196 protein-coding genes and 2 riboswitches (1 of these 198 cut by a window edge) are annotated in these 230,686 nt (G+C 71.4%); of the genes, 92 read left to right on the top strand and 104 right to left on the bottom strand.

Going from position 1 to position 230,686, the window contains the following annotated elements:
• Together ACZ60T_RS16065 and ybaK are read left to right on the top strand one after the other, a co-directional pair.
• A protein-coding gene (locus ACZ60T_RS16065) for an LON peptidase substrate-binding domain-containing protein (protein ID WP_469666420.1) crosses the window boundary here: on the top strand, positions 1-476 show its 3' portion. Its footprint begins 265 nt before the window's first position; 476 of the gene's 741 nt are visible here — the last part of the coding sequence; its start codon lies off the left edge, out of view; the stop codon is at positions 474-476.
• Positions 477-531: 55 nt separating this feature from the next.
• A complete protein-coding gene (gene ybaK, locus ACZ60T_RS16060; protein ID WP_365620369.1) occupies positions 532-1,038 on the top strand; it encodes a Cys-tRNA(Pro) deacylase in 507 nt (168 codons plus the stop codon).
• 198 nt (positions 1,039-1,236) lie between these two features.
• Here ybaK and ACZ60T_RS16055 read toward each other — a convergent pair whose 3' ends face one another.
• The 4 genes from ACZ60T_RS16055 to ACZ60T_RS16040 all read right to left on the bottom strand — a co-directional run bounded on the left by ACZ60T_RS16055 (position 1,237) and on the right by ACZ60T_RS16040 (position 5,195).
• Positions 1,237-1,923: an AAA family ATPase gene (locus ACZ60T_RS16055; RefSeq protein ID WP_365620366.1), complete on the bottom strand. Its 687-nt coding sequence runs from the start codon at positions 1,921-1,923 to the stop codon at positions 1,237-1,239.
• 34 nt (positions 1,924-1,957) lie between these two features.
• Positions 1,958-2,776: an ABC transporter permease gene (locus ACZ60T_RS16050; RefSeq protein ID WP_365620363.1), complete on the bottom strand. Its 819-nt coding sequence runs from the start codon at positions 2,774-2,776 to the stop codon at positions 1,958-1,960.
• Positions 2,777-2,870: 94 nt separating this feature from the next.
• On the bottom strand, positions 2,871-3,884 hold the full coding sequence (locus tag ACZ60T_RS16045) for an ABC transporter ATP-binding protein (protein WP_469666419.1): 1,014 nt from the start codon (positions 3,882-3,884) through the stop codon (positions 2,871-2,873).
• A gap of 96 nt (positions 3,885-3,980) precedes the next feature.
• Positions 3,981-5,195, bottom strand: coding sequence for an NYN domain-containing protein (locus ACZ60T_RS16040; RefSeq protein WP_469666418.1), 1,215 nt, complete (start codon positions 5,193-5,195; stop codon positions 3,981-3,983).
• Positions 5,196-5,417: 222 nt separating this feature from the next.
• Between ACZ60T_RS16040 and ACZ60T_RS16035 the strand changes: the two genes are divergently transcribed.
• On the top strand, positions 5,418-5,594 hold the full coding sequence (locus ACZ60T_RS16035) for a hypothetical protein (RefSeq protein ID WP_469666417.1): 177 nt from the start codon (positions 5,418-5,420) through the stop codon (positions 5,592-5,594).
• A 134-nt stretch (positions 5,595-5,728) separates the two neighbouring features.
• Here the strand turns inward: ACZ60T_RS16035 and dnaE are convergent, their stop codons facing one another.
• Entirely contained in the window at positions 5,729-9,268 is a 3,540-nt protein-coding gene (gene dnaE, locus ACZ60T_RS16030; RefSeq protein ID WP_365620351.1) for a DNA polymerase III subunit alpha, read from the bottom strand.
• Between the two features lie 369 nt (positions 9,269-9,637).
• Here dnaE and ACZ60T_RS16025 point away from each other — a divergent pair, with 369 nt between their 5' ends.
• The 3 genes from ACZ60T_RS16025 to ACZ60T_RS16015 all read left to right on the top strand — a co-directional run bounded on the left by ACZ60T_RS16025 (position 9,638) and on the right by ACZ60T_RS16015 (position 12,664).
• The gene (locus ACZ60T_RS16025) at positions 9,638-10,954 is read left to right on the top strand and encodes a DUF2252 domain-containing protein (protein ID WP_469666415.1); all 1,317 of its coding nucleotides are present in this window, start codon (positions 9,638-9,640) and stop codon (positions 10,952-10,954) included.
• Positions 10,955-11,077: 123 nt separating this feature from the next.
• Positions 11,078-11,761 (top strand): hypothetical protein, encoded by a 684-nt coding sequence (locus ACZ60T_RS16020; protein ID WP_469666413.1) that lies wholly within the window; start codon positions 11,078-11,080, stop codon positions 11,759-11,761.
• Between the two features lie 90 nt (positions 11,762-11,851).
• Positions 11,852-12,664, top strand: a complete 813-nt coding sequence (locus ACZ60T_RS16015; RefSeq protein WP_469666412.1) for a thioredoxin domain-containing protein — start codon at positions 11,852-11,854, stop codon at positions 12,662-12,664.
• Positions 12,665-12,782: 118 nt separating this feature from the next.
• Here ACZ60T_RS16015 and ACZ60T_RS16010 read toward each other — a convergent pair whose 3' ends face one another.
• The 6 genes from ACZ60T_RS16010 to ACZ60T_RS15985 all read right to left on the bottom strand — a co-directional run bounded on the left by ACZ60T_RS16010 (position 12,783) and on the right by ACZ60T_RS15985 (position 19,139).
• A complete protein-coding gene (locus ACZ60T_RS16010) occupies positions 12,783-13,352 on the bottom strand; it encodes a dienelactone hydrolase family protein (protein ID WP_365620340.1) in 570 nt (189 codons plus the stop codon).
• Positions 13,353-13,420: 68 nt separating this feature from the next.
• Positions 13,421-14,161, bottom strand: a complete 741-nt coding sequence (locus ACZ60T_RS16005) for an SDR family NAD(P)-dependent oxidoreductase (protein WP_365620337.1) — start codon at positions 14,159-14,161, stop codon at positions 13,421-13,423.
• Between the two features lie 82 nt (positions 14,162-14,243).
• Positions 14,244-15,830 (bottom strand): Na+/H+ antiporter, encoded by a 1,587-nt coding sequence (locus ACZ60T_RS16000; protein WP_365620334.1) that lies wholly within the window; start codon positions 15,828-15,830, stop codon positions 14,244-14,246.
• 104 nt (positions 15,831-15,934) lie between these two features.
• The gene (locus ACZ60T_RS15995; protein ID WP_365620331.1) at positions 15,935-16,879 is read right to left on the bottom strand and encodes an RluA family pseudouridine synthase; all 945 of its coding nucleotides are present in this window, start codon (positions 16,877-16,879) and stop codon (positions 15,935-15,937) included.
• Positions 16,880-16,937: 58 nt separating this feature from the next.
• The gene (gene lspA / locus ACZ60T_RS15990) at positions 16,938-17,594 is read right to left on the bottom strand and encodes a signal peptidase II (RefSeq protein WP_469666411.1); all 657 of its coding nucleotides are present in this window, start codon (positions 17,592-17,594) and stop codon (positions 16,938-16,940) included.
• A gap of 81 nt (positions 17,595-17,675) precedes the next feature.
• Positions 17,676-19,139 carry a TraR/DksA family transcriptional regulator gene (locus tag ACZ60T_RS15985; protein ID WP_469666410.1) on the bottom strand — a complete coding sequence of 488 codons (1,464 nt, stop codon included), beginning with the start codon at positions 19,137-19,139 and terminating at the stop codon, positions 17,676-17,678.
• Between the two features lie 609 nt (positions 19,140-19,748).
• Between ACZ60T_RS15985 and ileS the strand changes: the two genes are divergently transcribed.
• The gene (ileS, locus tag ACZ60T_RS15980; protein WP_469666409.1) at positions 19,749-22,886 is read left to right on the top strand and encodes an isoleucine--tRNA ligase; all 3,138 of its coding nucleotides are present in this window, start codon (positions 19,749-19,751) and stop codon (positions 22,884-22,886) included.
• A gap of 168 nt (positions 22,887-23,054) precedes the next feature.
• On the opposite strand, the gene ACZ60T_RS15975 is transcribed toward ileS, so the two are convergent.
• The 16 genes from ACZ60T_RS15975 to rsmH form a co-directional block, all read right to left on the bottom strand.
• A complete protein-coding gene (locus ACZ60T_RS15975; protein ID WP_469666408.1) occupies positions 23,055-24,332 on the bottom strand; it encodes a DivIVA domain-containing protein in 1,278 nt (425 codons plus the stop codon).
• 52 nt (positions 24,333-24,384) lie between these two features.
• Positions 24,385-24,675 (bottom strand): YggT family protein, encoded by a 291-nt coding sequence (locus ACZ60T_RS15970; protein ID WP_252421963.1) that lies wholly within the window; start codon positions 24,673-24,675, stop codon positions 24,385-24,387.
• A 51-nt stretch (positions 24,676-24,726) separates the two neighbouring features.
• Positions 24,727-25,359 carry a cell division protein SepF gene (locus ACZ60T_RS15965; RefSeq protein ID WP_469666407.1) on the bottom strand — a complete coding sequence of 211 codons (633 nt, stop codon included), beginning with the start codon at positions 25,357-25,359 and terminating at the stop codon, positions 24,727-24,729.
• A 129-nt stretch (positions 25,360-25,488) separates the two neighbouring features.
• On the bottom strand, positions 25,489-26,208 hold the full coding sequence (locus ACZ60T_RS15960) for a YggS family pyridoxal phosphate-dependent enzyme (protein ID WP_365620310.1): 720 nt from the start codon (positions 26,206-26,208) through the stop codon (positions 25,489-25,491).
• Positions 26,209-26,214: 6 nt separating this feature from the next.
• Positions 26,215-26,943, bottom strand: coding sequence for a peptidoglycan editing factor PgeF (gene pgeF / locus ACZ60T_RS15955; protein ID WP_469666406.1), 729 nt, complete (start codon positions 26,941-26,943; stop codon positions 26,215-26,217).
• The gene (gene ftsZ / locus ACZ60T_RS15950; protein ID WP_469666405.1) at positions 26,940-28,136 is read right to left on the bottom strand and encodes a cell division protein FtsZ; all 1,197 of its coding nucleotides are present in this window, start codon (positions 28,134-28,136) and stop codon (positions 26,940-26,942) included. The genes pgeF and ftsZ overlap by 4 nt, the downstream gene beginning before the upstream one ends.
• Positions 28,137-28,415: 279 nt before the next feature.
• Positions 28,416-29,201, bottom strand: coding sequence for a cell division protein FtsQ/DivIB (locus ACZ60T_RS15945; RefSeq protein ID WP_469666404.1), 786 nt, complete (start codon positions 29,199-29,201; stop codon positions 28,416-28,418).
• A gap of 23 nt (positions 29,202-29,224) precedes the next feature.
• Positions 29,225-30,316 (bottom strand): undecaprenyldiphospho-muramoylpentapeptide beta-N-acetylglucosaminyltransferase, encoded by a 1,092-nt coding sequence (gene murG / locus ACZ60T_RS15940; RefSeq protein ID WP_365620299.1) that lies wholly within the window; start codon positions 30,314-30,316, stop codon positions 29,225-29,227.
• A 6-nt stretch (positions 30,317-30,322) separates the two neighbouring features.
• Positions 30,323-31,654, bottom strand: coding sequence for a putative lipid II flippase FtsW (gene ftsW / locus ACZ60T_RS15935; protein ID WP_469666586.1), 1,332 nt, complete (start codon positions 31,652-31,654; stop codon positions 30,323-30,325).
• 155 nt (positions 31,655-31,809) lie between these two features.
• A complete protein-coding gene (gene murD / locus ACZ60T_RS15930) occupies positions 31,810-33,237 on the bottom strand; it encodes a UDP-N-acetylmuramoyl-L-alanine--D-glutamate ligase (RefSeq protein ID WP_469666403.1) in 1,428 nt (475 codons plus the stop codon).
• Positions 33,219-34,292 carry a phospho-N-acetylmuramoyl-pentapeptide-transferase gene (gene mraY, locus ACZ60T_RS15925; RefSeq protein WP_252421975.1) on the bottom strand — a complete coding sequence of 358 codons (1,074 nt, stop codon included), beginning with the start codon at positions 34,290-34,292 and terminating at the stop codon, positions 33,219-33,221. The genes murD and mraY overlap by 19 nt, the downstream gene beginning before the upstream one ends.
• Positions 34,289-35,719 carry a UDP-N-acetylmuramoyl-tripeptide--D-alanyl-D-alanine ligase gene (locus ACZ60T_RS15920; RefSeq protein WP_365620289.1) on the bottom strand — a complete coding sequence of 477 codons (1,431 nt, stop codon included), beginning with the start codon at positions 35,717-35,719 and terminating at the stop codon, positions 34,289-34,291. Before ACZ60T_RS15920 ends, mraY begins: the two co-directional genes overlap by 4 nt.
• A gap of 4 nt (positions 35,720-35,723) precedes the next feature.
• A complete protein-coding gene (locus ACZ60T_RS15915) occupies positions 35,724-37,406 on the bottom strand; it encodes a UDP-N-acetylmuramoyl-L-alanyl-D-glutamate--2,6-diaminopimelate ligase (RefSeq protein ID WP_469666401.1) in 1,683 nt (560 codons plus the stop codon).
• A gap of 36 nt (positions 37,407-37,442) precedes the next feature.
• Positions 37,443-39,389 carry a peptidoglycan D,D-transpeptidase FtsI family protein gene (locus ACZ60T_RS15910; protein ID WP_469666400.1) on the bottom strand — a complete coding sequence of 649 codons (1,947 nt, stop codon included), beginning with the start codon at positions 39,387-39,389 and terminating at the stop codon, positions 37,443-37,445.
• A 5-nt stretch (positions 39,390-39,394) separates the two neighbouring features.
• On the bottom strand, positions 39,395-39,943 hold the full coding sequence (gene ftsL / locus ACZ60T_RS15905) for a cell division protein FtsL (protein ID WP_469666399.1): 549 nt from the start codon (positions 39,941-39,943) through the stop codon (positions 39,395-39,397).
• Between the two features lie 81 nt (positions 39,944-40,024).
• Positions 40,025-41,023 (bottom strand): 16S rRNA (cytosine(1402)-N(4))-methyltransferase RsmH, encoded by a 999-nt coding sequence (gene rsmH / locus ACZ60T_RS15900; RefSeq protein ID WP_365620278.1) that lies wholly within the window; start codon positions 41,021-41,023, stop codon positions 40,025-40,027.
• A 421-nt stretch (positions 41,024-41,444) separates the two neighbouring features.
• Here rsmH and ACZ60T_RS15895 point away from each other — a divergent pair, with 421 nt between their 5' ends.
• From ACZ60T_RS15895 to ACZ60T_RS15880, 4 genes are all read left to right on the top strand, one after another.
• Positions 41,445-41,987 (top strand): beta-class carbonic anhydrase, encoded by a 543-nt coding sequence (locus ACZ60T_RS15895; protein ID WP_365620275.1) that lies wholly within the window; start codon positions 41,445-41,447, stop codon positions 41,985-41,987.
• A 289-nt stretch (positions 41,988-42,276) separates the two neighbouring features.
• Positions 42,277-43,341: an AAA family ATPase gene (locus ACZ60T_RS15890; protein WP_469666398.1), complete on the top strand. Its 1,065-nt coding sequence runs from the start codon at positions 42,277-42,279 to the stop codon at positions 43,339-43,341.
• Positions 43,341-44,699: a DUF58 domain-containing protein gene (locus ACZ60T_RS15885; protein ID WP_469666397.1), complete on the top strand. Its 1,359-nt coding sequence runs from the start codon at positions 43,341-43,343 to the stop codon at positions 44,697-44,699. The genes ACZ60T_RS15890 and ACZ60T_RS15885 overlap by 1 nt, the downstream gene beginning before the upstream one ends.
• Positions 44,696-47,179 (top strand): transglutaminase TgpA family protein, encoded by a 2,484-nt coding sequence (locus tag ACZ60T_RS15880; RefSeq protein ID WP_469666396.1) that lies wholly within the window; start codon positions 44,696-44,698, stop codon positions 47,177-47,179. Before ACZ60T_RS15885 ends, ACZ60T_RS15880 begins: the two co-directional genes overlap by 4 nt.
• A 100-nt stretch (positions 47,180-47,279) precedes the next feature.
• Here ACZ60T_RS15880 and ACZ60T_RS15875 read toward each other — a convergent pair whose 3' ends face one another.
• The 3 genes from ACZ60T_RS15875 to ACZ60T_RS15865 all read right to left on the bottom strand — a co-directional run bounded on the left by ACZ60T_RS15875 (position 47,280) and on the right by ACZ60T_RS15865 (position 49,615).
• The gene (locus ACZ60T_RS15875) at positions 47,280-47,675 is read right to left on the bottom strand and encodes a DUF3040 domain-containing protein (protein ID WP_365620267.1); all 396 of its coding nucleotides are present in this window, start codon (positions 47,673-47,675) and stop codon (positions 47,280-47,282) included.
• 276 nt (positions 47,676-47,951) lie between these two features.
• Positions 47,952-48,776 (bottom strand): methyltransferase, encoded by an 825-nt coding sequence (locus ACZ60T_RS15870; RefSeq protein ID WP_469666395.1) that lies wholly within the window; start codon positions 48,774-48,776, stop codon positions 47,952-47,954.
• A 299-nt stretch (positions 48,777-49,075) separates the two neighbouring features.
• Positions 49,076-49,615 carry an SAV_6107 family HEPN domain-containing protein gene (locus tag ACZ60T_RS15865; protein ID WP_469666394.1) on the bottom strand — a complete coding sequence of 180 codons (540 nt, stop codon included), beginning with the start codon at positions 49,613-49,615 and terminating at the stop codon, positions 49,076-49,078.
• A 189-nt stretch (positions 49,616-49,804) separates the two neighbouring features.
• Between ACZ60T_RS15865 and ACZ60T_RS15860 the strand changes: the two genes are divergently transcribed.
• From ACZ60T_RS15860 to ACZ60T_RS15845, 4 genes are all read left to right on the top strand, one after another.
• On the top strand, positions 49,805-50,587 hold the full coding sequence (locus ACZ60T_RS15860; RefSeq protein WP_469666585.1) for an ATP-binding cassette domain-containing protein: 783 nt from the start codon (positions 49,805-49,807) through the stop codon (positions 50,585-50,587).
• Complete coding sequence (locus tag ACZ60T_RS15855) at positions 50,559-52,649, top strand: YhgE/Pip family protein (protein WP_469666393.1); 2,091 nt, start codon at positions 50,559-50,561, stop codon at positions 52,647-52,649. Before ACZ60T_RS15860 ends, ACZ60T_RS15855 begins: the two co-directional genes overlap by 29 nt.
• 79 nt (positions 52,650-52,728) lie before the next feature.
• Entirely contained in the window at positions 52,729-53,364 is a 636-nt protein-coding gene (locus ACZ60T_RS15850; protein ID WP_252421995.1) for a TetR/AcrR family transcriptional regulator, read from the top strand.
• Positions 53,365-53,693: 329 nt separating this feature from the next.
• On the top strand, positions 53,694-55,223 hold the full coding sequence (locus ACZ60T_RS15845) for a phytoene desaturase family protein (protein WP_469666392.1): 1,530 nt from the start codon (positions 53,694-53,696) through the stop codon (positions 55,221-55,223).
• 13 nt (positions 55,224-55,236) lie between these two features.
• On the opposite strand, the gene ACZ60T_RS15840 is transcribed toward ACZ60T_RS15845, so the two are convergent.
• The 5 genes from ACZ60T_RS15840 to ACZ60T_RS15820 form a co-directional block, all read right to left on the bottom strand.
• Complete coding sequence (locus ACZ60T_RS15840) at positions 55,237-56,112, bottom strand: hypothetical protein (protein WP_469666391.1); 876 nt, start codon at positions 56,110-56,112, stop codon at positions 55,237-55,239.
• Positions 56,113-56,168: 56 nt separating this feature from the next.
• Positions 56,169-57,092 (bottom strand): methylenetetrahydrofolate reductase [NAD(P)H], encoded by a 924-nt coding sequence (metF, locus tag ACZ60T_RS15835; protein ID WP_365620247.1) that lies wholly within the window; start codon positions 57,090-57,092, stop codon positions 56,169-56,171.
• A 145-nt stretch (positions 57,093-57,237) separates the two neighbouring features.
• Positions 57,238-57,885, bottom strand: a complete 648-nt coding sequence (thiE, locus tag ACZ60T_RS15830) for a thiamine phosphate synthase (RefSeq protein ID WP_469666390.1) — start codon at positions 57,883-57,885, stop codon at positions 57,238-57,240.
• Between the two features lie 114 nt (positions 57,886-57,999).
• Positions 58,000-58,365: an Rv2175c family DNA-binding protein gene (locus ACZ60T_RS15825; protein WP_252422001.1), complete on the bottom strand. Its 366-nt coding sequence runs from the start codon at positions 58,363-58,365 to the stop codon at positions 58,000-58,002.
• A 121-nt stretch (positions 58,366-58,486) separates the two neighbouring features.
• Positions 58,487-59,713 (bottom strand): NAD(P)/FAD-dependent oxidoreductase, encoded by a 1,227-nt coding sequence (locus ACZ60T_RS15820; protein ID WP_365620240.1) that lies wholly within the window; start codon positions 59,711-59,713, stop codon positions 58,487-58,489.
• Positions 59,714-59,819: 106 nt separating this feature from the next.
• Positions 59,820-59,932: riboswitch (TPP riboswitch) on the top strand.
• On the opposite strand from ACZ60T_RS15820, the gene thiO reads away from it, so the two are divergent.
• The 5 genes from thiO to ACZ60T_RS15795 all read left to right on the top strand — a co-directional run bounded on the left by thiO (position 59,930) and on the right by ACZ60T_RS15795 (position 65,090).
• Positions 59,930-61,096, top strand: coding sequence for a glycine oxidase ThiO (gene thiO / locus ACZ60T_RS15815; protein WP_469666389.1), 1,167 nt, complete (start codon positions 59,930-59,932; stop codon positions 61,094-61,096). It overlaps the preceding riboswitch by 3 nt.
• Before the next feature lie 17 nt (positions 61,097-61,113).
• Complete coding sequence (gene thiS, locus ACZ60T_RS15810) at positions 61,114-61,314, top strand: sulfur carrier protein ThiS (RefSeq protein ID WP_252422222.1); 201 nt, start codon at positions 61,114-61,116, stop codon at positions 61,312-61,314.
• A 4-nt stretch (positions 61,315-61,318) separates the two neighbouring features.
• The gene (locus ACZ60T_RS15805; RefSeq protein ID WP_469666388.1) at positions 61,319-62,113 is read left to right on the top strand and encodes a thiazole synthase; all 795 of its coding nucleotides are present in this window, start codon (positions 61,319-61,321) and stop codon (positions 62,111-62,113) included.
• Positions 62,114-62,224: 111 nt separating this feature from the next.
• Positions 62,225-64,135, top strand: a complete 1,911-nt coding sequence (gene pknB / locus ACZ60T_RS15800) for a Stk1 family PASTA domain-containing Ser/Thr kinase (RefSeq protein ID WP_469666386.1) — start codon at positions 62,225-62,227, stop codon at positions 64,133-64,135.
• Between the two features lie 64 nt (positions 64,136-64,199).
• Positions 64,200-65,090 (top strand): deoxyribonuclease IV, encoded by an 891-nt coding sequence (locus tag ACZ60T_RS15795; RefSeq protein WP_469666385.1) that lies wholly within the window; start codon positions 64,200-64,202, stop codon positions 65,088-65,090.
• A gap of 24 nt (positions 65,091-65,114) precedes the next feature.
• Here ACZ60T_RS15795 and ACZ60T_RS15790 read toward each other — a convergent pair whose 3' ends face one another.
• A complete protein-coding gene (locus tag ACZ60T_RS15790) occupies positions 65,115-65,747 on the bottom strand; it encodes a sulfite oxidase-like oxidoreductase (protein ID WP_469666384.1) in 633 nt (210 codons plus the stop codon).
• A 160-nt stretch (positions 65,748-65,907) separates the two neighbouring features.
• Here ACZ60T_RS15790 and bfr point away from each other — a divergent pair, with 160 nt between their 5' ends.
• Positions 65,908-66,387, top strand: coding sequence for a bacterioferritin (gene bfr, locus ACZ60T_RS15785; RefSeq protein WP_252422007.1), 480 nt, complete (start codon positions 65,908-65,910; stop codon positions 66,385-66,387).
• Positions 66,388-66,422: 35 nt separating this feature from the next.
• Here the strand turns inward: bfr and ACZ60T_RS15780 are convergent, their stop codons facing one another.
• Together ACZ60T_RS15780 and ACZ60T_RS15775 are read right to left on the bottom strand one after the other, a co-directional pair.
• Positions 66,423-66,668: a (2Fe-2S)-binding protein gene (locus ACZ60T_RS15780; RefSeq protein ID WP_365620221.1), complete on the bottom strand. Its 246-nt coding sequence runs from the start codon at positions 66,666-66,668 to the stop codon at positions 66,423-66,425.
• 146 nt (positions 66,669-66,814) lie between these two features.
• Positions 66,815-68,167, bottom strand: a complete 1,353-nt coding sequence (locus ACZ60T_RS15775; protein WP_365620218.1) for a class II 3-deoxy-7-phosphoheptulonate synthase — start codon at positions 68,165-68,167, stop codon at positions 66,815-66,817.
• Between the two features lie 147 nt (positions 68,168-68,314).
• On the opposite strand from ACZ60T_RS15775, the gene ACZ60T_RS15770 reads away from it, so the two are divergent.
• Together ACZ60T_RS15770 and ACZ60T_RS15765 are read left to right on the top strand one after the other, a co-directional pair.
• Positions 68,315-68,377, top strand: a complete 63-nt coding sequence (locus ACZ60T_RS15770) for a trp operon leader peptide (protein WP_365621077.1) — start codon at positions 68,315-68,317, stop codon at positions 68,375-68,377.
• Between the two features lie 117 nt (positions 68,378-68,494).
• Positions 68,495-70,366: an anthranilate synthase family protein gene (locus ACZ60T_RS15765; RefSeq protein WP_469666383.1), complete on the top strand. Its 1,872-nt coding sequence runs from the start codon at positions 68,495-68,497 to the stop codon at positions 70,364-70,366.
• Positions 70,367-70,532: 166 nt separating this feature from the next.
• Here the strand turns inward: ACZ60T_RS15765 and ACZ60T_RS15760 are convergent, their stop codons facing one another.
• From ACZ60T_RS15760 to ACZ60T_RS15745, 4 genes are all read right to left on the bottom strand, one after another.
• A complete protein-coding gene (locus tag ACZ60T_RS15760) occupies positions 70,533-71,561 on the bottom strand; it encodes a 6-phosphofructokinase (protein WP_469666381.1) in 1,029 nt (342 codons plus the stop codon).
• A gap of 194 nt (positions 71,562-71,755) precedes the next feature.
• Positions 71,756-72,403 (bottom strand): response regulator transcription factor, encoded by a 648-nt coding sequence (locus tag ACZ60T_RS15755; RefSeq protein ID WP_365621074.1) that lies wholly within the window; start codon positions 72,401-72,403, stop codon positions 71,756-71,758.
• Positions 72,404-72,496: 93 nt separating this feature from the next.
• Complete coding sequence (macS, locus tag ACZ60T_RS15750) at positions 72,497-73,726, bottom strand: MacS family sensor histidine kinase (RefSeq protein WP_365620209.1); 1,230 nt, start codon at positions 73,724-73,726, stop codon at positions 72,497-72,499.
• 52 nt (positions 73,727-73,778) lie between these two features.
• On the bottom strand, positions 73,779-74,558 hold the full coding sequence (locus tag ACZ60T_RS15745; protein WP_469666584.1) for a lysophospholipid acyltransferase family protein: 780 nt from the start codon (positions 74,556-74,558) through the stop codon (positions 73,779-73,781).
• A 152-nt stretch (positions 74,559-74,710) separates the two neighbouring features.
• Here ACZ60T_RS15745 and ACZ60T_RS15740 point away from each other — a divergent pair, with 152 nt between their 5' ends.
• Together ACZ60T_RS15740 and ACZ60T_RS15735 are read left to right on the top strand one after the other, a co-directional pair.
• Positions 74,711-75,487, top strand: coding sequence for an alpha/beta hydrolase (locus ACZ60T_RS15740; RefSeq protein WP_365620203.1), 777 nt, complete (start codon positions 74,711-74,713; stop codon positions 75,485-75,487).
• Positions 75,480-76,043, top strand: a complete 564-nt coding sequence (locus ACZ60T_RS15735) for a hypothetical protein (protein WP_365620200.1) — start codon at positions 75,480-75,482, stop codon at positions 76,041-76,043. The genes ACZ60T_RS15740 and ACZ60T_RS15735 overlap by 8 nt, the downstream gene beginning before the upstream one ends.
• A 22-nt stretch (positions 76,044-76,065) precedes the next feature.
• Here ACZ60T_RS15735 and ACZ60T_RS15730 read toward each other — a convergent pair whose 3' ends face one another.
• The 6 genes from ACZ60T_RS15730 to ACZ60T_RS15705 form a co-directional block, all read right to left on the bottom strand.
• Positions 76,066-76,821, bottom strand: a complete 756-nt coding sequence (locus ACZ60T_RS15730) for an endonuclease/exonuclease/phosphatase family protein (protein ID WP_365620197.1) — start codon at positions 76,819-76,821, stop codon at positions 76,066-76,068.
• 76 nt (positions 76,822-76,897) lie between these two features.
• A complete protein-coding gene (locus tag ACZ60T_RS15725; protein WP_365620194.1) occupies positions 76,898-77,851 on the bottom strand; it encodes an ROK family glucokinase in 954 nt (317 codons plus the stop codon).
• Between the two features lie 353 nt (positions 77,852-78,204).
• Positions 78,205-78,690, bottom strand: coding sequence for a DUF5304 domain-containing protein (locus ACZ60T_RS15720; RefSeq protein WP_365620192.1), 486 nt, complete (start codon positions 78,688-78,690; stop codon positions 78,205-78,207).
• Positions 78,691-78,792: 102 nt separating this feature from the next.
• On the bottom strand, positions 78,793-79,989 hold the full coding sequence (locus ACZ60T_RS15715) for an ArsA family ATPase (RefSeq protein ID WP_469666379.1): 1,197 nt from the start codon (positions 79,987-79,989) through the stop codon (positions 78,793-78,795).
• A gap of 64 nt (positions 79,990-80,053) precedes the next feature.
• Positions 80,054-80,497: an SRPBCC family protein gene (locus ACZ60T_RS15710; protein ID WP_365620187.1), complete on the bottom strand. Its 444-nt coding sequence runs from the start codon at positions 80,495-80,497 to the stop codon at positions 80,054-80,056.
• Between the two features lie 92 nt (positions 80,498-80,589).
• A complete protein-coding gene (locus ACZ60T_RS15705) occupies positions 80,590-81,387 on the bottom strand; it encodes a metallophosphoesterase family protein (RefSeq protein ID WP_365620183.1) in 798 nt (265 codons plus the stop codon).
• Positions 81,388-81,684: 297 nt separating this feature from the next.
• On the opposite strand from ACZ60T_RS15705, the gene ACZ60T_RS15700 reads away from it, so the two are divergent.
• Entirely contained in the window at positions 81,685-83,481 is a 1,797-nt protein-coding gene (locus ACZ60T_RS15700; RefSeq protein ID WP_469666378.1) for an AMP-dependent synthetase/ligase, read from the top strand.
• A 71-nt stretch (positions 83,482-83,552) separates the two neighbouring features.
• Here ACZ60T_RS15700 and ACZ60T_RS15695 read toward each other — a convergent pair whose 3' ends face one another.
• On the bottom strand, positions 83,553-84,695 hold the full coding sequence (locus tag ACZ60T_RS15695; protein WP_469666377.1) for a glycosyltransferase family 4 protein: 1,143 nt from the start codon (positions 84,693-84,695) through the stop codon (positions 83,553-83,555).
• A 142-nt stretch (positions 84,696-84,837) separates the two neighbouring features.
• Here ACZ60T_RS15695 and ACZ60T_RS15690 point away from each other — a divergent pair, with 142 nt between their 5' ends.
• Positions 84,838-86,070 carry a glycosyltransferase 87 family protein gene (locus tag ACZ60T_RS15690; RefSeq protein WP_469666375.1) on the top strand — a complete coding sequence of 411 codons (1,233 nt, stop codon included), beginning with the start codon at positions 84,838-84,840 and terminating at the stop codon, positions 86,068-86,070.
• 42 nt (positions 86,071-86,112) lie between these two features.
• Here the strand turns inward: ACZ60T_RS15690 and ACZ60T_RS15685 are convergent, their stop codons facing one another.
• The 5 genes from ACZ60T_RS15685 to ACZ60T_RS15665 all read right to left on the bottom strand — a co-directional run bounded on the left by ACZ60T_RS15685 (position 86,113) and on the right by ACZ60T_RS15665 (position 91,629).
• Positions 86,113-87,315 (bottom strand): hypothetical protein, encoded by a 1,203-nt coding sequence (locus ACZ60T_RS15685; RefSeq protein WP_469666374.1) that lies wholly within the window; start codon positions 87,313-87,315, stop codon positions 86,113-86,115.
• Positions 87,316-87,359: 44 nt separating this feature from the next.
• Complete coding sequence (locus ACZ60T_RS15680) at positions 87,360-88,388, bottom strand: C40 family peptidase (RefSeq protein WP_469666373.1); 1,029 nt, start codon at positions 88,386-88,388, stop codon at positions 87,360-87,362.
• Between the two features lie 216 nt (positions 88,389-88,604).
• Complete coding sequence (locus ACZ60T_RS15675; RefSeq protein ID WP_365620166.1) at positions 88,605-89,678, bottom strand: C40 family peptidase; 1,074 nt, start codon at positions 89,676-89,678, stop codon at positions 88,605-88,607.
• Between the two features lie 333 nt (positions 89,679-90,011).
• Entirely contained in the window at positions 90,012-91,355 is a 1,344-nt protein-coding gene (locus ACZ60T_RS15670) for an NYN domain-containing protein (RefSeq protein WP_469666583.1), read from the bottom strand.
• A gap of 34 nt (positions 91,356-91,389) precedes the next feature.
• Complete coding sequence (locus ACZ60T_RS15665) at positions 91,390-91,629, bottom strand: hypothetical protein (protein WP_252422036.1); 240 nt, start codon at positions 91,627-91,629, stop codon at positions 91,390-91,392.
• A gap of 156 nt (positions 91,630-91,785) precedes the next feature.
• Between ACZ60T_RS15665 and ACZ60T_RS15660 the strand changes: the two genes are divergently transcribed.
• Positions 91,786-92,517: a rhomboid family intramembrane serine protease gene (locus tag ACZ60T_RS15660; RefSeq protein ID WP_365620162.1), complete on the top strand. Its 732-nt coding sequence runs from the start codon at positions 91,786-91,788 to the stop codon at positions 92,515-92,517.
• A complete protein-coding gene (locus ACZ60T_RS15655) occupies positions 92,514-92,795 on the top strand; it encodes an Lrp/AsnC family transcriptional regulator (protein ID WP_252422038.1) in 282 nt (93 codons plus the stop codon). Before ACZ60T_RS15660 ends, ACZ60T_RS15655 begins: the two co-directional genes overlap by 4 nt.
• Positions 92,796-92,968: 173 nt before the next feature.
• On the opposite strand, the gene ACZ60T_RS15650 is transcribed toward ACZ60T_RS15655, so the two are convergent.
• The 6 genes from ACZ60T_RS15650 to ctaE form a co-directional block, all read right to left on the bottom strand.
• Positions 92,969-94,303, bottom strand: coding sequence for an aminotransferase class V-fold PLP-dependent enzyme (locus ACZ60T_RS15650; protein WP_469666371.1), 1,335 nt, complete (start codon positions 94,301-94,303; stop codon positions 92,969-92,971).
• Positions 94,304-94,488: 185 nt separating this feature from the next.
• Positions 94,489-94,605, bottom strand: a riboswitch (SAM riboswitch).
• A 151-nt stretch (positions 94,606-94,756) separates the two neighbouring features.
• Positions 94,757-95,821, bottom strand: a complete 1,065-nt coding sequence (trpD, locus tag ACZ60T_RS15645; RefSeq protein WP_365620156.1) for an anthranilate phosphoribosyltransferase — start codon at positions 95,819-95,821, stop codon at positions 94,757-94,759.
• Between the two features lie 130 nt (positions 95,822-95,951).
• Positions 95,952-97,589 carry a cytochrome bc1 complex cytochrome b subunit gene (gene qcrB, locus ACZ60T_RS15640; protein ID WP_469666370.1) on the bottom strand — a complete coding sequence of 546 codons (1,638 nt, stop codon included), beginning with the start codon at positions 97,587-97,589 and terminating at the stop codon, positions 95,952-95,954.
• Positions 97,586-98,638, bottom strand: a complete 1,053-nt coding sequence (gene qcrA, locus ACZ60T_RS15635; RefSeq protein WP_365620150.1) for a cytochrome bc1 complex Rieske iron-sulfur subunit — start codon at positions 98,636-98,638, stop codon at positions 97,586-97,588. Before qcrA ends, qcrB begins: the two co-directional genes overlap by 4 nt.
• The gene (gene qcrC, locus ACZ60T_RS15630; protein ID WP_365620147.1) at positions 98,635-99,447 is read right to left on the bottom strand and encodes a cytochrome bc1 complex diheme cytochrome c subunit; all 813 of its coding nucleotides are present in this window, start codon (positions 99,445-99,447) and stop codon (positions 98,635-98,637) included. The genes qcrA and qcrC overlap by 4 nt, the downstream gene beginning before the upstream one ends.
• Positions 99,448-99,557: 110 nt before the next feature.
• Positions 99,558-100,178: an aa3-type cytochrome oxidase subunit III gene (ctaE, locus tag ACZ60T_RS15625; protein ID WP_252422044.1), complete on the bottom strand. Its 621-nt coding sequence runs from the start codon at positions 100,176-100,178 to the stop codon at positions 99,558-99,560.
• 179 nt (positions 100,179-100,357) lie between these two features.
• Here ctaE and ACZ60T_RS15620 point away from each other — a divergent pair, with 179 nt between their 5' ends.
• Positions 100,358-100,759: a response regulator gene (locus ACZ60T_RS15620; RefSeq protein WP_469666369.1), complete on the top strand. Its 402-nt coding sequence runs from the start codon at positions 100,358-100,360 to the stop codon at positions 100,757-100,759.
• Positions 100,760-100,806: 47 nt separating this feature from the next.
• On the opposite strand, the gene ACZ60T_RS15615 is transcribed toward ACZ60T_RS15620, so the two are convergent.
• The 4 genes from ACZ60T_RS15615 to ctaC all read right to left on the bottom strand — a co-directional run bounded on the left by ACZ60T_RS15615 (position 100,807) and on the right by ctaC (position 105,341).
• The gene (locus tag ACZ60T_RS15615) at positions 100,807-102,114 is read right to left on the bottom strand and encodes a L,D-transpeptidase (RefSeq protein WP_469666368.1); all 1,308 of its coding nucleotides are present in this window, start codon (positions 102,112-102,114) and stop codon (positions 100,807-100,809) included.
• Between the two features lie 130 nt (positions 102,115-102,244).
• Complete coding sequence (locus ACZ60T_RS15610) at positions 102,245-102,643, bottom strand: cytochrome c oxidase subunit 4 (protein WP_365620138.1); 399 nt, start codon at positions 102,641-102,643, stop codon at positions 102,245-102,247.
• The gene (gene ctaD / locus ACZ60T_RS15605; RefSeq protein ID WP_365620135.1) at positions 102,640-104,385 is read right to left on the bottom strand and encodes an aa3-type cytochrome oxidase subunit I; all 1,746 of its coding nucleotides are present in this window, start codon (positions 104,383-104,385) and stop codon (positions 102,640-102,642) included. Before ctaD ends, ACZ60T_RS15610 begins: the two co-directional genes overlap by 4 nt.
• Positions 104,382-105,341 (bottom strand): aa3-type cytochrome oxidase subunit II, encoded by a 960-nt coding sequence (gene ctaC / locus ACZ60T_RS15600; protein ID WP_252422049.1) that lies wholly within the window; start codon positions 105,339-105,341, stop codon positions 104,382-104,384. The genes ctaD and ctaC overlap by 4 nt, the downstream gene beginning before the upstream one ends.
• A gap of 268 nt (positions 105,342-105,609) precedes the next feature.
• Here ctaC and ACZ60T_RS15595 point away from each other — a divergent pair, with 268 nt between their 5' ends.
• Positions 105,610-107,004 (top strand): aminotransferase class V-fold PLP-dependent enzyme, encoded by a 1,395-nt coding sequence (locus tag ACZ60T_RS15595; protein WP_469666366.1) that lies wholly within the window; start codon positions 105,610-105,612, stop codon positions 107,002-107,004.
• Positions 107,005-107,056: 52 nt separating this feature from the next.
• On the opposite strand, the gene ACZ60T_RS15590 is transcribed toward ACZ60T_RS15595, so the two are convergent.
• Positions 107,057-108,031 carry a carbohydrate kinase family protein gene (locus tag ACZ60T_RS15590; RefSeq protein WP_469666365.1) on the bottom strand — a complete coding sequence of 325 codons (975 nt, stop codon included), beginning with the start codon at positions 108,029-108,031 and terminating at the stop codon, positions 107,057-107,059.
• 260 nt (positions 108,032-108,291) lie between these two features.
• Here ACZ60T_RS15590 and ACZ60T_RS15585 point away from each other — a divergent pair, with 260 nt between their 5' ends.
• A complete protein-coding gene (locus tag ACZ60T_RS15585) occupies positions 108,292-109,797 on the top strand; it encodes a hypothetical protein (RefSeq protein ID WP_469666364.1) in 1,506 nt (501 codons plus the stop codon).
• Between the two features lie 80 nt (positions 109,798-109,877).
• Here the strand turns inward: ACZ60T_RS15585 and ACZ60T_RS15580 are convergent, their stop codons facing one another.
• Positions 109,878-110,234: an iron-sulfur cluster assembly accessory protein gene (locus ACZ60T_RS15580; RefSeq protein ID WP_252422055.1), complete on the bottom strand. Its 357-nt coding sequence runs from the start codon at positions 110,232-110,234 to the stop codon at positions 109,878-109,880.
• 347 nt (positions 110,235-110,581) lie between these two features.
• Between ACZ60T_RS15580 and nadA the strand changes: the two genes are divergently transcribed.
• Both nadA and ACZ60T_RS15570 read left to right on the top strand, forming a co-directional pair.
• The gene (gene nadA / locus ACZ60T_RS15575; protein ID WP_469666363.1) at positions 110,582-111,766 is read left to right on the top strand and encodes a quinolinate synthase NadA; all 1,185 of its coding nucleotides are present in this window, start codon (positions 110,582-110,584) and stop codon (positions 111,764-111,766) included.
• A gap of 167 nt (positions 111,767-111,933) precedes the next feature.
• Positions 111,934-112,512: a Uma2 family endonuclease gene (locus tag ACZ60T_RS15570; protein WP_469666362.1), complete on the top strand. Its 579-nt coding sequence runs from the start codon at positions 111,934-111,936 to the stop codon at positions 112,510-112,512.
• Between the two features lie 66 nt (positions 112,513-112,578).
• Here ACZ60T_RS15570 and ACZ60T_RS15565 read toward each other — a convergent pair whose 3' ends face one another.
• The 5 genes from ACZ60T_RS15565 to ACZ60T_RS15545 all read right to left on the bottom strand — a co-directional run bounded on the left by ACZ60T_RS15565 (position 112,579) and on the right by ACZ60T_RS15545 (position 119,008).
• Entirely contained in the window at positions 112,579-115,710 is a 3,132-nt protein-coding gene (locus ACZ60T_RS15565) for an efflux RND transporter permease subunit (RefSeq protein ID WP_469666361.1), read from the bottom strand.
• Between the two features lie 222 nt (positions 115,711-115,932).
• Positions 115,933-116,613, bottom strand: a complete 681-nt coding sequence (locus tag ACZ60T_RS15560; protein ID WP_365620116.1) for a response regulator transcription factor — start codon at positions 116,611-116,613, stop codon at positions 115,933-115,935.
• A gap of 22 nt (positions 116,614-116,635) precedes the next feature.
• Positions 116,636-117,871: a sensor histidine kinase gene (locus tag ACZ60T_RS15555; RefSeq protein WP_469666360.1), complete on the bottom strand. Its 1,236-nt coding sequence runs from the start codon at positions 117,869-117,871 to the stop codon at positions 116,636-116,638.
• A 33-nt stretch (positions 117,872-117,904) separates the two neighbouring features.
• Positions 117,905-118,186, bottom strand: a complete 282-nt coding sequence (gene pspAA, locus ACZ60T_RS15550) for a PspA-associated protein PspAA (protein WP_469666359.1) — start codon at positions 118,184-118,186, stop codon at positions 117,905-117,907.
• A 39-nt stretch (positions 118,187-118,225) separates the two neighbouring features.
• Positions 118,226-119,008: a PspA/IM30 family protein gene (locus ACZ60T_RS15545; RefSeq protein ID WP_252422062.1), complete on the bottom strand. Its 783-nt coding sequence runs from the start codon at positions 119,006-119,008 to the stop codon at positions 118,226-118,228.
• A gap of 324 nt (positions 119,009-119,332) precedes the next feature.
• On the opposite strand from ACZ60T_RS15545, the gene ACZ60T_RS15540 reads away from it, so the two are divergent.
• From ACZ60T_RS15540 to ACZ60T_RS15530, 3 genes are all read left to right on the top strand, one after another.
• A complete protein-coding gene (locus tag ACZ60T_RS15540; RefSeq protein ID WP_469666358.1) occupies positions 119,333-119,962 on the top strand; it encodes a DUF3043 domain-containing protein in 630 nt (209 codons plus the stop codon).
• An 83-nt stretch (positions 119,963-120,045) separates the two neighbouring features.
• Entirely contained in the window at positions 120,046-120,747 is a 702-nt protein-coding gene (locus ACZ60T_RS15535; protein WP_469666356.1) for a class I SAM-dependent methyltransferase, read from the top strand.
• A gap of 71 nt (positions 120,748-120,818) precedes the next feature.
• On the top strand, positions 120,819-121,886 hold the full coding sequence (locus tag ACZ60T_RS15530) for a S1C family serine protease (protein ID WP_469666355.1): 1,068 nt from the start codon (positions 120,819-120,821) through the stop codon (positions 121,884-121,886).
• A 45-nt stretch (positions 121,887-121,931) separates the two neighbouring features.
• Here ACZ60T_RS15530 and ACZ60T_RS15525 read toward each other — a convergent pair whose 3' ends face one another.
• Positions 121,932-122,144, bottom strand: coding sequence for a hypothetical protein (locus ACZ60T_RS15525; RefSeq protein ID WP_469666353.1), 213 nt, complete (start codon positions 122,142-122,144; stop codon positions 121,932-121,934).
• Between the two features lie 162 nt (positions 122,145-122,306).
• Between ACZ60T_RS15525 and ACZ60T_RS15520 the strand changes: the two genes are divergently transcribed.
• Positions 122,307-123,506 (top strand): bifunctional adenosylcobinamide kinase/adenosylcobinamide-phosphate guanylyltransferase, encoded by a 1,200-nt coding sequence (locus ACZ60T_RS15520; protein WP_365620092.1) that lies wholly within the window; start codon positions 122,307-122,309, stop codon positions 123,504-123,506.
• Between the two features lie 3 nt (positions 123,507-123,509).
• Here the strand turns inward: ACZ60T_RS15520 and ACZ60T_RS15515 are convergent, their stop codons facing one another.
• Positions 123,510-124,187 carry a class I SAM-dependent methyltransferase gene (locus ACZ60T_RS15515; protein WP_469666352.1) on the bottom strand — a complete coding sequence of 226 codons (678 nt, stop codon included), beginning with the start codon at positions 124,185-124,187 and terminating at the stop codon, positions 123,510-123,512.
• A 201-nt stretch (positions 124,188-124,388) separates the two neighbouring features.
• On the opposite strand from ACZ60T_RS15515, the gene cobT reads away from it, so the two are divergent.
• The 10 genes from cobT (at position 124,389) to aceE (ending at position 138,797) form a co-directional block, all read left to right on the top strand.
• Entirely contained in the window at positions 124,389-125,495 is a 1,107-nt protein-coding gene (gene cobT, locus ACZ60T_RS15510) for a nicotinate-nucleotide--dimethylbenzimidazole phosphoribosyltransferase (protein WP_469666351.1), read from the top strand.
• A 96-nt stretch (positions 125,496-125,591) separates the two neighbouring features.
• The gene (locus ACZ60T_RS15505) at positions 125,592-127,385 is read left to right on the top strand and encodes a phosphatidylglycerol lysyltransferase domain-containing protein (protein ID WP_469666349.1); all 1,794 of its coding nucleotides are present in this window, start codon (positions 125,592-125,594) and stop codon (positions 127,383-127,385) included.
• The gene (locus tag ACZ60T_RS15500) at positions 127,382-128,083 is read left to right on the top strand and encodes a hypothetical protein (RefSeq protein WP_469666348.1); all 702 of its coding nucleotides are present in this window, start codon (positions 127,382-127,384) and stop codon (positions 128,081-128,083) included. The genes ACZ60T_RS15505 and ACZ60T_RS15500 overlap by 4 nt, the downstream gene beginning before the upstream one ends.
• Positions 128,084-128,116: 33 nt before the next feature.
• On the top strand, positions 128,117-128,899 hold the full coding sequence (locus ACZ60T_RS15495) for an adenosylcobinamide-GDP ribazoletransferase (protein WP_365620081.1): 783 nt from the start codon (positions 128,117-128,119) through the stop codon (positions 128,897-128,899).
• A gap of 82 nt (positions 128,900-128,981) precedes the next feature.
• Positions 128,982-129,608 carry an RDD family protein gene (locus ACZ60T_RS15490; protein ID WP_469666347.1) on the top strand — a complete coding sequence of 209 codons (627 nt, stop codon included), beginning with the start codon at positions 128,982-128,984 and terminating at the stop codon, positions 129,606-129,608.
• Positions 129,609-129,850: 242 nt separating this feature from the next.
• Positions 129,851-131,368: a leucyl aminopeptidase gene (locus ACZ60T_RS15485; RefSeq protein WP_365620075.1), complete on the top strand. Its 1,518-nt coding sequence runs from the start codon at positions 129,851-129,853 to the stop codon at positions 131,366-131,368.
• A 330-nt stretch (positions 131,369-131,698) separates the two neighbouring features.
• Positions 131,699-133,087 (top strand): dihydrolipoyl dehydrogenase, encoded by a 1,389-nt coding sequence (gene lpdA, locus ACZ60T_RS15480; RefSeq protein WP_469666346.1) that lies wholly within the window; start codon positions 131,699-131,701, stop codon positions 133,085-133,087.
• 61 nt (positions 133,088-133,148) lie between these two features.
• Complete coding sequence (gene sucB, locus ACZ60T_RS15475; protein ID WP_469666345.1) at positions 133,149-134,993, top strand: 2-oxoglutarate dehydrogenase, E2 component, dihydrolipoamide succinyltransferase; 1,845 nt, start codon at positions 133,149-133,151, stop codon at positions 134,991-134,993.
• A 189-nt stretch (positions 134,994-135,182) separates the two neighbouring features.
• On the top strand, positions 135,183-135,806 hold the full coding sequence (locus tag ACZ60T_RS15470; RefSeq protein ID WP_252422078.1) for a GntR family transcriptional regulator: 624 nt from the start codon (positions 135,183-135,185) through the stop codon (positions 135,804-135,806).
• A 288-nt stretch (positions 135,807-136,094) separates the two neighbouring features.
• Positions 136,095-138,797 carry a pyruvate dehydrogenase (acetyl-transferring), homodimeric type gene (aceE, locus tag ACZ60T_RS15465; RefSeq protein WP_469666344.1) on the top strand — a complete coding sequence of 901 codons (2,703 nt, stop codon included), beginning with the start codon at positions 136,095-136,097 and terminating at the stop codon, positions 138,795-138,797.
• A gap of 58 nt (positions 138,798-138,855) precedes the next feature.
• On the opposite strand, the gene ACZ60T_RS15460 is transcribed toward aceE, so the two are convergent.
• Positions 138,856-139,827, bottom strand: coding sequence for a peptidoglycan recognition protein family protein (locus ACZ60T_RS15460; RefSeq protein WP_469666343.1), 972 nt, complete (start codon positions 139,825-139,827; stop codon positions 138,856-138,858).
• Positions 139,828-139,939: 112 nt separating this feature from the next.
• Between ACZ60T_RS15460 and ACZ60T_RS15455 the strand changes: the two genes are divergently transcribed.
• Entirely contained in the window at positions 139,940-141,124 is a 1,185-nt protein-coding gene (locus ACZ60T_RS15455) for a MarP family serine protease (RefSeq protein ID WP_469666342.1), read from the top strand.
• 25 nt (positions 141,125-141,149) lie between these two features.
• On the opposite strand, the gene ACZ60T_RS15450 is transcribed toward ACZ60T_RS15455, so the two are convergent.
• Positions 141,150-141,638, bottom strand: coding sequence for a GNAT family N-acetyltransferase (locus ACZ60T_RS15450; RefSeq protein WP_365620058.1), 489 nt, complete (start codon positions 141,636-141,638; stop codon positions 141,150-141,152).
• Positions 141,639-141,856: 218 nt separating this feature from the next.
• Between ACZ60T_RS15450 and ACZ60T_RS15445 the strand changes: the two genes are divergently transcribed.
• Entirely contained in the window at positions 141,857-143,287 is a 1,431-nt protein-coding gene (locus ACZ60T_RS15445) for an NAD(P)/FAD-dependent oxidoreductase (RefSeq protein ID WP_469666341.1), read from the top strand.
• 12 nt (positions 143,288-143,299) lie between these two features.
• On the opposite strand, the gene ACZ60T_RS15440 is transcribed toward ACZ60T_RS15445, so the two are convergent.
• Entirely contained in the window at positions 143,300-144,739 is a 1,440-nt protein-coding gene (locus tag ACZ60T_RS15440; RefSeq protein ID WP_365620052.1) for a regulator, read from the bottom strand.
• Positions 144,740-145,032: 293 nt separating this feature from the next.
• On the opposite strand from ACZ60T_RS15440, the gene lipB reads away from it, so the two are divergent.
• The 4 genes from lipB (at position 145,033) to ACZ60T_RS15420 (ending at position 148,169) form a co-directional block, all read left to right on the top strand.
• On the top strand, positions 145,033-145,830 hold the full coding sequence (gene lipB, locus ACZ60T_RS15435) for a lipoyl(octanoyl) transferase LipB (RefSeq protein ID WP_469666340.1): 798 nt from the start codon (positions 145,033-145,035) through the stop codon (positions 145,828-145,830).
• Between the two features lie 142 nt (positions 145,831-145,972).
• Positions 145,973-146,926, top strand: coding sequence for a lipoyl synthase (gene lipA / locus ACZ60T_RS15430; RefSeq protein ID WP_469666338.1), 954 nt, complete (start codon positions 145,973-145,975; stop codon positions 146,924-146,926).
• Between the two features lie 271 nt (positions 146,927-147,197).
• A complete protein-coding gene (locus tag ACZ60T_RS15425; protein ID WP_252422089.1) occupies positions 147,198-147,395 on the top strand; it encodes an SCO2195 family GlnR-regulated protein in 198 nt (65 codons plus the stop codon).
• A gap of 72 nt (positions 147,396-147,467) precedes the next feature.
• On the top strand, positions 147,468-148,169 hold the full coding sequence (locus ACZ60T_RS15420) for a DUF4191 domain-containing protein (protein ID WP_365620042.1): 702 nt from the start codon (positions 147,468-147,470) through the stop codon (positions 148,167-148,169).
• Positions 148,170-148,264: 95 nt separating this feature from the next.
• On the opposite strand, the gene ACZ60T_RS15415 is transcribed toward ACZ60T_RS15420, so the two are convergent.
• On the bottom strand, positions 148,265-148,732 hold the full coding sequence (locus tag ACZ60T_RS15415) for an RDD family protein (RefSeq protein ID WP_365620039.1): 468 nt from the start codon (positions 148,730-148,732) through the stop codon (positions 148,265-148,267).
• A gap of 214 nt (positions 148,733-148,946) precedes the next feature.
• Here ACZ60T_RS15415 and glnA point away from each other — a divergent pair, with 214 nt between their 5' ends.
• Complete coding sequence (glnA, locus tag ACZ60T_RS15410; RefSeq protein WP_365620036.1) at positions 148,947-150,356, top strand: type I glutamate--ammonia ligase; 1,410 nt, start codon at positions 148,947-148,949, stop codon at positions 150,354-150,356.
• 49 nt (positions 150,357-150,405) lie between these two features.
• Here the strand turns inward: glnA and ACZ60T_RS15405 are convergent, their stop codons facing one another.
• The 3 genes from ACZ60T_RS15405 to ACZ60T_RS15395 form a co-directional block, all read right to left on the bottom strand.
• Positions 150,406-150,966 carry a hypothetical protein gene (locus ACZ60T_RS15405; protein ID WP_469666336.1) on the bottom strand — a complete coding sequence of 187 codons (561 nt, stop codon included), beginning with the start codon at positions 150,964-150,966 and terminating at the stop codon, positions 150,406-150,408.
• Between the two features lie 35 nt (positions 150,967-151,001).
• Positions 151,002-157,406 carry an RHS repeat domain-containing protein gene (locus ACZ60T_RS15400; protein ID WP_469666335.1) on the bottom strand — a complete coding sequence of 2,135 codons (6,405 nt, stop codon included), beginning with the start codon at positions 157,404-157,406 and terminating at the stop codon, positions 151,002-151,004.
• Between the two features lie 215 nt (positions 157,407-157,621).
• On the bottom strand, positions 157,622-161,320 hold the full coding sequence (locus ACZ60T_RS15395; RefSeq protein WP_469666334.1) for a LamG-like jellyroll fold domain-containing protein: 3,699 nt from the start codon (positions 161,318-161,320) through the stop codon (positions 157,622-157,624).
• A 557-nt stretch (positions 161,321-161,877) separates the two neighbouring features.
• On the opposite strand from ACZ60T_RS15395, the gene htpX reads away from it, so the two are divergent.
• The 3 genes from htpX to ACZ60T_RS15380 all read left to right on the top strand — a co-directional run bounded on the left by htpX (position 161,878) and on the right by ACZ60T_RS15380 (position 164,138).
• Positions 161,878-162,801, top strand: coding sequence for a zinc metalloprotease HtpX (gene htpX / locus ACZ60T_RS15390; protein WP_365620024.1), 924 nt, complete (start codon positions 161,878-161,880; stop codon positions 162,799-162,801).
• Positions 162,802-162,807: 6 nt separating this feature from the next.
• Positions 162,808-163,392 carry a PspA-associated protein PspAB gene (gene pspAB, locus ACZ60T_RS15385; RefSeq protein ID WP_365620021.1) on the top strand — a complete coding sequence of 195 codons (585 nt, stop codon included), beginning with the start codon at positions 162,808-162,810 and terminating at the stop codon, positions 163,390-163,392.
• Positions 163,393-163,511: 119 nt separating this feature from the next.
• Positions 163,512-164,138, top strand: a complete 627-nt coding sequence (locus tag ACZ60T_RS15380) for a DUF1269 domain-containing protein (RefSeq protein WP_469666333.1) — start codon at positions 163,512-163,514, stop codon at positions 164,136-164,138.
• Positions 164,139-164,218: 80 nt separating this feature from the next.
• Here the strand turns inward: ACZ60T_RS15380 and ACZ60T_RS15375 are convergent, their stop codons facing one another.
• Entirely contained in the window at positions 164,219-164,530 is a 312-nt protein-coding gene (locus tag ACZ60T_RS15375) for a hypothetical protein (RefSeq protein WP_365620015.1), read from the bottom strand.
• Between the two features lie 164 nt (positions 164,531-164,694).
• Here ACZ60T_RS15375 and ACZ60T_RS15370 point away from each other — a divergent pair, with 164 nt between their 5' ends.
• From ACZ60T_RS15370 to ACZ60T_RS15335, 8 genes are all read left to right on the top strand, one after another.
• A complete protein-coding gene (locus ACZ60T_RS15370) occupies positions 164,695-165,054 on the top strand; it encodes an arsenate reductase family protein (RefSeq protein ID WP_469666332.1) in 360 nt (119 codons plus the stop codon).
• Positions 165,055-165,211: 157 nt separating this feature from the next.
• Positions 165,212-166,240 (top strand): glutamine synthetase, encoded by a 1,029-nt coding sequence (gene glnII, locus ACZ60T_RS15365; RefSeq protein WP_365620009.1) that lies wholly within the window; start codon positions 165,212-165,214, stop codon positions 166,238-166,240.
• A 175-nt stretch (positions 166,241-166,415) separates the two neighbouring features.
• Positions 166,416-167,417 carry an NAD-dependent epimerase/dehydratase family protein gene (locus tag ACZ60T_RS15360; protein ID WP_469666331.1) on the top strand — a complete coding sequence of 334 codons (1,002 nt, stop codon included), beginning with the start codon at positions 166,416-166,418 and terminating at the stop codon, positions 167,415-167,417.
• Between the two features lie 121 nt (positions 167,418-167,538).
• A complete protein-coding gene (locus ACZ60T_RS15355) occupies positions 167,539-168,051 on the top strand; it encodes a tetratricopeptide repeat protein (RefSeq protein ID WP_469666330.1) in 513 nt (170 codons plus the stop codon).
• An 85-nt stretch (positions 168,052-168,136) separates the two neighbouring features.
• Positions 168,137-170,059, top strand: coding sequence for a hypothetical protein (locus ACZ60T_RS15350; protein WP_469666329.1), 1,923 nt, complete (start codon positions 168,137-168,139; stop codon positions 170,057-170,059).
• A gap of 121 nt (positions 170,060-170,180) precedes the next feature.
• The gene (locus tag ACZ60T_RS15345; RefSeq protein WP_469666328.1) at positions 170,181-171,059 is read left to right on the top strand and encodes a metal-dependent hydrolase; all 879 of its coding nucleotides are present in this window, start codon (positions 170,181-170,183) and stop codon (positions 171,057-171,059) included.
• Complete coding sequence (locus tag ACZ60T_RS15340) at positions 171,059-172,111, top strand: PDR/VanB family oxidoreductase (RefSeq protein ID WP_469666326.1); 1,053 nt, start codon at positions 171,059-171,061, stop codon at positions 172,109-172,111. The genes ACZ60T_RS15345 and ACZ60T_RS15340 overlap by 1 nt, the downstream gene beginning before the upstream one ends.
• 57 nt (positions 172,112-172,168) lie before the next feature.
• Complete coding sequence (locus ACZ60T_RS15335; protein WP_469666325.1) at positions 172,169-172,885, top strand: TetR/AcrR family transcriptional regulator; 717 nt, start codon at positions 172,169-172,171, stop codon at positions 172,883-172,885.
• A 51-nt stretch (positions 172,886-172,936) separates the two neighbouring features.
• On the opposite strand, the gene ACZ60T_RS15330 is transcribed toward ACZ60T_RS15335, so the two are convergent.
• Positions 172,937-173,143, bottom strand: coding sequence for a hypothetical protein (locus ACZ60T_RS15330; protein ID WP_365619991.1), 207 nt, complete (start codon positions 173,141-173,143; stop codon positions 172,937-172,939).
• A gap of 75 nt (positions 173,144-173,218) precedes the next feature.
• Positions 173,219-174,601 (bottom strand): alpha-amylase, encoded by a 1,383-nt coding sequence (locus tag ACZ60T_RS15325; protein WP_469666324.1) that lies wholly within the window; start codon positions 174,599-174,601, stop codon positions 173,219-173,221.
• A 300-nt stretch (positions 174,602-174,901) separates the two neighbouring features.
• On the opposite strand from ACZ60T_RS15325, the gene ACZ60T_RS15320 reads away from it, so the two are divergent.
• Both ACZ60T_RS15320 and ACZ60T_RS15315 read left to right on the top strand, forming a co-directional pair.
• On the top strand, positions 174,902-175,876 hold the full coding sequence (locus ACZ60T_RS15320) for an AraC-like ligand-binding domain-containing protein (protein ID WP_469666582.1): 975 nt from the start codon (positions 174,902-174,904) through the stop codon (positions 175,874-175,876).
• A 114-nt stretch (positions 175,877-175,990) separates the two neighbouring features.
• Complete coding sequence (locus tag ACZ60T_RS15315; RefSeq protein WP_469666323.1) at positions 175,991-177,808, top strand: RICIN domain-containing protein; 1,818 nt, start codon at positions 175,991-175,993, stop codon at positions 177,806-177,808.
• 83 nt (positions 177,809-177,891) lie between these two features.
• On the opposite strand, the gene ACZ60T_RS15310 is transcribed toward ACZ60T_RS15315, so the two are convergent.
• From ACZ60T_RS15310 to ACZ60T_RS15295, 4 genes are all read right to left on the bottom strand, one after another.
• On the bottom strand, positions 177,892-179,568 hold the full coding sequence (locus tag ACZ60T_RS15310; protein WP_469666322.1) for a glycoside hydrolase family 13 protein: 1,677 nt from the start codon (positions 179,566-179,568) through the stop codon (positions 177,892-177,894).
• Positions 179,569-179,785: 217 nt separating this feature from the next.
• Complete coding sequence (locus ACZ60T_RS15305) at positions 179,786-180,688, bottom strand: sugar ABC transporter permease (protein WP_365619956.1); 903 nt, start codon at positions 180,686-180,688, stop codon at positions 179,786-179,788.
• A 13-nt stretch (positions 180,689-180,701) separates the two neighbouring features.
• Positions 180,702-181,706, bottom strand: coding sequence for a carbohydrate ABC transporter permease (locus ACZ60T_RS15300; protein WP_469666320.1), 1,005 nt, complete (start codon positions 181,704-181,706; stop codon positions 180,702-180,704).
• 144 nt (positions 181,707-181,850) lie between these two features.
• Positions 181,851-183,125 (bottom strand): extracellular solute-binding protein, encoded by a 1,275-nt coding sequence (locus tag ACZ60T_RS15295; protein WP_469666319.1) that lies wholly within the window; start codon positions 183,123-183,125, stop codon positions 181,851-181,853.
• 507 nt (positions 183,126-183,632) lie between these two features.
• Between ACZ60T_RS15295 and ACZ60T_RS15290 the strand changes: the two genes are divergently transcribed.
• Both ACZ60T_RS15290 and ACZ60T_RS15285 read left to right on the top strand, forming a co-directional pair.
• Positions 183,633-184,667, top strand: coding sequence for a LacI family DNA-binding transcriptional regulator (locus ACZ60T_RS15290; RefSeq protein ID WP_365619947.1), 1,035 nt, complete (start codon positions 183,633-183,635; stop codon positions 184,665-184,667).
• A gap of 109 nt (positions 184,668-184,776) precedes the next feature.
• A complete protein-coding gene (locus ACZ60T_RS15285; RefSeq protein ID WP_469666318.1) occupies positions 184,777-185,643 on the top strand; it encodes a phosphatase PAP2 family protein in 867 nt (288 codons plus the stop codon).
• A 25-nt stretch (positions 185,644-185,668) separates the two neighbouring features.
• On the opposite strand, the gene ACZ60T_RS15280 is transcribed toward ACZ60T_RS15285, so the two are convergent.
• The 4 genes from ACZ60T_RS15280 to ACZ60T_RS15265 all read right to left on the bottom strand — a co-directional run bounded on the left by ACZ60T_RS15280 (position 185,669) and on the right by ACZ60T_RS15265 (position 191,483).
• Positions 185,669-188,665 carry a bifunctional [glutamine synthetase] adenylyltransferase/[glutamine synthetase]-adenylyl-L-tyrosine phosphorylase gene (locus tag ACZ60T_RS15280; protein ID WP_469666317.1) on the bottom strand — a complete coding sequence of 999 codons (2,997 nt, stop codon included), beginning with the start codon at positions 188,663-188,665 and terminating at the stop codon, positions 185,669-185,671.
• A 108-nt stretch (positions 188,666-188,773) separates the two neighbouring features.
• Complete coding sequence (locus ACZ60T_RS15275) at positions 188,774-189,313, bottom strand: GerMN domain-containing protein (protein WP_469666316.1); 540 nt, start codon at positions 189,311-189,313, stop codon at positions 188,774-188,776.
• A complete protein-coding gene (locus tag ACZ60T_RS15270; RefSeq protein ID WP_469666315.1) occupies positions 189,310-190,749 on the bottom strand; it encodes an ATP-binding protein in 1,440 nt (479 codons plus the stop codon). Before ACZ60T_RS15270 ends, ACZ60T_RS15275 begins: the two co-directional genes overlap by 4 nt.
• Positions 190,750-190,793: 44 nt before the next feature.
• Positions 190,794-191,483: a response regulator transcription factor gene (locus ACZ60T_RS15265; RefSeq protein WP_365619935.1), complete on the bottom strand. Its 690-nt coding sequence runs from the start codon at positions 191,481-191,483 to the stop codon at positions 190,794-190,796.
• 134 nt (positions 191,484-191,617) lie between these two features.
• Between ACZ60T_RS15265 and ACZ60T_RS15260 the strand changes: the two genes are divergently transcribed.
• The 4 genes from ACZ60T_RS15260 to ACZ60T_RS15245 are packed head-to-tail and all read left to right on the top strand — an operon-like array spanning position 191,618 to position 195,317.
• Entirely contained in the window at positions 191,618-192,283 is a 666-nt protein-coding gene (locus ACZ60T_RS15260) for a hypothetical protein (RefSeq protein WP_469666314.1), read from the top strand.
• Positions 192,284-193,351, top strand: coding sequence for a peptidoglycan-binding protein (locus tag ACZ60T_RS15255; protein WP_469666313.1), 1,068 nt, complete (start codon positions 192,284-192,286; stop codon positions 193,349-193,351).
• The gene (locus tag ACZ60T_RS15250; RefSeq protein WP_469666312.1) at positions 193,348-194,091 is read left to right on the top strand and encodes an ABC transporter ATP-binding protein; all 744 of its coding nucleotides are present in this window, start codon (positions 193,348-193,350) and stop codon (positions 194,089-194,091) included. The genes ACZ60T_RS15255 and ACZ60T_RS15250 overlap by 4 nt, the downstream gene beginning before the upstream one ends.
• On the top strand, positions 194,088-195,317 hold the full coding sequence (locus tag ACZ60T_RS15245) for an ABC transporter permease (RefSeq protein WP_469666311.1): 1,230 nt from the start codon (positions 194,088-194,090) through the stop codon (positions 195,315-195,317). The genes ACZ60T_RS15250 and ACZ60T_RS15245 overlap by 4 nt, the downstream gene beginning before the upstream one ends.
• A 79-nt stretch (positions 195,318-195,396) precedes the next feature.
• Here ACZ60T_RS15245 and ACZ60T_RS15240 read toward each other — a convergent pair whose 3' ends face one another.
• The gene (locus tag ACZ60T_RS15240; protein WP_365619920.1) at positions 195,397-196,758 is read right to left on the bottom strand and encodes a glutamine synthetase family protein; all 1,362 of its coding nucleotides are present in this window, start codon (positions 196,756-196,758) and stop codon (positions 195,397-195,399) included.
• A gap of 300 nt (positions 196,759-197,058) precedes the next feature.
• Here ACZ60T_RS15240 and ACZ60T_RS15235 point away from each other — a divergent pair, with 300 nt between their 5' ends.
• Positions 197,059-198,237 (top strand): globin domain-containing protein, encoded by a 1,179-nt coding sequence (locus tag ACZ60T_RS15235; protein ID WP_365619917.1) that lies wholly within the window; start codon positions 197,059-197,061, stop codon positions 198,235-198,237.
• 80 nt (positions 198,238-198,317) lie between these two features.
• Here ACZ60T_RS15235 and ACZ60T_RS15230 read toward each other — a convergent pair whose 3' ends face one another.
• Positions 198,318-198,761 (bottom strand): RrF2 family transcriptional regulator, encoded by a 444-nt coding sequence (locus tag ACZ60T_RS15230; protein WP_365619914.1) that lies wholly within the window; start codon positions 198,759-198,761, stop codon positions 198,318-198,320.
• A gap of 164 nt (positions 198,762-198,925) precedes the next feature.
• Between ACZ60T_RS15230 and ACZ60T_RS15225 the strand changes: the two genes are divergently transcribed.
• The 4 genes from ACZ60T_RS15225 (at position 198,926) to ACZ60T_RS15210 (ending at position 204,361) form a co-directional block, all read left to right on the top strand.
• On the top strand, positions 198,926-199,636 hold the full coding sequence (locus tag ACZ60T_RS15225; RefSeq protein WP_469666310.1) for a DUF3105 domain-containing protein: 711 nt from the start codon (positions 198,926-198,928) through the stop codon (positions 199,634-199,636).
• On the top strand, positions 199,633-200,289 hold the full coding sequence (locus ACZ60T_RS15220) for a DUF305 domain-containing protein (protein WP_365619908.1): 657 nt from the start codon (positions 199,633-199,635) through the stop codon (positions 200,287-200,289). Before ACZ60T_RS15225 ends, ACZ60T_RS15220 begins: the two co-directional genes overlap by 4 nt.
• 231 nt (positions 200,290-200,520) lie before the next feature.
• Entirely contained in the window at positions 200,521-202,458 is a 1,938-nt protein-coding gene (locus tag ACZ60T_RS15215) for a S53 family peptidase (RefSeq protein WP_469666309.1), read from the top strand.
• A 151-nt stretch (positions 202,459-202,609) separates the two neighbouring features.
• Positions 202,610-204,361 carry an NAD+ synthase gene (locus ACZ60T_RS15210; RefSeq protein ID WP_469666308.1) on the top strand — a complete coding sequence of 584 codons (1,752 nt, stop codon included), beginning with the start codon at positions 202,610-202,612 and terminating at the stop codon, positions 204,359-204,361.
• Between the two features lie 102 nt (positions 204,362-204,463).
• On the opposite strand, the gene panB is transcribed toward ACZ60T_RS15210, so the two are convergent.
• On the bottom strand, positions 204,464-205,351 hold the full coding sequence (gene panB, locus ACZ60T_RS15205) for a 3-methyl-2-oxobutanoate hydroxymethyltransferase (RefSeq protein ID WP_365619900.1): 888 nt from the start codon (positions 205,349-205,351) through the stop codon (positions 204,464-204,466).
• 203 nt (positions 205,352-205,554) lie between these two features.
• Here panB and ACZ60T_RS15200 point away from each other — a divergent pair, with 203 nt between their 5' ends.
• The 6 genes from ACZ60T_RS15200 (at position 205,555) to ACZ60T_RS15175 (ending at position 212,455) form a co-directional block, all read left to right on the top strand.
• Entirely contained in the window at positions 205,555-207,159 is a 1,605-nt protein-coding gene (locus ACZ60T_RS15200; RefSeq protein WP_469666307.1) for an MFS transporter, read from the top strand.
• Between the two features lie 92 nt (positions 207,160-207,251).
• Positions 207,252-207,872, top strand: a complete 621-nt coding sequence (locus tag ACZ60T_RS15195; RefSeq protein ID WP_469666306.1) for a TetR/AcrR family transcriptional regulator — start codon at positions 207,252-207,254, stop codon at positions 207,870-207,872.
• Positions 207,873-208,097: 225 nt separating this feature from the next.
• Positions 208,098-209,135: an endonuclease/exonuclease/phosphatase family protein gene (locus ACZ60T_RS15190; protein ID WP_469666305.1), complete on the top strand. Its 1,038-nt coding sequence runs from the start codon at positions 208,098-208,100 to the stop codon at positions 209,133-209,135.
• Between the two features lie 152 nt (positions 209,136-209,287).
• Entirely contained in the window at positions 209,288-210,505 is a 1,218-nt protein-coding gene (locus ACZ60T_RS15185; RefSeq protein ID WP_469666580.1) for an MFS transporter, read from the top strand.
• A 106-nt stretch (positions 210,506-210,611) separates the two neighbouring features.
• A complete protein-coding gene (locus ACZ60T_RS15180) occupies positions 210,612-211,640 on the top strand; it encodes an ATP-binding cassette domain-containing protein (protein ID WP_365619888.1) in 1,029 nt (342 codons plus the stop codon).
• Positions 211,637-212,455, top strand: a complete 819-nt coding sequence (locus ACZ60T_RS15175) for an ABC transporter permease (protein WP_469666304.1) — start codon at positions 211,637-211,639, stop codon at positions 212,453-212,455. Before ACZ60T_RS15180 ends, ACZ60T_RS15175 begins: the two co-directional genes overlap by 4 nt.
• A 21-nt stretch (positions 212,456-212,476) precedes the next feature.
• Here the strand turns inward: ACZ60T_RS15175 and ACZ60T_RS15170 are convergent, their stop codons facing one another.
• The 3 genes from ACZ60T_RS15170 to npdG form a co-directional block, all read right to left on the bottom strand.
• Positions 212,477-215,782, bottom strand: coding sequence for an AfsR/SARP family transcriptional regulator (locus tag ACZ60T_RS15170; RefSeq protein WP_469666303.1), 3,306 nt, complete (start codon positions 215,780-215,782; stop codon positions 212,477-212,479).
• Between the two features lie 96 nt (positions 215,783-215,878).
• The gene (locus tag ACZ60T_RS15165; RefSeq protein ID WP_365619879.1) at positions 215,879-216,067 is read right to left on the bottom strand and encodes a hypothetical protein; all 189 of its coding nucleotides are present in this window, start codon (positions 216,065-216,067) and stop codon (positions 215,879-215,881) included.
• 58 nt (positions 216,068-216,125) lie between these two features.
• Positions 216,126-216,830, bottom strand: coding sequence for an NADPH-dependent F420 reductase (npdG, locus tag ACZ60T_RS15160; RefSeq protein ID WP_469666302.1), 705 nt, complete (start codon positions 216,828-216,830; stop codon positions 216,126-216,128).
• Between the two features lie 81 nt (positions 216,831-216,911).
• On the opposite strand from npdG, the gene ACZ60T_RS15155 reads away from it, so the two are divergent.
• Entirely contained in the window at positions 216,912-218,285 is a 1,374-nt protein-coding gene (locus ACZ60T_RS15155; protein WP_469666301.1) for an MFS transporter, read from the top strand.
• A gap of 37 nt (positions 218,286-218,322) precedes the next feature.
• Here ACZ60T_RS15155 and ACZ60T_RS15150 read toward each other — a convergent pair whose 3' ends face one another.
• Positions 218,323-218,556, bottom strand: coding sequence for a hypothetical protein (locus ACZ60T_RS15150; RefSeq protein WP_365619873.1), 234 nt, complete (start codon positions 218,554-218,556; stop codon positions 218,323-218,325).
• A 58-nt stretch (positions 218,557-218,614) separates the two neighbouring features.
• Here ACZ60T_RS15150 and map point away from each other — a divergent pair, with 58 nt between their 5' ends.
• Positions 218,615-219,472: a type I methionyl aminopeptidase gene (gene map, locus ACZ60T_RS15145; RefSeq protein ID WP_469666300.1), complete on the top strand. Its 858-nt coding sequence runs from the start codon at positions 218,615-218,617 to the stop codon at positions 219,470-219,472.
• Between the two features lie 21 nt (positions 219,473-219,493).
• Here the strand turns inward: map and ACZ60T_RS15140 are convergent, their stop codons facing one another.
• Positions 219,494-220,138 (bottom strand): PhzF family phenazine biosynthesis protein, encoded by a 645-nt coding sequence (locus tag ACZ60T_RS15140; protein ID WP_469666299.1) that lies wholly within the window; start codon positions 220,136-220,138, stop codon positions 219,494-219,496.
• Between the two features lie 131 nt (positions 220,139-220,269).
• On the opposite strand from ACZ60T_RS15140, the gene efeO reads away from it, so the two are divergent.
• The 4 genes from efeO to ACZ60T_RS15120 are packed head-to-tail and all read left to right on the top strand — an operon-like array spanning position 220,270 to position 224,559.
• Positions 220,270-221,406 carry an iron uptake system protein EfeO gene (gene efeO / locus ACZ60T_RS15135; RefSeq protein ID WP_469666298.1) on the top strand — a complete coding sequence of 379 codons (1,137 nt, stop codon included), beginning with the start codon at positions 220,270-220,272 and terminating at the stop codon, positions 221,404-221,406.
• 41 nt (positions 221,407-221,447) lie between these two features.
• The gene (gene efeB, locus ACZ60T_RS15130) at positions 221,448-222,728 is read left to right on the top strand and encodes an iron uptake transporter deferrochelatase/peroxidase subunit (RefSeq protein ID WP_469666296.1); all 1,281 of its coding nucleotides are present in this window, start codon (positions 221,448-221,450) and stop codon (positions 222,726-222,728) included.
• A gap of 3 nt (positions 222,729-222,731) precedes the next feature.
• Positions 222,732-223,607, top strand: a complete 876-nt coding sequence (efeU, locus tag ACZ60T_RS15125; RefSeq protein WP_365619846.1) for an iron uptake transporter permease EfeU — start codon at positions 222,732-222,734, stop codon at positions 223,605-223,607.
• Positions 223,564-224,559, top strand: coding sequence for an SCO2278 family lipoprotein (locus tag ACZ60T_RS15120; RefSeq protein WP_469666295.1), 996 nt, complete (start codon positions 223,564-223,566; stop codon positions 224,557-224,559). Before efeU ends, ACZ60T_RS15120 begins: the two co-directional genes overlap by 44 nt.
• 25 nt (positions 224,560-224,584) lie before the next feature.
• On the opposite strand, the gene ACZ60T_RS15115 is transcribed toward ACZ60T_RS15120, so the two are convergent.
• From ACZ60T_RS15115 to ACZ60T_RS15095, 5 genes are all read right to left on the bottom strand, one after another.
• Positions 224,585-225,316, bottom strand: coding sequence for a bifunctional DNA primase/polymerase (locus ACZ60T_RS15115; protein ID WP_365619840.1), 732 nt, complete (start codon positions 225,314-225,316; stop codon positions 224,585-224,587).
• Between the two features lie 103 nt (positions 225,317-225,419).
• The gene (locus tag ACZ60T_RS15110; protein WP_365619837.1) at positions 225,420-226,052 is read right to left on the bottom strand and encodes a TetR/AcrR family transcriptional regulator; all 633 of its coding nucleotides are present in this window, start codon (positions 226,050-226,052) and stop codon (positions 225,420-225,422) included.
• A 101-nt stretch (positions 226,053-226,153) separates the two neighbouring features.
• Complete coding sequence (locus tag ACZ60T_RS15105; RefSeq protein ID WP_469666294.1) at positions 226,154-227,167, bottom strand: small ribosomal subunit Rsm22 family protein; 1,014 nt, start codon at positions 227,165-227,167, stop codon at positions 226,154-226,156.
• A 12-nt stretch (positions 227,168-227,179) separates the two neighbouring features.
• Positions 227,180-228,373, bottom strand: coding sequence for a serine hydrolase domain-containing protein (locus tag ACZ60T_RS15100; RefSeq protein ID WP_469666579.1), 1,194 nt, complete (start codon positions 228,371-228,373; stop codon positions 227,180-227,182).
• On the bottom strand, positions 228,370-229,641 hold the full coding sequence (locus tag ACZ60T_RS15095; protein WP_469666293.1) for a D-alanyl-D-alanine carboxypeptidase family protein: 1,272 nt from the start codon (positions 229,639-229,641) through the stop codon (positions 228,370-228,372). The genes ACZ60T_RS15100 and ACZ60T_RS15095 overlap by 4 nt, the downstream gene beginning before the upstream one ends.
• Positions 229,642-229,803: 162 nt before the next feature.
• On the opposite strand from ACZ60T_RS15095, the gene ACZ60T_RS15090 reads away from it, so the two are divergent.
• The gene (locus ACZ60T_RS15090) at positions 229,804-230,469 is read left to right on the top strand and encodes an HD domain-containing protein (protein ID WP_469666292.1); all 666 of its coding nucleotides are present in this window, start codon (positions 229,804-229,806) and stop codon (positions 230,467-230,469) included.
• The last annotated feature ends 217 nt before the right edge of the window (positions 230,470-230,686 follow it).

Below are 230,686 nucleotides of genomic sequence, written 5' to 3'. Positions count from 1 at the left end.
TCCACGCGGTGGGCTGTATCGCGGACGCGGCGACGATCCGGGAGCGGACCGACGGCACCTTCGAGGCGCTGGCGACGGGCACGACACGGATCCGTCTGCTGTCGGTGGACACCTCGGGCGCGTATCTGACGGCCGAGGTCGAGGAGTTGGCGGAGGAGCCGGGCGACGAGGCGGGCGCGCTGGCCGAGGGGGTGCTGCGGTCGTTCCGCCAGTACCAGAAGCGGCTGGCGGGGGCGCGGGAGCGGACCCTGGCGTCCGGTATGGAGCTGCCGGACGAACCGTCGGTGGTGTCGTATCTGGTGGCCGCGGCGGTGATGCTGGACACGCCGACACGGCAGCGGCTGCTCCAGGCGCCCGACACGTCCTCCCGGCTGCGGGACGAGCTGAAACTCCTGCGCACGGAGACGTCGATCATCCGTAGTCTGCCGTCGTTGCCCGCGGCGGACCTGACGCGCGGGCCGACGAGCCTCAACTGAGGCGGGGCCGATCGGCCGACGGAGCCGATCGAGCCGTTGGAGAGGAAGCGGGCCCATGGCCAAGAAGGCGAAGAAGCAGCGGGAGAACGCGGGCGGCACCCCGGCGACGGTGGCGCTGACCGCGGCGGGCGTGGAGTTCACGGTGCACTCCTACGACCACGACCCGTCGCACCCCTCCTACGGCGAGGAGGCGGCCGAGGCGATGGGCGTGTCCCCGGACCGGGTCTTCAAGACCCTGGTGGCGGACGTGGACGGCGCGCTGGTGGTCGGTGTGGTCCCGGTGGCGGGCTCGCTGGACCTGAAGGCGCTGGCGACCGCGGTGGGCGGCAAGCGGGCCGCGATGGCGGACCCGGCGCTCGCGGAACGCACGACGGGGTATGTGCGCGGCGGCATCTCCCCGCTGGGCCAGCGCAAGAAGCTGCGTACGGTCCTGGACGCGTCGGCCTCGGCGCACGCCACGATCTGCGTCTCGGCGGGCCGCCGGGGCCTGGAGGTGGAACTGTCCCCGTCGGACCTGACCCACCTCACCCAGGCGGCACTGGCACCGATCGGCCGGGGCTAGCACCTCGGCAGACCCCAGCGTTCGACGGACGGGCCGTCCTCGGCTACTACGGAGATATGTCGAAGAGGACACGCAAGCGCGCATGGCGCTCGAAGAAGGGCCACTCGAACCACGGCCACCGTCCGGCGTGATCACGCCCCTCATCCCGGCGCCGAGCGGCCCCTCGGCCGCTCCGGCGCCCTCGGAGGAGGCGCGGTGTCAGGCAGGCGGCGCCCCGTGGTCGTACGGCTTCGCGTACGGGTCCGGGTCCCGCGGGCCGAACAGGGCCGTCAGGCCCAGGTGGACCACCAGCGCGGCCACCGGCCAGGCGAGCAGCGCCCCCTTCGCCCCCAGCTTCAGCGGCGCGGGGAACGTCACGCCCTTGCCCACGGCCTTCGCGTGCGCGAGCACGTCCTTCGGGGGGCCCAGCAGGATCCCCAGCCGCCAGGCGAGCAGCGACCCGAGCAGTCCGCCCAGGGCGAGCCCCGCCACCAGCGGCACCCCGCCGCGCCTGCGGACCAGGAAGACGACCAGCGCGGCGACCAGTCCGAAGCCGAGCGCGAGCAGCACGAACGTGCCGTCGCCCCCGATGGCCTGTTCGCCCTCGGCGTCCTTCAGATAGACGACCCAGTTCTTGTCGACCACCGCGCCCACGAGCGGCACGCGCGGCGCGAGCCATGCCCACAGCAGCCCGAGGAGCGCCCCGGCGACCGCGGAGACCACCGTGATGACGGCCGCCTCCCGCAGCTCGGTCCCCATCCCGGGACCGTCGTGCGGATACAGCGCCGTGGCACCGTGCGGAGCGGGCCCCAGGACCGACGGGGCGGGCGCCTCTTGCCAGGTGTCCGGAGCGGACGGCGGGCGCTGTTCGTGCGGCGGCGGAGGCGGAGTCAACGGAGCGGTCACCTTCACATCCTGCCAGGCACGGCTGTCAGTTGCGTCATCGGACGGCCGCCCTGCGGTACGCCCAGGTCGCCAGGGCCAGCGAGGCCACCCCGACCGCGCCGCACACGGTGAGGTCACCGAGGACGGACGCCCAGGCCGGGTCGTGGTCGAAGGTCCGGGCGAACGCCTCGACGCCGTAGGTGGACGGCAGCAGATCGCGCAGGAGTTGGACGCTCTCCGGCATCCGATGGGCCGGCAGGACCCCGAGCAGCAGCGCCGCCGACATGCCCAACTGCCCCAGCAGCGTGGCCAGTTCGGGCCGGGGCGCGAGCAGACCGAGGGCGGCCCCGAGTCCGGACAGCGCGGCCCCGGCGAGCGGGATCACCGCCGCCAGCACCCACAGGTGGCCCATCGGCAGCCCGAACAGCACGCTGCCGAAGACGGCGGTGACGACCGTTCCGGGCACGGTGAAGGACGCGTACGCCCCCGCCGCTCCCAGCACCACCGCGGCGGCCGGCGCCGGAAGCGTGGCGTAGTGGTCGAGCCCGCCGCTGCCCCGCAGTTGGCCGAAGTACTGCGCCAGCAGGTTCAGTCCGACGAAGGCGACGACCAGCACGGACGACCCGGCGACCACGGACCGCGCGTCGCCGCCGCCGTCCACGACGCCGCGCATCATGACCATGATGCCGATCGACTGGAAGGTCGCCACGAACAGCAACGGGATCCGCGCGACCCGCGCCCGGGACAACTGCGCCCGGTACACGGCGGCGAGCGACGGCCACAGTCGCGCCCGCGGCCCGAGCGGGGCCTCGTGCCCGGCGCCGCCCGCCGCCGCCACGGGCCTGGGCAGAGCCTTCGCGGGTACGACACTCACGTCGTGCTGCTCCTCTTCACGTCTGCCACCGCCGCGTCTCCCCCGGGCACGGCGCCCCTTCCACTCCCCCGCGGATCCGAGGATCCCGGCGCGCTCATGCCTTCACCAGCCCCCGTCCGCTGCCGCCGAGCAACAGATAGACATCCTCCAGGCTCGGCGTGGCCAGCGTGAAGTCGTCCAGCGCGGCGAAGGCGGCGCCCCCGGTGACGGCGGCGACGGTCGCCCGCGCCTCCTCGGGAGCCATCCGCAGCGACCAGCGGCGCCCGTGTTCGGCGGCGCGGTCGCGCAGCGCCGCGATCTCGGGTACCTCCAGCGGCGCGCGCTCGCGCCACACGAGTTCGACCCGCACCTCGCCCGCGACCCGCTCCTTGAGCCCGGCGGGGGTGTCGCAGGCGATGACACGGCCCCGGTCGAGGACGGCGACCCGGTCGAGGACGGTCTCCGCCTCGATGACGTTGTGGGTGACCAGCAGGACGGTCGTCCCGCGCTCGGCCCGGCGCCGGTCCACGGCGGCCCAGACGGCCCGCCGGGCGACGGGGTCCATCCCGGTGGTCGGCTCGTCCAGCACGAGCAGCGATCGCTCCCCCACCAGCGCGGCGGCGAAGCAGGCGAGCCGGCGCTGCCCGCCGGAGAGCTTCTTGAGCGGCCGCGAGGCGAGCGGCGCGAGCCCGAGTTCGTCGAGCACGGCGTCCCGCTCCTCGCGCGCCCGCCGCAGTTCGAGCCCGCGCAGCCGCCCGGTGGTCTCGGCCGCGAGCGAGACGGTCAGTTCGTCGAGGGCCGTGGACTCCTGCCCGAGGTAGGCGAGGATGCGCGCGGCCCGCTCGGGGTGGCGCACGATGTCGTGGCCGAGGATCTCGACGCTGCCGCGGTCGGGCCGCATCAGCCCGGTGAGCTGCCGTACGAGGGTGGACTTGCCGGCGCCGTTCGGCCCGAGCAGCCCGAAGATCTCACCGCGCCGGATGTCCAGCCGTACGTCGTCGGTGGCCCGTACCTCGGGCGTCCCGGGCGCGCCGCGCCGACCCCGTACCGCCGGATAGGTCTTGGTCAGTCCGCGTACGCACACGACCTCGCGATGGTGCGGATTCGTCGGTGCGGGGCGCGTACTCACAAGGGACGAGGGTACGGGGTGCCGCGGGGTCGGCGATTCGCGGGGCCGGTCCCCCAGGGCCTGTCGTGCGGATCATGCCGGGCGCGACGACAGGCCCTACTCGCCGACGGGCGCGTGCTCCGCGGCCGTGCGCTGGTCGATCTCCCGCCAGAAGCCCGCCCTGATCGCGTACCGGTCGTGCTCGTCGATCTGGTCGTCCTTGTGCGCGAGCAGCCCGAACCGGGCGGCGTAGCGCAGCAGTTCGCCGTCGATGCGGTGCGGGATGCGCGGGTACATGCCCGACAGCTTCGTCAGATGCGGGGGGTCGGTGAGCCGCTCGATCCAGCGGCGCGCGAAGACCTGCCCGACCTCGTACGGATCACCGCCGACCGTCGTGATGTCCTCCTCGCGGTCGGCCCACCGCTGCTCGGCGCTCGTCAACTGGGCCAGCGTCGGCAGGAAGGCGGCCTCGGGCGACTCGGCCGTCGCGGGCCGGTCCACCCAGCCCTTGTCGGAGGACCAGCGCAGGGTCGCCCCGGCGGGCTGCTGCGCGGTCTGCGCGCCGGGGGCCCGCAGGGCGGCCAGGTCCTTCGGGGTCGGTACGCCCTTGGCGGCGGGCAGCCGCTCCTGCGTGCCGTTGCGCTCGGTGGCCGAGGCGACGCGCTCCGGCTCCTCGGCGGGCCGTTCCGTGGTGGCCGCGAGGCCCGCCTCGGGCAGCGGGGCCGAGAGGATCGCGGCGATCTCCGGGCGCGGTGCGGGCGGGGGCGCGCACACGCCGCCCAACTCCTTGGCCCGGACGGCTCTGGTGATCCAGACGCGGTCGAGCACCCTGCGCTCGTCGGCCTCGGCGACGAGGTCCTCGGACTGGTTGTAGTCGCCGTCCGCGGCCTGGACGGCCCACAGATGGACGGCGACGCCGTGCTCCTTCGCGGCCATCATGCCGGGGAGCAGATCCCCGTCGCCGGTGACGAGCACGATGTCCGAACAGGCGCGATTGCGGGCCAGTTCGGTCAGTTCGGCGTGCATGGCGGCGTCGACGCCCTTCTGCGCCCACCGCCCGTCGGTACGGGTCAGGGCGCCCAGGCGCACGGTGACTCGGGGCATCACGCGCAGCCTGCGGTGTTCGGGCTGGGGCAGCCGGTCGGGGGCGCCGTCGAACCAGTAGATACGCAGCAGGGGGCGCTGCGTCTCGGACTCGGCGCGCTCGCGCAGGGCCTGGATGAGGGCGGCGTGATCGACAGTGATGCGCGATCTGGAGGGCTCCCCGGCGAGCAGGCTGGCGGCGGCCCCTAGCAGATACCCGGCGTCCACCAGGACGATGCAGCGGTCCACGCGATCCACCCTCTTTCCGGGAGGTTTGCTTCGGGCTTGCTTCGAGTCTGCCCGACCGCGGCGAGGTTAACGGCCCGAACTCGATCTTCGGCGTGGCGTATCGGGACAGATCGCCTCGACGAGCCTTGTCACGCACGGTAATTGTCCGACATGCGCCTGTTGTCGGCTTGTGTGAATCTGGTCCCGGCCCTGGCCCCTAGACCCCACACAGGAGGCATCACCATGGCCAAGAACAAGAACCGCAAGCAGCCCGCCTCGCAGAGCCGCTCCACGCAGAGCGAGAAGAGCCAGGAGCAGGCCGAGAGGTCCGCGCCGGAGGGGCACCAGCCCTCGGTCACGCAGCCGGGCGGTTCGTCGGATGTCTCCCGTAAGCAGGGGAAGCGCTTCGGCCACAACTGAGGCCCGGACACAGGCGCGTGACGCGTCGGCGGGGCGCTGCTCCCCGGACACACGCGGGGGCGCACCCGTAACGGGTGCGCCCCTCACGCGCGTTGCCGCTCCCGGAGATCACCCGGCGGGCGGTCTCCCGGCGTTCACCCCGCCAGGCAGGACGGGCCGAGCAGGACCTTGAGGTCGCCGTAGAGCGCGGGGTCCGGCTTCACCCGGTGCCGGTCCAGCCGCAGGACGGTCGTCCTGCTCGGTCCCTGGAGCTTGATCCGTACTTCGCTGTCGCCCTTGTGCTGGCTGAGGATCTCGCCGAGGCGGCTCACCATCGGCGGGGTGACCTTCATGGCCGGGATCGTGAGCACGACGGGCGCGTTGGTGCCCGCGGTCGACAGGTCCGGGACCATCAGCTCCATCGCGACGAGCCGCGGGACGTCCTCGCGCTTGTCGAGGCGGCCCTTGACGAACACCACGGCGTCCTCGACGAGTTGGGTGGACACCAGTTGGTAGGTCGCCGGGAAGAACATGCACTCGATGGAGCCGGCCAGGTCCTCCACGGTGGCGATCGCCCACGCGTTGCCCTGCTTGGTCATCTTGCGCTGGAGGCCCGAGATGATGCCGCCGATGGTCACGACCGCGCCGTCCGCGTGCTCGCCGCCGGTGAGCTGGGAGATGCCCGCGTCGGCCTTGTCGGACAGCACGTGCTCCAGACCGAAGAGCGGATGGTCGGAGACGTAGAGGCCGAGCATCTCCCGCTCCTGGGCGAGCAGATACGTCTTGTCCCACTCCTCGTCGGTGAAGACGACGTCGAGACCGAAGCCGGGCTCGTCGTTCTGCTCGTCGCCCATGCCGCCGAAGAGGTCGAACTGGCCCTCGGCCTCCTTGCGCTTGACCGCGACCACGTTGTCGATCATCGGCTCGTACTGCGCGGTCAGCCCCTTGCGGGTGTGACCCATGGTGTCGAAGGCGCCGGCCTTGATCAGCGACTCCGTGGTGCGCTTGTTGCAGACCACCGCCTCGACCTTGTCGAGGTAGTCCGGGAAGGACGTGTACCGTCCCTTGGCCTTGCGGCACTTGATGATCGACTCGACGACGTTGGTGCCGACGTTGCGGACGGCGGAGAGGCCGAAGAGGATCACGTCGTCGCCCTGGGCGGCGAAGTTCTGCTCGGACTCGTTGACGTTCGGCGGGAGCACCTTGATGCCCATACGGCGGCACTCGTTGAGGTAGACGGCCGACTTGTCCTTGTCGTCCTTGACCGAGGTCAGCAGACCGGCCATGTACTCGGCGGGGTGGTTCGCCTTCAGATAGGCGGTCCAGTACGAGACCAGTCCGTACGCGGCGGAGTGCGCCTTGTTGAAGGCGTAGCCCGCGAACGGGACCAGCACGTCCCACAGGGCCTGGATCGCCTCGTCGCTGAAGCCCTTGCCGCGGGCGCCGGACTGGAAGATGGTGAAGTTCTTCGCCAGTTCCTCGGGCTTCTTCTTGCCCATCACACGCCGCAGCACGTCGGCCTCGCCGAGCGTGTAGCCCGCGACGATCTGGGCGGCCTTCTGCACCTGCTCCTGGTAGACGATCAGGCCGTAGGTGACGTCCAGGACCTCCTTGAGCGGCTCCTCCAGCTCCGGGTGGATCGGCGTGATCTCCTGCTGGCCGTTCTTGCGCAGCGCGTAGTTGGTGTGGGAGTTCATGCCCATCGGGCCCGGCCGGTACAGGGCCGACACGGCGGAGATGTCTTCGAAGTTGTCCGGCTTCATCAGCCGCAGCAGCGAGCGCATGGGGCCGCCGTCGAACTGGAAGACGCCGAGCGTGTCGCCGCGCTGGAGCAGATCGAAGGTCTTGGGGTCGTCCAGCGGGAGGCCGAGGAGATCGATGTCGATCCCCTTGTTGGACTTCACCATCTTGACGGCGTCGTCCATGATCGTCAGGTTGCGCAGGCCGAGGAAGTCCATCTTCAGCAGGCCGAGCGACTCACAGCTCGGGTAGTCCCACTGGGTGATGGTGACACCGTCGGTGTGCCGGACCCAGACCGGCACATGGTCGGTGATCGTCTCGCTGGACATGATCACGCCGGCCGCGTGCACGCCCATCTGCCGCACCAGGCCCTCGACGCCCTTGGCGGTGTCGATGACCTTCTTCACGTCCGGCTCGTTCTCGTACATCCCGCGCACCTCGCCCGCCTCCGAGTAGCGCGGGTGGTTCGGGTCGGTGATGCCGGAGAGCGGGATGCCCTTGCCGAGGACGTCGGCGGGCATGGCCTTGGTGATGCGGTCGCCCATCGCGTACGGGTAGCCCAGCACGCGCGCGGAGTCCTTGATCGCGTTCTTGGCCTTGATGGTGCCGTACGTGCCGATCATGGCGACCTTGTCGGCGCCGTACTTCTCCGTCACGTACCGGATGACCTCGACGCGCCGACGCTCGTCGAAGTCGATGTCGACGTCGGGCATCGAGATGCGCTCGGGGTTGAGGAACCGCTCGAAGATCAGACCGTGCGGGATCGGGTCGAGGTCGGTGATGCCCATGGCGTAGGCGACGATCGAGCCCGCCGCGGAGCCTCGGCCGGGGCCGACCGCGATGCCGTTGTTCTTGGCCCACATGATGAAGTCGGCGACCACGAGGAAGTAGCCCGGGAAGCCCATCGAGATGATGACGTCCATCTCGTAGTCCGCCTGCTTCTGGCGGTCCTCGGGGATGCCGCCCGGGAAGCGGCGCTCCATGCCGCGGCGGACCTCCTCCTTGAACCAGGTGACCTCGGTGTAGCCCTCGGGGATGTCGAACTTGGGCATGAGGTCGCGCTTCTCGAACATGCCCGAGGTGTCGATCTGCTCGGCCACCAGGAGGGTGTTGCGGCAGCCCTCCTGCCAGGCGTCCGAGGAGTCGACGGCGTACATCTCGTCCGTGGACTTCAGGTAGTAGCCGGTGCCGTCGAACTTGAAGCGGTCCGGGTCGGAGAGGTTCTTGCCGGTCTGGATGCACAGCAGGGCGTCGTGGGCCCCGGCCTCGTGGGCGTAGGTGTAGTGCGAGTCGTTCGTGACCAGCGGGGGGATGCCGAGCTTCTTGCCGATCTCCAGCAGACCGTCACGGACCCGGTGCTCGATGTCGATGCCGTGGTCCATCAGCTCCAGGAAGTAGCGGTCCTTGCCGAAGATGTCCTGGTAGTCGGAGGCGGCCTTGAGCGCCTCGTCGAACTGGCCGAGGCGCAGCCGGGTCTGCAACTCGCCGGAGGGGCAGCCGGTGGAGGCGATGAGCCCCTCGGACCACTGGGCGATGGTCTCCTTGTCCATCCGGGGCCACTTCTGGAGCCAGCCCTCGGCGTACGCGTCCGAGGAGAGCCGGAAGAGGTTGTGCAGCCCCGTCTTGTCCGCCGCCCAGATCGTTTTGTGCGTGTATCCACCCGAACCCGAGATGTCGTCCCGCTTCTGATGCGGCTGGCCCCACCGGATCTTGCGCTTGTTGCGCCGCGACTCGGGGGCGACGTACGCCTCGATGCCGATGATCGGGGTGATCCCGGCCTTCTTCGCGGAGTGGAAGAAGTCGTACGCGCCATGGAGGTTGCCGTGGTCGGACATGGCGATGTGTGTCATGCCCATCTCATTGCAGGCATTGAACATGTCCTTCAGCCGCGCGGCACCGTCCAGCAGCGAGTACTGGGTGTGGACGTGCAGGTGCGTGAACGGCGGCTTTGACACGGCTGGAGCCTCCAGGTAGGTCAGGCACAGGACGGGGTCGGGCGCCGCGCGGGCGTACCTCGACGGGGGTCCCGCGGGCTGCGGACAGCCAGAGGGGGACAGCCCCGAAGTCTATGCCGACGCGAGTGGTCCGATGCGAAGACCGTGACGGTTGTGGTCGGATCGGCGGTCGGATCGAGGGGACCCGTCGCCCCTGCCGTCGTACGCGCCTTCGTCCGCCGGACACGCGCGCCGTCCCCGTGTCCGCGCGCCGGGGTCCGGGGCACTCGCGCGTACCGTCGTCCGTTGGAAGGGGGCGGAAGATCGTTCCGATCGTCACGCACCACCCATATCCATCGTCACAGCACCACCGCATCTGGAGGCAGAGCGATGTCGGTTCCGCAGCGCAGCGCCGGGCAACGCGGCGAGGAGATCCGCGCCGTCCTCGACACCGCCTTCGGTGAGCTGCTCGCCACCGACCCCGCCGCGGGCGGCGCGCGGCTCCGCGGGATGGCGGCCTCGCCCCTCGCGTTCTACCGGGGCACGGCCTGCCTCTTCTACCACGACCTCGACGCCGAGAAGCGCGGCGGACCCTACCTGGACGACCGCACCTCGCGCGTGTGGGTCCACGGCGACCTGCACACGGAGAGCTTCGGCAGCTCTCTGGACGCCACGGGCCGCCTGGTCTTCGGCGCGACCGCCTTCGACGAGGCCTACATCGGCCCCTTCACCTGGGACCTCAAGCGGTTCGCCGCCTCGCTCGCCCTGCTCGGGTACGCGAAGGCGCTCGGCGACGAGCGGATCGGCGGCCTGGTCGAGGCCTACGCGACGGCCTACCGCGAGCGGGTCCACGCCGTGGCGACGGGCGCCAAGAGCGACGAGGTGCCGCCCTTCACGCTGGACACCGCCCAGGGGCCGCTGCTGGACACGCTGCGCGTGGCCCGCACGCTGACCCGCTCCTCCCTCCTGGACGCGCTGACCGAGGTCCGCGACGAGCGCCGCTTCACCGCGGACGCCGACTCCATCGAGCTGGACGCGGCCACGCGCTACAAGGTCCTCGCGGCCTTCGACGGCTATCTGGAGACGCTCCCGGACGCGTCGCTCGCGCGCCCGGAGTCCTACCGCGTGAAGGACGTCGTCGGCCGCCGCGGTCTCGGCCCGGCGGGGCTCCCCTCGTACGACATCCTGCTGGAGGGCGAGAGCGACGCCCTGGAGCACGACGTGGTGATCTCCATCCGGCAGGCCGCCGTCCCGGCCGTCTCCCGGCACATCACGGACCCGGCGATCCGCGACCACTTCGCGCACGAGGGCCACCGCACGGTCACCGCCCAGCGCGCCCTCCAGCCCCACCCCGACCCCTGGCTCGGCTGGACCGAACTGGACGGCACGGGCCGCGTGGTCACCGAGGTCTCGCCCTACCGCGTGGACCTCGACTGGAGCGGCCTCGACGACCCCGAGGAGATCGCCTCGGTGGTCGCCGACCTGGGCCGGGCCACCGCGGCTCTGCACGCGGCGGCCGACGACCGCTGCGGCGACTCACCGGTGCCCTTCTCCACGGAACGGGCCATCGACGCCGCGATCGCCGCCGACGAGGCCGGCTTCGCGGGCCGCCTCGTGGACTTCGCGCACACGTACGCGGCCCAGGTGCGCGAGGACCACCAGATCTTCGTCGACCTGGTCCGGGGCGGCCGTATCCCCGGTCTGTGAGCCGTTGCGCCCCGGTCTGCAAGCCGCCGCACCGGACCACTCCCCCACGACCACAACGCTCCCATAACACATAGCAACCCTTTAGGGGGCTCTTACGGCGACACGTGGGACACTCGTGCCGCTATGGACATCTCCGGGATCCAGCTCAGAGCCGTGCGCGCGGCGCTGTTCACGACCGTGGTCGTGACGCTCAGCACCGCGTCGCATGTGCTGCTGTCCGAGGTCCCGTTGCCGCTGGGGACGGTGGCCGCGGTCGCCGCCGCCGTCTTCGCCGTCGCGTACGCGCTGGCCGGCCGTGAGCGCGGCTTCGGCCGCATCGCCGCCCTGCTGATCCCGCTGGAGCTGGCCGCCGACACGGTGTTCACCACGGGCCAGCACACCTGCTACGGCAGCGCGGGCGGCCCGGTCACCGGCCCGCTGCGCTCGGTCGGCCTGGACGTCCTGTGCAGCGGCGGAAGCGTGGGCACCCCGTTCGCCGCCAGCCCCGGCACCGACCGCGTCGCGGCGCTGCTCGCGGACGCCGACCCGGCCACCGCCTGGCTGCTGCTCGCCGCCCATGTGGGCGTGGGGCTCCTCGCGACCGCCTGGCTGCGCCGGGGCGAGCGCGCGCTGGCCCAACTGCTGCGCGCGGCGGCGGCGACCACGTTCCGGCCGCTGCTGGTCGCGGTCGCCGCGGTGACGGTACGACTGCTCGCCCCGGTCCGCCGGATGCCGCGTCCCACGTACCGCGTCGCCGTCGTCCGCCCCCGTCTGTTCGCGCACTCCCTGGGGCTACGGGGTCCGCCGTCCTCGGTCGCCTCCGGCTGAGGCACCGAGCACCGGACATCCCCCTGCGTCACCCGTACGCAGGACCCCCACTTCCCGCGCACCCGTGTGCGCGTCCCCATGGAGATCATCATGAGCAAGCGGAACAGCCAGACGGCGAAGACGGCGGCCCGTGAGCGGCTGCGCGAGGAGCGCGAGCGGCAGGCCAAGCGCGACCGGGCCAAGCGCCAGCTCGTCGTCGTCGGGGCGGTCGTCGCCGTAGTGGGCGCCGTGGGCGGCATCAGCTACGCCGTCATGCAGAGCGGCAAGCCCGGCTACTGGGACGGCGTGAAGGACCAGAAGCTCGTCAAGCCGGCCAACACCACCGGCAAGGACGGCACCTCGGTCGTCATCGGCAAGGACGAGGCCAAGAAGACCCTGACGATCTACGAGGACCCGCGCTGCCCGATCTGCGCCCACCTCGAGCAAGCGGTCGGCCCGACCATGAAGAAGGACATCGACGACGGCAAGTACAAGGTCGAGTTCATAGGCGCCACGTTCATCGACAACGCCTCCAACGGCGAGGGCTCCAAGAACGCGCTCAGCTCCCTGGGTGCCGCGCTGAACGTGAGCCCCGAGGCCTTCCTCGCCTACAAGGAGGCGCTCTACTCGACCAAGTGGCACCCCGAGGAGACCGACGACAAGTTCAAGGACGACTCCTACCTGATCAAGATCGCGAACACCGTGCCCGCCCTCAAGGGCAACGCCTCGTTCGAGAAGGCCGTGAAGGGCGGCACCTTCGACCGGTGGGCGCTGGAGATGTCCAAGAAGTTCGACAAGAGCGGGGTGCGGGGCACGCCGACCCTGAAGATGGACGGCAAGACGCTGACGGGCGGGGACGGACAGAACGCGCCGATGACCGTGCCCGAGTTCAACACGGCGATCGAGAAGGCCCTCAAGGGCTGACCGGCGCCGTGCGGGACTGAGCGGTCCCCTGGCCGAAAGAGCGGGCGAACCCCTCCGGTTCGCCCGCTCTTCTCTTCGTCTGTCACAGGCGGTTCGCCTGTCACAGACTGATCGTCCGTTACAGGCTCTCGAGGAAGCCGAGCGCCACCCGCCAGGTGGCCTCCGCCGCCTCCTCGTCGTAGTCCGGCAGATCCGGGTCGGTGTAGAGGTGACCGGCGCCCGCGTACCGGTAGACCTCCACGTCCGCGCCCGCCCTGCGCATCTGGAGGTACCAGGCGCTCAGCCAGTCGTCCGTCTCGAAGGGGTCCGGCTCGGCGACGTGCAGTTGCACCGGCAGGCCGTCCACCGAGGCGTTCGCCGCGATGTCCGACGTGCCGTGCAGCAGCAGGAGTCCGCGCGCCTTGTCGTCGCCGAGCGCCAGCGTCTGCGCGGTGGCGGCACCGAACGAGAACCCGGCGTAGACCAGCCCGCGCTCCGAGTACGGCGCCGCCGCCAGGACGGCGCGCTTGAGCAGCTCGTCCTTGCCGATCCCGTCCTTGAAGGCCATGCCCTCCTCGACCGTCTCGAAGGTGTGGCCCTCGAACAGGTCGGGGGTCCACACCTCGTGCCCAGCGGCGCGGAGCCGGTCGGCGGCGGCCCGGACGGCAGGCCGCAGTCCGTACGTCGAGTGGAAGAGCATGATGTTCATGAGGCCATGGTGCCAGCCCGGCCCGCGGACGCCGCGGTCACCGTGCTCCGCCGGTGTGCTCGACGTGCTCAGTGCCCGCGTTCCGCCCCGCCGTTGACCTGGATCACCTGCGCGGTGATGTGCCCGGCGCCGGGGGACGCCAGCCAGTGCAGGGTCCGGGCGATGTCGCCGGGCGTCCCGGCGCGGCCGGTGGACGTCTCCGCGACGCGCTGCTCGCGCCGCGCCGGGTCCATCGGACCGCCGAAGAACCCGGTGTCCTCGACATAGCCGGGCGCGACCGCGTTCACCGTGATGCCGCGCGGCCCCAACTCCCGTGCCAGCGCGAAGACATACGGGTGCAACGCGGCCTTGGCCGCGCCGTACGCCGCGCTGCCGGAGCCGCGGTAGGCCGCGATGGAGCTGAGGAAGAGCACGCGCCCGCCGGGGCAGGCGAGCCGCTCCCGCAGGGCCTGGGTGAGCAGGACCGAGGTCAGCACGTTCTGCCGGAAGGCGAGGGACCACGCGTGCGCGACGGCTTCGAGCGGGTCCTCGGTGTCGGCCTGCGGCTCCAGCCGTCCGCTGCCGCCCGCGTTGTTGACGAGGACGTCCACGGTGCCCAGCTCCCGGGCCACGAACCGGGCGAGCCCGCCCACGGCGTGCGGATCGCTCAGATCGGCCGCGTAGGAGAGCGAGCCCGGCACCGCGGCCTTCTCCAGCACCTCCGCCCGCCGCCCGACCAGCAGCACCTGGTCCCCGTCCGCGGCGAAGGCCCGCGCCGCCGCGAGCCCGATGCCCGTACCGCCGCCACTGATCACCACATTGCGCGCCACGGGCCGATCGTACTGAGGAGTCCCGGCCGGACGGCCGCATTCGCCCGCCCCCGGAGCGGTCCCGGGCGGCGCGGACGCGGTGTCAGCGCAGGCTGCGTACGTCCAGATGGCGCAGCACCCGGTCGACGACCTCCGGGTCGGCCCCCGGCTCGCTGCGCGCCGCCAGCACCTCGTGCCGTGCCGCGCTCAGCATCTCCTGCTGGATCCCGCGCAGCCGCTTGATGCGCCGGGCGCGCTGCTCGTACGCCTCGCGCCGTTCCTCCTCGCCCAGGTCGGGGCTGATCCGCGCGCCGATGTCGAAGGCCCGCCGCACCAGTTGCTCGGTCAGCTCCTCCGGCAGCTCCTCGACCTCCTCGATCTCCCGCAGCCGGTGCCGTGCCGCCTTGGCCGCGCGGAGGGCCAGCGCCCGTTCGAACTCCTTCTCGCTCTCCGCGTCGCCCCGCACCCGGAGCAGCTTCACCAGCCACGGCAGGGTGAGCCCCTGGAGGACGAGCGTCGACATGATCACCCCGAACGCGATGAAGACGATCTCGTCGCGGTCCGGGAAGGGCGCCCCGTCGTTCGTCGTCAGGGGGATGGCCAGGACCAGCGCCACCGACGCCACGCCCCGCATCCCCGACCACCACATCACGACGGACTCGCGCCAGGTCATCGGGATGTCCTCGTCGTAGTCCCGGCGGGCGTGCAGCCGTTTGGTCAGCCAGGCCGCCGGGAGCAGCCACAGCAGCCGTACGAGCACCACGACGGCGACCACCGCGGCGGCCCAGCCGAGCATCTCGCCCCAGCGCCCGGCCGCGGTGCGGGTCGCGTTGTGCAGCTCCAGCCCGATCAGCCCGAACGCGACGCCGGTGACCAGGGTGTCCACCACGTCCCAGAACGTGTGCCCGGCGAGCCGCATCATCACGTCGTCCGGGTCGGAGGCGTACTCCGCCAGGAACAGCGCGGTGACGAGCACGGACAGCACACCGGAACCGTGCAGCGCCTCGGCCAGGACGTACGACGCGTACGGCACCAGGAGCGTCAGGCTGATCTGCAGGGTGGCGTCGCCGAGCAGGTCGAGGAGCCGGTTGGCGGCCCAGCCGAGGGCCAGCCCGATGGCGAGGGCGACCACCGCGGAGAGCGCCAGTTCGAGCGCGGCGTGCGGCAGGGAGAACGTCCCGCTCGCGACGGCGGCGATCGCGACGTGGTACAGCACGATCGCCGTCACGTCGTTGAACAGGCCCTCGCCCGCCAGGATCGACACCAGGCGCCGGGGCAGCCCGAGCTGGCCCGCGACGGCGGTCGCCGCGACCGGGTCGGGCGGCGCGACCAGCGCGCCGAGCGTGATCGCCGCCGCGACCGGCAGCCCTGGCACGATCGTGTGCGCGACGGCGGCCACGCACACGGTGGTGACGAACACCAGCGCCACGGCCAGCAGGAAGATCGGACGCCGGTTGGCCGCGAACTGCCGCCATGAGGTCCGGCGCACCGCGGCGTACAGCAGCGGCGGCAGCAGGGCGGGCAGGATCAGCTCGGGCGGGATGTTGACGTTCGGGACGAACTCCATCAGCGCGAGTGCCATCCCGAGCAGGGTCATCAGCACCGGTGCCGGTAACCCGAACCGGTCCCCCACCGGGACGCTCACCACGGCCCCGAGCAGCATCAGAAGCAACAGCGCCAACTGAGCCACGGTCAGCTCCGCGAGGTCGGACGATCACACGAGGGAGCTCAAGACTGCCACGTCACCCCGCCCCACCGGCCCTTCGGCGCTCTGGCCGCCGCGCGTACGGCGGCTTACCGCCAGCTCTCCTCGCGCACCGTGTCCAGCGCCTTCTGGAGGTCGGCGGGGTAGGTGCTCTCGAACTCGACCCACTGCCCGTCTCCCGGGTGCTCGAAGCCGAGCCGGACGGCATGCAGCCACTGGCGGGTCAGGCCGAGCCGCTTGGCGAGCGTCGGGTCGGCGCCGTAGGTCAGGTCGCCGACGCACGGGTGGCGGTGCGCGGACATGTGGACGCGGATCTGGTGGGTGCGGCCCGTCTCCAGCTTGACGTCGAGCAGGGAGGCCGCGCGGAACGCCTCGATCAGGTCGTAGTGCGTGACGGAGGGCTTGCCCTCGGCCGTGACCGCCCACTTGTAGTCGTGGTTCGGGTGACGTCCGATGGGCGCGTCGATGGTGCCGCTCGTCGGGTCGGGGTGGCCCTGGACGAGCGTGTGGTACCGCTTGTCGACCGTGCGCTCCTTGAACTGGCGCTTGAGCGACGTGTACGCGTACTCCGACTTGGCCACGACCATCAGGCCGGACGTGCCCACGTCGAGGCGGTGCACGATGCCCTGGCGCTCGGCGGCGCCGGAGGTCGAGATGCGGTACCCGGCGGCGGCGAGACCGCCGATCACGGTGGGGCCCGACCAGCCGGGCGACGGGTGCGCGGCGACGCCGACCGGCTTGACGATCACGACCACGTCGTCGTCGTCATGCACGATCTCCATGCCCTCGACGGGCTCGGCGACCACCTGCACCGGCGCGGGCGCCTGCGGCATCTCCACCTCGAGCCAGGCGCCGCCGTGCACGCGCTCGGACTTGCCGACCACCGTGCCGTCGACCAGCACCTTGCCCGCCGCGGCCAGCTCGGCCGCCTTCGTACGGGAGAAGCCGAACATGCGGGAGATGGCGGCGTCGACGCGCTCGCCCTCCAGGCCGTCGGGCACGGGCAGGGTACGGATCTCGGGAAGCGTGCTCACCCGTCGAGTATGCCGGACGGCGCCGGCACCCCGGACAGGGGCTGTGGACAACCGGTGCTCAGTCCTTGTGGACGGTGCCGTCGGGGTCCCGGCCGAGGAAGGACAGCAGCACGATCAGGATGCCGCCGCAGACGATCGCCGAGTCGCCGAGGTTGAAGACGGCGAAGTGCTTCGGCGAGATGAAGTCGACGACCGCGCCCTTGAAGAGGCTCGGCGCGCGGAAGATCCGGTCGGTGAGGTTGCCCAGCGCGCCGCCGAGCAGCATGCCGAGCGCGATCGCCCAGGGCAGGCTGTAGAGCTTACGCGCGAGCCGGATGATCACGACGATCACGGTGGCCGCGATCAGCGTGAAGATCACGGTGAAGGCCTCACCGATGCTGAAGGCGGCTCCCGCGTTACGGATCACCTCGAGGCGCAGCCAGTCGCCGATGACCTGGACCGGCGCGTGGTGCTCCAGCTTGGCGACCACGATCAGCTTGCTGGCCAGGTCGAGCGCGTAGGCGACGGCGGCGACGGCGAACAGGACGGCGATCCGCCGCTTGCCCCGGCCCTCGGCCGCACCGGACACCGCCTGCGCCACGCCGGAGGCCTCGGCCGGGGCCTCGACGGTCGCCGCGGCGGAGTCCGAGCGGGGTCGTTCACCGGACTGCTCCGGCCCGGCCCCTGCCGCGTCTGGGGTATCCGGCGTACCGATCATGCGCTCCGCCTCTGCCACGTGAGTCCCTCAACCTAGGTGCCTGACTGTGGACGAGACTACGACACCGGCTCGCCCTGCCATGCCGCCAGGCGGGACTCGTCAGTGGCGTTCCTGCTTCTGCTTGCACTCGACGCACAGCGTGGCGCGCGGGAAGGCCTGCATACGGGCCTTCCCGATGGGGTTGCCGCAGTTCTCGCACAAGCCGTAGGTACCGGCGTCGAGGCGCTCCAGGGCGCGCTCGGTCTGGTCGAGCATCTCGCGCGCGTTGGCGGCGAGGGCCAGCTCGTGCTCACGCGTGATGTTCTTGGTACCGGCGTCGGCCTGGTCGTCACCGGCGCCGTCCCCGGAGTCGCGCATGAGGCCGACCAGCGCCTGCTCGGAGGCCTCGATCTCGGCGCGCAGCCGGAGCGCGTCGCCCTGCAGCTCGGCGCGCGCGTCGGTCACCTCCTCGGGGGTCCACGGGGTCTCACCGGGGCGCACCGCGAGTTCGCCGGGCTCCACCGTCCGGGCCTTGGGGACCGCGGTGGCCGTGCCAGGAGTCTTCTTCGCAACCACTGTCGTGGCTCCCGTCTGCTGGGCGGCCTCGACCGCACCCGCCTTCTTCTTCGCCGCGCTCTTGCCGCCCTTGGCGGCGACCGGGGCCGTCTTCTTGGCACCGGTCTTCTTGGCCACCGCGTCCTTCGCGTCGACCTTCTTCGCCGCCACCTCCTTGGCGCTGACCTTCTTCGCGGCGGCCTCCTTCGTGACCGTCTTCTTCACCGCCGTCTTCCCGGCGGCGGCCTTCTTCGCCCCTGCGTCCTCGGCGCCGGCCTGCTTCGCCGCCGCCTCCTGCGTGACCGTCTTCTTCACCGCTGCCTTCCCGGCGGCGGCCTTCTTCGCCGTCGCCTTGTCGGCCGCGGCGCCTGTCGCCGCTGCCTTCGTGCCGCCCCTCTTCCCACCGACCTCCTCCTTGCCGACCGCCTGCCCGGCGACGGCCTTCTCACCGGCCGCCTTCTTGGCGCCTGCCTTCTTGACGGGGCCCGCAGATCCGGCCGCCTTCTTGGCGACTGCCTTCTTGACGGGTGTCGCAGACCCGGCCGCCTTCCCGGCAACTGCCTCCTTGGCCGAGCCCGCAGACCCGGCCGTCTTCGAGGCCGCCGCCCTCTTGGCCGGACCCGCAGAACCAGCCGTCTTCCCGGCAACCGCCCTCTCGATCGAGCCCGCAGAACCAGCCGTCTTCGAGGCCGCCGCCCTCTTGGCCGGACCCGCAGAACCAGCAACCTTCCCGGCAACCGCCTCCTTGACCGAACCCGCAGACCCGGCCGTCTTCGAGGCCGCCGTCTTCTTCGTCGCGGGTCGCGCCGCCGTCTTCTTCCGCGCGGCACCCGATGCCTCCATGGCCGCCGCCTTCCTGGCCGGAGCCTTCTCGGCTGCCGCCGGGCTCCGCCCGCGCACGGCCCCGGCGACAGCCGTTCCGTTCACCTCTGTGGGCAGATGTGCGCCCTGTGCGGTCGTGCCGGTGGACGCACGCGCGCCGCCGGATCCACCCGGCGGTCGCTGTACGGCGGTCTTCTTCGCCACCATGGCCGCGGCCCCTTAGCTTCCGTGATCTCGCGCGCAGATCGTGCTGGGACGATAAATCGACTTCTGGCCCGCGGCAACGGGGCACGCTCACGAGGCGCCCGTCGCACGCGGGCCGCGCGCCGAGCCTCCATCCGTTGTGCCCAGCTACCCGGCCGGTAATCCGCCGGGCCCGACATCCCGGCGTCCCGGACGGCCCGCGCCTGGCCATTCGGGTCACCGCGCACGCTGCGGCGCCCCAGGTCACGGAGCGGGCGAAATCCGGTCGGCCGCTGTCCGTGGGGCGCCGTACACTGGGCGGAGCGAACAGCGTGGATGGGGACGAGTAGCGGCGTACGCAGCCATGAGCGATCCGGGGACGGTGGAAGCCCGGAGGCCCGCGCGACGTGAAGATCACCCCGGAGCCGCCGGAAGAACGCCCTGGGTCCGCCCAGGGCCGGTAGACCCGGTATCGCGACCCCAATGAGGGGGCTCATCGATGCGTACGGCGCACCGAGGAGCCAAGGAGGGTGGTACCGCGGGAGCGCGCCGCACACGGCGTACGCAGGATTCACGGAATCCGAGGCTCTCGTCCCTCCGACGGAAGGCAGCACGTCCGCCGGAGGAAGATCAATGACGCAGTACCGCCAGGTGCCCGCCCAGGTCGACCTGCCCGCACTCGAGCACGCCGTGCTCGACTTCTGGCGCGAGCAGAAGATCTTTGCCAAGACCCTGGAGCAGTCCGAGGGCCGCCCCGAATGGGTGTTCTACGAGGGCCCGCCCACCGCCAACGGCATGCCGGGCGCCCACCACATCGAGGCCCGCGTCTTCAAGGACGTCTTCCCTCGCTTCCGCACCATGCGCGGCTACCACGTGGCCCGCAAGGCGGGCTGGGACTGCCACGGTCTGCCCGTGGAGCTGGCCGTCGAGAAGGAGCTGGGCTTCTCCGGCAAGCAGGACATCGAGGCGTACGGCATCGCCGAGTTCAACGCCAAGTGCCGCGAGTCGGTCACCCGCCACACCGACGCCTTCGCCGAGCTGACGACCCGCATGGGCTACTGGGTCGACCTGGACGACGCGTACCGCACCATGGACCCGGAGTACGTCGAGTCGGTCTGGTGGTCGCTGAAGGAGATCTTCTCCAAGGGCCTGCTGGTCCAGGACCACCGCGTCGCCCCCTGGTGCCCGCGCTGCGGCACCGGCCTGTCGGACCACGAGCTGGCGCAGGGCTACGAGACGGTCGTCGACCCGTCGGTCTACGTCCGCTTCCCGCTGACCTCGGGACCGCTCGCGGGCGAGGCCGCGCTCCTGGTGTGGACGACCACCCCCTGGACCCTGGTCTCCAACACGGCGGTCGCCGCGCACCCCGAGGTCACCTACGTCGTCGCCACCGACGGCGAGGAGAAGGTCGTCGTCGCCGAGCCGCTGCTCGCCAAGGCGCTCGGCGAGGGCTGGGAGCCCACCGGACAGACCTTCACCGGCGCCGAGATGGAGCGCTGGACCTACCAGCGCCCGTTCGAGCTGGTCGAGTTCACGGAGCCCGCCCACTACGTGGTCAACGCGGACTACGTGACCACCGAGGACGGTACGGGTCTGGTCCACCAGTCCCCCGCCTTCGGTGAGGACGACCTCAGGGTCTGCCGCTCCTACGGCCTGCCCGTGGTCAACCCGGTCCGCCCCGACGGCACCTTCGAGGAGGACCTGCCGCTGGTCGGCGGCGTCTTCTTCAAGAAGGCCGACGAACAGCTCACCGAGGACCTGAAGCAGCGCGGCCTCCTCTTCCGGCACCTGCCGTACGAGCACAGCTACCCGCACTGCTGGCGCTGCCACACCGCGCTGCTCTACTACGCCCAGCCCTCCTGGTACATCCGTACGACGGCCGTCAAGGACCGGCTGATCCAGGAGAACGAGAAGACCAACTGGTTCCCGGACACGGTCAAGCACGGCCGCTTCGGCGACTGGCTGAACAACAACATCGACTGGGCGCTGTCCCGCAACCGCTACTGGGGCACCCCGCTGCCCATCTGGCGCTGCGCGGAGGACCACCTCACCTGCGTCGGCTCCCGCGCGGAGCTGACCGAGCTGACCGGCACCGACCAGTCTGACCTGGATCCGCACCGGCCGTACATCGACGAGGTCACCTTCGCCTGCCCGCACGAGGGCTGCGGCGCGACGGCCACGCGCGTGCCGGAGGTCATCGACGCCTGGTACGACTCGGGTTCGATGCCGTTCGCGCAGTGGGGCTACCCGTACAAGAACAAGGAGCTGTTCGAGAGCCGCTACCCGGCGCAGTTCATCTCCGAGGCGATCGACCAGACCCGCGGCTGGTTCTACACGCTGATGGCCGTCGGCACCCTGGTCTTCGACAAGTCCTCGTACGAGAACGTGGTCTGTCTCGGCCACATCCTCGCCGAGGACGGCCGCAAGATGTCCAAGCACCTGGGCAACATCCTCCAGCCGATCCCGTTGATGGACCAGCACGGCGCCGACGCGGTCCGCTGGTTCATGGCGGCGGGCGGCTCCCCCTGGGCGGCCCGGCGCGTGGGCCACGGCACCATCCAGGAGGTCGTCCGCAAGACGCTCCTGACGTACTGGAACACGGTCGCCTTCCAGGCGCTGTACGCGCGTACGTCGAACTGGGCGCCGAGCGAGGCCGATCCGGCCCCGGCCGACCGCCCGGTCCTCGACCGCTGGCTGCTGTCGGAACTCCACGCGCTCACCGACCAGGTGACGAAGTCCCTGGAGGGATACGACACCCAGCGCGCCGGCAAGCTCCTGTCCGCGTTCGTCGACGACCTGTCGAACTGGTACGTCCGCCGCTCGCGGCGCCGCTTCTGGCAGGGCGACAAGGCGGCGCTGCGCACGCTGCACGAGGTCCTGGAGACGGTCACCAAGCTGATGGCTCCGCTGACCCCGTTCGTCACCGAGCGGGTGTGGCAGGACCTGGTGGTGCCGGTGACCCCGGGCGCCCCGGAGTCGGTGCACCTGTCGTCCTGGCCCGAGGCGGACCTGTCCGCGATCGACCCGGAGCTGTCGAAGCAGATGGTGCTGGTGCGCCGTCTCGTCGAACTGGGCCGTGCCACACGCGCGGAGTCGGGCGTCAAGACGCGTCAGCCGCTGTCCCGCGCGCTGGTAGCGGTGAGCGGCTTCGAGACGCTGGACCCGGCGCTGCACACGCAGATCACGGAGGAGCTGAACGTCGAGGCGCTCGCCTCGCTGAGCGAGGTCGGCGGCTCGCTGGTCGACACGACGGCGAAGGCGAACTTCCGTGCGCTGGGCAAGCGTTTCGGCAAGCGCGTCCAGGACGTCGCCAAGGCCATCGCCCAAGCGGACGCGGCGGCCCTGTCCCTGGCCCTGCGCGAGGGCACGGCGTCGGTGGAGGTCGACGGCGAGACCGTCACCCTCGCTCCCGACGAGGTGATCATCACGGAGACCCCGCGCGAGGGCTGGTCGGTGGCGTCCGACTCCGGCGCGACGGTCGCTCTCGACCTGGAGATCACCGAGGAGTTGCGGCAGGCGGGCCTCGCGCGTGACGCGATCCGGCTGATCCAGGAGGCGCGCAAGAACAGCGGCCTGGACGTCGCCGACCGGATCGCGCTCCGCTGGACCGCGACGGACCCGGCGGTCATCGCGGCCCTGTCCGAGCACTCCGGTCTGATCGCCGACGAGGTCCTGGCCACGGACTTCGCCCAGGGCGAGGCGGACGGGAGCTACGGCACCCCGTTCACCGACGAGCCCCTGAGCCTGACGTTCCGCCTGCGCAAGGCGTAACGACGGCCACGAAGGCCCGGATCCGCCAACTCCCTCGGCGGGTCCGGGCCTTCGGCGTCGCGGCATGGGGACACACGTGCGGAGGGTGGACACAAGGGCGGGGCCCCGGATCGAGAATCCGGGGCCCCGCCCTGAATGCTGCCGCTGTCTACGGCGCCTGTACGACCGTCAGTTGTCGTCCTCGTCGATGAGGAACCCGCGCATCGGCGAGGGCGCCTGGCCCATCGGCGACGGGCCCTGCGGACGCACCGGCGCCATCGGCTGGGTCATCGCCGGGGACATCTGCTGCTGACCGCCGAAGGACGGAGCAGAGGGAGCCGGGGGACCACCCATCGACTGGTTGCCGCCGTACGACGGGCCACTCGCACCCGCCGGAGCCATCGACGGCGCCGACGGCGCGGGCAGCGAGGCCGCGGCCGGAGAGCGCGGCGGCGCCAGCGAGTCGTCGGCCTGGGTCTCCAACTGACGGAGCTGCGACTCCAGGTACGACTTCAGCCGCGTGCGGTACTCGCGCTCGAAGCCGCGCAGGTCCTCGACCTTGCGCTCCAGCGTGGCGCGCGCGGACTCCAGAGAGCCCATCGCGACGCGGTGCTTCTCCTGCGCGTCCCGCTCCAGCGCGTCGGCCTTGGCACGGGCGTCGCGCTCCAGACCCTCGGCGCGGCTGCGGGCCTCACCGACGATCTTGTTGGCCTCGGAACGGGCCTCGGCGATCGCCTGGTCGGCGGTCTGCTGAGCCAGCGACAGGACACGCGCGGCGCTGTCGCCACCGGGACCCTGACCGGGCATGCCCGGACCGCCGGGACCTCCCGGACCGCCCATCGGGCCACCGCCCATGGGACCGGGGCCGCCCATGGGGCCACCCATCTGCTGCTGCATCGGAGGCTGGCCGCCCATCGGCCCCTGACCCATCGGCCCCTGACCCATGGACCCCTGCCCCATGGACCCTTGACCCATGGAGCCTTGGCCCATCGCCCCCTGGCCCATGGGTCCTTGACCCATCGGACCCTGCCCCATCGGACCCTGGCCCATCGGACCGGGACCCTGGGGACCACCCTGACCGCCGCCGGGGCCGGCAGGCAGCTGCGGGGCACCGCTCGGCAGCTGGGGCGGACCACCCATGGGGCCACCCATCTGCTGCTGCGGCGGGCCCGATATCCCAGCGGGCACCGGAGCCCCCGGACCTCGCATGCCCTGCGGTGGCTGCGGAGGCTGCTGTTGCTGGTCCTGCTGGCCCTCCGGGGGCTTGCGCATGTTCTGCTGGTTCTGCGCCGCGGCACGCGTGGCGGCGGCCAGCTTGGCGCGCAGATCCTCGTTCTCCCTAAGGAGACGGGTCAGTTCGGCTTCGACCTCATCGAGGAAGGCATCGACCTCGTCCTCGTCATAGCCTTCTCGGAGGCGGACGGTCGTGAACTGCTTGTTCCGCACGTCCTCGGGGGTCAACGGCATCTCTTCACCTCAACGTAGTCATCGGCAGTCGGCAAGACCGTATCGTCCACAGTCACCTCGCGAGGTTGCCCACGATGGAGATCAGGATGTAGACGATGATCATCAGTACGAAGAAGGACAGGTCGAGCGCCACGCCTCCGAGACGCAGCGGCGGGATGAACCGCCGCAGAAGCTTCAGCGGTGGATCCGTGACGGTGTAGGTGGCCTCCAGAATGACCACCATCGCCTTGCCGGGTTGCCATGAGCGGGCGAACTGGAAGACGTAGTCCATGACCAGCCGGAAAATCAGCACGACGAGGAAGCACATCAGCGCGATGTAGACGACCTCCAGGAACACGCTCATGATCCGTGCTTCCCTCTCCCCTGTTCCCGTGCGGCTTTCCGATTGTGCGTCTCAGCTCTGGTTGAAGAACCCGCCCTCTGCGATGCGGGCCTTGTCCTCCGCCGTGACATCGACGTTAGCAGGCGACAACAGGAACACCTTCTGCGTCACCCGCTCGATACTTCCATGCAGGCCGAAGACCAAACCTGCCGCAAAGTCGACAAGTCGCTTCGCGTCCGTGTCGTCCATCTCCGTCAGATTCATGATCACCGGAGTGCCCTCACGGAAGTGTTCCCCGATGGTACGGGCCTCGTTGTAGGTCCGCGGGTGGAGCGTGGTGATCCGGTAGGGCTCTCGCTCGGACACGACCTTGGGCATGATCACCGGGGCGCTCTTCTCCAGGCTCTGGCGTTCTTGTGTGATGGATGCCACGGGGGCGATGCGGGCCGGACGCCCCGATTCCGCGGCTAGCGAAGCCGAATGGGACACCGGATCGCGCTGCGCCGGAGGCTGAACCACTCGCACCGATTCGTCCCGTTGGGGCTGAAGTGCCTGATGCGACGACTCATGCCGCCTGCGGTCCCGCTCCGGCTCCGGGTCGAGTTCGGGCTCGAAGTCGTCGTCGGGGTCGAACCCCCTGCCGTCGTACCCATCGTCCTCCACGAGGCCGAGGTAGACCGCCATCTTGCGCATCGCGCCGGCCATTTCCTGAGTCCTCCGCTCTGTGGTGGATCGACTGACGACTGCCAAGTGCCCGCGATCCACGTGGTCGTCATGCCCGCCGATCGGCGGAATTGACCATATTTTCTGCTGTGGTCCGACTTCTTGGCGACGTTACCCGAGCCTCGGGCGGACTCCGAGTACCGCAGTACCGACGCGCACATGTGTCGCCCCGGCCGCCACGGCCTGCTCGAGGTCCGCACTCATCCCTGCCGACACCATGGTTGCAGTCGGATGGGTTCGGCGCAGGTCGGTCGACAAAACCATCAACCGCTCGAATGCCGCCTGTTGACGCCCCGCATACTCTCCTATGAGCGGCGCGACGGTCATCAGACCGTCCAGCCGCAGACCCGGAGCGTTCGCGAGAAGACCGGCCAACTCTTCGATTCCCGAAGGCGCGACGCCGCCGCGCTCACCCCGTTCGTTCGCCCCCGCGTCCAGTGCCACCTGGATCAGACAGCCCAGTTCGCGCCCGGCCCGCACGGCCTCCTTCGACAGCGCCGTGACCAGCCGGGAACGATCCACGGACTGCACGAGATCGGCATAACCGACCACGGAGCGCACCTTGTTGGTCTGCAACTGACCGACGAAGTGCCAAGTGAGGGGCAGATCCGCGCACGCGGCGGCCTTGGGCGCCGCGTCCTGGTCGCGGTTCTCCGCGACGTGCCGCACGCCGAGTTCGGAGAGAAGGCGCACATCACTGGCGGGGTAGGTCTTGGTGACCACGATGAGGGTCACCTCGTCCCGCGCGCGCCCGGCGGCCCGGCACGCGGCCGCGATACGGTCCTCCACCTGCGCCAGATTCGCGGCGAGTTGAGTCTTACGGTCCGTCATGTCCCATCAGTCCAGCCAGACATAGCCAGCGAGCCGTCCGGTGGTCCGGTCGCGGCGGTACGAGAAGTGGTCGCCCGATTCAAGGGTGCACACCGGCGACTGCGCCCGGTCGCACACCCCGAGTCGTTCGAGTTGGGCGTGCACACCGGCGGTCACATCGACCGCGGGAGTGCCCCAACTCGTCTCGGCGTGCGCCGCCGGTTCGGCGGCGGACACCTCCGCGCGCATCGCTTCCGGTACCTCGTAGCACCGGCCGCAGACGGCGGGTCCCGTGCGGGCGACGATCCGGGCGGGATCGGCACCCAGTTCCGTCATCGCGCGGACGGCGGCGGGCACCACCCCGGCGACCATGCCGGGACGGCCCGCGTGGGCGGCCGCCACGACCCCGGCGACGGGGTCGGCGAGCAGAACAGGCGTGCAGTCGGCGGTGAGTACCGCGAGGGCGAGTCCGCGTCGTACGGTGACGATCGCGTCCACCTCGGGCACCCGCATTTCACCCCACGGGGCGTCCACCACGGCCACGTCCGCCCCGTGCACCTGGTTCATCCAGACCACGTCGGCCGGGTCAAGGCCCAGGGACTTGGCGGCCAGTTCGCGGTTGGTGCGGACGGCCTCGGGGTCGTCGCCGACCGCTCCGCCGAGATTGAGCTCCTCGTACGGAGCGGCGCTCACCCCGCCCCACCGGTCGGTGAAGGCGAAGTGCGCGCCGCTCACGGTGTCGCGCTGTCCTATCACTTGAGGAAGTCCGGGACGTCCAGCTCCTCGGCCGCGCTGTCCGAGTAGGTCCGCGACGGCGGGATCGGCGACGGGGTGACGGGGATCTCGGTCACCGGCTCCGGGGCGGGCGCGGGCTCCGGCGTCTCCTTCGGCGTGACACTGCCGAGCGAGCCGAAGGCCGGACGGCTCTCCGCGGCGGGACGGACCGGCTCCTCGCGCTTGACCGAGGACGAGCTGATCACGTTGTCCCGCTTGGCCGGAGGCTGGCCGCCGTCGAAGCCGGCGGCGATCACGGTGACCCGCACCTCGTCCCCGAGGGCGTCGTCGATGACCGCGCCGAAGATGATGTTGGCCTCGGGATGCGCGGCCTCGCTGACGAGTTGGGCGGCCTCGTTGATCTCGAACAAGCCGAGGTCGGAGCCGCCCGAGATGGACAGGAGCACCCCGCGGGCGCCGTCGATGGACGCCTCCAGCAGCGGCGAGGAGATCGCCATCTCGGCGGCGGCCACCGCGCGGTCGTCGCCGCGGGCCGAGCCGATGCCCATGAGGGCCGAACCGGCCTCGGACATCACGGACTTGACGTCGGCGAAGTCGAGGTTGATGAGGCCGGGGGTGGTGATGAGGTCGGTGATGCCCTGGACACCGGAGAGCAGCACCTGGTCCGCCGACTTGAAGGCGTCGAGCACGGAGACCTGACGGTCCGAGATCGACAGCAGCCGGTCGTTCGGGATGACGATGAGGGTGTCGACCTCTTCGCGGAGTTCGGCGATACCGTCCTCGGCCTGGTTGGCGCGGCGCCGTCCCTCGAAGGTGAACGGGCGGGTGACCACACCGATCGTCAGGGCGCCCAGCGAGCGCGCGATGTTGGCCACGACGGGCGCTCCGCCCGTGCCGGTGCCGCCGCCTTCACCGGCCGTGACGAAGACCATGTCGGCCCCCTTGAGGACCTCCTCGATCTCCTCACGGTGATCCTCTGCGGCCTTGCGTCCGACGGCCGGGTTGGCGCCGGCGCCGAGACCGCGGGTGAGTTCACGGCCGACGTCGAGCTTGACGTCGGCGTCGCTCATCAACAGAGCTTGCGCGTCGGTGTTGATGGCGATGAACTCGACGCCCTTGAGACCGACCTCGATCATCCGGTTGATGGCATTGACACCACCGCCGCCGACACCGATGACCTTGATGACTGCGAGGTAGTTCTGCGGTGCTGCCACGTCGAAGGCCTCTCGCCTCGAATTACGTTGCCGTCGCCCTCGGGTGGCCCCGTGGTCCGACGGCGGATGCCGAATGGGACGGTCCGAACGCCGACCCGAACCCTAACGCTGAAGTTTAGGGTTACCAGTGTGCCTGTTCCCTGGACTCTTCCGGACAGGACACTAAGTCGACAAGTGGCGCACGTTCAACGAACACGCCGAACCTCCCGTTTTTCTTTTCACCCTATGTGATCAGCCGTAGCAGTGCCCAACCAGGGTGGTGGCCTGCACGGATGCACGTCAACTCCCTGATGACGCAGGGGAGGTGGGCACGCTGACGTCGAAGTGCCGGGCGTCCGGGGCCGCTTTCATCAGTGCCGTCAGCGTGACCGCCTTCGCCTTGCCTTTCTCACCACTTCCCCACATCACGCTCCGACCGCCGCGCAACTGGAGCGAGATGGAGTCGTAGGAACGGACCTTGACGGTCCGTGTGTCCCGCGCGACGGCGGTCGGCACGGCCTCGGCCACGCGCACCGCCTCACGCAGCAGCCGGTCGGTGCCGAAGCGGCGCGGGCCGCCCGCGCGGGGCAGCGCCCACTCCAGTACGGGAACACCCTCGGGAGCGTGCGCCACCGTGGCGAACCGCACGCCCTCGCGGTCGACTTCGACGAACCGGCCGCCGCTCGCGAGGAGCAGGACGGGGGTCCGCTCGGTCACGTTCAGGGTGATGCCATGGGGCCACGAGCGGACGGCCTCGACCGTGTCGACACGGGGCAACTTCCGTCGCAGCCGCGCCTCGATCGCATCGGTGTCGAGGGACGCCAGCGGCGTTCCGGTCCGTACCCCGGCCGCCGTACGCACCTGAGCCGGGGTCAGAACACGCGTACCGGACACGGTCACCCGCTCCACACGCAGCCAGGAGGAGCCGTACAGCAGCCAGATGACGCCGCCGCTCGCCAACACCACTGCCAGCAAAAGGATGATGAGCATACGGCGGCGGGCCCACCGTCCGGGGACGGGCGGCCGGGGCGGGCCGGACTTCTGCTTCTGCCGTACGCCGCGCTCGGCGGCCTTCGGTCCGGCCACGCTCCCTGCCCTCCCTCATGTCCCTAACGGTGGCGTGCGGCGATCGCCTCGTACACCATGCCGACGAGCAGGTCGTCGGCGTCCCGGCGGCCGAACTCACCGGCGGCGCGGGACATCTGGTACAGCCGGTGCGGATCGGCGAGCACGGGCAGGACGTTCTGCTGGATCCACTCCGGCGTCAGTTCCGCGTCGTCGACCAGCAGTCCACCACCGGCCTTCACCACCGGCTGGGCGTTCAGCCGCTGTTCGCCGTTGCCGATGGGCAGCGGGACATAGGCGGCCGGGAGCCCGACGGCGGAGAGTTCGGCGACGGTCATCGCGCCGGCCCGGCAGAGCATCATGTCGGCCGCGGCGTACGCGAGGTCCATCCGGTCCACGTACGGTACCGGGATGTAGGGGGGCATCCCCGGCATCTGCTGTACGCGCGGCAGTTCGTTCTTCGGGCCGACCGCGTGCAGGATCTGGATCCCGGACTGCTGGAGGTACGGGGCGACCTGCTGCACCACCTCGTTGAGCCGCCGGGCGCCCTGCGAGCCGCCGGAGACCAGCAGCGTCGGCAGGTTCGGGTCGAGCCCGAACGCGGCGCGCGCCTCAGGGCGTACGGCGGCGCGATCCAGGGTGGCGATGGCGCGGCGCAGCGGGATGCCGATGTAGCGGGCGCCGCGCAGCTTGCTGTCCGGGGTGGAGACGGCGACCTGGGCCGCGTACCGCGAACCGATCTTGTTGGCCAGGCCGGGGCGGGCGTTGGCCTCGTGGATGACGATCGGGACGCCGAGGCGCTTGGCCGCGAGATAGCCGGGCAGGGCGACATAGCCGCCGAAGCCGACGACGGCGTCCGCCCTGGTGCGCTCCAGGATCTGCTCGGCCGCCTTGATCGTGCCGCGCAGCCGCCCGGGGACCGTGATCAGTTCGGGGGTCGGCTTGCGCGGCAGGGGTACGGCCGGGATGAGCGCGAGTTCATAGCCGCGCTCGGGTACGAGTCGGGTCTCCAGGCCGCGCTCCGTGCCCAGGGCCGTGATCCCCACGGTCGGATCCTGCCTGCGCAGGGCGTCCGCGAGGGCGAGCGCGGGCTCGATGTGGCCGGCGGTCCCCCCACCGGCGAGTACGACATGCACCGAAATTCACCGCTCTCCGGACGAGCGCGCCGCCGAGGCGCGCCGTCGCATCGTGTTCCATCTCCGAGGCCCCCGTGTGAGTACGGCGCCTCCCGCTCGCTTTCTACCAAAGCGGGGTTGCCGCCTCGCAAGCGCCGCTCGCGCACCGGGCTCCTCGCGCGCGAAGGCGATGAGCAGTCCGATGGCGAACATGGTCGGCAGCAGGGCGGAGCCCCCGTAGGAGAACAGCGGGAGGGGCACACCGGCGATCGGCAACAGGCCGAGCACCGCACCGATGTTGATCACCGCTTGCGTGGTGATCCAGGTGGTCACGCCTCCCGCGGCATACCTGACGAAGGGGTCCTTCGTGCGTCCGGCCACGCGGATACCCGCATAGCCTAGAGCCGCGAAGAGGGCGAGGACCGACAGCGTCCCCGCGAGGCCCAGTTCCTCACCGGTGACGGCGAAGATGAAGTCGGTGTGAGACTCCGGCAGTTGACCCCATTTTTCCACGCTCGCCCCCAGCCCGGATCCGAAGAACCCGCCGGACGCCAGAGCGTAGATTCCGTGCACGGCCTGCCAGCAGGTGCCCTCGGGTCCGAGGTCCGTGGCGCCGATGCAGGCGAGCCGGTCCATCCGGTTGGGGCTGGTCTTGATGAGGAACACGCCGATCGTGACGGCGATCGACAGCACCCCCACGAAGAGCCGCGTGGGCGCGCCCGCCAGCCACAGCAGCCCGAACAGGATGGCGGTCAGGATGATCGCGGTGCCCATGTCGCCGCCCAGCATGATCAGCCCGAGCAGCATGAACGCCATGGGGACGAGCGGCACCAGCATGTGCTTCCACTGCGTCAGCAGCCGCTTCTCCTGCTTGCGGGCGATCAGGTCGGCTCCCCACAGCACGAGCGCGAGCTTGCCGAACTCACTGGGCTGGATCTGGAAGGAGCCGCCGAGGGCGATCCAGTTCTGGTTGCCGTTGATCGACATCCCTATGCCCGGCACCTGCACCAGGGCCATCAGGACGACGGAACCCGCCAGCATCGGGTACGCCAGCGCCCGGTGCAGCTTCACGGGCATCCGCGCGGCCACGAGCATCAGCACGCCGCCGATGGAGGCCGCGAGGAACTGCTTGCGGAAGAAGTACGAGCCCGGCAGCGCCATCTGGAGCGCGGTGACCTGCGAGGCCGAGTAGACCATCACGAGGCCCAGCACGGTGATCAGCAGACTGCCGCCGACGATCAGGTAGTAGGCGGTCAGCGGCCGGTCCCAGGCGCGCCGGGCCCGCAGGACGAGCCGGGTGACGGGGTTGTCGCGCGGGGGGCGGGCCGAGGCGGCGGGACGCCTGGGCGCGCGCGGCACGCTACGGCTGGCGGGCACCGGCGCTCACCCCGCCCCGCCGTGCGAGAACGCCGTCGGCCCGCACAGCGCCGCAGCGCTGTCCGGGCACCGGCCACATCCGAGTCACGCGTCCCTCCCGCACTCGCCCGGTCGCCGCCGGGCAGGGCGGGGCCGGGTCAGTCGTCGGCGGAGCCGAGCTCACGAACGGCCTCCGCGAACGCGTCCCCGCGCTTGTTGTAGTTCACGAACATGTCCATGGAGGCACAGGCCGGCGCCAGCAGCACCGTGTCGCCCGGCCGGGCGAGCCCCCGCGCCTCCTGGACCGCCGCGCGCATCGCCCCAGTGTCGGTCCGTTCGAGGTCGACGACGGGTACTTCTGGCGCGTGTCGCGCCAGGGCTTCGCGGATCAGCGCACGATCCTTGCCGATCAGCACGGCGCCCCGCAGGCGCGGTGCTGAGGCGGCGACCAGTTCGTCGAAGGTCGCGCCCTTGGCGAGCCCGCCCGCGATCCACACGATCGACCCGTAGGCCGCCAACGAGGCTTGTGCCGCGTGGGTGTTGGTGGCCTTGGAGTCGTCGACGTACGCGACGCCGTCGTGGTCCGCGACGTGGGCGATGCGGTGGGCGTCCGGGGTGAAGGCCCGCAGGCCGTCGCGCACGGCCTGGGCGGGGACGCCGAAGGCGCGCGCGAGGGCCGCCGCGGCAAGGGCGTTGGCGATGTTGTGCGGGGCCGGCGGGTGGATGTCGGAGACCTCCGCCAGCTCCTGCGCGTTCTTGTGCCGGTTCTCGACGAAGGCGCGGTCGACCAGGATGCCGTCCACGACGCCGAGTTGGGAGGGCGCGGGCGTACCCAGCGTGAAGCCGACGGCCCGGCAGCCCTCCTCGACGTCGGCCTCGCGGACCAGGTCCTCGGTCGCCTTGTCGGCGGCGTTGTAGACACAGGCGACGCGATTGCCCTCGTAGGCACGGCCCTTGTCGGCGGCGTACGCCTCCATGGAGCCGTGCCAGTCGAGGTGGTCGGGCGCCAGGTTGAGCACGACGGCGGAGTGCGCGCGCAGCGACGGCGCCCAGTGGAGCTGGTAGCTCGACAGCTCCACGGCGAGGACGTCGTACTGCTCCTCACCGAGGACGACGTCGAGGAGCGAGACGCCGATGTTGCCGACGGCCGCCGTGCGCAGGCCCGCCGCCTTCAGGATGGAGGCGAGCATCTGCACGGTCGTGGTCTTGCCGTTGGTGCCCGTGACCGCGAGCCAGGGGGCCGCGTCGGGGCCGCGCAACTGCCAGGCCAGCTCGACGTCGCCCCAGACCGGGACGCCCGCCTCGGCCGCCGCGGCGAACAGCGGCTTGTCGGGCCGCCAGCCGGGCGCGGTGACGATCAGCTCGGTGCCCTCGGGCAGGGTCGACCCGTCACCGAGGCGGACGGTGATGCCGAGCGCTTCGAGTTCCGCGGCCTGCGCCCTGGCCCGCTCGTCGTCGCCGTCGTTGACGACGGTGACGAGCGCGCCGAGCCCGTGCAGCACCTTGGCCGCCGGGACACCCGAGACGCCGAGTCCCGCGACGGTGACGTGTTTCCCCTGCCAGTCGGTCACTTGTCCGCTGCCCATCCTGCGTAGAAGATGCCCAGTCCGACGACCACACAGATGCCCTGGATGATCCAGAACCGGACGACCACGAGCACCTCGGACCAGCCCTTGAGCTCGAAGTGGTGCTGGAGCGGGGCCATCCGGAAGACGCGCTTGCCGGTGAGCCGGAACGAGCCGACCTGGATCACGACGGACATGGTGATCAGGACGAACAGACCGCCCAGCAGCGCGAGCAGCAGCTCGGTGCGGGAGCAGATCGCGAGGCCCGCGAGGGCGCCGCCCAGCGCGAGCGAGCCGGTGTCACCCATGAAGATCTTGGCGGGCGAGGTGTTCCACCACAGGAAGCCCAGGCAGGCACCCATCAGCGCCGAGGCCACGATGGCGAGGTCGAGCGGGTCGCGTACCTGGTAGCAGGCCGCGGGGTTGGTCAGGGTCATCGCGTTGGCGCAGGACTCCTGGAACTGCCAGACACCGATGAACGTGTAGGCGGCGAAGACCAGGACGGAGGCGCCCGTGGCCAGGCCGTCGAGACCGTCGGTGAGGTTCACGCCGTTCGACATCGCGAGGATCATGAACAGCGCCCAGATCACGAAGAGCACCGGGCCGATGGACCAGCCGAAGTCCTGCACGAAGGAGAGCTTGGTGGAGGCCGGGGTGTTGCCGCGGTTGTCGGCGAACTGGAGCGCCAGCACCGCGAAGGCGATACCGCCGAGCAACTGTCCGGCCATCTTCGCCTTGGCCCGCAGACCCAGCGAGCGCCGCTTGACGATCTTGATGTAGTCGTCGAGGAAGCCGACCATGCCCATGCCCACCATCAGGCCGAGCACCAGCAGTCCCGAGTAGGTCGGGGGGTAACCGGTGATCACCTTGGACAGGAAGTAGGCGGCGACCGTCGCCAGGATGAAGGCGATACCGCCCATCGTCGGCGTACCGCGCTTGCTGGCGTGCTCGCGCGGGCCGTCGTCACGGATGTACTGACCGTAGCCCTTGCGGGCCAGCAGCTTGATCAGCAGCGGAGTGCCGACCAGGGTCAGGAAGAGGCCAATGACACCCGCGAACAGGATCTGCTTCATCATCGGGCGGCAACCTCACCCTCGGCACCGGTCTCGAGCAGCGCCTGCGCCACACTCTCCAGACCGACCGACCGGGACGCCTTCACGAGTACGACGTCTCCCGGGCGCAACTGACTGCGCAACAGGTGGACCGCCGCCTGTGCGTCGGACACGTGCACCGACTCCTCACCCCACGAACCCTCGTTATATGCGCCCAATTGCAGCCAGGACGCTTCCCTGCCCCCGACCGCGACGAGCTTGCTGACGTTGAGTCGGACGGCGAGCCGTCCGATCGCGTCGTGCTCGGCGAGCGCCTCGTCCCCGAGCTCGGCCATCTCGCCGAGCACTGCCCAGGTGCGTCCCCCCTGGGCCCGTGAGGCCTCGCCCATGGCGACGAGCGCGCGCAGGGCGGCCCTCATGGACTCGGGGTTCGCGTTGTAGGCGTCGTTGACGATCGTCACGCCGTCCGGGCGCTCGGTGACCTCCATCCGCCAGCGGGAGAGGGAGCCCGCCTCGGAGAGCGCCACGGCGATCTCGTCTGCGGACATGCCCAGCTCATGGGCGACGGCGGCCGCGGCGAGCGCGTTCGACACGTGGTGCTCACCGTACAGGCGCATCGTCACATCGCTTGCACCGGAGGGTGTGTGAAGCCTGAAGACGGGCTGCCCGGTGTCCGTGAGTCTCACGTTCTCGGCGCGTACGTCCGCTTCGTCGGACTCTCCGAAAAGGGTCACCTTCGCCTTCGTACGGGAGGCCATGGCCCGTACCAGCGGATCGTCCGCATTGAGGATCGCGACGCCGCCCGCGTCCGCGGCGGGCAGGCCCTCGACGAGCTCGCCCTTGGCCAGCGCGATCTGCTCACGGCCGCCGAACTCGCCGATGTGCGCGGTGCCGACGTTGAGCACGAGCCCGACGCTCGGCGGGGTCAGCCCGGCGAGGTAGCGGATGTGGCCGATGCCGCGGGCGCCCATCTCCAGGACGAGGAACCTCGTCTCCTCGGTGGCGCTGAGGGCGGTGAGGGGCAGCCCGATCTCGTTGTTGAGCGAGCCGGGCGTGAACACGGTCGGCGCCTTGCGCCCGAGCACCTGGGCGACGAGGTCCTTGGTGCTGGTCTTGCCCGCGGAGCCGGTGAGGGCGACGAGGGTCGCCCCCAGCCGCTCGACGACATGGCGGGCGAGGGCGCCGAGGGCGGCCTGGACGTCGTCCACGACGATCGCGGGCACGCCGACGGGGCGGGACGCCAGTACGGCGACGGCGCCCGCCTCGACGACGGCCGGGGCGAAGTCGTGTCCGTCCACGCGCTCGCCCACGAAGGCGACGAAGAGGCTGCCGGGCTCCACCTCACGGGAGTCCCGGACGACCGGTCCGGTGACGTGGACGGACGGATCCGGTATGTCGTGCGTCTGCCCGCCGACGACTCTGGCGATCTCGGCGAGAGAGAGGGCGATCACAAGTTCATCCCTGGTTCTTCTGGATAGCTTCGCGAAGCACGTCGCGGTCGTCGAAGGGACGGACCACTCCGGCGATGTCCTGGCCCTGCTCGTGTCCCTTGCCCGCGACCAGCACCGTGTCGCCGGGTCGCGCGCGGGCGACGGCGGCGGCGATGGCGGCGGCCCGGTCCTCGAAGACCTGCACCTCGCCGCGCTCGTGGGCGGGTACGGAGGCCGCGCCCTCGAGCATCATGGCGAGGATCGCGAGGGGGTCCTCGGAGCGGGGGTTGTCGGAGGTCAGTACGGCCGTGTCGGCGAACCGGGCCACGGCGGCGCCCATCGGGGCGCGCTTGGTCGTGTCCCGGTCGCCGCCGCAGCCGAGCACGGCGTGCAACTCGCCCTCGGTGACCTTGCGCAGAGCCCGCAGCACGGACTCGACGGCGGCGGTCTTGTGGGCGTAGTCGACGACCGCGAGATACGGCTGTCCGGCGTCGACGCGCTCCAGCCGGCCCGGGACGCCCGGCACCGCGGCGATGCCGTCGGCGGCGGTCTGCGGGTCGAGCCCGGCCTGGGCGAGGGCGACGACGGCGGCGAGCGTGTTGGCCACGTTGAAGGGGCCGGGCAGGGGGGACTTCGCGGCGATGCGCAGCCCGTCGGGGCCGACCGCGGTGAACGTCGAGTCCAGCGGGCCGATCTCGACGTCCTCGGCACGCCAGTCGGCGTCGGGGTGGCCCTCGGCGGAGAACGTGACGACCGGGACACCGGAGTCCGCCACGAGCCTGCGGCCCCACTCGTCGTCGTAGTTGACGACACCGGCCCGGCTGCGCCGCTCGGTGAACAACTGCGCCTTGGCCCGGTAGTAGTCCTCCATGTCGGAGTGGAACTCCATGTGTTCCGGGCTGAGGTTGGTGAAGACGGCGATGTCGAAGACACAGCCGTCGACGCGGCCGAGGACCAGCGCGTGGCTGGAGACCTCCATGGCGACCGCCTCGACCCCGCGCTCACGCATGACCGCGAACAGGGACTGGAGGTCGGTGGCCTCGGGCGTGGTGCGCTCGGACTTGATGCGCTCGTCGCCGATGCGCGTCTCGACCGTGCCGATCAGGCCCACGCGCGGGTCGCCGTCGCCGCCGTGGGTGGCCCGCAGGCCGCCCTCGACGAGGTAGGCGGTCGTGGTCTTGCCGGAGGTGCCGGTGATCCCGATCTGGAGCAGGTCGCGTCCAGGACGGCCGTAGATCGTGGCGGCCGACTCGCCCATCCGGCCGCGCGGGTCGTCGACGACCAGGACCGGCAGCCCCGTCGCGGCGGCGCGTTCGGCGCCGGTCGGGTCGGTCAGCACGGCGACGGCACCGAGACCGGCCGCCTGCGTGACGAAGTCCGCGCCGTGCAGGCGGGCGCCGGGCAGGGCGGCGTACAGGTCACCGGGACGGACGGCGCGCGAGTCGTGGGTGATGCCCGTGACCTCGGCCGCTCCGTCCGGCTCGTCCGGCCTGGCGGCCTCCAACTGATCAGCGAGCTCCGCGAGGGGGGTGGCGGAGACGTGAGCCGGTCGCGGCGGTCCCGGGTATGTCACGGAAGCGCCCTTCTGGGTGGTTTGGGACTGATCAGCGTATGGCACGGCGGTGAGCGTACCGGGCACACCCCCGCCGGAGCGAAGTGAGGGCGCGGAGGGCTGCTGGTTCCCGGGATCGGGGGTGATCGTTGTCACGAGCTGGTTCCTGGTGGGTCGTTCCAGTGGTGCTGATCATGGCGTGAACTCGACGGGAAGGTTCGCGGCCCGCGCCCCGGTGGGCGGGACCTGGAGGGTCTTGAGGGCGAACTCCATCACCTGCTTGAAGATGGGTCCGCAGATCTGGCCGCCGAAGTAGTTGCCCTTGGTGGCGTTCTGGATCGCGCAGTAGACGGTGACGCGGGGCTTGTCCGCGGGGGCGAAACCGGCGAAGGACGAGGTGTAGCCGCGGTATCTGCCGGTGGCCGGATCCACGCGGTTCGCCGTGCCCGTCTTGCCCGCGACGCGGTAGCCGGGGATGCGCGCCTTGCTGCCGGTGCCCTGCTCGTCGTCCACCACGGACTCCAGCATCTGGGACAGCGTCTTGGCGGTCTTCTCGCTGACGACCCTTGTCTCCTTTGGCTTCTGGGCCGGTGCGAAGTCTCCGTCCGGTCCCTTCGTGCCGCGCACCAGGGTGGGTTCGACGCGGACGCCGCCGTTGGCGATGGTCGAGTAGACCGACGCGGCCTGCATCGCGCTGATCGACACGCCCTGGCCGAAAGGGATCGTGTACTGCTGCGAGGTGGACCAGGCGTCGGGCGGCGCGAGGATGCCGCGCGTCTCGCCCGGGAACCCGAGCCCGGTGGGGCTGCCGATGCCGAACTTGCGCAGATACGAGTAGAGGGTCTTGTTGGCCTCCGGCTGCGTCTTGCCGAGCTGGCCGGTCGCCAGGATGGTGCCGATGTTGCTGGACTTGGCGAGGACGCCGTTGAGCGTCAGGTACCAGGTCTTGTGGTTGATGTCGTCCTGGAAGAGCCGGTCGCCGCGGTGCAGCCGGTTGGGCACCGTGACATGGGTCGTCGGGGTCGCGGCGTTCTCCTCGAGCACCGCGGCCATCGACATGACCTTGGCGGTGGAGCCCGGCTCGTACGTGTCCTGGAGGGCCGCGTTGCCCAGAGCCGCAGGATCGGCCTTGGAGAGGTCGTTGGGGTCGAAGCCGGGCGCGTTCGCGAGGGCCAGGATCTGCCCGGTCCGGGTGTCCTGCACCACCACGTACCCGCCGTCCGCCTTGGACTCCTTCACCTGCTCGGTGATGGCGTTCTGGGCGGCCCACTGGATGTCGCGGTCGATGGTCAGCTCGATGTCGGACCCGGCCACGGCGGGCGTCTCGGCGGAGCCCGCGGTCGGTACGAGCCGCCCGCCGGACTGGGCGTAGCGGATGCTGCCGTCCTTGCCCGCCAGCTCCTTGTTCAACTGCTGCTCGATGCCGCCGCCGCCCCGGCCGTCGGCGCTGACCCAGCCCAGTATCCCGGCGGCGAGATCGCCGTTCGGGTACACGCGCTTGCTGGTGGGGACCGCGAGAACCCCGGCGAGCACGCTGACCGTGCCGGGCGCGGCCTTCGTGGCGAGCGTGTTCTTCAGATCCTTGATCTGGTTCCAGACCTGGGGGGTACGGCGCTGGGCCAGGAGCACATAGCGGGTGTGCGGGGTCTTGAGCTTCCGCGTGAGCGCGGCGGCGTCCTGGCCGAGGATCGGGGCGAGGAGCGCGGCGGCCTGCTCCGGGGCGTCCGGCCGCTTGGCGGCCTGCGGGGCGAACATCGTGGGATCGGCCGTGATGTCGTACGCGTCCACGCTGGTCGCCAGCTCGACGCCGTTGCGGTCCGTGATCTTGCCGCGCTCGGCGGCCAGGGTGCGGCCGACGTACCGGTTCTGGTCGGCCTTGGCGGTGTACGCGCTCGCGTCCACGGCCTGCACCTGGAGCAGCCGTCCGACGAACGTGAGCATCACCAGGGTGAGGGCGAGGCCGATCAGGCGCAGCCGGGGGCGGGGGCTGCCGAGCCGGAGGGGGCCTCGGGCGGCACCGCGGGTCGGCGCCGGGCGGCGTGCGGGGCGGGCACCGGGGCCCGGTCGGCGCCGGGCGTCGGGGCGCACGGGCCGGGCCGGGCCGGGCACGCGGCGTCGCGGCGGTTCCCTGTCGGACACTTCCGTCACCTGCCGGGAGTCGGAGAGGGTGCTGCGGACGGGGTGGAGCCGGTCGCCGAGGGCGTCGCCCAGGACGGCGACGGCGACGCCGAGGCCGAGGCCGTGCGGCTCGGGGACGGTGCCGCCGTGGTGCTCGGGGAGGGGCCGGGCGACGCGGGCGCGGACAGGGACGCGGGGCTCGCCGAGGGCTGCGCGGCGGGGCGGGGGACGCCCTTGACGGTGCCGTCGGGGCCGAGGAAGGCCGGGTCGCCGCCGGGGACCATGCCGAGCGTGTCGGCGCGGTGCCGCAGGGCGTCCGGGGCCGCGTAGGCGTCCACGTCCCGCTGGAGGGCCTGCTCCTCGTCGGTGAGGTTCTTGGTCTCCCGCTGGAGGTCGGAGAGCTTGAACGCGCCTTCGCTGAGTGCGGAGTTCAGCACCAGGAGCCCGATGAGTCCGCCGCCGAGCAGCGCGACGACGAGCAGGACGAAGGGGGTACGGGCGGCGCCGCCCGCTCCTGCCGGAATGAGCCGCGCGAGCCGGGCGGCCCGCCCTCGGAGCCGAGGTTTCCTGCTCACGCGCCCTCCCGCCCCTGGAGGGCCGTCGCGTCCCCGCGCGCCCGGTGTCCGCCGCTCACTCGCCCACCCCTCTCGTCCGGTTCACTCGACGTCCTCGCGGATGCGCTCGGCGCCCCGCAGGCGGGCCGGAGCCGCTCTGCGGTTCTCGGCGACCTCCTCCTCGGTGGGGAGTTCGGCACCACGGGTCAGGAGCTTGAGCCGGGGCTGGTAGCGCTCGGGCACGACGGGCAGTCCGGGCGGCGCGGTGGAGGTGGCGCCCGCCGCGAACACGTGCTTGACCAGACGGTCTTCGAGCGAGTGGTAGGACAGCACGGCGATCCGGCCGCCGACCGCGAGCGCCTTCACGGCCGCGGGGATCGCCCGCTCCAGGACGGTGAGTTCGCCGTTGACCTCGATCCGCAGCGCCTGGAACGTGCGCTTGGCGGGGTTGCCGCCGGTCCGCTTGGCCGCCTGCGGCAGCGCGTCGCGGATCAGCTCCACGAGCCGCGCGCTGTTGCTGAACGGCTCCTTCTCGCGCTCGCGCACGATCGCGGACACGATCCGCTTGGCCTGCTTCTCCTCGCCGTACGCCCGCAGGATCCGGACGAGTTCGCCCGGCGGGTAGGTGTTGAGGACCTCGGCGGCGCTGACGCCGGTCGTCTGGTCCATGCGCATGTCGAGCGGGGCGTCCTGCGCGTAGGCGAACCCGCGCTCGGCCTCGTCGAGTTGCATCGAGGAGACACCGAGGTCGAACAGCACGCCCTGGACCCGCGGGATGCCCAGCCGGTCGAGGACGTCGGGGAGTTCGTCGTAGACAGCGTGCACCAGGTCGGCGCGGTCCTTGAAGGGGGCGAGCCGCTCGCCGGACAGGCGCAGTGCCTCCGTGTCGCGGTCGAGCGCCACGAGGCGGGCCTCGGGGAACCGCGTCAGCAGGGCTTCACTGTGGCCGCCGAGGCCCAGGGTGCAGTCGACCACCACGGCGCCCGGTTCGGTGAGGGCCGGGGCCAGCATGTCCAGGCACGGCCGGAGCATGACCGGCACGTGTCGGTCCTGCTGTCGCCCGCCGCCGCCCTGCTGCGGAAGCGCTTCGCGCCTTGCCAATTCCGGGGCCTCTCAGATTCCTGCGCGACGGTACGCACCGCCGGGTCCCCGCCCGCTCACGAAGGGGAGGCGAGCCGGCGCCAGATGCGTCAGCCGACCAGGAGCGGGAGGAGGCCGAGCCGTACGTACGCGCCGCGCACGCGGGGAGAAACCGGCACACTGCCGGGATCTTCGGGTGAACAGTCCGCAGGGAGAGCCTCACGCCTCCCGCTTCGCGTCACTTTAGTCCACCCTGTCTTGCGGTCAATCAACCGGCCTGCGCGTCGCACCCCCGCCGGTCACGGCCCCATGATCCGCGAGGATCCGCCCGCGCGGCGGCGTTTCACCGTCCGTGTGGGGTCCCTCACAACAAGCCGCGCCCGTGTTCTTTGTCCTGTCTCACAGCAGGCCTGGATCATCCGCGCCCAGTAACGTCTTGGGTATGACGACTTCCGCATCCGCACCCGCCGGTCCCGAGGGCACCATGGTCGGCACCGTCACCGACCGCCTCGTGTCGGCCAACGAGGGCTACGCCGCCGCGTTCGCCGACCCCGGGATGGACGCGCACCCCGTGCTCCGGGTCGCCGTCGTGGCCTGCATGGACGCCCGGCTGGACCTGCACGCCGCGCTCGGCCTGGAGCTGGGCGACTGCCACACCATCCGCAACGCGGGCGGTGTCGTCACGGACGACGTGATCCGCTCCCTGACCGTCAGCCAGCGCGCGCTCGGCACCCGCAGCGTCGTCCTCATCCATCACACCGACTGCGGCCTGGAGTCGCTGACCGAGGACTTCCGGCACGAGCTGGAGATGGAGGTCGGCCAGCGTCCGCCGTGGGCGGTCGAGGCGTTCCGCGACGTGGACCAGGACGTACGGCAGTCGATGCAGCGCGTGCGGACCTCCCCGTTCCTGTTGCACACCGACGACGTGCGCGGCTTCGTCTTCGATGTGCGGTCGGGACTGCTGCGGGAGATCGACCCCGCGTAACGGGTCGCCGCGGCGGCGCCCCCGGCCGCTCGCCCCGCCCCGCCTCGCCCTACTGGACGACGAACACGCATTCGGGCAAAGGTCCCGGGACCGCTGTGCCGAAACGGTCGTAAGGCCGACATACCGCGGCCAGTTATCCACAGGCGAGTGACACGAACCGGCAACGCAACAAGAATGCGGGTGTGACGTCACGCGGAACCGCGGAACATTCCCGCGCGGTGTGGCGTGTTTCGGGGTGGGCCGCATCGCAGAGCGTCGGCCCGGAGGAAGAACGGGCGAGGAGGGCCGGGTGACGACCTATGACGATCGTGCGAGCCGGGGGGGTCTCCCCGCTCGAGCGGGGTCGGGTGCGGGCGACGATCTGACCACCACTGTGGAGCGTGTCCGCAGGTCGGTGGAGGGAGTGATCGAGGGCAAGCCCGACGTCGTACGGCTGTCGCTGACGGTGCTGCTCGCCGAGGGTCATCTCCTGATCGAGGATGTGCCCGGCGTCGGCAAGACGATGCTCGCCAAGGCGCTGGCCCGCTCCATCGACTGCTCGGTGCGGCGCATCCAGTTCACGCCCGACCTGCTGCCCTCGGACATCACGGGTGTGTCCATCTGGGACCAGCAGCGCCGGGACTTCGAGTTCAAGCCGGGCGCGATCTTCGCCCAGATCGTCATCGGCGACGAGATCAACCGCGCCTCGCCCAAGACCCAGTCCGCGCTCCTGGAGTCGATGGAGGAGCGGCAGGTCACCATCGACGGCCAGACGCACGGACTGCCCAGCCCGTTCATGGTGGTGGCCACCCAGAACCCGGTGGAGATGGAGGGCACCTACCCGCTGCCCGAAGCCCAGCGCGACCGCTTCATGGCCCGTGTCTCCATCGGCTACCCCAGCCCGGACGCGGAGTTGCAGATGCTCGACGTCCACGGCGGGGTCAACCCGCTGGACGACCTCCAGCCGGTGGCGCACGCGCACGAGATCGTGAAGCTGGTCGAGGCCGTCCGGGGCGTGTATGTCGCGGAGGCCATCCGGCGCTACGCGGTGGACCTGGTCGCCGCCACGCGCACGCACCCCGACCTCAGACTCGGCGCCTCGCCGCGCGCCACGCTGCATCTGCTGCGCGCGGCGAAGGCCTCCGCCGCCCTCGACGGGCGGGACTACGCGCTGCCGGACGACGTACAGGGCCTCGCCGTGGCGGTGCTGGCCCACCGGCTGCTGCCCACGGCCCAGGCGCAGCTCAACCGCCGTACGGCGGAGCAGGTCGTCCAGGAGATCCTCCAGCAGACCCCGGTGCCCGCGGCGTCCCAGCGGCAGGCCGGTCTCGCGATGGACCGCGGCTACGCCCACGAGCCGCCCCGGGGGCTGTGATGACACACGGGGGGACGGCCCCGGCCACCGGTGAGGACCAGGGCGGCTTCGGGGCCGCGTTCGCGGGACTGACCACCCGCGGGCGGTCCTTCCTCGCCGCCGGTATCGCGGCCGCGATCTGCGCCTTCGTCCTCGGCCAGGGCGATCTGCTCCGGGTGGGACTACTGCTGGCGGCGCTGCCCGTGGTGTGCGCGATCGTGCTGTACCGCACGCGCTACCGGGTCGCGGGCAGCCGCGGTCTGTCGCCCTCCCGTGTGCCCGTCGGCTCCGAGGCCCGCGTCCATCTGCGGATGGACAACGTCTCGCGGCTGCCCACCGGGCTGCTGATGCTCCAGGACCGGGTGCCCTACGTCCTCGGGCCGCGCCCCCGGTTCGTCCTGGACCAGGTGGAGGGCGGCGGCCGGCGCGAGGTGTCGTACCGCGTGCGCTCGGATCTGCGCGGACGCTATCCGCTCGGCCCGCTCCAGTTGCGGCTGACCGACCCCTTCGGGATGTGCGAACTGACCCGCGCCTTCTCCACGTACGACACGCTGACGGTCATCCCGCGCGTGGAGCCGCTGCCGCCGGTACGGCTCGCGGGCGAGGCGAAGGGGTACGGCGACGGGCGGCAGCGCTCGGTGGCGCTGGCGGGTGAGGACGACGTGATCCCGCGCGGGTACCGCCACGGTGACGACCTGCGCCGGGTCCACTGGCGTTCGACCGCGCGCTACGGCGAGTTGATGGTGCGCCGCGAGGAGCAGCCGCAGCGCGCCCGGTGCACGGTGCTGCTCGACACCCGGGGCATCGCCTTCGAGGGCGCGGGCCCCGACTCCGCCTTCGAGTGGGCGGTCTCGGGCGCGGCGTCCGTGCTGACGCACATGCTCGAACGAGGCTTCTCCGTAAGGCTGTTGACCGACACGGGCAGTTCGGTGCCGGGCGAGGGCGCGGAGGGGTTCGCGGGCGCGAGCCAGGAGTCCGCGGACGCGGCCGGGCTGATGCTGGACACGCTCGCCGTCATCGACCACTCGGAGGGAGTGGGTCTGTCGCGGGCGTACGAGGTGCTGCGCGGCGGCAACGAGGGGTTGCTGGTGGCCTTCTTCGGCGATCTCGACGACGAACAGGCCGCGGTGGCCGCGAAGATGAGCCGACGCAGCGGAGGCGCGCTCGCCTTCCTGCTGGACAGCGCGGCCTGGGGGCGGCAGCCGTCCGAGGAACCGGACCCGGGCGAGCCGGGCGAGGAGAGGCTGCGGCTGCTGCGCGAGGCGGGCTGGACGGCGGTGCCGGTGCCGCGGGGGAGGTCGCTGACGGAGCTGTGGCACGAGGCGGACCGGCAGCGTACGGGCGTGGGTGCCCTGAGCGGTACGGGCGGACGGTCATGAGCGGGCGGGCCCGGCTGGCCCTGTGCGCGGCGGCGGCGACCCTGATGACGTCGTGCGCCCTGCTGCCGCTGGTGTCCCCGGCGACCTGGCTCTTCCAGGCGGCGTTCCTGGTGGCGGCGCAGACCGGGGTGGGCGCGCTGACCCGGCGGGTCCCGTTGGCCCGTCCGCTGACCATCGCCTGCCAACTGGTGGTCGGCCTGCTGCTGCTCACGCTGGTCTTCGCGCGCGAACAGGCCCTCGCCGGGTTCGTTCCGGGTCCCGACGCCTTCAATCACTTCGGGGTGCTGTTGCAGCAGGGCGCGGAAGACGTCGGGCGGTACGCGACCCCGGCGCCGCTGACCCCGGGGATCCGGCTGATGACGGTCGGCGGGGTCCTGGTGATCGGCCTGCTGGTGGACGCGCTCGCGGTGACGTTCCGCGCGGCGGCCCCGGCCGGACTCCCGCTGCTCGCGCTGTACTCGGTGGCCGCGGGCCTGTCCGAGGGCGGTGCCGACTGGCTGTGGTTCCTCATCGCCGCGGGCGGCTATCTGATGCTGCTGCTGACCGAGGGCCGGGACCGGCTCTCCCGGTGGGGGCGGATCTTCACGGGCGCGCCCCGTTCCCAGGGCGCCGCCTCCGGTGGCGCCGTCGCCCCCGTCCGCGCCGGACGGCGTATCGGCGCGGTCGCGCTGGGCATCGCCCTGGTGGTGCCGATCGCCCTGCCCACGCTCGACGGCGGTCTGCTGGACAGCGCCCGCGGCGGCAGCGGCGCGGGCACGGGCGACGGGGGTACGGTCTCCGCGGTCAACCCTCTGGTGTCCCTGCGCGACAGCCTCAACGCGGACGAGGACCGCCAGGTCATGGCGTACCGCACCAACTCCCGGACCACCCAGGACATGTATCTGCGGATCGTCGCCCTGGACGACTTCGACGGGACCACCTGGAAGCCGGCCCGGCGGCACATCAGCTCCGTCCCGGACACCCTGCCCACCCCCAGCGGTCTCGCGGGGAGCGTACGGCGGACCGAGGTCGACACGAGGATCTCGGCGGCGGACTGGTACGCGCAGGACTGGCTGCCGCTGCCGTACCCCGCGACGCAGGTGAAGATCAAGGGCAGTTGGCGCTACGAGCCGGTGGGCCGCACGCTGGTGGGCGACCACGGGCAGAACACACGCGGCGCGCGCTACGAGGTCAGAAGCCTGGTCGTGCAGCCCACGGCGGAGCAGTTGGCCGCGGCGCCGGAGCCGCCGCCGTCGGTGAAGAGCGCGTTCACGAAGGTGCCGGGCTCCCTGCCGGCGATGGTCGCGAAGACGGCTCGCGAGGTCACCGCCGGGGCGTCGAACCACTACGAGGAGGCGGTCAAGCTCCAGGACTACTTCGCCTCCGACGGCGGGTTCACCTACAGCACCGAGGTGAAGGTCGGCAGCGGTCCGGGGGCGATCGCCCGGTTCCTCAGGGACAGGCAGGGCTTCTGCGTGCACTTCTCCTTCGCCATGGCGGCGATGGCGCGCACGCTCGGGATACCGGCACGGGTGGCGGTGGGCTTCACCCCGGGCACTCAGCAGGCGGACGGCTCCATGGCCGTGGGGCTGCGGGACGCGCACGCCTGGCCGGAACTGTACTTCGAGGGCGCGGGCTGGACCCGGTTCGAGCCGACGCCGACCCGTGGCTCCAGCCCGGCGTACACGCAGCCGGACGCGCCGGGTGTGCAGGACCCGGTCATGCCGCGGCCGTCGACGCAGTCGTCCACGGCGCCCTCGGCCGCTCCGTCGGCGAGTGAGAGCTGCTCGGCGGTGCTGAAGCGGGAGCAGGCGTGCGACACCGCGCTGCCGCCGCCGTCGATCGGCTCGTCCGGCGGGGGCCCGCGCTGGTACCAGATCCTGGCGTGGACCCTCCTGGGCCTGATCGTGGCGGCGCTGCCGCTGTCGCCTCTGCTGTGGCGGCTCAGACGCCGGTCGGTGCGGCTGGCCTCCGCCCGGCACGCGGCCTCGTCCCGGCGGTCGGGACGCGATCGGCGGGCCGGTCAGCCCGCCTCCCCGCCCTCCCCGGACGACAGCGAGGTGTCCGTCCCGTCGCAAGAGGTGGCTGTCGAGCACACCCTTGCCGTGTGGCGTGAGCTGACGGACACGGCGTGGGACCACGGCATCGTCCCGGACGACGCGCTGACCCCGCGGAAGGCCGCGGAGCGGATCGTACGGCTCGGGCGGCTGGACCCGGCGGCGGCCGAGGCGGTGCACCGGGTGGCCGGTGCCGTGGAGCAGGTGCTCTTCGCCCCGCGACCGCGTGTCCAGGCCGGGCTGGTCGGGGACGTGCGCAAGGTGCGGGCCGGGCTGCGGGCCGTGGCCGACCGGCGGACCCGGGTCCGGGCGGTGCTGGCGCCGCGCTCGGCCGTCCGGGCCGTGTGGGCGTTCACCGACCGCTGGGCGGCGCGCAGGTCCCGCCTGGCGGCGCGCTGGACGGCCTTGGTACGGCGCCCCTCCGGGCAGCAGCAGAGCGGCTGACGTACGAGACACGCCCGCCCGACAAGCGGCTGGGACGACGAACAGGGGCGACCACTGATGAGTGGTCGCCCCTGTTCGTCGTGTCTTGGACTGCTGAGGCCTAGTGGCCCTGTTCGTCCCGGCGTCGCTGCCAGCGCTGTTCGATGCGGTCCATCATGGAGCGGCGCTGGCGGGACTGCCCGCCGCGGGCGCCGACACCGGGTGGCGTGCCCTGCTCACCGGGCTTCGGGGCCTTGCGCCAGCCGGTCACGGCGAGTACGGCGCAGCCCAGCATGACCAGGAACCCGACCACGCTGACCCAGATCTGCTGAGCGACCATTCCGGCCATGAGGAGCGCGATACCCACCAGGAAGCCCACGACCGCCTGGTAGACCCGTCGCCGGGTGTACGTACGCAGCCCGCTTCCCTCAAGCGCTGTCGCGAACTTGGGATCTTCGGCGTACAGCGCTCGCTCCATCTGCTCGAGCATTCGCTGCTCGTGCTCCGAGAGCGGCACGGAGTCCTCCTCATCGTGCAGTCGCCGGGGCGACCGGGGGTCCCCTTCAGGATAGGCAGGGAATCGCCCCCTTGAAACCCGCCCCTCTACGCCAATTGGCCAACCGGAATCCGCCATGACCCGTCCCGGCTCGCTGAAGCTTCCATTCCCCAGCAGCCGACCCGTCATGCCGGGCGGTGTCCCTCGATCATACGGCTCACAGCTCCCGATCGGGCGGGCTGTGGCGTACACCATCTGCCGCCGCGCCCCTGATCAGCGGCGCCGTCCCGGCAACGCTCAGGACCCGGCGGTCCCCCGCGTCTCGCCGAGGACATGGAGCTGGGTGGCCACGGAGTGGAACGCGGGCGACTCGGCCGCCGCGGCCTCCAGCTTGAGCAGCGCCTCCAGGGCGCCGGGCTCGGTGTCGACCAGCACGCCGGGCACGAGGTCGGCGAAGACCCGGACGCCGTGTACGGCCGCGACGCTCAGCCCGGCGTCCTCGACGAGCGCGCTGAGCTGCTCGGCCGTGAAGCGGTGCGGTACGGGGTCGTTCTCGCCCCAGCGGCCGTCCGGGTCCTCCAGCGCCTGCTTGGCCTCCGTGAAGTGCCCGGCCAGGGCCCGCGCGAGCACGGCGCCGCCGAGACCGGCCGCGAGCAGGCTGAGGACGCCGTCGGGGCGCAGCGCGGCGACCACGTTGCGCAGGCCCTCGGCCGGGTCGTCCACGTACTCCAGGACGCCGTGGCACAGCACCACGTCGTAGCCACCCCGCTCGACCACGTCGAAGAGGCCGTGGGCATCGCCCTGGACGCCTCGCACCCGGTCGGCGACCCCGGCCTCGGCAGCCCGGCGCTCCAGCGCGAACAGCGCGTTCGGGCTGGGGTCGACGACGGTGACGCGGTGGCCGAGGCGGGCGGCGGGCACCGCGAAGTTGCCGCTGCCGCCGCCGGCGTCGAGGACGTCCAGCGCCTCGCGCCCCGTGGCCTTGGCGCGGCGGTCGAGGGCGTCCTGGAGGACCTCCCAGACGACCGCGGTGCGCAGGGAGGCGCGGGGACGCGAGGGATCGGAGCCCAGCGACGTCTGAGCGTGGTGGTGGGAGACGGGCGGGCGCATGGGGTCCGACACGGCAGTTGACTCCTCGGCGCGGCACCGCCTGCTGTGCGGCGGAGCGATCGGACGGCCTTCCGGTCCCGACCAGGGCGAAAGGCTTCAGGCCACTCCACCCTATTGCCTCCGGCGACCTGCCCGGATCCCGGCCCGCACCACGTCACGGCACCCCCCGCGCCACGTCACGGCCCCCGCACAGCGCCTCGCGGACCCGCGGCACCACCTCGCGGCCCCGCGGCACGCACCGCACCGCCCCGCGGCCCCACCGCGGCGCGCCCGCAGCACCTCGCACCGCTCCCGAGCGCCCGCGGCCCCGCTCACCCCGCGTCCGGTATCTCCTCGCTCTCCTCCCACCGCGGCCTCGGCAGGACCGGCTGGGCCGTCAGCATCCGCTCGACCAGGCGCAGGAACATCGCCACGTCCCGGATCAGGTCGTCCGCGTCGCGGGCGCTGGCCGCGCCCGGGATGTCCGCCTCGGCGCGGGCGCGGCGGGCGGCCCCGGAGGCGAACAGCGCGCTCCACTCGGTCAGCTCGGGGGCTGTCTCCGGCAGCACGTCCCAGGCGCTCCTGATCCTCGCGCGGCGCCGCGCCGTGGGTTCCGGGCGTCCGCGGGCGGCGAGCACCGCGGCGGCGGTGCGCAGGGCCGCCAGATGGGCCGTCGCATAGCGCTCGTTGGGGGTGTCGAGGACGGCGGCCTCGTCGAGTCCGGCGCGGGCCTTGGCGAGCAGGTCGAGCGCGGCGGGCGGGGCCGTGGCCCGGCGCGGCACGGGGTGCACGTCTCCCGCCGGGCCGGTCAGTGAGGGGGCAGGGCCGATGCCGCGGCGCCGGGGGGCGGCGGCTGCGTGGTGGCTGGCCATGACGAGCCTCCTGTCGTCTGGGTGACGGCACTGTGGCCGTATGTACCCATCGTGCGATATGGCACTGACAATCCATTCTGATCTGGGGTTTTGCCTCACCCGAAGATCCAGCGCTAGTTTTGCACTGACCAGTCAGTACAACTTCCTGGGGAGGGCCGGTACATGACCGTCCAGGGGAGCGAGGGGGACATGGATCTGCCACGGACAGCGGCCGGAGCCGCGGTCCACGCCGTGGACTTCGGGGTGAAGGGGCCGCGCGGCTGGGCCTTCCGGAACGTCTCCTTCACGGCGGAACCGGGCTCGCTGATCGCCGTCGAGGGCCCCTCGGGCACCGGCCGCACCTGTCTGCTGCTCGCCCTCACCGGTCGGATGAAGCCGAGCGAGGGGCACGCGGAGGTCGACGGGAACCGGCTGCCCAAGCGTCTGTCGGCGGTACGCGGGATCAGCGCGCTCGCGCACGTTCCCGGCGTCACCGACCTCGACCCGGCGCTCACCGTGGGCGAGCACCTGCGGGAACGGGCCCTGCTGGCAAGCCGGTTCGGCGACTCCCTGCGCGCGTTGCTGCGGCCACGCGCGCGGAGGGCGGCCGAGGCGCGGGCACGGATCGACAGCGCGCTGGCCGCCGCGGGACTCGATCCGGAGACGCTGCCCAAGGGGCTCCGTACGGCCGTACGCGATCTGGAGCGGCTGGAGGCGCTGCGGCTGTCCGTGGCCCTGGCTCTGATCGGCCGTCCGCGTCTGCTGGCCGTCGACGACACCGACCTCAAGCTCTCCGCCGCCGAACGAGCGGACGTCTGGGGCCTGTTGAGGTCGCTCACCGAGGCCGGGACCACGGTCCTCGCGGTGTGCGGCGAGGCCCCCGAGGGCGCGGTCGTGGTGACCACGGCGCCCGGCACCGCCACGGCGGACAGCACCCCGGACGACGACGACAAGGAGACGGCGTATGCGCACGCCGAGGCTGGCCGCGCTTGAGTTCAGGCGGTTCAGCAGGGGGAGGCTGCCGCGTGCGGCCCTGGTCGCGCTCCTGCTGCTGCCGCTGCTGTACGGCGCCCTGTACCTGTGGTCGTTCTGGGACCCCTACGGGCGCCTCGACCGCATCCCCGTGGCGCTCGTCAACGACGACAAGGGGGCGACGGCCGGGGACCAGCACATCGCCGTCGGCGACGACATCGTCAAGGGGCTGCACAAGAGCGACACCTTCGAGTGGCACGACGTGAGCGCCGCCGAGGCCAGGAAGGGCGTCGAGGACGGCACGTACTACCTGTCGCTGACCATGCCGTCCGACTTCAGCGAGCGGATCGCGTCCAGCTCCGGGAACTCCCCCGAGACCGGCGCCCTACAGGTGCGGACCAACGACGCCAACAACTACATCGTCGGGCAGATCTCCCGCACGGTGTTCAGCGAGGTGCGCACGGCGGCCTCCACCAAGGCGTCGCGCTCGTTCCTGGACCGGATCTTCGTCTCGTTCTCGGATATCCACGGGGCGACCGTGAAGGCCGCCGACGGGGCCGACCGACTCGCCGGTGGCATCGGCAAGGCGGAGAAGGGCTCCAAGAACCTCGTCGACGGGCTCACGAACGCCAAGGAGAGCAGCGGGAAGCTGGCGACCGGTCTGCGGAAGCTCGACACGGGCGCGGGGGACCTCAAGGACGGTACGCGGCAGGTCGCGGACGGCACCCGGGCGCTGGCCGAGCGGGTCGGCGGCGCGGCCGACCAGGTGCGGCCCTTCCTGAAGGAGAACAGCAAGCAGATCGCCGACACCGCGACCCTGGTGGCCGATTCCGCGGGTGTGATCAGCGACCACCTCGACGCGTTCGTCACCACGGCGCCCCTCGCCGAGACCGGCACCACCGAGGCCTCCGAGACCCTGGCCGCGGTCTACGCGCGGCGCTGCGCCGAAGACGCCGCCGCCACGCCCGACCCGGCCTGCGGCGACCTCGAGAAGGCGAAGGACGCCGCGGCGGACGCGGCACGCCTGGCCACGGACGTCAACACGGTGGTGACGGACTACCACGACGACACGGCCTCCCTCCAGAAGGACCTGAAGACCCTTCAGAAGCAGGCGCGGGCGCTCGCCGAGGCGGCACCGCATCTGTCCGAGGACCTCGACGACGCGGTCACCAAGGTGGAAGCGCTCGACAAGGGCGCCGCGGCGGTCGCCAAGGGGGCGGACACGCTGAACACCGGCCTCGGCAAGGCGAGTACGGGAGCGACGGACCTCCACACGGGCATCGGCAAGCTGAAGACGGGCGCGGTCGACCTCGACGGCGGTATCTACAAGCTCGTCGACGGCTCCGGGAAGCTCGCCGACGGCCTGCACGACGGCGCGGGCGCGATCCCCGACTACGACAAGAAGGACCGCGACCAGCGCACCCAGGTGATGGCCGACCCGGTGCAACTGGCCTCCCGGGACCTGCACAAGGCGCCCAACTACGGCACCGGTTTCGCCCCGTACTTCATCCCGCTGTCCCTGTGGGTGGGCGCGATGGTGGCGTACATGCTGATCGCGCCGATGAACCGGCGCGCGCTCGCGGCGGGCGCCCCGGCCTGGCGGATCGCGCTGGCGGGCTGGCTGCCGGTGGCCGCCATAGGCGTGTCGCAGACCGCCGCCCTCATGGCGGTGCTGCACTGGGCGGTCGGCCTGCAGATGGCGCGGGCGGCCGGGACGGTCGGCTTCCTGTTCCTGGTGTCGGCGTGCTTCGCGGCCCTCGTGCAGTGGCTGAACGCGCGCTTCGGAGCGGCGGGCCGGATCCTCGTCCTCGCCCTGCTGATGCTCCAGTTGACGTCCGCGGGCGGCACCTACCCCGTGCAGACCAGTCCGGGCTTCTTCAACGCGCTCCACCCCTACCTGCCGATGAGTTACGTTGTCGAGGCTCTCAGGAGGCTGATCACCGGCGGCGGTCTGGGACCGGTGTGGCAGGCGTGCGCCGTGCTGACGGCGTTCACCGTGGGCGCCCTCGCGCTCACCGCCCTGTCGGCCCGTCGCAAGCAGGTGTGGACCCTCGACCGGCTGCACCCGGAGCTGAGCCTGTGACCCGGTGACAGCCGGTGGGCCCCTGCCCTCCCCCACGGCCCGCGACCAGCAAGGCCGTGCTCATTTCGCTAGGAGACCGATGGAACACCGCAGTGCCGCCGCGTCGGGCGGGTCGTCGAGCCGTCGCGCGGCGACCCGGCAGAAGCTCTACGAGGCGGCCGTCACCCTCATCGCGGAGCAGGGGTTCTCCGCGACCACCGTCGACGAGATCGCCGAGCGGGCCGGTGTCGCGAAGGGCACGGTCTACTACAACTTCGCGAGCAAGTCCGGCCTCTTCGAGGAGTTGCTGCGGCACGGCGTGGGGCTCCTCACCGCCTCCCTGCGGGAGGCCGCCGAGCGGACCGAGGTGTCCGGTGGCACCAAGGTGGACGCCCTGGACGCGATGATCCGCGCGGGGCTCGGCTTCATCGCCCGCTACCCGGCCTTCACGCAGTTGTACGTGGCCGAGTTGTGGCGCACCAACCGCGCCTGGCAGTCCACGCTCATGGTGGTCCGGCAGGAGGTCGTCGCGGTCATCGAGGGGGTGCTGCGCGAGGGCGTGGCGGGCGGCGAGTTCAGCGATGACATCGACGTCCCGCTGACGGCCGCCGCGCTGGTCGGCATGGTGCTGGTGGCGGCCCTGGACTGGCAGTCGTTCCAGCCGGAGCGCTCCCTCGACGACGTCCACGCGTCGTTGTCGCGGCTGCTCCAGGGGCGCGTGAGCGGCGGCAGGTAGTTCGGGGACGCCAAAGCGCCGGTGCGAGGCCTCCGCCTGTGCGGACGGCCTTGGACCGGCGCTCCGTCGTACCTCCGTCGGGCCCGTGGGGACCTGTCCCCCGTGTCCCCGTGTCCCGCTGCCGCGCGACCGGACCGACGAAGAGAGCGGCCAGGGACACGCGCCGTTCCGCCGCCCCGTGTCGGCGGTGCCGGAGCCGCGCCCCTCTTCCGTGTCCCCACTCTCTCCTCCGGACGGCCCGGCCCCCATCCGCGCACCTACTCATCTCACCGACTAGGTACGGATACTCAGTGTCCGGATTGTCGGTGGGGGCCGATAGAGTCCCTGGCATGGCACGGATTGCGGTGATCGGCGCCGGGATGGGCGCGATGGCAGCCGCCGCCCGGCTGGCCGTCGCGGGCCACCGGGTGGTGGTGTACGAGCGTACGGAGACGTACGGCGGCGCGGTGCGCCGCTTCACCCGCGACGGCTTCTCCTTCGACACGGGTCCTGGCCTGCTGCCGCTGCCCGCCGTCTACCGCGATCTGTTCGTCAAGACGGGCAGGGAACCGCTGGAGGACTGCGTCGAGTTGGTCCAGATGGACCCGTCGGCGCGGCATGTCTTCGCGGACGGCACGGCGGTCTCGCTGCCGAACGCGTCGCGCGCGGGCGTCGTTTCGGCTCTGGACGCGGCGCTCGGCGACGGCGCGGGCGAACGCTGGGGCGACTTCCTGGTGCGCGCCCGCGAGGCCTGGGACCGTACGCGCCGACCGCTCCTGGAAGAGCCGCTGTGGCCCAACTGGCAGGTGCTGGCCGAGCGTGACCCCTACCCGGCGGTGGCGCGGCGCAGGCTGCTGCGCACACGGCGCGCCGAGACGCTCGCCGAGGTCGGCGCCTGGGAGCTGCGAGACCCCCGGCTCGTGGCCCTCCTGGAGAGCCACGCCGTGGCGTACGGTCTGGACCCGCGCGCCACAGCGGCGAGCGCGGCGGTCCTTCCGTACATGGAGTACGCCTTCGGCACCTGGTATGTGCGCGGCGGCATACGGGAGTTGGCGCGCGCCGTGTACGAGCGGTGCGTGGCCCGGAAGGTGGAGTTCGTGTTCGGCGCGGAGGTCGCCGGGATCGTCGAGAAGGACGGCCGGGCGGCCGGGGTGGAGCTGGCGGGGGGCGCCTCCTCGGCCTCCGGCTCCACGGTCGCGGAGGCCGACCATGTGGTGGCGGGCGTGGACCCGGCGTGCCTGCGCCGCCTGACGGAGCGCGCGCTTCAGGGCGAGGACGATGTCCGGCCGGATCCGGGGACCCGGCGCGCGGGGCGCTTCACGGTGCTGCTGGCGCTGCGCGGCGCCCGCGAGGCGGACACCGCGCACCGCACGCTCGTGCACACCCCCGACCGCACGGCCGAACTGGACTTCCTGTCCGGCCGTACGACGCAATGGGCGACGCCCACGGTGACCGTGCTGCGCCCGGACGACCCGGCGCTGCGCCCGGACGACGCGCACGAGTCGGTGGTGCTGACGGCCACGGTGCCGACGGACCTGGACTGGAGCGCCGGTGAGACGGCCGAGCGCTTCGCCGACCTGATGGTGCGTGCGGCCGACGCCGCCGTCCCCGGGATACGGGACCGGCTCCTGTGGCGTGAGGTGCGCACTCCGCGCGCGAACGCCGAGGAGACGGGCGCCGACGGCGGGGCGGTGCCGCATCCCGTCCTCGCGGGCGGCGCCGGACGCGGTCTGCTCCCGGCCAACTCGACCCGGCTGCCCGGCCTGTATCTGGTCGGCGGCTGGTCCCACCCCGGAGGCGGCCTCCCCCACGCCGGTATGTCGGGCGCGCTGGTGGCCGGACTCATCGTGGAGGGACCGGACTTCCGGGGCTCGCAGTGAGGGACGCGCCCGCTCAGTAGCGGTACTGCCCGTCGTAGCCGTTGCCGTGCTGCGCCGTGCCGTTGCCCTGGTGGGGGTACGGCTGCTCCGCGGGGGGTTCGCCGTTGAACGTGCCGTCGGCGGCGCGCTGTTGGGGAACCCAGACGCCACCGGGCGGGGTCTCCGCGTAGCCGCCGCCCGCGAACGCGTCCTGGCCGTACGCCTGTTGTCCGTAACCCTGCTGCCCGTCGCCGCCCTGCGCGGGGTCGTAGGCCTGACCGCCGTAGGGCTGCGCGCCCGCGTACGGGTCGTAGTAGTCGGCGTACTGCTGCGCGTTCTCGCCGTAGCCGTACTGCTGTTGCTGCTCGTACGAGTAGCCGTCGTACGGGGCGGCGGACGGTGCGGGCGGGGTGGTCGGTGCGGGTCCGGCGGAGTGCGCCGCGTTGGTGTAGACGCCGTAGGAACCGGTCTCGTCGGGCAGGGGCTGCGGGTCGAAGACGGTGGTCTCCTCGGCCTCGGTCTCGGCCTTGACCTGGGGAGGCTGCGGACCGGGGAAGGGGTCCTCGTGGACCTCCGGTGCCGGGGCCGGGTCCTTGCGGGCCGCCCCGCCCCGGCGGCGCTTGCTGCCGCCGCCACTGCCGCCGCCGGCCTTCGGACGGTTGCGGACCGCCCAGCCCTCGGCGAAACCGCGCCGGAACGACAGGGTCACATAGGTCTGCCCGATCGCGAACGCGATCGCGCCCACCCCGATGACCAGCACGGACGGGATCAGGACACCGAGCACGACCCCCAGGAAGCCGACGAACGCGAGCAACCGCCAGCGCAGGCGCGCCTTGTACTGCAGCAGCACCTCCCCGAGCAGCCACAGCGCGACGATGCCGAACGCAATGTAGAGGGCCGTCCAGCCCATGTACGCCCCTCTCAAGTGGGCCGCTACGCCGCCGTGTCGTACGCCGGTGCGGCGGCCTAGGCCCCCCGCGGACGGTGCAGGCCCAGGTTCTCGTAGATTTCCAGCGTCGCCGTGGAGTTGTTCAGCGTGATGAAGTGCAGTCCGGGCACTCCCTCGGCCAGCAGCCTCGCGCAGAACTCCGTCGCGAACTCGATGCCCATGGAGCGTACCGCCGTCGCGTCGTCCTTGACCGCGAGGATCCGTTCTTTCAGGTCGTCCGGGATGGCGGCGTTGCTGAGCTGGGGCAGTCGCTCCAGCATCCGCACGCTGGTGACGGGCATGACCTCGGGGATGACCGGGGTGTCGCAGCCCGCCGCGGCGACCCGGTCGCGCAGGCGCAGATAGGACTCCGGCTGGAAGAACATCTGGGTGATCGCGTAGTCGGCGCCGGCCCGGCACTTGTCGACGAAGTGCGTGACGTCGCCGTCCCAGTCGCGGGAGCGCGGATGCATCTCGGGGAAGGCGGCGACGCCGACGCAGAAGTCGCCCGACTCCTTGATGAGCCGGACCAGTTCGGCCGCGTAGGTCAGGCCTTGGGGATGCGCCACCCACTCGCCCATCGGGTCGCCGGGCGGGTCGCCGCGGACGGCCAGCATGTTGCGGATCCCGGCGTCGGCGTACTGGCCGATGATGTTGCGCAGTTCGGCGACGGAGTGGTTGACCGCGGTGAGGTGGGCGACCGGGGTGAGCGTCGTGTCGGCGACGATCTGCTCGGTCTCCTTGACCGTGCCCGCGCGGGTGGAGCCGCCCGCGCCGTACGTCACGGAGACGAAGTCGGGGGCGACCGCCTCGACTCTTCGCAGCGCGCTCCACAGGTTCCGCTCACCCTTGGGGGTCTTCGGCGCCGAGAACTCGAAGGAGTACGTCGTCCTGCGGGACGCGAGGATGTCGCGCACCGTGCGTGCGCGATCAGTCCTGGTGGATGCGGTTCCGAGGGCCATAGTCGCAGGTTAGCCAGGGGGTGACGGTCACCCAACCGGACGGGGGCTATTCGTCCGAATTTGCCTGGTTGTTGTCCATCTATCGGACACAGGCGCGCAGAAGGCTCACGGTACGTGTCCGGCCGAACGCGCTCAGGGACGTCCTTCAGGCCGTGCGCACGCGCTTGGCGAACTCCGCGGCGGCCGTGCCCGGGTCGTCCGCCTCGGTGATCGCGCGGACGACGACCACCCGGCGGGCGCCCGCGTCGAGCACCTCGTCCAGCCGGGCGAGGTCGATGCCGCCGATGGCGAACCAGGGGCGGTCGGTGCCGAGGGCCGCCGTGTGACGGACCAGATCGAGGCCCGGCGCCGGGCGGCCGGGCTTGGTGGGGGTGGGCCAGCAGGGGCCCGTACAGAAGTAGTCCACGCCCTCCTGGACGGCGGCGGCCTCGGCCTCCGCCGCGGAGTGCGTGGAGCGGCCGATCAGCACGTCGTCGCCGAGCAGGGCGCGGGCCGCGGGGACCGGGAGGTCACCCTGGCCCAGATGCAGGACGTCGGAGGCGGCGGCATGGGCGACGTCCGCGCGGTCGTTGACCGCCAGCAGCTTGCCGTGGCGGGCGCAGGCGTCGGCGAAGACCTGGAGATGTTCCAGCTCCTCGGCGGCCTCCATGCCCTTGTCGCGCAGTTGCACGATGTCGACGCCGCCCGCGAGGACGGCGTCGAGGAACTCGGCGAGGTCGCCCTGGCGCCTGCGGGCGTCCGTGCACAGATAGAGGCGCGCGTCGGCGAGGCGGCTGCGACGGCTGTCGGGCACAAGGTCCCCCGTGGTCGGTGGCGTACGGGCCGCGGCGGGCACGGTCGGCCGGGGCCGGGGCCCCGGACCGCGCCCCGTACGCCGGACGGTCGTTCTCGGATGTCTCGGGTCGGATCAGACGGCGAGCGCCTGGGCGCGCCGCTTCACCTCCGTGCCGCGATTCTCACTGAGGGCCTGGGCGGGGGTGCCAGGCAGGGTCGGGTCGGGAGTGAAGAGCCACTCCAGCATCTCTTCGACCGTGAAGCCGTCGTCCCGAAGGAGCGTCAGGGTGCCGGACAGGCCCCTGACGACCTTGTCCCCGTCGATGAAGGCGGCGGGGATGTGCAGCGCCCGGTTCTCACCACGGCGTACGGCGATGAGCTGGCCCTCCTTGACCAACTGCCGCACACGCGTCACCTCGACGCCGAGCGCTTCGGCGATGTCGGGGACGGTGAGCCAGGCGGGGACGAGAGCATCGATCTTTGCGTCAATCTCGGTCACGGGATCAAGGGTGCCATCCCGGACCGACAGTCGGAAGCCGGGCACCTCCAGGCGGGGTGCGGGGTACCTCCGGTCGTGGGCGTGTTCCGGGTCCGCATGGCGCCGCGACGGCCCGCGTGGGTCACGCCGTCGCCTCCTTCAGCGGGCGGGAGGGGTCCGCGAGCAGCGCCGGGTCCATGGTGGCGCCCGCTTCGATCAGACGGCGGCCCTGGGCCAGGTCCCGGGGGCGGCTCACCGCCAGCAGCGCCGCGAGACGGCCCTCGCGCAGCCAGCACACCGTCCAGGCAGCTCCCGCCGGGTCCCCGCGCCACACCAGCGTGTCGGCGGCGGTGTGGTGGCCCGCGTACTGCACGAAGCGGCCGAACTGCTCCGACCAGAAGTACGGCACCGGGTCGTAGACCGCCGGTACCTCGCCCATGACGTTCGCGGCCACCGTGCGCGGGCCCTGGAGCGCGTTGTCCCAGTGGTGGACCAGCAGGCGTTCCGCGTAGCGCCCCGACGGGAAGGACGCGCAGTCCCCGACCGCGTACACGTCCGGCGCCGATGTGCGCAGACACGCGTCCGCCAGCACCTCGCCCCGGTCGCCGAGCGCGATCCCCGAACCGGCGAGCCACGCCGTGGCCGGCCGGGCCCCGACCCCCACGACCACCGCGCCCGCGGGCACCCGGGAGCCGTCGTCGAGCACCACGGCCCCCGCCTCGACGCGCTCCACGCGCGCGTCCACGCGCAGCTCGGCCCCGCTCTCCGCGTACCAGGCCACCATCGGCGCGGCCACCTCGGCGGGCAGCGCCCCCGCGAGCGGCCGGTCCGCGGCCTCCACCACGGTCACCGCGCACCCCGCCTCGCGCGCGGCGGTGGCGAACTCGGCGCCGATCCAGCCCGCGCCCACCACCACGATGTCGTGCTGCTCGGCGAGGACCGGCCGCAGCCGCTCCGCGTCGTCCAGCGTCCGCAGCAGATGCACGGCGGGAACGCCTTCCGCGCTCGGCAGCCGGATCGGCTCCGCGCCCGTGGCGAGGACCAGGACGTCGTACGGGACGGGGCCCTCGGCGGTGTCCAGTTCATGGTCGCCGGGGCGCACGCCGAGCGCCTCACAGCCCAGGCGGAGTTCGATGTCCAGGGACTCGAAGTCGACGTCGAAGGCGGAGCCCTCGGCCTTGCCGAGCAGCACGGCCTTGGACAGCGGCGGCCTGTCGTACGGCTGGTGCGGCTCCGCGCCGATCAGCGTCACCGTGCCCGAGAACCCCTGTTCCCGCAGGGCGACCGCGGTCTGCACCCCGGCCATGCCCGCGCCCACGACGACGACGCGCCGTGCCGATCCGCCCCGTGCCTGCGTCTGCTCGCTCACCTGATCACCTTAGACATCTGACGGCCCGTCAGTGCGGGGGCGTGCGGGGTGACCTGCTCCACCTCGCTCGTCCCCCGGTCCGCGGGGGCAATAGGGTGGCCACCGTACAAGCACACGCGGGAGCCCGGACGTACCGGGCTGAGAGGGAGGCTGGACGGCCTCCGACCGTAGGAACCTGATCCGGGTCATGCCGGCGAAGGGAGGGGCTGGACGCCCATGTCGTCTCCACGTACCTCAGACGTCCTCGTCATCGGGGGCGGGATCATCGGCCTGGTCACGGCCTGGCGCGCCGCGCAGCGCGGGCTGGCCACGGCCGTCGTGGACCCCGAGCCGGGGGGCGGGGCGGCGCGGGTGGCCGCCGGGATGCTCGCCGCGGTCAGCGAGCTGCACTACGGCGAGGAGAGCCTGCTCGGCCTCAATCTGGCCTCGGCGCGCCGCTATCCGGACTTCGCCGCCGAACTGACCGAGGCCACCGGCCACGACCTCGGCTACCGCAGATGCGGCACGCTCATCGCCGCGCTCGACGCCGACGACCGCGCCCAACTGCGCGAACTGCACGCCCTGCACGAGCGCTCGGGCCTCGCGTCGCAGTGGCTGAACGGGCGCGAGTGCCGACGCCTGGAACCGATGCTCGCGCCGGGCGTGCGCGGCGGGCTGCGGGTCGACGGCGACCACCAGATCGACCCGCGGCGCCTGGCCGACACCCTGGTGGCGGCCTGCGAACGCACCGGAGTGGTCTTCCACCGGGTGCGGGCCGAACGGCTCTCGGTCGCACGGGAGCGGGCCACCGGGGTCAGGACCGCCGAGGGCACCGACCTCGCCGCGGGCCAGGTCGTCCTCGCGGCAGGCAGTCTCAGCGGGCGGCTCGCGGGCGTCCCGGACGGCGTCCTGCCGCCCGTACGCCCGGTGAAGGGGCAGGTGCTGCGGCTGACCGTGCCCGGCCGGTGGGCGCCGTTCCTGAGCCGCACCGTGCGCGCCGTGGTCCGCGGCAGCCAGGTCTATCTGGTGCCACGGGAGAACGGCGAGTTGGTGATCGGCGCGACCAGCGAGGAGCTGGGCTGGGACACGACGGTCACCGCGGGCGGGGTGTACGCCCTGCTGCGGGACGCGCACGAACTGGTCCCGGGGATCACCGAACTGCCGCTCACCGAGACCTGTGCGGGGCTGCGGCCCGGCTCCCCGGACAACGCGCCGCTGCTCGGCCCGACGGACCTCGCGGGGCTGCTGCTGGCCACCGGGCACCACCGCAACGGCGTCCTGCTCACCCCGGTCACCGGCGACGCCCTGGCGCACGCCCTGACCACCGGCGAACTCCCCGCCGAGGCGCGCCCGTTCACCCCCCGGCGCTTCACCGCCGCCGCCCGTACGGAGCAGCCCGCGTGAACATCCCCGTCACCCGCGTGACCATCTCCGTCAACGGGCGGCCCCGGCAGGTCGCCCCGGGCACCGCGCTCGACGCCGTGGTGCGGGACCTCACCGCGGCCCCCTCCGGGGTGGCCGCCGCCCTCAACGAAACCGTCGTCCCGCGCGCGCAGTGGCCGTCGACGCCCCTGGCCGACGGGGATCGCGTCGAGATCCTGACCGCCGTACAAGGAGGCTGAACCCATGGCCGACGATCCCCTCGTGCTCGGCACCACGACCCTCGCCTCCCGGCTGATCATGGGCACCGGCGGGGCGCCGAGCCTCGATGTGCTGGAGCGGGCGCTGGTGGCCTCCGGTACGGAGCTGACGACGGTCGCGATGCGGCGCGTCGACGCCTCGGCGCACGGCTCGGTCCTCTCGGTGCTCGACCGCCTCGGCATCGGGGTGCTGCCCAACACGGCGGGCTGCTTCACCGCGGGCGAGGCGGTGCTCACCGCCCGGCTCGCGCGCGAGGCGCTCGGCACGGGCCTCGTCAAGCTGGAGGTCGTCGCCGACGAGCGGACCCTGCTGCCCGACCCCGTCGAACTGCTGGACGCGGCCGAGACGCTGGTCGACGACGGCTTCACCGTGCTGCCGTACACCAACGACGACCCGGTGCTCGCCCGCAGGCTGGAGGACGTCGGCTGTGCCGCGATCATGCCGCTCGGCTCGCCGATCGGCTCCGGGCTCGGCATCCGCAACCCGCACAACTTCGAGCTGATCGTGGAGCACGCGCGCGTGCCGGTGATTCTGGACGCCGGCGCGGGGACGGCGTCGGACGCGGCGTTCGCCATGGAGCTGGGGTGCGCGGGTGTGATGCTCGCCTCGGCGGTGACCCGGGCGCAGGAGCCGGTGTCGATGGCGCGGGCCATGCGGTACGCGGTGGCGGCCGGCCGACTGGCCCGGCGGGCGGGCCGTATCCCGCGCCGGCGCTTCGCCGAGGCGTCCTCCCCCACGCGCGGCATGGCCCGCCTCGACCCCGAGCGGCCGGCGTTCTGAGCCCCGTCGACGGGCGCGGGACTGCGAGGTGCGTCACAGGTCGGCTTCAGACCAGGCCTGAGGCCGTCGAAGCGGACGGGGGTGACGGTGCGCCCTCGTAAACTCACCTGCGTGGATACGACCCTTAAGGACCCCCTCGTCGGGCAGGTGCTCGACGGCCGCTACCGCGTCGACGCGCGGATCGCGGTCGGCGGCATGGCCACGGTCTACCGGGCCGTGGACACCCGCCTCGACCGTGTCCTCGCGCTGAAGGTGATGCACCCGACGCTGGCCGCCGACGGCTCGTTCGTGGAGCGCTTCATCCGCGAGGCCAAGTCGGTCGCGCGGCTCGCGCACCCGAACGTGGTGCAGGTCTTCGACCAGGGCACGGACGGGTCGTACGTCTACCTCGCCATGGAGTACATCGCCGGGTGCACCCTGCGCGACGTCCTCCGCGAGCGCGGGGCGCTCCAGCCGCGCGCGGCCCTCGGCATCCTGGAGCCCGTGCTCGCCGCGCTGGGCGCCGCGCACCGCGCCGGGTTCGTACACCGCGACATGAAGCCGGAGAACGTCCTGATAGGGGACGACGGCCGGGTCAAGGTGGCGGACTTCGGCCTGGTCCGGGCCGTGGACACGGTCACCGACAACACCACAGGCGCCGTCCTCGGCACGGTGTCCTACCTCGCCCCCGAGCAGATCGAGCACGGCATCGCCGACCCCCGGGTCGATGTGTACGCGTGCGGGGTCGTGCTCTACGAGATGCTCACGGGCGCCAAGCCGCACCACGGCGACTCCCCCGCCCAGGTGCTCTACCAGCATCTGCACGAGGACGTGCCGCTGCCGTCCGCCGCCGTGCCGGGGCTGGCCCCCGAACTCGACGACCTGGTCGTCGCGGCGACCGCGCGCAACGCCGAACTGCGCCCGCACGACGCGGTGGCGCTGCTCGCCCAGGTGCTCCAGACGCGCGGCACGCTCACCGACGAGCAGTTGGACGCCGTCCCGCCGCAGGCCCGCACCGCGGAGCACGACAACGCCGAGGACCGGACGAGCGTGATCCCCCGGCTGCTGCCCATCGGCGAGGACGACAAGGCGGCACTGAACCGGACGAGTCGGCTGGAGACCCCGCCCGCTCGGCCGTCGCGCCGCTTCGGGCTCCCCCGGCGGGGGCTGCTCGGGCTCGTCGTGGCCGCGCTGGTGGTGCTCGGCGCGGGCGCCGGCCTCTGGTACATCAACTCCGGGCAGTTCACCAAGGTCCCGCCGCTGCTCGCCAAGACCGAGGCGCAGGCGCGGGAGCGGCTGGAGAAGGCCGGGCTCGACGTCAAGGACGTCAGGCACGCGTACAGCGACACGGTCACACGCGGCACGGTGATCAGCAGCGAACCGGCGACGGGCGAGCGGATCCGTACCAACGACTCGGTGACGCTGACCCTCTCCGACGGTCCCGAGACCGTGAAGGTGCCCGATCTGAAGGGCTACACGCTGGACAAGGCGCGGGCCGAGCTCAAGGAGGCCGGTCTGGCGGCCGGCATGGTCACGCGCGCGTTCAGCGAGGACGTGCCCAAGGACTCCGTGGTCGGTACGCAGCCCGCGGCAGGCACCCGGCGGCACGGCGGTTCGGCGATCACCCTCACCGTCAGCAGGGGCGCCCCGGTGGAGCTGGACGACGTGACGGGCGGCTCGGTCGAGGACGCCACGCAGACGCTGCGCGAGGCGGGCCTGAAGGTGAAGATCGCCGCGACGCGGGTCACGTCGTCGGACGTCGACGCGGGCGACGTCGCCGGGCAGTCGCCGGAGGCGGGCGCGGAGCTGGGCGAGGGCGACACGGTGACGCTGACGCTCTCCAAGGGCCCGGAGATGGTCGAGGTCCCGGACGTGGTCGGCGACAACGTGGACGACGCGAAGCAGGAGCTGGAGAAGGCCGGGTTCAAGGTCGAGGAGGACCGGGGCCTGCTGGGTCTGTTCGGCGACACGGTCAAGGGCCAGTCGGTGGACGGCGGCGACAAGGCGCCCAAGGGGTCCACGATCACGCTGAAGATCCGCTGAGGGCCACCGCCCCGGCGGCGGACCGGCCGGTGGGGCGCGCGGGACCGCATGACACCCTTGACGGGTGAGCACTCAGCAGTCCCGCGCCGCCTCCGGCGTCCTTCGCAACCCCATCGGCGGTCACATCCCCGTGGCCGGCGGCCTGAACTCCGTCGGGCTGACCTACGCCCGTGAGCTGGGGGCCGAGACCGTGCAGGTCTTCGTCGCCAATCCGCGCGGCTGGGCGACGCCCGTGGGCAATCCGCGGCAGGACGAGGCGTTCCGGGCCGCGTGTGCCGCCGAGTCGATCCCGGCGTACGTACACGCGCCCTATCTGATCAACTTCGGTTCGCACACCGAGGCGACCGTCGAGAAGTCCGTGGAGTCCTTGCGGCACTCGCTGCGCCGGGGCCGTGAGATCGGGGCGCTCGGTGTCGTCGTCCACACCGGGAGCGCCACCGGCGGCCGGGACCGGGCCGTGACGCTGAAGCAGGTACGCGCGCGTCTGCTGCCCCTCCTCGACGAGCTGACGCACGACGACGACCCGTGTCTGCTGCTGGAGTCGACCGCCGGCCAGGGCGCCTCGCTGTGCTCACGGACCTGGGACTTCGGACCGTACTTCGATGCCCTCGACGCCCACCCCAAGCTGGGCGTCTGCCTCGACACCTGCCACATCTTCGCCGCCGGGCACGATCTGACCGGCCCGGACGGGATGCGTCAGACGCTGGATCTGCTGGTGGACACCGTCGGGGAGGGGCGGCTCAAGCTGATCCACGCCAACGACTCCAAGGATGTGGTCGGCGCCCACAAGGACCGCCACGAGAACATCGGGTCCGGCCATATCGGCGAGGAGCCGTTCCGCGCGCTGATGAGGCATCCGGCCACCGCGGGCGTGCCGCTGATCATCGAGACGCCCGGCGGCAAGGAGGGGCACGCGGCGGACGTGGAGCGGCTGAAGCGGCTGCGGGACGGCTAGAGGTGCTGTGGGGCGGCTAGAGATTCACAGCTCGGGGCCGTCCCCGAGTTCCTCCTGGTAGGAGTAGCGCTGTTCCTTCCACGGGTCGCCGATGTTGTGGTACCCGCGCTCCTCCCAGAAGCCGCGCCGGTCGGCGGTCATGTACTCGATGCCACGCACCCACTTGGGGCCCTTCCAGGCGTACAGGTGCGGCACGATCAGCCGTAGCGGGAAGCCGTGTTCGGCGGTGAGCAGTTCGCCGTCCTTGTGGGTGGCGAAGATCGCCCGGTCCGAGGCGAAGTCGGCGAGGCGCAGATTCGAGCTGTAGCCGTACTCGGCCCAGACCATGACATGGGTGGCGGTGGGCGCGGGCGGGGCCAGCTCCAGGACCGTACGGGCCGGGATGCCGCCCCATTCGGCCCCGAGCATGCTGTACTTCGTCACGCAGTGCAGATCGGCGACGACGGTCGCGTACGGCAGGGCCGTGAACTCCTCGTGGGTCCAGCAGTGCTTCTCGCCGTCCGCGGTGGCGCCGAAGACCCTGAACTCCCAGCGTTCGGGGCGGAACTTGGGTACGGGTCCGTAGTGCGTGACCGGCCAGCCTCGCTGGAGTCGCTGTCCCGGCGGAAGCTCCTCCCGGCCCGCTTCTCCAGATGCTCGCTCCACCGGATGACCCATGGCTCCATCCTGACAGACCTCACAGGGTGCCCCGGACCGGCCCGTACAGAATGATGACAATTCGCACTGAGTGTGAACTTACTGGACGTTCTGGATTTGCCGGTGCGATCATGCGGGGCGGCGCAATCCGCCAGTCCCCCGCCTGGAAGGAGCCCGCGCGATGCAGGGCGACCCCGAGGTCATCGAATTCCTCAATGAGCAGCTCACCGGCGAGCTGACCGCGATCAACCAGTACTTCCTGCACGCGAAGATGCAGGAGAACTTCGGCTGGTACAAGCTCGCCGAGTACACGCGGCGCGAGTCGTTCGACGAGATGAAGCACGCGGAGGTGCTCACCGACCGCATCCTCTTCCTGGAGGGGCTGCCGAACTACCAGCGGCTGTTCCATGTACGGGTGGGGCAGACGGTCAAGGAGATGTTCGAGGCCGACCGGCAGGTCGAGATCGAGGCGATCGACCGGCTCCGGCGCGGTATCGAGATCATGCGGCAGAAGGGCGACATCACGTCCGCGAACATCTTCGAGTCGATCCTCGAGGACGAGGAGCACCACATCGACTACCTGGACACACAGCTCGAGCTGGTCGAGAAGCTCGGGGAGGCGCTCTACCTCGCGCAGGTCATCAAGCAGCCGGACAGCTAGGGCCTCTCGTTTGGATCATGCCGGGCTCGCGGGGCTCAGGCCGCGTCCGCGTCCGCGTTCTTCAGGCCGTCCAGTCGGGCGAGCACCGGCCTGCCCTGGTCCGCCGCCTCGCGGCGCGGGCAGGTCCCCCGGCCCAGCAGCGCCTGGATGCGCCGTACGCACGACCCGCAGTCCGTGCCCGCCTTGCACTCCGAGGCGATCTTCCGGGGCGTGCACGCCCCGTTCTCCGCGTGCTGCTTGACCTGCTCCTCGGTGACACCGAAGCAACTGCACACGTACACGCGGATCCACCTCCCGACGGGATAGCTGGGCGCCGTCCCGATCGTTCGGTGAGGCAAACCTAACCTTACCCGCCGTGCCGGAGTTGCAGAAGTGAAGTGGGGCGCGGATCCTGTGATCCGCGCCCCACTCCTGACTGCCGCTGCGGCTACTGGTTGCGGTACATCTCGGCGACCAGGAACGCCAGGTCCAGGGACTGGCTGCGGTTCAGCCGCGGGTCGCAGGCCGTCTCGTAGCGCTGGTGCAGATCGTCGACGAAGATCTCGTCGCCGCCGCCCACGCACTCGGTGACGTCGTCGCCCGTCAGCTCCACATGGATGCCGCCGGGGTGCGTGCCCAGCGCCTTGTGGACCTCGAAGAAGCCCTTGACCTCGTCCAGCACGTCGTCGAAGCGGCGGGTCTTGTGCCCGGAGGCCGCCTCGAAGGTGTTGCCGTGCATCGGGTCGGTGACCCAGGCGACGACCGCGCCCGACGCCGTGACCTTCTCCACCAGGTCGGGGAGCCGGTCGCGGATCTTGTCCGCGCCCATCCGGACGATGAAGGTCAGCCGCCCCGGCTCGCGCTCCGGGTCGAGCCGGTCGATGTACTGCAACGCCTCCTCGGGCGTCGTCGTCGGGCCGAGCTTGATCCCGATGGGGTTGCGGATCTTCGAGGCGAACTCGATGTGCGCGCCGTCGAGCTGACGCGTGCGCTCACCGATCCACACCATGTGCCCGGAGACGTCGTAGAGGTTCCCGGTGCGTGAGTCCACGCGGGTGAGCGCCGACTCGTAGTCGAGCAGCAGGGCCTCGTGCGAGGAGAAGAACTCGACGGTCTTGAACTCCTCGGGGTCCGTGCCGCAGGCCCGCATGAAGTTCAGCGCGTTGTCGATCTCCCGCGCGAGCCGCTCGTAGCGCTGCCCGGAGGGCGAGGAGCGGACGAAGTCCTGGTTCCAGGCGTGCACCTGGCGCAGGTCGGCATAGCCGCCGGTGGTGAAGGCGCGCACCAGGTTCAGCGTCGAGGCTGAGGCGTTGTACATCCGCTTCAGGCGCTCGGGGTCCGGGACGCGGGCCTTCTCGGTGAAGTCGAAGCCGTTGACGGAGTCGCCCCGGTAGGTGGGCAGGGTCACGCCGTCGCGGGTCTCGGTCGGCTTGGAGCGCGGCTTGGAGTACTGGCCGGCGATCCGGCCGACCTTCACGACCGGCACCGAGGCCGCGTACGTGAGCACGGCGCCCATCTGGAGCAGCGTCTTGAGCTTGTTGCGGATGTGGTCGGCGGACACGCCGTCGAAGGCCTCCGCGCAGTCGCCGCCCTGAAGCAGGAACGCCTCGCCCCGGGCGACGGCTCCCATCCGGGCGCGCAGCTCATCGCACTCGCCCGCGAAGACGAGCGGCGGATACGACTCGAGGTCCGCGATAGCTGCGCGCAGAGCCTCGGTGTCGGGGTACTCGGGCTGCTGCGCCGCGGGCAGGTCTCGCCAGGTGTTGCCAGCGTTGGCGCTGGTCTTAGCGTTCACGGTCACCTCGTCAACATTACGGGGTCACGTGGGGCTCCCCCGTCACCGCTCATCCAGTGAGACACCTTCCGCCCTCCGGTCCGGGCCGCGGGGCCGCCGGTCCGCCCCGCGGTTCTCCCGGCCGCGGGGCCCCGGTGGTGTAGGGTCCGGGGCATGTTCGCGCACTCGACCCTCACCCAGAACTGGTGGTGGACCGCTCCTTCGGCGGCCCACTGACTGCACGTACCCACGACATCGCGAAGGCCGCCCGAGGGGCGGCCTTCGGCGTTTCGCGACCCGGCCGTTCCTCTCCCGCAGACACTCCTCCCGTCCGCACAGAAGGAACCCGCCCCCATGAACCTGCTCGACTTGCTGGACGATCCCCGCCCGTTCGCCGTACTGCGCCGCCGCACGCCCGGCCGTGCCGAAGACTCCGTCGAGGTGCTGCTCGGCCCGGTCCACCCGTACGAGTGTCTCGCCGACCTGCCCGAGGAGTGCCTCGCCCTCGTCCCGTTCCGGCAGTTGCGCGAGCGCGGCTTCGACGTCCGTGACGACGGCACGCCGCTGCTGGCGCTGACGCCCGAGGAGTCCTTCGAGATCCCCCTGGAGCGGGCGCTCGATCAGCTTCCGCAACACGGCGTCCGGGTCGAGGCGGGCGGTTTCGACGTCGCCGACGAGGAGTACGCGCGGATCGTCGGGCGGGTGCTCGAGGAGGAGATCGGCCGGGGCGAGGGCGCGAACTTCGTGATCCGGCGGACCTACGAGGGGCACGTCCCGGACTTCGGCCGCGCCGACGCGCTCGCGCTGCTGCGGCGGCTGCTGGTCGGTGAGCGGGGCGCGTACTGGACCTTCGTCGTGCATACGGGAGAGCGGACGCTGGTCGGGGCCAGCCCCGAGGTGCATGTGCGGATGTCGGGCGGGACGGTCGTGATGAACCCGATCAGCGGTACGTACCGCTATCCCGCGGGCGGGCCGACGCCCGAGGATCTGCTCGCGTTCCTCGCCGACGGCAAGGAGATCGAGGAGCTGTCGATGGTCGTCGACGAGGAACTCAAGATGATGTGCACGGTCGGCGACATGGGCGGGGTCGTCGTCGGCCCCCGGCTGAAGGAGATGGCCCACCTCGCGCACACCGAGTACGAGCTGCGCGGCAGGTCCACCCTCGATGTGCGGGAGGTGCTCAAGGAGACCATGTTCGCGGCGACGGTGACCGGCTCGCCGGTGCAGAACGCCTGCCGGGTGATCGAGCGGCACGAGGTCGGGGGCCGCGGCTACTACGCGGGCGCGCTCGCGCTGCTCGGCCGGGACGCCGGGGGCGCGCAGACCCTGGACTCCCCCATCCTCATCCGCACCGCGGACATCGACGCGCGGGGGCGGCTGCGGGTGCCGGTCGGGGCCACGCTCGTACGGGGCTCGGATCCGGCGGGCGAGGTCGCGGAGACGCATGCCAAGGCGGCGGGCGTCCTGGCGGCGCTGGGCGTGCGTCCGGCGCGGCCCCGGACGGAGGGGGCCCGGCCCCGGCTGGCGGACGACCCGCGGGTGCGGGCGGCGCTGGACGGGCGGCGGGCCCGGCTCGCGCCGTTCTGGCTGCGGATGCAGGAGCGGGGCGCGGACCTCACCGGGCACGCGTTCGTCGTGGACGCCGAGGACACGTTCACCGCGATGCTCGCGCACGTCCTCACGTCGTCGGGGCTCGACGTGACCGTACGGCGCTACGACGAGCCGGGGCTGCGGGAGGCGGTGCTCGCGCACGAGGGCCCGGTGGTCCTCGGCCCCGGACCGGGCGACCCGTCGGACACGAATGACCCGAAGATGCGGTTCCTGCGCCACCTGACGGCGGACGTCCTCCGCGGCCACCGGCACGGGGTGCTGGGCGTCTGCCTGGGCCATGAGCTGATCGCGGCCGAGCTGGGCCTGGAGATCGTCCGCAAGCGGGTGCCGTACCAGGGCGCGCAGAGCGAGATCGACCTGTTCGGGCGGAGCGAGACCGTCGGCTTCTACAACAGCTTCGTGGCCCGCTGCGACGACGAGGCGGCGACCGAACTGGCCGCCCACGGGATCGAGATCAGCCGGGACGCCGACGGAGAGGTACACGCACTGCGCGGCCCCGGCTTCGCGGGCGTCCAGTTCCACCCGGAGTCGGTGCTGTCGGTGAACGGCGCGACGACCGTACGGAACCTGCTGACCCGACAGCCCGCGGCCCCGGAGCGACACCGGGCCGGATAGCGACCGCGCGACGGGGCACCGGGCGGGCCGCCACGCGACACGAACCCGCCCAGAACCCGCTACCAGCCGAACAGGACAACCGAGCCGTCGGTAGGCGGGCGCGGCGACCGTACCGAACCTGACGGCCCGGCAGGTCGCGGCCCTGTGCCCGGCCCGGTGACCGGTGTCAGCCGAAGAAGACGCCGACCTCCGCGTACAGCCGGGGGTCGACCGTCTTCAGTCTGGCTGTGGCCTCCGAGAGCGGGACACGGACGATGTCCGTGCCGCGCAGGGCGACCATCGTGCCGAAGTCGCCGTCGTGGACCGCCTCGATGGCGTGCAGGCCGAAGCGGGTGGCGAGCCAGCGGTCGAAGGCGCTCGGTGTGCCGCCGCGCTGGATGTGTCCGAGCACGGTCGTACGGGCCTCCTTGCCCGTGCGCCGCTCGATCTGCTTCGCCAGCCATTCGCCGACGCCCGACAGGCGGACATGCCCGAAGGAATCCAGGGACTCGTCCTTCAGGACCAGGTCGCCGTCCTTCGGCATCGCCCCCTCGGCGACGACCACGATCGGCGCGTACGACGCCTTGAACCGGGACGTCACCCAGGCGCACACCTGGTCGACGTCGAAGCGCTGCTCGGGGATGAGGATGACGTTCGCCCCGCCGGCCAGCCCCGAGTGCAGCGCGATCCAGCCCGCGTGGCGCCCCATCACCTCGACCACCAGCACCCGCATGTGTGACTCCGCGGTGGTGTGCAGCCGGTCGATCGCCTCGGTGGCGATGTTGACGGCGGTGTCGAAGCCGAAGGTGTAGTCCGTGGCGGACAGGTCGTTGTCGATGGTCTTCGGCACCCCGACGACCCGCACCCCGTACTCGTCGGCCAGCCGTGCCGCGACCCCGAGCGTGTCCTCGCCGCCGATCGCGACGAGCGCGTCGATCTCCTCCTTGGCGAGGCTCTCCTTGATCCGGCGGATGCCGTTCTCCTGCTGCAGCGGATTGGTGCGCGAGGAGCCGAGGATGGTGCCGCCGCGCGGCAGGATGCCGCGCACGGCCGCGATGTCGAGCCGGACGGTGTCGCCTTCGAGGGGTCCGCGCCAGCCGTCCCGGAAGCCGACGAATGCGTACCCGTAGTCCTGCGCGCCCTTGCGGACGACGCCCCGGATGACGGCGTTGAGCCCGGGGCAGTCGCCGCCTCCGGTCAGTACTCCGACCCGCATGGAAATGTCCCTTCGCCGGGATTGCCTGATGCGGGTCACGCTAATGGCGACACACACTGCCACGGCAGGACACAGAGGGTCAATTCCCGTGAATCATCGGGTAGTTGACCGTTACGGACGAGTCGGACTTCACTCGAAGGGGGGCACGGGGCGCGAGGGGTCGCGCTTGACCCCCGGCAAGCGCCCGCCCGGCCTCACTCCTCGTCCAGTCCCCGTTCGATCGCGTACCGCACGAGCTCCACCCGGTTGTGCAACTGGAGCTTGCCCAGGGTGTTCTGGACGTGGTTCTGCACGGTGCGGTGCGAGATGACCAGGCGCTCGGCGATCTGCTTGTAGCTCAGCCCCTTGGCGACCAGCCGCAGCACCTCGCGCTCACGCTCGGTCAGCCGCGGCGCCGTGGGCTTGCCGGTGTCCGCGGCGGGGGCCGGTTCGGCGGCGAGACGGCGGTACTCACCGAGGACCAGCCCCGCGAGGCCGGGGGTGAACACCGGGTCACCGGCCGCCGTACGGCGCACCGCGTCGAGGAGTTCCTCCGTGGAGGCAGACTTCAGCAGATAGCCGGTCGCGCCGGACTTCACCGCCTCCAGCACGTCCGTGTGCTCACCGCTCGCGGACAGCACCAGGACCCGCAACTCGGGGTCGCCGCTCACGAGTTCCTTGCAGACCTGGACGCCCGGTTTCGCCGGCAGGTTCAGATCCAGGACGAGCACATCGGGCCCGGCGGCCCTGGCGCGGCGCACCGCCTGCTCGCCGTCGCCCGCCGTGGCGACCACGTCGAAGCCGGACTCGGTCAGGTCGCGGGCGACGGCGTCGCGCCACATGGGGTGGTCGTCCACCACCATGACCCTGATCGGGGCCCGCGCGGTGCCGCCGGACCCGTTCTCCTCGTACCCGCCGCCGGGACCCGCGTACGGCCTCGCTCCGGTCATCGCTGTCTACGCCCTCCCGCGTGCGGCCCTCGGGTCCGTCACGTCCTTCGGTACCGTCAGTTCCACTTCCGTGCCCTGGCCCGGGACCGAGGAGAACTCGGCCGAGCCGCCGATGTCGCGCAGCCTGCCGCGGATCGACTGGGCCACCCCCAGCCGCCCCTCGCTCTCGGCCTCCACGAGCCGCCCCTCGGGGATGCCGGGCCCGTCGTCCCGTACGGTCACGACGATCCCGTCCGGCTCGTCCTCGACCAGGATCCAGGCGCGGGCCTCCTCCCCCACATGGCGGCGTACGTTGTCCAGCGCGGCCCCGACCGCGGCGGTCAGCTCCCGCGCGGCGGCCGACGCGAGCGGCACCGGGGAGCCGGGCCCGGACAGCGTGACCCGGTCACCGGCGTACGGGGCGAGCAGCAGGCGCAGATCCACCGGGCCGTCGTCACCGGGCTCCGGCTCCTCGACCGCGCGGACGACCGCGCCGAGCGTCGCGTCCTCCGAGACCCGGGAGGGAGGCACCAGACCGCCCGACACCAGCGTGCGCAGCGCGACCTCCTGCTCCCCGGCCAGCCTCCCCAGCTCCGCGGCCTCGCCGCCGAGCGCGGACGCGCGCCGCTTCACCATGGCCAGGACCTGGAGCACACCGTCATGGATGTCCCGGGCCAGCCGCTCCCGCTCGCGGGTGGCGGCCTCGATCTCCAGGGCGCGGGCGAGGGTGCGCTCGGAGGCGCGGGCGACCTCGACGACGTAGCCGATCGCGATGGAGGCGACCCAGACGAGGACCACGTTGTGCACGGTGTCGCGGGCCGGGGTGCCGCGCTCGACCAGGTTCGCCACGGCGACCGCGGTGGACGCGAAGGCCGCCCAGCGCCAGCCGCCCCTGATGGCGTACGCGAGGACGGAACCGGCGGTCCAGACCGAGGGCAGGGTGGGGCCGCCCGACAGGACGCGCTCATGGCTGTCGGCGAGCGGGGTGAGGAGGATGCCGAGGAGCGCGATGGCGAGGTCGGCGCCCAGGAACGGCCTGGTGCAGCTCGCGGCGCCCGCCACCTTGGGGAGCGTGGCGAGGGTCCACACGCCCAGCACCCCGTAGTACGCGATGGCCAGCCAGGGCCGGGTGAACTGCCCGTAGGCGGCCGAGAAGAGGCCGATCGCGTAGAGCATCGTCAGGACGCGGTACGCGGTGAGCGCACGCCACAGCGGCTGCTCGACCGACATCCTGATGACCCGCTCGCGCTTGGCCATGTCCCCCTACCCCCCGCCGTACGGACCGTGCCGCGCCACCGGCCGTCGGCCGCTACGAGCCCGCGGACTCCTTCTCCGCCTCCAACGCCTCCCGCTGCGCGTCCTTCTGCGCCTGTTCGGCCTGCTTCTGCGCCTGCTTCTCGGCCTTCGCGGCCTCCGCGATCTGCCGCTTGGCGACGGAGGCGTAGATGTCGACGTACTCCTGGCCGGAGAGCTTCATGATCTCGTACATGACCTGGTCGGTGAGCGCGCGCAGCACGAACCGGTCGTTCTCCATGCCCTGGTAGCGGCTGAAGTCCATCGGCTTGCCGATCCGGATGCCGGGGCGCATCAGCTTGGGGACGACCTTCCCCGGCGGCTGGATCTTCTCCGTGTCGATCATGGCGATCGGGATCACGGGCGCGCCGGTGGCCAGCGTGACGCGCGCCAGACCGCCGGGCTTGCCCCGGTAGAGGCGGCCGTCGGGCGAGCGGGTGCCCTCGGGGTAGATACCGAACAGCTCGCCGCGCTCCACCACCTCGATGCCGCTCCTGATGGCGGCCTCACCGGCGCCGCGCGCGCCGGAGCGGTCCACGGGGAGCTGGCCCGCGCCCTTGAAGAAGGCGGCCTTCATCCGGCCCTTCACGCCGGGCGTCGTGAAGTACTCGGCCTTCGCAATGAAGGTCACCTTGCGAGGGAGGACCGCGGGCAGGAAGAGCGAGTCCGAGAAGGACAGGTGATTGCTCGCCAATATCGCGGGGCCCTCGGCGGGAATGTTCTCGAGGCCTTCCACCCAGGGCCTGAAGGCGAGCTTCAGCGACCCCCCGATGGTTACCTTCATCGCGCCGTACAACAACCGACTGCCTCCTGTTTCTGTCGAACAGACCTTAACGCGGTCCCCAAGGGAATGAGACCGACGGCCCTGGTCGGTGTCGGTGCCGTCGCGTACCGTGAAGTGTCTGCAATCCCCAGTGCCCAGCCCTTTCCCATGAACAGGAGACCGACGTGCCGGTCCTGCCTGGAGCCGAGCCGTACCGCCATGAGGGCGGGGAGGTCGGCGTCCTTCTCTGCCATGGCTTCACCGGTTCCCCCCAGTCGCTGCGCCCCTGGGCGGAGTATCTCGCGACGCGTGGTCTGACCGTCTCGCTGCCGCTGCTGCCCGGTCACGGCACGCGCTGGGAGGACATGCAGATCACGGGCTGGCAGGACTGGTACGCGGAGGTGGACCGCGAGCTGCGCGCGTTGCGCGACCGCTGCTCCCGGGTGTTCGTCTGCGGCCTGTCCATGGGCGGTGCGCTGGCCCTGCGGCTCGCCGCCAGGCACGGGGAGGCGGTGAGCGGCGTCGTCGTCGTCAACCCGGGCAACAAGGTGCACGGCCTCGCGGCCCGCACGCTCCCGGTGTCCCGTCACTTCGTCCGCTCGACGAAGGGGATCACCAGCGACATCGCGAAGCAGGGCAGCGAGGAGGTCGGGTACGACCGGATCCCGCTGCACGCGGCGCACTCCCTGCGCACCTTCTTCCAGTTGGTCGACGGTGACCTGCCCCAGGTCACCCAGCCCCTGCTGCTTCTGCACAGCGCCCAGGACCATGTGGTGCCACCGGCCGACTCGGCCCGGGTCCTGAGCCGGGTCTCCTCGACGGACGTCACGGAGGTCCTGCTGGAACAGAGCTATCACGTGGCGACGTTGGACCATGACGCGGACCGGATCTTCGACGCGAGCTACGCGTTCATCGGCCGGCTCGCACCCGGTGTCGAGGAAGGGACGGCCGCAGGTGGCTGAGCACGACTCCGGTCGCGAGGACCGCGAGCCGGACGAGAAGGACGTTCCCGCCGACGAGGACGCCGTCTGGGCGGCGATCGTCGCGGGGTACGGCGAGGAGCCGCCGGACCCGCCCGGCGCGAAGCCGTTCCGCTCGGTGGAGGACCTGGCGCTGCTGGAGCCGGAGCCGGGCGAGAAGACGGACGACGGGGCGAAGGGCGGGCAGCCGCTGGGCAGTTCGGTCTCCTTCGCCCCCGGCGTGGGAATGGCCGGACCCCGGGACTACACGCCGAAGGAGCCCTCCGACGGCGACTTCGACGCGGCCGACGAGGGCCACTTCGTCCCGCCGGAGCCGCCGCCCCTGCCCGCGGCCGACACCACGGCGAAGTTCGCCTGGCTCGGGGTGATCGGCGGTCCGATCCTGCTCCTGGTGGCGGTGCTGCTCGGCTGGGAGATGACCTGGTGGCTGACGCTGCTCGGCATCGGCGGCTTCCTGGGCGGCTTCGTGACGCTGGTGACGCGGATGCGGACGGACGACGAGGACGACGACGATCCGGGGCGCGGCGCGGTGGTGTGAGCCGTGCGCCCGAGGCCGTCGCCTAGGCGGCCGGGATCTTGAGGGCGGCCAGGACCGGGAGGTGGTCCGTGGCCGCCCTCAGGTCGCTCTCCGTCACTCCCGGATGGCCGATCGGCACCCCGCAGCCGAGGATCTCGATGCCCGGCGTCGCGAAGATCGCGTCGATCCGCTGGTACGGGTCGGACGGCGTCCAGGTGTACTCGGCGCCCCAGGGGGCCTTGGCCCAGGCGTCCTGAAGATGCCCGGCCAGCCGCTGGAAGGTGGGCCCGTCGGGGCGTTCGTTGAGGTCGCCGCCCACGACGGCGTGCTCCACCCCCATCCCGGCGAGCCGGTCGAGAAGCAGTCCGCCCTGCGTGAACCGCTCCTCGTCCTGGAGCGAGAGATGGCAGCTCACGACGCCGAGCCGGGCACCGCCGAACCGTACGACCGCGGTCGCGAGACCCCGGCGGTGCAGCCCGGGGGTGAGCGGCAGCAGCACGTCCTCGGCGCGCTCGACCGTGGCGCGCAGGGAACACAGCAGCGCCGGTCCGGCGGCGGTGGCACCGCCCGAGAGGATCACGAGCCCGGAGGCCGCCGCGAGCCGGGCGAGCTTCTTGCGCCAGCGGAAGAAGCGGGGAGCCTCCTGGATCAGCACCAGGTCCGGCGCGCAGGCGGCGATCACCCGGGCGAGTGCGTCGGTGTCGTCGCGCATCGAGCGGATGTTGTAGCCGAGGACCCGGATGACGGCCGAACCATCGGGCTCGGTACAGGAGTTGGGCAGCGTGAAGGTCGTCACCATGCCGCTCAAGATACGCCGGGACAGCGCGCCGCCCCCGTCTCGACGGCTCAAAACGGGGGCGGCGCCGTGTCGTGGGCTACATGATCGGGTCGGGCTCCCTGGCCAGGTCGGCCGCGCCGACCAGACCGGCCTTGTTGCCGAGCTGGGCGCCGATGACCTCCGCGACCGGACGCCAGTTGCCGCCGACGAGCCAGCGCTTGTACGACTTGCGGATCGGGTCGAGGACCAGTTCGCCCTCGTCCGAGAGACCGCCACCGACGATGAACGCGGAGGGGTCGAAGAGCGAGGCCAGGTCGGCGAGACCGGCACCGGCCCAGCGGGCCAGCTCGCGGTAGGAGTCGACGGCGACCGGGTCGCCCTGGCGGGCGGCCATGGAGATGTGCTTGCCCTCGATGCCCTGCGGTGTGCCGTCGCCGAGCGAGAGCAGCAACTGGGCGCTCTCCGGGGTGGCGTTGGCGCGCTGCTTGGCGTAGCGGACGAGGGCGCTGCCCGACGCGTACTGCTCCCAGCAGCCCTGCGAACCGCAGCCGCACAGCAGGCCGTCCGGGACCACCCGGATGTGCCCGAACTCGGCGGCCACCCCGAAGTGGCCGCGGCGGAGCTTGTTCCCGATGATGATCCCGCCGCCGAGGCCCGTGCCCAGCGTGATGCAGATGACGTTGCGGTGGCCCTTGCCCGCACCGAACTTGTACTCGCCCCAGGCCGCGGCGTTGGCGTCGTTCTCGACGACCACCGGGAGGCCCACACGGGCCTCGACCTTCTCCTTCAGCGGCTCCTGGCGCCAGTCGATGTTCGGCGCGAAGTAGACCTCGGACCGCTGGCGGTTGACGTACCCGGCGGCTCCGATACCCACGCCGACGATCTCGTGCCCGCTGCGGGCACCCTCGACGGCGGCGGCGATGGCGTCCACGATGCCCTCGGGCGTACCCGGGGTCGGCACCTTGTAGGTCGAGAGGATCTTGCCGTCCTCGTCGACCACACCGGCCGCGATCTTCGTGCCGCCGATGTCGACGCCGATGGTGAGTCCCATGAATCCCTCAGTTTCGGTCGAGCCCCGCTACGGCCCACCGTACCCGAGGGAACCTGGCGTGTCGGGCCGCATTCCGAGGCCTCGCGACGCCCTGGTTCGCGGCTCCTTTCGGCCGCGTCGAGACCGATACGACCCGCTCGCCGAGACCGGTTTCGATCTCTTCGATCCCGTACGGGCTAGGGCCTGTTGCGAAAGTCCCGCCTGCCTGGCGACGCCCGGCACGGCACCTCGCCGCGTTGTCGGGATCGCCCGCGTACATCCAGTACGCGGGCGACCCTCCGCCTTGCGATGCACCGCACCGGACGCCGCCAGGCCCGCCCTCCGGGCGAACGACGCGACTTTCGCAACAGGCCCTAGTCGAGATCGATGTGCTCCCCGGGCCCCGGCTCCCCGTCGTCGCGGCCGGTGCCCCAGTCCTGGGAGGCGCGGTTCGTCCAGCGTCGTTCCTGGGCCTCGACGGCGGAGCGGTAGGCCGCGAGCAGCTCCGATCCGGCCGCGGCGAGATGGTCGAAGACCTCGGGGTGGCGCTCGACGACCGGTTCCACGGCGGCCTTGGCCTGCTCCACCACCTGCTGCACCACTTGCTGGGCCGTGCCCGAGGCGGCGGCGCCCAGCAGCGGGTTCTGGAGGCCGGACAGCTTCTCGCCGACGGCGTCGAAGAGCTTGCGCAGCTCCTCGGCGGCCGAGCCGGGCGGCGGGCCGTGCTCGGCGCGACGGCGGGCCTTCTCCGCGGCGAGGTCCTCGGCGCACGCCGTCGCCCAGGCGTCGGCGTGGGTCACCCGCACTTCGTCGGCGGCTTCCTGCTGAGCGGCGTCGGTCCTGGGGCGCTCTTCGCTCATGACGGACTCCTGACTGCGGTTCGTACTCCCGACGTTACCCGAACGGAGGTATCGGCGGTTCCTCGTGCGCGGGGCGGCCCTCGCGGGGGCGCGCGGGCCCGGTCACAGTCCGCGCGGCCACACCTGCGGATCCGGCGTGAACCGGATGCGCAGCTCGCCCTCGCGCAGGGACGCGCCGGCCACGGTGCAGCGCCGCAGGGCCGACGGGAGCGGGACGATCCGGCGGAACGGTCCGGCGGTCACGACGAGTTCGTCACCGCGCCGCACCAGGTCCAGTTCCTCGCGTATCGCGCCGGGCAGCGGGAGGTGCCAGACGAGCACGCCGTCCGCGTCGGCGGAGGTGTCCCCGGGCGCGCCGGACCGGGCGTCGGTGACGGGCCACTCGACCGGGACGGGCGCCGGGTTGACCGCGGGCGCGGCGAGCCGGGCGAGGTCGTCGGCCCCGCGCGGGTCGCCGCCCAGATGCGGCACGCGGTGGACGTCGTACGTGTCGTGCCACTCCACCAGGGCCTTGCGCTGCTGGGCGGCGAGGGCCGCGAGCCAGGTGTCCTGGGTGTCGTCGGGCAGGACGCGGTTGGCGACGAGCTTCTCCGTGCCGAGGGCCCGCAGCGCGAGCGTGGTGACGGCGGGCCGTACGGCGTCGGCACCGGCCGGGCCCGGCTCGGCGACCAGCCACACCGTCGTGGCGCGGTCGGCGAGGACGGCCTCGACGGCGGCCAGTTCCACATCCCAGCGGGCGGCGGTCTCGTACAGCCAGTCACCGGGCATCGAGACGCCCGCCAGCCGCCCGAGGACGGGGCGCAGGGCACGGGCGGCCTGCCGTTCCTGCGGGAGCAGGCGGCGCAGATAGCGGCGCAGCTCCTCGGGGAGGGCGAGCAGCGCGAGCGCCCGCGGGGTGGGGGGCAGGTCGACGACGAGGAGGTCGTACGCCTCCGAGAGCGTGGTGTCGCGCAGGGCGCGCAGCAGGGCCAGTTCCTCGGCGCCGGGCAGCGGGGTGACCTCCTCGGCGTCCAGCGGGACGGCGCCGAGGAGGTCGAGCGCGCCGGTCGCGCGCTCCTGGAAGGCGACGAGGTCCTCGCGGAAGCGGGCGGTGGCGTCCGGGCGCCAGGCCGTCAGACCGGGGGCCGCCTCGACGGGCGCGGCTCCGGTGGGGACGCCGAGCGCGGCGCCGAGGGTGTCCGCGCGGTCGGCGCTGAGCACGACAGTGCGGCTGCCCTCACGGGCCGCGCGCAGCGCGGTGGCCGCGGCGACGGTGGTGCGGCCACAGCCGCCGGGGCCGGTGATCAGGATGGTGCGCATGTCGGTGAACGCTACCCGCGCCCCGCCGTGGGACCGACCAGGACGTGGCCCCGGTCGGCCGCGGCTACTGCTCCTTCGACTCCACGCGCTTCTTCAGCCCGGCCAGCGCGCGGTCGATGATGACCTTCTCCGCCTTGCGCTTGATCATGCCGAGCATGGGGATCTTGACGTCGACCGTGAGCCGGTAGGTCACCTCGGTCGCGCCCGCGCCCGTCGGCTTCAGCAGGTAGGAGCCGTCCAGGGAGCGCAGCATCTGGGACTTGACGAGCGTCCAGGAGACCTCGTGGTCGCCGGTCCAGGTGTACGCGAGCGTCTGGTCGTCCTTGATCGCGCCCGCGTCCATGACGAGGCGCACCTGTTCGGCGCGGCCCTGCGCGTCGCTCGCGAGGACCTCCGCCTCCTTCACCTCGCCGGTCCAGTCGGGGTAGCGCGTGAAGTCGGCGATCACCCGCATGACGTCGGCCGGCGCCGCCTCGATCGTGATGCTCGAGCTGGTGTGTTCCGCCATCGCCGTGGCTCCTCCAGATGCGGTCCGGTGAGGGTGCGCACGTGCGCACGTGTGTGCAGCGTGAAGGCTACCGCGCAGCGGCCGTGCCGCTTTCACCACTCCAGCGCCCAGGGCCTCCCGCTGCCCGCGAAGTGGCCCACGTTCACACACTCCGTCGCCCCGATCCGCATCCGCCGCACCAGCGGCTGGTGCACATGGCCGAACAGGGAGTACCGCGGCTTCGTCCGCCGGATCGCGTCCAGCAGGGCCCGGCTGCCGCGCTCGAACCGGCGCGCCACCGTGTCGTAGACCAGCTCGGGCACCTCGGGCGGGATGTGCGTGCACAGCACGTCGACCTCCCCGACCGCCTCGATCTTCGCCGCGTACTCCTCGTCGCTGATCTCGAACGGGGTCCGCATGGGGGTGCGCAGGCCGCCGCCGACGAAGCCGAAGGTCCAGCCGCCGATCTCCACCCGCTCGCCGTCGAGCACCCGCGTCCCGGGTCCGGCGAACTCCTTCCACAGCCCCGGTATGTCGACGTTGCCGTAGGTGGCGTACGTGGGCGTGGGGAACGCGCCGAACAGCTCCGCGTACTGGCGGCGGACCGCCTCCTCGATCACGGCGGCGCGGTTGGAGCCGATACCGGCCCACAGCCCGGCGCCGAACGTCCGCGCCTCCTCGAAGCGGCGGGCGTCGCGCAGCGCCACCAGCCGGTCGGTGTTCTCGCGGCCGAACAGCTCCGGGAAGATCCCGCGCGAGTGGTCGTGGTAGTCGAGGAAGAGGACCAGGTCCCCCAGGCAGATCAGGGCGTCCGCCCCCTCGCCCGCGGTGACCAGGTCCCGCGCGTTGCCATGGACGTCGCTGACCACATGAACGCGCGTACGCGGATTACCGCCCGGTGTGGGTGCCATAACGATCAAGCGTAGGTGGGGCGCGCGAGGGGGAACAGAGGACGGTCCGATTTCGGCTTACTGGCACGTCAGAAGGGGTGTGGACTACTGTGCGCGAAGGAACGCCGCCACATGTGACACGCGGAACATCTCGCCGTGACCCCCTGTCGGAAGGGGCTACCGAGGGGTAACGTCCGGGCAGTCCGTCATGCCCAGGTCCCATCACCCACAGGAGCCCTGAGCACGAGTACGAACCTTGGACCGCACCGTCGCAGCACACAGAGTCGTGGCGTCGGCGCCTTATGAGGAGCAGCAGTCTTGCGCGAGTTCAGCCTTCCGGCCTTGTACGAGGTGCCGACGGACGGGAACCTGACCGACATCGTCCGGCGAAACGCCGCGCAGCACCCCGATGTCGCCGTCATCGCCCGCAAGGTGAACGGTATCTGGCAGGACGTCACCGCCACGGCCTTCCTCGCCGAGGTGCGGGCCGCCGCCAAGGGACTCATCGCCTCCGGTGTGCAGCCGGGCGACCGCGTGGCCCTCATGTCCCGGACGCGCTACGAGTGGACGCTGCTCGACTTCGCGATCTGGAGCGCGGGCGCGATCACCGTGCCGGTGTACGAGACCAGTTCGCCCGAGCAGGTGCAGTGGATCCTCAGCGACTCGGGCGCGACCGCCTGCGTCGTGGAGCTGGACACGCACGCGGCGTCCGTCGAGTCCGTGCGCGACCGCCTGCCCGCGCTCAAGCACGTCTGGCAGATCGAGGCCGACGGCGTGGCGGAGCTGGGCCGCGCGGGCCAGGACGTCAGCGACGAGACGGTGGAGGAGCGCAGCTCGCTCGCGAAGGCCGACGACCCGGCCACCATCGTCTACACCAGCGGGACCACCGGCCGCCCCAAGGGCTGTGTGCTCACCCACCGCAACTTCTTCGCCGAGTGCGGCAACGTCGTGGAGCGGCTGCGCCCCCTCTTCCGTACCGGCGAGTGCTCCATCCTCCTCTTCCTCCCGCTCGCGCATGTCTTCGGGCGGCTGGTGCAGATCGCGCCGATGATGGCGCCGATCAAGCTGGGCAACCTCCCGGACATCAAGCACCTCACGGACGAACTCGCCGCGTTCCGGCCGACGTTGATCCTCGGGGTGCCGCGCGTCTTCGAGAAGGTCTACAACGCGGCGCGCGCCAAGGCGCAGGCGGACGGCAAGGGCAAGATCTTCGACAAGGCGGCGGACACCGCGATCGCCTACAGCCGCGCCAAGGACACCCCCGCCGGGCCGTCCCTCGGCCTGAAGATCAAGCACAAGATCTTCGACAAGCTCGTCTACGGCAAGCTGCGCACGGTGCTGGGCGGCCGGGGCGAGTACGCGATCTCCGGCGGCGCCCCGCTGGGCGAGCGCCTCGGGCACTTCTTCCGCGGCATCGGCTTCACGGTCCTGGAGGGCTACGGCCTGACCGAGTCCTGCGCGGCCACCGCGTTCAACCCCTGGGACCGGCAGAAGATCGGTACGGTCGGGCAGCCGCTGCCGGGCTCCGTGATCCGGATCGCGGACGACGGCGAGGTGCTGCTGCACGGCGAGCATCTGTTCAAGGAGTACTGGAACAACGAGGCCGCGACCGCGGAGGCGCTGGCCGACGGCTGGTTCCACACGGGCGATGTCGGCACCCTCGACGAGGACGGCTACCTCAGGATCACCGGCCGCAAGAAGGAGATCATCGTCACCGCGGGCGGCAAGAACGTCGCCCCGGCCGTGATCGAGGACCGCATCCGGGCGCACGCCCTGGTCCAGGAGTGCATGGTGGTCGGCGACAAGCGGCCCTTCGTGGGCGCGCTGATCACGCTGGACGAGGAGTTCTTCCGCCGCTGGGTGACCGAGCACGGCAAGCCCGCGGGCGCCACCGTCGAGTCGCTGCGCGAGGACCCCGAGCTGAACGCGGCGGTCCAGGAGGCGGTGAACGACGGCAACGCGGCCGTGTCGAAGGCGGAGTCGGTGCGCAAGTTCCGCATCATCCCCTCGCAGTTCACCGAGGAGTCGGGCCACCTCACGCCGTCCCTGAAGCTCAAGCGCAATGTGGTGGCGAAGGACTTCGCGGAGGAGATCGAGGCTCTCTACCGGAAGTAGTCCCTCACCGGTGAGAAGCCGGGCGGCCCTGCGCCGCCCGGCCGATCCGTGTCCGGACCCCGCAGGGTCCGCTACAGCAGATCCTTCAGCCGCTCCGCCAGCAGGTCCCAGCGCCACCGCTCCTCGACCCACTGCCGGCCCCGCTCGCCCATCCGGCGGCGCAGCCCGGGGTCGCCGAGCAGGGTGATGATGCGCTCGGCGGTGTCCTCGACGCTGCCGCCCCGGACCACCCAGCCGGTCTCGCCGTCCAGCACCGCGTCGGGCGCGCCGCCCGAGTCACCCGCGACCACCGGCAGGCCCGTCGCGGACGCCTCCAGGTAGACGATGCCGAGACCCTCGACGTCCAGGCCGCCCCGGCGGGTACGGCACGGCATGGCGAAGACGTCACCCGCCCCGTAGTGCGCGGGCAGCTCCGCCCAGGGGACCGCGCCCGTGAAGCGGACCGCGTCGGCGACCCCTGTCTCCTGGGCGAGCCTGCGCAGCTCCTTCTCGTACGGCCCGCCCCCGACGATCAGCAGCACGGCGTCCGGCTCCTTGCCGCGGATGTGCGGTATCGCGCGGATCAGCGTGTCCTGGCCCTTGCGCGGGACCAGCCGGGACACACAGACCACCACGGGCCGGTCGGTGAGCCCCAGCCGTTCGCGGATCTCGGCGCCGCCCGAGCCCGGGTGGAAGGTCTTCTCGTCGACCCCCGGCGGCAACTGCACCATCCGCCCGGCCGCCTCGGGGGTCAGCGCGGAGGCGATGCGCGAGCGGGTGTACTCGCCGAGGTAGGTGAGCGTGTCGGTCGACTCGCCGATCTTGCGCAACAGGCCGCGCGCGGCGGGCAGTTGAGCCCACCCCGCCTCATGGCCGTGGGTGGTCGCCACCAGCCGTTCAGCGCCCGCGCGCCGCAGCGCCGGGGCCATCAGACCGAGCGGCGCCGCCGCCCCGAACCACACCGACGTACAGCCGTGCTCGCGCAGCAGACCCACGGCCCGCCGGGTCGCACCGGGCGTCGGCAGCAGCATCGTCGTACGGTCCCGTACGACCGTGAAGGGCTGCGCGGCGTCGAAGGCTGCGGTGGCCGCGACCCCCTCCCGGCTCCGCTTCCAGGTGGAGGCGTAGACGACGACCTGTTCCGGGTCCAGCCGCAGCGCCATGTTGTGCAGGAACGCCTGGATGCCACCGGGACGCGGGGGGAAGTCGTTCGTTACGATCAAGGTCTTGTGCATCGCCGTCGACAGTACCGAATACGGTGAGCCGCCGTTCTCACAGCTCCGTACGGCCGCGCTTCATGGCCCTCGCACGCTCCTGAGGGGATCATGGCCCCTCACGGCGGAATTACAGACAAGACGTGCTGAAACAGGGGCTCTGGTGGAAATTTCGAGCACACGGCGGTTCCCGGTCTGGCTGCTCGTCACCTGGGGTGTGACCAGACTGGCCCTGCTGCTCTTCGTCTTCAAGGTGTGGGTCTTCCCCGGCCCGGACGTCACCACCGACGTCTCCGTGATCTACCACGGCTGGTACGAGGCCTTGCGCACCGGTTCCTTCCCGCATCACGACGTCACCTGGCAGTACCCGCCCGCCGCCGCGCTCGCGATCCTCTCCCCGGCGCTGCTGCCGTTCGCCGACTACGCGCACGCCTTCTTCGACCTGGTCTTCCTCGCCGACCTCGCGGTCTTCTGCCTGCTCCAGTACGCGGGCCTGCGTCCCGGCAGGTCGCTGCGGGGCGCCTGGATGTGGACGGTCGGGGTGGCCCTGCTCGGCCCGACCGTGTACGCGCGCTACGACGTGATGGTGACGGCGGTGGCGGTCGCGGCGCTGCTGGCCGGCACCCGCCACCCCCGGGTGATGGGCGTGCTCGCGGGCTTCGGCGCGATGGTGAAGGTGTGGCCGGTGCTGCTGCTGGCGGGCGCCCTGCGGAGCAAGGCCTGGGTCGCGGCGGCGGTGACGGCGGGCGGGCTCGCCCTGGCGTTCGCGCTGACGATGCCCGGCGCCTTCTCCTTCCTGACCTTCCAGCGCGACCGGGGCACGGAGGTCGAGTCGCTCGGCTCGCTGGTCTTCCATGTGGCCCGCCGCTACGGCTGGGAGGGCGAGGTCAGGCTCAACTACGGCTCGGTGGAGTTCCTCGGCCCCTATGTCGACTGGGTCAGCGGTGCCGCCCTCTTCCTGAGCGTGATCGCCTTCGGCTGGCTGCTGCTGTGGCGGCTGCGCGTACGGCACATGACGCCGCCCGCGATCGCGGACGCGGCCTTCGTGGCCGTGCTGGTGTTCACGGTCACCAGCCGGGTGATCAGCCCGCAGTACATGGTGTGGCTGGTCGGGCTCGCGGCGGTCTGCCTGTGCTTCCGCGGCAGCCGGATGACGGTGCCCGCCGGGCTGATCCTGGCCGCCTGTCTGGCCACGGTCCTGGAGTTCCCGGTGTACTTCGGCGACGTCGTCGCCAGTGACCCGCTCGGGGTCACCCTCCTCTTCGTCCGCAACGGCCTGCTGGTGGCCGCCACGGTGACCGCCGCCCGCCAGCTCTGGCTCGGCACCGTCACCCAGCCCGCCCCGACCGTGCCGCCCCAGGCCAGCCGCACCCACGAGAGCCTGGCGCCCTCCTGACCGCCGCGGGCCGGGGCGCCGCCCGCACCGCCGCGCGGCGCCTCAGCCCAACCGCTCCGTCAGATACGCCCGCCACTGCCGGGTGAACTCCGGCGAGGTCGTCCCGAGAACCTTCTTCAGCGCGCCCTCGACCGCCCCCGCGCGCCGGGAGTGGGCGCCCACGGCCTCGTAGAAGTCGTGCAGCCGGGCCTCGCCCCAGCGGTCCGCGATCATCCGGCAGGCCAGCCAGCCGCCCTCGTAGGCCCGCGCCAGCTTGCCCGCGTCCTCGGCGAAGGCGAAGTCCGCGTCCTTCGGCAGCGCGGCGGGCAGATGGCCTTGCGCCACGAAGCGGTCGAGTTCGGGGGCCACCTCGGCGGGCGTACGGCCGCTGCCGCGGTAGCCGATCCAGTCCGCGTACCCCTCGGAGAGCCACAGCGGCGTGGCCGCGTTGGTATGGGCGCGGGTGGCGACATGCGTGGTCTCGTGCGTGAGGACGACCTGCTTGCCCGGCCCGCTGAGGCCGCCGTACGCCTCGGGGTTCACGACGATCCGGTCCGCGGGCGCCTTCCCGCCCGTCTCCGCGGTGGTGACCGCGGCGATCCCCCGGTACCCGGCCGCGGGCGCGCCGAGCAGGCCCGCCATCCCTTGCAGCGTCCGCGGGACGACGACCACGACATGCCCCGGCCAGTCCTTGCCCCAGGCCGCGCTGACGGAGGGCACCGCCCGGTCCGCGAGGCGCGCCACGGCGCGCAGGGCGTACCGCGGCTGCCCGACCCCGAGGACGAGGCTGTGCGCCCCGTGGGCGACCTCGACGGTGCCCTGCTCCCACAGTTGCTCGCCGGTGCCGGGAGCGGGCTCGTCGGAGCCGACGTACCAGCGTCCGTCGGCGCGGGTCAGCCGCAGGACGCGGGCGGCGGTGACGGGCTCCCGGTCGTATCCCTTGACGCGGTAGCGCAGTTCGGCGTCGGCGGTGGCGCGGTCGCCGGTGCGGCGCAGCGCGGTGAGGCGGTACGACCAGGCGGCCAGCGGCACGTCGTGGAGGTGGTCGAAGGAGTCGGCGGCGTGCGCGGACGACGTCCCGGTCGCCAGGAACGCGGACCGGTCCCGGTCCAGGACCGCCGCCGCCCGCCGGTCGAGCACCCGCTGTACGGCGGCCTGCTGCGCGTCCTTGTCCGGGCCGCCGCAGCCGACGAGCCCGGCCCCGGCGAGCAGCAGCACACAGCACGCCACGACTCCCGGCACCCGCGCCCGCCCTCGACCAGCCACCGTCCGATGGTACGTGGCGGCCACAGCGGCCCCAGGGCGTCGGCTCAGGGCCTGGTGACCGACGAGACGGGCATCATCCCGACCGGGTCGTAGCGCACCACGGCGCCCGGGTGCGGGGCGTGGATGACCATGCCGCCGCCCACGTACATCGCCACATGGCTGGCGTCGTCGCGGTAGACGACCAGGTCGCCGGGGCGGGCCGCGGAGAGCGGCACCTGGCGTCCGGCGTAGCGCTGCTGCTGGGAGGTGCGCGGCAGGCCGATGCCCGCGTGCGCGTACGACCACTGCATGAGGCCCGAGCAGTCGAAGCCGACCGGCCCGGTGGCGCCCCACACGTACGGGCGGCCGAGCACGGAGCGGGCCGCGGCGACGGCGGCGGCCGCGCGGCCGTCGGGCGCGACCGCCACGCCCCTGAGGTCGGGCACGTCACCGGCGGAGCGGGACGCCCGCTCGTAGGCGCTGCGCTGCGCTGTCGGCAGGGAGTTGAGCAGGCGTCGGGCCGCCGCGAGCTTCCGCTCGACCGCCTTCTTGTGCTGGGTGACCGCCTTGCGGCTCTTCTCCAGCGCGGCGCACTTCCCGGCCGCTTCCGCGCGTTCCTGGGCCAGTTCACGCAGCGCGGACTGAAGTTCCTTGAGCCGTAAGGCCTGATGGACGCCGATCCGGTCGAGGGCGGCGGCCCGGTCGAGGTAGGCGTCGGGGCTGTCGGAGAACAGCAGCGCGAGGGTGGGGTCGAGGCCGCCGGAGCGGTACTGGGCCCCGGCGAGCGCGCCGAGCGCGTCCCGCAGGGCGTTGACGCGGCCCTGCTGCCGTGCGATGCGGTCCTGCGCCTGGCCGATCTGACGGCGCAGCGAACCGGTCTGCTCGGTGGCCTTGTCGTAGGCCTCGGTGGCCCGTTCGGCCTCCTGGTACAGCCGGTCGACCGTGGCACGGGCGTCGTCGTGCGGCACGGCGCTCGCCGGTACGACACCGAGGGCGGCGGCTGCCGCCGCGGACACAACGGCCACGGTGGCGCCTCGACCCCGGCCGAGGCCGGACGGCGCGAGGGCAGGCCCTGAACGGCGATGGGACCCCACGAGCTGTCGCACTCCCTTCCGCTGACACACCCCGCCCCTCGGCGGGGAAACGCGGCAGACAGTAGCCGGGTGATCACTCTGTGACCAAAGGCCGTTCGGGGGGCACACAATCCGACGCCCCGCCTCTGACGCAGGTCATCGGCGGGGCGCGGGGTCAGCGACGGTCGCTGGAATTCGCTCGTTCGGGCGTGGTGACGCAGGGGATCTGACGAGACGTCAGATGCGTACGCCGAACTGGAAGGGCATGTTGTTGATCGACTCGTAGCGCACGACGGTGCCGGTGCGCGGGGCGTGCAGCACCTGGCCGTTGCCCGCGTAGAGGCCGACGTGGTGCTGGTCGCCGTAGAAGATGACGAGGTCGCCGACCTGGAGCTGGCTGACGCTGTAGATGCGCGTGCCGTCGTTGGCCTGCGCCTGCGACTGGCGGGATATCGTCACGTTGGCCTGGGCGTAGGCCCAGGAGGTCAGGCCCGAGCAGTCGAAGGAGGACGGGCCGGTGGCGCCCCAGACATAGGGCGAGCCGATCTTGCTCTGGGCGGCGGCGAACGCGGCGGCGGCGCGACCGGAGGCGGGCTTGGAAGAGCCGGTCGGGGCGGTGCCGGTCGAGGTGCTGCCGGTGGAGTTGTTCAGCGCGCTGCGCTCGCTGGCACGGCTGGCGCGGTCCTCCTCCTTCTTCAGGGCCTCGCGCTCCTGCGCCGTCAGGCTGTTGAGCAGCCGCTGCGCCTCGCCGAGCTTGCCCTGGACTTCCTTCTTCTTCTTGCCCAGTTCGGTGCGGGTGGTCGACAGATCCTTGAGCTTGTCGGAGGCTTCCTTGCGCTGCTGGGCCAGCGCGCGCTGCTTCTCCTGGATCTTCTTCAGCGCCTCGACCTGCTGGCCGCTGAGCTGGTTGAGCGTGGACGCCTTGTCGAGGAAGTCGTCCGGGTTCGCGGAGAGGAAGAGCTGCAGGGACGGGTCGATGCTGCCGGTGCGGTACTGGGCGCTGGCCATCGTGCCGATGCCCTCGCGCAGCTTGTTGAGGTCTTCCTGGCCGCGCGCGACGGTGTCCTGGAGCGTGGAGATCTGCTTCTCCAGCTTCTCCTGCTTCTCCTTGGCCCCGTTGTACTTCTCGGTGGCCTTCTCCGCGTCTTCGTAGAGCTTGTCGACCTTGGACTTGACCTCGTCCTTGCTCGGCTTCGCGTTGGGCGCGGCGTTGGCCGCCTGCGCACTGAGGGCCACGGCTGCCGCGGCGACGGTGGTGAGCACGGTCACGCGGGTGCGGCTCGGCTGCTTGGGTCGACGGTGGGACGCCACGAAGGCGATCTCCTTCTTCCTTCAGCCGCCTACCGACACGCCGGTGGGCGGTGACCCTTCGCCGTCACCCCCAATGAGTGATCACCCGAGCGAAGGTTCGAGGCCAGACCCTAGTGACCTTCCTGTGATCAGTTCAAATCCTGACGTGAAAATTCTCCGTCACGGTGTGCATTCTTTGCACTCAACTCACGTGCAGTGATGTCCGATTGACGCTACGTTGCGTGAGGGGCCCGCCAATCCGGGCATCTCCGACGGATGTTGCGGTTGGTGCGTACGGGACTCTTGGGGCACCGGTCGCGCAGTTCCGCGGACGGGCGGAAGGGACCGGCGACTTCAGGACAGACGCTTGAGAAGGACCGCGGACGCGACCGGGCGCGCCCCCGCCCTGGCGACCCCGTCGGCCACCTCGCGGTCGGTGGAGGCGACGATGACCGGCCGGCCCGGCGGCTCCGCGCGCACCAGTTGGCGGATCAACTCATCGGCCGTGACGCCCGGTTTGGAGAACAGCACCCGCACCCCGCGCGGCGGGGCCAGCAGGACGGGCGCGGCCAGCTCGGCCCCGTCGAAGACACATGTGACCTCGGCGCCGGTCTGCGCGGCGAGTTGCGAGAGCTGCCCGAGGATCCGCAGCCGCTGCTTCTCCAACGGCATCTGCGGATAGCCGGTCTTGGTGACGTTGTAGCCGTCGACGACCAGATGCGCCTGCGGCAGCGCCAGCAACTGGTCCAGGATCGCGGGGTCGTTGTCGGACAGCGCGCGGGCCGCGATGTCCTTCGGGGTCATCCGGCCCGGCTCCACCGCGTCCACGGTGTCCGCGGGGCGTACGGACACCGGCGGCAACGCGAGTTCACGCCGCAGCCCCTGGGCCGCGTCCAGCACCGTGTCGAGCAGCAGCCGTACGCGCATGTCCTCGACGCTGCGGCCCTCGCGCGCCGCCCTGCGCGTGGCCTCCAGGGCGGCCTCCGCCTCCCCGAGGCGCGCCTTGAGCCGCCGGGTCTCGCTCTCGGCGGCGGAGACGCGCGTATGGCTCTCGGCCCGTACGGCCTCGATCTCGCCGCGCGCCTTGCGCAGGGCGGCCTCGCCGCGCTTGACGTCGCTGAGGGCGGCGCGCAGCTTGCGCTGAAGCGATTCGGCCTCCTTGCGCGCCGAGTCCAGCTCCGCGCGCAGGCGTTCGGTCTCGGTGCGGGTGTGGGCGCGGGCGGCGGTCAACTCCGCGCGCAGCCGCTCCAGCTCGGCGCGGCTCTCCTCGTCGGCCCGCTCGGCGTCCGCGCGCTGGACCTCCTCACCCGCGGCGGTCACCAGCTTCACCCAGCCCGCGGGGCGCAGCACATAGGCCGCCGCCGCCACGTCGACGGGGTCCGCGGCGGGCGGGGGCGCGCCGGAGTCGAGGGCGTCGGTGAGTTCCGGCTGGGCCTCTTTGAGCTTCTCCCCGATGCGCCGACGGAACGCCGGGTCGGTCTCCACGGCCGCGGCCATCGCGTTACCCGCGAACTTGGCCCGGCGGGTGGGCGTGAACCGGGCGTACTGCCGCAGTTGCGCGGGCAGTTCGCCGAGCGTCAGCCCGCCGAAGCCGTCGGCCACGATCTGCACGACCCGGCGGCGCACGCCGTCGGGCAGCGGACGGTCGAGCACCTCAGCGGTGCCGTCGGCCGGCTCCCCGCCCATGGTCTCCACGATCCGTCACCCCACTACCTGTGCGGAAGCCGCTCCGTCAGGAGCCGGCGCCCGGCCTGTCCACGAGTTCCACCTGGTCCACGGCGTTGCACCAGCGGCAACGCACGGACTCGATGGTCTCACTGACCACCTCGCGCTCCTCCACCTCGGGTTCACCGGACAGATCGAGATGCACGTACTCCACGACCTTCGACGAACGGGTCACATCGAAACGCGTGAGGTTGCCGCAGAGCGTGCAGCGCCAGCGGGTCTTCTCGGTCGGCAGGGGAACCGTCATCGTGGCTGCTCTTCCTTCTTCCAGTCTCCGTGATGCGCCAGCTTCCCTGGAGCGTGTGGCTCGTAACCCTACGGCCTGGCGGCTGCCCCATGCCCGCCTGTCCAGAACGGCGAGGCACTCTGTGCGTATCCGTCCGGTTACGCCATGCTCTGTCCCATGCGCTCCACCTGGAACAGGGCGGTCGGCAGAGCGGTGCGGGACCCCTCGGCGCCGATGACCCACGGGCTGATCGCCCTGTGCTGCCTCCTCTTCGTGATCGGACCGGCCGCGGGGCTGATCCCCGCGTACGGCACCGGGGAGGCGCTGATCGCCGCCCAGCGGGCCTACTTCGGCCACTGGGGCGTGGTGCCCGCGGAGCTGTTCAGCGGGGCGCCACGGGCCGTACTCACCCCCGCCACGGCGCTGTTCGTGCACGGGAGCTGGGTGCATCTGCTCGGCAACATGCTCTTCCTCCATGTCTTCGGCGCGATGACCGAGGAGCGGATGGGCCGCCTGGAGTTCGCCCTGTTCTATCTGGGCTGCGGCTGTCTGGCGCTGCTCGGGTACGCGGCGGCCGACGCCGGCTCGGCCCAGAGCCTGGTCGGGGCGTCGGGCGCGATCTCCGGCGTCCTCGGCGCCTTCCTCTTCCTGTTCCCGAAGGCCAGGGTCACCAGTCTCTTCCCGTTCCTGCTCTTCCTCCCGCTGCGCTTCCCGGCCTGGGTGGTGCTGCCCTTCTGGGCCAGCCTTCAGTGGCTGGCGGCGGGCCGGGCCACCGAGAGCCCGGGGGTCGCCTACCTCGCCCATGTGATCGGGTTCTCGCTGGGCTTCCTCTACGCGTGGGTGCGCTACGGACGTACGAGTAGGGTGAAATCCCCAGCCAAGGCCCCCGAGGGAGAACACCAGCCGTGATCACCGCGATCGTCCTCATCAAGACCAGCGTGGACCGGATCCCCGAGATCGCCGAGTCGATCGCCGCTCTGGACTGCGTCAGCGAGGTCTTCTCCGTCACCGGTACCTACGACCTCATCGCCATGGTCCGGGTGAAGGCCCACGACGACCTCGCGGACGTCATCCCCGGCCGCATCAGCAAGATCCCGGGCGTCCTGGCCACGGACACGCATGTCGCCTTCCGCACGTACTCGCAGCACGACCTGGAGGCGGCGTTCGCGATCGGCCTGGACAACTAGGGCGTGTTTCGAAAGTCCCGTCTGCCCCGCGACGCCTGGCACGGCACCTCGCCGCGTTGTCGGGATTACCCGCGTACATCCAGTACGCGGGCAACCCTCCGCCTTGCGATGCACCGCACCAGACGCCGCGGGGCCCGCCCTCCGGGCGGACGACGCTACTTTCGAAACACCCCCTAGCGCCTGGGCCCTCGGGCCACGAGTTCCCGCACCGCGCGCAGGAACCGCTCCACGTGCTCGTCGGGGGTGCCCGCGCCGAAGCTGACGCGGATCGCGTTCAGCGGCTTCTCGCCGGGCACGCTCTCGGGGGCGCTCTCGGGGGCGCCGCACTCCCCCGGTGTGCGCGGGTCGCCGCCGAGCAGGGTGCGCACCAGCGGGTGGGCGCAGAACAGGCCGTCCCGTACGCCGATCCCGTACTCGGTGGAGAGCGCGGCGGCGAAGCGGGAGCCGTCCCAGCCCTCGACGACGAAGGACAGCACGCCGACCCGGGGCGCCTCGTCGCCGAACAGCGAGAGCACCCTGACCTCCGGGACCTCGGCGAGCCCGTCCCTGACCGTACGGACCAGACGCTGCTCGCGGTCGACCAGTGACGCGAACCCCGCCTCGGTGAGGGCCCGGCACGCGGCGGCGATCGCGTAGGCGCCGATCACATTGGGCGACCCGGCCTCGTGCCGCGCGGCGCCCTCGTGCCACTCGACGTCCACTCCCCCGTCCGTACGCCGGGTGACGCTGCGGCTGGCGCCGCCGCCCGCGAGATACGGCTCGGCCGCGCGCAGCCAGTCGGCGCGACCGGCGAGGACGCCGGAGCCGAAGGGGGCGTACAGCTTGTGCCCGGAGAAGGCGACCCAGTCGACGTCCAGGTCGCGCACGGACACCGGGTGATGCGGGGCGAGCTGGGCGGCGTCCAGGACGATCCGGGCGCCGTGCGCGTGAGCGGCCGCCGCCAGCTCGCGTACGGGCCACAGCTCGCCGGTGACGTTGGAGGCGCCGGTGACGCAGACGAGGGCCGGGCCGTGGGGGTCCCGGTCGGCCAGGGCGTGCTCCAGGGTCTCCACGGCCTGGCGCGGGGTGCGCGGCGCGTCGAGGTAGGTGACCTGGGAGTTCCGCCAGGGCAGCAGGGAGGCGTGGTGCTCGGTCTCGAAGACGAAGACCCGGCAGCCCGCCGGGAGGGCCGCGGCGAGCAGGTTGAGCGAGTCGGTGGTGGACCGGGTGAAGATCACCTCATGTCCGTCCGCGCAGTCGAGGAAGTCGGCGACGGTCCGGCGGGCGTTCTCGAAGAGGTCGGTGGACACCTGCGAGAGATGCCCGGCGCCGCGATGGACGCTGCCGTAGTAGGGCGCGTACGCCGCCACGTCGTCCCAGACCCGCTGGAGCGCGGGGGCGCTGGCGGCGTAGTCGAGCGCGGCATAGGTGATCTCGCCGCCGGACGCGAGCGGGACGGTGACGTCCCGGCCCAGCACGGGCAGCGGGGCACAGACGGACGGGGCGGCGGCAGGGGTGAGGACAGGCATGGGTGCACTCCCGTGAGAGCAGACGGAACCACCGTGCCGGGCGGCGCACACGAGAGCACGCCTGCGTCAGCGGCACAGGGCGAAGGAGAAGGGGGATGCGGGGGTGGGGGCCGGACCGGCCCTAGCGCATTCGCTTGCTCACGGGGAGGCTCCCTCGTACGACCAGGACCCCTGGTGATGCGAGGGGTCCGCGCTTGCCGTGGGCCTTGCTGCTCACGACCTGGTCTTCACCCGGGGCACCCCGCCACGGACGGAGGGTTGCCGGACAGTCGGCCGGGGCCTTACGACTGTCACTCATGACCTGGCCAGGACGGTACGGGACGTGATCGCCCGGCCGCAACTCCTGTCCGGATAGCGGGATGTACGGCGCTCTGCGCCTCTTGAGGAATCACGCCGGGGAAGCACGACGGCGCGGAGCCCGGCGTCATGCCGGACTCCGCGCCGTCGCCCCGCCTATGCGTTGCTCGCGGCCACCCAACGCTCCAGCGACCGCCGGGCCGCGCCCGAGTCGATCGACTCTGCGGCCTTGTCCATCCCGGCGCGGATCTGCTCGGCCAGCGAGGCCCCCGTGGGCTCCAGCGCCACCAGCGCCGCCGCCGAGTTCAGCAGCACCGCGTCCCGTACCGGCCCGGTCTCGCCCTCCAGCAGCCGCCGCGCGACATCCGCGTTGTACGAGGCGTCCGCGCCCCGCAGCGCCTCCAGGGGCACCAGCTCGATGCCGACGTCCCGGGGATCGAAGTGCTCCTCGGTCACCTTGCCGTCCCGGACGATCCACACATGGGACGTGGAGGTCGTGGTCAGCTCGTCGAGGCCGTCGTCGCCGCGGAACACCAGGGAGGAGTTGCCGCGTTCGGCGAAGACACCGGCCACGATCGGCGCCTCGTGCGCGATGGCCACACCGACCGCCTGCGACCTCACCTTCGCCGGATTGGTCAGCGGGCCGAGCAGGTTGAACACCGTCCGGATCCCCAACTGCCCGCGCGCGGCGCCCACATGGCGCAGCGCCGGATGGAACTTCACCGCGAAGCAGAAGGTGATCCCGGCCTCCTGGGCGACCTCCACCACCCGCTTCGGGGTCAGGTCGAGGTTGACGCCCAGCTTCTCCAGGACATCGGACGCCCCGGACGCCGAGGACGCGGCACGGTTGCCGTGCTTGACGACCTTCGCACCGGTACCCGCGACGACGATCGACGACATGGTGGAGATGTTCACCGTCTTCGCGCCGTCACCGCCCGTACCGACGATGTCGACGGTGGCGCCCGGTACCTCTATGACGTTCGCGTGCTCGTACATCGTGCGGACGAGCCCGTTGATCTCCTCGACCGTCGCGCCCTTGGCGCGCAGGGACACCGCGAACCCGGCGATCTGCGCGTCGGTCGCCTCCCCGCGCATGATCAGGTTCATCGCCCAGGCGGTGTCGTCCGCGGTGAGGTTCCGGCCCTCCAGCAGGCCGTTCAGCAGGCCGGGCCAGGAACGGCCCGCCGCGGTGTCGCCTCCAGCGGGGGTCACAGCAGTCATCAGCCGCTCCTGGGGTGATTGTCCCGAACGGGACGCGAATCGAACTGGTACCAGCCTATCCAGCTCCGGACACGAGGAAGGACCCCGTCCGAAGTGCAGACGGGGTCCTTCGTGGCGTGGCGTGCCGCGATCAGTGGTGGCCGTGGCCGCTCGTGATCTCCTTGTACTCCTCAGCCGTGGGCTTGGGGATCTGGTTCTCTTCCCCGAAGTACGCGGTGCTCAGCTTGGCGCGGAGCTTCTGCGAACCCTTGAGCTTCCGCTCGACGCCGTTCTCGTCGACGAGCGGGCCGATCTCGGCCGGCTGGTACTGCTCGTGCGCGGTGAGCGTGTGGAGCTGCTCCTGGCTGAGCGGCTCGTGCACCTCGATGAACTCACCGTGCGGCAGCCGCTTGATGATGCCCGACTCGCGGCCGTGCAGCACCTTGTCGCGGTCACGGCGCTGGAGGCCGAGGCAGATCCGCTTGGTGATGATGAACGCGAGGACCGGTCCGACGAAGAACGTGATCCGGACGAACCAGGTGATCGCGTTGATCGACAGGTGGAAGTGCGTGGCCCACAGGTCGTTGCCACCGCCGACCAGCATCACCAGGTAGGCGGTGAGCCAGGCGACACCGAACGCGGTACGCGTCGGGGCGTTGCGCGGACGGTCCAGGATGTGGTGCTCGCGCTTGTCGCCGGTGACCCACGACTCGATGAACGGGTAGACCGCGATCGCGGCGAGGACCAGCGGGAAGATCACCAGCGGGATGAACACACCCAGGACGAGCGTGTGGCCCCACAGGTTGATCTCCCAGCCCGGCATCACACGGATCAGACCCTCGGCGAAGCCCATGTACCAGTCGGGCTGGGCGCCCGTGGACACCTGGTCCGCGCGGTAAGGGCCGATACCCCAGATCGGGTTGATCGAGGCGATCGCCGCGATGGCCGCGATGACACCGAAGACCAGGAAGAAGAAGCCTCCGGCCTTGGCCATGTACACCGGCAGCAGCGGCATGCCGACGACGTTGTTGTTCGTCTTGCCGGGACCCGCGAACTGCGTGTGCTTGTGGTAGAAGACCAGGATCAGGTGCGCGACCATCAGGCCGAGCATGATGCCCGGCAGCAGCAGGATGTGGATCGAGTAGAAGCGGGCCACGAAGTCGTGCCCCGGGAACTCGCCGCCGTAGAGGAACATCGAGATGTACGTACCGACGATCGGCACGGACAGGATCGCGCCCTCCATGAAGCGGACACCGGTGCCGGAGAGCAGGTCGTCCGGGAGCGAGTAACCGGTGAAGCCGGTGAACATGCCGAGGACGAACAGCAGGAAGCCGAACAGCCAGTTGATCTCGCGCGGCTTACGGAACGCGCCCGTGAAGAACACGCGCATCATGTGCACGAACATGCCGGCGAGGAAGATCAGCGCGGCCCAGTGGTGGATCTGCCGGATCAGCAGACCACCGCGGACCTCGAAGCTGATGTGCATCGTCGAGTTGAAGGCCTCGCTCATCAACTGACCCTGCAACGGCACGTAACTGCCGTCGTAGACCACCTCGTTCATCGACGGGTGGAAGAACAGCGTCAGATACACACCCGTGAGGATGATGATGATGAAGCTGTACATGCACACTTCGCCCAACATGAACGACCAGTGGTCGGGGAAGATCTTGCGCATGTTGGCCTTGGCCAGGGAGTAGATCCCCAGGCGGCCGTCGGCCCAGTCCGCTACACGCTCGCCGGCGGGCGTTTCTCGTCGCGCGCCGGACTCGTTGCTCGCGATAGTGCTCATCCGCGCTCCCAGAATGCAGGACCGACGGGCTCTTCGAAGTCGCCGAGCGCTTCGAGGTAACCATCCGCGTTGACGCCGATGCGCAACTGCGGCAGGGCGTGACCGGCCGGGCCGAAGATGACCCGGGCGCCGTCGGAGAGGTCGAAGGTGGACTGGTGACACGGGCAGAGGACGTGGTGCGTCTGCTGCTCGTAGAGGGAGATCGGGCAACCGACGTGGGTGCAGATCTTCGAGTAGGCCACGATGCCCTCGTGGGACCACTCGAGTTCCTTCTTGTCCTTGATGTCGACCGGCTCCAGCCGGACGAGCATCAGGGCCGCCTTGGCGATCTGGTTCTGGAACTCCTCGTCGTGCTCCTCCAGGCCCTCGGGCTTGGCGAAGGTGAGCGAGCCGACCGCGACGTCGGAAGGACGCATCGGCTGGTTCGTGTTCATGTTGACGAGGAGCTTGCCGTTGCGCCAGGCGGTGTGGCGCAGCTTCGTCCCGGGCTTCGGGCCGAGGCCGCCCAGCAGGAAGAGGCTGGAGAGCGGCACCACGGTCAGCGCACCGAACATCGTGGTGCGGATGAGCTTGCGGCGGCCGATCGCGGATTCCTTGGCACCCTGGCGGAAGTCGGCCATGACCTTCGCCTTGACCTCGGGCGAGGCCTCGATCGGGTGACGCTCGTCGGCGACCTCCACGTCGGACATCAGGGTGCGGGCCCAGTGGACCGCGCCCGCGCCGATCGCGAACAGCGCCACGCCCAGCGTCAGGCCCAGCGCGAAGTTGAGCGCGCTGACGTGACCGAGCGGGAAGACGTAGATCGACCTGTCGACCGGGATCGCGAGGTACGAGGCGATGAAGCCGACAGCGGCCAGCATCGACAGCGTGAACAGCAGGGCTACCGTGCGCTCGGAGCGCTTGGCGGCCCGCTCGTCGATGTCCTGGATCCGGTGCTCGTGGGGCGGGAGACCCGGATCGGCGAACGGGTTCCTCTCGTCCGCGACCTCACCGGTCACGGACTCCTGCTCAGCGGGCAGGTTCTCTTCGGGAATGTCTTGGCTACTCATGACTTCTTGGCCTTTGCGGTCCGAGCGGCGACCCAGACGGCGACCGCGATCAGCGCACCGAGTCCGAAGATCCAGGCGAACAGGCCCTCGGAGACCGGGCCGAGACCGCCCAGCTCCAGACCGCCCGGGTTCTTGGTCTCATCGCTGTTGACCGCGTCGAGGTACGCGATGATGTCCTTCTTGTTCTCCGACGACAGCGTGGTGTCGGGGAAGGACGGCATGTTCTGCGGGCCGGTCTGCATGGCCTCGTAGAGATGCTTCGGAGAGACACCCTCAAGGGTCGGCGCGAACTTGCCGTGCGTCAGCGCGCCACCCTTGCCGGTGAAGTTGTGGCACTGCGCGCAGTTCTGGCGGAAGAGCTCGCCACCCCGACCGAGGTCAGCGTTCTCGGGGCTGTACTCGTTCGTCGTCGGCACGGCCGGACCGGCGCCGAGGGAGGCGACGAAGGCCGCGAGCTGGTCGATCTCGGCCTGCGTGTAGATGGTCTTCTTCCGCGGGACCTGGGCGCCCTGGGAAGTGGCGGCCGGCATACGGCCGGTACCCACCTGGAAGTCCACGGCCGCGGCGCCTACGCCCACCAGGCTCGGGCCGTCGGAGCTGCCCTGACCGCCGGTGCCGTGGCAGCTTGCGCAGCCCACCTGGTAGAGCTTCTTGCCCTCTTCGATGGCGAGGGACTGCGCGGTCTCATCGGCCTGTGCCTTGCTCGCGGGCGCGAACGCGGCATACAGCCCCCCGGTGGCCGCCAGCGCGAGGAGTAGGACGACGACAGCCGCCAGCGGATGGCGTCGTCGTGCGGAGAGCTTTTTCACGGATTACCCCGGTGTCAGGATCTTCTGCGTCGATGCTTCTGGAAATGGATCGTGTCGTCGCGAGCGATCGGGTCCCCCCGATCGGGTGACCGTTCGCCTTCGCCGACCGATTACTTGATCATGTAGATCGTGGCGAAGAGGCCGATCCAAACGACATCGACGAAGTGCCAGTAGTAGGACACGACGATGGCGGCGGTCGCCTGCTCATGGGTGAACCTCTTCGCCGCGTAGGTGCGTCCGAGGACCAACAGGAAGGCGATGAGACCGCCGGTCACATGCAGTCCGTGGAATCCGGTGGTCAGATAGAACACCGAGCCGTACGGGTCCGAGGACAGCGAGAGGCCGTCCTTCTTGACCAGCTCGGTGTACTCGAAGACCTGGCCACCGATGAAGATCGCACCCATGATGAAGGTGAGGATGAACCAGCCCCGGAGCTTCTTCACATCCCCGCGCTCGGCGGCGAAGACGCCGAGCTGACAGGTCAGTGAGGAAAGCACCAGGATGGTGGTGTTCGTCGCCGAGAACGGGAAGTTGAGAGCACTCGCCATCTCCTTCCAGTGCTCGGGCCCGGTCACCGATCGCAGGGTGAAGTACATCGCGAAGAGGGCCGCGAAGAACATCAGCTCGGAACTCAGCCAGATGATGGTTCCGACGCTGGTGAGGTTCGGTCGATTGACCGACGGGTGCGCGTGCCCGGTTTCTACTGTCGTTGCTGTCGCCACGACCGACATTATGTCGGTCGCTTATCCCGCCCTCACGCCGGGGGGTGCTGTTCGGGGCCTCCGTACCGTGTGTACTGCCCGGATGGCGCATCAAAGCGGTGTTCCGGCCCGCTGTTGACGCGGTACGCGAGGGAGTACGATCCGGCGCAACGATCCGTTCCGTACGACGCAGACGTCCCGGAGGGAACATGCAGCCGACCGCCACGGTGCTGGTCTACAGCGACGACTCCACCACCCGAGAACAGGTGCGGCTCGCGACCGGGCGCAGGCCCGCCGCGGACCTTCCCGAGGTCGAGTTCGTGGAGTGCGCGACACCGGCCGCCGTCCTCAGAGAGCTGCACCGGGGCGGCATCGACGTGTGCGTCCTGGACGGCGAGGCCGTGCCGATGGGCGGGATGGGCGTCTGCCGGGAGATCAAGGACGAGATCTTCGAGTGCCCGCCCGTGCTGCTGCTGATCGCCCGGCCGCAGGACGCCTGGCTGGCGACGTGGAGCCGGGCCGACGCCGCGGTGGCGCTGCCGGTCGAGCCGGTCGAGTTCGCCTCGGCCCTGGCCACGCTGCTGCGGCGCAAGGCCCTGGTGAGCGCCTAGGGGATGCCCCCGGGGCTCCTGGGAGGCCCGGGGCCTCCCAGGGAGCCTCAGGCGGCCTCGGGACGCAGCCGTGCGCGGTCCTGGGGGCTCGCGCCGTCGGGCGAGCCGACCAGGGCGCTGCCCTTGCGCCATTTCGTCCAGTCGAGGTTCCAGTCGCCGAAGCCGTTGCCGAACGGGGCCATGTCCTCGCCCCCGGAGTTGATGACCTTGACGACGTCGCCGACCCGCACGGTGTCGTAGAACCACTGGGCGTTGCCGTTGCTCATCCCGGTGCAGCCGTGGCTGACGTTGGCGTACCCCTGGGAGCCGACGGACCAGGGCGCGGCGTGCACGTACTCACCGCTGTAGGTGACCTGGGCCGCCCAGTGGACCAGCAGGTCGTAGGAGTCCGAGGAGCCCTCGGCGATGCCGATGCTGGTTCCCCGCATCCGTACGGTGGGCTGCTTGCCCAATATGACCTTGACGCCGTTGCGGGTGGCGTAGCCCGGTCTGCCCGTGGTGACGGGGATCTGCCGGATCGGCTTGTCGTCCTTGTAGACCGTCAGCAGATGCGTGGCGGCGTCCGTGACGGCGACCACGCGGTCGCCCGTGGTGATCTTCAGGGGTTTGGTGTCGGCGCCCCAGAGGTGGTCGGAGATCTTCGCGTCCGCGAGGTTGCTGTGAACCGTGACGGTGGCGTGGGCGGGCCAGTAGTCCTTGGGGCGGTAGTGGAGCGTCTTGTCGTCGACCCAGTACCAGGAGCCCTGTGCCGCGGGCTGCGAGTCCACCTTGAGGGCACGCTCCACGACGGCCCGGGACGCCTTGTCCTTGACGGGCTCGCTGAGTTCGGCGGTGACGGGCTGGCCGACGCCGTAGGTACCGGGCTTGGGGCCGAAGCTGACGTTCAGCCGCTTCTTGGTCTCGGGGGTGCTGGTGCGGACGTCGTAGACCTTGCGGCCGGGGGCGCCGTCGTCGTCCTCCGTGCTCACCTGCACCGTGTAGCGGGTGCCTGCGGCCAGCGGGGACGTGCTGTGCCAACGGCTGCCGTCCGCGGTGAGTTCGCCCGCCACGTGGCGTCCTCGGGCGTCGGTGGTCGTCACGTCCGTGATGCGCCCGTCGGAGCCCGCGAGGGAGACCTCCAGGGGCTTGTCGGGGTCGGCCTTCTTGCCGTCCCCCACGGGCACGTTGAAGTCGATGTCGTCGGAGGCGTCGTACGGCTTCTCCGAGAGCGGGTCGCCCGCCCCGCAGGCGACGGGGCCCGCGCCCAGGGCGATCGCCAACAGAGCGCACCCGACGGCTTTACGGTGCCGCGGGGCCCGCGCCGGCAGTCGCGGGTCGGAGGCTGCTGCGCGCCGGAAGAACACTGAGTGGCTCATGCCCTCACGCTAGGGAGGGCCCCCCGCCACGGCATGCCGAGTGAGCCGTCCGAGGGAAGAGACGGGGACCAAATGAGGGAGCCCGGACGCTCCTTGCGGAGTGTCCGGGCTCTCGTGCGCTCAGCGCGTGTTACTGGGTGCGGTTCTCACCGCGGTAGTACTCGAAGACCCAGCCCCAGATACCCACGAGGATGATCGGAGCCGAGAAGTACATGAGCCACCAGCCGACCGCGACACCGAGGAAGGCGAGCGCGCCACCGAAGGCGAGGGCGAGCGGCTGCCAGCTGTGCGGGCTGAAGAAGCCCTGCTCACCGGCGTCGTCCGCGACATCGGCTTCCTTGTTGTCCTGGGCGCCCGTGTCGACCCGCCTGGCCGTGAAGGTCAGGTAGTAGCCGACCATGATGCTCAGGCCGAAGGCCAGGAAGAGCGCGGTGGAGCCGGCCGGTTCCTTCGACCACACGGCGTAGACGATCGCCATGGCCAGGATGAAGACGGACAGCCAGATGAACATCTTGCCTTGGATCTTCACTTGCCGGCCTCCTTTCCACCGGTGATGCCCTTGCTGCTACCGGCACCGGCACCGACCGTCTCGAGCTGCTCGAGCGCGGCGATCTCCGGGTGGTGCAGGTCGAAGGCGGGCGATTCGGAACGGATCCGCGGCAGCGTGAGGAAGTTGTGCCGCGGCGGCGGGCAGGAGGTCGCCCACTCCAGCGAACGGCCGTAGCCCCACGGGTCGTCGACCTCGACCTTCTTGCCGTACTTGGCCGTCTTCCACACGTTGTAGAAGAAGGGCAGCATCGACAGGCCGAGCAGGAACGAGCTGATCGTCGAGACCATGTTCAGGGCGGTGAAGCCGTCGGCCGCGAGGTAGTCCGCGTAACGACGCGGCATGCCCTCGGCGCCCAGCCAGTGCTGGACCAGGAAGGTGCCGTGGAAGCCGAGGAACAGCGTCCAGAACGTGATCTTGCCGAGGCGCTCGTCGAGCATCTTGCCCGTGAACTTCGGCCACCAGAAGTGGAATCCGGCGAACATCGCGAAGACGACCGTACCGAAGATCACGTAGTGGAAGTGCGCCACCACGAAGTACGAGTCCGTGATGTGGAAGTCGAGCGGCGGCGAGGCCAGGATGACACCGGTCAGACCACCGAAGGTGAAGGTGATCAGGAAGCCGAGGGTCCACAGCATCGGGGTCTCGAAGGACAGCGAGCCCTTCCACATCGTTCCGATCCAGTTGAAGAACTTCACGCCGGTCGGAACGGCGATGAGGAACGTCATGAAGGAGAAGAACGGGAGCAGTACACCACCGGTGGCGTACATGTGGTGCGCCCACACCGTCACCGAGAGACCGGCGATGGCGATGGTCGCGCCGACCAGGCCGAAGTAACCGAACATCGGCTTGCGGCTGAAGACCGGGATGATCTCGGAGATGATTCCGAAGAACGGCAGGGCGATGATGTACACCTCTGGATGGCCGAAGAACCAGAAGAGGTGTTGCCATAGCAACGCGCCGCCGTTGGCCGCGTCGAAGATATGCGCACCGAACTTGCGGTCCGCCTCCAGGGCGAACAGCGCGGCGGCGAGGACCGGGAAGACCAGCAGGACGAGCAGGGCCGTCAGCAGCACGTTCCACACGAAGATCGGCAGGCGGAACATGGTCATGCCCGGCGCACGCATGCAGATGATCGTGGTGATGAAGTTGACCGCACCGAGGATCGTGCCGAAGCCGGAGAAGGCCAGACCCATGATCCACAGGTCGGAGCCGATACCCGGCGAACGGACCGCGTCCGTCAGCGGGCTGTAGGCGAACCAGCCGAAGTCAGCCGCGCCGTCCGGGGTGAGGAAGCCACCGAGGGCGATGAGCGAGCCGAACAGGTAGAGCCAGTAGGCGAACATGTTCAGCCGCGGGAACGCCACGTCGGGCGCGCCGATCTGCAGCGGCATGATCCAGTTCGCGAAGCCGGCGAACAGCGGCGTGGCGAACATCAGCAGCATGACCGTGCCATGCATGGTGAACGCCTGGTTGAACTGTTCCTTCGACAGGACCTGCAGGCCCGGACGGGCCAGCTCGGCGCGCATGAGGAGCGCCATGATGCCGCCGATGATGAACATCGCGAAGGACGTGATCAGATACAGCGTGCCGATCGTCTTGTGGTCCGTGGTGGTCAGCCACTTGACGACGACATTGCCGGGTTGCCTGTGCCGGACCGGCAGCTCGTTCTCGTACGAGTCTTCTGCTGCCGCGGCACCCTGGGGTTCGTTGAGGATGCTCACAGTGTGTTCGCCTTCCGGTTCTTCTCGTGGCTCGTCTGCGCGATACCAGCGGGGATGTAACCGGTCTGGCCCTTCTTGGCAAGGTCCTTGAGGTGCTGCTCGTAACGCTCGGGCGAGACGACCTTCACGTTGAACAGCATGCGGGCGTGGTCGACGCCGCAGAGTTCGGCGCACTTGCCCAGGAAGGTGCCTTCCTTGTTGGGCGTCGCCTGGAAGGCGTTGGTGTGGCCCGGGATGACGTCCTGCTTCATCAGGAACGGCACCACCCAGAAGGAGTGGATGACGTCACGCGAAGTGAGGACGAAGCGGACCGTCTTGCCCTTGGGCAGCCAGAGGGTCGGGCCGGGGTTGCCGGTCTGGGGGTTCCGCGTGGCGGGCGTGCCGAAGTCGTAGACGCCCCCGGCGTTCGCCGGGAACTCCTTCTTGTACCGGTCCGGAATCGCGTTGAGGTTCGGATCGGTCTTGGCGTCGCCCGTCACCCCGTCCATGGGGGTGATGTAGTTGAAGCCCCAGCTCCACTGATAGCCGACGACGTTGACGGTGACGTCGGGCTTCTTGGAGAGGTCCATGAGCTTCGACTCATCACGCGCGGTGAAGTAGAAGAGCACGGAGACGATGATGAGCGGGACCACGGTGTACAGCGCCTCGATGGGCATGTTGTACCGGGTCTGCGCGGGAACCTCGATCTTGGTGCGGCTGCGCCGGTGGAAGAACACGCTCCACAGGATCAGGCCCCACACCAGGCAGCCGATGGCGAGCGCGGCCGCCCAGGACCCCTGCCACAGGGAGAGGATCCTCGGAGCCTCTTCCGTGGTCGGGGTCGGCATGCCAAGCCGGGGGAAGTCCTTATAAGTGCAACCGGTGGCGGTCGCCAGGACCAGGCCCGCAGTCAGCGCCTGCAGCAGCTTCCGCCGCATCGGGCGCCGCGGCGAGCGGTCGGAGCCGTTGGGACTCACGTAGCGCCTTCCCGAGAGTCTCGCCCGCGCGGTTGGCTGCGGCCTTCTCGCAGGTCGGCTGCCGCCCTGCGTCGGGCAGGGGTTTGGATGTTTATGCGGACCAAACCCTACTGGACGCCATTTGGGGTCGCGCGGGGAGGGTACCCAACGCGCCGCCGGACACCCCGAAGGAGCGACCGAGCCCTGGAAGCACCGGCCGCGGGACCCCTCCGAGCAGGTCGTCGCTCCCCTCACCAGGCCGCGCGTGCCCAGGAGTTAGCGTTGCGGTGTGTCCTACTTCGACGCGGCTTCCGCCGCTCCGCTGCACCCCGTCGCCCGCCAGGCCCTCATGGCCTCGCTCGACGAAGGGTGGGCCGATCCCGCCCGGCTGTACCGCGAGGGGCGCCGGGCCCGGCTGCTGCTGGACGCGGCGCGCGAGGCGGGCGCCGAGGCGGTGGGCTGCCGCCCGGACGAGCTGGTGTTCACCGCGTCCGGCACCCGCGCGGTGCACTCCGGGATCGCGGGGCTGCTGGCGGGCCGCCGCCGGACCGGACGCCACCTGATCGTGTCCTCGGTCGAACACTCCTCTGTCCTGCACGCGGCGGAGGCGTGCGAGGCCGACGGCGGGACGGTGACCCGGGTGCCGGTGTCCCGCGCGGGCGCGGTCGACGCCGGGGCGTACGAGGAGGCGCTGCGCCAGGACACCGCGCTCGCCTGTCTTCAGTCGGCCAACCACGAGGTGGGCACGGTGCAGCCGGTGGCCGAGGTGGCCGCCATGTGCCGGGCGGCCGGTGTGCCGTTGCTGGTGGACGCGGCGCAGTCGCTGGGCTGGGGTCCGGTGGAGGGCGACTGGTCGGCGCTGACCGCCAGTGCGCACAAATGGGGTGGACCGCCAGGTGTCGGACTTCTCGTAGTACGTAAGGGGGTGCGGTTCGCGCCCCAAGGCCCGGCGGACGAGCGGGAGTCGGGGCGGGCCGCGGGGTTCGAGAACATCCCGGCGATCGTGGCGGCGGCGGCCTCGCTGCGGGCGGTGCGCGCGGAGGCGGCCGAGGAGGCGGTACGGCTGCGGGAGCTGACGGAGCGGATCCGGGCGCGGGTGCCGGAGCTGGTCCCGGATGTGGAGGTGGTGGGCGACCCCGCCCGGCGCCTGCCGGGGATCGTCACCTTCTCCTGTCTCTATGTGGACGGCGAGAGTCTGCTCCATGAGCTGGACCGCGCGGGCTTCTCGGTGTCGTCCGGATCGTCCTGCACGAGCAGCACACTGACCCCGAGCCATGTGCTGACGGCGATGGGCGTGCTGAGCGAGGGCAACGTACGGGTGTCGCTGCCGTCCGGCACCCCGGCGGCGGAAGTCGACCGGTTCCTTTCGGTGCTGCCGGGCGCGGTGGCGGGGGTGCGGGAGAAGCTGGGCGCGCCCTCGGCCGTACGTACGGCCGCGCACGGGGGCCGCGACGACGAGGACGCTCTCGTCGTGGACGCCCTCGGCAAGCTCTGCCCGCTGCCGGTGATCGAGCTGGCGAAGGTCATCGGGGACGTCCCGGTGGGCGCCACGGTGCGGGTCCTGTCCGATGACGAGGCGGCGCGGTGGGACATCCCCGCGTGGTGCCAGATGCGGGACCAGGAGTACGTCGGGGAGGAACCGGCGGACCGGGGCGCGGCCTATGTGGTGCGGCGGCTGACCTGAGTCGGCGGTCCTGAGGGTACGGACCCCTCAGGACCCTGTGCCGCCCGGCGCGTCAGACCAGGTGTTCCTTGATCTCCGCCGTGGCCTCGTCGCCGTACGCCTCGGTGAAGCGGTCCATGAAGTGGATGCGGCGCAACTGGTACTCCTGCGTGCCCAGCGTCTCGATGACCAGCGTCGCGAGCATGCAGCCGACCTGCGCCGCGCGCTCCAGCGAGACGCCCCAGGCCAGGCCCGACAGGAAGCCGGCGCGGAAGGCGTCGCCCACGCCCGTGGGGTCGACCTTCGCCGTCTCCTCGGGCACGCCGACCTCGATCGTGTCCTCACCGACGCGCTCGATGCGCACGCCGCGCGAGCCGAGCGTCGTCACGCGGTGGCCCACCTTGGACAGGATCTCGGCGTCCGACCAGCCGGTCTTGGCCTCGATGAGGCCCTTCTCGTACTCGTTGGAGAACAGGAACGTCGCGCCGTCCAGCAGGATGCGGATCTCCTCGCCGTTCATGCGCGCGATCTGCTGGGAGAAGTCGGCGGCGAACGGGATGGAGCGGGAGTGGCACTCCTCCGTGTGCCGCAGCATCGCCTCGGGGTCGTCCGCGCCGATCAGGACGAGGTCGAGACCGCCCACCCGGTCGGCGACCGTCTTCAGCTCGATCAGCCGGGCCTCGCTCATCGCGCCCGTGTAGAAGGAGCCGATCTGGTTGTGGTCGGCGTCGGTGGTGCAGACGAACCGGGCCGTGTGCAGGGTCTCCGAGATACGGACGGACTCGGTGTCCACGCCGTTGCGGTCCAGCCACGCCCGGTACTCGTCGAAGTCCGCACCGGCCGCGCCGACCAGGATCGGGTGCGTGCCGAGCTGTCCCATGCCGAACGCGATGTTCGCGCCCACCCCGCCGCGGCGCACGTCGAGGCGGTCGACCAGGAAGGAGAGCGAGACCGTGTGCAACTGGTCCGCGACGAGCTGGTCGGCGAAGCGGCCGGGGAAGGTCATGAGGTGGTCGGTGGCGATGGAGCCGGTGACTGCGATACGCACGGCGAGGACACGCTCCCAGTGAGGAAGAGAGAAGGACAGTTCACGCTACCCGCTCGAACCGACCCACCCGAGCAGGCGAAACTACCCAATAGTAGCCGTTTCTTCGCATCCTCCGGGAGCGCTCACGAGGGAACCGCGCGCTCCCCCGCCGCGTCCCATTGCTGTCCCCTGTCAGGGGGATACGGAGTACGACCTCGCCCGCGCGACTTCCGCGGCGGCGGGGTCTGCTGGTAGCGCAGCGAAGCCGAAGGAGCGATGCGGTGAACACCGAGCCGGCCGACGACGCCCGGGACACCACCGAAGTCACCGGGACCAGAGAGGGGGCCGCGCCGCCGAGGCGGCGTACGCCGGTGATCGTCGCCTCGGTCGCGGCGGCGGTGCTGCTGGTGGGCGGCGGCGGGGCGTATCTGGCCGCGAGCGCCTCCGACGACTCGGGCCGCGCGGGCGGCTCGGCGCCGGGCGGCGGCGCTCCCCCGGCGCTGGCCCTGGACGATCCCGGCGCGGCGGGCCCGTCGCAGGGCATCGCGATCGGTGAGCCCAACCCGTACGGCATGACGTACCGCGCGCAGGGGACGCTGCCCGACGGCCCGGCCTCCGCGCCCGTGTACGCGGCGAAGGGCGAGGTGACACGGGACGAGGTGGCCCGGCTCGCCAAGGCGCTGGACGTGAGCGGCACGCCGAGGCGGGTCGGCGGGGACTGGACGGTCGGGGGTGCGCGCGACGGTTCGGGGGCAAGCCTGCGGGTGCCCGTCCAGGCGCCGGGGACCTGGACGTTCAGCCGTTACGCGCCCGGTTCCGCCCCTGGCTGCGCCCATGCCGGGTCGTGTCCGTCCGCCGAGGACTCACCGGTGAGCGAGGCCGACGCGAAGCAGGCCGCCGTGCCCGTGCTGAAGGCGCTGGGCCAGGGCGGCGCGGCGGTCGACGCGGGCCGTCTGCTGGGCTCCGCGCGGATGGTCACCGCCGATCCGGTCGTCGGCGGACTGCCCACCCACGGCTGGTCGACGGTCCTGCACGTGGCCGCCGACGGCGAGGTGACCGGCGGCAACGGCCAACTGAAGGCGCCGGTGAAGGGTGCCGGGTACCCGGTCCTCGATGCCCGGCGGACCCTGGACCTGATGAACGGCGCGTCCACGTCGTACGGCCGCAAGGGCATCGGCGGCTGTGCGAGCCCCGTACCGCTGAAGGACCGGGACGAGAAGCCGTGCGGGGCGTCGGCCGCGGCGGCGGGGCGGGCGTCGGCGACCGTGACGGGCGCGGTGTTCGGGCTGGACCGGCGCTCCGTGAACGGGGCGGCGGTCCTCGTTCCGTCGTGGCTGTTCGACGTACGGGAGGAGGGGGCGGGGAGCACCGCCACGGTGGCGCGTCCGGCGGTCGACCCGCGCTATCTGACCGCGCCCCGGTCGGCGGGGGCGCCGAGCGAGGAGCCGGGCCCGCGCACGCCGTCGTCGGCGCCGACGCGGGGCGAGGTGGCGGTGCAGGGCTACACCACCGAGGGCACGGACCTGACCCTCGCCTTCCAGGGCGGGGTGTGCGCGGACTACGCGGCGTCCGTGCGCGAGAGCGACGGCGAGGTGACGGTGACCGTGACCGAGACGCCCTGGCCGGACAAGGTCTGCATCATGATCGCGAAGGTCTACCACCGCACGCTGCGTCTGAAGACACCGCTCGGTGACCGCCCGGTGGTGGGCGCGGACGGCAAGCGGATCCCGCGGCAGACCGCGGACGAGGCGGCTTCCGGCGGCCTCGGGGCGGTGCGGCCTCAGTAGACGTACCCGGCATGCGTGAGGCGGCGCCCCCGTCAGGAGGAGCGCCGCCTCACGTACGTGCTACGCGGGGGAGGTGCGGCTCAGCTGAAGGAGTCGCCGCAGGCGCAGGAACCCGTCGCGTTCGGGTTGTCGATGGTGAAGCCCTGCTTCTCGATGGTGTCCACGAAGTCGACCGTGGCACCGCCGAGGTACGGAGCGCTCATGCGGTCGGTGACGACCTTGACTCCGCCGAAGTCCTTCTCGACGTCGCCGTCGAGGGAACGCTCGTCGAAGAAGAGCTGGTAGCGCAGGCCGGAGCAGCCGCCGGGCTGGACCGCCACGCGCAGCGCCAGGTCGTCCCGGCCTTCCTGGTCGAGCAGGGCCTTGACCTTGGCCGCGGCGGCGTCGGTCAGGATGATGCCGTCGGTGACGGTGGTCTTCTCGTCCTGTACGGACATCTACATCTCTCCCGGGTTGTACGGAGACGGCTTGCCGACGGTTGCAACCGGCGCGGCCACGGATTCATTCCGGGCCGAAGGGCGTTCTTCTCGCTTCTTCCTTCATTCATGCTCGCACACGCGCCGACGTGCGGACACCGGCGTGTGGACGGACGTGTGACGGGCGTGCGGGGCGCACCTGTGTGCGGTACGCGGCGGGATTCACGTCACATCCGACCGGGCGGGCATCGTCAATCTGACGTGAACCGGATATGATAGATAGCGTCAAGTTGACGAAAAGGATTGTCCCGCATGTCCCGCCGGCCGGATCAGGGCCGGCGAGCCGCAGAACAGAAAGGGTGGGTGCCGTGTCCACCGCCCAATCCCACGAGCTCGACGTACAGCCGACGCCCCTGGCGCTCCTGCTGCTCGGCCGCGAGGCCGACCCGAGGAGCGAGCGAGGCGTCGAGTGCCCCGGCGAACTGCCCGCGCCGTCCGACCCGGACCTGGTCGAACGCGCCCGCGCGGCCAAGGAGAAGCTCGGGAACGAGGTCTTCGTACTCGGGCACCACTACCAGCGTGACGAGGTCATCCAGTTCGCGGATGTCACGGGCGACTCCTTCAAGCTGGCGCGGGACGCGGCGGCGCGTCCGGAGGCCGAGTACATCGTGTTCTGCGGTGTGCACTTCATGGCCGAGTCCGCGGACATCCTCACCTCCGACGAGCAGAAGGTGGTCCTGCCGGACCTCGCCGCGGGCTGCTCGATGGCCGACATGGCGACGGCCGAGCAGGTCGCCGAGTGCTGGGACGTGCTGACCGAGGCGGGCGTCGCCGAGCAGGTCGTACCGGTCTCGTACATGAACTCCTCCGCGGACATCAAGGCGTTCACCGGCAAGCACGGTGGCACGATCTGCACCTCCTCGAACGCGAAGCGCGCCCTGGAGTGGGCGTTCCAGCAGGGGGAGAAGGTCCTGTTCCTGCCGGACCAGCACCTGGGCCGCAACACGGCCGTACGGGACATGGGCATGTCCCTCGCGGACTGCGTCGTCTACAACCCGCACAAGCCGAACGGCGGGCTGACGGCCGAGGAGCTGCGCGCCGCGAAGATGATCCTGTGGCGGGGCCACTGCTCGGTGCACGGGCGCTTCAGCCTCGACTCGGTGAACGACGTGCGCGAGCGGATCCCGGGCGTGAACGTCCTAGTGCACCCCGAGTGCCGGCACGAGGTGGTGGCGGCGGCCGACCACGTGGGGTCGACGGAGCACATCATCAAGATGCTGGAGGCCGCCCCGGCGGGCTCCAAGTGGGCCATCGGCACGGAGCTGAACCTGGTCCGCCGCCTGGCGAATCGTTTCGCCCCGAAGGGCAAGGAGGTCGTCTTCCTCGACAAGACGGTCTGCTTCTGCTCCACGATGAACCGCATCGACCTGCCGCATCTGGTGTGGGCACTGGAGTCCCTGGCCGAGGGCAACCTGGTCAACCGCATCCAGGTCGACCAGGAGACGGAGAAGTTCGCGAAGCTGGCCCTGGAACGCATGCTGGCGCTGCCGTAACGCACCCACAGATCGAGGGGCGCCCCGTCGTGCGACGGGGCGCCCCTCGTTGTGTTCCTGACGACGACCGTGGCTCTGTGCCACGATCGAGGGAACGGGTCCCGATCTCATGGGCAGGTGATCTTCCGATGGCTCACTCTGACAAGCGACATAAGGAGGGGCGTGACATGACTGTTGTTGCGCATGAGCCGATCACCGCGGCCGAGGGCTTGCTGGAGACCTTTCTGGGTCTCGACACCCCCGAAGGCTTCCGAGCGGAGCTGATCGGGGGGGAGATCGTTGTGACACCACCGCCCGACGGGGATCACGAGGACTACATCGAGTTGATCGTGGAGCAGGTGTATGGACGGTCCCGGACGCGCATGCAGTTCTCGGGCAACAAGGGCCTGAAGCTGCAGAGTGGAGGTGCCTGTCCGAGGGACCACCTGATCCCCGATGGCACGTTCGCCCCCAGAGTGCTGCGGCTCTACCGCGGCGCGGACCCCTGGATGCCCTGCCAGGGCGTCGCCATGGTGCTCGAAGTGACGTCGAGCAAGCCTCAGACGGACCGCGAAGCGAAGCGCCGCTGCTACGCCCGGGGCGGTATCCCCCTCTACCTGCTCATCGACCGCGACGACTCCTCCCTCACGCTGTTCAGCAACCCGAAAGGCGATGACTACCGCCAGCACTGCACGCTTCCGTTCGGCAAGCCGCTCGCGCTCCCGGAGCCGTTCGCCTTCGAGCTGGAGACCTCGGACTTCCTCTGACGCCGACGGGAAAGGGGCCGAGCAGGCTCTCGCCCACCGGCCCCTTCCTCCCTTACCGGGTGCCGACTACACGCCGGCCGGTTCCGGTTCGTCCGTGTCCGAGTCCTTGGTCAGGGTGGGGATGCCCGTCTTCTTCGCCTTCTTCGCCGCCTTCTTCTTGGCGCGGCGCTCCTTGCGGAGTTCCAGCATGGCGTAGAGGGTCGGGACCAGGAGCAGGGTCAGCAGGGTGGACGTGATGAGTCCGCCGATCACGACCACCGCCAGCGGCTGGGCGATGAAGCCGCCCTCGCCCGTGATGCCCAGGGCCATCGGGAGAAGCGCGAAGATCGTGGCCAGGGCCGTCATCAGGATCGGGCGCAGCCGGTGCCTGCCGCCCTCGATGACGGCTTCCACGACGCCGTAGCCCTGCTTGCGGTACTGGTTGATCAGGTCGATCAGCACGATCGCGTTCGTCACCACGATGCCGATCAGCATCAGCATGCCGATCATCGCCGGAACGCCCATCGGGGTGCCCGTGGCGACCAGCAGACCGATCGCGCCCGTGGCCGCGAACGGGATGGAGACCAGCAGGATGAGCGGCTGGGCCAGGCTGCGGAACGTCGCGACCAGCAGCATGAACACGATCGCGATCGCCGCCAGCATCGCCAGGCCCAGGTTCTTGAACGCGTCGTTCTGGTCCTGCGAGACACCGCCGATCTCCGCCGTCGCGCCCGCGGGCAGCTTCAGCGCGTCGATCTTCGACTGGAGGTCGGCGCTCACCGCGCCCGTGTTGTCGGCCGTCGGGCGCGCCGTGATGGTCGCCGCGCGCTGACCGTCGATCCGGGTCGTGGACACCGGGCCGTCCACCAGCTTCACGTCCGCGATGTCGCCCAGCTTCGCCGCGCCGACGCGCACGTTCTTGAGCTGCGCCAGCGTCTTCGCGGGCTTGGCCGCCTTGATGACGATGTCACGCTCGGAGTCGTCCAGGATCGCCTTGCCGGTCGGGGTGCCCTGCACGGCCTGCGCGACCGCGAGGCCCAGCGTCTGGTCGTTGAAACCGGCCGCCGCGGCACGGGAGTTGGCCTTGACCGAGATCCGCGGCACGCTCTGCGACAGGTTGCTCGTCACATCCGCGACGTCCTTGACCTTCGCGACCTGGGCGCGGACCTGCTCCGAGGCCTTGCGCAGGGTGTCCGCGTCGGCCGCCTTCACGACCACGCTCAGGTCCTGGCTGCCGAAGCCGTCGCCCGCCGACACCGTGGTCGTACCGACCCCGGAGAGCTTCGCCAGTCCGTCCTCGACCTGCTTCTGTACGGCGTCGGAGTCGGCCGAGTCGTCCAACATGACCGAGTACGTGGCCTGGTTGGTGTCCGTACCGCCGCCGAAGGCCGCCATGAAGCCGGAGGAGCCGACGGTGACCTGGTAGTCCTTGACGCCCTTCACCCCGGCGAGCAGCTTCTCGACCTTCCGCGCCGAGGCGTCCGTCGTCGCCAGGCTCGTCCCCGGCTTCAACTTCTGCGTGATGCTGAGGACTTCCTGCTCGCCCTGGTCGAAGAAGTTCGTCTTCAGCAGGGGCGCCATGCCGAAGGTGCCGACCAGGACGACCACCGCGATGGCCACACTGGTGAGGCGGCGGCGCGTGGCGAAGCGCAGCACGGGCACGTAGAAGCGCTGGAGCCGGCTCTTGGCCTCCTTCGCCTCCGCGAGACGACGGGCCTCCTCCGCGTCCTCGGGCGTCCCCTTGGGGGCGCGCAGGAACCAGTACGACAGGACCGGGACGACCGTCAGCGACACCAGCAGCGACGCCAGCAGGGCCGCCGTCACGGTGAGGGAGAACGAGCCGAACAGCTCGCCCACCATGCCGCCGACCAGACCGATCGGCAGGAAGACGGCGACCGTCGTCAGCGTGGACGAGGTCACCGCGCCGGCCACCTCGCGGACCGCCGCGAGGATCGCCGTCTGGCGCTCCTCGCCGTAGCCGAGGTGCCGCTTGATGTTCTCCAGGACCACGATCGAGTCGTCGACGACCCGGCCGATGGCGATGGTCAGCGCGCCGAGCGTCAGCATGTTCAGCGACAGGTCGCGCGTCCACAGCACGATCAGGGCCAGCACCACCGACAGCGGGATGGAGACCGCGGTGACGAGGGTGGAGCGGATGGACGCCAGGAAGACCAGGATCACGAGGACCGCGAAGAGCAGACCGAGACCGCCCTCGGTCGTCAGACCGCTGATGGCCTTGGAGACCGCCGGACCCTGGTCGCTGACCACCGTGAGGGTGGCACCGGCGCCGAGGTTCTTGCGCAGCTCGGGCAGCTTGTCCTTGACCGCCTTCGAGATGGCGACCGCGCTGCCGTCGTGGTCCATGGTGACGACCACGGCGAGGCTGGGCTTGCCGTTCGTCCGGGTCAGCGAGTCGGCCTTGGCCTCCTCCTGCCGGACCGTGGCGATGTCACCGAGGCGGGCCGGCTTCTTGCCCGGCTCCCCCGCGACCATCAGGTCCTCGATCTGCCGCACCGAGGTGAAGCCGCCGCCGACCTGGACCGTGCGGTTGCCGCCGTTCTCGTCGAAGGAGCCCGCGGGAACCGTCGCGCCGCCCGCCTTCAGGGCCTCGCCGAGGGCGACCGGGGTCAGCCCGGCCCGCGCGAGCTTCGCGTCGTCGGGCGTGACGGTGACCTGGACGTCGCGTACGCCGCTCACGGTCACCTGGCCGACACCGCTGATGTTCTTCAGCGCGGGCACCACGGTCTTGTCGAGCTGGTCGGACAGGGCCTGCTGGTCCTTGTCCGAGGTGACGGAGAGGACCACGGTCGGCATGTCGTCGGTGGAACCGGCGATGACCTGCGGGTCCACCGAGTCCGGCAGCCGGACGCGGGCGCGGTTGACGGCCTGCTGCACGTCGGCGACGAGCTGCTTGGTGTCGTTGCCGTAGTCGAAGGACGCCATGATGACGGCGTTGCCCTCGCTCGCCTTGGCGGTGACGCCCTTGATGCCGGAGACGGCCTGAAGGTTGTCCTCGAGGGGCTCGACGACCTGCTTCTCGACCACGTCGGGCGACGCGCCCTGGTACGGCGCGAGGATCGACACCATGGGCAGGTTGATGGTGGGCAGGAGTTGTTGCTTGAGCTGAGGTATCGCGATCGCCCCGAAGACGATCGCGACGATCGACATCAGACCTATCAGGGCCCGTTGCGCGAGGCTGAAGCGTGACAGCCAGGACATGGGTCGGCGTCTTTCTGTTGGCTGAGCGGAAGGTCGGGACGCAGACGAGCGCCCACCCCTACACCCTGGTCCATCGGCAGGTGCCGTTCCGTCGCCCCACGGTCCATTTCTGCCGCAGAGCCTACTGCGGGCGCAGTACGGCTCAGCGGGGGCCGGTCCACCCATCGGTGTACCGGAGGTCCGGCGCGCTGCGGCTTCCGCTTCCGTACGCCCGCGTCGGCCTCAGTCCGTTCTCGGCCGCACCAGCCCGGACTCGTAGGCGATGACGACCAGTTGGGCCCGGTCGCGCGCGCCCAGCTTGGCCATGGCCCGGTTGACATGAGTCTTCACCGTCAGCGGGCTGACCTCCAGCCGCTCGGCGATCTCGTCGTTGGAGTGCCCCCCGGCCACCTGGACCAGCACCTCGCGCTCGCGCCCGGTGAGCGTGTCGAGCCGGTCGGAGCGGGCCGGGTCGCGGCCGTCGTCCCCGTCGCCCTGGGCCAGGAAGCGGGTGATGAGGCCCTTCGTCGCGGTGGGCGACAGCAGCGCCTCGCCGCCGTGCGCGATCCGGATGGCGTTCAGCAGCTCCTCGGGCTCGGCCCCCTTGCCGAGGAAGCCGGACGCCCCGGCGCGCAGCGACTGGACCACGTAGTCGTCGACCTCGAAGGTCGTCAGTATGACCACCCGGACATGGTCCAGGGCCGGGTCGGAGCTGATGAGCCGGGTCGCCGCGAGACCGTCGGTGCCAGGCATCCGGATGTCCATGAGGACGACGTCGGCGCCGCCCTCGCTCGCCAGCCGCACCGCCTCCGCGCCGTCCGAGGCCTCGCCCACCACCTCCATGTCCGGCTCCGAGTCGACCAGGACCCGAAAGGCGCTCCGGAGCAGTGCCTGGTCATCGGCGAGCAGGACGCGGATGGTCATACGGGTCCTTTCGGGCCGGTGGTCACGCGGTCCCCCCGGCGGTCGTCGTCGCGTGGTTCGTGAGCGGCAGGATCGCATGGACCCGGAAGCCGCCGCCGAAGCGGGGACCCGCGGTGAGGGCGCCGCCGACGGCGGTGACCCGCTCGCGCATCCCGAGCAGACCGTGCCCGCCGTGCCCGCTCGTTTCCTTGGAGTCGGCGTCGTCGTCACCCGCCCCGTCGTCGAGCACCGTGATCTCCATGTTCGTTCCCACCCGCACCACGCTCACCTCGGCCCTCGCCTCCTGTCCCGCGTGCTTGCGGACATTGGTGAGGGCCTCCTGGATGACGCGGTACGCGGCCAGGTCGAGCGCGGAGGGCAGGGTCGTGCCGTGGTCGGCGCGGGCGATCTCCACGGGGAGACCGGCGTTGCGGAAGGTGTCGGCGAGTTCGTCGAGCCGGGCGAGGCCGGGGGCGGGCTCGGTGGGCGCCTCGGGGTCGCCGGACTGCCTCAGCAGGCCCACGGTGGCGCGGAGTTCGTCCAGCGCGGTGCGGCTGGCCTCACGGACATGGGCGAGGGCCTCCTTCGCCTGGTCGGGCCGCTTGTCCATGACATGGGCGACGACCCCGGCCTGCACATTGACCAGCGCGATGTGATGCGCGACCACATCGTGCAGATCGCGCGCGATCCGCAGCCGTTCCTCGGCGACGCGACGGCGGGCCTCCTCCTCGCGGGTGCGCTCGGCCCGCTCGGCCCGCTCCCGTATGGCGTCGACGAAGGCGCGGCGGCTGCGCACGGCGTCACCGACGGCCGCGGCCATGCCCGTCCACGCGAACAGCCCGAGGTTCTCCTGGGTGTACCAGGGCAGCGGGCCGACCAGCATGGCCGTGCCGGTGAGCACGGTCATGGTGAGGATGCCGACCCGCCAGGTGGTCGGGCGGTCGGTGGTGGCGGCGACGGTGTAGAGGGCGACGACCGCGGACATCGTGACCGGCGTACGGGGGTCGGCGGTGACGAGGTCCACGAGGGAGAACGCGGTCGTCACCGCGAGGACGGCCATCGGCCTCTGCCGGCGCAGCACGAGCGCGGCGGCGCTGAGCGCCATGAGGGTGAGGCCGAGGGCGCTCGGCGTGCGTACGCCCCAGGTGGGTCCGGCCTCGGCGCGGGGGTCCACGAAGGAGCCCGCCACCATGCTGATGAGGACGCCGGCCGCGAGGACGGCGTCCAGGGCCAGGGGGTGGGCCCGCAGGCCGCCCCTGGTGCGTTCCAGGATGCTCACATCAGCCCAACCTCGCCGGGGGCGAAAGCGTTGCTACCCGCCGGGGAAGAGGCCGTCGTCCGTCAGCATCCGGCGGACTTCCTCCAGGTCGGCGTCCGGCGCCGGAAGGATCAGCTCCGACGGTTCCAGGGCGTCGTCCGGCAGCGCGGTGCCCAGCCGCCGGACCTCGTCGAGGAGTGCGTTCAGAGTGCGGCGAAAGCCCTGTTCGTCGTTGCTGTCCATCTCCTGGAGCAGCTCGTCGTCCAGCTTGTTGAGCTGCGGGAAGTGGGCATCGTCGAGCTTCACCTGCCCCTCCCCCATGATCCGCACGATCATGTCGCCTCCCTGGGCGTGGGCGCCGATGGGTCTACCGGGTCACTGCTTGTCGAAGCGCGGGGTGTCCTGGGGCTGGGAGGACTGCTGTCCCTGGCCCGTGCCGCCCTCGATGGCCTGCTGCGAGGACGAGCCGCCGGCCAGCTCCGCCTTCATCCGCTGCAACTCCAGCTCCACATCGGTACCACCGGAGAGCCGGTCCAGCTCGGCCTGGATGTCGTCCTTGGCCATACCGGAGGGGTCGTCCAGCGCGCCCGAGGCGAGCAGTTCGTCGATGGCGCCCGCGCGGGCCTGGAGCTGGGCCGTCTTGTCCTCGGCCCGCTGGATCGCCAGGCCGACATCGCCCATCTCCTCGGAGATGCCGGAGAAGGCCTCGCCGATCCGGGTCTGCGCCTGGGCGGCCGTGTACGTCGCCTTGATGGTCTCCTTCTTCGTACGGAAGGCGTCCACCTTCGCCTGGAGGCGCTGGGCCGCCAGGGTGAGCTTCTCCTCTTCGCCCTGCAGGGTCTGGTGCTGGGTCTCCAGGTCCGTCACCTGCTGCTGGAGCGCGGCGCGCCGGGACAGCGCCTCGCGGGCCAGGTCCTCGCGACCGAGCGCGAGGGCCTTGCGGCCCTGGTCCTCGAGCTTGGAGGACTGGCTCTGCAACTGGTTGAGCTGCAGTTCCAGGCGCTTGCGGCTGGTCGCCACGTCGGCGACGCCGCGGCGCACCTTCTGCAACAGCTCAAGCTGCTTCTGGTACGAGTAATCGAGGGTCTCGCGCGGGTCCTCGGCCCGGTCAAGGGCCTTGTTCGCCTTCGCGCGGAAGATCATCCCCATACGCTTCATGACACCGCTCATGGGCTTCGCGCGCCCCCTTCTGACGGACTCAGCTCCAGCTCTGCAACAGAACCCACAGTACGGGCCCCGCCACCATTACCGCACTGTTCGGGAACGGATGAGGTCATCCGCAAGGACGACTGACCGCGATCCCGCTCCGGCCCAGGGAGGAGGTATACCCCCAAGGCTACCTGCGGGAAGGCGCCCGGACCCCCCGGCCGACCGACCCCGAGGAGCCCCGGCGGCAATGCCCTGCCCGACCCCGCCTCGCAGCCCCTCTGTCCCCTACAGACGACCGGTGTTGCCGGATCGTTCCCCACTCGGCTGGGGTCCATGCGGGCGAACCCCGTACCCTTGGGTTCTGTGTTCCGTAGCCGTGCCAAGGAAGAGAAGGCCCAAGCCGCCGACAAGGCGCTGGTGACCGACTCCAAGCAGACCCGCGACCCGCAGGCCCCGAAGGGCAGGCCCACGCCCAAGCGCAGTGAGGCCCAGTCCCAGCGCCGCAGCGTCGCCCAGACCCCCACGACGCGCAAGGATGCCGCGAAGCGGCAGCGCGAGGCGCGCCGCGTCCAGTTGGAGAAGCAGCGCCAGGCGCTGGCCAGCGGTGACGAGCGGTGTCTGCCGGCGCGGGACAAGGGTCCCGTCCGCAAGTTCGCCCGTGACTTCATCGACTCGCGCTTCAATGTCGCGGAGTTCTTCCTGCCGCTGGCCGTGATCATCCTCGTGATGACCATGATCCGGGTGGCGCCGTTGCAGAACTTCGCGCTGTTGCTGTGGCTCGTGGCGATCGTGGCAATCGTGCTCGACGCGATCATCTCCGGGTTCCGGCTGCGCAAGCGGCTCGCCGAGCGCTTCCCCGACCACAACCGCAGGGGCGCGGTGGCCTACGGCCTGATGCGGTCCCTGCAGATGCGCCGACTCCGGCTGCCCAAGCCGCAGGTCAAGCGCGGAGAGCGGCCCTGAGCACGGATTCCTTCTCCGGGGGCGCCGCGGACGCCTGGCTGAGCAAGCTGGGCGGTCTGCGGGACGTCGTACGGCAGGAGCTGGTGGCCCGGCAGCTCGAGGAGCAGATAGCGGGCCGCTTCCCGGTCGGGCAGCGGCTGCGGATCCTCGACGTGGGCATGGGCCAGGGCACACAGGCCCTGCGGCTCGCGCGGGCGGGGCATCGGGTCACCGGGATCGAGCAGGATCCGACGATGATCTCCACGGCGCGCGCGGCGCTCGCCGCCGAGCCCGAGGGCATCCGGGAGCGGATGCGGATCATCGAGGGCGACGGCCGGGACACGGGCGTCCACTTCCTGCCGGGCAGCTTCGACGTGGTGCTGTGCCACGGGGTGCTCATGTACGTCGAGGAGCCCGATCCGCTGGTGGCGGGGCTGGCGCGGATGCTCGCGCCCGGCGGCCTGCTGTCGCTGCTCGTCCGCAACGGCGACGCGCTGGCGATGCGGCCCGGCCTGTCCGGGGACTGGGGCGGAGCGCTCGCCGCCTTCGACACGACGCTGTACACGAACCGGCTGGGCCTGGACGTACGGGCCGACCGGCTGGAGACGCTGACGGCGACGCTCGCGGGGATCGGGGCGCCGCTGCACACCTGGTACGGGGTGCGGGTCTTCACGGACACGGCCGCCGACGGGGCACCGATCCCCCCGGACGTGGATCTCCTGCTGGACGCCGAGGAGCGGGCGGGGCGTACGGATCCGTACCGGCGGGTGGCGGCGCTGCTGCACCTGTGCGGGGTACGCGGCTGAGGGACCCGGTCCTGCACCCGTTCGGGGGCTTCGGGCAAGCCGGAGCGCGGCCCTGACGGGAGACTCGGGGCATGGACGCTTCCCGTTTCCGTGTGCTCCGCCGGTCCGCGCCCGCCGTCGCCTCCTCCCTGGTGGTCCTGCTCGGCGGCTGCACCGGCTCCGCCCCGGCGAAGCAGGACGGCCCGACGAACACACGGACCGTCGCGTCCAGGACGAACAGCGATCTCCAGAGCGACTACCAGCGGGTCATCAAGAACGTGCTGCCGTCGGTCGTGCAGATCCGTGCGGGCGAGGGGCTCGGGTCCGGTGTGGTGTACGACGGCCAGGGCCATATCGTCACCAACGCGCATGTGGTCGGAGGCAGCCGGACGTTCCAGGTGACGACCGCCAACAGCGAGCATCCGCTCACCGCGCATCTGATCTACTCGTATCCCGCCCAGGATCTCGCCGTCGTCAAGCTGGACACCGTGCCGCGCGGGCTGAAGGCGGCTGCCTTCGGGGACTCGGCCAAGGTCGAGGTGGGGCAGATCGTGCTGGCCATGGGGTCGCCGCTCGGGCTGTCGTCGAGCGTGACCCAGGGGATCGTGTCGGCGACCGGGCGGACGGTCAGCGAGGGCAGCTCGGACGGCGGTACGGGCGCCACCATCGCGAACATGGTGCAGACCTCGGCGGCGATCAACCCCGGGAACAGCGGGGGCGCGCTCGTGAACCTCGACAGCGAGGTCATCGGGATCCCGACGCTCGCCGCGGTCGACCCCGGCTTCGGGAACAGCGCGGCGCCCGGTATCGGGTTCGCGATCCCCGCGAACATGGTGAAGACGATCGCCGACCAGATCATCGCGAAGGGGCGGGTCACGCATTCGGGGCGGGCGGCGCTCGGTATCACCGGGCGCACGCTGGTGAACGTGGGCTCTCAGCCGGTCGGGGTCGCGGTGGTCGACGTCCGGCACGGCGGCGCGGCGGACAAGGCGGGGCTGCGGGCCGGGGACGTCATCGTCAAGCTGGGCGACCGCGACATCACCACGATCACGTCCCTGTCCGAGGCGCTCGCCGACGACAAGCCGAGGCAGCGGACGACGGTCACGTACCTGCGCGGCGGCGACCGGAAGACGGCGGACGTGACGCTGAGCGAGCAGTGAGCGGTGGGAGGGGGCGCGCCCGCCCCCTCCCCGGGCGGTGCCCGGCTACGCGTCCTCGGCGTGCAGGCTCATCGGTCCGTAGATCTCCGTCGCGTCCTCGAACAGCCGGACCTGGTCCGCGCCGCCGTCGCACAGGTCCCGCCAGTGCTCCCCGATCCAGGACTCGGCGTCCCCCTGCGTGGTGAACTCCTCGGGCGTGACCGCGGGCGGGACCTCCGCTCCGTCGGCCTTCTCGAACCGCCACGTCCATGCCGCCATGTACGCCTCCCAGATGTGAACACACGCAGTGCGGCACCCGGATCCTGGTCCGGCTGCCGCCCCGAGCCTATGCGCTGCGCCGGTCGAGGGGGAGAAGTCCGTCGGCGCGCGAAGGCGCGGCTGGGCGCGCGGCGGATGGGGGGAGCCGGGAAAATCGGGTGCGTGGAACTGACATTGCTCGGCACCGGTGCCCCCGCGGGCCTGCCCCGCCCCGACTGTCCCTGTGCGACCTGCGCGCGTGCGCTCGGCCCGGACGCGCGGGCGGCGACCGCGGTGCTCGTGGACGGGGCGCTGCTCCTCGACCTCACCCCGGGCGCGGTGTTCGCGGCGGCGCGCGCCGGTCGCTCGCTCGCGGGCGTACGGCAGGTGCTGCTGACGCATCCGCACGACGGGCCCGCCGTCGAGGTCCCGGCGGGCCTGCCGCAGCCCGGACGGGTGCCGGACGGACGGGAGTTGGCGCTGCTGACCGGGCATCGGGTGCGGGCGCTGGCGATGGACGCGCCGGGCACCGGGTACGCGGTGACCGGGCCGGAGGGGCTGCGGCTGCTCTATCTGCCGCCGGGCGCGGCGCCCGCGGGCCTGGAGGCGCCCGCGGAGCCGTACGACCTGGTGCTGGCGGATGTCCTCGGGCGCCCGGACGCGCTCGCGAAGCTGCGGGCGGTGGGGGCGCTCGGGCCGACCACGGACGTGGTGGCCGTGCATCTCGACCACGATGTGCCGCAGGGCGCCGAGCTGCGGCGGCGGCTCGCGGCGGCCGGGGCGCGGCCGGTGCCGGACGGGACGACGCTGATCGTGGGCGGCTACGAGGACGTACCGGACGTGCCGCGGCGCACGCTGGTGCTGGGCGGGGCGCGCTCGGGCAAGTCGGTGGAGGCGGAGCGGCGGCTGGCGGCGTTCCCGGACGTGCGGTACGTGGCGACGGGCGGGTCGCGGAGCGGGGACACGGAGTGGGCGGAGCGGGTGGCCGCGCACCGGGACCGGCGGCCCGGGTCCTGGCACACCTGCGAGACCTGCGACCTCGTACCGCTGCTGGCGGAGGACGGGCCGCCGCTGCTGATCGACTGTCTGTCGCTGTGGCTGACCGACGCGATGGACGCGGTCGGCGCGTGGGACGACGCGGAGTGGGCGGGCGGCGGCGAGCGGGCGCTGCGGGCGCGGGTGACGGAGCTGGCGACGGCGGTGCGCCACACGCGCCGGACGGTGGTGGCGGTCTCGAACGAGGTCGGCTCCGGCATCGTCCCGGCGACCCCGTCGGGCCGCCGCTACCGCGACGAACTCGGCCGCCTGAACGCGGCGTTCGCGGCGGAGTGCGAACAGGTACTGCTGGTGGTGGCCGGGCAGGCGCTGGCACTGCGTGAGTGACGGTCAGGGCCGGGCGTTCTCGTGGTGGTGGCGGCGCGCGATGAGGCGGTAGGCGTTCGCGCGGCGGTGTGTGGTGACGATCACGCAGCCCAGGGCGGTCAGTTCGGCTCGCAGGTCGGGCAGCGGCATCGGGCGGCGTGGGCGTGGGCGGTCGCAGGGGGTCCACCAGGTGCCGGGCAGCGCGGTGAACACGCGGGCGGGGTCGGTGACTTCGAGGAGCAGATGGCCGCCGGGGCGCAACAGGGTGAGGGCGGCGCGCAGTTCGGCGCGCGGGCGGCGGGTGTGTTCCAGGTGGTGGAGCATGCTGACGACGTCGTAGCGGGAGCGCAGGCGCGTCAGGATCGCCGGGTCGGTGAGGTGCCCGAGGTAGGCCTCCTCGATGCGGCCCGCGGCGTGCGCGGTCTCGACGCGCGGGGTGGCGTCGAGACCGTCGAAGGCCGTGTACGGGTGGATCTCCTGGGCCGCCTCGGGGAAGAGCCCGTCCCCCGTGCCGACGTCGAGCCAGCTCTCCGGCTCCGGGAAGGGCAGCAGGGCGCGGGCCGCCGCCCGGTGCCGACGGGCCGTGACGTACGCGCGCGCTCTGCGCAGCCTGGGCGAGCCGCACCACGGGCAGTCCGCGCGCCGCGGCTCGTGGAACCGGGCGGTGCGGCGGGCGGCGTCCGGGTGCGGGCTGGCGGGCATGGGCGGCTCCTGACACGGGAGACGGCGTGACCGGGGTGACCCGTACGACCGCGGTGACCGGAGTGACCGGGGCGCACGACAGTGACCACAGGCGCGACAATACGTGACCAATCGGGGCGTACGGGATCCCTCTCAGGGGTGCAAGAACGCGGCGCCCAGGGAGCCGCGCCGCGTTCGATGCCTGCCGGTACTGTTCGGCGAATGAGCTCGCTACATCTCGACGACTTCACCGATCTGATCGAGCGCCCCGACGGCGGGGTGCGCCGCGACGCGGAGGCGCGCCGGGAGCGTCAGATCGTGCCACCCGGGGCACTGGGCCGCCTCGACGACCTGGGTGAGTGGCTGGCGGCGGCGCAGTCCACCGCGTGCGTGCGGCCGATCGAACGGCCGCGCGTGGTGCTGTTCGCCGGTGACCACGGGATCGCCTCGCTCGACGTCTCGGCGCGCCCCGCGGGCAGCGCCACCACGCTGGTACGGGCGGTCCTGGAGGGCGGGAGCCCGGTCTCGATCCTCGCGCGGCAGTCGAACGTGCCGGTGCGCGTGGTCGACGTGGCGCTCGACTGCGACCCGGGCGACCTGCCCGCGGATGTCGTACGGCACCGGGTGCGGCGCGGCAGCGGGCGCGTCGACATCGAGGACGCGCTGACGCTCGAGGAGGCGGAGGCGGCGTTCCGCGCCGGGATGGCGGTCGCGGACGAGGAGGCCGACTCCGGGACGGATCTGGTGGTCCTCGGCGATGTGAGCGTCGGCGGTACGACTCCGGCGGCCGTGCTGATCGCGGCGCTGTGCGGGACGGACGCGTCCGTGGTCACCGGGCGCGGTGGCGTGGCGATCGACGACCTCGCCTGGATGCGCAAGTGCGCCGCGATCCGGGACTCGCTGCGGCGCGCCCGGCCGGTGCTCGGCGAACCGCTGCCGCTGCTGGCGGCGGTGGGCGGCGCCGACCTGGCCGCGACGACCGGCTTCCTGCTGCAGTGCGCGGTGCGCAAGACCCCGGTGATCCTGGACGGCGTGGTCTCGGCGGCGTGCGCGCTGGTGGGGCAGCGGATCGCGTTCCGCGCGCCGGACTGGTGGCTGGCCGGGCAGATCAGCGGGGAGCCCGCGCAGCGCAAGGCGCTGGACCGGCTGGCGCTGGAGCCGCTGCTGGACCAGGGGGTGTCCGTCGGCGAGGGCACCGGGGCGCTGCTGACGCTCCCGCTGGTGCGGGCCGCGGCGGCACTGGCGGCGGAGCTTCCGGAGAAGCCGGTCGAAGAGGCCGCCGAAGGCGCCGAGGCCGAAGAGACCGCCGACACCGCCGAGCAGGAGTAGCTTCCGTCGTTCGTCGAGGACAGGCCGCCGAGTGGACCGACCGTCGGCCTGTCCCGCTCCCCCATGCCCCATGGCAGCCCCATATCATCGTGCTTCATGGGAGATGCCCGAATTACCGCGGACCGGGACCGTACGACCAGGCCGGGCGACGGAGCGCGGCCGTCCGGTCACGCGTCCCGGCGGGCCGCCGCGTGCGCCGTCTGGTACCTGCGCGCCGTCATGTTCGTCAACTTCCTCTCCGCCGTGTGGGTCTCCCTCGGGCAGGACGTACGGCGCCACAACCAGGAGGACCTCTTCACGCCGTACCTGCTGAGCGCGGGCTTCGCCTCCGGCGTGTTCACCCTGTTCCTGGCCGTCACCATGCGACGGCGCAAGCGGGCCGCCTGGATCCTCAACCTCGTGCTCAGCGGGTCGTTCCTGCTGCTGTTCGCCTTCGCCATGTCGTTCCCGGAGATCCGGCGGTACGCGCAGAACTGGGTCTCCCTGCTGCTGACCGCGGGATTCGTCGGCGCGCTCCTCGTCGGGCGGCGGGAGTTCTACGCCAAGGGCGACCGGTCCAACCCCCGGCTCGCCGTCGCCGTCGCGGCCGGTGGTCTGCTGGTCTCCTCGCTGCTCGCCGCGCTCCTGGTGACCGTCACCAACACCTCGTCCCTGGCGGAGCGTTCGACCTTCCTGGAGCGCTGGCGCTACGGCGCCCTGCGGCTCGTGTCGGTCGCCGTCGACGACTCGCACTACCTGGGGATCTCCACGCCGGGCTGGGTCAACGTCACGATCAACGTCGTCAGCACGCTGCTCTTCCTCGCCGTCCTGTACGCCGCCTTCCGGTCCCGGCGCGCCGTCGACCCGATCAGCGAGGACGACGAGAAGAGGCTGCGCGAGCTGCTGGAGGGGCACGGCGAGCGGGACTCGCTCGGGTACTTCGCGCTGCGCCGGGAGAAGAGCGTGATCTGGTCGCCGACCGGCAAGGCGGCGGTCGCCTACCGCGTCGTCGGCGGGGTCTCCCTCGCCTCCGGCGATCCGCTCGGCGACCCGGAGGCCTGGCCGGGCGCCATCGAGCCCTGGCTCGCCGAGGCGCGCGCGCACGGCTGGATCCCCGCCGTGATGGGCGCGAGCGAGGAGGCCGGGACCGTGTACGCGCGCCATGGCCTGGACGCGCTCGAACTCGGTGACGAAGCCATCGCGGACGTCGGCGAGTTCACCCTCGACGGACGGGCCATGCGCACCGTCCGCCAGGCCTACAACCGCGTGAAGCGCGCCGGGTACACGGTCAGCGTCCGGCGCCACGCGGACATCCCCGCCGACGAGATGGCGTTCCTGGTGAAGAAGGCCGACGACTGGCGCGACGGGGCCACCGAGCGCGGCTTCAGCATGGCGCTGGGACGGCTCGGCGACCCCGAGGACGGGCAGTGCGTCATGCTCGCCTGCACGGACGGGAACGGCGAGTTGAGGGCGCTGCTGTCCTTCGTGCCCTGGGGTCCGCACGGGCTCTCGCTCGACCTCATGCGCCGCGACCGGGACGCCGAGAACGGGCTCATGGAGTTCATGGTGATCGAACTGCTGCGCCGCGCCGGGGAGATCGGCATCACCCAGGTCTCCCTCAACTTCGCGATGTTCCGGTCCGTCTTCGAACGGGGCGCGCGGCTGGGCGCCGGACCGGTGCTGCGGACCTGGCGCTCCCTGCTCAGCTTCTTCTCCCGCTGGTGGCAGATCGAGTCGCTGTACCGGGCCAACGCCAAGTACCGGCCGATCTGGGAGCCCCGGTTCCTGCTCTTCGAGAAGAGCGCGGACCTGCTGCGCATCGGTATCGCCTCGGCGCGCGCCGAGGGCTTCCTGGAGGCTCCGGGGCTGCCGAAGTGGCTGCACCGCAAGCACCTTGCCTCGCACAGGTGAGGCGCCTCGTCCGGCGGGTCCGCGCCGAGTGGGGACCGCCGTACGCGACGGTGCGCGAGGCCCTGCTGCGGCGGCGGGGGCGGGCGGTCCCGATGACGCTCGCGGCCGTGTGCCTGACCTCGGTCCTGCAGTTCGTGCAGAACCAGTCCTGGGGCTTCCAGTTCGTGCAGAACATCGGGTCCGTACGGGCCGAGGAGCCGCTGTGGCTGGCCCTGCTGCGCACCCCGCTGTCGCTGTTCGTCCCGGCCCTCGACCTGCCGGTGTGGGGGGCGTTACTCCAGATCCTCGCCGTGTTCGGCCTCGCCGAGATCTGTCTGGGCTGGTGGCGCACGCTGGCCATCGCGTACGCCACCACGCTGGCCGGGACGCTGTACGCGCGCGTGGGCACCGGACTCGACCCGCACCATCCGCTGGGGCTGCCCGCGACGGACGCGCAGGTCGTCGACACCGGCCCGTCGGCCGCGGTGATCGGGCTCGCCCTGTTCCTGTGCTGGCGCTACCGGGCCCCGCTCACCGCGGGGGTGCTGAGCGCGGCCATAGCCGGTGAGGTCGCGCTGAAGGCGAACCTCGCGGGCAAGGAGCATCTCGCCGCGATCGGGGCGGTGCTGGTGCTGTGCGGGGCCTCGGCGCTGCGGCGGCGGCTGCGGCCGACGGCCCGGGTGGACTGCGCGCCGGATCCGCCGCCGGTCGCGCCCTGACGTGCGGGTACGGCGGTCGCGTACCCTTCGGCCGTGTTCACGACCCCGCCCTTGCACGGCCTCCGCTTCGCCTTCGGCACGCTCACCGTCCTCCCGGTCCGGGTGACCCGCTGGGACCGGGAGACGGCACGCGGCGGGATGCTCTGCGCACCCCTGGCCGGGGTGGTGGTGGGCGCGCTCGCGGCCCTGCTCGGCGCGGGCCTGCTCCTGCTGGGCGCCGGGCCCTTGCTCGCCGCCGTCGCCACCGTCGCCGTACCCGCCGCCCTCACCCGCGGGCTGCATCTGGACGGGCTCGCGGACACCGCGGACGGGCTCGGCAGCGCGAAGCCCGCCGAGGAAGCGCTGCGCGTCATGAAGCGGTCGGACATCGGGCCGTTCGGCGTGGTCACGCTGGTGTTCGTGCTGCTGGCGCAGGTGGCGGCGCTCGCGCAGGCCTACGGCGGCTCCTGGGCGCGCGGCGCGCTCGCCGCCGTCGTCTCGGCGACCACGGCCCGGCTGGCCCTCACGCTGGCCACGCGCACGGGCGTCCCGGCCGCCCGGCCGGAGGGGCTCGGCGCCGCGGTCGCGGGCGTGGTCCCGCCGCGCGGCGCGCTGGCGGTGGCCGCCGCGGTCATCGTGGCGGCGGCGGCCGGGGGCGCGCTGCCGGGCACGTACGGCGTGGTCCGTACGGCGACGGCGGTGCTGCTCGCGCTGGCCGCCGCCCATCTCCTGCTGCGGCACTGCACGCGCCGCTTCGGCGGACTGACGGGAGACGTGTGCGGCGCCGTGGCCGAAACCGCCGCCACCGCGGTGCTGGTGGTGCTGTCGCTGGGCTAGTTCGCCTGTGGGCAAGCGAGTTGGCCGGATGACGACGTACTAGTCTGACGCACCGATCACTCACTGTTCTCGGGGGGAACCTGTGCAGAAGACGCGCCGCATCCTGGCGTGGTGCATCGACTTCGCTCTGGTCGTCGCGGCGGCCTCGGCGCTCGCCGTACTGACCTTCCACCGCATATCCGGCCTCTTCACCGATGTGCCCGGACTCGCCACCCGCGGCGGCCTGGACCTGCTCACCTCGCGGGGCGACGTCGTGGACACCTCCGAGAGCGTCGGGCTGTTCCTGTGGGACAAGGCGCTGGGCTACGTGGAGCAGGGCTTCCTCCTGCTGGCGCTCGCCACGTTCCTCTACCAGTGGGGCTCGCTCGCCCTCGCCGGGCGCACTTTGGGCAAGGCGCTGACCGGCTTCAAGGTCACCCCGAGTTCGGTCGGCCGGACCGCGCTGCGGGCGGCCGTGACGACGATCGCCGACGTGGCGGTGTACGCCCTGGCCTGTGTGCTGCTGGTCGAGGGCGAGTTCCTGCTGTCGGTGCTGGTGTGGGCGCTGGCCGTGGTGGTGTTCTTCCTGAACACGCTGCCCGTCCTCGCCCGCAGCCGCCGCTCGCTCGCGGACCGGCTGGCCGGGACGACGGTCGAGAGCCTGCGGCTGCGCGGGACCGTCGCCGTGACCCCGCCGTATCCCCCGCAGCCCCCGTATCCAGCGGCCTGAAGTCCCTTGCCGGGCACGGCCGCTGAGGCACGACGGCCACCCCGCCACGGCACGACGGGCACCCGGACCGATGAGAGAACCGGCCGGTCCGCGTAGGCTCATGCCGGGTGTTCTGCTGCCCCAGGTGGAAACCGCGCCGTACGAGGGATCTAGGGTCGGTTCCGGGCCGGTCGACCCCATCCGTTCGGCCACCGAGACTCAATCGGCCACCGAAACTCAATTGGAAGCGAGATTTCACCACCGTGACTGCTCTCACTCTCAGCACCGCCGCGGCGGCCGGCCTGCGGGCCGACGCGATCGTGGTCGGTGTCGCGAAGGGCGCTCAGGGCCCGGTCGTCGCACCGGGCGCCGAGGCCGTGGACGAGGCGTACGACGGCAAGCTCGCCGCCACCTTGGAGACCCTGGGCGCCACCGGCGCCGAGGGCGAGGTGACGAAGCTGCCCGCGCCCTCCGGCTTCAAGGCGCCCGTCGTGGTGGCGGTGGGCCTCGGTGCCGAGCCCGGCGAGGACGAGGCGTACCCCGCCGAGTCGCTGCGCCGCGCCGCCGGTAACGCCGCCCGCGCGCTGGCCGGTGCCCAGAAGGCCGTCTTCGCCCTGCCGCTCGCCGAGGCCGCCGACGCCGGTGCCATCGGCGAGGGCGCGCTGCTCGGCGCGTACGCCTTCGACGCGTACAAGGAGACCGCCAAGAACGGCAACGGCAAGGCCCCGCTCGCCGAGGTCGTCCTGCTCGGCGGCAACTCCCGCGACAAGGAGTACAAGGCGGCCGTCGAGCGCGTCGTCGCCGTCGCGGAGGAGCTGAACCGCGCCCGCGACCTCGTCAACACCCCGCCCAACGACCTGAACCCGGCGGCCTTCGCGGCCCTCGCGCAGACCGCGGGCGAGGAGCACGGGCTCACGGTCCAGGTGCTCGACGAGAAGGCGCTGACCAAGGGCGGCTACGGCGGCATCCTCGGCGTCGGCGCCGGCTCGGCCGCCGGTCCCCGCCTGGTGAAGCTGGCGTACCAGCACCCCGAGGCGGACAAGCACCTGGCCCTCGTCGGCAAGGGCATCACCTACGACTCGGGCGGCATCTCCCTCAAGCCGGCCGGTCACAACGAGACCATGAAGTGCGACATGGCCGGTGCGGCGGCGGTCTTCGCCGCGGTCGTGGCCGCCGCGCGCCTCGGTCTGAAGGTCAATGTCACCGGCTGGCTCGCGCTGGCCGAGAACATGCCCTCCGGTTCGGCCACCCGCCCCGGCGACGTGCTGCGCATGTACAGCGGCAAGACCGTCGAGGTGCTCAACACGGACGCCGAGGGCCGGCTGGTCCTCGCGGACGCGCTGTGGGCCGCCTCGGAGGAGACCCCGGACGCGATCGTCGACGTCGCGACGCTGACCGGCGCGATGATGGTGGCGCTCGGCAACCACACCTTCGGGATCATGGCGAACGACGACGCGTTCCGCACCGCGATCCACGAGGCCGCGGAGGAGGCCGGCGAGGAGGCCTGGCCGATGCCGCTGCCCGAGCACCTGCGCAAGGGCATGGACTCCCCCACCGCGGACATCGCCAACATGGGCGACCGGATGGGCGGCGGCCTGGTCGCCGGTCTGTTCCTGAAGGAGTTCGTCGGCGAGGGCATCACCTGGGCCCACCTCGACATCGCGGGTCCGGCCTTCAACGAGCAGGCCCCCTTCGGCTACACCCCCAAGGGCGGCACCGGCTCGGCCGTGCGCACGCTGGTCCGGCTCGCGGAGCTGACGGCGGCGGGCGACCTGGGCTGATCCCCACACCCCGCGCGAGGAGGGGGTCACGTACGGATATCCGTACGTGACCCCCTCCGGCATACGGATATCCGTAGGTGCTTGCCCTCCGGCCGTTTCCGGATTTCGCCCTCGACGAAATCCGTCGGTACGTCCACGCCCGCGACCTTCGCACGTGATGGATCCGACGTCCCAGACTCCGGCCCGGCGTCCATTCCACCGCCGACAAGTGCGAAGATGGGCCTCGGCAGGACAGGGCCCCACCGAAGGGCCGAAGCAAAGCGGCCGGACACAGCCGTTCCGACCGGTCACCGCAGACCGGGCGTGGCGCACATGCATGGAGGACGTGACGTGGCGAACGACGCCAGCACCGTTTTCGACCTAGTGATCCTCGGCGGCGGTAGCGGCGGTTACGCCGCGGCCCTGCGCGGGGCGCAGCTTGGCCTGGACGTCGCCCTGATCGAGAAGGACAAGGTCGGCGGTACCTGCCTGCACCGGGGATGCATCCCCACCAAGGCTCTGCTGCACGCGGGCGAGGTCGCCGACCAGGCCCGCGAGAGCGAGCAGTTCGGTGTCAAGGCCACCTTCGAGGGCATCGACGTACCGGCCGTCCACAAGTACAAGGACGAGGTCATCTCGGGCCTGTACAAGGGCCTTCAGGGTCTGATCGCCTCCCGCAAGGTGACCTACATCGAGGGTGAGGGCCGGCTGTCCTCCCCGACCTCCGTCGACGTGAACGGTCAGCGGATCCAGGGCCGCCACGTCCTCCTGGCGACCGGTTCCGTGCCGAAGTCGCTGCCGGGCCTGGAGATCGACGGCAACCGCATCATCTCCTCCGACCACGCCCTCGTCCTGGACCGCGTGCCGCAGTCCGCGATCATCCTCGGCGGCGGTGTCATCGGAGTCGAGTTCGCCTCGGCCTGGAAGTCCTTCGGTGCCGACGTCACCGTCATCGAGGGTCTGAAGCACCTCGTGCCGGTCGAGGACGAGAACTCCTCCAAGCTGCTCGAGCGCGCCTTCCGCAAGCGCGGGATCAAGTTCAGCCTCGGCACGTTCTTCCAGAAGGCCGAGTACACCGAGACCGGTGTCAAGGTCACCCTGGCCGACGGCAAGGAGTTCGAGGCCGAGGTCCTGCTCGTCGCCGTCGGCCGCGGCCCCGTCTCGCAGAACCTGGGCTACGAGGAGGCCGGGGTCGCCATGGACCGCGGCTACGTCCTCGTCGACGAGTACATGCGGACGAACGTCCCGACCATCTCCGCGGTCGGCGACCTGGTTCCGACGCTCCAGCTCGCGCACGTCGGCTTCGCCGAGGGCATCCTGGTGGCAGAGCGGCTGGCCGGTCTGAAGGCCGTCCCGATCGACTACGACGGTGTCCCGCGGGTGACGTACTGCCACCCGGAGGTCGCCTCCGTCGGTATCACCGAGGCCAAGGCCAAGGAGATCTACGGCGCGGACAAGGTCGTCGCGCTCAAGTACAACCTGGCGGGCAACGGCAAGAGCAAGATCCTGAAGACCGCGGGCGAGATCAAGCTCGTCCAGGTCAAGGACGGTGCCGTGGTCGGCGTCCACATGGTCGGTGACCGCATGGGCGAGCAGGTCGGCGAGGCCCAGCTCATCTACAACTGGGAGGCGCTGCCGGCCGAGGTGGCCCAGCTCATCCACGCCCACCCGACCCAGAACGAGGCGCTCGGCGAGGCCCACCTGGCCCTGGCCGGCAAGCCCCTCCACTCCCACGACTGACCCTCAGTCTTCGGGCGCGACGACACAGACTTTCCGCAATTCGTAAGGAGAAACCGAAACCATGGCGGTTTCCGTAACCCTTCCGGCGCTCGGTGAGAGCGTCACCGAGGGCACTGTCACCCGCTGGCTGAAGGCCGAGGGCGAGCGCGTCGAGGCCGACGAGCCGCTGCTCGAGGTCTCGACCGACAAGGTCGACACCGAGATCCCGGCCCCCGCCTCCGGCGTGCTGTCCTCCATCAAGGTCGCCGAGGACGAGACGGTCGAGGTCGGCGCCGAGCTGGCCATCATCGACGACGGCACGGGTGCCCCCGCCGCGGCCCCGGCCCCGGCCGCCGCCGAGGCTCCCGCCCCCGTGGCCGAGCCGGCCCCGGCCCCGGCCCCGGTCGCCGAGGCCCCCGCCGCCCCGGCCCCCGCCGCCGCTCCTGCCGCCGCCCCGGCCGGTGGCGCGCAGGGCACGGACGTGGTCCTGCCCGCGCTCGGTGAGTCCGTCACCGAGGGCACCGTCACCCGCTGGCTGAAGTCGGTCGGCGACACCGTCGATGCCGACGAGCCGCTGCTCGAGGTCTCGACCGACAAGGTCGACACCGAGATCCCGGCGCCCGCCTCCGGTGTGCTGCTGGAGATCGTGGTCGCCGAGGACGAGACCGCCGAGGTCGGCGCCAAGCTGGCCGTCATCGGCGCTCCGGGTGCCGCTCCGGCTCCGGCCGCCCCGGCCGCCCCCGCTGCCCCGGCCCCGGCCCCGGCTCCGGCCGCTCCCGCCGCTCCGGCTCCGGCGCCCGCCCCGGCGGCCCCCGCCGCCCCGGCCGCGCCCGCCGCCCCGGTCACCCCGGCCCCCGCCGCTGCCGCCCCGGCCGCCCCGGCCGCCCCCGCCGCTCCGGCTGCTCCGGCCCCGGCCCCCGTGGCCCCGGCCGCGCCGGTCGCCCCGGCCGCCCCGGCTCCCGCCGCGGAGGCCACCGACGAGGGTGCGTACGTGACCCCGCTGGTGCGCAAGCTCGCCGCCGAGAACGGCGTCGACCTGGCCACCGTCAAGGGCACCGGCGTCGGCGGTCGGATCCGCAAGCAGGACGTCATCACCGCCGCCGAGGCCGCGAAGGCCCCCGCCCCGGCCCCGGCCGCCGCCCCGGCCGCCGCCCCGGCCGCCGCCGTGCCGACGGCCCGCAAGGCGCCGGTCCTGGAGGTCTCCCCGCTGCGCGGCCAGACCGTCAAGATGCCGCGCATCCGCAAGGTCATCGGCGACAACATGGTCAAGGCCCTGCACGAGCAGGCCCAGTTGTCCTCGGTGGTCGAGGTCGACGTGACCCGTCTGATGCGCCTGCGCGCCCAGGCCAAGGACACGTTCGCGGCCCGTGAGGGCGTCAAGCTCTCCCCGATGCCGTTCTTCGTGAAGGCGGCGGCCCAGGCGCTGAAGGCCCACCCGGTCATCAACGCCCGGATCAACGAGGCCGAGGGCACGATCACCTACTTCGACACCGAGAACGTCGGTATCGCGGTGGACTCCGAGAAGGGCCTGATGACTCCGGTCATCAAGTACGCCGGTGACCTCAACATCGCCGGTATCGCCAAGGCCACGGCCGACCTGGCGGGCAAGGTCCGGTCCAGCAAGATCACCCCGGACGAGCTGTCCGGTGCGACCTTCACCATCAGCAACACCGGTTCGCGTGGTGCGCTGTTCGACACGATCATCGTGCCCCCGAACCAGGTCGCGATCCTCGGCATCGGCGCCACGGTCAAGCGCCCGGCGGTCATCGAGACCGAGGAGGGTACGGTCATCGCCGTCCGCGACATGACGTACCTGACGCTGTCCTACGACCACCGTCTGGTGGACGGCGCCGACGCGGCCCGTTACCTGACCGCGGTCAAGGCGATCCTGGAGGCGGGCGAGTTCGAGGTCGAGCTCGGCCTGTAGCCCCTTCCGGCCTGTACGGTCGCATGCCGCCCCCGCCCGGGAAGCTCCGGGCGGGGGCGTCCGCGTGAGTGGGCTCCCCAGGGCGTGTAAGCCTCGTCTCACCTGCGCGGAAGCGCCCCCGCGCGCCCTACCGGATCCGTCCGGCGGCCGTATTGTCTAAACGGCAACCGCGCCCCTTAAGGAGCCCTCATGACCGCGCCCGTCGTCCACTCGCTGCGCGAACAGATCCGCGAGCACATCGTGGAGGGGATCGTCAGCGGGCGCTGGAAGCCGGGCGAGCGGATCGTGGAGCGGCGGATCGCCACCGAGCTGGAGGTCAGCCAGACCCCGGTCCGTGAGGCGCTGCGGGAGCTGGAGTCGCTGCGGCTGATCGAGTCGGCGCCCAACAAGGGTGTACGGGTACGGAATCTGACCGCGGCCGACCTGGAGGAGAGCTACCCCGTACGCGCCGGTCTGGAGGCCATAGCGGCCGAACTCGCGGCCGAGCGGCTGGCGGAGGACTGCTCGGCCCTGGAGCCGCATGTGGCGGCGCTGTACGACGCGGACCGCAAGGCGGACGGCACGGCCCAGGTGCGGCACACGGTCGCCTTCCACCGTGAGCTGGTACGGGCGGCCGGGAACTCGGTGCTGCTGCACACCTGGGAGGGTCTGGGCATCGAGGTGTTCACCGCCCTGTCGATCCGCTGGCTGGGCACGGTGCAGCAGTCGTACGCGGAGGAGCACGAGGAGCTGGTGGCCGCGTTCCGCCGCCAGGACCCGCGGATCGCGGAGATCGTGAAGGCCCATGTGCTGGGGTGCGCGCCGCGCGCCTGACAGCCGAGCGCTCAGACGCTCATCCGCAGGCTCAGACGCAGGCCCGGACGCGGGTTCACCTGCGAAAACCACGTCGCGACGCGGCACGCGGTGCCCCCTTCTAAGGCACCGCGTGCCGACTTTCGCGAAATCAAAGGGTTTTACCCCTGCCCCCTTTGATCGATCATCGATCAGGGGGTTACAGTCACGGGGGCTTCACCGAGCCTCACGCCCTGTCCTGCCAAAGACCAAGGGCAACCCCACCCCTTACCGATGAGGGAACCCCCTTCGACTGAGGAAGGCGGCGACATGACCGACCCCAACGCCATCCAGCCGAGCGAGCTCGACCAGCTCCCGGACCGCGACCCCGAGGAGACCGCCGAATGGCAGGCCTCCCTGGACGCCGTCGCGAGGGAAGCCGGGCCGCATCGTGCCGCGTATCTGATGCGCCGCACACTGGAGCGTGCCGAGGGCGCCGGCGTCGCGCTGCCCAAGCTGCTCGAGACGGACTACGTCAACAGCATCCCCACCGCCGCCGAACCGGCCGTGCCCGGTGACGAGGCGATGGAGCGCCGGATCACCGCGTGGAACCGCTGGAACGCGGCGGCGATGGTGACCCGCGGCAGCAAGTACGGCGTCGGCGGCCACATCGCCACCTTCGCCTCGGCGGCCTGGCTCTACGAGACCGGCTTCAACCACTTCTTCCGGGGCAAGGAGGGCGACGGCTCGGGCGACCAGCTCTACATCCAGGGCCACGCCTCCCCCGGTATCTACGCCCGTGCCTTCCTCGACGGCCGGCTGAGCGAGCAGCAGCTCGACAACTTCCGCCGGGAGTCCGACGGCGACGGCCTGCCGTCCTACCCGCACCCGCGGCGGCTGCCCTGGCTGTGGGAGTTCCCGACGGTGTCGATGGGCCTCGGCCCGCTGTCCGCCATCTACCAGGCGCGCTTCAACCGCTATCTCACCCACCGCGGCATCAAGGACGTCTCGGGCTCGCATGTCTGGGCCTTCCTCGGCGACGGCGAGATGGACGAGCCGGAGTCGACGGCGGCGATCACGCTGGCCTCGCGTGAGGAGCTGGACAACCTCACCTTCGTCATCAACTGCAACCTCCAGCGCCTCGACGGCCCGGTGCGCGCCAACTTCAAGGTCGTGCAGGAGCTGGAGGGCCGCTTCCGCGGCGCCGGCTGGAACGTCATCAAGTCGCTGTGGGGCTCGGCCTGGGACGAGCTGTTCGCCCTCGACACCACGGGCGCGCTCGTCCGGCGGCTGCGCGAGGTGCCGGACGCGCAGGTGCAGACGTACCAGACGCGTGACGCCGCCTATATCCGCGAGGACTTCTTCGGCTCGGACCCGGCGCTCGTCGAGATGGCGAAGCTGCTGAGCGACGACAAGATCCTCGAGTGCTTCCACCTCTCGCGCGGCGGCCACGAGGCCCGCAAGGTCTACGCGGCGTACAAGGCGGCGCTGGAGCACAAGGGCGCGCCGACCGTCATCCTGGCCCAGACCGTCAAGGGCTTCACGCTCGGCGAGGGCTTCGCGTCGAAGAACGCCAACCACCAGATGAAGAAGCTGACGGTGGACGAGTTCAAGACGATGCGCGATCTGCTCGAACTGCCCATCTCGGACAGCCAGTTCGTCGACGGCATGGTGCCCTACGGCCACCCGGGCGCCGACTCCCCCGAGGTCCGTTACCTCCAGGAGCGCCGCGCGGCCCTCGGCGGCCCGGCCCCGGCCCGCCGGGTGCACCCGGTGGCGCCGCTGCCCGCCCCGGCCGAGAAGGCGTTCGCCGCCTTCGACAAGGGCTCGGGCACGCAGAACGTGGCGACCACGATGGCCTTCGTCCGCCTGGTCAAGGACCTTGTCCGCGACAAGGAGACGGGCAGGCGCTGGGTGCCGATCGTCCCGGACGAGGCGCGCACCTTCGGCATGGAGAGTCTGTTCCCCTCGCTCGGCATCTACTCGCCCAAGGGCCAGACGTACGAGCCGGTCGACCGCGACCAGTTGATGTACTACAAGGAGGCCAAGAACGGCCAGATCCTCAACGAGGGGATCACCGAGGCCGGTTCGATGGCGGACTTCATCGCCGCGTCGACGTCGTACGCGACGCACGGCGAGACGATGATCCCCTTCTACATCTTCTACTCGATGTTCGGCTGGCAGCGCACGGCCGACCAGATGTGGCAGCTCGGCGACCAGCTCGGCCGCGGCTTCCTCGTCGGCGCCACGGCCGGTCGCACCACGCTGACCGGTGAGGGCCTCCAGCACGCCGACGGCCACTCCCCGGTGATCGCGGCCACCAACCCGGCGGCGCTGACGTACGACCCGGCGTTCGCCTACGAGATCGCGGTCATCGTCAAGGAGGGTCTGCGCCGGATGTACGGCGAGGCCGCCGAGGGCGAGGACCAGAACGTCTTCTACTACCTCACCGTCTACAACGAGCCGCTGCCGCAGCCCGTCAAGCCGGTGGTCGCCGGTATCGACGAGGGCATCGTCAAGGGCCTGTACCGCTTCAACACGGCGGAGTCGGCGGGCCTGTCGCCCGCTGCCGACGCCCCGCGGATCCAGCTCATGGGTTCGGGTACGGCGATCCACTGGGCGCTCGCCGCGCAGCGGATGCTCGCCGAGCAGTGGGGTGTCGCGGCGGACGTGTGGTCGGCGACGTCGTGGGGCGAGCTGCGGCGCGACGCCATGGAGGCGGACGCGGCGCTGCTGGAGGGCGAGGAGCGGGTGCCGTACATCCGCCGGGCGCTCCAGGGCGCCGAGGGCCCGGTCCTCGCGGTCTCCGACTACATGCGCCAGGTCCCCGACCAGATCGCGCAGTGGGTCGAGCAGGACTACTCCTCGCTGGGCACGGACGGCTTCGGTCTCTCCGACACCCGTGAGGGGGCCCGCCGCCACTTCGGTGTGGACGCCGAGTCGATCGTGATCGCGGCCCTGGCCCAGCTCTCCCGGCGGGGCGAGCTGAAGGCCACGACCGTGAAGGAGGCGCGGGAGCGCTACGGCCGCTGAGGCCACTGACGGTCCGAAGGGGCACGGCGTCGCGCCGTGCCCCTTCGCCGTGTTCCGGTCACTGTCGGCCCTGGAGCCGGGCCGCGCGCTCTCTGATCGCCGGGAGGAGGGCGGTGAGGGCCGCGCCCGGACAGCTCGTGCGGTAGCCGTCGTTGTGGCCCGCGAGGGCGGGCAGCAGCGCGGTGGCGCCGGTCCGGTAGCGACTGTGGCCGTTGCTGGAGACGAGCCGGACACGGGAGCGCGGGTCGATGCCTGCGAGGCCTAGTGCCCCGGCAGGCAACGTTTGCCCGTCAAGGAGCGGCGTTCGGTGCGTGCTCTCGGCGTGCCGGGCGGAAGCCCTCGTACTGGACGTACGTGGGCTTTCGTCCGGTGCGGCGAGAGTGCGTGCCGGGCGTCGCGACGGGGCGAACGTTGCCTGCCGGGGCACTAGCTTCCACGCGGCCAGGGCGCTGATGGCGTCGGTCATCGCCCGGGGCACCGTCGTGCCCGCGGTGAAGGTGCCGAGCGCCGCGATGCCGGTGGTGCGGTGGTTGAAGCCCTGGGTGTGGGCGCCGGTGACCGGGCGGTCGACGCCGCCCGCGCGGCCCTCGTAGATCGTGCCGCAGCGGTCGACGAGGAAGTGGTAGCCGATGTCGTCCCAGCGGCGGTGGCGGGTCTGTCCCGCGTGCAGGGCCCGGATGATGCGGGGCACCTCGGCGCACCGGTAGCGGCCCGGCGAGTCGGTGTGGTGCACGAAGACCGCGACGACCCGGTCGTCGTAGCGCGGCGGTGGCCGGGTGCGCCCGCTGTCCCGCGCCCAGACCTCGCGCGGCACGATGCGGGGCTTCGGCGCCTGGTGCAGGGCGGCGGCCTGGACCCGGACCGGTCGCGGGGAGCGGACCGGCACGCTGCGCTCGGCGCCGGAGGCGCTCAGCAGCAGCGCGAGGACGACCGCGAGTCCAGGCAGACAGCCGAACGTCAGCAGAACGGCTCCGGGGATCCGTACCGGACGTCTCCTCCGTGCCCGGCGCCTTCGTCGGATGACACGCATGGACCCACTGTCCGGTCCTTTCGCTGCGCCCGCGATGTGCGTTGTGCCACCTGGTGGAACCATCGTCCGGGTACGGCACGTCTCTCCCTCGAGGTCCGAGAAAGGTGGCTTCGTGAACCTGCTCGACATCCTGCTGCTGCTGGTGATCCTGGCCTACGCGGCGTCCGGCTACCGGCGCGGGCTGGTGGCCGGCTGTGTCTCGCTGGCCGGCTTCGTGGGGGGTGCCGTCGTCGGTGTGTGGATCCTGCCGTGGGTGATGAACCTGGTGACGCGGGGGACGACGACGGCGACGGTGACCGCCGTGTTCACGGTGCTGGTCCCGGCGGTCGTGGGCCACGCCCTGGCCGGCCGCCTCGCGTTCAGACTGCGCCGGGAGCTGGACCGCGGGCCGCTGCGCGTGCCCGACGGCATCGGCGGGGCCGCGGCGAACACGGTGGCCGTGCTGATCGTCGCCTGGGTGGCCGCGAGCGTGCTGGGCGCCTCCTCCTCGCCGCTGCTGACCCAGTCGATCCGGGAGTCCCGGCTGCTCGGCACGGTGCAGCACGCGATGCCGGACACCACCCCGACCTGGTTCTCGCGCGCCACGTCCGCGCTCACCCAGGCGGGCTTCCCGCAGGTCTTCAATCCGTTCGAGAACGAACCGGCGACCGCAGCGGCCAAGCCCTCCGGGGACAGCGTCACGGCGAGCGCGGAGACCGCGGCGCGGCGCAGCACCGTCAAGATCGAGGGCGCCGTGGGCACGGAGGGCCGCGAGGGCAGCGGCTTCGTGTTCGCGCCGCAGCGCGTGATGACCAACGCCCATGTGGTCGCGGGCATCACTCACCCGTCCGTACGCGTGGGCGGTGTCGGTTCCGCGTACCCGGCCCGGGTGGTGCTCTTCGACCCGGGCCGGGACGTCGCCGTGCTGTACGTGCCCGACCTTCAGGCGCCCGCGCTGCGCTTCTACGACGGCGCGTCGCGCGGCTCGGCGGCAGTGGTCGCGGGCTATCCGCAGGACGGCGGTCTGACGCTGCGGGCCGCCACGGTCGCGAACCGGATCCGTGCCACGGGCCAGAACATCTACAACACCGGGAGCGTCACCCGCGAGATCTACTCGATCCGCTCGACCGTCCTGCCCGGCAACTCCGGCGGCCCGCTGCTGACCACCGACGGCAAGGTCTACGGGATGGTGTTCGCCCGCTCCACCTCCGACGAGGAGACGGGGTACGTGCTGACGGCGGACGAGATCCGCGCGGACGCGCAACGGGCGGCGACCGCCACGGCCCCGGTGGACACGGGCGAACTCATCACGTCCTGAGCGTCACCGCCACGGACTCACCGCGTCACAGGGAGCGGCCCATCATCACGTCGTCGACGTAACGGCCGTCGAGCAGGAACTCCTCGGGCAGAACGCCCTCGACCACGAAGCCCTCGGACTCGTAGAGCCTGCGGGCCGGGGTGTTGTGCCCGAGGACGCGCAGGGTGAGGCGCCGCGCGCCGAGCCTGCGGGCCTCGTCCTGCGCGGCCCGCAGCAGCGCCCGTCCGACCCCGGCTCCGCGCGCCTCCTCGGCGACCGCGAGCCCCTGGATCTGGCGGACATGGGCGTTGCACGCCAGCGAGGTCGGGACCACCAGCACGATGTAGCCGACGACGGCGCCGTCGAGTTCGGCGACGAGGTAGTCCCGAACCGCGCGCCGCCCGTCGAAGAAGGGCTTGTAGGGCGGCTCGGGGCGCGGCTGCACCGCGTGCAGCGGGGACCAGGTGGCGCGGTCGAGCCGGCTGAGCGCCTCCTCGTCGTCGAGGGTGGCGTGTCGTATGTGCGGTGCGTGCATGGGGGGCACTGTAGGGCAGGCGCCCGAAGATCCGCCCCCGGATTTCGCGTGGGGGTGCCGCGGCCGGGCGCATGCGACCGCCGTGCGACCGTGCCCCGGTCCGTGCGCGACGTGTCCGGCGCGGCGCCGGTCCTACGCTCGACCCCGACTCGGGTATTGCAGAAGCCTGTTGGGGGCATGACGTCCCCACCGGCCGCACAACCTCGAAGGAGGGGCACGTGCTAGAGCCCGTGTACCAGGCGGACGTCGTCATCGTGGGGGCCGGGATCGCCGGTCTCACGGCGGCCCACCAGCTCACCAGCGCAGGAGTGTCGACCACGGTGGTGGAAGCGGCTTCCTGCGCCGGTGGGCGCATGTCGACCGAGAAGGTCGACGGCTTCCGGCTCGACCGGATCGGGCAGTTCCTGTTCACCTCGTATCCCGAACTGCGCCTGACCCCGGGGCTGGACGCACTGGTGCTGCGTCCCTTCGCCCCCGGAGTCCTGGTGCACAGCGAGGGGCGCCAGCGCCGTGCGGGGGCCGCCCCGGCGGGAGGGGGCGCGGGGAGCGCACGGAGCGCACTCAGCGCCGTACGCGCCCTCGCAAGCGCCCCCCGCGCGACCTCCGCGCCGGGAACGGACGGTGGGACACCGGCCGTACGGCCGCCAGGGGGCCGTACGGCCGGGCCACGCACCGCACGGGTGAGGGCCGGGGTGCCACGCCCCGGTGTCCCGCTCGGCGGCGCCATGGACCAGGCCCGCCTCGGCGCGGCGCTCGCGCGGATCGCCGCCACGCCCGTGGAACGGCTGCTGGCCCGGCCGGAGTCGACGGCGCACCGCGCGCTTCCGCTGCGCGGGATCCCCGCGCGGACCGTCGACGGGTTCCTGCGCCCGCTGCTGGCCGCGCTGTTGAGCGACCCGGAGCTGACCACGTCCAGCCGCTGCGCCGACCTCGCGCTGCACACCTTCGCGAACGGCCGGCTGTGCGTGCCGGAGGGCGGCGCCGAGGTCGTACCGGAGCTGCTGGCGCGGGCGCTGCCGCCGGGCACGGTGCGCACCGGGGTCCGCGCGACCGCGGTCTCCACGACCTCGGTGACCACCGACCACGGTGAACTGCGCTGCCGTGCCGTGCTGGTGGCCACGGACGCGCGCGCCGCCGCCGAGCTGCTGCCCGGTCTGCGCGTCCCGGGCTTCCATCCCGTCACGGTCGTCCACCACACCATGGACGAGCCGCCGCCGATCGGCGCCTCCCTGCTCCTCGACGCGGAGCGCGGCGGCCCGGTGGCGCACACGGCGGTCGTCAGCGAGGTGGACCCCTCCCGCGCTCCGGCGGGCCGCGCGCTGGTCTCCTCCACGGTGCTCGGGACGCCCCCGGACAACGTGGACGAGGGCGTACGGGCCCATCTGGCGCGGCTGTACGGCACCTCGACCGCGCGCTGGGAGACGCTCGCCGTGCACCGCACCGAGCGGGCCGTCCCGGCGATGCGACCGCCGTACGATCTGCGCCGCCCGGTGCGTCTGCTGGCCGGGCTGTATGTGTGCGGGGACCACCGCGACACGGGCACGGTCGAGGGCGCGCTGCGCTCCGGGCGCCGGGCGGCGTCGGCCGTCCTGACGGACCTGGGCGCGGGTCCCCTGCACGCGGCGGACCCGCTGCCCAGCGCCGCCTGATTCACCGGGAGGTCACTGCAACGCGGCGACCCGGTCGCGGTATCCGCGGACGGGCGCCGCGTCCTTGTACGGCTCCAGGCGGCGCTCGAAGTCCCGTACGTACTCCACCGCCCGTACCGACCGCATCTCCGCGGCCTGCCCGGCGGCCTCGGCCGCGAGCTGGCAGGCCTGGTCCAGCTCGCCGAGGCCGAGCCGGGCCGAGGCGAGCACGACCCGGCAGAACAGCCTGCTGCGGGCGTAGCCGGGCGCGCGCAGCCGGAGCGAGCGCTCGGCGTGCTGGACCGCGGCCCGGTACTGCTGCAGATCGCGGTGGCAGTGGGCGAACTCGTCGGCGAGCTGCGCCTCGTCGAAGAACTTCGCCCAGTGCGGGACGTCGTCGCCGGGCCGGGCGGACTCCAGGGCCCGCTCGGCGCGCACGAGCGAGGCCGTGCACGAGCGGACCTCGCCGAGCACGCCGTGGCCGCGCGCCTCGACGGCGTGCTGGAGCGCCTGGACGACGGGCGGCGCCGAGGTGCCCGTGCCCTGCTGGGCCACGCGCGCCAGTTGCACGGCTTCCCGCCCGTGGCCGAGGTAGACGGCCTGGCGGCTCATGGTGACCAGCACATACGCCCCGTACGTCCGGTCCCCGGCGGCCTGCGCGAGCCGCAGCGCCTGGACGAAGTAGCGCTGGGCGAGGCCGTGGGCCGCGATGTCGTACGAGGTCCAGCCCGCGAGCCGGGTCAGATCGGCCGCCGCCGCGAACAGGCGGCGGCCCGTCTGCTCGCCGTACGTACCGCGCAGCATCGGCTCGGCCTCGTGCTCCAGATAGCGCACGAGGGCCTGGCGGGCATGGCCGCCGCCGTAGGCGTGGTCGAGGGCGCGGAAGAGTTCGGCGACCGAGCGCAGGGCGGCGATGTCGCCGCCGGTCACCTTCTGGCCGGGGCCGCGCTCGGACTGGCTGCGCTGGCGGGGCACCAGGGGGCGGCCCTGGGCCGGGACGCGGGAGGCCGTCGCCTCGCTGCGGGCCACGCTCTCGTCGGCCCGGCCGATCAGCCAGTCCCGGCTGGGCACGACGAGCCCGGCCGCGGTGAAGGCGATCTTGCGCAGTTCGGCATGGCTGCCGGAGTCCTTGCGCCACAGCCCGCTGACGATGTCGACGGCCTCTTCGGGGGTGGCCGCGAACTCCAGGCCCGCGTAGACCGGGGCGCAGGCGTCGAGCCCGAGGTCCTGCGCGGTGAGCCTGCGCCCGAGTCGCCGGGTGAAGACCTCGGCGATGAGCGCGGGCGTGGTGCCGCGCGGCTGCTGCCCGCGCAGCCACCGGGTCACGGACGTCTTGTCGTATCTGAGATCGAGCCCGTGTTCGAGGCCGAGCTGGTCGACGCGACGGGCGAGACCTGCGTTGGAGAACCCCGCTTCTGCGATGAGCGCGGCGAGCTGGCGGTTGGGGGGGCGCTGCGCGGGTCGTTCCGTCATCTGCGGTGCGGTCTCCTGCCTTTCGGGCCTCGGCGGCGGCCTCGGGGAGAGGCAGGTGCCTCCCCGACGCGGCCTCGCTACCCGGATCGCCTGTGAACAGCCCTGATGGCCTCGTGGACGGCGTGAATGTAGCGGAGAGTGAGCAACCGATTGCGGCCTTCCGGGCCTATTCATCCGATCGTGTGAGGATTAGCTGTCCGGCTGACGGGTGCGACCGGAATCGCGCGCCCCGGCGGGACGTACAGTGGCGTGGGCGCCTTTCGCGCCTTACGAACGTCTAGGGAGGCACGTCCGTGGGTGAGTTCCGATTCGTCCGCATGGGGTTCGGGGCGGAGGCCGTCGAGTACCAGCAGGCCTGGGACGAGCAGCGCCGGGTGCACGCCGCCCGCTTCGCCGACGAGATCCCCGACACCTGCCTGCTTCTGGAGCACCCCCCGGTCTACACGGCCGGCCGGCGCACCGCGGACGACGAGCGCCCCCTGGACGGCACCCCGGTCATCGACGTGGACCGCGGCGGCAAGATCACCTGGCACGGCCCGGGTCAGCTCGTCGGCTACCCCATCCAGAAGCTCCCGCGCCCGGTCGACGTCGTCGCCCATGTCCGCCGTATCGAGGAGGCCCTGATCCGCACGTGCGCGGAGTTCGGCCTGGAGACGACGCGCGTGGAGGGCCGCAGCGGCGTGTGGGTGCTCGGGGACCCGATGGAGCAGCGCCCCGCCCTCGGCGGCCTCTCCCTGGACTTCGACCCGCGCCTGACGGACGAGGAGTTCGACCCGCGGCTGAACGGCCCGGAGTACGCCCCCTCCAACGCCGGTCAGCGCCGCGAGGACCGCAAGCTCGCCCAGATCGGCATCCGGGTCGCCAAGGGCGTCACGATGCACGGCTTCGCGCTGAACGTGAACCCCGACACCACCTGGTTCGACCGGATCATCCCGTGCGGGATCCGGGACGCGGGCGTCACGTCCCTGGCGAGCGAGCTGGGCCGCGACGTGACGATCGCCGAGGTGGTCCCGGTGGCGGAACGGCATCTGCGGGACGTGATGGAGAGCGCCGAGCCGAAGCCGCGGGAGACCGAGAAGGCATCCGCGTAGCGACGCCGCCGCACCCTGGCCGCGAGCGGACGGAAGGCGGGGAATACACCCCCGCCTTCGAAGGTTGCTCACACGCCGGGCCGAGAATTGCCCAGGGCGTACCCTGAAGTACGCCGACGAATCGAAGCTACAGGGAGCCGACGTGTCCGCAGTCGCACCCGACGGACGCAAGATGCTGCGCCTGGAGGTCCGCAACAGCCAGACCCCCATCGAGCGCAAGCCCGAGTGGATCAAGACCCGGGCGAAGATGGGTCCCGAGTACACGAAGATGCAGAACCTCGTGAAGGGCGAGGGGCTGCACACGGTGTGCCAGGAAGCCGGCTGCCCGAACATCTACGAGTGCTGGGAGGACCGCGAGGCCACCTTCCTCATCGGCGGCGACCAGTGCACCCGCCGCTGCGACTTCTGCCAGATCGACACCGGCAAGCCCGAGGCGCTCGACCGAGACGAGCCGCGCCGCGTGGGCGAGTCCGTGGTCACCATGGACCTGAACTACGCCACGATCACGGGTGTCGCCCGGGACGACCTGGCGGACGGCGGGGCCTGGCTGTACGCCGAGACGGTCCGGCAGATCCACCAGCAGACCGCCGCGCGCGAGGGCGGCCACACCAAGGTCGAACTCCTCGCCCCCGACTTCAACGCGATCCCCGAGCAGCTCGAAGAGGTCTTCGCCTCCCGGCCCGAGGTCTTCGCGCACAACGTCGAGACGGTCCCGCGGATCTTCAAGCGCATCCGCCCCGGCTTCCGCTACGAGCGCTCGCTGAAGGTCATCACGGCCGCCCGCGACTACGGCCTCGTGACCAAGTCGAACCTGATCCTCGGCATGGGCGAGACCCGCGAGGAGGTCGTGGAGGCGCTGCGCCAGCTCCATGAGGCGGGCTGCGAGCTGATCACGATCACGCAGTACCTGCGCCCGAGCGTGCGCCACCACCCCGTGGAGCGCTGGGTCAAGCCGCAGGAGTTCGTGGAGCTTAAGGAGGAGGCCGAGCGGATCGGCTTCTCGGGCGTCATGTCCGGCCCGCTGGTGCGCTCCTCGTACCGCGCCGGGCGCCTGTACCGGATGGCGATGGAGCAGCGCGAGTCGAGCACCGTCTGACCGCTCCCGCGAGGCTGGCACTCCGTGCCACTCGGATGGCTCCGTGAATTCACTCACAAGTGATTACCGTCGAGTAGACGCCGCCTGACGCGGCTCTGACGGTCCCCGCAGTCGAGGGACCCCGTCAGGGCCGCGTCAGGCGTTTCGTCCCCCGTATCAAGGCTTCATCAGCGTTTGACCGGTCGGTCACGCCCTGGTAACACCGAACCGTGAGCCTGGTCGTACGCGCCGTTCCGGCCCACAGCCGCCGATCCGAGGGGGGACCCCCGTCATGCAGGCCGCGCCCATTCGAGCCACCGCGATCCCGTCCTTCGCGGGTGCACTCCGTGCCATCGAGTCGCTCCTGCTGGGAGGCGGCCAGCGGACCGCCCGCCAGAACGCCTGGACCTCCGTCCTGGAGGACCGCCGCCGTGCCAAGGACCGCGTCGAGGCACAGCGCGTTCTCGACGCCGCCGCACCGCACGCGTGACCGCCGCTCCCTTCCCGCGAAGATCCGGCACTGCCGTCGAAGACGGTTCCCGGGCCACGTAGACTTCGTGGCATGGCGAGGAAGGAAACCGCAGCGGACGCTGCTGAAGCGGGGCGACTGAAGCAGATCGCCCTGACCTACAAGATGACCCGCAAGGCCGACCCCAAGATCGGTCTTGTACTCGCGGCGGTCGGAATCGTCACCCTCGGTGTCTTCCTCGCGATCGGCTTCTTGATCGGTCACCCCATCTATCTCGGCATCCTGGGCCTCCTGCTCGCCTTCCTCGCGACGGCGATCGTCTTCGGACGCCGGGCCGAGCGTGCCGCCTTCGGGCAGATGGAAGGTCAGCCAGGTGCCGCGGCGGCGGTCCTGGACAACATCGGCCGCGGCTGGACGACGACCCCCGCGGTCGCCATGAACCGCAGCCAGGACGTGGTGCACCGCGCCGTCGGCAAGGCCGGCATCGTGCTGGTCGCCGAGGGCAACCCGAACCGGGTCAAGAGCCTGCTGGCCGCCGAGAAGAAGAAGATGGCGCGCATCGTCGCGGACGTGCCGGTGCACGACGTGATCGTCGGCACGGGCGAGGGCCAGACCTCGCTGAAGAAGCTCCGTACGACGATGCTGAAGTACCCCCGGGTGCTGACCGGCCCGCAGGTGACCGCCACCAACGACCGGCTGCGCGCCCTGGGTGACCTGCTGACCAACATGCCGTTGCCGAAGGGCCCGCTCCCCAAGGGGATGCGGATGCCGCGAGGCGGACCGAAGGGCCGCTAGACCGGCTGATTCCGATGCGTACGCCGATGGGCCGTCCTGGAACCTCAGATCCAGGACGGCCCATCGGCGTATGTGCGTGCGCTGGGGGCGCGGCGTCAGATCCTGACCTCGACCGTGCCCGCCAGCCGGTCGTGCAGGCCCCTGCCGTCACGGTCCCAGACCAGCGCGGGCACCGCGAGGAACAGCAGGACCGTCCGCAGCAGGGCGCGCAGCGGGTTGACGCGGCCGGTGCCCAGCGCGACCACCCGCAGGCCGAACAGCCGCTTGCCCGGCGTGAACCCGAGGGACCCGACGGTGAGCACCATCAGGACGAAGAGGGTCAGGGGCGCCCAGACCTGGGCCGCGTCGTGGTAGCTGTCGGCGATCAGGCCGTACGCGATCAGGAGGCACAGGCCCCAGTCCACGGCGAGGGCACCGATCCGGCGGCCGGGTCGGGCGATCGAGCCCGGCCCCTCCTCCGGCAGACCGAGCTGCTCGCCCCGGTATCCGAAGTCGGCCCCGGCCTCTTCCATGGCCGCGCGGGGGCCGGAGAGCCACGATCCGATTGCTTGCCTGTTGTCCACCCGTCCACGGTACATGCGCCCGATTCGGGGGCCGTACACGCGGGTCGCGAGGGAAGGGGCTGGTTAACCTGAGAGAAACAATCGGGTCACGCTGGAGAAATCACCCCTCCCTATCGTCGGCCCCAGCGTGTGCCACTCGCTTCTGCCGTACGAACACTGCCGCACGAACTGTCTACCGACCCGGCCGGTCAGGGCCGGGAGTAGGAGGAGCCGGATGTTCCAGAACGCCGACGAGGCCAAGAAGTTCATCGCGGACGAGGACGTCAAGTTCATCGATGTCCGCTTCTGCGACCTGCCGGGTGTGATGCAGCACTTCACGGTGCCGGTGGAGGCGTTCGACCCGGACGAAGAGCTCGCCTTCGACGGCTCCTCGATCCGTGGCTTCCAGGCCATCCACGAGTCCGACATGGCGCTGCGCGCGGACCTGTCGACCTCCCGGGTCGACCCCTTCCGCCGCGACAAGACCCTGAACATCAACTTCTTCATCCACGACCCGATCACGGGCGAGCAGTACTCCCGTGACCCGCGCAACGTGGCGCGCAAGGCGGAGGCCTATCTCGCCTCCACCGGGATCGCCGACACCGCGTACTTCGGCCCCGAGGCCGAGTTCTACGTGTTCGACAGCGTCCGCTTCAAGACCGCCGAGAACGAGTCCTTCTACCACATCGACTCGGAGGCCGGTGCCTGGAACACCGGGGCGCTGGAGGACAACCGCGGGTACAAGGTCCGCTACAAGGGCGGCTACTTCCCGGTCCCGCCGGTCGACCACTTCGCCGACCTGCGCGCCGAGATCTCCCTGGAGCTGGACCGGGCGGGCCTGAAGGTCGAGCGCCAGCACCACGAGGTGGGCACCGCCGGGCAGGCCGAGATCAACTACAAGTTCAACACGCTGCTCGCCGCTGCCGACGACCTCCAGCTCTTCAAGTACCTCGTGAAGAACGTCGCCTGGCGCAACGGCAAGACGGCGACGTTCATGCCGAAGCCGATCTTCGGCGACAACGGCTCGGGCATGCATGTGCACCAGTCGCTGTGGAGCAACGGCGACCCGCTGTTCTACGACGAGTCCGGTTACGCGGGGCTGTCGGACATGGCCCGCTACTACATCGGCGGCATCCTCAAGCACGCTCCGTCACTGCTGGCCTTCACCAACCCGACGGTGAACTCCTACCACCGGCTGGTGCCGGGCTTCGAGGCCCCGGTGAACCTGGTGTACTCGCAGCGCAACCGCTCCGCCGCGATGCGTATCCCGATCACGGGCTCCAACCCGAAGGCCAAGCGCGTGGAGTTCCGCGCCCCGGACGCCTCCGGCAACCCGTATCTGGCGTTCTCGGCGCTGCTGCTGGCCGGGCTCGACGGCGTCAAGAACAAGATCGAGCCCGCCGAGCCGATCGACAAGGACCTCTACGAGCTGGCCCCCGAGGAGCACGCGGGCGTCCCGCAGGTCCCGACCTCGCTCGACGCCGTGCTCGACCGGCTGGAGTCCGACCACGAATTCCTGCTCCAGGGCGATGTGTTCACGCCCGACCTGATCGAGACGTGGATCGACTACAAGCGCGCCAACGAGATCGCGCCGCTCCAACTCCGCCCGCACCCGCACGAGTTCGAGCTGTACTTCGACGTGTGATCCGCCCAGGTGGTGTGCCCCTCGACCACAGGGGCACACCACCTCCACGTCACGTGGGACGCGGGGCCGCCCTTCTCTCGACGAGGTCCTGGCAGTGGCCGTTGGCCTGGGCGAGGAAGTCCTTCTTGCTGATGGAGACCGTCTCGTTGTCCTCGTTCTCCGTCAGCACCTCGCCCTTGCCCAGTTCCGCCAGGCGTCCCAGGTCGAACTGGACCTCGCCCGAGATACCCCATCCGTTGACGCCGCCGTCGACGGAGGCCGCGTAGGTCGCATCCGGCTGGAGACTGTGGATGTTCGAATCGTAGGTCTCCCATCCCTCCGGTATCTGGAACACCTCCACCGCGCTCGGTGCCGGCCCGTTCCAGCCGCGCGGGCCGACGGCCCACCGCTGGAGTTCGTCGGGGCCGCCCTCACGGTAGACACCGAAGTTGTCCGGGGAGAACTCCGAACAGGTCATCGTCAGTATCCGCACCCCGCCCTTCCCGACCGCCTCGACCGCGACGATCGGCTCGGGGGCCGGCGAGCAGCCGACGGTGCCGAGACCCAGCGTCAGCAGACCCGCCACGGCGACCGAGGTACGGCCGAGCCGTCCCCGCCTGCGCTCAGGCATCGGACTCCGCTGTCCGGTTCTCATGTTTCCGGCTCTCATGGGACAGGGTCCAGACGCGGTACCTGCCAGCGGACATAGCCGCCCCACCAGATGTTGGCGTCCACCTCGAACTTGTTGCTCACCGCCGCGTCACCCCACTCCCGCTTCGAGGAGTACGACTCACGGACGTAGTCCACGATGTAGTTCTGCGCGTTGTCGTAACGGGCCCACTGCTTGGAGTGGACGGCTTCGTGCTTGAGGAGGTTCGGACCGTACTGCTCCGCGGTCTCCTTCCCCGCCTCTAGTTCGATCTCCTCTCGGGCGAGCTTCTCGTTGTCGAGCCTGGTCTGGAGGGCCTCCTTGCTTCTCGGCCAGAACAGCACGTCCCCCACCGTTATGGGCCGTTTACCGGCAGGCGAGCCGTTGTAACAGATCACCTGCTCCGCTCCTCGCTCACAGTTGCTGGAACTGTTGACCAGCCAGTAGGTATAGGCCAGGAGGTTGGCCCCGTTGTTCCAGTTGGCGGACTTGGGGTCCGTCAGGTCGGCGGGTCCGGGGTTGCGGCCCGGGGACTTGGTGCAGCACGAGTTGGGCGGCGCCGCCGGCGGCGGACCGGGCGAGGGAGACGGCGCGACCCCGCCCCCCGTGCCGCCGCCGCGCCCCTTGCCCGACGCCTTGCTGCTGCCGCCGCCCTGGTACTCGGGGCAACTCGGATTGATCAGACTCGGGCACGCGACCCTGGGCTTCGCCGCTTCTCCGGGTCGGCCGTTGCCCCGGGTCCCGTCGGCCCGCGTGGGACAGTCGGGTTCGCCGGGCCGACCGCACATCAGGCCCATGCCACTGGGGTCGGCCCTGGTCACCGGGTTCTGGGCGCCGTAGCCGTAACCGTTGAGGGTCTGCGGGATGTCGGTCTGAAGGAGCGGGTCGACACTGATGAACTGGCCGATTCCCGCGTCGTATTCACGGGCGTCGACATGGGTGAGTCCGGTGTCGTTGTCCGTGCTCTTGCCGAGGAATCCCTTGTCGTCCGCCCAACTCGCCGTGCTGCCGCCCCGGTCGGCGCCGAAGGGGGAGAGATAGCGCTTGGTCAGGGCCTGGGTGGTGTCGGAGGTGATGGCGGTGGTGCTGGTGCCGTGCTGGTCACCGCACAGGTAGGTGATCTGGTCCGTGCCGGTCTGGTTGCTGCGCAGGGCGACGGTGGAACCGGCGTAGCTGTAGTAGCGGTCGGCCCACTTCTTGCCCGCCTTGAGGTGGACCTCGGTCGACCCCAGGTACAGGACGGTCTCACCGTCGGCGGCGGTGCCGCGGCGGATGAGGAGGTTGCCGTCGGCGCCGTAGACGTAGTCCGTGGCGCGCGCCGACCCGCTCGGGTCCGCCGTCAGCCGGGACAGCTTGCCTTCTTCGTTCCAGTCCAGCTTCTGTGTCGTGCTGCCGTCGGGGCGCTTGGTCGTGTTGCCGTCCGTGTCGTAGGCGTAGGTCGCGCTCGCGCCGGTGCAGGTGCCCGTCGTGACGGTGGTGAGCAGGGTGTGCGGCCGGCTGGTGCCTCCCTGGTAGCAGTACGTCGTCGTGGTCGTCGTGCCGCCGACGGCGTGGGTGGTCTCGGTGGACCGCTGGCCACCGGCGTTGTAGGTGTAGCTGCTCCAGTACGGGGCGGCGCCGCCGAGATTGAGGGTGGTACGGCCCGCTTCCGCGCAGTCGGCGTCGGCCGGGGTCCACGCCTCGGTCAGCCGCTGGTAGCCGTCGTAGGCGAAGCACTGGGTGTCCGCCTTGCCGGTCCCGCCCAGGGTCGTGGTGTCGGAGATCCTGGTGACGTTGCCCGCCGTGTCGTAGCCGTAGTGCAGGTTCAACGCGTCGTACGCCTGTGTCGACGCGTGGACCTGCGTCTGGGTCAGCCGGTGGGTGCCGTCCTCCCAGCCGTTGGCGACGTCGATCTTGGCGGTGCCCGTGGCGTCCGAGACGCCCAGCTTCATCGTGGACACCTGGGACAGGTCCGTGTACGTGGTGTTCAGGACGATCCCCTTGCCGCCACCGGTGAGGGTGGTGGCAAGGCCCCGGTCGGAGTAGCCGACCTCCACGATCTCCGCCGCCAGACCGCCGGCCGCCGGTTCGGTGGTCCGGTCGAGCGTGCCGTCGATGTTGTAGGAGGCGGTGAAGTCCAGCTTCGCGGCGACGGCACCGGAGGTCACCAGCGCGTCGTCGGACGGCAGCGTGATGCTGGATCCGGTGACGTTGTAGCGGCTGTCGTACGCGGTGACGCTCTTGGTGTACGCCTTGCCCGTGACACCGCCCACATACCGGGTGGAGGAGGCGAGTCGGCCCTTCCCTGAGGCCACGGTGTCATAGGTGAGGTGGGTGAGCTTGTTCGCGTCCGTCTTCTGCGCGGCGAGCGCGGCGGAGTCGGTGAGGTCGGCGCCCGCCGCCGCCTTCCAGGTGTCGGTGACCCGGCCGAGCACGTCGTACCCGTTGACCACCGCCTTGCCGGTGGCCGCCTTCGCCCAGGCCACCTGGTCGAGGGCCGTGTATCCGGTGGTCGTGGTGCCCTTGTCCGGGTCGCTCGCGGAGACCTGACGGCCGAAGAGGTCGTAGGTGTACGACCACCCCGCGCCGTCCGGGCCGGTGACCGTCTTCTGTCTGCCGCCGGGTGTGTAGGTGTAGCGGGTGCCGGTGTGTGCGGCGCCCACCCCGGATCCGTACTCGGTGTCCGCGGGCGAGGTGCTCGCGTACTGGCGGTTCTCGACCGTGCGGCCGAGGGCGTCGATGACGGTACGGGTCGCCGAACCGCCGGGGACGGCCGTGGTCGCGGTGGAGTCACCGGTGTACGTGGTGGTGGTCTGCCACTTCTGCACCCCGCCCACCAGGAACGTGGTCGTCGACGGCCGCCCGGCGGCGTCATAGCCCGTCTTCGTCAGGCTCGGGGCCTCGCCGTACTCGGCCTGCGTGTACGTCCCCGACGGCTGCGCGGCGTCGTAGATGTCCGCGTACGCCTCGTACGCGAGACCCCGGCTGTCGTAGCGGGTGTCGGTCAGGATCCGGCCGCTGGTCGCGCCCGGCGACTGCGTCTGCAAGGGGCGCAGCAGCGAGTCGTAGAGGGCGTACGAGGTGGAGTACGTGGTGCCGTCGGCCTTGAGAGTGCCGGTGGAGGCCCAGGAGGGGGCGGTGCTGGAGACGGAGTACGCGAAGACGTAGCTCGCGCTCTGCCCCCCGGAGTGGCTGCGGTTGGGCAGCCAGACGGCGGTGGTGCGGCCGAGGGCGTCGTACTGCGTCTCCGTGGTCCGGCTGTTCGGGTCGAACACCTTGGTCGGCCGACCGCGCCCGGGGTCGGTATAGGTGTAGGTGCTGTATCCCTTCGGGTCCTTGACCTGGGTGCGGGTGACCGGGCCCGTGCCGGTGGGGGTGTAGGTGGTCGTGGTCGTGTCGCCTGCCGCGTCCGTGGCGGTCAGCACGCGGCCCAGGGTGTCGAACGTGGACCTGCCGACGGTCTGCCAGGACGACGGCGCGCGTTCACCACCGGTCGCCGTGGCGGGGTAGGCGGACGCGCGGCCCGTCCAGGTCGGCTCGCCCTTGGTCGGGGTCTGCGACGCCGACCAGGCCGTGGCGCTCGCGTTGTCGTAGACGGTCGCGGTGTCCGAGATCACGTCGCCCGCGGACGCCGAGGTGGCCGGCAGGGACAGGTCGGCCTCCGCGACCGAGCACGCCCGGCCCACCGTACGGGTGCGGGAGGCAAGGGAGTTGATGCCCCGGCTGTCGTTGCGCGCGTACCAGGTTCGGGTGCAGGTCTCGTCGCCCGACCTGGCGGTGTCGCCCGTGGTGTCGACCTTGGTGGCCATGCCGTAGTCGTCGTACGTGGTGGCGGTGGCCGTCGAGCGCCAGGTTCCGGTGGCTGTCAGGTAGGTGCTGGTCGTCGTCCTGCCGGTGCGGACGTAGTACGCCTCGGTGTCGGCGTAGGACTTGTGCTGTGTCGCCGTTCGCTTCGACCAGGGGTCGTTGACCGTCACCGACACGGGGGTGCCGCCGTTGTAGGTGATCTGCTCGCGCAGGAAGCCCGCGTACGGTTCGCTGTCCTTCTGGTCCGGCACGTCGAGGCCGCTGACGTCCGTCCCGGGCACGGTCGCGCCGCGCCGGGCGTCGGGGTCGAGTGTGCCGTCGGACTTCAGGCGCCGGTCGCCGTCCATGCCCTGCAGATAGACGGACGTGACCTTGGACTGGTCGGAGCCGGAGCCCTGCGTGACCGTGACGGTGCGGTAGCCGCGCCAGATCGACCAGGTGCGTTCGTCGGCCGGGGTGAACGGCGAGTCGTTGTAGTGCCAGCCCGGACCGGAGTAGGTGTAGTGGCTCTCCTGGGTCGCGGTGTGTCCGGTCGGGTCGCTGGTGACCACGTCGGTGACGCGGTACTTGTGGAACCAGTCGAGCGACGCGTCCTCGGCGCCGTTGATGTGCCAGTACTGCGCGTAGCAGGACGTGTTGTTGTCGTCCGCGGCCTTCGGCATGCCGCTGCCGCGTACGCACTCCTGACCGGAGAGCGTGACATCGGTGACGGCCCCCGTCTCCGAGGTGACGGTGCGGATGCGCGGCCGGGTCAGCGGCAGGATGTCGTCACGGTCGCCGTCCACCCGGTTGGGCCGCATGTCGTAGGTGAAGGTGACCGGGTTCAGGCCGGTCGCCGGAGCCCCGTCAGGACCCGCGTTCTTCCCGGTCTGTCTCAGGCTCTTGAGGGTCAGGGTCTGGTCGGTGGTGTCACCGATGTCCCCGCCGTCCAGGAACTGCTGGGTCAGGTCCCAGGTGTCCACCGGGGAGAAGGAGTCGCTGTCCGCCGACCACACCGATGTGTCGATCCGGGTGAGCCGCTTGCGGCTGAAGAACGACGGACCGGTGGCATCACAGTCGGCACCGGAGGCGCAGACCGCGTCGAAGGGAACGTCCGGCCAGTTCGGCGCGGTGGAGTCCGTCAGCTTCGAACAGTCCGAGGCCGTGCAGCGCTCGGCGTACGTGAAGTCGACCTTCCCGGAGGTCACTCCGGAGAACAGGGCGTCGGCCCGCTGACCGTAGAGGATCTTGTCGAGGTACCCGCCGCGGACATAGGACGCCGTGGCCTTGTCCGCGTCGTTCTTGGCGTAGGAGTTGGTCTCCTTGGCGTACCAGTACGACATCGCGTTGCCGTGCGGGTCCTCGACGTAGTCGAGGTTCCACCGCCAGGCCTGGGTCAGCGCACGGTCCGCGAACGAACTCCCCCGGTCGTAGCCGGGTTCACCGGGGTCGTCGCCGAACACCGGTACGGTCCATACGGAGTTGGTGCGCTCGGTGTTCGCGCCGGACAGCTTGTTCAGACCGAACACGTACCGGGTGCCGTCCCCCGTGGTGACCGTCCAGTACTCACCGTTGTCGTCCTCGTTGTCCGCGCCGGTCGACAGCGTCACCGTCGACGCGTCGTCGTTCTTCAGCCGCCACTTGCCCGTCGTGTCGTCCTTGACCAGCTCGGACGCCTTGCCGTTCAGCACCAGGCTGGCGTTGTCGATCTTCCAGCACTCGTCGAACTTGCCCTTCTGGCCGTCGTCGTCGCACGACCCGTAGGTGCGCTCCACGTAGGAGGTGGACGAGAGCTCGAAGCCCTCACCGATCTGCGTCGACTGGTTGTTCGTGGAGGCCGTCCTGCCGTCCACCGACCCGGAGTCGTAGTCGAGGGTCAGCGGGGGGACCGGCCCGGTGGCCGGGGGGACGGCCATGGGGTAGGACCAGGTGAAGGCGCCGGAGGAGCCCCCGGCCTCCCACGTGGCCGACGGAGCGAGCTGGGTGGCCGCGTAGGTGCCCGCGCCGGAGGCGGACTCACCCGAGGTGGTCGCGGCCAGCGCCAGCACCGTGGGCGTGGCGGCCGACAGGGCCACCGTGCCGGTGACGGTCCGCGCCGCGATGTCGTTGGCCGACGCCACCTCCGCGGCCGTACGGCACTCGGCCTTCTGCGGAGTCGTCAGCGCGCACTCCGGCAACCGCACCAGACCCAGCCGACCGGACCAGCCACCACCGTAGGCGGAGGCGAACTGCCCGTAGTCGACGGTCACTTCGGCCGCACCCGCCTGGGTGGCCCGCGTCGACAGCAGAACGCCCTTGATCCCCAGGGCGGTTGCCGCCGAATGGCCGAGGACGTCAACCTGCACGGCCTTCTGTGCAGATGAACTCGCGCCGGACCTGGCCGACTTGGCCGCCGTCAAGGCCACCGGCAGCCCGCCCACCTCGGTGGCGGCACGCTTCCCCGCCGCGGCCACGCTCACGCGGCCTTCCCCGCCGCGCGGCCATGTCACCTTCTGCTCGGCACGGGCGGCCCGAGCCTGCCCCTCGTTCCTCTTGCGCGCGGCGGCGGCCTTGTTCCGTTCCTTCTCGGCGCCGAGCCCGGTCACCGCGTGCGTCGGAACGCTCTTCCGCTCCCACAACGGCTTCCACGCGTACGACGGGTCCGCCGCCCACGCCACCGGAGTGAGTCCTCCCCCGATCACCGCGGCCGCCACCGCCGTGACCAGCGGTAATCTGACACGATCATGCCAACGTCGTCGACGTGACGTCTGTCTGCCGAACACGCACAACCCCCCTCAGGGCCGTCAAGAGCACACACGAACACCCACGGCCGTGGTTCCCGCACGGCCGGGCGGTACCGCGGACACGGCACCGCCCCTTCCCGGCCGTCGAGTCAGCCGGTCACCTCGTCACCGGCCGCGTCCTGCGTCGCGCCGACCATCCGCGCGACCTGGTCACTGCTTCCGGCGGCACCGGCCCAGATCCGGATGTCCGTGATCCGGCCCGGCAGGTAGTGGCCCCATGTCTTGTTCACGAAGCCCTTGCCGCCCGCGAGGTCACCGGAGCCGATGACCGCCGTGTACGGGGTGTCCACGCCGTTCTGCGTGGCGTCCAGGTAGAGGCTGATGGTCCCCTCCTGGGCGTCGTACACGCCGGTCAGGCGCACCGCGCCGTCCGACGCCGCCTCGTCCGAGTCCACCGCGGTGAACGAACCGTCGGCGCCGAGCCGCCCGAACCGCCAGAACCCGACGGGCCGGGTCCGCAGCTCGCCCGACTCCTCGTCGACGTACTCCTCGGAACCGGTGCGCTGGTACCACAGGCCCCACGCCGAGCCGTCCGCGGTGCGCTGGCCGAGGATCTGGGCCGAGTAGCCGTCGGCCTTCGACGCCACCGCGGCGGCGTCCAGCTCCACCTCCGTGGTCACCGTGAAGGACTCCCGGTCGTCGATCACCGGGCCCGGTGTGGTGACCGAGTCGTCCACCCCGTCGAGCACGATCGCGCCGTCGGTGACCTTCGCCCCGCTGTTGAGCTGCAGACCGCGTCCGTACGGGGTGAGCGGGTCCGCCAGGGCGGCGGTGCCGGTGCTGCCCTGTGGCTGCCAGGCGGCGACCATCTCCACGGCGCGGGCGGTCCCGTCCGGGGTGAGGAGCTTGGCCACCTTGGCGACCTCGGCGTCCGGCAGCGCCGTCTGGTAGGCGGCGACCTCGTCGACCCGGCCCTTCCAGTAGTTGTTGTAGCTGCCGGAGGTGGTACCGGCGCGGCCGATCTGGAAGTTGCCGTTCACGGCCGTGGCCCAGCCCTCCTGGGGCACCGGCACCGGGGCGCCCTGGCGACGCCCGTTCACGAACAGGCTCAGGGTGTGCGCGTCGGCGTCGTACACCCCGGCCAGATGCGTCCACGCCTTCAGCGTGATCCCCGGGGTGGCGTCGGCATTGGCGCCGATGTACTTCCGCGCACCGGTGCTGTCGTACCAGTGCGTCAGGAACACCCACTTGCCGCTGCCCGGGGAGTAGTACAGCTCGAAGCCCCGGTTGTCACTGCCGGTCTGCGACAGCACCGTACGGAAGGCCGTGCTGTCCGCCGGGTACGCCCACGCCGAGACGGTGAACGAGGACTGGGTGTTCACCACCGGGCCCGACGTCTCCGCGTACCCGGTCTGCGCGCCGCTGTCGGCGGTGTCGTTCAGCCACAGCGAACGCCCGCCGTCGCCGGTGCGGGAGAACGTCGACCAGCCGGCGCCGCTCTCGCGCAGGGTCAGGTTGTGCCGGGTCCCGGGCGCCGTGCCCGTGTCCTTCGCGGTGGTCGTGGCGGATCCGGCGGACGCGTCGTCGAAGTGCCACAGCCCCGAAGGGCCCTCACCCTCGGCCACGTTGAACCGGACCGCCGCGGTCTCCCCCGCCTGTCCCGTCCCCACACTGTCCACGGCGCGTACGGACAGCACCTGCACGCCCGACAGCGCCGGTTTGACCGAGCGGGTGACCGAACCCGTCGCCGACACCTTCGTCCACGCCTTGTCGGTGGCCAGCTTGTACTCGAAGGCGGCGATGTTGTTGTCCGCGGAGTTCTTGGTGAAGGTGAACTGCCCCGCGAGACCGGGGCCGCCGGTGGCCGCGCCGCACCCGTCACCGCCGTCCGGGCACACCGTGTACAGCGCGCCGGAGGGGGTGGTCACCGTCGGCGCCTTGGGCCGCGTCGAGTCGATCTCGAAGTAGCACCAGCCCTTGGTCGTCACCGTGCTGTGACTCTCCAGGGCGCTCCCGCTGTCGGGGTAGGAACGGCTGAACACCGCCATGCGGTAAGGGGTGTTCTGCGCCAGGGTGACCGGCGAGTCCACGGTCACCACGGCGTTGTCGCCGACGTAACCGCTGGAGGGGCGGATCGGTTCCGTCGCCACGACCGACCAGCCCGACGAGGTCTTCTGCTGCACATAGAAGTGGGCCTTGAGCTGCGCCCCGCTCTCACCGCCGGCGGCGGTCTGCGGCCGGGCGCTGAACGACGGCGTCGGGTCCGAGATCCACGCGGGGTCGGACTCGGTGGTCTCGCAGGAGCCCGCGGCCAGGGGGCTGGTCGGTACGTCCGGCACCGCCACGAACTTCACGGCGAGCGTGGCGTCGTTGCGGAACCTCTTCCACGCGGAGGGATCCGTCTCGTCCTTCGCCTTCAGCATCAGCGTCAGCCGGGAGAACTTGCCTGCCGCGAACGACGACACCGTCGGCGTCAGGTTCTCGTAACTCTCGTTCGGGTCGTCGTTGAACTCGATCGGCGCCGCCGGGGTGTCCGGGTCGCAGGTCGAGCCGCGGCCCGCGGACACGTTCCGGTCCCCCAGCAGATCCAGGTTCGCGGGCCGGGAGGCCCATGTGGTCGAGGCGGAGATGTTGTTGGTCCGGTAGAGCTGCACCCACCGCGGGCTGCACTGGAACGCCCATGGCTCGGTCACCCGGAACGTGGCGTCCAGGACGTGCTTGCCCTTGAGCTTGTCCGGCGCGAACTCGAAGTACAGCCGCTGTGTGTACCCCGGGCCGCAGTAATAGCCGTTCCACGAACCGCACTTGCCGACGCCCTCGCCCCGGTTGTCGGAGCCGTTCCCCCACCCGTACGACTCGTAGCCGTCCGACCGCAGCAAGGTGCGCTCCGCCTCGCCCCAGGAGACCGGCGGGTCGATGTAGAGCGGGAAGTGCTCGGCTCGCGTGTCGGTGAGCATTCCGGAATCCGGCACAACAGTGAGCGAATCGTCGTCGGCGGTCACCTTCATCGGCTTGACCGTGTCACCGGGCGCCGGCTCGCTTCCCGGACTCCGAGCGCTCTCGTCATCCGCGGAAGCGCCCGAGAGCGCGGCCGCGTGTTTGGCATTCCCCGCCGCCGACTCGGCAGTTCCGGAAGAACCCGCCGAATCCCACATCTGGGCCCTCGGAGTACGAAACACCCAATTACCGTTGTGGTCGACAGCGTTGAAGCCTCCGCTGTTGTTCTCCACGACACTCAGGCCGGACGTCCGCAGGGAATAGTCGATCCGCTGGAGTTCCGGCTGCGCGGCGGCCTCCGGCGTCCTGATCACCAGGACGGTCCGGAAGCCCTCCGTGGACGCGATGACGTTCAGATCCACCTCGGGGAGCACGTCGCGGTACACGGCGGTCGTCCCGTCCACCTCCGGCTGCGGCAACGCACCCGGCCAGCCCAGTTCCAGCGACCGCCCGTGGTCGTCGATCCGCACCAGCGGATCCTTCGACCCGCCACCGGAGAACTCCATCCCGACCGCTGCCGCCTTCGGCGCCACCGTCCCGTCCGCCCGGCGCGCCAGCGTCGCGTCCGGAGCCCGCCAGCCGCCGTCCCCGGTGCGCACCCGGACCGGGACGGCCGACTCCTCCAACGTCATGGTCGAGCCGTCGGGGTTCGCGTAGACGGTCGCTTCCTCCGACCGCTCCCCCGTCACCTCCACCCGCTCGCCCGTCTCCTCGGCCTTCGCCAAGGCCCTCGCGGCTTCGCTCTGTTCGGGAGAGGTGCCGGACGCCGCTGTCGGCCCGGCGGCCGGCGCCGCCTGTGCCGGGGACGGCATCGGCCCGAGAAGCACCACCGCCGTCAAGAGGGCCGCCACCCGGGCCCCACGTTCAGGTCTTCGTCTCCGCCCGCCGATCACCGGCACAACAACCCCCCACTTCCTGACCACTTCTGGCACCTTGCCCACGCACGCGGTCACATATAACAGCCGCGATTCCCGAAAGATCAATGGCTTCTCTGACCGCATTGATCCGTAAGCACCCCCCGGCGCCCGAAATGCAGCCCCCATGAATTCCTGCGCTCTTGTCGCGGCACATGACCAACAGGAAGCGGATAAGTGAACAGCGCGCCAACCGTCCCCGGAGGCGTAATGAGAACTGGGGCGGGCCGGAATTCAGCGCCGCGGAATACCACCGGAAGCAGTTACCCAGGGGCGGGTGGCTCGCAGGTGAACGTCAACTACCGTGCGGCAACAGTCTTCACGCTGTGTGTATGACGGGGCTCCGTCGTTCCTTGCTGCCGGGGTCGGGAACTCTTTGCCCGTTGTGGAGCCGTTCCCCACCGGTTCGTGGGCGGCGCCGGGCGCACAATGGAATCGAGACGCGCGCCCGGACCGTCCGGTCCGGACCCGGGGTAACTGCGGGGTGATGCACGATGCGGAGTCGCTTCCAGAGTGATCGGCGTCTGACCGTACGGATGTCGGTCACGCTGTTTCTGCTCGGCCTGTTGTACGTGGCGTTCATCGCCGCGTTGATCGCGTTGCTGAAGTCCTGGGTCCTGGTCGTCGTGATCGCGGCGGCGATGCTCGGCGCCCAGTACTGGTTCTCGGACCGCATCGCGCTGTACGCCATGCACGGGCGGGTCGTGCAACGGGAGGAGGCACCTCAGTTGCACGGCGTGATCGACCGGCTCTGTGCCGTCGCCGACATGCCCAAGCCGCTCGTCGCCGTCTCCGAGATGGACATGCCGAACGCGTTCGCGACCGGGCGCAACCCCGATCACGCCGTGGTGTGTGTGACCCGTGGGCTGATGCGCCGCCTGGAGCCCGACGAGATGGAGGGCGTGCTGGCGCACGAGCTGTCGCACGTGGCGCACAAGGACGTCGCCGTGATCACCGTGGCGTCGTTCCTCGGGGTGATCGCCGGGCTGCTCGTACGGTTCGCGTTCTACTCGCAGCTCTTCGGCGGGCGGGGGCGCAGAGACCAGAACACCGTCGCAGTCCTGGCCGCCGTGATGGTCGTCTCGGCGGCCGTCTACGCGCTCAGCTTCCTGCTGATCCGGGCCCTGTCCCGGTACCGCGAGCTGGCCGCCGACCGCGCCGCCGCCCATCTCACCGGGCGCCCCTCGGCCCTGGCGTCCGCGCTGACGAAGCTCACCGGGGACATCGCCCGTATCCCCTCGGAGGATCTGCGCACGGCACAGGCGTTCAACGCCTTCTACTTCACCCCCGCCTTCGGCGCCGAGCCGGGCCTGTCCCGCCTCTTCTCCACGCACCCGACGCTGGAGCAACGCCTGGAGCAGCTCGCCACCATCACCGCCGAGCTGGGCGCGGCGGCCCGGCCGGGGAAGGCGGGCTGAGGGGCGATGGGGTTCCTGGACATCCTGCTCGGCCGGACGAAACCGACCGCGCCCGACCTCGACCAGCTCTTCGCCCTGCCCTCGGCGGCGATCACGCTGGAGGCCGCCGTCGGGTTCACGCCGACGGGCCACGGCGCGGTCTGCTTCGCCACGGTCGAGGGCGGTGCCTTCGCCCAGACCCACCGCGAGGTCCAGGCGCTCCTGGACGCGGACAGCGACCGCGAGGGGCCGCCCGTCGAACTGCGGCGGGACGACTACGGCTACTCCTGGCTGATCTCACAGCGCACCCCCGACCAACTGTCCGCCCTGGTCAACGATCTGCACGCGGTGAACAGCGCGATGGAGATCAACGGCTTCGGACCGCAGTTGCTGTGCTCGGTGGCCGGTTTCGTGGACCCGGGCGGGCGGCGCCTCGGTCTGGTGTATCTGTACAAGCGCGGGACCTGGTACCCGTTCGCGCCGGTCCCCGGGCGGCGCGAACGGCGCGACAACCCGCTGGAGCTCCAGATCAAGGCCGCGCTCGGCGACGATCTGCGGATCGAGCAGGATCTCGGCCGCTGGTTCCCGATCTGGGGCGCGCCCGGCCTCTGAGCCCTTCCCTTCCCCGCATGCGGCTGCTGTTGCCGGGACCTAGAGTCGGACGAAAGGGTACGAACGCCGTGGCGGCGACCGAGCACGGCCGCGGCACCGCAGCAGGCAAGGGGTCCGGGATGAGCAATCTCGTCGTCGTCGCGTACAACGACCTCGCCACGGCCAACCAGGTGCGCGAGAAGCTGTTCGAGCTGTCCCGGGAGCATCTCGTCGACCTGGAGGACGCGGTGGTCGTCGAGCGGCGCGAGGACGGCAAGATCAAGCTGCACCAGGCGACCAGCAACCCGGCCATCGGCGCGGCGGGCGGTGCCCTGTGGGGCGGTGTGATCGGGCTGCTGTTCCTCCAGCCGCTACTGGGGGCCGCGGTGGGCGCTGCGGCCGGTGCGGCGGGCGGTGCGCTCACCGACACGGGGATCAACGACAACTTCATGCGCGAGCTGAGCCACAACCTGCGACCGGGCGCCGCCGCGCTCTTCGCCCTGTTCAAGACGGCCGCGCATGACAAGGTGTTCCCGCGGATCGCCGAGTACGGCGGCCACCTCGTACAGACGTCGCTCAGCACGGCGGACGAGGAGGCGCTGCGCGAGGCGTTGGAGGCGACGGCGGCGGCGCGTACGTCGGCCCCCGCGCCCGGGGCGGCCCCTGAGTCCCCTCAGGGCACTGAGACTCCGCAGGCCCCTGCGTCTCCGCAGGCCCCGCGGCCCCCTGGGTCTCCCGAGACCGGAGGCGGCGCGCCCACCCCCTGAGTCCGTCCCGCAAGCCATGCCCGACGCCGGGCGCCCCCTGAATCACGGGCGCGCCCGGCGTCGTAGCTCTCAGCGGCCTCTCAGCGGCTGTAGCGGATCAGCGCCCGCACCATGTGGCACGTCGTGTCCGACGGCGGATGGATCCCGATCAGCTCCGCCGTGCTCCGGATCGTGTCGTTGTGCGCCTGGTTCGCCACGTACACCCCGGAGTCGAGCAGGGCGATGGCGAGACGCATCGCCTTGAGGCGCCGGTTGTGCGTGATGTACCAGTCGCGCGGCCGTCCCGGCGGGAGCGGGCGCTTGTTGGCCACCGGCGCGTACGGCAGGTCCAGCGGGACCGGTCGCCGGGCGGTGGACTGGGTCGGTTTCGGCTGGGTTGCGGCAGCGGGCACAGGCATCCTCCTGTCGCGATCAGGGAGCCACCGGACACCCCGGCAACTCCCTCGAACACTGCTTCCAGTTTACTGCCGACCACTGACAAAAGCCGCTGGCCAGAGGGGAGTTGAGCAGCGTGGGACCAGGGCGTGCGCAGGGGCTTCGGCTACCGTGTGGGGTCATGGAGATCTGGATCAATCCGGCCTGTTCGAAGTGCCGCAGCGCGCTCACGCTGCTCGACGCCGAGGGTGCCGAGTACACCGTGCGCCGCTATCTGGAGGACGTACCGAGCGAGGACGAACTCCGCGCCGTACTCGACCGGCTCGCCCTCGAACCGTGGGACATCACCCGCACCCAGGAGGACGCCGCCAAGGACCTCGGCATGAAGGAGTGGGCGCGCGACGCCGCGACCCGTGACCGCTGGGTGCGGGCGCTCGCCGAGCATCCTCGGCTGATCCAGCGGCCGATCATCACCGCGGACGACGGTACGGCCGTCGTCGGGCGTACGGAGGAGGCGGTGCGGGACGCTCTGTCCCGGTGATCGCGGCCCTCGTGCGGCCCTGTGCGGCCCTGTCTCGTTCACCCTGTGATTCCGGGCACACCGGCCCCATGTAACACGGGGTTCACATTCGGGCAATGGTCGGGAAATCGCCGGTTGGCAGGCTGCGGGCAGCACCCCACCCGAAGGATTGAGACCTGTGACCTTCAAGGCCGAGTACATCTGGATCGACGGCACCGAACCGACGGCCAAGCTTCGTTCCAAGACGAAGATCCTGGCGGGCGACGCCCAGGGTGCGCAGCTTCCGCTGTGGGGCTTCGACGGTTCCTCCACGAACCAGGCCGAGGGCCACTACTCGGACTGTGTGCTCCGGCCGGTCTTCACCTGTCCCGACCCGATCCGCGGTGGCGGCGACATCCTGGTGCTGTGCGAGGTCCTCAACACGGACATGACCCCGCACGCCTCCAACACGCGTGCCGAACTGGCCGAGGTCGCCGAGCGGTTCGCCGCGCAGGAGCCGATCTTCGGCATCGAGCAGGAGTACACCTTCTTCGACGGCATGCGCCCGCTCGGCTTCCCCGAGGGCGGCTTCCCGGCCCCGCAGGGCGGCTACTACTGCGGTGTCGGCGCCGACGAGATCTTCGGCCGTGACGTCGTCGAGGCGCACCTGGACAACTGCCTGAAGGCGGGCCTCGGTATCTCGGGCATCAACGCCGAGGTCATGCCGGGCCAGTGGGAGTTCCAGGTCGGTCCGCTGTCCCCGCTGGTGGTCTCCGACCAGCTCTGGGTCGCCCGCTGGCTGCTGTACCGCACCGCCGAGGACTTCAAGGTCTCCGCGACCCTCGACCCGAAGCCGGTCAAGGGCGACTGGAACGGCGCGGGCGCGCACACCAACTTCTCCACCAAGGCGATGCGCGAGGGCTACGACGCGATCATCACCGCGTGCGAATCGCTCGGTGAGGGCTCCAAGCCGATGGACCACGTCAAGAACTACGGCGCGGGCATCGACGACCGGCTGACGGGCCTGCACGAGACCGCCCCGTGGGACGAGTACTCCTACGGCGCCGGCAACCGCGGCGCCTCGGTCCGTATCCCGTGGCAGGTCGAGCGGGACCGCAAGGGCTACATCGAGGACCGCCGTCCGAACGCCAACGTCGACCCGTACGTCGTCACGCGTCTGCTCACCGACACGTGCTGCACCGCGCTGGAGAAGGCCGGACAGGTCTGATCCTCCCCCTCTCTTCCGCGCGAAGGGCGCTCACCGCTGGTGGGCGCCCTTCGCGCTGTCTCGGGTCGCTGTCCCGCGCCGTCCTGGGTCGCCGTCCTGGGCCGCCGTCGTTCCCGACTTCTCTGTCGGCAGAACCTCCTTCCGCCCCAGGCCCGTCGAGGGAACAGTGGCCGGTATGAGACTTCTGGTGCTGGGTGGTACGGAGTTCGTGGGGCGGAACGTGGTGGAGGCGGCGCTCGGGCGCGGCTGGGAGGTGACCGTCTTCCACCGAGGCCGGCATGAAGTGCCGTCCGGCGCACGGTCGTTGCTGGGCGACCGTACGGCGCCCGACGGTCTCGCGGCGCTCGCGGAGGCCGAAGAGGAGTGGGACGCCGTCATCGACACCTGGTCGCAGGAGCCGCGCGCCGTCCGTGACTCCGCGCGGCTGCTGGCCGGGCGCGTGGCGCGCTATGTGTACGTGTCGACCTGCTCGGTGTACGAGTGGGCGCCCGAGCCCGGCTACGACGAGAGCGCGCGCCTCGTGGAGGGGTCGCCGGACGCGGAGTCCATCGACTACTACCGGGACAAGCGCGGCGGCGAGCTGGCCGTACTGGACGCCTTCGGCGCGGACCGCTCGGTGTTCGTGCGGTGCGGGTTGATCATCGGGCCGTACGAGAACGTCGGGCGGCTGCCGTGGTGGCTGAGCCGGATCGCGCGGGGCGGCCCGGTCCTCGCGCCGGGGCCGCGGGAGCTGCCCCTTCAGTACATCGACGCCCGCGACCTCGCCGAGTGGATGCTCGGTGCGGTGGAGCGGGAGCTGAGCGGGCCGTACAACATGGTCTCGCCGCGCGGGCACACCACGATGGGCGCGCTGCTGGCGGAGTGCGTCAAGGCCACCGGGAGCGACGCGGAGCTGCGGTGGACGGCGCCGGAGACGATCCTCGACGCGGGGATCGAGCCGTGGACGCAGTTGCCGGTGTGGGTGCCGCCGGGCAGCGAGGAGGAGGCGGCCCTGCACAGCATCGACGTCTCCCGCGCGGTCCGGGACGGACTGAGCTGCCGCCCGGTGGCGGAGACCGTAGGGGACACCTGGGCGTGGATGCGGAGCCTGGACGGGGAGCCGCCGCAGCGGGAGCGCCCCGGCCGGATCGCGCCGGGCCTCGACCCCGCGGTGGAGGCGAAGGTCCTCGGGCTGTGACCGCCTGGTCCGGCGGGGGTCCTGTCCGTCACCCCCGCCGGGCCGCCCGAATTCCCGCGCCCCGAAGGGCACTCCCGTGCGAAGGTGGACCTCGCCGAAGATCCACAGCGGAGGGGGAGCCATGAGTGCTGGGGACTGGGACGAGCGTACGGCCGCCGCCTGGGCGGCCTTCGAGGCCTCGGACGACGACTCGGAGTCGGCCGCGGCCGAGTTCCGGGCGGTGATCGACGCGCTCGTCGCCGAACTGCCCGAGGACAGCCCGGTCGGCCCCTTCGAGCGGGCCTGCGCCTGGGACTCCACGGGCCACTCGGACCGGGCGGTCCCGCTGTACCGGGAAGCGCTGGCGCGCGGTCTCGACGGCTACCGGGGGCGCCGCGCGAAGATCCAACTGTCCAGCTCGCTGCGGAACATCGGCCGCGCGGAAGAGGGCGTCGCGCTGCTCACCCTCGAACTCGACGCGCTCTCCGACGAGTTGGACGACGCCGTACGCGGCTGTCTGGCCCTGTGCCTGTCGAGCCTGGGCCGGGACCGCGAGGGGCTGTCCCTCGTCCTCGGTGCGCTCGCTCCTCATCTGCCGCGCTATCAGCGGTCGATGGCGAACTACGCGCGCCTGCTGGTCGTACCCGAGGGCTGACGCCGTCCCCGGTTCGCAGGGGGCGCGCGTCCCGCTTCACGCGCGGTCCCGGTGACCAACGCCGCCCTCGCTCGTTCTGCTGAACGTGCAGCCACAGCATGTCGCCCCGCGCCCCCCTTCACGCTCCCGTCTCGTCAACGTCAAGCAGGCCGAGGCCGCGCTCGTCGAGCACTACCCACGGCTCGTCCGGCTCGCCTATCTGACGCTCCCCTCGGGGCTCGGCCGCGACCGCCGGGTCCTGACCGCGCACGCGCTCACACAGCGAGCGCTGCCGCGCGGGCGCGCCTCCGCGCCCGTGATCCCCGCGCAGAGCGGGGGCGGGGAGGCCCGCGACGGCGACCCGGGGTACTCCTTCGTCCGCCTCCAGGTGGTGCGCGCGGCGCTGCGGGCCGACCGGTCGGGTAGGGGTTCCCGTCGGTCGAAGCGGTTCTCCCTGCCGCCGCTGCTCCCCCGCGTGTGGGGCCTGCGGCTGGTGCCGCGCTCGGGCGGTGCCGGTGAACTCGCCCTGGACCAGCAGTTGTCCGAGCTGTCCGGCCCGGCCCGCGCCGCCTATGTGCTGCGGGGACTGGAGCGGCTGTCCGAGGACGGCGTCCGCAAGGTGCTGACGGCGGCGGGTGTCGCGGACTCGGTGGCGGCCGTCCGCGAGGCCGCGGGCGTACCGGCGTACGACGCGCTGCTCGGCTCCCCCGAGTTCGACGCGTGCGCGCTGCGCGCCCGGCCCACCGATCTGATGCGGCGACGGCAGCACACGAAGGCCGCGCTCGCCGCGGCGGCGGCCGTCGCGGTGTCCGGCGCCCTGCTCGTGCTGCCGGGCGACGGCTGGGGCCCCGACGGCGCGGCGGCCCCCTTGTACGCGCAGAACCCGGCCGCCCAGGCCGCCCTGGACCCGGCGCAGGTGACCAAGGTGGCGCCCGCCGCGTGGAAGACGGCGGCCCGCACCGACTTCTCCGTATGGCCCGCGCGCGGCACCCTGACCGGTGACAGCGGTCTGCTGCGCCGCGCGCTCGCCGTATGGGCGCGGCCGGGCGGTGCCGTCCGGTTCTCGGCGACGCCCGGCACGCCCTCGGGCGGCCCGGCCGGACCGCCGCAACTGCTGTACGCGGGCGAGGTCGACGGCGCGCGGATCGTGCTCTTCTACGACGGTCTGCGGGTGGTGCGCTACGCCGAGCCGAAGAACGGCGAGGGCCCCGCCGCGCTCGACCTCGCCCGGGTCGACGCGGCGGGCGGCGCCGAGGCGGAGGCGGTGGTCCTGACCCGTGCCGCCGCCAACGTCCGCTATCTGACGGCCCCTTGGGTGACCAAGGCGGCCGAACGGGACCTGCGGAAGCCCGCGTCCGGGACGATGGACCTGGGTCCGTCGGACGGCGTGACCTCGCCCTTGGCGAGCCCGGCGCAGCAGACCGGTGCCTGCGACACGTGGAACGTCCTTCAACTGACGGACAGTTCGGGCACCCGGCTGCTGACCGACCTCGGCGAGCTGACCCCCGCGCATCTGACCGTGGGGCGGCCGGGCGCGCCGCGGGAGGCGTCCGGGGCGATGGCGCTCCAGACCTGGTCGCCGTACGCGTGCTCGCTCGCGACGGCGCGGGGGCAGGGCGTACGGACCGTGAACGCCTGGGAGTTCGCGCGGCAGACGCTGCCGGGGGGCACGGTCACCGCGTCGTGGGTGTGCACGCGGGCGGACACCTGGCGGGGCGGCAAGCCGCGGGTGCTCGCGCAGTTCCTCCCGCCGGGCGCGCCGCAGGGAGCGGTGACCGCGCAGGCCGAGGACGTCCCCGCGTGCGGCGCGAAGGATCCGCAGGTGCTGGCGGGTGTGCTGTGGAAGTCGGCGGTGGGGAACTGGTATCTGCTCGCCGCGGGCAGTGCGGACACCGCCTCGATCCGGGCCAGTGGCGGGGTGAACGGCTCGACGCGCGGCAGGCTGCTGACGGTGCGGGCCGAGCAGGGCGCGCGGGCCGAGTTGACGGGAACCCTGACGAACGGGAAGACGGTCGCCGGGCTGCGCTGAGTTCACGGACGGCGGTGGCGGCCTTCACGACGGCGGTGGCGTCCTTCAGGGCCGCGGTGGCGTCGCAAATTCGGGGCGCACAGGGGTTCTCCCCGAGCCTACCCGTCAGTACATTGACGCCATGTCTAACAACGAGGCCCGGGTGGTGCTCAAGGCGCGGAGGGTGTCCTTCTCATGGGAGGGCACTCCCCTGCACTGGGTGCCGGAGGATCCGTTCACCTCGCACACCATCAATGTGCTGCATCTGCTGCTGCCCGCCGGTGAGCGCTGGTTCGTCCATGTGTACAAGCAGGTCCTGCCCGAGATACGGGACGAGCGGCTGCGCGAGGACGTCATCGGGTTCATCGGCCAGGAGGCCACGCACTCCCAGGCCCATGACGAAGTGCTGCCGCACCTGCGGGAGTTGGGCCTGGACCCGACCCCGTACACCGCGCAGGTCGACTGGCTCTTCGAGAAGCTGCTCGGCGACCGGACGCTGCCGCCGGGCAAGGCGCGCCGCTGGTGGCTGCTGGAGCGGGTCGCGCTCATAGCGGCGATAGAGCACTACACCGCGTTCCTCGGCGACTGGGTGCTCAACGCCGAGGAGCTGGACCGGCGCGGGGCCGACCCCACAATGCTGGACCTGCTGCGCTGGCACGGCGCCGAGGAGGTCGAACACCGGTCGGTGGCCTACGAGTTGTTCATGCACCTGGACGGCGGCTACCGGCGACGGGTGCGCACCTGGGCGACCGCGTTCTCCGCGCTGGTGTTCCTGTGGCAGCGCGGGACGCGGTTCTTCCTGGAGCACGACCCGACGCTCGTCACGGGCCGGGCCACCTTCCGGGACTTCCATCGGCGGGGCCGGGAGGGCGTGTTGCCGTCGACCGGCGCCCTCGCCCGCTCGGTGCCCCGCTATCTCAGCCGCTCCTACCATCCCTCGCAGGAGGGCTGCACCGCGCAGGCCGTCGCGTATCTCGCCGCCTCGCCCGCCGCGACGGCCGCCGAGAAGGAGGCGGCGTGATGCCCCGGCTGCGGACCGTCGCCGTCGTCGCGGGCGGCGCGCTGCTGGTACGGCGGGCGCTGCGCCGCCGGGTCCAGGCCTCGCCGCTGTGGCCGCTGCCCGCCCTGGAGGAGCCGGTCTCCGGCCGGCCGCGTACCCGTGCGCTGCGCCTCAGGGTCGCCCGGCGCGAGATCGTCGCCGACGGTGTCGTACGGCTACGCCTGGAGGGGCGGCAGGTGCCGCGCTGGGAGCCGGGCGCGCATCTCGACCTGGTGCTGCCCTCGGGGCTGATACGGCAGTACTCGCTGTGCGGGGACACGGCGGACACCTCGTCGTACACGGTGGCGACCCGGCTCCTCGCGGACGGGCGCGGCGGCTCGCGCGAGGTGCACGAGGAGCTGCGCGAGGGGGCGGAGGTCGAGGTGCGCGGCCCACGCAACCGGTTCCCGCTCGTGGAAGCGCCCGCGTATGTCTTCGTGGCCGGCGGCATCGGGATCACCCCGGTCCTGCCCATGCTGCGTGCGCTGCCGCCCGGCACGCCCTGGCGGTTGCTCTACTGCGGGCGCGGCCGTGCCTCGATGCCGTTCCTGGACGAGATCGAGAAGTGGGGAGGGGACAGGGTCACGGTCGTCGCCACGGACGAGGGCGAACGGCCCGATCTGGACGCGCTGTTCACGCAGGTGCCCGCGGGCGCGGCGGTGTACTGCTGCGGCCCCGAAGGGCTGATGGAGGCGGTCGAGGCGCGTGTCCCCGAGGGCGCCACCCTGCACAGGGAACGGTTCGCGCCACCTGCCACGGCGGTCGGCGGTGACCGTCCCTTCGAGGCCGAACTGCGGTGCAGCGGGCGCACGGTGACCGTACCGGCCGACTCCTCTCTGCTCGCGGCGGTGCGCGCGGAGCTGCCGGGCACGATGTACTCCTGCGAGCAGGGCTTCTGCGGGACCTGCCGACAGCGGGTCCTGGAAGGGGAGATCGACCACCGGGACGAACTGCTCACGGACGCGGAGCGCGGTGAGTCGATGCTGATCTGTGTGTCGCGGGCACAAGGGGAGCGCATCGTCCTGGATCTGTGAACAGCCGTGGCCGATCAGCGTCCTGGGAAGGCCGGATCCGCTCGGTAGGGTGTTCGTATGACGACCGGGGTGCGCCGCAGAATGGGAGTCGAGGAGCGACGTCAGCAGCTCATCGGCGTGGCGCTCGAACTGTTCAGCCGACGCTCTCCCGACGAGGTCTCCATCGACGAGATAGCGTCCGCAGCGGGCATCTCGCGCCCGCTGCTCTATCACTACTTCCCCGGCAAACTCAGCCTGTACGAGGCGGCGTTGAAGCGGGCGTCGGAGGATCTCGCGACGCGGTTCGTGGAGCCGCAGGAGGGTCCGCTGGGAGCGCGGCTGCTGCGCGTGATGGGCCGCTTCTTCGACTTCGTCGACGGCCACGGCCCCGGCTTCGCGGCGCTGATGCGCAGCGGCCCCGCCGTCTCGGCGGGCAGCACCCGCTCCAGGGACGCGCTGTCGCGGACGCACGCGCTGATCGATGCGGTACGGGAGGCCGCGTACGCCCAGATCCTCGCGCATCTGCGGGTCGAAGAGCCGCCGGTACGGCTCGAGTTGGTGATCCGGTCGTGGATCTCGCTGGTCGAGTCGACGGCCCTGCTCTGGCTGGACGGCCGCCGGGTGCCGCGCGACGAGCTGGAGCGGCAGCTCGTGCATGACTTCGCGGCACTGCTGGCGGTGTCCGCCGCGTACGACGACGGGATGACGGCGGTGCTGCGCGGCATCCTGCGGGAGGAGCCGGGGGACGGGCCGTTCGGGGAGCTGGTCGGGCGGTTGGTGACGCTGGCGTCCTGAAGGCGAGGCGTGCGTGCGCCTCGCACACCTCGCCCCGGCGCCCGGAAGCCCTCAGTGGAAGGCCAGCCACCCGATGCCCACGGCACAGGTGAGACCGGTGGCGGCCACGGCGGCCGGACGATGGCGGTGCAGGGTGCACCAGATCAGCACGGCGGTCACCAGCACCACCGTCGTGCCGATCGTGGCGCGCAACGGCCCGTCGCTGTAGCCGTATTCACCGAAATGCCTCGCCAGCCAGACGAACCAGGCGATCCTCATGAATCTGTCCGTGACTCTCTCTTGCGCGGCCCGTCACCGTGGTGAGGGCATGCCCGAGTACGGCGTACCCGGAGATCAGCAGCTTGACTTGCCAGCGTAGAGGGCGAGGGCGGTGTTCGGGGCGAGGGAGGCCTGGAACCAGCCGCCGCTGTCGACCGTCACGGTCCTGTTGCCCTGGACATCGCAGTACGTCCCGGCGGGCAGCGAGGTCCGGTACGAGCGGTCGGCCGTGGTGTTCTCGTGGTTGATCACCACGTAGCCCTTGGTGCCGCGGCCGAAGGCGATGAGGTTGTCGCCGTTGTCCCACCAGTCGGTGACGGCCGCGCCGCGGGTGGCGTTACGGAAGGCGACCATCGACTTGATCTCGGGCCAGGCATGCTGGCACTTCCAGCCGTTCTGCCAACAGGCGTTCATCTGACCGCCGTTGGGCGGCCCGGCGTCCGGGTCGGACCACTCGTAGCCGGAGTTGACGTCGGGCGAGCCGTAGGGCCAGGCGAGCATGAAGACGTTCGCCAGGGTGTAGTCGGCGCCGCTCTTGTAGTTGAGGGTGGAGCCGTTGCGCTCGGTGTCGTGGTTGTCGACGAAGACACCGGCGCCGGATCCGTTCAAGTACCCCCAGGACTCACCGAAGTCGGAGAGGTAGGCGAGCTTCTCACCGCTGAAGACCCGCTTGAGGTCATAGGCGTAACGGAACTCCTGGACGTCTCCGTTGCCGGTGTACTCGGTCGGCTGGACGGCCTCGCCCGCGCCGTAGATGACCTCTTGCTTCCAGTAGGCGGAGGGCTTGGTGAGCCGGGACTTGATGTTGGCCAGGTCCTCGGCGGGGATGTGCTTGGCGGCATCGACACGGAAGCCGTCGACGCCGAGGCTCAGCAGGTCGTTCAGATAGCCCGCGATGGTCTTGCGGACGTACTCCTCGCCGGTGTCGAGGTCGGCGAGGCCTACGAGTTCGCAGTGCTGGACGTTCCAGCGGTCCTGGTAGTTGCTGATCTCGGAGGTGCAGTCGTCGAAGTCGGCGGCGGAGTAGAGGCCGGGGTAGTCGTACTTGGTGTACGAGGAGCCGCCGGTGCCGGTGCCGCTTCCGGCCGACATGTGGTTGATGACGGTGTCGGCGACGACCTTCACGCCCGCGGCATGGCAGGTGTTGACCATGTTCTGGAAGGCGGCGCGGTCACCGAGACGGCCCGCGATCTTGTAGCTGACCGGCTGGTACGAGGTCCACCACTGGGAGCCCTGGATGTGCTCGGCGGGCGGGGAGACCTGGACGTAGCCGTAGCCCGCGGGACCGAGGGTGGTGGTGCACTCCTTGGCGACGGAGGCGAAGTTCCACTCGAAGAGGACGGCGGTGACGTCCTTGGTACCGGGCGGCGCGGCCTGCGCGGTCCCACCGGGGACGACGAGGGCGACGGCCGCGGCGGCGGTGAGCGCGAGGGCACCGGAGAGCGTTCTCTTGGCCATGTGGGGGGTCCTTTACGGAGTGGCCTGCGGGGCGTGGGGCCCCTTGAAGGGACTTGCTGCAAGTTTCAGCTTCTTGCAATGCGCAGACCGTATGAGCCCGTGACTTCGAGGGTCAATACCTCGGCCGTGCTCGCGTCGCAGATGCCCAACGGGGCCGGAATGACGGCTGGTTGGTGGTGGGCCGCACTGTCGTGGTGGTGAGCACTCCCCGGTGCGAAGTGGAACCGGGGCGTTCGGTCACCCCGTCATCTCCCCGGGAACAGCAGGTGACCAGAGGTTTCGGGAACGGTGAAGAGACAGGTGTTGGACGAGACGGTGTTCCGGAGCGTGGACGTGTCCGCGGCGGAGCGGTTCGGCTACTGGACCGATCTCCTGGGCCGTACTCACGCGCCCATGGAGCTGCGCAGCGACCACGAGGACGACTTCCGGGCCTCCCAGCGCGTGCTGGACCTCGGCCCTGTCACCGTATGGACCGCCACGTCCCAGCCGCTGGTCTTCCGGCGCACGCCGAAGCTGATCCGGCAGTCCGACCCCGAGGCGTACCACGTCTCACTCGTCGTACGCGGGCACGGGGCGGGCGTGTGGCGGCACCGGGAGACCGCGTACCGGCCGGACGACCTGTTCATCAACTCGACCTCGCTGCCGAGCGATGTCCATGCGGCCAGGGACACGTTCCAGACCGTGGCCCTGGAGATCCCCAAGGCGCTGCTGCCGCTGCCCCGCGACCTGGCGGGCCGGATCGTCGGGGCGCCGGTGTCGGCCCGGGACGGCGTGGGTGCGCTGCTGGGCCAGTTCCTCACCCGGCTGGCCTCGGACCCGGGCGCGTACCGGCCCTCCGACCGGCCGCGCCTCGCCGCCGTCGCGACCCCTCTGGTCGCCGTGCTCTTCGCCCATCTCCTCGAAGCGGGCCGCTGTCTGCCCCCGGAGACCCGCCGACGGGCCCTCACCTGGCGCATCCAGGCGTTCATCCACCAGCACCTGCACGACCCATGCCTCACCCCGGCCACCATCGCCGCCGCGCACCACATCTCCCTCAGCTATCTGCACCGCCTCTTCCAGGACGAGGACGCCACCGTCGCCGCGTGGATACGCGGGCTGCGTCTGGAGGCGGCCCGCCGCGACCTCACCGACCCGGCGCTGCGCGCCACCCCCATCCACGCCATCGCCGCCCGCTGGGGGTTCCCTCGCGCGGCCGACTTCAGCCGCGCCTACCGCGCGGCCTACGGCAGCACGCCCAAGGACCACCGGCACCAGGCCATGTCCACCCACCGCTGAGCGGACTGTGGACTGATGGCTGAACTGTGCACTGATTGCTGAACTCTGGGCTGATTGCTGAACTGTGCACTGATTGCTAACGACTCCCCGGCGGCACTCCCCGACCCTTCACTCATGATTGCGAAGAAACGGGACCGTCGCCGGGGCCGTCGCAGAGGACGGATCACCGCGGCACTGGTCGCTCTGTCCTCGGTGGCGGCTCTGGGACTGACGGGGCTGGCATCGGGCTCTCAGGCGGCGTTCGCCGCCGAAGCTCCACCGAAGATCCATGACTCGGGCAAGCTGTTCGAGAGCGAGAAGAAGAGCGAGGAACTGTCCAAGCTCCTTCTCCATCCGCGCGAGATGCCCGGTGTCGACGAGGGGCAGACGGCACGGTCGGTGATCGAGGGGGCCGAGGCGAAGGGCGTCGTGACGCGGGTCTCCCCGCTGAGCGTCGCCCAGTCGAAACAGCACATCGGCCGCCCGCTGTGCCACACGACCGGCATCAACGGCGTGTTCAAGTACAACGGCTTCTGCTGGGACGAGACGGACGACAAGAGCAACGCCTGGAGCACGAGCGGGGGTTGGCACCCGCAGGGATTCACCGCCTCGCACGACGCGGACCCGAGCGGCACGGTCGACGGCCATCACCTGTACATGGCGACCTGGTACTACGGCGACGGGGGCGGCGACAACGACCGCAACAAGAAGGCCCGCGTCTCCATCCTGGAGTCGGCCGGCGGGAGCTGGACCTACGGGCACGTGCTGCTGGTGAAGCCGACCGGCAGCCGGTCCAACCCGAACTTCCAGAGCGTCGACGACGTCCACGGCGACGGCATGGTCTGGTACGGGAACCGGCTGTTCGTGGCCAACGGTGGCGAGTTGCAGATCTACGACCTCAACCACCTGTGGAAGGTCAACTCCATCTCCGGGGATTCGGGCATCTCGGGCGGCACGTCCGCGGCCGAGTACCACCAGTGGGCCCTGCCGATGGTCGCTCGCTACTCGAACCGCACCAAGGCCGAGCAGGACAACGCCGACGAGGGCGAACGCAGCAACATGAACTGCACGAAGCCCGTCGTCTGCCTGAGTGCCCTGAGCCTGGACCGCAGTGTGTCGCCGCCGCGCCTGGTCTCCGGACGCTTCGGGGATGGCAAGCGCGAGGAGATGACGGACGTGAGCCGCTGGCCGATCGAAGACCTCGTCGAGGGCGGCACAGCCCCCGTCAAGGCGACGGCCGCCTATATGTCCCGTCTCCACGGTCTGCAGGGCGTGGCCACCGACGGCACGTACTACTACATATCGGCCTTCTGCGACAACGGCTACCGGGACGTCAAAGTACCCACGGACACGAGCGCCTACTACTGCCTCTGGCGGGCCAAGCCGGACGACAAGGTAGAGATCCTCACCCGAGATTCGCCCCTCACTCAGAACCTGTCCTACTCGTTCTCCTCGGGCCGCCTGTGGGGCCTGAACGAGAAGGACGGCAAGCGCGTCGTCTTCTCCATGCTGCCCCGGAGAGCCGAGGACTACCAGTACCTGTCCAACGACTACAGCAAGCTGTGCGCGGGCGTCGGCAGCAAGTACGAGGCGAGCAAGCCGGTCATCCAGTGGGGCTGCAACAACGCCCCGGACGAGCGCTGGGTGGTCGGTCCGACCAAGGACAACAACGGCAACCTCGCCTACGAGATCCAGAACGTGCACTCCGGCATGTGCCTGGGCACGGGCAGCAGCCTCGACAACGGCAAGGGCATGATCCAGTACTCCTGCAACGGCGCGGTGGACGAGAAGTGGTGGTACGACTCGACCACCCACCAGCTACGGAACGTCTACTCGGGCAAGTGCCTGGGCCTGGGCTCCGCCGCGACGAAGGGCAGCCAGCTCATCCAGTGGACCTGCACGGAGGCGCAGGACGAACGCTGGACCCTCTCCAAGACCGCACCCACCGTGTGACCTGACCACGCGCCTCTGACGCGCAATGGTGAGGCCCGCTGTCCTTCGTGGACGGCGGGCCTCTGGCGTCAAGCGCGTGGGTGTCAGCCTGTCGTCCACCACACCGTCGTGTCCGCCGGGAGCTTCGTCTCGCCGTCCGCGATCGTCGGCTCCGTGCTGGCGAGCAGGATGTCGCCGTACGCCGGGGTCGTCACCGTCTCGCCCGTGGTGTTGGCCACGCAGACGAACCCGCCGCGGCGGAAGGCCAGGACGCCCTCGGGGGCCTTGAGCCACTCCACGCTCTCGCCCGCGCCGAGGTCGGGGTGGTCGCGGCGGGCTGCCAGCGCCGTGCGGTACAGCTCCAGGGTGGAGCCCGCCACGCCCTGCTGGGCCTCGATGCTCAGGTCGCCCCAGCCTTCGGGCTGCGGCAGCCAACTGCCGCCGTCGCCGAAGCCGTACGAGGAGCCCGTACGGGTCCACGGGATCGGTACGCGGCAGCCGTCGCGGAAGCCGTCCTGGCCTTCGCCGCGGGAGAAGGCGGGGTCCTGGCGGACCTCGTCGGGGAGGTCCACGACGTCGGGCAGGCCCAACTCCTCGCCCTGGTAGAGGTAGGCCGAGCCGGGCAGGGCCAGCATGAGCAGGGTGGCGGCGCGGGCGCGGCGCAGGCCCAGTTCCCGGTCGCCCGCCTCGCGGATCTGCGTGCCGAGGGCGCGGTCGTGCGCGAAGCGGGTGGTGTGCCGGGTGACGTCGTGGTTGGAGAGCACCCAGGTGGCGGGGGCGCCGACGGGGCGCATCGCGTCGAGGGTGGTGTCGATGACGGCGCGCAGTTCGGCCGCGTCCCAATGCGTCCCCAGGTACTGGAAGTTGAAGGCCTGGTGCAGTTCGTCGGGGCGGACGTAGAGGGCGGTGCGCTCGATGGTCGGCGTCCAGGCCTCGGCGACGAAGATCTTCTCGCCCGCGTACTCGTCGAGGATGGTGCGCCACTGGCGGTAGATGGCGTGGACGCCGTCCTGGTCGAAGAACGGCATCGCGTCGTTGCCCAGGAGCTTGAGCTGGTCGTGGCTGCCGAGGTCGGGCAGGCCCTCGGCCTTGACCAGGCCGTGGGCGACGTCGACGCGGAAGCCGTCGACGCCCATGTCGAGCCAGAAGCGCAGGATCGAGCGGAACTCGTCGCCGACGGCGGGGTGGTTCCAGTTGAGGTCCGGCTGCTCGGGGGCGAACAGGTGCAGGTACCACTCGCCGTCCGCGACCCTGGTCCAGGCGGGGCCGCCGAAGATGGACTCCCAGTCGTTGGGCGGGAGTTCGCCGTTCTCGCCCTTGCCGGGCCGGAAGTGGTAGCGCTCCCGCAGCGGCGATCCGGGGCCTTCGGCAAGGGCGCGCTTGAACCACTCGTGCTGGTCGGAGGAGTGGTTCGGGACGAGGTCGACGATGATGCGCAGGCCGTGTGCGTGGGCGTCGCGGATCAGCGCGTCGGCGTCCATGAGGTTGCCGAACATGGGGTCCACGGCGCGGTAGTCGGCGACGTCGTAGCCGGCGTCGGCCTGCGGCGAGGCGTAGAAGGGGCTGAGCCATACGGCGTCCACGCCGAGGTCGCGCAGGTGGGAGAGTCGGGAACGTACGCCCTCCAGGTCGCCCATGCCGTCGCCGTTGCTGTCGGCGAAGCTGCGCGGATAGACCTGGTAGATCACCGCGTCGCGCCACCAGTCGCGGTGGCCGGAGACGGTGGCGAGGCCGGTGTTCGGGGCCGGGGCCGGGGCCGGGTCGGTGGAGTGCTGGCTCATGGCGTCCTCAATGCGATGGGGTGTCCCCCGCCCTGATGTGTCGTGGGCCGGGGCGAATGTCGGGTCATGGGCGTCGGGTGGGGCTGCGGTGCGGGTGCGGTGACGAGGCGGCCACGGTGCCGACGGGGACGGCGTCCCCAAGCGCAGGATTTCCGAGGATGGCAGCGCCGTCGTCGGCGCGGCAACGGCGCACGGGAGCTTCGGGGGGGCGAAGCCGTCAGCCCTTCGTGCCGCCCGCGGTGAGGCCGGTCACCAGGTTCTTCTGTACGAGGTAGAAGAACGCGGAGACGGGTATCGCGACCAGCACGGCGGTGGCGGCCATGAGGTTGCGCTGGGCGTCGTGTTCGCTGACGAAGCTCTGCAGGCCGACGGCGAAGGTGTACTTGTCGCTGCTCAGCATGAACGTGGAGGCGAAGGCGACCTCGCCGAACGCGGTGAGGAAGTTGTAGAAGGCGGCGACGGCGAGACCGGGCCGGGCCAGGGGCAGGATCAGCCGGACGAAGGTGCCGAACGGGGTGAGTCCGTCGACGCGTCCGGCCTCGTCGATCTCGAAGGGGATGGTGTCGAAGTAGCCCTTGAGCAGCCAGGCGCTGTAGGGCACGACGGTGGTGCAGTAGACGAGGATCAGGCCGAGGTAGGTGTCGATGAGGCCGAGGTCCGAGAGGATCTGGTACATCGGCACGATCAGGACGGCGACCGGGAACATCTGGGTGACCAGCAGGACCCACATGAACTTGCGGTAGCCGGGGAAGCGCATCCGGGAGACGGCGTAGCCGCTGGTCGCGGCGAGGATCACGCCGATGGCGGTGGTGCCGAGCGTGATGATGAGCGAGCTCTTCAGCCAGTCGAAGAAGTCGGTGTGCTGGAGGACGAACGCGTAGTTGTCGAACGTCATCTTGTGCCAGATCTGCCCGGGGTGCAGATAGTCGTCCTTGTCCGGGCCGAGGGACAGGAAGAACAGCCAGGCGACCGGGAAGAACGCGATCAGGCCGGCCACGATCAGCAGGGCGTGCGAGGCGACGGTGGCGAGCGGGCCGCGCTCGCCGCGGCGGCGCGTGCGGCGGCGCGGAGTGGCCTCGGGGGCCGGCGCGGCGGGGGTCTCGACGGTGGTGGTGCTCATGGGGACTCCTGCCTCAGATCGCGAGCTGCTGGTCGTTGCGGTTCAGCCAGCGGCGGTAGAAGGAGGTGAAGACGATCAGGATGGCCAGTAGCAGGATGCCGTAGGCGGCGGACTGCGCGAAGTCACGCGGCTGTTGTCCGAAGCCCAGGAAGTACGCCCAGGTGACCAGGATCTGGGCGTCGGGGGCGGTCTTGCCGAACAGCAGGAAGATGATGGCGAACTGGTTGAAGGTCCAGATGATGCCGAGGAGGACGACGGTGGAGCTGACGGAGCGCAGGCCGGGCAGGGTGACGTAGCGGAAGCGCTGCCAGGCGGTCGCGCCGTCCATCTCGGCGGCCTCGTACAGGGAGGTGTCGATGGCCTGGAGCCCGCCGAGCAGGGAGAGCATCATGAACGGCACGCCGCACCAGGTGTTGACCATGATCGCGGCGAACCGCTGCCAGAAGGTGTCCTCCAGCCAGGCCGGGGCGGGCAGGCCGAGCCAGTCGAGGGCGGCGTTGACAACGCCGCTGTCGGCGAGCATGAAGCGCCAGCCGAAGACGGTGACGAAGGTGGGTACGGCCCAGGGCAGCACCAGGATCATGCGGTAGAAGGTGCGTCCGCGGAACCTCTGGTTGAGCAGCAGGGCGAGGCCGAGCCCGAAGGTGTAGTGCATGCCGACGCACAGGACCGTCCAGGCGATCGTCCAGAGGAAGTGCGACCAGAAGCGGTCGTACGCGGTCTCCCCGAACAGGATGTCCTTGTAGTTGTCCAGGCCGACGAACTGGTACGTGGCGTCGATGTGGTTGACGCCGATCGTCCGGGCGGTGTTGAGGCTGTTGGCGTCGGTGAGGGTGAGATAGAAGCCGTACACCAGGGGGTAGACCACGAGGGCGCCGAGCACGATCACGACGGGCGCGATCATCGCGTACGCGTACCAATGCTTGTGGTAGCTCTGCTTCAGACGCCGGCCGAGGCCCGGCCGCGGCGCGCGGTCACCTCGGCGTTTGCCGGTCGCGCGGTCGATGGCGACTGTCATGTTCGACAACCTTCGTCAGGATCTGCTTATCGAGGTGGGTGCACGGGCCTCGGCGCGGGCGTCCGGTGGCCCGGGTACGGCGGGCGGGCCGGTGGCCGCCGGATCCTTCCCCCCTTGGCTGGAGGATCCGACGGCCACGCGGGCTTACTTGCTGAAGTCCGGGACCAGCTTGCTGATCGCGGTCTCCGCGTTGCTCAGCCCCTTGTCCAGCGATTCCTTGCCGCCGGCCATCTTGGTCAGCTCGGTGTCGAGCGGGGCCCACAGCGAGCTGTACTCGGGCAGTTCGGGGCGCGGCTGGGCGGCGGCGAGCACGCCCTGGTAGCCGGCGATGCCGGGGTCGGCCTTGACCTTGTCGGTGTAGGCGTCGTCACGCGTGGGCAGCGTGGAGTTCTTCAGGGCGATGGCCTCCTGGGTCTTGGCGGAGGTCATGAAGTTGACGAACTTCAGGGCCGCTTCCTGGTGGGCCTTGTCGGAGCCGGCGTAGACCGAGAGGTTGTGGCCGCCGGTCGGGGCACCCGCCTTGCCGCTGGAGCCGCCGGGGACGGTGGCGATGCCGAGGTTGGCCTTGTCCTTGAAGGCGCTGCCCTGGTAGAAGTTCGTGATCTCCCAGGGGCCCTGGATGATCGCGGCGACCTTGCCGTTGACGAAGGCGTCCTGGATGTGGGCGTAGGCGTCGGCGGTGGTGTCGGCCTTGTGCAGGCCCTTGCCGGAGAACATGCCCAGCCAGGTGGCGTAGCCCTTGATCGCGGCGGGCGAGTTGATGGTGATCTTCTTGGCGGTGGCGTCGACGGTGTCGGTGCCTTCGCCGTAGAGGGCGGTCTGGGCGTAGTAGGCCTGGGTGGCGGAGCCCCAGTAGCCGTCGACGCCGGTCTTGTCCTTGATCTTCGCGGCGGCGGTCTTCAACTCGGCCCAGGTGGTGGGCGCCTTGGTGATGCCGGCCTTCTTGAAGAGGTCCTTGTTGTAGACCAGGGCGAGGGTGTCGGTGACCAGCGGCACGCCGTAGGTCTTGCCGTCGTACTGGGCCTGCTTGATGAGGTTGGGCTGGAACTTGTCCTGGTCCGCGAGGGCTTCGGTGCCGTCGAGCGGCAGGAAGTAGCCCTTCTTCGCGAAGGCGGGGGTCCAGCCGACCTCGGAGCGCAGCACGTCGGGGGCGCCCTTGGAGCCGGCGGCGGTGTCGAACTTGTTCTGCGCCTGGTCGAAGGGGACGTCGACGTACTTGACCTTGATCTTCGGGTTGGCCTTCTCGAAGTCCTTGACCAGGGCGTCGTACGTCGGGGCCTCGTTGGTGGCGTTGGAGGTGTCCCACCAGGTGATGGTGACCGGGCCGTCGGACCTGCTGTCGCTGTCGCTTCCGCCGCAGGCCGACGCCGTGAGGGCGACGGACGCCACCAGCGCGGTGGCCGCTATGCCACGCCGCATGAGTTCTCCTTGAGGGTTAAGCCCGTTGGGGCGAGGAGACGTTCTGGCCGCCGCCCCTGTGCCGACTTGCAGACTTGCCGACTGCTCCCGCCTGCTCGTGTCAGGTCGGGCGGGTGGGAGGCCGCCGGGCGACGTGAACGTAACAGCGATGCAACCTGCGCGAAAGGGCTTGCAGAAAATTTGTGCAAGAAGGGCGGGTCGGTTATCGGTCCGTGATCCGGTCGGAAGGGGTTGTGGCTTGACGATGTGGCAGTTCTGCGGGAAGTCCGGCACTTGTGCAAGACTCTGCAAGCTCTTGCCACACGTGCCGGACGGGAGAACCATCCCGTTGCAGAACCAGTTGCGGAACCCGTCGCGGAACCGGTTGCGGATCCGTGGCAAGGCGAACGTCGACCAGACCACGTAGGGAGCGCGATGACGCAGCAACCCGCACCGGGCCGTTCGAGCGGGCGGGCCCGACGTCCCTCTGGTGGGCAGCCCACACCCCGGCCGGTACAGTCCGGTGCTGTGACCACACGGCTTGCCGACATCGCAGCTCAGGCGGGGGTCAGCGAGGCGACCGTCAGCCGGGTCCTGAACGGCAAGCCCGGTGTCGCCCCGACCACCCGTCAGTCCGTGCTGGCCGCCCTCGACGTACTGGGCTACGAACGCCCGGTGCGGCTGCGGCAGCGCAGCGAGGGGCTGGTGGGTCTGATCACCCCGGAGCTGGAGAACCCGATCTTCCCGGCGCTGGCCCAGGTCATAGGCCAGGCGCTGACGCGTCAGGGGTACACGCCGGTGCTGGCGACACAGACGCCGGGCGGGTCCACGGAGGACGAACTGACGGAGATGCTGGTGGACCGCGGGGTCGCGGGCATCATCTACGTCTCCGGGCTGCACGCGGACACCAAGGCCGACATGCAGCGCTATGAGCGGCTGCGCGCGCGGGGGGTGCCCTTCGTCCTGGTGGACGGCTTCTCCCCGAAGGTGCAGGCGCCGTTCATCTCCCCCGACGACCGGGCCGCGATGACGCTGGCGGTCACGCATCTGGTGTCCCTCGGACACACCCGGATCGGACTGGCGCTCGGGCCCGAGCGGTTCGTGCCGGTGCAGCGGAAGATCGAGGGGTTCGTGCACGCGATGCGGGAGCGGCTCGGTCTGTCGGCGGAGGAGGTGCGGACACGGCTGATCCAGCATTCGCTGTACACCCTTGAGGGTGGTCAGGCGGCGGCGTCCGCGCTGATCGAGCGGGAGTGCACGGCGGTGGTGTGCGCGAGCGACATGATGGCGCTCGGCGCGATCCGCGCGGCGCGTCAGCGAGGGCTCGAAGTCCCCACGGACGTCTCGGTGGTGGGATTCGACGACTCCCCGCTGATCGCGTTCACGGACCCGCCGCTGACGACGATCCGCAAGCCGGTGCCCGCGATGGGGCAGGCGGCGGTGCGCACGCTGCTGGAGGAGATCGGCGGGACGCCCGCGCCGCACAGTGAGTTCGTGTTCATGCCGGAGCTGGTGGTGCGGGGTTCGACGGCTTCGGCGCCCGGGAACCGGAGTCGTTCCTAGGCACGATGCGCGGGGCCCCGCGAGACGTCCGTAAGGTGGAGAACATCTGGCTTGAACCCTTCCAAGGGGTGATCGGCCGGGAAAGCATTGTCTGGCAGACTCTGTCCCTATGGGTGACAGGACCGTGGCGGAGTGGGAGGGCCGACAGCGGAAGGCCGCTCCCCCACCCGGCGCGGGCACGTCGGCGCGAGGGCGCGTGGGGCCGTTCCTCCTCGCCCGGCTGCGCACGCCCCGTCGCCCGCGCTTCTGGTTCGAGATCCTGCTGATCGCGGTGAGTTACTGGACCTACTCGCTGATCCGCAACGCGGTGCCGGAGCAGCGGGCCGAGGCGCTGCGGAACGCGGACTGGCTGTGGCGGCTGGAGAACCATCTGGGGATCGCCGTCGAGGAGTCGGTCAACCACACGCTGAACTCGGCGACATGGCTGATCGTCGGAATGAACTACTACTACGCGACGCTGCACTTCGTGGTGACGCTGGGCGTTCTGGTGTGGCTGTACCGCAGCCATCCGGGGCGGTACACGGCGGCGCGGCTGGCCCTGTTCGCCACGACGGCGGTCGCGTTGCTCGGCTACTACCTGTTCCCGCTGGCGCCCCCGCGGCTGATGAACGGCGGCGGCTTCATCGACACGGTGGTGGTGCACCAGACCTGGGGTTCGATGGCGTCGGGCGATCTGAAGCACATGTCGAACCAGTACGCGGCGATGCCCTCGATGCACATCGGCTGGTCGCTGTGGTGCGGTCTGACCCTCTACGCGCTGGCGCGGGTGCCGTGGGTGCGGGTGCTCGGGCTGCTGTATCCGCTGACGACGCTCTCGGTGATCGTGGCGACGGCCAACCACTTCTGGCTGGACGCGGTGGGCGGCATGCTGTGTCTGTCGTTCGGCTTCGCCACGGCGCGGCTCTGGTACGGCGCGCTGCCGTACACGCTGCCGCGGGCGGCGGGCGCGCCCGCGTTGCTGCCCGCGAAGGTGTGAGCGGGGCGCGTGGCGTGACATGCGGTCAGGCTTCGTAGAAGAGTTCCTCCACGACCGTCCGGGCCCGGCGGGTCGTGCGCCGGTAGTCCTCCAGCATGTCGCCCACGTGTCCGGGCCCGTAGCCCAGATAGCGTCCCACGGCGGCGAGTTCCCTGGTCTGGGAGGGGAAGGTGTCGCCCGCGCGCCCGCGGACCAGCATCACGGCGTTGCGGACCCGGGTGGCCAGGATCCAGGCCTCGTCGAGGACGGCGGCCTCCTCGGCGGGGATCAGTCCGGCGGCGCAGGCGGCGGCGAGGGCGGGGCGGGTGCGGGTGGTGCGCAGGCCCGGTTCGGCCCAGGCGTGCCGCAGTTGGAGGAGTTGTACGGTCCATTCGACGTCGGACAGACCGCCCCGGCCGAGCTTCGCGTGGAGGGTCTTGTCGGCGCCGCGGGGCAGCCGTTCGGACTCCATCCGGGCCTTGAGCCGCCGGATCTCCAGGACGGCGTCGTCACCGATGCCTTCGGCCGGGTAGCGCAGGGGGTCGATCAGGTCGATGAAGCGGCGGCCCAACTCCTCGTCCCCGGCGACGGGTTCGGCCCGCAGCAGCGCCTGTGCCTCCCAGACCAGCGACCAGCGGCGGTAGTAGGCGGCGTACGAGGTCAGGGTGCGCACGAGCGGGCCGGACTTGCCCTCCGGTCGCAGGTCGGCGTCGATCAGCAGCGGCGGGTCGGTGCTCGGGAGTTGGAGCAGTCGGCGCATCTCGGCGACGACCTTGTTGGCGGCGTCGGCCGCCTCCCGCTCGTCGACGCCGTCCTGGGGCTGGTGGACGAAGAGCACGTCCGCGTCCGAGCCGTAGCCCAGTTCGTGCCCGCCGAGGCGGCCCATGCCGATGACCGCGAACCGGGTGGGCAGGGTGTCGCCCCAGCCCGCGCGGACGACGGCGCGGAGTGTGCCCGCGAGGGTCGCGGCCGTGAGGTCCGAGACGGCGTCGCCGACCAGGTCCACGAGGGCGCCCTGGTCGGGTCCGGTCGGAGTGTCCGCGGTGTCGTAGGAGCCGACGATGTCGGCGGCGGCCGTACGGAACAGTTCGCGCCGTCGTACGCCGCGGGCCGCCGCGACGGCCTGTTCGGCGTTCTCGGCGCGGCCGACGGCGGCGAGGATCTCCTGTTCCAACTGGGCGCGTCCGCGGGGTTCGAGCCCGGCGCCGTCGCCGTCGCCGAGCAGGGCCACCGCCTCGGGTGCGCGCATCAGCAGGTCGGGGGCGAGGCGGCCCGCGGACAGGACGCGGGCGAGGTTCTCGGCGGCGGCGCCCTCGTCCCTGAGCAGCCGCAGATACCAGGGGGTCTTGCCGAGCGCCTCGGAGACCCTGCGGAAGGTGAGCAGGCCCGCGTCCGGGTCGGCGGAGTCGGCGAACCAGCCGAGGAGCACGGGCAGCAGGGTGCGCTGGATGGCGGCCCTGCGGGTGACGCCGGAGGCGAGCGCCTCCAGGTGGCGCAGGGCGGCGGCCGGGTCCTCGTAGCCGAGGGCGATCAGGCGTTCGCGGGCCGCCTCGGGGCTCAACCGGGCTTCGCCGGGCGCGAGTTGGGCGACGGCGTCGAGCAGTGGGCGGTAGAAGAGCTTCTCGTGCAGGCGGCGTACGACGCCGGTGTGCCGCCGCCATTCGAGGGTCAGTTCACCGATCGGGTCGGTGCGCAGGCCGAGCGAGCGGCCGAGGCGCCGCAGATCGCCCTCGTCCTTGGGCAACAGGTGGGTGCGGCGCAGCCGGTAGAGCTGGAGGCGGTGCTCCATGGAGCGCAGGAAGCGGTAGGCGTCGTCGAGTTGGACGGCGTCGACGCGGCCGATGTAGCCACCGGCCGCCAGGGCCTTCAGGGCGTCGAGCGTGGTGCCGCTGCGCAGTGCGGTGTCGGCGCGGCCGTGGACCAACTGAAGGAGTTGTACGGCGAATTCGACGTCCCGGAGGCCTCCCGGGCCGAGCTTGAGTTCGCGTTCGACCTCTCCGGCGGGGATGTTGGCGATGACCCGGCGGCGCATCTCCTGGACGTCGGGGACGAAGTTGTCGCGCTCGGCGGCGTGCCAGACGAGGGGCGCGAGGGTGGCGACGTAACTCTCGCCGAGGTCGCGGTCACCGGCCACCGGGCGGGCCTTGAGCAGGGCCTGGAACTCCCAGGTCTTGGCCCAGCGTTGGTAGTAGGCGAGGTGGCTGCTGAGGGTGCGGACGAGGGGGCCGTTGCGGCCTTCGGGGCGCAGGTTGGCGTCCACGGGCCAGATGGTGCCCTCGACCGTCACGTCGGAGCAGATCCGCATCATGTGCGAGGCGAGCCGGGTCGCGGCCTGGAGGGCCTTGCTCTCCTCGGTGCCGTTGACAGCTTCGCCGACGAAGATGACGTCCACGTCGGAGACGTAGTTCAGTTCGTGGCCGCCGCATTTGCCCATCGCGATCACGGCGAGCTTGCAGCGGGCGTCGTCGTCGGGGGCCGCGGCGCTCGCGAGGGCGAGGGCGGCGCGCAGGGTGGCGGTGGCGAGGTCGGCCAGTTCGGCGGCGGTCTCGGCGACGTCGATCGTGCCGCACACGTCGCGCGCGGCGATCGAGAGCAGACAGCGGCGGTAGGCGACACGCAGCGAGACGGGGTCGTGGGCCTGGGCGAGCTGGCGTTCGAACTCCGTGACGCCGGGGTGCAGGTCCCGCTGCTCGTAGGTGACCAGCGCGTGCCAGTCGCCGGGGTGGCGGGTGAGGTGGTCGGTGAGCGCGGCGGAGGCGCCGAGGATGCCGAGCAGCCGGTCCCGCAGGGGCTTGGCCGAGATCAGTGTGTCGAGCAGCTCGTGCCGGGCGGTGGCGCCGGGCTGCGCCTCCAGCAGCCGGACCAGGCCGTGCAGCGCGAGATCGGGGTCGGCGGTCGCGCCGAGGGCGTCGAGCAGGACGGGGTCGGTCCTTATCGGCGCCAGCTCGGCGCTGTCCAGGAGCCGCTCGGCGGCGGAGGGGGCGGTGAAGCCGTGCCGCAGCAGCCGGGTGAAGGTGCTGCTCCTACGCCCTGGCACCGTCATCTGGGCCTCCCGCCGAGTCCGCACACGTCCTGGCCAGAGGGTAACCGGCCGGGCGGGCGCAGGGCGTGTTTCGGACGTCCCGGCCGCCCGGGTCGCCGGGGCCGTGCGTCACCTCAGGAAGTCCGAGCACACGTAGGTACCCGCCGTCCCGGTGCGCGGTCGCACCGTGACGCGGATGTCGTCGGCGCGCGTCGTGCCGCTGCCGTCGGCCGCGGCCCGTGCGCGCGCGATGCTGCACACCAGTTGGCCCATCAGGTTCCGGTCGCCCGTGGACGAAGGGGAGAGTCCCAGATCGGGGACGCGCACGGTGACCTCGTCCCGGTCGACCGTGGCCCCGTATCCGGTTTCCGACGTCACCAAGGTGGTGAGCCCGGCGGCACGTTCCGCCGCTGACGGGCCGCCCATGAGGAGTTTGATGACGCCGTTCGGGTCGGTGACCTTGGCCGCCGGGATGTCGGGGCGGGCGACCGCCTCCAGGCGTCCGGTCTGGGAGACGAAGTACAGGCGCAGTCCCTTGGTCAGCCCGCCCGCGGCCTCGCCGCCGTCCAGGACGCCGGTGGGGCGTACCCCGCATCCGGCGAGCAGCAGGAGCGTCAGGCCCGCCAGTGCGGCCCCGGCGGATCTCGTGCGTCGGTGAGCGGTGTTCATCGGGTCCTCTCGCGGGTGGGCCGCCGGGGCAGGCGGAGGGTGAACACCGCGCCGCCGTCAGGTCTGTTGGCCGCGTCGATGGTGCCGCCGTGCAGGCGCGCGTTCTCCAGCGCGATCGCGGTGCCGAGGCCGCTTCCCTCCGAGCGGGTGCGCGCGGTGTCCGCCTTGTAGAAGCGGTCGAAGACATGGGCGAGGGACTCGGGCGGCAGTCCGGGGCCGCGGTCGGCGACCTCGATGGTGACCCGGTCCCCGGCCGGGTCGGTGTCCAGGGTGACCGTCACGGGTTCGGCGCCGTGGCGGAGCGCGTTGCCGACGAGGTTGGCGACGATCACGTCGACGCGGCGCCGGTCGACCAACGCCCAGGTGTCGTAGGTGAGTTGAACGTGTACGCGGTCGGTCCAGCCGCGCAGCGACAGCGTCGCGCGGACGGCTTCGGTGAGGTCGGTGTCGGTCAGGTCGAGCCGGGCCGCCCCGGAGTCGAAGCGCGACATCTCCATCAGGTCGTCCACGAGCCGGGTGAGCCGGGCGGTCTCCTCGCTGACCGTGCGGGCGGCGTGGGCCGCGTCCGGCGGCAGGGTCGCCGCGTCCTCGTCGAGGACGGTGGAGACCATCGTCATCGCGGCGAGCGGCGTCCGCAGTTCGTGCGAGACATCGGCGACGAAGCGCTTGCCCCGCGCGTCCTGCTCGCGCAGCTCGGCGACGGACGCCTCCAGGGCGCTCGCCGTTCTGTTCACATCCCGTGCCAGGTCGGCCAGTTCGTCCCGGCCCCGTACCCGCGCGCGGGACGTGAGGTCGCCTTCCGCGTGACGCCGGGTGGTCCGCTCCAGTTCGCGTACGGGGCGCAGCACGGTACCGGCGGCGAGGAGGGCGAGGAGGGCGGCGAGCAGCACCACGGGCACGATGCCGTCGCGCACCGCGTCGATCACCCCTGCCGTGTCCTCGAGTTCCGCCCGCAGCGAGGTGACGGCGAAGACATCGAGGCCGGACGGCGCCGCCCCGTCGAAGGTGACGGGGGTGCCCACGACCAGGAAGGGGCTGCCGTGCCAGTCGACCCGCTGGAAGCTCATGCGGTTGCGGGTGCGTACGGCCTCGCGCAGGGCGGGGGTGATCCGCGAGCGGTCGGCGGAGGCGTCGGAGGACGCCGTGAGGGAGCGGTACTGGGTGACGACGACGGCGCCGTCGCCGAGTCCGTCCGCGATGCCGGTGGCGAAGCGGGTGAGGGAGACCTCGTCGGCCGGGACGTCGAAGTCGGCGGCGGCCTGTTCGACCCGGTTCCTGAGTTCGGTCCGTACGGCGTCCTGCTTGCGCTGGAGCACGGCGGTGCGGGATTCGCGGTAGGCGAGCGTGGTCGCGGTGACCGCGCTGACGAGGGCGACCAGGACGAACGCGACGACGAGCCGGGTGCGCAGACCGGCGAGCCGTGCCGGACCGCGCAAACGCGGGCGGCGCGGACGGGGGCGGGGGCGGGGGCGGCGCATGCTCACACCGGTCCGAAGCGGTAGCCGAAGCCTCGTACCGTCTGTATGTAGCGCGGCCGCGCGGGGACGTCCTCGATCTTGGCCCTGAGGCGGCCGACCGCCGCGTCCACGAGCCGCGAGTCGCCGAGGAAGCCGTGCTCCCACACGGACCGGAGCAACTGCTCCCGGCTGAAGACGCGCCCCACGGAGGCCGAGAGTTCGAGCAGGAGGCGCAGTTCGGTGGGCGGCAGGGCGAGGGGCGCACCGCGCTTGGTGACCGTGAGTCCGGCCCGGTCGATGACCAGGCCCGCGTGGTCCTCGCCCCGCGCCGAGCGCACCGGTTCGGCCCGGCGCAGCGCCGCCCGGATCCTGGCTTCCAGGACCGGCGCGGTCACCGGCTTGACCACGTAGTCGTCGGCGCCCGCCTCCAGGCCGCGCACGATGTCGCCGTCGTCGCCGCGCGCGGTGAGCATGATCACGGGCAGCGTCGACCCGGCGGCGCGCAGCCGGCGGCAGACCTCGAAGCCGTCGATGCCCGGCAGCATCAGGTCGAGCACGGCGAGTTCGACGGCCGCGCCCGCCGGTCCGGCCAGCAGGGCGAGGGCGTCCTCACCCGTGGCGGCCGTGTCGACGTCGTAGCCGTGCCGGCGCAGTACCAGTTCCATGCCGTCGCGCACGGACACGTCGTCCTCGATCAGCAGTACATGGGCCATGAGGCCGATTATGCGCACGGATCCGCCCTGTTCAGCCGCGCGGAGGGCGGGCGGGACGGGTGACCGCGCGCATTGTTACCCGCTCATCATGTGGTCATGGACCGGCCACCATGTACGGGTCCGACGGTGAGCGCATGAGCATCCACAGCGCTTCCCCCGGCGCCGCGTCCCGTGGCACCGCGCGGCTCCGGCTGGCCGCCGCCGTCGCCGTTCCCCTGCTGGCCTTCTGCGTCGCGTGCGGCGGCGGGGACGACACGGCCGCGAACCGCGGCGACGAGGTCGCGTCCGTGCCCGGCGAGCCGACCGCGGACGGGTCGTCCGGCGCGGGCAAGGACTCCTCGAAGCCCGCCGCCGAGGGCAAGAGCGCCTTCTACGACGCGCAGATGGCGTACGTCCGCTGTATGCGGACCAAGGGCGGGGTGAAGGACTTTCCCGATCCCCGGCTGAGCGGCTATCTGGACTGGCCGAAGATCGACGAGGTCGTCGACCCGAACGGCAAGGGCGAGGAGTACAAGGGCGGCAAGGACGCCGTCTGCTTCCCGGAGATGTCCGCGGCCATGAAGCTGGAGCCCGAGCGCGACACGCAGAAGGACTACGAGTCGATGCTCGCGCACGCCAAGTGCATGCGGGAGAACGGTGTCTCCCGGTTCACCAACCCCACCATGTCCGGCGGCAACGTCATGCCGGGCGGCGACCCGAACCCCGCGAGCCCGTCCATCGACCTGAAGTCCCCCGCGTACAAGCAGGCCCGCGAGGCCTGCAAGGGCAAGCTGCTCGAGGGTCTGGACGGGATGCAGTAGATGAAGCGTCGTACGGGATTCCTCATCGGTGGTGCCGCGGTGACCGCCATGGCGTCGGTCGCGGGCGCCCTCGTGTACGGCGGTGGCGGCGCCGGTGCGAAGGACGGCGGCGGTGCCCTGCCGTCCGCCACCGCCACGATCATCCGCACCGACCTGGTGCAGTCGAAGACGGTCGACGGCAGGATCGACTTCGCGCGGCGCCGCGCGGTGAAGTCGGCGGTCGCGGGCACGGTGACGGTCCCGGCGCGGGAGGGCGCCACGGTCACCCGCGGTCAGGCCCTCTACGAGCTGGACGACAAGCCGGTCACGCTGCTGTACGGCCCGGTGCCCGCGTTCCGTGAGATGAAGGTCGGCGACCGCGGCAGTGACGTGCTGCAACTGGAGCGCAATCTCGTCGCGCTCGGCTACGGCCAGGGGCTCTATGTCGACCCGCGCTTCGACAAGGCGACGGAAGCCGCCGTCAAGCGGTGGCAGACGTCCCTCAACCGCACGCCGACCGGCAGGGTCGGCAAGGGAGATGTCGTCTTCCAGCCCGAACAGGTCGCCGTGGTCCGTGCGGACGCGGCGCTCGCCGACCAGGTGGGCCCGGACGCGGCCGTCCTCACGGTCGCCTCCACCGAGCCCGTCGTCCGCGCGCGGCTCGACCAGGCCGACGCCTCGCTCACCACGAAGGGCACGCGTGTCGTGGTGACCCTGCCGAGCGGTGCGACCAAGCCCGGCCGGGTCGCGGGAACGGTCCAGCCGGAGAGTTCGGAGGAGACCACGCCCCAGAACGACATCACGGTCGAGATCACCCTGGACGGCGGCGCCTCGGCGGTGTCCGGGGAGGACGCCAAGGCGACGGCGAGCGTGAAGTTCGTCAGCGAGAGCCGCAAAGGGGTCCTCGTGGTGCCGGTGGAGGCGGTCGTCGCGCTGCGCGGCGCGGACGGCGGCTACGGCCTGCAACTCGTGGAGGGCAGCACGTCCCGGATGGTGCGGGTCGAGACGGGGATGACGGCCGACGGCCGGATCGAGGTCAGCGGGCCGCGGCTCGAAGAGGGCCTCAAGGTCGGGACGGCCACCGAATGACACACCCGATCCCCGTACCCGGCCCGGCGATTGACGCGGCACCCGGCCCGGCGTCCGTCGTCGAGTTGCGGGACGTCGTCAAGTCGTACCCGGGCGGTGTGCACGCCCTGCGCGGCGTCAGCCTCACCGTCCGTGCCGGTGAACTCCTCGCGATCGTCGGCCCGTCGGGGTCCGGCAAGTCGACGATGCTCAACGTCATCGGCACGCTCGACGCCCCCACGGCGGGCTCGGTCCGGGTGGCCGGGTACGACGTGGACCGGCTGTCGGACGCGCAACTGTCCGCGCTGCGGGCGCGCCACATCGGCTTCGTGTTCCAGCACTTCCATCTGGCGGCGGGCCGCGACGCCGTCGACAACGTCGCGGACGGGCTCCTGTACGCGGGTGTCCCCCGCGGGGAGCGCCGGGTCCGGGCCCGCGCCGCCCTGGAGCGGGTCGGCCTCGGCCATCGGCTCGGCCATCGGCCCACCGAGCTGTCCGGCGGTGAGAAGCAGCGCGTCGCCATCGCCCGCGCGCTGGTCGGCGAGCCGGACCTGCTGCTCGCCGACGAACCGACCGGTGCCCTGGACATGGCGTCCGGCGAGGTCGTCATGGCGTTGCTGCACGAACTGAACGCGGCGGGCACCACGATCTGCGTGATCACCCATGACAACGAGATCGCGGACTCGCTGCCGCGCCGCGTGCGCTTCCGGGACGGCGAGATCGTCTCGGATTCCCTCGCGCAGGAGGCGAGTTCACGATGACGCTCCCGAACCGGCGGCCGGACCCCGCGGGCCCGCCGCCCCGGCTCAGGTCCTCCCGGCTGTCGCCCCGCGATGTCCTCGGCCTCGGTGCGGTCGGGCTGCGCGCCCGCCGCGCCCGTGTCGTCCTGTCCGCCCTCGGGATCGCGCTCGGGATCGCCACCATGGTCGCCGTGGTGGGCCTGTCCCAGTCCAGCAAGTCGGACCTGATGGCCCGGCTCGACCGCCTCGGCACGAACCTCCTCACCGTCGAGGCGGGCAAGGACGCGCAGGGTCAGGAGGTGAAGCTGCCGAAGTCGGCGGTGGCGATGGTCGAGCGCATCGGCCCCGTCCAGCACGCCACGGCGACCGCGAACGTGGACGCGCGGATCCGCCGCAGTGATGTGGTGCCCGAGGAACGGACGGCGGGCGTCACCGCGCAGGCGGCCCGTACGGATCTTCTGACGGCCCTCAACGCCCGGGTGGCCCAGGGGACTTGGCTGAACAGCGCCAACGAACACCTGCCCGTGACGGTCCTCGGCTCGATCGCCGCGCAGCGCCTGGGCGTCACCGAGCCGGGCGAGATGATCACGATCAACGACGAACATGTCGTCGTGGTCGGCATCCTCCGGCCCGTGGAGCTGGTCCCGACCCTGGACCGCGTGGCGCTGGTCGGCTTCCCCGCGGCCGAGACGTACTTCCGCTTCGACGGCCACCCCTCGATGATCTTCGAACGCTCGCCGGACGCCACGGTCGAGAGCGTACGCGCCGTCCTGGCCCGTACGGTCAGCCCCGGCGCCGAGGGCTCCGTCAAGGTCTCGCGCCCCTCGGACGCGCTCGCGGCGAAGGCGGCGACCGACAAGGGGCTGACCACCCTGATGCTCGGCCTGGGCGCGGTGGCGCTGCTGGTCGGCGGGGTCGGCGTGGCCAACACCATGGTCGTCTCGGTGCTGGAACGCCGCCAGGAGATCGGTCTGCGCCGGGCGATCGGCGCCACCAAGGGCGCGATCCGCCTTCAATTCCTCACGGAATCCCTGCTGTTGTCGGCCCTCGGTGGCGCTACGGGCGCCGTGCTCGGCGCGGCGGCCACGGCCGGATTCGCCTTCGCCCAGGGCTGGACCGCGGTGGTCCCGCCCTGGTCCCTGGCGGTCGGCTTCGCGGCGACCCTGGTCATCGGGGTGCTGGCGGGCCTCTACCCGGCGGTGCGGGCGTCGCGCCTGCACCCCACCGTCGCGCTGAACGCCACGTGACGCACCGTGCCCGGCGCGCACCGCACCGAGCGGCGGCGCGCGCCGGGCACGGACCGGCTCCGCCCTGACAACACCGCCCTTACAACACCGGCAGGTTCTTGCGCAGTTCGAACGCCGTGACCTCGCTGCGGTACTCCTCCCACTCCTGGCGCTTGTTGCGCAGGAAGAAGTCGAAGACGTGCTCGCCGAGCGTGCTCGCGATCAGGTCGCTGTGTTCCATCAGCGTGAGGGCCTCGCCCAGGTTCTGCGGCAGCGGGTCGATGCCCATCGCGCGGCGCTCGCGGTTGGTCAGGGCCCAGACGTCGTCCTCGGCGCCCGGCGGGAGTTCGTACCCCTCCTCGATGCCCTTCAGCCCGGCGGCGAGCAGGACCGCGTAGGTCAGATACGGGTTGGCGCCCGAGTCGATCGAGCGGACCTCGACCCGTGCCGAACCCGTCTTGCCCGGCTTGTACATGGGCACCCGGACCAGCGCCGAGCGGTTGTTGTGGCCCCAGCAGATGTACGACGGCGCCTCGCCGCCCGCGCCCGCGGTGCGCTCGGAGCCGCCCCAGATGCGCTTGTAGGAGTTCACCCACTGGTTGGTGACCGCCGAGGCCTCCGCCGCGTGCCGCAGCAGGCCGGCGATGAACGAGCGGCCGACCTTGGAGAGTTGGTACTCGGCGCCGGACTCGTAGAACGCGTTCCGGTCGCCCTCGAAGAGGGACAGGTGGGTGTGCATGCCGCTGCCCGGGTGCTCCGAGAACGGCTTGGGCATGAACGTGGCGTGGACGCCCTGCTCCAGCGCGACCTGCTTCATGACCAGGCGGAAGGTCATGATGTTGTCGGCCGTGGAGAGCGCGTCGGCGTAGCGCAGGTCGATCTCCTGCTGGCCGGGGGCGCCCTCGTGGTGGGAGAACTCGACGGAGATGCCCATCGACTCCAGCATCGTGATCGCCTGGCGGCGGAAGTCCTGGCCGACGCTCTGCGGGGTGTAGTCGAAGTAGCCGGAGTTGTCCGCCGGGGTGGGCGGGGTGCCGTCCAGGGGCTTGTTCTTCAGCAGGAAGAACTCGATCTCCGGGTGGGTGTAGAAGGTGAAGCCCAGGTCGGAGGCGCGGGCGAGGGCGCGCTTGAGGACGTATCTCGGGTCGGCGAAGGACGGGGAGCCGTCGGGCATGAGGATGTCGCAGAACATCCGGGCCGTACCCGGCGCCTCGGCGCGCCACGGCAGTATCTGGAAGGTCGAGGGGTCCGGCTTGGCGATCATGTCGGACTCGTAGACCCGGGCGAAGCCCTCGATGGCGGAGCCGTCGAAGCCGATGCCCTCGTCGAAGGCCTGCTCCAGCTCGGCGGGCGCCACGGCCACCGACTTCAGGAAGCCCAGCACGTCCGTGAACCACAGACGTACGAACCGGATGTCGCGCTCCTCCAACGTCCGGAGCACGAACTCCTGCTGCTTGTCCATCTTCCGCTTCCCCATCCTTGCTGGTCAGACCGCCTGTGTCCCCGTCGTCACGGGAGCCGGCCGGGCACCTGGGCATCACACCACACCAGCGTTTCACGCGCATTGCGGTGCCCTGTCGCCCATCTTGCCCCCTCTCGCCCGTGTCCGTAACGGTCCGTCGCGCCCCCGCAAGGGCCGGACGGCACTTTCCCCACGTGAGCGATCCCACCCGCTCATAAGTTGCATCTGAAATACCACTTTCCATACCGTCTGATGCAGACGATCGACCACAGACGATCGACTGAGTCTCCAGGAGTGACGATGCTGTCCGAGCAGTCCGCGGCGACCGTCCGCGCCACCCTTCCCGCCGTCGGCGCGGCCATCGGCGAGATCACCAAGTCGTTCTACGGCAAGATGTTCGACGCCCACCCCGAGCTGCTGCGCGATCTGTTCAACCGCGGCAACCAGGCCTCCGGCGCCCAGCAGCAGGCGCTCGCCGGTTCCATCGCCGCCTTCGCGACCCATCTGGTCGAGCACCCCGACGACCGCCCCGACGTGATGCTCAGCCGCATCGCCCACAAGCACGCCTCGCTGCACATCGTCCCCGAGCAGTACCCGATCGTGTACGAACACCTGTTCGCCGCCATCGCGGAGGCGCTCGGCGACGCGGTCACCCCCGAGGTCGCCGCCGCCTGGAGCGAGGTCTACTGGCTGATGGCCAACGCCCTCATCGCCATCGAGAAGCGGCTGTACGAGCAGAGCGGGCAGACGGAATGGCGTGAGTGGAAGGTCGTCGAGCGGATCGAGGAGACCCCCGACGTCGCCACCTTCAAGCTGAGCCCGGTCGACGACGCGCCGGTGCCCGACTACCGCGCGGGCCAGTACGTCTCGGTCGGCGTCCACCTCGCGGACGGTGCCCGGCAGATCCGCCAGTACAGCCTGACCGCGGCCCCCGGCTCGTCGGTACGGCAGTTTGCCGTCAAGCGGGTGCTCGGTGACGCCACGACCCCCGACGGCGAGGTCTCGAACCACCTGCACGCCCATGTGCGCGAGGGCGACGTCCTCCAGCTCTCCGCCCCGTACGGCGACCTGGTCCTGGACGCCACCGACGCGCCCCTGCTGCTCGCCTCCGCCGGTATCGGCGTGACCCCGATGATCGCGATGCTGGAGCAGCTCGCCGACTCCGATCACCGCGCCCCGGTCACCGTCGTCCACGCCGACCGCACCCCCGCCACGCACGCCCTGCGCGGCGACCACGAGGCCTTCGCCGCCAAGCTGCCGGACGCCGCCGTGCACTTCTGGTACGAGCAGGACGCCCCCGAGTCCGCGCACACCGGCCGCGTCGACCTGACCGCCGTGCCGGTGGCCTCGGGCACGCACGCCTACCTGTGCGGTCCGCTGCCCTTCATGCGCGCGGTACGCGCCCAGCTCATCGAGAAGGGCGTGGCGCCCGCCGACATCCACTACGAGGTCTTCGGGCCGGACCTCTGGCTCGCGTAACCCCTGAGCCCGATGAGACGAGCGACGTCCGCCGTGTCCTGTGACACGGCGGACGTCGCTCGTTCGGCAGGGGGTGTCGGTCAGGGCTGCCTGCGGGAGATCTCCAGCAGCAGGGGGCCGGTCGGCGCCGCGGCCACGTCCTCGATCGTCAGCGGGTCGAGGGAGACGAAGAACGCCTCCTGGGCCTGGCGCAGCGCACCGCGCAACCGGCATCCGGAGCTGAGCGGGCAGGGCGCGTTGCTGACGCCCTCGCAGTCGACCACGTCACCGCCGCCCTCGAAGGCGCGGACGAGCCCGCCTATCGACGCCGTACGGCCCGCCTCGGTGAGCGCCAGCCCACCGCCGCGGCCGCGCCGGGCCTCCAGCAGCCCCCGGTGCCGCAGATCGGCGACCACCTTCGCGGCATGCGTGTACGGCACGTCCATGTGCGCCGCGACCTCACGGGTCGTGGGGGTCGAGCCGTCGGCGACGGCGAGCCGCATCAGGACGCGCAGCGCGATGTCGGTGGAACGCAGCAGGCGCATGCGTTCAGCCTAATGGCCCGCATCAAATAATGGACATCTGTGGTTCAAGTTATCGACAGGTAAGCCGCTTCTTCGGCCATTACGTGTCTCCCACTCCCCCGGCTCTCCCCTTCCCACTACCATCGGCGGGCCCGTCCGTCCCTCCCTTCCCCCAAGGACTCGCCATGGACAGCGCCCCCCAGCCCGGGACCGGCCCCGCCGAGCGCGCCCGCAAGCACCGCAACCGGACCCTGACGATCGGGGCCACCATGGCCGTCGTCGCCGGTCTCGCCGTCGGCGGTGTCGTCCTGGTCGACGCGCAGTCCGGGGGCAAGGCCGCCGCCGCGAGCGATGCCGAGCCGGGCGGTTCACGAGCGGCCGCCCCGCAGCCGGCCGGTTCGATGGCGGGCGACCCGGCGGCGAGCGGCACGAAGACCTCGGGCCACTTCGTCACGGGCGCCGACGGCGTGCAGACCTGGAAGGGCACGCTCGGCCGCAACCACACCACGCACCCGGTGACGTACCCCATGGAGCCCCCGGTCGGCGGCGACCACCACCCGGTCTGGCAGAACTGCAACGGCGACGTCTATCCGAAGCCGGTGGCGAACGTGCACGCCGTGCACGCGCTGGAGCACGGCGCGGTCTGGGTCACGTACACGAGCAAGGCGTCCAAGGCGGACGTCGACGCGCTCGCGGCCAAGGTCAGGAAGACCCCGTACACCCTGATGAGCCCGGTCGAGGACCAGAAGGACCCGCTCATGCTCACCGCCTGGGCCCATCAGCGCACGGTCGCGAGCGCGGCCGACCCGGCCGTCGACGCGTTCCTCGGCCGGTTCGTCCAGGGCCCCCAGACGCCCGAGCCGGGCGCCACGTGCAGCGGCGGGGTGACCCGGTGAGGCATCTCGGCTGGATCGCCGGGGCCGCGACGGCGGTGCTGGTCGCGGCCGGGGCGGTCACCTACGCGATCGCCGAGGACGGCGGCGGCTCCACCTCCGGCTCCCGCTCCACGAGCGCCGGTCAGGCCCCCGCCGCCGACTCCGCGGACGCGGGCTTCGCGCGGGACATGGCCGTCCATCATCAGCAGGCCGTCGAGATGTCGTTCCTCGTCCGCGACCGCACGCGCGACGAGGACGTGCGCAGGCTCGCGTACGACATCGCGCAGACGCAGGCCAACCAGCGCGGCATGCTGCTGGGTTGGCTCGATCTGTGGGGGCTGCCCAAGGTGTCCCCCGACCCGCCGATGACCTGGATGGGCATGGGCGGCATGGCGTCCGGCAAGGACGGCGCGCTGATGCCGGGCATGGCCACCAACACCGAGCTGAGGAAGCTGGGTTCACTGAGCGGCAAGCAGGCCGAGATCCTCTACCTCCGGCTCATGACCGACCACCACCGGGGCGGCGTCCACATGGCCGAGGGCTGCGCGACCAGGTGCACGGTCGGCGTGGAGAAGCGGCTCGCCCAGGGCATGGTCGACTCCCAGCGCTCGGAGATCGAGCTGATGACGACCATGCTCAAGGAACGGGGAGCGACGCCGCGCGATCGGCGTTAGCCGACGCCCAGGCTCCACACGGGTCCGAGAGGGAGCCGTCGAAACTACCCCAAACACCCGCCACCGACAGTCACTTGAGCCTTCCTTGGCCTTTCCATGCCCCTGACATGAACCGTTCATCGCCAGAGTGGCCCCACCGCGTGATCTCTTCACCGCGCCCTCGTCGCGCGGCGCTCTCCGCGGATCAGCGACGGACCACGACATGCGACGAACCGCATCGCAGGGGGTTTCATGAGATCCAATCGTGCCAAGGCGCGCGCCGGAGTGAGCCTGGCGGCCACGCTGCCGCTGCTCGCCGGTGCTCTGGCGCTCGGCATACCCGCGGCCCACGCCGCGGACAACCCCGGCCGGGCCACGCTCGCGGGCACCAAGCCCACGTGGGCGACGGCCACGGCGGACCGGGGCGCCACGAGCGACGCCACCAAGGTCACCGCCCGGGTCTATCTCGCCGGTCGCGACGCGGCGGGTCTGACCGCCTACGCGACGGCCGTGTCCGACCCGAAGTCGCCGCAGTACGGCAAGTACTTGAGCGCCAAGGAGGCGCAGCGGCGCTTCGGCGCCGCCAAGGCGCAGGTCACCGCGGTCACCGACTGGCTGACGGCGTCCGGTCTGAAGGTCACCGGCACCACGGCGCACTACCTCACCGTCACCGGTGACGCGAGCGCCGTGCAGAAGGCGTTCGCCGCCAGGCTGCACAACTACACCAAGGGCAACCGGACTTACCGCGCCCCGGAGAAGGCGGCGTCCGTCCCGGCCGCGCTCCACGACGCGGTCCTCACCGTCTCCGGTCTGGACAACGCCCCGCACAAGGCGAGCCACAAGGACACGCTGCCGCCGCCGGACGCCGTGTTCCGCAACTCCGGCCCGTTCTCCTCGTACTACGGCTCGAACACGGCCACCACGCTGCCCAAGGCGTACGGTCAGCACGTCCCGTACGCGGTCAAGGGCTACACCGGCAAGCAGCTCCGTGCCGCGTACGGCGCGCGCTCGGCGACCGGCAAGGGCGTGACCGTCGCGATCACCGACGCGTACGCCTCCCCGACCATCGCCCGGGACGCGGCGGCCTACGCCAAGAAGAACGGCGACGCGCCGTACAAGAAGGGGCAGTTGACCCAGGTCCTGCCGGACGACTACACGAAGACCGAGGAGTGCGGCGCGGCCGGCTGGTACGGCGAGGAGACCCTCGACGTCGAGGCCGTGCACGCGGTCGCCCCCCAGGCGAACATCGTGTACGTCGGCGGCGCGTCCTGCTACGACAACGACCTGCTCGACTCGCTGAGCAAGGTCGTCGACAGCCACCTGGCGGACATCGTCTCCAACTCCTGGGGCGACCTGGAGTCCAACCAGACCCCGGACCTGGCCGCGGCCTACGACCAGATCTTCCAGCTCGGCGCGGTGCAGGGCATCGGCTTCTACTTCTCCTCCGGTGACGACGGTGACGAGGTCGCCAACACCGGGACGAAGCAGGTCGACATGCCGGCCAACTCGGCCTGGGTGACGGCGGTCGGCGGCACCTCGCTGGCGGTCGGCAAGGGCGACAAGTACCAGTTCGAGACCGGCTGGGGCACCACGCGGGCCGCGCTGTCCGACGACGGCAGGAGCTGGACGGACTTCCCCGGCGCGTTCAACTCGGGCGCGGGCGGCGGCACCAGCCGGACCGTACCGCAGCCCGCGTACCAGAAGGGCGTCGTCCCGAACTCGCTCGCCAAGGCGAACCGTCCGGCCGGTAACCGCGTCGTCCCGGACATCGCGGCGATCGCCGACCCGAACACCGGGTTCCTGGTCGGCCAGACGCAGACCTTCCCCGACGGGTCGCAGAAGTACTCCGAGTACCGCATCGGCGGCACCTCGCTCGCCGCTCCGGTGATCGCGGCCATCCAGGCGCTCGCCCAGCAGGAGCGCGGCAAGCCGATCGGCTTCGCCAACCCGGCGCTGTACCAGCGCTACGGCTCGAAGGTCTACCACGACGTGGTGGACAAGCCGAACGGCAAGGAGTACGCGGTCGCCCGCGTCGACTTCGCCAACACCTACGACGCCTCCGAGGGGCTGCTCACCTCGGTGCGCGGCCTCGGCAAGGACAGCTCCCTGAAGGCCGTCCGCGGCTACGACGACGTCACCGGGGTGGGCTCGCCCGCTCCCGGCTACGTCGAGTCGTGGCGCCGTCACTGAGCACCGGCCGACCGGTACCGCTCGCGCCCGTCCCCCGTCATCGGGGGGCGGGCGCCCGCGTCTTCGGGGCAGCGTCCGCGGGATGTCCCACGTGGGGCGCCCCACACCCCATTGTGTCGCTCTGACGATTACTGGCGTCTAGACTGGTCGGGTGCCTCAACTACGTCTCGCCCTGAATCAGATCGACTCGACCGTCGGTGATCTTGCCGCCAACGCCGAGGCGATCGTCCGCTGGACCCGGCACTCCGCCGAGCGCGGAGCGCATCTGGCGGCGTTCCCCGAGATGGCGCTGACCGGATACCCCGTCGAGGACCTGGCCCTGCGGTCCTCCTTCGTCGAGGCCTCGCGGACGGCCCTGCGGGACCTCGCCGCGCGGCTCGCCGACGAGGGGCTCGGGGAGCTGCCGGTGATCGTCGGCTATCTCGACCGCAGCGAGAGCGCCCAGCCCAAGTACGGCCAGCCCGCAGGTGTTCCGCAGAACGCCGCGGCGGTGCTGCACCGCGGGCGGGTCGCGCTCACCTTCGCCAAGCACCACCTGCCCAACTACGGCGTCTTCGACGAGTACCGCTACTTCGTGCCCGGTGACACGATGCCGGTCGTGCGGCTGCACGGCGTCGACATCGCGCTCGCCATCTGCGAGGACCTGTGGCAGGAGGGCGGCCGGGTCCCCGCCGCGCGCAGCGCGCGGGCCGGGCTGCTGCTCTCGATCAACGCCTCCCCCTATGAGCGGGACAAGGACGACACGCGTCTGGACCTGGTCCGCAAGCGGGCGCAGGAGGCCGGCTGCACCACCGCCTACCTCGCCATGATCGGCGGGCAGGACGAGCTGGTCTTCGACGGGGACTCGATCGTCGTCGCACCGGACGGCGAAGTGATCGCGCGGGCGCCGCAGTTCGCCGAGGAGTGCGTGATCCTGGACCTCGATCTGCCGGCGGCACAGGACGCCCCCGCGAGCGTGGTGGACGACGGTCTGCGCATCGACCGGCTGGTGCTGTCCGAGGACCCGCTGCCCGCGTACGAGCCGGAGCGGACGGGCGGGCAGGCCGAGCGTCTCGAGGACGACGCGGAGGTCTACTCGGCGCTGGTCGTGGGCCTGCGCGCGTATGTGACGAAGAACGGCTTCCGGTCCGTCCTGATCGGCCTGTCCGGCGGCATCGACTCGGCGCTGGTCGCGGCGATCGCGTGCGACGCGGTGGGCGCGGAGAACGTGTACGGCATCTCGATGCCGTCGAAGTACTCCTCAGAGCACTCCAAGGACGACGCGGCGGAACTGGCCCGGCGTACCGGCCTGAACTTCCGTACCGTCCCCATCGAGCCGATGTTCGCCGCGTACATGGACTCCCTCGGCCTGACCGGGCTGGCGGAGGAGAACCTCCAGTCCCGGCTGCGCGGCACGCTGCTGATGGCGGTCTCCAACCAGGAGGGCCACATCGTGCTGGCGCCCGGCAACAAGTCGGAGCTGGCGGTGGGGTATTCGACGCTCTACGGCGACTCGGTGGGCGCGTACGGGCCGATCAAGGACGTGTACAAGACGTCGATCTTCCAGCTCGCCCAGTGGCGCAACCGCGTCGCCGAGGAGCGCGGCGAGACCCCGCCGATCCCCGAGAACTCGATCACGAAGCCGCCGAGCGCGGAGCTGCGGCCGGGCCAGGTCGACACGGACTCGCTGCCCGACTACCCGGTCCTGGACGCGATCCTGGACCTGTACGTGGACCAGGACAAGGGCGCGGACACGATCACGGCGGCGGGCTTCGACCGCGACCTGGTGGTGAAGACGCTCCGCATGGTCGACACCGCGGAGTACAAGCGCCGCCAGTACCCGCCGGGCACGAAGATCTCGGCGAAGGGCTTCGGCAAGGACCGCCGTCTGCCGATCACGAACAGGTGGCGCGAGCACGCGTGACACGGCGAACAGCCCGCCGACGGGGGAAGATCGGCGGGCTGTCGCGGGCCCCGTACGGGGCCGGGGGAACCGCCGGGCGGCAGCCGCCCGGCGGTGGACCGCTCAGTGGACCGAGTGCTCCTCGAGCGGGAACGTTCCGCCCACGACCTCCTCGGCGAACGCCTTCGCCGCGTCACCCATGACCTGACGCAGATCCGCGTACTTCTTCACGAACTTCGGCACCCGGCCGCCGGTCAGCCCCAGCATGTCGGTGCCCACCAGGACCTGCGCGTCCGTCTCCGGGCCCGCGCCGATGCCGACCGTCGGGATCTGCAGGACGCGCGTCACCTCGGCGGCCAGCTCGGCCGGGACCAGTTCGAGGACGACCGCGAACGCGCCCGCGTCCTGCACGGACTTCGCGTCCCGCAGGAGCTGCGCCGCGGCCTCCTCGCCGCGCCCCTGCACCCGGTAGCCCATGGCGTTGACCGACTGCGGGGTCAGCCCGATGTGCGCCATGACCGGGATGCCGGACTCCACCAGCAGCTCGATCTGGCGGTGCGAACGCTCGCCGCCCTCCAGCTTCACGGCGCCGACCCCGGCCTCCTTGACCAGGCGGGTGGCCGAGCGCAGCGCCTGCACCGGGCCCTCCTGGTACGAGCCGAAGGGCAGGTCGGCGACGATCAGGGCGCGCTGGGTGCCCCGGACGACCGCGGCGGACATCATCGCCATCTCGTCGAGGGTGACGGGCACGGTGGTCTCGTAGCCGAGGTGGCAGTTGCCCGCCGAGTCGCCGACGAGCATGACCGGGATCCCGGCCTCGTCGAACACGGACGCGGTCATCGCGTCGTAGGCCGTGAGCATCGGCCACTTCTCGCCGCGCTCCTTGGCGGTGGTGATGTCGCGTACGGTGATGCGGCGGGTGCTCTTTCCTCCGTACAGCGCCTTGCTGCTGTCGGACGGCTTGAGCGCGCCCTGGGCGGGCTGCATCTGGGCAGCCGGAAGCTGCGTCATCGCAACGGCTCCTTCTGTCATCTCGAGGCACCCTGACGGTGTCCCCGGATCACCTCCATGGTGGCACCTCGTGCCAGGCGGGGCCAGGGCGGGGGACGAGAGCGTCGGCGAGAACAAGGTCCCGTACAAGTGTTCGCAAGATCTCGGTAAAGGATTTACGATACGAGACGGTTCCGTATCGTAATGCCCCTACGCTCAAGCGCATGACTTCTCCTGCTGCCCCTGTCGAACGCCGGGTCCCCGAGGCGATACACCGGCGACGGTGGGCCATCCTCGGTGTGCTGATGCTCAGCCTGCTGATCGTGGTGCTCGACAACTCCATCCTGAACGTCGCCATCAAGACCATCTCCACTCCGGCACCGACCGGACTCGGCGCCACCCAGAGCGAGTTGGAGTGGGCCATCAACTCCTACACGCTCGTCTTCGCCGGACTGCTGTTCACTGCGGGCCTGCTCGGTGACCGCCTGGGCCGCAAGAAGATGCTGCTGGCCGGTCTCCTCGTCTTCGGCGTGGGCTCGGCGCTCGCGGCCGAGTCCGGCTCACCGGCCCAACTCATCGCGTTCCGCGCGGTGATGGGCCTCGGCGCCGCCTTCGTGATGCCCGCCACGCTCGCCATCCTGATGAACGTCTTCGAGCGTGAGGAGCAGCCCAAGGCCATCGGCATCTGGGCCGGCAGCGTCGGCCTCGCCATCGCCATCGGCCCGATCACCGGCGGTGTGCTCCTCGACCACTTCTGGTGGGGCTCCGTCTTCCTGATCAACGTGCCCATCGTGGTCATCGCGCTGGGCCTGATGCTCTGGCTGGTCCCCGACTCCCGCGACCCCAATCCGGGCCACATCGACCCCGTCGGCGTCGTCCTGTCGGTCGTCGGCCTGGTGCTGCTGGTCTACGGCATCATCAAGGGCGGGCAGCTCGCCGACTTCACCGACGCCGCGGTGCTCGCCACCATCGCCGCCGGTCTCGCCGTGCTCGTGGGCTTCGTGATCTACGAGAAGCGCAGCGACCACCCGTCCATCGACGTCACGTACTTCAAGAACAAGGTCTTCTCCGCCGCCATCACCGCGATCGCGCTGGTCTTCTTCGCGCTGATGGGCGTGACCTTCTTCTCCGTCTTCTACACCCAGAGCGTGCGCGGCTACTCGCCGCTGCAGACCGGTCTGCTGATGCTGCCGCTGGCCGCCGCGCAGATGATCTTCGCGCCGCGCGCCCGGCTGCTGGTCGACCGGTTCGGCAACAAGGCCACGACCACCGCGGGCATGATCCTCGTCGCCGCGATGCTCGCCGCGTTCGCCACGCTGGAGGCGGACACGCCGATCTGGATCCTCGAGGTCATGTTCTTCCTCATGGGCACCGGCATGGCCCACATCATGACCCCGACCAGCGTCGTCATCATGCAGGCGCTGCCCCGCGAGAAGGCGGGCTCCGCGTCGGCGCTCAGCAACACCTTCCGCCAGGTCGGCGGCGCGCTCGGCATCGCGGTCCTCGGCTCGGTGCTGTCGACGGCGTACCGCAACGGCATCCAGGACAAGCTCGCCCCGCTCCCGGCGGACGTGCGCCACACCGCGGGCGAGTCGATCGAGGCGACGCTCGGGGTGGCCGCGAAGCTCGGCCCGAACGGCAAGGCCCTGGTCGGCCCGGCCAACGACGCGTTCCTGCACGCCATGCACACCACGGCCCTGTGGGGCACGGGCGTCGCGCTGCTCGGCACGCTCGTGGTGGCCCTGTACCTGCCCGGCAAGCAGCAGCCCGCGCGCCGTACGGAGCAGGGTGAGACGGAGGAGACGGAGCTGGTGAGCGCGGAGAAGTGAGGCAGGCTTCGGCCGGGCACCCGGGGGCGGGGTGTCCGGCACGGCACAGGGGGGCAAGAATCATCCCAGTGCAGCATGGACGGAGTCGAAACGTGAGCCTTGCCGACAGCGGCCCCCGGCAGGACTGCCCCGTACGCGGACGCCCCCGCAGCGAGGCCGTCGAACGGGCCATCATCGACGGCGTGATGAAGCTCATCGAGGACGGGGTACCCCTCGCGGACCTGTCCATCGAGCGCATCGCCCGCACCGCCGGTGTCGGCAAGGCCACCATCTACCGCCGCTGGAGCAACAAGGACGACCTCTTCATCGACGCGGTGCGCTCCGCCGAGCCCGAGGACCCGGAGCTGCCCGGCACCTCGATGCGCGACGACCTCGTCGTCCTCCTGGAGGTCCTGCGGCAGCGCGGCCTCGCCAGCCGTACCTCGGCGCTCCTGCACAACGCGCACGTCCAGATGAAGAGCAACCCCAAGATCTGGGCCGCGTACCAGGCGTGCGTCGTCGCCCCCCGGCGCCGGCTCGGGATCGAGGTGCTGCGCCGCGGGCAGAAGAACGGCGAACTGCGCGAGGACGTGGACGTGGAGCTGATGAACGACATCATCGTCGGCCCCATGCTCGTACGCTCCGTGCTGCGCCCCGACTCCGAGCTGGAGGAGGGCCTCGCCGAGCAGATCGTCGACACGGTCCTGGACGGCCTACGCCCCGTCAGCTCCTAGCGTCCCGGCGGCTCCTGGCCCCCCGGTGAGCCTTCGTGTCCCAACAGGCCGTTGTACGCGTTTCGTCACAATGGTTCCGGCTCGGGCGGTGTGCGGAACTCCGTGCACCGCCTTCTTCGTCATCGTGCCCGTACGGCCGTCATGGACGGCAGGATGGGACGTGATCATCCCCTAGGGTCTACCGGTGGGGACGACGGTGTGCACGGCAGGCTGTGAGGCGACGGAATGGCGCAGGCGTACATGACGGAGACGGGCAGCGGCGGACAGGGACCGGACCGCCGGGGGTCCTGGCTCCGGCGCCTGACCGACACCCTGCGCGGCGACCGCGGTATCTGGCGTCGCGGCGTCGTCCTGGCCGCCGTCGCGGTGATCCTCGCGCTGGTGATGCTGCTGCACGCCCGTATCCCCAACCGGGTCGGCAACCTCGGCAGCCTCAACGAGACGTTCCTGCCCTGGATCGGGGTGCTCGTCCCGCTGCTGCTGATCCTCGCGCTGGTGCGGAGGTCGGCCACCGCGCTGATCGCCGTCCTGCTGCCCGCGGTCATCTGGCTGAACCTCTTCGGCGGGCTGGTCGGCGACAAGACCGCCACGGGCGGCGAGTTGACGGTCGCCACGCACAACGTCAACGCCGAGAACCCCGACCCCTCCGACACCGCCCGCGACGTGGCCGCCTCCGGCGCGCAGGTGCTGGCCCTGGAGGAGCTGACGCCGTCCGCGGTGCCGGTGTACGAGAAGGCGCTCGCGTCGACGTACCGCTACCACGCGGTCGTCGGCACGGTCGGGCTGTGGAGCACGTACCCGATGACCGGGGTCAAGGCCGTCGACATCAAGCTGGGCTGGAAGCGGGCGATGCGGGCCACCGTGGCCACGCCGAAGGGAGAGGTCGCCGTCTACGTCGCCCATATGCCCTCGGTACGGGTGAAGCTGGCGGCCGGGTTCACCGCGCGGCAGCGGGACACCAGCGCGGCCGCGCTCGGTGAGTCCATCGCCGACGAGCGGCTCGACAAGGTGATCCTGCTCGGCGACCTCAACGGCACCATGAACGACCGCTCGCTCAGGGGCGTCACCGCGCAGATGCGCTCCACGCAGGGCGCGGCGGGCAGCGGCTTCGGGTTCACCTGGCCCGCGGCGTTCCCGATGGCGCGGATCGACCAGATCATGGTCCGGGGCATCGAACCGGTCAGCTCATGGACCCTGCCGCGGACCGGGAGCGACCATCTGCCGGTCGCGGCGCGGGTGAAGGTCGACACCACGGCGTCCTGACCGCTTCACCCCCGAGGGGTCGTTTGTTCCCCGTTCGAACATAAGATGGGTCGTCCTGCGCTCCTCGGGCGACCCCGCAAGTCCTCGAAGGAGCCTCGCATCCCTGGATCGACCCTCGCTCCTTGAACGACCCTCGAAAGACGAAGGCCCCCATGCCCCTGGCCCTGCTCGCCCTCGCCGTGGGCGCCTTCGGTATCGGCACCACCGAGTTCGTGATGATGGGCCTGCTGCCCGGCGTCGCGAGCGACCTGCGTATCTCCATCCCCACCGCCGGGCATCTGGTCTCGGCGTACGCGCTGGGCGTGGTGATCGGCGCGCCGCTGCTCGCCGCGGTCACGGCCCGGCTGCCGCGCCGTACGGTCCTGATCGGCCTGATGGTCCTGTTCGTCCTGGGCAACGCGCTGTCCGGGCTCGCCCCCGGCTACCACGGGCTGCTGGCCGCGCGCTTCCTGAGCGGTCTGCCGCACGGCGCGTTCTTCGGCGTCGGCGCGGTCGTCGCCACCCACCTGGTCGCGCCCGAACGCAAGGCCCGCTCGGTCTCGTTGATGTTCCTGGGCCTGACGGTCGCGAACATCGCCGGTGTGCCGGTGGCGACGCTGGCGGGCCAGCATCTGGGGTGGCGGGTCACGTTCCTGGGCGTGAGCGCCGTGGGTGTGGCCGCGATCGTCTCCCTGTTCCTCCTGATCCCGAGGGACGACGCCCCCGCCCCGGCGGGCGGTCTGCGGGGCGAGTTGGCGGCGCTGCGGTCCCTGCCGGTCTGGCTGGCGCTCGGGACGACGGTGGCGGGGTTCGGCGCGCTGTTCTCGGCGTACAGCTATGTGACGCCGATGCTGACGGACGCGGCGGGGTACACGGAGAGCAGCGTCACCTTGCTGCTGGCCCTGTTCGGGGTGGGCGCGACGATCGGCAACCTCGCCGGCGGGCGGCTCGCGGATCTCTCGCTGCGGGGCACGCTGCTCGGCGGCATGACCGCGCTGATGGCGGTGCTGTGCCTGTTCCCGCTGCTCATGGGCGCCCCGTGGAGCGCGGCGCTGGCCGTGACGCTGCTGGGCACGGCGGCGTTCGTCACCGGCTCGCCGCTGCAACTCATGGTCATGGAGAAGGCGTCGGCGGCCCCGTCCCTGGCGTCCTCGGCGAACCAGGCCGCGTTCAACCTCGCCAACGCGGGCGGCGCCTGGATCGGCGGCCTCGCCCTGGCCGCGGGCTTCTCCGTCACCTCCCCCGCCCTGGCGGGCGCGGCCCTCGCGGCGCTGGGCCTGGCGGTGGCGGGCCTCGCCTACGCGGTCGACCGCCGTACCGCTCCCCGGCCGGGCCCGGAACGCCTGGTGGCGACCCACGTCCCGGAGCCCACGGAGAGCGTGCGCGGCTGAGCGCCGGTCGCGCTCCAGGCGGACTGTCGGTGGTCCGTCGGCGGGCGCGGACGGCTGTAGGCGACCTGTCGGTGGTCTGTCGACGGCGGCTGGCACCGTGCTCGGTATGACACGCATCGACAACACTCCCCACGACGCCGCATCGGACGCGGCCGTCACCGTACGGGGGCTGGTCAAGCACTACGGCGAGACCAAAGCGCTGGACGGCGTCGACCTCGACGTCCGCGAGGGCACGGTCCTCGGGGTGCTCGGGCCGAACGGCGCCGGGAAGACCACCCTCGTCCGCTGTCTGTCCACTCTCATCACCCCGGACGCCGGGCAGGCGACGGTCGCGGGCTACGACGTCGTCCGCCAGCCCCGGCAGACCCGCCGGGTGATCGGTCTCACCGGCCAGTACGCGTCGGTGGACGAGAAGCTCTCCGGCTACGAGAACCTCTACATGATCGGCCGGCTGCTCGACCTGTCCCGCAAGGAGTCCCGCGCACGGGCCGACGGCCTTCTGGAGCGGTTCTCGCTCACGGAGGCGGCCAAGCGCCCGGCGTCCACGTACTCCGGCGGTATGCGCCGCCGCCTCGACCTCGCCGCGTCCATGATCGGGCACCCCGCCGTGCTGTATCTGGACGAGCCGACCACCGGCCTCGACCCGCGCACGAGGAACGAGGTGTGGACCGAGGTCAAGCGGATGGTCGCCGAGGGCGCGACCGTGCTGCTCACCACCCAGTACATGGAGGAGGCCGAGCAGTTGGCCGCCGAGCTGACCGTCATCGACCGCGGCAAGGTCATCGCGGGCGGCCGGGTCGACGAGCTGAAGGCCAAGGTCGGCGGCCGTACCCTGCGCATCCGCCCGGCCGACCCGCAGGAACTGCGCCCGACGGCCACGGCGCTCGACGAGTTCGGCCTCACCGGGATCGGCAAGGCGACCGTGGACACCGAGACCGGCACCGTGCTCGTCCCGATCCTCAGCGACGAGCAACTGACCGCGGTGGTCGGCGCGGTCACCGCCCGCGGCATCACGCTCGCCGGTATCACCACCGAACTGCCCAGTCTGGACGAGGTGTTCCTGTCCCTGACCGGTCACAAGATCAGCAACCACCAGGACGACGCGTCCCCCGCCCGCGAGGAGGTCGCCGCATGAGCGCCGCCACTCTCACCAGCCCCGTGACCGTCGGCGAGGGCCGGATCGGACTGCGCGGCAATCTGCGCCACATCGGCGCCCTGATCCGCCGCAATCTGCTGTGGATCCGGCAGGACCCGGAGTCGATGTTCGACGCGGTCCTGATGCCGATCGTCTTCACCCTGCTGTTCGTGTTCGTCTTCGGCGGAGCCATCGCGGGCACCGACAACCGCGAGGCCTATGTCAACTACGTGATCCCCGGTCTGATGGCGATGATGGGCATGAACATCGCCATGGGCGTCGGGACCGGCTTCAACCAGGACTTCCAGACGGGCGTGATGGACCGCTTCCGGTCCCTGCCGATCGCCCGGTCCTCCGTCCTGATCGCGAAGATCGTCGTGGAGCTGGCCCGGATGCTGGTCGCCATCGCGATCCTGCTCACGGTCGGCTTCCTGCTCGGCCTGTCCGTCTCGAACGTGCCGGGGCTGTTCGCCGCCATCGGTCTGGCGGCGGTGTTCGGCTTCGGGATCATGTGGATCTTCCTGACCATGGGCGTGGTGATGAAGAACGCCCAGGCCATCCAAGCGATGGGATTCCTCGTGCTGATGCCCTTGCAGTTCGGCTCGTCGATCTTCGCGCCGACGGACACCATGCCCGGCTGGCTCCAGGCCTTCACGGACTACAACCCGCTGTCGTCGCTGGCGGACGCCGCCCGCGGTCTGATGAACGGCGGCCGGCCGATCACCCACGACGTGCTGGTGACCCTGATCTGGTCGGTGGTCCTCACGGCGGTCATGGCCCCCGTCGCCATCCGCAAGTACACGACGAAGAGCTGACCGGGGATCAGGACCACCGGGTCAGATGAGGGCGAGGGCCTCCGCCAGGGAGGACCCCTCGCCCTCCGCGTACGCGGCCTCGTACGCCGCGTCGCCCAGCGCGGCGCGGGCCGCCGCCTCCGCCCTGGCGCGGAACTCGCGCTCCGCCGGGGGCTTGACGTGGCCGGGCGGCAGCAGACCGTCGGCGACGGCCAGGCACCGGGCCGCGTCCGGGGCCCGGCTGCCGCCCTCCACCCCGCTGAGCGCGATCGCGGCGCACGTCAGATGCGCGGAGGCGATATGCGGCGCGATCATCTGGCTCATCCGGTCCTCGGCCCGCGTGAGCGCGGCGCGCACCTTGACCAGGGCCTGCGCATACTGCCCGTCCACCGTCTCCAGCCAGGCCTCCAGACCGAGCACGAGACCCTCGAAGACCACGAAGCTCACGGCCGCGAAGTCCCTGCGCAGCAGCCGGACCTGCTCGCGCGCCTCGGCCACCCGGTCGGTGCGGCTGAGCCACATGGCCAGGAAGGTCCGGGCCGCGGGCATGACGTCGCTGAACGTGCCATGGCCCTCCTCGATGACCTGGCGCAGCAGCCGCTCACCCCGTTCGCTGTCCCCCGCGTCGAGCAGGATGTTGCCGAGGCGGGCGGTGAGGACCGCCTCCTGGGAACGGGCGCCGAGCTGTACGGCGTACTCCCCGGCGGCCTCGTAGTCGGCGGCGGCGAGCGCGTAGTCACCGCGCCGCTCATGGGCCTCGCCCCGGGCGGACAGCGCCTCGGCCACGCCCCAGACGTCCCCGATGCCGCGGAAGATCTCCAGCGCCTCGTCGGCGTCCCGGCTCGCGTCGCCCGCCCACTCGGTGCGGTTGGCGAGGATGTTGGCGCGCATCTGAAGGGTGTGGGCCAGCTCCCAGGCGGTGCCCCGTTCCCGGCAGGTACGGACGGCCGCGTCGAGGACCGTGCGCAACCGGTCCAGATCGGCGACGAGCATGACGGCGAAGATCCAGATGAAGCCGGGCATCTGGCAGGTCTGCGGCTGGCCGGGGCGGTACGTCTCGCTGATGACGCGCAGCTTCTGCTTGGCCTCGGCCGTCTCCCACGCCTGGAGGTCCTTGTCCATGCAGGCGAGATGGGTGAGATGGGCGCCACGGCGGGCCTCTTCGAGGATCTCCGGGCGCATCGGCGGCGGGCTGTCGACGCACCCCTCGCTCAGATCGGGCACCTCGCGGGCGGGCGCGGTGAAGGGATCGGGCCCGAGGGCGATGACGGCGGCCGCCCAGGTACGGGCCTCGGTGCGCAGGTCCCGCATCTGCCAGTACCAGCCCAGCGAGTGCAGCAGGCACAGCGCCTCGTGCTCGTCACGGACGGCGACCGCGCGGCGCAGGGCGGTACGCAGGTTCTCGTACTCCACCTGGAGCCGTTCGATCGCCGCGCGTTGGGCGGATGAGCGCAGCAACGGGTCGGTGGTGCGGGCGAGTTCGCGGTAGTACGTGAGATGGGCGCGCTCGGTCTCGGGCCGCTCGCCGGACTCCGCCAGCCGCTCGCCCGCGTACTCGGCGACGGTCTCCAGGAGTCGGTAGCGCATCTCCCCGTCACCCGAAGGGGCCGCCACCACCAGGGACTTGTCGACCAGGGAGGCGATCCCTTCCAGTGCGGCGGGCCCGCACACGGCCTCGGCGGCGGTGAGGTCGCAGCCGCCGGAGAAGACGGACAGACGGCGCAGTACGGCGCGTTCGTCGGCGTCCAGCAGGTCCCAGGACCAGTCGACCACGGCCCGCAGGGTCTGCTGCCGGGGCAGCAGGGTGCGGGCGCCGGAGGTGAGCAGTCTGAAGCGGTCGTCCAGCCGGTCGGCGATCTGACGCGGGGTGAGCATCCGCAGCCGGGCGGCGGCCAGTTCGATGGCGAGCGGCAGTCCGTCGAGGCGGCGGCAGATCTCCGCGGTGGCCAGGGCGGTCTCCTCGTCGGCGTCGACCCGGAAGCCGGGCCGGGCGGCGGCACCGCGGTCGGCGAGCAGCTTCAGCGCGTACGGCTGCGGCAGCGGCTCGACCGGGCGCAGCAACTCTCCCGGTACGCCGAGGGGTTCGCGGCTGGTGGCGAGGACGGTGAGCCCCGGGCAGCGTTCGAGGAGGTGCTCGACCAGGCGGGCGGCCGCCTCCACGACGTGTTCGCAGTTGTCGAGGATGAGCAGCATGCGGCGCCAGGCGCAGTGCTCGGCGAGCCGGTCGAGCGGGGCGTCGTGCCGTTCGGCGACGGCGCGCAGCTCCTCGGCCCCGGCGCCGCGCAGCACGGTCTCGCGCGCCCCGACGGCGGTGAGCACGGCCTCGGGGACGGCCTCGGGGACGTCGACCGGCGCGAGTTCGGCCAGCCACACCCCGTCCGGCGCGGTGTGCGCCACGGCCTCGGCGGCCTCCTGCGACAGCCGGGTCTTCCCGGCGCCGCCGGGCCCGAGCAGGGTGACCAGCCGGGCGGCGGCGAGATCACCGCGGATGGTGTCGATGTCGGCCTCGCGTCCGACGAAGGAGGTCAGCCGGGCGCGGAGGTTGCCGGGCGGCGCGGGCGCGAGGGCGGTGTCCGCGACCGGGGCCCGCCGGGGGGCGGCCAGGTCCGGCAGCGCTTCCGGCCCCTGGAGCAACTCCCTGTGCAGGGCGCGCAGTTCGGGCCCCGGGTCCGAGCCGAGCCGGTCCGCGAGCAGCTCTCGTACGTCCTCGTACGCGGCCAGTGCCTCGGCCGGGCGGCCCGCGTCGCGCAGCGCGCACAGCCGCAGGGTCTGGAGGGACTCGTCCAGGGGGTGGAGGTCGCACAGGGCGGTCAGCTCGGGCAGGTGCTGCTCGCCGTGGCCGAGGGCGAGGGCCGCGGTGAGCCGGGCGCGGCGCGCGTCGAGGCGGCGGGTCTCCCAGCGGGCCGCCTCGGTGGTGCGGTCGGGGAGGTCGGCGAGGGCGGGGCCCTGCCACAGGGCGAGGGCGTCGTCGAGGACGGCCGCGGCCTTGGCGGGGTCGCCGTCGGCCAGCGCGCGCAGGCCCTCGGCGGTGAGCCGCTCGAAGCGGTGCAGGTCGATGTCGTCGGGGGCCGCGGCCAGGCGGTAGCCGCCGTCCGCGGACTCCACGGCATGCGGCCCGAGGGTCCGGCGCAGCCGTCCGACCAGTGCTTGCAGGGCGCCGGTGGCGTCGGCGGGCGGGGCGCCGTCCCATATCTCGTCCACCAGGAGGGCGGCGGGTACGGTCCGGCCGGCCCGCAGGGCGAGCACGGTCAGCAGGGAGCGCAGCCGCGCCCCGCCGACCGGTACGGGCGTGCCGTCGGCGCGGAGTGCCTGGGTGGTGCCGAGGATCCGATAGCGCACAGGGGGCATTGTCTCCGGTGACTTCAGGGGCGGTCACGGGGTTATCGCCTGCCCGGTGTTTCCCGCCCCCGTCGCGAGACCTCGGTCAGGGTGGTGCGGGCCGGTTCAGGCCGGGGCGGACTCGCTCGGCTCCGCCTTGCCGCGCCGCACGTAGTACCAGGCCATGTTGGACGAGACACCCACGAGCAGCACCCAGACGATGCCCAGCGGCCAACTGCCCTGCGCGAACGAGACGACCGCGGCGACCACGGCGAGCACGCAGACGGCGAGGGCGTAAAGGGCGAGGCGGGGCATGGGACGGCTCCTGTCGGGGGACACTGCGACCTGCTACGCACCCAGTGTCCCCCATGGCTCATACGTCGGTGACGCGGAGCCCCGCATGCGCCTTGTAGCGGCGGTTCACGGAGATCAGGTTCGCCACGAGGGACTCCACCTGGTGGGCGTTGCGCAGCCGTCCCGCGAAGACGCCCCGCATGCCCGCGATCCGCCCGGCCAGCGCCTGCACGATCTCGACGTCGGCGCGCTCCTCGCCGAGGACCATCACATCGGTGTCGATCCGGTCGAGTTGCGGGTCCTGGAGCAGGACGGCGGACAGGTGGTGGAAGGCGGCGGTGACGCGTGAGTCCGGCAGCAGGGCGGCGGCCTGCTCGGCGGCGCTGCCCTCCTCCGGCTTGATCGCGTACGCGCCCTTCTTGTCGAAGCCGAGCGGGTTGACGCAGTCGACGACGAGCTTGCCGGTCAGTTCCGTGCGCAGGGAGTCGAGGGTCTTGCCGTGGCCCTCCCACGGCACGGCGACGATCACGATGTCGCTGCGCCGGGCGGCCTCGGCGTTGTCGGCGCCCTCGACGCCGTGGCCGATCTCGTCGGCGGCGGCCTGCGCGCGCTCCGCGGCACGCGAGCCGATGATCACCTGCTGGCCGGCCCGAGCGAGGCGGTAGGCGAGGCCCTTGCCCTGCGGGCCGGTGCCGCCGAGCACGCCGACGACGAGCCCGGAGACGTCGGGAAGGTCCCAGGGGTCCTTGGCAGGAGCCTTCTGTGCACTGTCGGTTGAGGTCATGGGCCGACTCTACGTGGGCGTGCGGGGGCCGGGGGAAAACCGGTTGCCCTGGGGCTCGGGGGCATCTGAGCATGGCTCCTCGTGACCGAAGACCCCGCCGCCCCTGCCCCGACCTCCGTACCGGCCGGGAAGGACGTCGACGCCGACGCGGACGTCAGCGGCCTGCGGTCCCGGCTGGGCAGGCTGCTGCCCGACCTCGCGCCCTGGCACGCGTCGGCGGACTTCCGGCGGCTGTGGCTGGCCGGGCTGATCACCAACTTCGGCACGTTCCTCACCTTCGTCGCGGTGCCCGTGCAGTTGAAGGAGCTGACCGGTTCCACGGCGGCCGTGGGCGCGGTCGGTGCCGTCGAGGTGATCCCCCTGATCGTCTTCGGCCTGTACGGCGGCGCGCTCGCCGACGCGTACGACAAGCGGAAGCTGATCGTCTTCACCGAGGCCGGGCAGGGCGTGCTGTCCTTCGCGCTCCTGGTCAACGCGCTGCTGCCGCGGCCCGCGATCTGGCCGCTGTACGTCGTCGCGGCGCTGTCCGCCGCGCTCGGTGCCGTCCAGCGGCCCGCGCTCGACGCCCTGATCCCGCGGATCGTGCCGCACGAGCACCTTCCGGCCGCCGCCTCGCTCAACTCGCTGCGCTGGACGATCGGCGGGGTCGCGGGCCCGGCGCTGGCCGGGGTGATCGTCGCGTACGCCGGGTTCGGCACGGCGTACGGCGCGGATGCCCTGACCTTCGTGGTGTCGGTGGTGCTGGGCCTGAGGCTGGCCGCCTCCCCCGCGCACCACGAGGCTGCGAAGCCGTCGCTGCGGTCGATCGCCGAGGGCGCGCGGTACGCGTGGGGCCGCAAGGAGCTGCTGGGCACCTATGTCGTCGACCTGGTCGCGATGGTCCTCGCGATGCCGCTGGCGATCCTGCCGTTCCTCGCGGACGAGCTGCACGCGGAGTGGGCGCTGGGGCTGATGTACGCGAGCATCCCGGCCGGGTCGCTGCTCATGTCGCTCATGAGCAGATGGACGTCGCGGATCCACCGGCACGGGCGGATGGTGGCGTTCGCCGCGGCCGGATGGGGGCTCGCGATCACGGTGGCGGGGCTCGCCCCGAACATCTGGCTGGTGCTGCTGTGTCTCATGCTCGCGGGCGGCTTCGACATGATCAGCGGGATCTTCCGGGGCGCGATGTGGAACCAGACGATCCCCGACGAACTGCGCGGCCGACTGGCGGGCATCGAACTGCTGTCGTACTCGATCGGACCGCAGATGGGCCAGGCCCGGTCCGGCGGCATGGCGGCGTGGACGGGCGTCCGGGCGTCGGTGTGGTCCGGCGGCCTGCTGTGCACGGGGGTGGTGGCCCTGCTGGCCCTGTGCCTGCCCGCGCTGATGACCTACGACACCCGCACGAGCCCGCACGCGGCCCGGGTGAAGGCGGCGCGGGAGAAGACGACGAGGGAGGAGGCGACGGCGTGAGCGCGGGGGCTCGACCGCTGTGGCCGCCGCCCGCTGCTCATCCGTCGTTCCGTTCACCCTCCGGGGGGACGTCGTGCCACCGGGGGTCCGTCTCCCACTCGAGGTTCCGCTCGCGGGCCGTCTCCATCGCGCGGCCCGCCTCCTCGCGGGAGGCGTACGGCCCGAACCGGTTCTTGGCGGGGCACTCGGGCCCCTCCTCGACCTTGCGATGCTCCAGGCAGTAGTACCACTCGCCCGGCTTCCCCGCGGTCTGCTTCTTGAACAGGGGCATGACCAGCTCCTCTCACCACCGACATGATCCCCCATCACCCGTGGATAGACTCGCGGTTATGTCTGGCCACTCGTTGCTCGCTCCCGGGGAGCTGTCCCCGCCTCGTTCCGTACCGGGGAACATCCGCCGCCCCGAGTACGTCGGCAAGCCCGCGCCGAAGCCGTACTCCGGCCCGGAGGTGCAGACCCCGGAGACCGTCGAGGCGATGCGGATCGCCGGGCGGATCGCCGCGCGGGCCATGGCCGAGGCGGCCAAGCACATCGCGCCGGGCGTGACCACGGACGAGCTGGACCGGGTGGCGCACGCGTACATGTGCGACCACGGCGCCTACCCCTCGACGCTCGGCTACCGCGGCTTCCCGAAGTCGCTGTGCTCGTCGATCAACGAGGTGATCTGCCACGGCATCCCGGACTCGACGGTGCTGCGGGACGGCGACATCATCAACCTCGACGTGACGGCGTACATCGGCGGCGTCCACGGCGACAACAACGCCACGTATCTCGTCGGCGAGGTCGACGAGGAGTCCCGGCTGCTGGTCGAGCGCACCCGCGAATCCCTCGACCGCGCGATCAGGGCCGTCCGCCCCGGCCGTCAGATCAACGTCATCGGCCGTGTCATCGAGTCCTACGCCAAGCGCTTCGGCTACGGCGTGGTCCGCGACTTCACGGGCCACGGCATCAGCACCGCGTTCCACTCCGGCCTGATCGTCCCGCACTACGACAGCCCGCATGCCACGACGGTGATGCGCCCCGGCATGACGTTCACGATCGAGCCGATGCTGACCCTCGGCAGCTACGAGTACGACATGTGGGACGACGGCTGGACGGTCGTCACGAAGGACCGCAAGCGCACGGCCCAGTTCGAGCACACGCTGGTGGTCACGGAGACGGGCGCGGAGATCCTGACGCTGCCGTAGCGACGGGGCGGGCCACGGAATTCAGCGTTCCAGGAGTACCCGGCCCCCCACCTCCAACCACCCCTCCGGCTGTGGTGCCGTGAGGAGTTGGGAGCCTGCTCCCTGGCGGATGTTGAGGGCGCGGCCCAGGTGGGTCGTGAGGAGGATGGCTGCCGCGCCCGTCGCCTCGTCCTCGTCGATTCCGTCGTCGCGGCCCGGGAAGGCGCGGGCTCGGACGCGGCCCGCCGACTCGTCCTCCCACGCCCAGGCGTAGATCCACTCGCCGGGCGGCGGGACCGTGAGGGCGTCCACCTCGGTGGCCGTCGCGTACTGGCGCAGGGTGCGCGGGGGCGCCCACTCCGGGCGGGCCTCGATCCAGGTGAACTCGCCGTCCTGGCGGGCCCCGACCACCCCGGCGGGCGTGGTCAGTTCGGGCACGTCCAGGAGCCAGGCCGTGCCCACGCAGGGGTGGCCCGCGAACGGCAGCCGGAGCGTAGGCGTGTAGATGTCGATGACTCCACGCTCGGGGTCGTCCACGAACACCGTCTCGCTGAAGCCCAGCTTCAGGGCCAGCGCCTGCCTCTCGCTCCGCTCGGGGAGGGCCGAACCGTCGCGGACGACGCCGAGTTCGTTGCCGTATCCGCCACCGGGCCCGCAGAAGACACGCAGTACGTCGTAGTCGGTCACCCAGGCATTCAAGCCCACCCCGTCGCTCCGCCGGGGTCGGTGAGATCTGAATCACGACCCCTGTGGGTACTACTTAGGACAGCCTCGGTTAAATTAGGCATGCCTTACCGAACCCCTTCCGTGGAGCACGCATGCGAACCGTCCGCCTCGCCACCGTGGCTGCCGTCACCGCCGCCGCCCTGACCGCCGTCACGGCCTGCACCGCGAAGAGCGACGCGAAGGACGGTGAGGCGATCACGGTGACCGCCGCCGACTCGACCTGCGAGACCTCCACGAAGTCCGTCCCGGCGGGCCAGGTCACGCTGAAGATCGAGAACAAGGGCTCGAAGGCCACCGAGGTCGAGATCGTCTTCCCGGACGACCGGATCGTCTCCGAGAAGGAGAACATCGGCCCGGGGACCAAGTACACGCTGACCGCCGAGGTCAAGGCCGGTGAGTACGAGATCGCCTGCCGCCCCGGCATGAAGGGCCACGGCGTACGGCAGAAGCTCACGGTCACCGGCGACAACAAGGCGGCCAAGCGGGACCCCAAGCTGGACAGGGCCGTCGCCGACTACCGCGCCTACGCCCAGGAGCAGGCCGACGAGACGCTGCCCCGCGTCGAGACCTTCGTGAAGGCGATCAAGGACGGCGACCTGGCGGGCGCGAAGAAGGCGTACGCCCTCTCCCGCCTCGGCTGGGAGCGCACCGAGCCCGTCGCCGAGTCCTTCGGTGACATCGACCCGAAGGTCGACGTCCGCGCCGACGGCCTGGAGCAGGGCCAGAAGTGGACCGGCTGGCACCGCCTGGAGAAGGCGCTGTGGGCGGACCAGAAGATCGGCGCGACCGAGAAGAAGCTCGCCGACCAGCTCGTGACCGACCTGAAGGACTGGCAGAAGCGGGTCGGCACCGCCGAGATCACCCCGACCTCCATGGCCAACGGCGCCAAGGAGCTGCTGGACGAGGTCGCCACCGGCAAGGTCACCGGCGAGGAGGACCGCTACGCGCACACCGACCTCGTCGACTTCAAGGGCAACGTCGAGGGCGCGCAGAAGGCGTACGAGCTGCTCAAGCCGGTCGCCCAGAAGAACGACCCGGAGCTGGCCAAGGAACTCGACCAGCAGTTCACCGCGCTGAACAAGCTGCTCGACACGTACCGCTCCGGCAAGACGTCGTACGACTTCGTCTCCTACGACAAGGTCGGCAAGGAGGACCGCAAGGAACTCTCGGACGCGGTGAACGCGCTCGCCGAACCGCTGTCGAAGCTCGCCGCCGCGGTCGTGAAGTAGCAGGCAGGGCAGCAGGAAGCACGGAGCAGGGAGCAGGGAGCATGACGGAGACCACCGAACCCGACGAGACCGGCGCGGAGGGCTCCTCCCCGGCTCCCTCCCGGCGCGCGCTGATCGGCTGGGGCGGCGCGGGCCTCGCGCTCGGCGCCGCCGTGGCGGGCGGCGCGGTCGCGGTGGCCCGGCCGCACGAGGCCGCGGCGTCGGCCGACTCCTCGACGGGCGGCGCGGTCGCCTTCCACGGCGCGCACCAGGCGGGCATCTCGACCGCGGTGCAGGACCGGCTGCATTTCGCCGCGTTCGACGTGAAGACCACCGACCGCGACGCGTTCATCCGGATGCTGAAGGACTGGACCGAGGCCGCGCGGCGGATGACCGCGGGCCGGACGGTCGGCGAGGGCGCGTACGGCGGGCTCGCCGAGGCCCCGCCCGACGACACCGGTGAGGCCCTCGGGCTCAACCCGTCGCGGCTGACGCTGACCATCGGCTTCGGACCGTCGTTCTTCGAGAAGTTCGGCCTCGCGGACAAGCGCCCGGCCGCGCTCGTGGACCTGCCCCACTTCCCGGGCGACAACCTCGACAAGTCCCGCACAGGCGGCGACCTGTGCGTCCAGGCCTGCGCGGACGACCCGCAGGTCGCCGTGCACGCGATCCGCAACCTGGCCCGCATCGGCTTCGGCAAGGTCGCCGTCCGCTGGTCCCAACTCGGCTTCGGCAAGACCTCGTCGACGACCCCGGACGCGCAGACGCCGCGCAACCTCTTCGGGTTCAAGGACGGCACGAGCAACATCGCGGGTACGGAGACGGACCGGCTGAAGAAGTACGTATGGGTCGGCGAGGGGGACGGCCCGGACTGGATGTCCGGTGGTTCGTACCTCGTCGCCCGGCGTATCCGGATGAACATCGAGACCTGGGACCGGACCTCGCTGCAGGAGCAGGAGGACGTCTTCGGGCGGGACAAGCGCGAGGGCGCCGCCGTCGGCAAGGCGAAGGAACACGACAAGCCGTTCCTGAAGGCGATGAAGCCGACCGCGCACGTCCGGCTCGCGCACCCCGACGCCAACGGCGGGATCACCATCCTGCGCCGCGGCTACTCCTTCACCGACGGCACCGACGGTCTCGGCCGCCTGGACGCGGGCCTGTTCTTCCTGGCCTACCAGCGCGACCCGCGCCACGGGTTCATCCCGCTCCAGCGCAAGCTCGCGGCGTCCGACGCGCTCAACGAGTACATCCAGCACGTGGGTTCAGCCGTCTTCGCGGTCCCGCCCGGTGTCCGTGACAAGAACGACTGGTGGGGCCGGACCCTGCTCACCGAGGAGGCCTAGGCCGTGTTCTCCAACTATCTGATCGGTCTGCGTGAGGGGCTGGAGGCCAGCCTCGTCGTCTGCATCCTGATCGCCTATCTGGTCAGGACCGGCCGCCGGGACGCCCTGAAGCCGATCTGGACCGGCATCGCCATCGCGGTCGTCATCGCGCTCGGCTTCGGCTGCGCCCTCGAATTCGGCTCCCAGGAGCTGACGTTCCAGGCGCAGGAGGCCCTCGGCGGCTCCCTGTCCATCCTCGCGGTGGGCCTGGTGACCTGGATGGTCTTCTGGATGCGGCGCACGGCCCGCAACCTCAAGTCCGAACTGCACGGCAAGCTCGACATGGCGCTGAAGACGGGTACGGTCGCGCTGGTCGCCACCGCGTTCCTGGCCGTCGGCCGCGAGGGGCTGGAGACCGCGCTGTTCGTGTGGGCATCGGTGCACGCGGCGAGCGACGGCACGCCGCGCCCGCTGATCGGTGTCGCCCTGGGTCTGGCCACCGCGGTCCTGCTGGGCTGGCTGTTCTACCGCGGCGCCCTGAAGATCAACCTCGCGAAGTTCTTCACCTGGACCGGCGCCATGCTGGTCGTCGTCGCGGCGGGTGTGCTCGCCTACGGCGTCCACGACCTCCAGGAGGCCGATCTGATCCCCGGCCTGACGACGCTCGCCTTCGACATCAGCGACACGATCCCGCCGGACAGTTGGTACGGCACCCTGCTCAAGGGCGTCTTCAACTTCCAGCCCGACCCGACGGTCCTTCAGGTCACGGTGTGGGCTCTGTACCTGGTCCCGACGCTCGCGGTGTTCTTCTCCCCGGTAGGGTTCGCCTCCGGAAAGGGGAAGGTGAAGGTCACTGATGAGCAGGGATCGCGGGGATCACAGCCCTCGAACGCTTCGTAGCCGCGGCCGGTTCGCCCGCACGGCGACGGTGGTCGTCGTGTCGGTGACGGCGAGCGGTTGTGTGGTGGTGCACGGCGAGCGGGAGGTCGTACCGACGGCGACTCGGGCCGAAGCCGCCCGCGCGCTGGGGGACTTCACCACCGCCTACAACAAGGCGGACAAGGCGTACGACCGGTCCCTGGACAAGGACCGGGTCACCGGCCCGCTCGCCGCCATCGACGGCGGCAAGTTGGCGGCGGGACACCGCAACAGCCCTGGCGGCAACGCGAGTCATGTCCCGCTGAAGCTCACCGACGCCAGGTTCACGATCCCCGAGAAGGCGGGCTGGCCACGCTGGTTCGTCGTCGACGCCCGTGCCAACAAGGGCAGCGCGGACGCCCGTTGGGTGCTCGTCTTCACCCGCTCCGGGGCGAACGACGTGTGGGCGGTGTCGTATCTGACCATCCTCGCGGCAGCCGACGTACCGACGTTCAAGAAGAACAAGGACGGCTGGGCCGAGCCGGTGCCCGCGAACGACGCGGCGCTGGCCGTACGGCCGCAGAAGCTCGGCGCGGCGTACGCGGGCTATCTCAAGGACGGCGGGGACGCGTTCGCGCCCGGTGCGCACACCTCGCAGTGGCGGGAGACCCGGCTGAAGAACGCGCGCAAGCCGGGACTTGCCCGGCAGTACATCGACGAGCCGCTGACGAACGGCGACTTCGCCCCGGTGGGGCTGCGCACCGCGGACGGCGGCGCGCTGGTCTTCTTCGCCACGCGCCACTACGAGAAGCAGACGGCCGCGCAGGGGGTGAACATCCCCGTCGATCCGAACACCAACGCGCTGCTGAAGGGCGAGGTACGGCAGTCCCTGACGCGGGAGTTCGTCTCCAACCAGGCGGTGCTGGACCCGGTGAAGGGGGAAGTGAAATTCCTCAGCCGGGTGCAGGGGCTGACGGGGGCCGAGGGGCAGTAAGGCCCCGGCGGTGCGCTGCCGGGGCTCAGCCCCGGTGCGGCCAGGCCGCGAGTTCGCTCTCGCCCCCGGCGTGGCGCGCGCAGGCGTCCGTCAGCGCCTCCAGCAGGCTCAGCGGATCCGGCAGCGCGTGCTCCGGACCGCGGACCCACTCCACCGTCAGGTCACCGGTCAGCCGCGCGGGCGGCAGCAGCACGTACGAGCCCCGGCAGTGCCAGCGCAGGCCGGGGTGCTCGTCCATGGTCTCGGGGTGGCAGTCCAGCTCGCACGGCCACCACTCGTCCTCGTCCTCGGGTGTGCCGCGGGTCAGGGTGAAGAACAGCATGCGGCCGTCGCCGGTCGTGGCGACCGGGCCCACCTCGACGTTCTCGGCGAGCAGCCGGTCCAGGGCTTCCTGACCGGCCTCGTGGGGGACGTCGAGGACGTCGTGCACCATCCCGGTCGCGGTGATGAAGTTCGCCTCCGGCTGGTGCCTGACCCAGCGCTCGATCTGCGCCCGGTCCGTGGTGGACTGCGTCTGCCAGGCGAAGGAGACGGGGTGCCGGGCGGGCGTCGGACAGCCGACGCGGTCGCAGGAGCAGCGGTAGCCGGCGGGGTGCGCGGCGGGCGCGATCGGCAGGCCCGCGGCGGCTGCGGCCAGCAGCATCTCCTCACGGCCGCCGTCCCCGGTGTCGTCCTCGGGGCCTGCGGGACGGTGTCCGCGCAGCCACCGGGAGATCCTGCCCTGCCCGCCGGTGCGACGGCCGAACCCTGCGTTCATCTGTCCCCTCGCCTCACTGCTGTGGTGCGGACGGCACTCCTTATGGTCCCACCATCCTGCGCCTCTTGTGACCGGAGTCGTCATCCGGGGTGGGGGCGGGGGCTCAGCGGGGTGCGAGGCCGTGGAGGGCGTAGTCGACGAGGGTGTCGGTGTAGGCGTGGGTGAGGGGTGCGGTGCGCTGGAGCCAGCGCTGGGCGACCGGGGAGACGAAGAGTTCGAGGGCGATGCGCGGGTCGATGTCGGGGCGTACGGCGCCTGCCCGCTGTGCGGTGCGCAGACGCTGGACGTAGCGCTGGAGCTGGGGTTCCAGCAGGTGGGCGACGACCTCGGCGCCGAGCTGCGGGTTGACCAGGCCCTCGGCGGCGAGCGCGCGGGCCGGGACCTCGAAGCGGGGGTCGCGCAGTTCGTCGACGGTGGCGCGCAGGACGTGCTTGAGGTCGGCGGCGAGGTCCCCGGTGTCGGGGAGGCTTCCGGTGTCGGGGAGGTCGTACGTCTCCTGCCCGGCCTCGCGCGCCGTCCGCTCACCGAGATCGAGGAAGGCCTCCAGCAGGACGTCGGCCTTGGAGGCCCACCACCGGTAGATGGTCTGCTTGCCGACCCCGGCACGGGCGGCGATGCCCTCGATGGTGGTCCGGGGGTAACCGACTTCCCCGACGAGCGAGAGCGCGGCGTCGTAGATGGCACGACGGGACCTGTCGCTACGGCGACTGGCATCGGGAACGGGCTTCTTGGCCATACGCCGAACCTATCAAGACAGCAAGACGCACCGTCTCGCACGAAGCGGGGGCGACGGTTCAGCCTGCCCGGCAGGGCAGGTCGGTCCGTGTGAGCCGTGGCTCAGGACTCCTGGCCCGGTGGGGGCCAGGCGTCGCCCCAGTCCGTGTTTCTGGCCTCCTTGTACAGCGGGCCCTGGCGCTTGGTCACTGTCGTACGGTGCAGGGACTCGTCCGGGCCGCACAGGTCGAGGAGGACCTGGCCCTTGCGGATCTGCGGTCTGCGGACGACGCGGGAGGCGGCCGGGGTCGCCGGGAGGCGGGTCGCGGCGACGTAGCTGAACTTCTCGTCCTCGTACGCCAGCGAGCCGCCCTTGACCTGCCGGTGCAGCGAGGAACGGCTGACCCGGGCCGAGAAGTGGCACCAGTCCTCGCCGGGGACGATCGGGCAGGCCGCGCTGTGCGGGCAGGGCGCGGCGACCTGGAAGCCCGCGCCGATCAGCCGGTCGCGGGCCTCGATGACGCGCGCGTAGCCCGCCGGGGTGCCGGGCTCGATGATCACGACGGACTGCGCCGCAGCGGCGGCGGTGTCGACGACGGACGCGCGGTCGGCCTCCGTGAGTTCCCCGAGGACGTACGAGACCGTGACGAGATCAGCGCTCTCGATGCTGAGCGCCGCTCCGATACGAGAGCGCTGCCACACGGCCGACCTCAGCGCCGGGTTCGCGGCGGCGATCTCCCGGCCCAGCGCGAGCGCGGGCTCGGCCCAGTCGAGCACGGTGACCGGCCGCTCCCCGCCCCAGGTCGCGCTCACGGCCCAGGTCGCCGCGCCGGTGCCGCCCCCGATGTCCACATGGCTCGCGGGCACCCAGCCCGGCACCGCGTCCGCGAACGCCTCCAGCGCCGCGCACACCGCCTCGAACGTCGCTGGCATCCGGTAGGCCGCGTACGCGACGACGTCCGCGCGGTCCCGTAGCACCGGCGCGTCGGTCGGGGTCCGCCCCCGGTAGTTCGCGATCAACCGGTCCACGGCCTGGGCGGCCTGCCGGGGCGGAAGACCGTCGAGCAACCCGGCGAGGGCGGCACGGAGCCGGTCGGCGACGGAGGCCGCGGAGCCGGCGGAGACAGGGGCGTTCACCAGGGAATTCTCTCAGGTCTCCCGGACCGCCCGCGCCAGCCGGTCCCCCGCCGCCGCCCGCGGCCGGCTGTCCGGCTCCCGGCGTCGCGGATGGACCGTGTTCGCGAGGATCACGAGGAACGTGTCCGTCGCCGGGTCCAGCACCAGCGACGTCCCCGTGAACCCCGTATGCCCCGCCGCGCCCCGGCCCGCCAACGCGCCCATGAACCACGGCTGGTCGAGCGCGAAGCCGAACCCGGGCGGGGTGAACATCAGCTCGACGATGTCGGGGCCCAGGATGCGCGCGGGCCCGTACGAGCCGCCTGCCAGCAGCGTGCGGCAGAAGACCGCAAGGTCGCGGGCCGTGGCGAAGAGACCCGCGTGACCGGCCACCCCGCCGAGCGCCCACGCGTTCTCGTCATGGACCTCTCCGCGCAGCATCCCCCGGTCCACCTTGGCCCACGGCCGCCGCTGGTCCTCCGTCGCCGCCGCGCCCGGCCCAGGGCCTGCTGCGAAAGTCCCGCCTGCCTGGCGAACGACGGGACTTTCACAGCAGGCCCTAGGCCCGAAGCCCGTCGCGGTCATCCCGAGCGGCCGGGTGATCCCGTCGCGGACGAGGACGTCGAGCGTGCGGCCGGTGACGCGTTCCAGGACGTACTGGAGGAGCAGCAGGTTCAGATCCGAGTAGCGGTACGTCGTCCCCGGTGCCGAGAGCGGCGCCTCCGCCCGCAGCAGCGCGAGCCGCGCGGCCGGTGACGGGCAGTCGTACAACGGGAGTTCGGGCCGCAACCCGGAGGTATGGGTGAGGAGTTGGCGCACGGTGATGCCGTGCTCCCCGGCCGCCCGGAAGTCCGGGAGATACGCGGCCACCCGGGCGTCGATACCGAGCGTGCCGCGCTCCAGTTGCTGCATGGCGGCGACCGTGGTGAACAGCTTGGTGAGCGAGGCCAGGTCGAAGGGGGTGTCCACGGTCATCGGGACCTGTTCCGCGAGCGGGAGTTCGACACCCCGGTCTCGCTGCGCGTCGTACGCGGCGTAGCGGACCGCCCAGCCCATCGCCTCCTCCACGGCCACCACCGGGCCGCGCCCGGCGACCACCACGGCACCGGCCGCCCAGGGGCGCTCGGCGCTCACGGCGTCCCGGAGCCCCTGGACGAGCCGACGCAGCTCCTCCGGGTCGAGCCCGGCCTTCTCCGGGGTGCCGGTACGGAGCCTCGGTGCGCTCAGCTCTCCTCCTTCGAAGCCCCCGAAGCCGCCGGGCTACCCAAGTCCCCTGAGTTCCCCGCGCTCGCGGCCCCGCGTCGGCGCCCGCGCAGCGCGACCGCCCCGCCCCCGGCCAGCAGCGCCATCGCTCCCCCGATCCCGCCGACCAGCCCCCAGGACGGGCCGCCGCCGCCCGCGCGCGAGGCCTCCGCGCCATGGGCGCCCTCCAGGCCCTTCCCCTTGGCCGACGCGGAGGCCGACCTGTTCCCGCCCTCGCTGAGCGGATCGACCAGAGTGCCCACCGCCCGACCGGTCGCGCCGTGGGCGAAGCCCCAGTCGAGCAGGGCGGCCGTCTCCTCGTAGACGGTGTTGCCGCCGGAGCGCGGATGCATGACGGTCACGAGGAGGGTGCGGCCGTCGCGGGTGGCGGCACCGGTGAAGGTGTTGCCCGCGTTGCTGGTGAAGCCGTTCTTGACGCCGATGAGCCCCTTGTACGGGTCGAGGCCCCACGCGCCGGTCAGCAGGCGGTCGGTGTTCTGGATCTGGAAGGTCTTCTTGCCCCCGGCCGGGAAGTCGGCGGTCCGCGTGGCGCAGTAGCCCCGGAAGGCGGGGTTCTTCAAGCCGTGGCGGGCGAACAGCGTGAGGTCGTACGCGGAGCAGATCTGCCCCTTGTGGTCGAAGCCGTCGGGGCTGACCACATGGGTGTCCAGGGCCTGGAGGTCGTGCGCCTGGGCCTGCATCTCGGCGACGGTCTTCGCGAGGCCGCCGTTCATATGGCTGAGGACATGCACCGCGTCGTTGCCGGAGCGGAGGAAGACCCCGAGCCACAACTCCTCGACGGTATAGGTGATACCGGCCTTGACGCCGACCAGGCTGGAGCCGTCCGGCACGTCCGCGAGGTCGTCGTCGGTCACCCGGTACGTTTGGGTCCGCTCGAACTTCTTCAGCAGGGTGTCCGCGAACAGCATCTTCAGCGTGGACGCGGGCGCGAGCCTGCGGTGCGCGTCGTACGCGGCGAGCACCTCACCGCTGTCGTGGTCGGCCACCAGCCAGGAACGGGCGGTGAGCTTCCGCGGCAGACCGTGGGCATCGCGCACCTGGACGCCGCGAAGCCCCAGCCGCTCACCGCCGATGATCTTTGGGGTACCGCCCTGACGTGGGAGCGCCACCGCGCGTTCGGGGGCGGCGGAGGCGGGTGCGGCCAGGGCCAGCGGCGCGGCGGCGGCGAGCCCGAGAACGGCGCGGCGGGACGGCCGCACGGCACGCGGGGAGGAGGAAGAGGAATCACGCACCTCGGGACCGTACAGAGGGAGCCTGTAACAGCAGGCAAGGGTTGCTTAAAGGCGCGGCAAAGGCCGGGTCATGGTGTGACCTGCCGGGGCCTGTCGCCCGCCCCACGGGCAGCGGTCGGCGACCCTGGACTCCACTCCACCCACCGATGAGGAGGCGGACCCATGGCCCAGGCCAAGCCCCGGACCCAGCCCCAAACCGATCCGGCCGACATCCGCGTGCCCGACACGGCGCTGGCCCGCGAGGCGACGCAGCTCGTCCGGGACACCACCAGCGACCTGATCTACCACCACTCCCGCCGGGTCTACTTCTTCGGCAGCCTCCAGGGCCGCAACCGCGACCTCTCCTTCGACCCCGAACTCCTCTACATCGGGGCGATGTTCCACGACCTCGGCCTGAACGAGGAGTTCCGCGGCAGCGGGCGCCGCTTCGAGGTCGACAGCGCCGAGGAGGCCAGGAAGTTCCTCCAGTCCCATGACGTACCGCCCGACAGCGTCCGGCGCGTGTGGACCGCGATCGCCCTGCACACCACCCCCGGCATCCCGGAGTTCATGGAACCGGAGGTCGCCCTGGTCACCGCGGGCGTCGAGTACGACGTCCTCGGCATCGGCTACGACGACATCTCCGCCGCCGACCGCGCCGCGATCGTGGCCCTGCACCCCCGCCCCGACTTCAAGCGACAGATCCTCACGGCCTTCACCGAGGGCATCCGCCCCAAGCCGGAGACCACCTTCGGCAACGTGAAGGCGGACGTACTGGAACACTTCGTCCCCGGCTTCGAACGGGGCGACTTCGTGGACACGATCCTGGAATCGCCGTGGCAGGACTGACGTCCGGGTGATTCGTTACCGTGTACGGGTTCAGACATCGCCCCGCCACCGCCACCTGTCATGGGGACGACCGAAGGATTGCCGACCGGCTTGAAATGCGCTAGGGACACCATTGCCGCGAGCCGCGAGCCGCGAGCCGCGAGCCGCGAGCCGCGAGCCGCGAGCCGCGAGCCGCGAGCCGCGAGCCGCGAGCCGCGAGCCGCGAGCCGCGAGCCGC

This window comes from Streptomyces sp. NPDC104371, assembly GCF_055583785.1.
The sequence above is the reverse complement of the archived record's forward strand: the minus strand, read 5'-3'. Positions and strand labels throughout refer to the sequence as shown.

Excerpts from the sequence above, each read along its gene's own strand:
- ybaK (WP_365620369.1), top strand. The coding sequence starts at position 532 with ATGGCCAAGAAGGCGAAGAAGCAGCGGGAGAACGCGGGCGGCACCCCG.
- ACZ60T_RS16035 (WP_469666417.1), top strand. The coding sequence starts at position 5,418 with ATGGCCAAGAACAAGAACCGCAAGCAGCCCGCCTCGCAGAGCCGCTCC.
- ACZ60T_RS16025 (WP_469666415.1), top strand. The coding sequence starts at position 9,638 with ATGTCGGTTCCGCAGCGCAGCGCCGGGCAACGCGGCGAGGAGATCCGC.
- ACZ60T_RS16020 (WP_469666413.1), top strand. The coding sequence starts at position 11,078 with ATGGACATCTCCGGGATCCAGCTCAGAGCCGTGCGCGCGGCGCTGTTC.
- ACZ60T_RS16015 (WP_469666412.1), top strand. The coding sequence starts at position 11,852 with ATGAGCAAGCGGAACAGCCAGACGGCGAAGACGGCGGCCCGTGAGCGG.
- ACZ60T_RS16010 (WP_365620340.1), bottom strand. The coding sequence starts at position 13,352 with ATGAACATCATGCTCTTCCACTCGACGTACGGACTGCGGCCTGCCGTC.
- ACZ60T_RS15985 (WP_469666410.1), bottom strand. The coding sequence starts at position 19,139 with ATGGTGGCGAAGAAGACCGCCGTACAGCGACCGCCGGGTGGATCCGGC.
- ileS (WP_469666409.1), top strand. The coding sequence starts at position 19,749 with ATGACGCAGTACCGCCAGGTGCCCGCCCAGGTCGACCTGCCCGCACTC.
- ACZ60T_RS15975 (WP_469666408.1), bottom strand. The coding sequence starts at position 24,332 with ATGCCGTTGACCCCCGAGGACGTGCGGAACAAGCAGTTCACGACCGTC.
- ACZ60T_RS15970 (WP_252421963.1), bottom strand. The coding sequence starts at position 24,675 with ATGAGCGTGTTCCTGGAGGTCGTCTACATCGCGCTGATGTGCTTCCTC.
- ACZ60T_RS15965 (WP_469666407.1), bottom strand. The coding sequence starts at position 25,359 with ATGGCCGGCGCGATGCGCAAGATGGCGGTCTACCTCGGCCTCGTGGAG.
- ACZ60T_RS15960 (WP_365620310.1), bottom strand. The coding sequence starts at position 26,208 with ATGACGGACCGTAAGACTCAACTCGCCGCGAATCTGGCGCAGGTGGAG.
- murD (WP_469666403.1), bottom strand. The coding sequence starts at position 33,237 with ATGGGCAGCGGACAAGTGACCGACTGGCAGGGGAAACACGTCACCGTC.
- mraY (WP_252421975.1), bottom strand. The coding sequence starts at position 34,292 with ATGATGAAGCAGATCCTGTTCGCGGGTGTCATTGGCCTCTTCCTGACC.
- ACZ60T_RS15895 (WP_365620275.1), top strand. The coding sequence starts at position 41,445 with ATGACGACTTCCGCATCCGCACCCGCCGGTCCCGAGGGCACCATGGTC.
- ACZ60T_RS15885 (WP_469666397.1), top strand. The coding sequence starts at position 43,341 with ATGACACACGGGGGGACGGCCCCGGCCACCGGTGAGGACCAGGGCGGC.
- ACZ60T_RS15880 (WP_469666396.1), top strand. The coding sequence starts at position 44,696 with ATGAGCGGGCGGGCCCGGCTGGCCCTGTGCGCGGCGGCGGCGACCCTG.
- ACZ60T_RS15865 (WP_469666394.1), bottom strand. The coding sequence starts at position 49,615 with ATGGCCAGCCACCACGCAGCCGCCGCCCCCCGGCGCCGCGGCATCGGC.
- ACZ60T_RS15860 (WP_469666585.1), top strand. The coding sequence starts at position 49,805 with ATGGATCTGCCACGGACAGCGGCCGGAGCCGCGGTCCACGCCGTGGAC.
- ACZ60T_RS15855 (WP_469666393.1), top strand. The coding sequence starts at position 50,559 with ATGCGCACGCCGAGGCTGGCCGCGCTTGAGTTCAGGCGGTTCAGCAGG.
- ACZ60T_RS15850 (WP_252421995.1), top strand. The coding sequence starts at position 52,729 with ATGGAACACCGCAGTGCCGCCGCGTCGGGCGGGTCGTCGAGCCGTCGC.
- ACZ60T_RS15845 (WP_469666392.1), top strand. The coding sequence starts at position 53,694 with ATGGCACGGATTGCGGTGATCGGCGCCGGGATGGGCGCGATGGCAGCC.
- ACZ60T_RS15840 (WP_469666391.1), bottom strand. The coding sequence starts at position 56,112 with ATGGGCTGGACGGCCCTCTACATTGCGTTCGGCATCGTCGCGCTGTGG.
- metF (WP_365620247.1), bottom strand. The coding sequence starts at position 57,092 with ATGGCCCTCGGAACCGCATCCACCAGGACTGATCGCGCACGCACGGTG.
- thiO (WP_469666389.1), top strand. The coding sequence starts at position 59,930 with ATGTCGTCTCCACGTACCTCAGACGTCCTCGTCATCGGGGGCGGGATC.
- ACZ60T_RS15805 (WP_469666388.1), top strand. The coding sequence starts at position 61,319 with ATGGCCGACGATCCCCTCGTGCTCGGCACCACGACCCTCGCCTCCCGG.
- ACZ60T_RS15790 (WP_469666384.1), bottom strand. The coding sequence starts at position 65,747 with ATGGGTCATCCGGTGGAGCGAGCATCTGGAGAAGCGGGCCGGGAGGAG.
- bfr (WP_252422007.1), top strand. The coding sequence starts at position 65,908 with ATGCAGGGCGACCCCGAGGTCATCGAATTCCTCAATGAGCAGCTCACC.
- ACZ60T_RS15765 (WP_469666383.1), top strand. The coding sequence starts at position 68,495 with ATGAACCTGCTCGACTTGCTGGACGATCCCCGCCCGTTCGCCGTACTG.
- ACZ60T_RS15760 (WP_469666381.1), bottom strand. The coding sequence starts at position 71,561 with ATGCGGGTCGGAGTACTGACCGGAGGCGGCGACTGCCCCGGGCTCAAC.
- ACZ60T_RS15755 (WP_365621074.1), bottom strand. The coding sequence starts at position 72,403 with ATGGTGGTGGACGACCACCCCATGTGGCGCGACGCCGTCGCCCGCGAC.
- macS (WP_365620209.1), bottom strand. The coding sequence starts at position 73,726 with ATGGCCAAGCGCGAGCGGGTCATCAGGATGTCGGTCGAGCAGCCGCTG.
- ACZ60T_RS15730 (WP_365620197.1), bottom strand. The coding sequence starts at position 76,821 with ATGGTGACGACCTTCACGCTGCCCAACTCCTGTACCGAGCCCGATGGT.
- ACZ60T_RS15725 (WP_365620194.1), bottom strand. The coding sequence starts at position 77,851 with ATGGGACTCACCATCGGCGTCGACATCGGCGGCACGAAGATCGCGGCC.
- ACZ60T_RS15720 (WP_365620192.1), bottom strand. The coding sequence starts at position 78,690 with ATGAGCGAAGAGCGCCCCAGGACCGACGCCGCTCAGCAGGAAGCCGCC.
- ACZ60T_RS15715 (WP_469666379.1), bottom strand. The coding sequence starts at position 79,989 with ATGCGCACCATCCTGATCACCGGCCCCGGCGGCTGTGGCCGCACCACC.
- ACZ60T_RS15710 (WP_365620187.1), bottom strand. The coding sequence starts at position 80,497 with ATGGCGGAACACACCAGCTCGAGCATCACGATCGAGGCGGCGCCGGCC.
- ACZ60T_RS15705 (WP_365620183.1), bottom strand. The coding sequence starts at position 81,387 with ATGGCACCCACACCGGGCGGTAATCCGCGTACGCGCGTTCATGTGGTC.
- ACZ60T_RS15695 (WP_469666377.1), bottom strand. The coding sequence starts at position 84,695 with ATGCACAAGACCTTGATCGTAACGAACGACTTCCCCCCGCGTCCCGGT.
- ACZ60T_RS15665 (WP_252422036.1), bottom strand. The coding sequence starts at position 91,629 with ATGACGGTTCCCCTGCCGACCGAGAAGACCCGCTGGCGCTGCACGCTC.
- ACZ60T_RS15660 (WP_365620162.1), top strand. The coding sequence starts at position 91,786 with ATGCGCTCCACCTGGAACAGGGCGGTCGGCAGAGCGGTGCGGGACCCC.
- ACZ60T_RS15650 (WP_469666371.1), bottom strand. The coding sequence starts at position 94,303 with ATGCCTGTCCTCACCCCTGCCGCCGCCCCGTCCGTCTGTGCCCCGCTG.
- trpD (WP_365620156.1), bottom strand. The coding sequence starts at position 95,821 with ATGACTGCTGTGACCCCCGCTGGAGGCGACACCGCGGCGGGCCGTTCC.
- qcrB (WP_469666370.1), bottom strand. The coding sequence starts at position 97,589 with ATGAGCACTATCGCGAGCAACGAGTCCGGCGCGCGACGAGAAACGCCC.
- qcrA (WP_365620150.1), bottom strand. The coding sequence starts at position 98,638 with ATGAGTAGCCAAGACATTCCCGAAGAGAACCTGCCCGCTGAGCAGGAG.
- ctaE (WP_252422044.1), bottom strand. The coding sequence starts at position 100,178 with ATGTCGGTCGTGGCGACAGCAACGACAGTAGAAACCGGGCACGCGCAC.
- ACZ60T_RS15620 (WP_469666369.1), top strand. The coding sequence starts at position 100,358 with ATGCAGCCGACCGCCACGGTGCTGGTCTACAGCGACGACTCCACCACC.
- ACZ60T_RS15615 (WP_469666368.1), bottom strand. The coding sequence starts at position 102,114 with ATGAGCCACTCAGTGTTCTTCCGGCGCGCAGCAGCCTCCGACCCGCGA.
- ACZ60T_RS15580 (WP_252422055.1), bottom strand. The coding sequence starts at position 110,234 with ATGTCCGTACAGGACGAGAAGACCACCGTCACCGACGGCATCATCCTG.
- ACZ60T_RS15570 (WP_469666362.1), top strand. The coding sequence starts at position 111,934 with ATGACTGTTGTTGCGCATGAGCCGATCACCGCGGCCGAGGGCTTGCTG.
- ACZ60T_RS15565 (WP_469666361.1), bottom strand. The coding sequence starts at position 115,710 with ATGTCCTGGCTGTCACGCTTCAGCCTCGCGCAACGGGCCCTGATAGGT.
- ACZ60T_RS15560 (WP_365620116.1), bottom strand. The coding sequence starts at position 116,613 with ATGACCATCCGCGTCCTGCTCGCCGATGACCAGGCACTGCTCCGGAGC.
- pspAA (WP_469666359.1), bottom strand. The coding sequence starts at position 118,186 with ATGATCGTGCGGATCATGGGGGAGGGGCAGGTGAAGCTCGACGATGCC.
- ACZ60T_RS15545 (WP_252422062.1), bottom strand. The coding sequence starts at position 119,008 with ATGAAGCGTATGGGGATGATCTTCCGCGCGAAGGCGAACAAGGCCCTT.
- ACZ60T_RS15540 (WP_469666358.1), top strand. The coding sequence starts at position 119,333 with ATGCGGGCGAACCCCGTACCCTTGGGTTCTGTGTTCCGTAGCCGTGCC.
- ACZ60T_RS15530 (WP_469666355.1), top strand. The coding sequence starts at position 120,819 with ATGGACGCTTCCCGTTTCCGTGTGCTCCGCCGGTCCGCGCCCGCCGTC.
- ACZ60T_RS15525 (WP_469666353.1), bottom strand. The coding sequence starts at position 122,144 with ATGGCGGCATGGACGTGGCGGTTCGAGAAGGCCGACGGAGCGGAGGTC.
- ACZ60T_RS15515 (WP_469666352.1), bottom strand. The coding sequence starts at position 124,187 with ATGCCCGCCAGCCCGCACCCGGACGCCGCCCGCCGCACCGCCCGGTTC.
- cobT (WP_469666351.1), top strand. The coding sequence starts at position 124,389 with ATGAGCTCGCTACATCTCGACGACTTCACCGATCTGATCGAGCGCCCC.
- ACZ60T_RS15505 (WP_469666349.1), top strand. The coding sequence starts at position 125,592 with ATGGGAGATGCCCGAATTACCGCGGACCGGGACCGTACGACCAGGCCG.
- sucB (WP_469666345.1), top strand. The coding sequence starts at position 133,149 with ATGGCGGTTTCCGTAACCCTTCCGGCGCTCGGTGAGAGCGTCACCGAG.
- ACZ60T_RS15470 (WP_252422078.1), top strand. The coding sequence starts at position 135,183 with ATGACCGCGCCCGTCGTCCACTCGCTGCGCGAACAGATCCGCGAGCAC.
- aceE (WP_469666344.1), top strand. The coding sequence starts at position 136,095 with ATGACCGACCCCAACGCCATCCAGCCGAGCGAGCTCGACCAGCTCCCG.
- ACZ60T_RS15460 (WP_469666343.1), bottom strand. The coding sequence starts at position 139,827 with ATGCGTGTCATCCGACGAAGGCGCCGGGCACGGAGGAGACGTCCGGTA.
- ACZ60T_RS15450 (WP_365620058.1), bottom strand. The coding sequence starts at position 141,638 with ATGCACGCACCGCACATACGACACGCCACCCTCGACGACGAGGAGGCG.
- ACZ60T_RS15440 (WP_365620052.1), bottom strand. The coding sequence starts at position 144,739 with ATGACGGAACGACCCGCGCAGCGCCCCCCCAACCGCCAGCTCGCCGCG.
- ACZ60T_RS15425 (WP_252422089.1), top strand. The coding sequence starts at position 147,198 with ATGCAGGCCGCGCCCATTCGAGCCACCGCGATCCCGTCCTTCGCGGGT.
- ACZ60T_RS15420 (WP_365620042.1), top strand. The coding sequence starts at position 147,468 with ATGGCGAGGAAGGAAACCGCAGCGGACGCTGCTGAAGCGGGGCGACTG.
- glnA (WP_365620036.1), top strand. The coding sequence starts at position 148,947 with ATGTTCCAGAACGCCGACGAGGCCAAGAAGTTCATCGCGGACGAGGAC.
- ACZ60T_RS15405 (WP_469666336.1), bottom strand. The coding sequence starts at position 150,966 with ATGCCTGAGCGCAGGCGGGGACGGCTCGGCCGTACCTCGGTCGCCGTG.
- htpX (WP_365620024.1), top strand. The coding sequence starts at position 161,878 with ATGCGGAGTCGCTTCCAGAGTGATCGGCGTCTGACCGTACGGATGTCG.
- pspAB (WP_365620021.1), top strand. The coding sequence starts at position 162,808 with ATGGGGTTCCTGGACATCCTGCTCGGCCGGACGAAACCGACCGCGCCC.
- ACZ60T_RS15380 (WP_469666333.1), top strand. The coding sequence starts at position 163,512 with ATGAGCAATCTCGTCGTCGTCGCGTACAACGACCTCGCCACGGCCAAC.
- ACZ60T_RS15370 (WP_469666332.1), top strand. The coding sequence starts at position 164,695 with ATGGAGATCTGGATCAATCCGGCCTGTTCGAAGTGCCGCAGCGCGCTC.
- ACZ60T_RS15360 (WP_469666331.1), top strand. The coding sequence starts at position 166,416 with ATGAGACTTCTGGTGCTGGGTGGTACGGAGTTCGTGGGGCGGAACGTG.
- ACZ60T_RS15355 (WP_469666330.1), top strand. The coding sequence starts at position 167,539 with ATGAGTGCTGGGGACTGGGACGAGCGTACGGCCGCCGCCTGGGCGGCC.
- ACZ60T_RS15345 (WP_469666328.1), top strand. The coding sequence starts at position 170,181 with ATGTCTAACAACGAGGCCCGGGTGGTGCTCAAGGCGCGGAGGGTGTCC.
- ACZ60T_RS15340 (WP_469666326.1), top strand. The coding sequence starts at position 171,059 with ATGCCCCGGCTGCGGACCGTCGCCGTCGTCGCGGGCGGCGCGCTGCTG.
- ACZ60T_RS15335 (WP_469666325.1), top strand. The coding sequence starts at position 172,169 with ATGACGACCGGGGTGCGCCGCAGAATGGGAGTCGAGGAGCGACGTCAG.
- ACZ60T_RS15330 (WP_365619991.1), bottom strand. The coding sequence starts at position 173,143 with ATGAGGATCGCCTGGTTCGTCTGGCTGGCGAGGCATTTCGGTGAATAC.
- ACZ60T_RS15325 (WP_469666324.1), bottom strand. The coding sequence starts at position 174,601 with ATGGCCAAGAGAACGCTCTCCGGTGCCCTCGCGCTCACCGCCGCCGCG.
- ACZ60T_RS15315 (WP_469666323.1), top strand. The coding sequence starts at position 175,991 with ATGATTGCGAAGAAACGGGACCGTCGCCGGGGCCGTCGCAGAGGACGG.
- ACZ60T_RS15310 (WP_469666322.1), bottom strand. The coding sequence starts at position 179,568 with ATGAGCCAGCACTCCACCGACCCGGCCCCGGCCCCGGCCCCGAACACC.
- ACZ60T_RS15305 (WP_365619956.1), bottom strand. The coding sequence starts at position 180,688 with ATGAGCACCACCACCGTCGAGACCCCCGCCGCGCCGGCCCCCGAGGCC.
- ACZ60T_RS15300 (WP_469666320.1), bottom strand. The coding sequence starts at position 181,706 with ATGACAGTCGCCATCGACCGCGCGACCGGCAAACGCCGAGGTGACCGC.
- ACZ60T_RS15295 (WP_469666319.1), bottom strand. The coding sequence starts at position 183,125 with ATGCGGCGTGGCATAGCGGCCACCGCGCTGGTGGCGTCCGTCGCCCTC.
- ACZ60T_RS15285 (WP_469666318.1), top strand. The coding sequence starts at position 184,777 with ATGGGTGACAGGACCGTGGCGGAGTGGGAGGGCCGACAGCGGAAGGCC.
- ACZ60T_RS15280 (WP_469666317.1), bottom strand. The coding sequence starts at position 188,665 with ATGACGGTGCCAGGGCGTAGGAGCAGCACCTTCACCCGGCTGCTGCGG.
- ACZ60T_RS15275 (WP_469666316.1), bottom strand. The coding sequence starts at position 189,313 with ATGAACACCGCTCACCGACGCACGAGATCCGCCGGGGCCGCACTGGCG.
- ACZ60T_RS15265 (WP_365619935.1), bottom strand. The coding sequence starts at position 191,483 with ATGGCCCATGTACTGCTGATCGAGGACGACGTGTCCGTGCGCGACGGC.
- ACZ60T_RS15260 (WP_469666314.1), top strand. The coding sequence starts at position 191,618 with ATGAGCATCCACAGCGCTTCCCCCGGCGCCGCGTCCCGTGGCACCGCG.
- ACZ60T_RS15255 (WP_469666313.1), top strand. The coding sequence starts at position 192,284 with ATGAAGCGTCGTACGGGATTCCTCATCGGTGGTGCCGCGGTGACCGCC.
- ACZ60T_RS15250 (WP_469666312.1), top strand. The coding sequence starts at position 193,348 with ATGACACACCCGATCCCCGTACCCGGCCCGGCGATTGACGCGGCACCC.
- ACZ60T_RS15245 (WP_469666311.1), top strand. The coding sequence starts at position 194,088 with ATGACGCTCCCGAACCGGCGGCCGGACCCCGCGGGCCCGCCGCCCCGG.
- ACZ60T_RS15240 (WP_365619920.1), bottom strand. The coding sequence starts at position 196,758 with ATGGACAAGCAGCAGGAGTTCGTGCTCCGGACGTTGGAGGAGCGCGAC.
- ACZ60T_RS15235 (WP_365619917.1), top strand. The coding sequence starts at position 197,059 with ATGCTGTCCGAGCAGTCCGCGGCGACCGTCCGCGCCACCCTTCCCGCC.
- ACZ60T_RS15230 (WP_365619914.1), bottom strand. The coding sequence starts at position 198,761 with ATGCGCCTGCTGCGTTCCACCGACATCGCGCTGCGCGTCCTGATGCGG.
- ACZ60T_RS15225 (WP_469666310.1), top strand. The coding sequence starts at position 198,926 with ATGGACAGCGCCCCCCAGCCCGGGACCGGCCCCGCCGAGCGCGCCCGC.
- ACZ60T_RS15215 (WP_469666309.1), top strand. The coding sequence starts at position 200,521 with ATGAGATCCAATCGTGCCAAGGCGCGCGCCGGAGTGAGCCTGGCGGCC.
- panB (WP_365619900.1), bottom strand. The coding sequence starts at position 205,351 with ATGACGCAGCTTCCGGCTGCCCAGATGCAGCCCGCCCAGGGCGCGCTC.
- ACZ60T_RS15200 (WP_469666307.1), top strand. The coding sequence starts at position 205,555 with ATGACTTCTCCTGCTGCCCCTGTCGAACGCCGGGTCCCCGAGGCGATA.
- ACZ60T_RS15190 (WP_469666305.1), top strand. The coding sequence starts at position 208,098 with ATGGCGCAGGCGTACATGACGGAGACGGGCAGCGGCGGACAGGGACCG.
- ACZ60T_RS15185 (WP_469666580.1), top strand. The coding sequence starts at position 209,288 with ATGCCCCTGGCCCTGCTCGCCCTCGCCGTGGGCGCCTTCGGTATCGGC.
- ACZ60T_RS15180 (WP_365619888.1), top strand. The coding sequence starts at position 210,612 with ATGACACGCATCGACAACACTCCCCACGACGCCGCATCGGACGCGGCC.
- ACZ60T_RS15175 (WP_469666304.1), top strand. The coding sequence starts at position 211,637 with ATGAGCGCCGCCACTCTCACCAGCCCCGTGACCGTCGGCGAGGGCCGG.
- ACZ60T_RS15170 (WP_469666303.1), bottom strand. The coding sequence starts at position 215,782 with ATGCCCCCTGTGCGCTATCGGATCCTCGGCACCACCCAGGCACTCCGC.
- ACZ60T_RS15165 (WP_365619879.1), bottom strand. The coding sequence starts at position 216,067 with ATGCCCCGCCTCGCCCTTTACGCCCTCGCCGTCTGCGTGCTCGCCGTG.
- npdG (WP_469666302.1), bottom strand. The coding sequence starts at position 216,830 with ATGACCTCAACCGACAGTGCACAGAAGGCTCCTGCCAAGGACCCCTGG.
- ACZ60T_RS15150 (WP_365619873.1), bottom strand. The coding sequence starts at position 218,556 with ATGCCCCTGTTCAAGAAGCAGACCGCGGGGAAGCCGGGCGAGTGGTAC.
- map (WP_469666300.1), top strand. The coding sequence starts at position 218,615 with ATGTCTGGCCACTCGTTGCTCGCTCCCGGGGAGCTGTCCCCGCCTCGT.
- efeO (WP_469666298.1), top strand. The coding sequence starts at position 220,270 with ATGCGAACCGTCCGCCTCGCCACCGTGGCTGCCGTCACCGCCGCCGCC.
- efeB (WP_469666296.1), top strand. The coding sequence starts at position 221,448 with ATGACGGAGACCACCGAACCCGACGAGACCGGCGCGGAGGGCTCCTCC.
- ACZ60T_RS15120 (WP_469666295.1), top strand. The coding sequence starts at position 223,564 with ATGAGCAGGGATCGCGGGGATCACAGCCCTCGAACGCTTCGTAGCCGC.
- ACZ60T_RS15115 (WP_365619840.1), bottom strand. The coding sequence starts at position 225,316 with ATGAACGCAGGGTTCGGCCGTCGCACCGGCGGGCAGGGCAGGATCTCC.
- ACZ60T_RS15110 (WP_365619837.1), bottom strand. The coding sequence starts at position 226,052 with ATGGCCAAGAAGCCCGTTCCCGATGCCAGTCGCCGTAGCGACAGGTCC.
- ACZ60T_RS15090 (WP_469666292.1), top strand. The coding sequence starts at position 229,804 with ATGGCCCAGGCCAAGCCCCGGACCCAGCCCCAAACCGATCCGGCCGAC.